215 protein-coding genes (1 of these 215 only partly in view) are annotated in these 230,686 nt (G+C 45.0%); 138 read left to right on the forward strand and 77 right to left on the reverse strand.

All coding sequences use genetic code 11. From position 1 onward, the window contains the following. On the forward strand, nucleotides 1-78 hold the 3' portion of the coding sequence (rluF, locus tag ACUM5Y_RS05575; protein WP_445975879.1) for a 23S rRNA pseudouridine(2604) synthase RluF. The gene continues 960 nt to the left of window position 1, outside the view; only the last 78 of its 1,038 coding nucleotides appear in the window; the start codon falls outside the window, past its left edge; it ends in the stop codon at nucleotides 76-78. Between the two features lie 102 nt (nucleotides 79-180). Here rluF and ACUM5Y_RS05580 read toward each other — a convergent pair whose 3' ends face one another. Further along, nucleotides 181-1,023, reverse strand: coding sequence for a mechanosensitive ion channel family protein (locus tag ACUM5Y_RS05580; RefSeq protein ID WP_445975880.1), 843 nt, complete (start codon nucleotides 1,021-1,023; stop codon nucleotides 181-183). Between the two features lie 409 nt (nucleotides 1,024-1,432). Between ACUM5Y_RS05580 and ACUM5Y_RS05585 the strand changes: the two genes are divergently transcribed. The 6 genes from ACUM5Y_RS05585 to ACUM5Y_RS05610 all read left to right on the forward strand — a co-directional run bounded on the left by ACUM5Y_RS05585 (nucleotide 1,433) and on the right by ACUM5Y_RS05610 (nucleotide 7,812). Next, nucleotides 1,433-2,689, forward strand: coding sequence for a PqiA/YebS family transporter subunit (locus tag ACUM5Y_RS05585; protein ID WP_445975881.1), 1,257 nt, complete (start codon nucleotides 1,433-1,435; stop codon nucleotides 2,687-2,689). Beyond that, complete coding sequence (gene pqiB, locus ACUM5Y_RS05590; protein ID WP_445975882.1) at nucleotides 2,686-4,329, forward strand: intermembrane transport protein PqiB; 1,644 nt, start codon at nucleotides 2,686-2,688, stop codon at nucleotides 4,327-4,329. The genes ACUM5Y_RS05585 and pqiB overlap by 4 nt, the downstream gene beginning before the upstream one ends. Before the next feature lie 19 nt (nucleotides 4,330-4,348). Continuing rightward, complete coding sequence (locus ACUM5Y_RS05595; RefSeq protein WP_445975883.1) at nucleotides 4,349-4,942, forward strand: PqiC family protein; 594 nt, start codon at nucleotides 4,349-4,351, stop codon at nucleotides 4,940-4,942. 99 nt (nucleotides 4,943-5,041) lie between these two features. Then, entirely contained in the window at nucleotides 5,042-6,691 is a 1,650-nt protein-coding gene (locus ACUM5Y_RS05600) for an ankyrin repeat domain-containing protein (protein ID WP_445975884.1), read from the forward strand. Between the two features lie 123 nt (nucleotides 6,692-6,814). After that, a complete protein-coding gene (locus ACUM5Y_RS05605) occupies nucleotides 6,815-7,210 on the forward strand; it encodes a hypothetical protein (protein WP_445975885.1) in 396 nt (131 codons plus the stop codon). Between the two features lie 110 nt (nucleotides 7,211-7,320). Next, nucleotides 7,321-7,812: an ion channel gene (locus ACUM5Y_RS05610; protein WP_445975886.1), complete on the forward strand. Its 492-nt coding sequence runs from the start codon at nucleotides 7,321-7,323 to the stop codon at nucleotides 7,810-7,812. A gap of 377 nt (nucleotides 7,813-8,189) precedes the next feature. Here the strand turns inward: ACUM5Y_RS05610 and ACUM5Y_RS05615 are convergent, their stop codons facing one another. Further along, nucleotides 8,190-8,507 carry a type II toxin-antitoxin system RelE/ParE family toxin gene (locus ACUM5Y_RS05615; protein WP_445975887.1) on the reverse strand — a complete coding sequence of 106 codons (318 nt, stop codon included), beginning with the start codon at nucleotides 8,505-8,507 and terminating at the stop codon, nucleotides 8,190-8,192. Nucleotides 8,508-8,514: 7 nt separating this feature from the next. Continuing rightward, nucleotides 8,515-8,757 (reverse strand): type II toxin-antitoxin system Phd/YefM family antitoxin, encoded by a 243-nt coding sequence (locus tag ACUM5Y_RS05620; RefSeq protein WP_445975888.1) that lies wholly within the window; start codon nucleotides 8,755-8,757, stop codon nucleotides 8,515-8,517. Nucleotides 8,758-8,868: 111 nt separating this feature from the next. On the opposite strand from ACUM5Y_RS05620, the gene ACUM5Y_RS05625 reads away from it, so the two are divergent. Beyond that, entirely contained in the window at nucleotides 8,869-9,222 is a 354-nt protein-coding gene (locus ACUM5Y_RS05625) for a hypothetical protein (protein ID WP_445975889.1), read from the forward strand. A 340-nt stretch (nucleotides 9,223-9,562) separates the two neighbouring features. On the opposite strand, the gene hydA is transcribed toward ACUM5Y_RS05625, so the two are convergent. The 3 genes from hydA to ACUM5Y_RS05640 all read right to left on the reverse strand — a co-directional run bounded on the left by hydA (nucleotide 9,563) and on the right by ACUM5Y_RS05640 (nucleotide 13,929). After that, nucleotides 9,563-11,002: a dihydropyrimidinase gene (gene hydA / locus ACUM5Y_RS05630; protein WP_445975890.1), complete on the reverse strand. Its 1,440-nt coding sequence runs from the start codon at nucleotides 11,000-11,002 to the stop codon at nucleotides 9,563-9,565. A gap of 129 nt (nucleotides 11,003-11,131) precedes the next feature. Continuing rightward, nucleotides 11,132-12,616 carry an NCS1 family nucleobase:cation symporter-1 gene (locus ACUM5Y_RS05635; RefSeq protein WP_445975891.1) on the reverse strand — a complete coding sequence of 495 codons (1,485 nt, stop codon included), beginning with the start codon at nucleotides 12,614-12,616 and terminating at the stop codon, nucleotides 11,132-11,134. 65 nt (nucleotides 12,617-12,681) lie between these two features. Continuing rightward, nucleotides 12,682-13,929, reverse strand: a complete 1,248-nt coding sequence (locus ACUM5Y_RS05640; RefSeq protein ID WP_445975892.1) for a Zn-dependent hydrolase — start codon at nucleotides 13,927-13,929, stop codon at nucleotides 12,682-12,684. A 324-nt stretch (nucleotides 13,930-14,253) separates the two neighbouring features. Between ACUM5Y_RS05640 and ACUM5Y_RS05645 the strand changes: the two genes are divergently transcribed. The 9 genes from ACUM5Y_RS05645 (at nucleotide 14,254) to ACUM5Y_RS05685 (ending at nucleotide 22,253) form a co-directional block, all read left to right on the forward strand. Next, a complete protein-coding gene (locus tag ACUM5Y_RS05645) occupies nucleotides 14,254-14,901 on the forward strand; it encodes a TetR/AcrR family transcriptional regulator (RefSeq protein WP_445975893.1) in 648 nt (215 codons plus the stop codon). Nucleotides 14,902-15,160: 259 nt separating this feature from the next. Beyond that, a complete protein-coding gene (gene cofG, locus ACUM5Y_RS05650) occupies nucleotides 15,161-16,303 on the forward strand; it encodes a 7,8-didemethyl-8-hydroxy-5-deazariboflavin synthase CofG (RefSeq protein ID WP_445975894.1) in 1,143 nt (380 codons plus the stop codon). Beyond that, nucleotides 16,300-17,511: a 5-amino-6-(D-ribitylamino)uracil--L-tyrosine 4-hydroxyphenyl transferase CofH gene (gene cofH / locus ACUM5Y_RS05655; protein ID WP_445975895.1), complete on the forward strand. Its 1,212-nt coding sequence runs from the start codon at nucleotides 16,300-16,302 to the stop codon at nucleotides 17,509-17,511. The genes cofG and cofH overlap by 4 nt, the downstream gene beginning before the upstream one ends. Then, entirely contained in the window at nucleotides 17,511-18,470 is a 960-nt protein-coding gene (cofD, locus tag ACUM5Y_RS05660) for a 2-phospho-L-lactate transferase (protein WP_445975896.1), read from the forward strand. Before cofH ends, cofD begins: the two co-directional genes overlap by 1 nt. After that, nucleotides 18,470-19,138: a 2-phospho-L-lactate guanylyltransferase gene (gene cofC / locus ACUM5Y_RS05665; protein WP_445975897.1), complete on the forward strand. Its 669-nt coding sequence runs from the start codon at nucleotides 18,470-18,472 to the stop codon at nucleotides 19,136-19,138. Before cofD ends, cofC begins: the two co-directional genes overlap by 1 nt. Continuing rightward, complete coding sequence (cofE, locus tag ACUM5Y_RS05670) at nucleotides 19,131-19,922, forward strand: coenzyme F420-0:L-glutamate ligase (RefSeq protein ID WP_445975898.1); 792 nt, start codon at nucleotides 19,131-19,133, stop codon at nucleotides 19,920-19,922. Before cofC ends, cofE begins: the two co-directional genes overlap by 8 nt. Further along, the gene (npdG, locus tag ACUM5Y_RS05675) at nucleotides 19,919-20,623 is read left to right on the forward strand and encodes an NADPH-dependent F420 reductase (protein ID WP_445975899.1); all 705 of its coding nucleotides are present in this window, start codon (nucleotides 19,919-19,921) and stop codon (nucleotides 20,621-20,623) included. Before cofE ends, npdG begins: the two co-directional genes overlap by 4 nt. A gap of 59 nt (nucleotides 20,624-20,682) precedes the next feature. Further along, a complete protein-coding gene (locus ACUM5Y_RS05680) occupies nucleotides 20,683-21,690 on the forward strand; it encodes a TIGR03842 family LLM class F420-dependent oxidoreductase (RefSeq protein ID WP_445975900.1) in 1,008 nt (335 codons plus the stop codon). A gap of 146 nt (nucleotides 21,691-21,836) precedes the next feature. After that, complete coding sequence (locus ACUM5Y_RS05685) at nucleotides 21,837-22,253, forward strand: CBS domain-containing protein (RefSeq protein WP_445975901.1); 417 nt, start codon at nucleotides 21,837-21,839, stop codon at nucleotides 22,251-22,253. A 63-nt stretch (nucleotides 22,254-22,316) separates the two neighbouring features. Here ACUM5Y_RS05685 and ACUM5Y_RS05690 read toward each other — a convergent pair whose 3' ends face one another. After that, nucleotides 22,317-23,603, reverse strand: a complete 1,287-nt coding sequence (locus tag ACUM5Y_RS05690; RefSeq protein ID WP_445975902.1) for a cation:proton antiporter — start codon at nucleotides 23,601-23,603, stop codon at nucleotides 22,317-22,319. Between the two features lie 441 nt (nucleotides 23,604-24,044). Here ACUM5Y_RS05690 and ACUM5Y_RS05695 point away from each other — a divergent pair, with 441 nt between their 5' ends. Then, a complete protein-coding gene (locus tag ACUM5Y_RS05695) occupies nucleotides 24,045-24,908 on the forward strand; it encodes an oxaloacetate decarboxylase (RefSeq protein ID WP_445975903.1) in 864 nt (287 codons plus the stop codon). A gap of 54 nt (nucleotides 24,909-24,962) precedes the next feature. On the opposite strand, the gene ACUM5Y_RS05700 is transcribed toward ACUM5Y_RS05695, so the two are convergent. From ACUM5Y_RS05700 to leuS, 10 genes are all read right to left on the reverse strand, one after another. After that, the gene (locus ACUM5Y_RS05700; protein WP_445975904.1) at nucleotides 24,963-25,649 is read right to left on the reverse strand and encodes a P-loop NTPase family protein; all 687 of its coding nucleotides are present in this window, start codon (nucleotides 25,647-25,649) and stop codon (nucleotides 24,963-24,965) included. Between the two features lie 224 nt (nucleotides 25,650-25,873). After that, nucleotides 25,874-26,746, reverse strand: coding sequence for a 4-hydroxy-tetrahydrodipicolinate synthase (dapA, locus tag ACUM5Y_RS05705; protein WP_445975905.1), 873 nt, complete (start codon nucleotides 26,744-26,746; stop codon nucleotides 25,874-25,876). 333 nt (nucleotides 26,747-27,079) lie between these two features. After that, on the reverse strand, nucleotides 27,080-28,129 hold the full coding sequence (locus tag ACUM5Y_RS05710; protein WP_445975906.1) for a polysaccharide lyase family 7 protein: 1,050 nt from the start codon (nucleotides 28,127-28,129) through the stop codon (nucleotides 27,080-27,082). A 216-nt stretch (nucleotides 28,130-28,345) separates the two neighbouring features. After that, nucleotides 28,346-29,278, reverse strand: a complete 933-nt coding sequence (locus ACUM5Y_RS05715; RefSeq protein ID WP_445975907.1) for an exopolyphosphatase — start codon at nucleotides 29,276-29,278, stop codon at nucleotides 28,346-28,348. Nucleotides 29,279-29,338: 60 nt separating this feature from the next. After that, nucleotides 29,339-31,954: a cyclic nucleotide-binding domain-containing protein gene (locus ACUM5Y_RS05720; protein WP_445975908.1), complete on the reverse strand. Its 2,616-nt coding sequence runs from the start codon at nucleotides 31,952-31,954 to the stop codon at nucleotides 29,339-29,341. A 23-nt stretch (nucleotides 31,955-31,977) separates the two neighbouring features. Further along, on the reverse strand, nucleotides 31,978-32,586 hold the full coding sequence (locus ACUM5Y_RS05725) for a flavin reductase family protein (RefSeq protein WP_445975909.1): 609 nt from the start codon (nucleotides 32,584-32,586) through the stop codon (nucleotides 31,978-31,980). A 191-nt stretch (nucleotides 32,587-32,777) separates the two neighbouring features. Beyond that, the gene (locus ACUM5Y_RS05730) at nucleotides 32,778-33,431 is read right to left on the reverse strand and encodes a TIGR02466 family protein (RefSeq protein ID WP_445975910.1); all 654 of its coding nucleotides are present in this window, start codon (nucleotides 33,429-33,431) and stop codon (nucleotides 32,778-32,780) included. A gap of 29 nt (nucleotides 33,432-33,460) precedes the next feature. Then, nucleotides 33,461-34,498 (reverse strand): DNA polymerase III subunit delta, encoded by a 1,038-nt coding sequence (gene holA, locus ACUM5Y_RS05735; RefSeq protein WP_445975911.1) that lies wholly within the window; start codon nucleotides 34,496-34,498, stop codon nucleotides 33,461-33,463. Nucleotides 34,499-34,509: 11 nt separating this feature from the next. Next, nucleotides 34,510-35,025 (reverse strand): LPS-assembly lipoprotein LptE, encoded by a 516-nt coding sequence (locus tag ACUM5Y_RS05740; protein ID WP_445975912.1) that lies wholly within the window; start codon nucleotides 35,023-35,025, stop codon nucleotides 34,510-34,512. 62 nt (nucleotides 35,026-35,087) lie between these two features. Beyond that, nucleotides 35,088-37,535 carry a leucine--tRNA ligase gene (leuS, locus tag ACUM5Y_RS05745; protein WP_445975913.1) on the reverse strand — a complete coding sequence of 816 codons (2,448 nt, stop codon included), beginning with the start codon at nucleotides 37,533-37,535 and terminating at the stop codon, nucleotides 35,088-35,090. Between the two features lie 163 nt (nucleotides 37,536-37,698). Between leuS and ACUM5Y_RS05750 the strand changes: the two genes are divergently transcribed. Continuing rightward, entirely contained in the window at nucleotides 37,699-38,124 is a 426-nt protein-coding gene (locus ACUM5Y_RS05750) for a zinc ribbon-containing protein (RefSeq protein ID WP_445975914.1), read from the forward strand. 6 nt (nucleotides 38,125-38,130) lie between these two features. On the opposite strand, the gene lnt is transcribed toward ACUM5Y_RS05750, so the two are convergent. Genes lnt through miaB form a run of 5 tightly spaced genes read right to left on the reverse strand, consistent with a single transcriptional unit; the run spans nucleotide 38,131 to nucleotide 43,469 of the window. Continuing rightward, the gene (lnt, locus tag ACUM5Y_RS05755) at nucleotides 38,131-39,714 is read right to left on the reverse strand and encodes an apolipoprotein N-acyltransferase (RefSeq protein ID WP_445975915.1); all 1,584 of its coding nucleotides are present in this window, start codon (nucleotides 39,712-39,714) and stop codon (nucleotides 38,131-38,133) included. A gap of 3 nt (nucleotides 39,715-39,717) precedes the next feature. Then, on the reverse strand, nucleotides 39,718-40,584 hold the full coding sequence (locus ACUM5Y_RS05760; RefSeq protein WP_445975916.1) for a CorC family transporter: 867 nt from the start codon (nucleotides 40,582-40,584) through the stop codon (nucleotides 39,718-39,720). 12 nt (nucleotides 40,585-40,596) lie between these two features. After that, nucleotides 40,597-41,061 (reverse strand): rRNA maturation RNase YbeY, encoded by a 465-nt coding sequence (ybeY, locus tag ACUM5Y_RS05765; protein ID WP_445975917.1) that lies wholly within the window; start codon nucleotides 41,059-41,061, stop codon nucleotides 40,597-40,599. Then, nucleotides 41,061-42,101 (reverse strand): PhoH family protein, encoded by a 1,041-nt coding sequence (locus tag ACUM5Y_RS05770; RefSeq protein ID WP_445975918.1) that lies wholly within the window; start codon nucleotides 42,099-42,101, stop codon nucleotides 41,061-41,063. Before ACUM5Y_RS05770 ends, ybeY begins: the two co-directional genes overlap by 1 nt. 12 nt (nucleotides 42,102-42,113) lie before the next feature. Continuing rightward, entirely contained in the window at nucleotides 42,114-43,469 is a 1,356-nt protein-coding gene (gene miaB, locus ACUM5Y_RS05775; RefSeq protein ID WP_445975919.1) for a tRNA (N6-isopentenyl adenosine(37)-C2)-methylthiotransferase MiaB, read from the reverse strand. Between the two features lie 193 nt (nucleotides 43,470-43,662). Here miaB and ACUM5Y_RS05780 point away from each other — a divergent pair, with 193 nt between their 5' ends. Beyond that, nucleotides 43,663-44,346, forward strand: a complete 684-nt coding sequence (locus tag ACUM5Y_RS05780; RefSeq protein ID WP_445975920.1) for a hypothetical protein — start codon at nucleotides 43,663-43,665, stop codon at nucleotides 44,344-44,346. An 8-nt stretch (nucleotides 44,347-44,354) separates the two neighbouring features. On the opposite strand, the gene ACUM5Y_RS05785 is transcribed toward ACUM5Y_RS05780, so the two are convergent. Continuing rightward, nucleotides 44,355-44,798 carry an EVE domain-containing protein gene (locus tag ACUM5Y_RS05785; protein ID WP_445975921.1) on the reverse strand — a complete coding sequence of 148 codons (444 nt, stop codon included), beginning with the start codon at nucleotides 44,796-44,798 and terminating at the stop codon, nucleotides 44,355-44,357. Between the two features lie 137 nt (nucleotides 44,799-44,935). Between ACUM5Y_RS05785 and ACUM5Y_RS05790 the strand changes: the two genes are divergently transcribed. Continuing rightward, complete coding sequence (locus ACUM5Y_RS05790) at nucleotides 44,936-46,036, forward strand: HD domain-containing phosphohydrolase (protein WP_445975922.1); 1,101 nt, start codon at nucleotides 44,936-44,938, stop codon at nucleotides 46,034-46,036. Nucleotides 46,037-46,071: 35 nt separating this feature from the next. Further along, the gene (locus tag ACUM5Y_RS05795) at nucleotides 46,072-46,995 is read left to right on the forward strand and encodes a histone deacetylase family protein (RefSeq protein WP_445975923.1); all 924 of its coding nucleotides are present in this window, start codon (nucleotides 46,072-46,074) and stop codon (nucleotides 46,993-46,995) included. Between the two features lie 44 nt (nucleotides 46,996-47,039). Here the strand turns inward: ACUM5Y_RS05795 and ACUM5Y_RS05800 are convergent, their stop codons facing one another. From ACUM5Y_RS05800 to ACUM5Y_RS05815, 4 genes are all read right to left on the reverse strand, one after another. Next, the gene (locus ACUM5Y_RS05800) at nucleotides 47,040-48,710 is read right to left on the reverse strand and encodes a methyl-accepting chemotaxis protein (RefSeq protein ID WP_445975924.1); all 1,671 of its coding nucleotides are present in this window, start codon (nucleotides 48,708-48,710) and stop codon (nucleotides 47,040-47,042) included. A gap of 175 nt (nucleotides 48,711-48,885) precedes the next feature. Continuing rightward, nucleotides 48,886-49,521: an RluA family pseudouridine synthase gene (locus ACUM5Y_RS05805; RefSeq protein WP_445975925.1), complete on the reverse strand. Its 636-nt coding sequence runs from the start codon at nucleotides 49,519-49,521 to the stop codon at nucleotides 48,886-48,888. Nucleotides 49,522-49,527: 6 nt separating this feature from the next. Continuing rightward, nucleotides 49,528-52,356, reverse strand: coding sequence for an RNA polymerase-associated protein RapA (rapA, locus tag ACUM5Y_RS05810; RefSeq protein ID WP_445975926.1), 2,829 nt, complete (start codon nucleotides 52,354-52,356; stop codon nucleotides 49,528-49,530). Between the two features lie 2 nt (nucleotides 52,357-52,358). Then, a complete protein-coding gene (locus ACUM5Y_RS05815) occupies nucleotides 52,359-52,976 on the reverse strand; it encodes a YigZ family protein (RefSeq protein ID WP_445975927.1) in 618 nt (205 codons plus the stop codon). 66 nt (nucleotides 52,977-53,042) lie between these two features. Here ACUM5Y_RS05815 and ACUM5Y_RS05820 point away from each other — a divergent pair, with 66 nt between their 5' ends. Continuing rightward, nucleotides 53,043-54,356 (forward strand): DNA recombination protein RmuC, encoded by a 1,314-nt coding sequence (locus tag ACUM5Y_RS05820; protein WP_445975928.1) that lies wholly within the window; start codon nucleotides 53,043-53,045, stop codon nucleotides 54,354-54,356. Between the two features lies 1 nt (nucleotide 54,357). Here ACUM5Y_RS05820 and ACUM5Y_RS05825 read toward each other — a convergent pair whose 3' ends face one another. The 5 genes from ACUM5Y_RS05825 to ACUM5Y_RS05845 form a co-directional block, all read right to left on the reverse strand. Beyond that, the gene (locus ACUM5Y_RS05825; RefSeq protein WP_445975929.1) at nucleotides 54,358-55,530 is read right to left on the reverse strand and encodes a cation diffusion facilitator family transporter; all 1,173 of its coding nucleotides are present in this window, start codon (nucleotides 55,528-55,530) and stop codon (nucleotides 54,358-54,360) included. 11 nt (nucleotides 55,531-55,541) lie between these two features. Continuing rightward, complete coding sequence (locus ACUM5Y_RS05830; protein WP_445975930.1) at nucleotides 55,542-56,453, reverse strand: recombination-associated protein RdgC; 912 nt, start codon at nucleotides 56,451-56,453, stop codon at nucleotides 55,542-55,544. A 2-nt stretch (nucleotides 56,454-56,455) separates the two neighbouring features. Further along, complete coding sequence (locus ACUM5Y_RS05835) at nucleotides 56,456-57,034, reverse strand: thymidine kinase (protein ID WP_445975931.1); 579 nt, start codon at nucleotides 57,032-57,034, stop codon at nucleotides 56,456-56,458. A 62-nt stretch (nucleotides 57,035-57,096) separates the two neighbouring features. Further along, the gene (gene ybfE, locus ACUM5Y_RS05840; RefSeq protein ID WP_445975932.1) at nucleotides 57,097-57,387 is read right to left on the reverse strand and encodes a LexA regulated protein; all 291 of its coding nucleotides are present in this window, start codon (nucleotides 57,385-57,387) and stop codon (nucleotides 57,097-57,099) included. A gap of 86 nt (nucleotides 57,388-57,473) precedes the next feature. Next, nucleotides 57,474-59,522, reverse strand: coding sequence for a carboxy terminal-processing peptidase (locus ACUM5Y_RS05845; protein ID WP_445975933.1), 2,049 nt, complete (start codon nucleotides 59,520-59,522; stop codon nucleotides 57,474-57,476). 122 nt (nucleotides 59,523-59,644) lie between these two features. Here ACUM5Y_RS05845 and ACUM5Y_RS05850 point away from each other — a divergent pair, with 122 nt between their 5' ends. After that, nucleotides 59,645-60,949, forward strand: a complete 1,305-nt coding sequence (locus ACUM5Y_RS05850; protein WP_445975934.1) for a M18 family aminopeptidase — start codon at nucleotides 59,645-59,647, stop codon at nucleotides 60,947-60,949. A 72-nt stretch (nucleotides 60,950-61,021) separates the two neighbouring features. Here the strand turns inward: ACUM5Y_RS05850 and ACUM5Y_RS05855 are convergent, their stop codons facing one another. Together ACUM5Y_RS05855 and ACUM5Y_RS05860 are read right to left on the reverse strand one after the other, a co-directional pair. Further along, entirely contained in the window at nucleotides 61,022-62,338 is a 1,317-nt protein-coding gene (locus ACUM5Y_RS05855) for a TolC family outer membrane protein (RefSeq protein WP_445975935.1), read from the reverse strand. Nucleotides 62,339-62,520: 182 nt separating this feature from the next. Beyond that, complete coding sequence (locus ACUM5Y_RS05860; protein WP_445975936.1) at nucleotides 62,521-63,768, reverse strand: hypothetical protein; 1,248 nt, start codon at nucleotides 63,766-63,768, stop codon at nucleotides 62,521-62,523. 106 nt (nucleotides 63,769-63,874) lie between these two features. On the opposite strand from ACUM5Y_RS05860, the gene xni reads away from it, so the two are divergent. Further along, nucleotides 63,875-64,666 (forward strand): flap endonuclease Xni, encoded by a 792-nt coding sequence (gene xni / locus ACUM5Y_RS05865; protein ID WP_445975937.1) that lies wholly within the window; start codon nucleotides 63,875-63,877, stop codon nucleotides 64,664-64,666. A gap of 171 nt (nucleotides 64,667-64,837) precedes the next feature. Then, nucleotides 64,838-66,319, forward strand: coding sequence for a glutamate--tRNA ligase (gene gltX, locus ACUM5Y_RS05870; protein WP_445975938.1), 1,482 nt, complete (start codon nucleotides 64,838-64,840; stop codon nucleotides 66,317-66,319). A gap of 74 nt (nucleotides 66,320-66,393) precedes the next feature. Here gltX and ACUM5Y_RS05875 read toward each other — a convergent pair whose 3' ends face one another. The 10 genes from ACUM5Y_RS05875 to ACUM5Y_RS05920 form a co-directional block, all read right to left on the reverse strand. Then, the gene (locus tag ACUM5Y_RS05875) at nucleotides 66,394-68,280 is read right to left on the reverse strand and encodes a methyl-accepting chemotaxis protein (RefSeq protein WP_445975939.1); all 1,887 of its coding nucleotides are present in this window, start codon (nucleotides 68,278-68,280) and stop codon (nucleotides 66,394-66,396) included. Nucleotides 68,281-68,584: 304 nt separating this feature from the next. Beyond that, nucleotides 68,585-70,471 (reverse strand): methyl-accepting chemotaxis protein, encoded by a 1,887-nt coding sequence (locus ACUM5Y_RS05880; RefSeq protein ID WP_445975940.1) that lies wholly within the window; start codon nucleotides 70,469-70,471, stop codon nucleotides 68,585-68,587. A 148-nt stretch (nucleotides 70,472-70,619) separates the two neighbouring features. Continuing rightward, a complete protein-coding gene (locus ACUM5Y_RS05885) occupies nucleotides 70,620-70,934 on the reverse strand; it encodes a DUF3301 domain-containing protein (RefSeq protein WP_445975941.1) in 315 nt (104 codons plus the stop codon). 258 nt (nucleotides 70,935-71,192) lie between these two features. Further along, nucleotides 71,193-71,729, reverse strand: a complete 537-nt coding sequence (locus tag ACUM5Y_RS05890; RefSeq protein WP_445975942.1) for a flavodoxin — start codon at nucleotides 71,727-71,729, stop codon at nucleotides 71,193-71,195. A gap of 20 nt (nucleotides 71,730-71,749) precedes the next feature. Further along, the gene (locus ACUM5Y_RS05895) at nucleotides 71,750-72,625 is read right to left on the reverse strand and encodes a helix-turn-helix domain-containing protein (RefSeq protein ID WP_445975943.1); all 876 of its coding nucleotides are present in this window, start codon (nucleotides 72,623-72,625) and stop codon (nucleotides 71,750-71,752) included. A 119-nt stretch (nucleotides 72,626-72,744) separates the two neighbouring features. Then, nucleotides 72,745-74,118, reverse strand: a complete 1,374-nt coding sequence (locus tag ACUM5Y_RS05900; protein ID WP_445975944.1) for a sigma-54-dependent transcriptional regulator — start codon at nucleotides 74,116-74,118, stop codon at nucleotides 72,745-72,747. A 1-nt stretch (nucleotide 74,119) separates the two neighbouring features. Continuing rightward, nucleotides 74,120-76,192: a sensor histidine kinase gene (locus tag ACUM5Y_RS05905; protein ID WP_445975945.1), complete on the reverse strand. Its 2,073-nt coding sequence runs from the start codon at nucleotides 76,190-76,192 to the stop codon at nucleotides 74,120-74,122. Nucleotides 76,193-76,242: 50 nt separating this feature from the next. Continuing rightward, nucleotides 76,243-77,193 carry an AEC family transporter gene (locus ACUM5Y_RS05910; protein ID WP_445975946.1) on the reverse strand — a complete coding sequence of 317 codons (951 nt, stop codon included), beginning with the start codon at nucleotides 77,191-77,193 and terminating at the stop codon, nucleotides 76,243-76,245. Between the two features lie 23 nt (nucleotides 77,194-77,216). Continuing rightward, complete coding sequence (locus tag ACUM5Y_RS05915; RefSeq protein ID WP_445975947.1) at nucleotides 77,217-77,894, reverse strand: response regulator; 678 nt, start codon at nucleotides 77,892-77,894, stop codon at nucleotides 77,217-77,219. 18 nt (nucleotides 77,895-77,912) lie between these two features. Then, complete coding sequence (locus tag ACUM5Y_RS05920) at nucleotides 77,913-79,322, reverse strand: ATP-binding protein (protein WP_445975948.1); 1,410 nt, start codon at nucleotides 79,320-79,322, stop codon at nucleotides 77,913-77,915. A 218-nt stretch (nucleotides 79,323-79,540) separates the two neighbouring features. Here ACUM5Y_RS05920 and yihG point away from each other — a divergent pair, with 218 nt between their 5' ends. From yihG to ACUM5Y_RS05935, 3 genes are all read left to right on the forward strand, one after another. Further along, nucleotides 79,541-80,446 carry a 1-acylglycerol-3-phosphate O-acyltransferase, YihG family gene (yihG, locus tag ACUM5Y_RS05925; RefSeq protein ID WP_445975949.1) on the forward strand — a complete coding sequence of 302 codons (906 nt, stop codon included), beginning with the start codon at nucleotides 79,541-79,543 and terminating at the stop codon, nucleotides 80,444-80,446. 149 nt (nucleotides 80,447-80,595) lie between these two features. Then, on the forward strand, nucleotides 80,596-81,312 hold the full coding sequence (locus tag ACUM5Y_RS05930; RefSeq protein ID WP_445975950.1) for a YebC/PmpR family DNA-binding transcriptional regulator: 717 nt from the start codon (nucleotides 80,596-80,598) through the stop codon (nucleotides 81,310-81,312). 113 nt (nucleotides 81,313-81,425) lie between these two features. Beyond that, nucleotides 81,426-81,611 (forward strand): DUF1289 domain-containing protein, encoded by a 186-nt coding sequence (locus ACUM5Y_RS05935; RefSeq protein WP_445975951.1) that lies wholly within the window; start codon nucleotides 81,426-81,428, stop codon nucleotides 81,609-81,611. Between the two features lie 8 nt (nucleotides 81,612-81,619). Here ACUM5Y_RS05935 and ACUM5Y_RS05940 read toward each other — a convergent pair whose 3' ends face one another. Further along, nucleotides 81,620-82,840 carry a glycosyltransferase gene (locus tag ACUM5Y_RS05940; RefSeq protein ID WP_445975952.1) on the reverse strand — a complete coding sequence of 407 codons (1,221 nt, stop codon included), beginning with the start codon at nucleotides 82,838-82,840 and terminating at the stop codon, nucleotides 81,620-81,622. Nucleotides 82,841-82,999: 159 nt separating this feature from the next. Between ACUM5Y_RS05940 and fabV the strand changes: the two genes are divergently transcribed. After that, nucleotides 83,000-84,202, forward strand: coding sequence for an enoyl-ACP reductase FabV (fabV, locus tag ACUM5Y_RS05945; protein ID WP_445975953.1), 1,203 nt, complete (start codon nucleotides 83,000-83,002; stop codon nucleotides 84,200-84,202). A gap of 104 nt (nucleotides 84,203-84,306) precedes the next feature. Continuing rightward, nucleotides 84,307-84,864 carry a hypothetical protein gene (locus ACUM5Y_RS05950; RefSeq protein ID WP_445975954.1) on the forward strand — a complete coding sequence of 186 codons (558 nt, stop codon included), beginning with the start codon at nucleotides 84,307-84,309 and terminating at the stop codon, nucleotides 84,862-84,864. A 55-nt stretch (nucleotides 84,865-84,919) separates the two neighbouring features. On the opposite strand, the gene ACUM5Y_RS05955 is transcribed toward ACUM5Y_RS05950, so the two are convergent. Both ACUM5Y_RS05955 and ubiG read right to left on the reverse strand, forming a co-directional pair. Continuing rightward, the gene (locus tag ACUM5Y_RS05955; protein WP_445975955.1) at nucleotides 84,920-85,663 is read right to left on the reverse strand and encodes a YciK family oxidoreductase; all 744 of its coding nucleotides are present in this window, start codon (nucleotides 85,661-85,663) and stop codon (nucleotides 84,920-84,922) included. Between the two features lie 21 nt (nucleotides 85,664-85,684). Then, nucleotides 85,685-86,407 carry a bifunctional 2-polyprenyl-6-hydroxyphenol methylase/3-demethylubiquinol 3-O-methyltransferase UbiG gene (gene ubiG / locus ACUM5Y_RS05960; protein ID WP_445975956.1) on the reverse strand — a complete coding sequence of 241 codons (723 nt, stop codon included), beginning with the start codon at nucleotides 86,405-86,407 and terminating at the stop codon, nucleotides 85,685-85,687. 323 nt (nucleotides 86,408-86,730) lie between these two features. On the opposite strand from ubiG, the gene gyrA reads away from it, so the two are divergent. The 6 genes from gyrA (at nucleotide 86,731) to rpsA (ending at nucleotide 96,483) form a co-directional block, all read left to right on the forward strand. Beyond that, a complete protein-coding gene (gene gyrA / locus ACUM5Y_RS05965; RefSeq protein WP_445975957.1) occupies nucleotides 86,731-89,397 on the forward strand; it encodes a DNA gyrase subunit A in 2,667 nt (888 codons plus the stop codon). 91 nt (nucleotides 89,398-89,488) lie between these two features. Next, nucleotides 89,489-90,568, forward strand: a complete 1,080-nt coding sequence (gene serC, locus ACUM5Y_RS05970; protein WP_445975958.1) for a 3-phosphoserine/phosphohydroxythreonine transaminase — start codon at nucleotides 89,489-89,491, stop codon at nucleotides 90,566-90,568. Between the two features lie 5 nt (nucleotides 90,569-90,573). Next, nucleotides 90,574-91,692, forward strand: a complete 1,119-nt coding sequence (gene pheA / locus ACUM5Y_RS05975) for a prephenate dehydratase (RefSeq protein WP_445975959.1) — start codon at nucleotides 90,574-90,576, stop codon at nucleotides 91,690-91,692. A 23-nt stretch (nucleotides 91,693-91,715) separates the two neighbouring features. After that, a complete protein-coding gene (locus ACUM5Y_RS05980) occupies nucleotides 91,716-93,935 on the forward strand; it encodes a carboxyvinyltransferase (RefSeq protein ID WP_445975960.1) in 2,220 nt (739 codons plus the stop codon). A gap of 18 nt (nucleotides 93,936-93,953) precedes the next feature. Then, nucleotides 93,954-94,637, forward strand: a complete 684-nt coding sequence (gene cmk / locus ACUM5Y_RS05985) for a (d)CMP kinase (RefSeq protein WP_445975961.1) — start codon at nucleotides 93,954-93,956, stop codon at nucleotides 94,635-94,637. Between the two features lie 163 nt (nucleotides 94,638-94,800). Next, nucleotides 94,801-96,483 (forward strand): 30S ribosomal protein S1, encoded by a 1,683-nt coding sequence (gene rpsA / locus ACUM5Y_RS05990; protein WP_445975962.1) that lies wholly within the window; start codon nucleotides 94,801-94,803, stop codon nucleotides 96,481-96,483. A gap of 145 nt (nucleotides 96,484-96,628) precedes the next feature. Here rpsA and ACUM5Y_RS05995 read toward each other — a convergent pair whose 3' ends face one another. After that, nucleotides 96,629-96,904, reverse strand: a complete 276-nt coding sequence (locus ACUM5Y_RS05995) for a hypothetical protein (protein WP_445975963.1) — start codon at nucleotides 96,902-96,904, stop codon at nucleotides 96,629-96,631. A gap of 231 nt (nucleotides 96,905-97,135) precedes the next feature. On the opposite strand from ACUM5Y_RS05995, the gene ACUM5Y_RS06000 reads away from it, so the two are divergent. Beyond that, a complete protein-coding gene (locus ACUM5Y_RS06000; protein WP_445975964.1) occupies nucleotides 97,136-99,037 on the forward strand; it encodes a PhoX family protein in 1,902 nt (633 codons plus the stop codon). Nucleotides 99,038-99,088: 51 nt separating this feature from the next. Here ACUM5Y_RS06000 and tsaA read toward each other — a convergent pair whose 3' ends face one another. Beyond that, entirely contained in the window at nucleotides 99,089-99,814 is a 726-nt protein-coding gene (gene tsaA / locus ACUM5Y_RS06005; RefSeq protein WP_445975965.1) for a tRNA (N6-threonylcarbamoyladenosine(37)-N6)-methyltransferase TrmO, read from the reverse strand. A gap of 118 nt (nucleotides 99,815-99,932) precedes the next feature. Between tsaA and ACUM5Y_RS06010 the strand changes: the two genes are divergently transcribed. The 17 genes from ACUM5Y_RS06010 (at nucleotide 99,933) to bfr (ACUM5Y_RS06090) (ending at nucleotide 117,268) form a co-directional block, all read left to right on the forward strand. Then, nucleotides 99,933-101,192 (forward strand): glutamate-5-semialdehyde dehydrogenase, encoded by a 1,260-nt coding sequence (locus ACUM5Y_RS06010; protein ID WP_445975966.1) that lies wholly within the window; start codon nucleotides 99,933-99,935, stop codon nucleotides 101,190-101,192. 16 nt (nucleotides 101,193-101,208) lie between these two features. Continuing rightward, nucleotides 101,209-101,859, forward strand: coding sequence for a nicotinate-nucleotide adenylyltransferase (nadD, locus tag ACUM5Y_RS06015; protein ID WP_445975967.1), 651 nt, complete (start codon nucleotides 101,209-101,211; stop codon nucleotides 101,857-101,859). A gap of 14 nt (nucleotides 101,860-101,873) precedes the next feature. Further along, a complete protein-coding gene (gene rsfS, locus ACUM5Y_RS06020) occupies nucleotides 101,874-102,227 on the forward strand; it encodes a ribosome silencing factor (protein WP_445975968.1) in 354 nt (117 codons plus the stop codon). Nucleotides 102,228-102,237: 10 nt separating this feature from the next. Next, nucleotides 102,238-102,705: a 23S rRNA (pseudouridine(1915)-N(3))-methyltransferase RlmH gene (rlmH, locus tag ACUM5Y_RS06025; RefSeq protein WP_445975969.1), complete on the forward strand. Its 468-nt coding sequence runs from the start codon at nucleotides 102,238-102,240 to the stop codon at nucleotides 102,703-102,705. Nucleotides 102,706-102,714: 9 nt separating this feature from the next. Beyond that, complete coding sequence (gene mrdA, locus ACUM5Y_RS06030; protein ID WP_445975970.1) at nucleotides 102,715-104,595, forward strand: penicillin-binding protein 2; 1,881 nt, start codon at nucleotides 102,715-102,717, stop codon at nucleotides 104,593-104,595. Beyond that, nucleotides 104,588-105,709, forward strand: coding sequence for a rod shape-determining protein RodA (rodA, locus tag ACUM5Y_RS06035; protein WP_445975971.1), 1,122 nt, complete (start codon nucleotides 104,588-104,590; stop codon nucleotides 105,707-105,709). Before mrdA ends, rodA begins: the two co-directional genes overlap by 8 nt. Beyond that, on the forward strand, nucleotides 105,706-106,776 hold the full coding sequence (mltB, locus tag ACUM5Y_RS06040) for a lytic murein transglycosylase B (RefSeq protein ID WP_445975972.1): 1,071 nt from the start codon (nucleotides 105,706-105,708) through the stop codon (nucleotides 106,774-106,776). The genes rodA and mltB overlap by 4 nt, the downstream gene beginning before the upstream one ends. A 49-nt stretch (nucleotides 106,777-106,825) precedes the next feature. Continuing rightward, nucleotides 106,826-107,713 carry a septal ring lytic transglycosylase RlpA family protein gene (locus tag ACUM5Y_RS06045; RefSeq protein ID WP_445975973.1) on the forward strand — a complete coding sequence of 296 codons (888 nt, stop codon included), beginning with the start codon at nucleotides 106,826-106,828 and terminating at the stop codon, nucleotides 107,711-107,713. Between the two features lie 77 nt (nucleotides 107,714-107,790). Then, nucleotides 107,791-108,939 (forward strand): D-alanyl-D-alanine carboxypeptidase family protein, encoded by a 1,149-nt coding sequence (locus ACUM5Y_RS06050; RefSeq protein ID WP_445975974.1) that lies wholly within the window; start codon nucleotides 107,791-107,793, stop codon nucleotides 108,937-108,939. A gap of 22 nt (nucleotides 108,940-108,961) precedes the next feature. Then, entirely contained in the window at nucleotides 108,962-109,267 is a 306-nt protein-coding gene (locus tag ACUM5Y_RS06055; RefSeq protein ID WP_445975975.1) for a YbeD family protein, read from the forward strand. Next, a complete protein-coding gene (gene lipB / locus ACUM5Y_RS06060) occupies nucleotides 109,267-109,911 on the forward strand; it encodes a lipoyl(octanoyl) transferase LipB (RefSeq protein WP_445975976.1) in 645 nt (214 codons plus the stop codon). The genes ACUM5Y_RS06055 and lipB overlap by 1 nt, the downstream gene beginning before the upstream one ends. A 1-nt stretch (nucleotide 109,912) precedes the next feature. Continuing rightward, nucleotides 109,913-110,872 carry a lipoyl synthase gene (gene lipA / locus ACUM5Y_RS06065; protein WP_445975977.1) on the forward strand — a complete coding sequence of 320 codons (960 nt, stop codon included), beginning with the start codon at nucleotides 109,913-109,915 and terminating at the stop codon, nucleotides 110,870-110,872. A gap of 98 nt (nucleotides 110,873-110,970) precedes the next feature. Beyond that, nucleotides 110,971-112,869: a biosynthetic arginine decarboxylase gene (gene speA, locus ACUM5Y_RS06070; protein ID WP_445975978.1), complete on the forward strand. Its 1,899-nt coding sequence runs from the start codon at nucleotides 110,971-110,973 to the stop codon at nucleotides 112,867-112,869. A gap of 55 nt (nucleotides 112,870-112,924) precedes the next feature. After that, nucleotides 112,925-113,812 (forward strand): GNAT family N-acetyltransferase, encoded by an 888-nt coding sequence (locus tag ACUM5Y_RS06075; protein WP_445975979.1) that lies wholly within the window; start codon nucleotides 112,925-112,927, stop codon nucleotides 113,810-113,812. A gap of 104 nt (nucleotides 113,813-113,916) precedes the next feature. Then, nucleotides 113,917-116,217 (forward strand): DNA topoisomerase IV subunit A, encoded by a 2,301-nt coding sequence (gene parC, locus ACUM5Y_RS06080; protein WP_445975980.1) that lies wholly within the window; start codon nucleotides 113,917-113,919, stop codon nucleotides 116,215-116,217. Between the two features lie 103 nt (nucleotides 116,218-116,320). Next, nucleotides 116,321-116,794, forward strand: a complete 474-nt coding sequence (gene bfr / locus ACUM5Y_RS06085; protein ID WP_445975981.1) for a bacterioferritin — start codon at nucleotides 116,321-116,323, stop codon at nucleotides 116,792-116,794. A gap of 9 nt (nucleotides 116,795-116,803) precedes the next feature. Further along, complete coding sequence (bfr, locus tag ACUM5Y_RS06090; protein ID WP_445975982.1) at nucleotides 116,804-117,268, forward strand: bacterioferritin; 465 nt, start codon at nucleotides 116,804-116,806, stop codon at nucleotides 117,266-117,268. Between the two features lie 4 nt (nucleotides 117,269-117,272). Here the strand turns inward: bfr (ACUM5Y_RS06090) and ACUM5Y_RS06095 are convergent, their stop codons facing one another. The 3 genes from ACUM5Y_RS06095 to ACUM5Y_RS06105 form a co-directional block, all read right to left on the reverse strand. Next, the gene (locus ACUM5Y_RS06095; protein WP_445975983.1) at nucleotides 117,273-117,473 is read right to left on the reverse strand and encodes a (2Fe-2S)-binding protein; all 201 of its coding nucleotides are present in this window, start codon (nucleotides 117,471-117,473) and stop codon (nucleotides 117,273-117,275) included. Nucleotides 117,474-117,641: 168 nt separating this feature from the next. Beyond that, nucleotides 117,642-118,280 (reverse strand): DsbA family oxidoreductase, encoded by a 639-nt coding sequence (locus ACUM5Y_RS06100; RefSeq protein WP_445975984.1) that lies wholly within the window; start codon nucleotides 118,278-118,280, stop codon nucleotides 117,642-117,644. Nucleotides 118,281-118,320: 40 nt separating this feature from the next. Continuing rightward, on the reverse strand, nucleotides 118,321-118,995 hold the full coding sequence (locus ACUM5Y_RS06105) for a DNA-3-methyladenine glycosylase I (RefSeq protein ID WP_445975985.1): 675 nt from the start codon (nucleotides 118,993-118,995) through the stop codon (nucleotides 118,321-118,323). 142 nt (nucleotides 118,996-119,137) lie between these two features. Here ACUM5Y_RS06105 and ACUM5Y_RS06110 point away from each other — a divergent pair, with 142 nt between their 5' ends. From ACUM5Y_RS06110 to ACUM5Y_RS06130, 5 genes are read left to right on the forward strand one after another with little or no spacing between them, the layout of a single operon-like run. Then, entirely contained in the window at nucleotides 119,138-119,863 is a 726-nt protein-coding gene (locus ACUM5Y_RS06110) for a pyridoxine 5'-phosphate synthase (RefSeq protein ID WP_445975986.1), read from the forward strand. Between the two features lie 7 nt (nucleotides 119,864-119,870). Then, nucleotides 119,871-120,461, forward strand: a complete 591-nt coding sequence (locus ACUM5Y_RS06115; RefSeq protein ID WP_445975987.1) for a tRNA-uridine aminocarboxypropyltransferase — start codon at nucleotides 119,871-119,873, stop codon at nucleotides 120,459-120,461. Nucleotides 120,462-120,474: 13 nt separating this feature from the next. Continuing rightward, nucleotides 120,475-120,771, forward strand: a complete 297-nt coding sequence (locus ACUM5Y_RS06120; RefSeq protein WP_445975988.1) for a DUF1244 domain-containing protein — start codon at nucleotides 120,475-120,477, stop codon at nucleotides 120,769-120,771. Continuing rightward, entirely contained in the window at nucleotides 120,743-121,450 is a 708-nt protein-coding gene (locus ACUM5Y_RS06125; RefSeq protein WP_445975989.1) for a transglutaminase-like cysteine peptidase, read from the forward strand. The genes ACUM5Y_RS06120 and ACUM5Y_RS06125 overlap by 29 nt, the downstream gene beginning before the upstream one ends. A 10-nt stretch (nucleotides 121,451-121,460) precedes the next feature. Next, nucleotides 121,461-123,410, forward strand: a complete 1,950-nt coding sequence (locus ACUM5Y_RS06130; protein ID WP_445975990.1) for an EAL domain-containing protein — start codon at nucleotides 121,461-121,463, stop codon at nucleotides 123,408-123,410. 47 nt (nucleotides 123,411-123,457) lie between these two features. Here ACUM5Y_RS06130 and ACUM5Y_RS06135 read toward each other — a convergent pair whose 3' ends face one another. Beyond that, nucleotides 123,458-123,823, reverse strand: coding sequence for a hypothetical protein (locus tag ACUM5Y_RS06135; RefSeq protein WP_445975991.1), 366 nt, complete (start codon nucleotides 123,821-123,823; stop codon nucleotides 123,458-123,460). A gap of 160 nt (nucleotides 123,824-123,983) precedes the next feature. Between ACUM5Y_RS06135 and ACUM5Y_RS06140 the strand changes: the two genes are divergently transcribed. The 14 genes from ACUM5Y_RS06140 (at nucleotide 123,984) to mobA (ending at nucleotide 142,702) form a co-directional block, all read left to right on the forward strand. After that, nucleotides 123,984-126,266, forward strand: coding sequence for a type I secretion system permease/ATPase (locus tag ACUM5Y_RS06140; protein WP_445975992.1), 2,283 nt, complete (start codon nucleotides 123,984-123,986; stop codon nucleotides 126,264-126,266). A 1-nt stretch (nucleotide 126,267) separates the two neighbouring features. Next, nucleotides 126,268-127,593, forward strand: a complete 1,326-nt coding sequence (locus ACUM5Y_RS06145; protein WP_445975993.1) for an HlyD family type I secretion periplasmic adaptor subunit — start codon at nucleotides 126,268-126,270, stop codon at nucleotides 127,591-127,593. A gap of 104 nt (nucleotides 127,594-127,697) precedes the next feature. Next, nucleotides 127,698-128,339 (forward strand): response regulator transcription factor, encoded by a 642-nt coding sequence (locus tag ACUM5Y_RS06150; RefSeq protein ID WP_445975994.1) that lies wholly within the window; start codon nucleotides 127,698-127,700, stop codon nucleotides 128,337-128,339. 194 nt (nucleotides 128,340-128,533) lie between these two features. Further along, entirely contained in the window at nucleotides 128,534-129,148 is a 615-nt protein-coding gene (locus ACUM5Y_RS06155; protein WP_445975995.1) for an ANTAR domain-containing response regulator, read from the forward strand. Beyond that, nucleotides 129,141-130,325 carry a CmpA/NrtA family ABC transporter substrate-binding protein gene (locus tag ACUM5Y_RS06160; protein WP_445975996.1) on the forward strand — a complete coding sequence of 395 codons (1,185 nt, stop codon included), beginning with the start codon at nucleotides 129,141-129,143 and terminating at the stop codon, nucleotides 130,323-130,325. The genes ACUM5Y_RS06155 and ACUM5Y_RS06160 overlap by 8 nt, the downstream gene beginning before the upstream one ends. 389 nt (nucleotides 130,326-130,714) lie before the next feature. Beyond that, nucleotides 130,715-132,028: a CmpA/NrtA family ABC transporter substrate-binding protein gene (locus ACUM5Y_RS06165; RefSeq protein ID WP_445976300.1), complete on the forward strand. Its 1,314-nt coding sequence runs from the start codon at nucleotides 130,715-130,717 to the stop codon at nucleotides 132,026-132,028. An 83-nt stretch (nucleotides 132,029-132,111) separates the two neighbouring features. Then, on the forward strand, nucleotides 132,112-133,083 hold the full coding sequence (locus tag ACUM5Y_RS06170) for an ABC transporter permease (protein WP_445975997.1): 972 nt from the start codon (nucleotides 132,112-132,114) through the stop codon (nucleotides 133,081-133,083). 13 nt (nucleotides 133,084-133,096) lie between these two features. Next, nucleotides 133,097-133,945: an ABC transporter ATP-binding protein gene (locus ACUM5Y_RS06175; protein WP_445975998.1), complete on the forward strand. Its 849-nt coding sequence runs from the start codon at nucleotides 133,097-133,099 to the stop codon at nucleotides 133,943-133,945. 9 nt (nucleotides 133,946-133,954) lie between these two features. Continuing rightward, nucleotides 133,955-135,187 (forward strand): NAD(P)/FAD-dependent oxidoreductase, encoded by a 1,233-nt coding sequence (locus ACUM5Y_RS06180; protein WP_445975999.1) that lies wholly within the window; start codon nucleotides 133,955-133,957, stop codon nucleotides 135,185-135,187. A gap of 59 nt (nucleotides 135,188-135,246) precedes the next feature. Further along, the gene (nirB, locus tag ACUM5Y_RS06185) at nucleotides 135,247-137,805 is read left to right on the forward strand and encodes a nitrite reductase large subunit NirB (RefSeq protein WP_445976000.1); all 2,559 of its coding nucleotides are present in this window, start codon (nucleotides 135,247-135,249) and stop codon (nucleotides 137,803-137,805) included. An 11-nt stretch (nucleotides 137,806-137,816) separates the two neighbouring features. Continuing rightward, nucleotides 137,817-138,140, forward strand: coding sequence for a nitrite reductase small subunit NirD (gene nirD, locus ACUM5Y_RS06190; protein ID WP_445976001.1), 324 nt, complete (start codon nucleotides 137,817-137,819; stop codon nucleotides 138,138-138,140). A 299-nt stretch (nucleotides 138,141-138,439) separates the two neighbouring features. Continuing rightward, complete coding sequence (locus tag ACUM5Y_RS06195) at nucleotides 138,440-141,118, forward strand: nitrate reductase (protein ID WP_445976002.1); 2,679 nt, start codon at nucleotides 138,440-138,442, stop codon at nucleotides 141,116-141,118. Beyond that, the gene (locus ACUM5Y_RS06200) at nucleotides 141,115-142,113 is read left to right on the forward strand and encodes a glycosyl transferase family protein (RefSeq protein ID WP_445976003.1); all 999 of its coding nucleotides are present in this window, start codon (nucleotides 141,115-141,117) and stop codon (nucleotides 142,111-142,113) included. Before ACUM5Y_RS06195 ends, ACUM5Y_RS06200 begins: the two co-directional genes overlap by 4 nt. 7 nt (nucleotides 142,114-142,120) lie before the next feature. After that, the gene (gene mobA, locus ACUM5Y_RS06205; RefSeq protein WP_445976004.1) at nucleotides 142,121-142,702 is read left to right on the forward strand and encodes a molybdenum cofactor guanylyltransferase; all 582 of its coding nucleotides are present in this window, start codon (nucleotides 142,121-142,123) and stop codon (nucleotides 142,700-142,702) included. Here mobA and ACUM5Y_RS06210 read toward each other — a convergent pair. The 3 genes from ACUM5Y_RS06210 to purM are packed head-to-tail and all read right to left on the reverse strand — an operon-like array spanning nucleotide 142,689 to nucleotide 145,139. Continuing rightward, entirely contained in the window at nucleotides 142,689-143,417 is a 729-nt protein-coding gene (locus tag ACUM5Y_RS06210) for a DUF3108 domain-containing protein (protein WP_445976005.1), read from the reverse strand. The genes mobA and ACUM5Y_RS06210 overlap by 14 nt on opposite strands. Nucleotides 143,418-143,430: 13 nt before the next feature. Next, nucleotides 143,431-144,084, reverse strand: a complete 654-nt coding sequence (purN, locus tag ACUM5Y_RS06215; RefSeq protein WP_445976006.1) for a phosphoribosylglycinamide formyltransferase — start codon at nucleotides 144,082-144,084, stop codon at nucleotides 143,431-143,433. After that, nucleotides 144,081-145,139, reverse strand: coding sequence for a phosphoribosylformylglycinamidine cyclo-ligase (gene purM, locus ACUM5Y_RS06220; RefSeq protein ID WP_445976007.1), 1,059 nt, complete (start codon nucleotides 145,137-145,139; stop codon nucleotides 144,081-144,083). The genes purN and purM overlap by 4 nt, the downstream gene beginning before the upstream one ends. Before the next feature lie 115 nt (nucleotides 145,140-145,254). Between purM and ACUM5Y_RS06225 the strand changes: the two genes are divergently transcribed. Then, entirely contained in the window at nucleotides 145,255-146,355 is a 1,101-nt protein-coding gene (locus tag ACUM5Y_RS06225; protein WP_445976008.1) for a DUF2066 domain-containing protein, read from the forward strand. 7 nt (nucleotides 146,356-146,362) lie between these two features. Further along, entirely contained in the window at nucleotides 146,363-146,587 is a 225-nt protein-coding gene (locus ACUM5Y_RS06230; RefSeq protein ID WP_445976009.1) for a hypothetical protein, read from the forward strand. Nucleotides 146,588-146,794: 207 nt separating this feature from the next. Here the strand turns inward: ACUM5Y_RS06230 and gltA are convergent, their stop codons facing one another. Continuing rightward, a complete protein-coding gene (gene gltA, locus ACUM5Y_RS06235) occupies nucleotides 146,795-148,078 on the reverse strand; it encodes a citrate synthase (protein WP_445976010.1) in 1,284 nt (427 codons plus the stop codon). A 614-nt stretch (nucleotides 148,079-148,692) separates the two neighbouring features. Between gltA and sdhC the strand changes: the two genes are divergently transcribed. From sdhC to lhgD, 11 genes are all read left to right on the forward strand, one after another. Further along, nucleotides 148,693-149,025 carry a succinate dehydrogenase, cytochrome b556 subunit gene (gene sdhC, locus ACUM5Y_RS06240; RefSeq protein WP_445976011.1) on the forward strand — a complete coding sequence of 111 codons (333 nt, stop codon included), beginning with the start codon at nucleotides 148,693-148,695 and terminating at the stop codon, nucleotides 149,023-149,025. Next, on the forward strand, nucleotides 149,019-149,366 hold the full coding sequence (gene sdhD, locus ACUM5Y_RS06245; RefSeq protein WP_445976012.1) for a succinate dehydrogenase, hydrophobic membrane anchor protein: 348 nt from the start codon (nucleotides 149,019-149,021) through the stop codon (nucleotides 149,364-149,366). Before sdhC ends, sdhD begins: the two co-directional genes overlap by 7 nt. A 3-nt stretch (nucleotides 149,367-149,369) precedes the next feature. Further along, nucleotides 149,370-151,142, forward strand: a complete 1,773-nt coding sequence (gene sdhA / locus ACUM5Y_RS06250; protein WP_445976013.1) for a succinate dehydrogenase flavoprotein subunit — start codon at nucleotides 149,370-149,372, stop codon at nucleotides 151,140-151,142. A 13-nt stretch (nucleotides 151,143-151,155) separates the two neighbouring features. Continuing rightward, nucleotides 151,156-151,860 (forward strand): succinate dehydrogenase iron-sulfur subunit, encoded by a 705-nt coding sequence (locus ACUM5Y_RS06255; RefSeq protein ID WP_445976014.1) that lies wholly within the window; start codon nucleotides 151,156-151,158, stop codon nucleotides 151,858-151,860. Between the two features lie 367 nt (nucleotides 151,861-152,227). Then, nucleotides 152,228-155,065 carry a 2-oxoglutarate dehydrogenase E1 component gene (locus ACUM5Y_RS06260; RefSeq protein WP_445976015.1) on the forward strand — a complete coding sequence of 946 codons (2,838 nt, stop codon included), beginning with the start codon at nucleotides 152,228-152,230 and terminating at the stop codon, nucleotides 155,063-155,065. Nucleotides 155,066-155,098: 33 nt separating this feature from the next. Continuing rightward, nucleotides 155,099-156,598: a 2-oxoglutarate dehydrogenase complex dihydrolipoyllysine-residue succinyltransferase gene (gene odhB / locus ACUM5Y_RS06265; RefSeq protein ID WP_445976016.1), complete on the forward strand. Its 1,500-nt coding sequence runs from the start codon at nucleotides 155,099-155,101 to the stop codon at nucleotides 156,596-156,598. Between the two features lie 104 nt (nucleotides 156,599-156,702). Next, entirely contained in the window at nucleotides 156,703-158,142 is a 1,440-nt protein-coding gene (gene lpdA / locus ACUM5Y_RS06270; RefSeq protein WP_445976017.1) for a dihydrolipoyl dehydrogenase, read from the forward strand. 90 nt (nucleotides 158,143-158,232) lie between these two features. Next, entirely contained in the window at nucleotides 158,233-159,399 is a 1,167-nt protein-coding gene (gene sucC / locus ACUM5Y_RS06275) for an ADP-forming succinate--CoA ligase subunit beta (protein ID WP_445976018.1), read from the forward strand. A gap of 2 nt (nucleotides 159,400-159,401) precedes the next feature. Further along, nucleotides 159,402-160,274, forward strand: coding sequence for a succinate--CoA ligase subunit alpha (gene sucD, locus ACUM5Y_RS06280; RefSeq protein ID WP_445976019.1), 873 nt, complete (start codon nucleotides 159,402-159,404; stop codon nucleotides 160,272-160,274). Between the two features lie 94 nt (nucleotides 160,275-160,368). Further along, complete coding sequence (locus ACUM5Y_RS06285; protein WP_445976020.1) at nucleotides 160,369-160,563, forward strand: cysteine-rich CWC family protein; 195 nt, start codon at nucleotides 160,369-160,371, stop codon at nucleotides 160,561-160,563. A gap of 67 nt (nucleotides 160,564-160,630) precedes the next feature. After that, complete coding sequence (gene lhgD / locus ACUM5Y_RS06290; RefSeq protein WP_445976021.1) at nucleotides 160,631-161,842, forward strand: L-2-hydroxyglutarate dehydrogenase; 1,212 nt, start codon at nucleotides 160,631-160,633, stop codon at nucleotides 161,840-161,842. Nucleotides 161,843-161,919: 77 nt separating this feature from the next. Here lhgD and ACUM5Y_RS06295 read toward each other — a convergent pair whose 3' ends face one another. Then, nucleotides 161,920-164,067 carry a TonB-dependent siderophore receptor gene (locus tag ACUM5Y_RS06295; RefSeq protein ID WP_445976022.1) on the reverse strand — a complete coding sequence of 716 codons (2,148 nt, stop codon included), beginning with the start codon at nucleotides 164,065-164,067 and terminating at the stop codon, nucleotides 161,920-161,922. Between the two features lie 230 nt (nucleotides 164,068-164,297). Between ACUM5Y_RS06295 and ACUM5Y_RS06300 the strand changes: the two genes are divergently transcribed. Next, a complete protein-coding gene (locus ACUM5Y_RS06300) occupies nucleotides 164,298-165,173 on the forward strand; it encodes a helix-turn-helix transcriptional regulator (RefSeq protein WP_445976023.1) in 876 nt (291 codons plus the stop codon). Nucleotides 165,174-165,198: 25 nt separating this feature from the next. On the opposite strand, the gene ACUM5Y_RS06305 is transcribed toward ACUM5Y_RS06300, so the two are convergent. After that, a complete protein-coding gene (locus ACUM5Y_RS06305; protein ID WP_445976024.1) occupies nucleotides 165,199-165,684 on the reverse strand; it encodes a MarR family winged helix-turn-helix transcriptional regulator in 486 nt (161 codons plus the stop codon). Nucleotides 165,685-165,838: 154 nt separating this feature from the next. Here ACUM5Y_RS06305 and ACUM5Y_RS06310 point away from each other — a divergent pair, with 154 nt between their 5' ends. The 5 genes from ACUM5Y_RS06310 (at nucleotide 165,839) to ACUM5Y_RS06330 (ending at nucleotide 171,428) form a co-directional block, all read left to right on the forward strand. Then, a complete protein-coding gene (locus tag ACUM5Y_RS06310) occupies nucleotides 165,839-166,675 on the forward strand; it encodes a DMT family transporter (protein ID WP_445976025.1) in 837 nt (278 codons plus the stop codon). Between the two features lie 132 nt (nucleotides 166,676-166,807). Next, nucleotides 166,808-167,206, forward strand: coding sequence for a hypothetical protein (locus tag ACUM5Y_RS06315; RefSeq protein WP_445976026.1), 399 nt, complete (start codon nucleotides 166,808-166,810; stop codon nucleotides 167,204-167,206). Between the two features lie 21 nt (nucleotides 167,207-167,227). Continuing rightward, nucleotides 167,228-168,193 (forward strand): D-2-hydroxyacid dehydrogenase family protein, encoded by a 966-nt coding sequence (locus tag ACUM5Y_RS06320; protein WP_445976027.1) that lies wholly within the window; start codon nucleotides 167,228-167,230, stop codon nucleotides 168,191-168,193. Between the two features lie 93 nt (nucleotides 168,194-168,286). Continuing rightward, a complete protein-coding gene (locus ACUM5Y_RS06325) occupies nucleotides 168,287-169,045 on the forward strand; it encodes a GGDEF domain-containing protein (protein WP_445976028.1) in 759 nt (252 codons plus the stop codon). 88 nt (nucleotides 169,046-169,133) lie between these two features. Next, on the forward strand, nucleotides 169,134-171,428 hold the full coding sequence (locus tag ACUM5Y_RS06330) for an EAL domain-containing protein (protein ID WP_445976029.1): 2,295 nt from the start codon (nucleotides 169,134-169,136) through the stop codon (nucleotides 171,426-171,428). A gap of 44 nt (nucleotides 171,429-171,472) precedes the next feature. On the opposite strand, the gene ACUM5Y_RS06335 is transcribed toward ACUM5Y_RS06330, so the two are convergent. Then, on the reverse strand, nucleotides 171,473-171,889 hold the full coding sequence (locus ACUM5Y_RS06335) for an RbsD/FucU family protein (protein WP_445976030.1): 417 nt from the start codon (nucleotides 171,887-171,889) through the stop codon (nucleotides 171,473-171,475). A 369-nt stretch (nucleotides 171,890-172,258) separates the two neighbouring features. On the opposite strand from ACUM5Y_RS06335, the gene ACUM5Y_RS06340 reads away from it, so the two are divergent. The 14 genes from ACUM5Y_RS06340 to ACUM5Y_RS06405 all read left to right on the forward strand — a co-directional run bounded on the left by ACUM5Y_RS06340 (nucleotide 172,259) and on the right by ACUM5Y_RS06405 (nucleotide 187,163). Further along, nucleotides 172,259-173,512: a sarcosine oxidase subunit beta family protein gene (locus ACUM5Y_RS06340; protein WP_445976031.1), complete on the forward strand. Its 1,254-nt coding sequence runs from the start codon at nucleotides 172,259-172,261 to the stop codon at nucleotides 173,510-173,512. 12 nt (nucleotides 173,513-173,524) lie between these two features. Beyond that, complete coding sequence (locus ACUM5Y_RS06345) at nucleotides 173,525-173,845, forward strand: sarcosine oxidase subunit delta (RefSeq protein ID WP_445976032.1); 321 nt, start codon at nucleotides 173,525-173,527, stop codon at nucleotides 173,843-173,845. After that, nucleotides 173,842-176,859: a sarcosine oxidase subunit alpha family protein gene (locus tag ACUM5Y_RS06350; protein WP_445976033.1), complete on the forward strand. Its 3,018-nt coding sequence runs from the start codon at nucleotides 173,842-173,844 to the stop codon at nucleotides 176,857-176,859. Before ACUM5Y_RS06345 ends, ACUM5Y_RS06350 begins: the two co-directional genes overlap by 4 nt. Beyond that, the gene (locus ACUM5Y_RS06355) at nucleotides 176,852-177,523 is read left to right on the forward strand and encodes a sarcosine oxidase subunit gamma (protein WP_445976034.1); all 672 of its coding nucleotides are present in this window, start codon (nucleotides 176,852-176,854) and stop codon (nucleotides 177,521-177,523) included. Before ACUM5Y_RS06350 ends, ACUM5Y_RS06355 begins: the two co-directional genes overlap by 8 nt. A gap of 89 nt (nucleotides 177,524-177,612) precedes the next feature. Then, nucleotides 177,613-178,479: a formyltetrahydrofolate deformylase gene (purU, locus tag ACUM5Y_RS06360; RefSeq protein ID WP_445976035.1), complete on the forward strand. Its 867-nt coding sequence runs from the start codon at nucleotides 177,613-177,615 to the stop codon at nucleotides 178,477-178,479. Between the two features lie 165 nt (nucleotides 178,480-178,644). Then, nucleotides 178,645-180,126, forward strand: coding sequence for a carboxypeptidase M32 (locus tag ACUM5Y_RS06365; RefSeq protein ID WP_445976036.1), 1,482 nt, complete (start codon nucleotides 178,645-178,647; stop codon nucleotides 180,124-180,126). Between the two features lie 1,130 nt (nucleotides 180,127-181,256). Then, the gene (locus ACUM5Y_RS06370) at nucleotides 181,257-182,078 is read left to right on the forward strand and encodes a GNAT family N-acetyltransferase (protein WP_445976037.1); all 822 of its coding nucleotides are present in this window, start codon (nucleotides 181,257-181,259) and stop codon (nucleotides 182,076-182,078) included. A 103-nt stretch (nucleotides 182,079-182,181) separates the two neighbouring features. After that, nucleotides 182,182-183,021 (forward strand): helix-turn-helix domain-containing protein, encoded by an 840-nt coding sequence (locus tag ACUM5Y_RS06375; protein WP_445976038.1) that lies wholly within the window; start codon nucleotides 182,182-182,184, stop codon nucleotides 183,019-183,021. A 73-nt stretch (nucleotides 183,022-183,094) separates the two neighbouring features. Continuing rightward, nucleotides 183,095-184,141: a ribosome small subunit-dependent GTPase A gene (gene rsgA / locus ACUM5Y_RS06380; RefSeq protein WP_445976039.1), complete on the forward strand. Its 1,047-nt coding sequence runs from the start codon at nucleotides 183,095-183,097 to the stop codon at nucleotides 184,139-184,141. 34 nt (nucleotides 184,142-184,175) lie between these two features. Beyond that, nucleotides 184,176-184,616, forward strand: coding sequence for an N-acetyltransferase (locus tag ACUM5Y_RS06385; RefSeq protein WP_445976040.1), 441 nt, complete (start codon nucleotides 184,176-184,178; stop codon nucleotides 184,614-184,616). Nucleotides 184,617-184,853: 237 nt separating this feature from the next. Then, the gene (locus tag ACUM5Y_RS06390; RefSeq protein ID WP_445976041.1) at nucleotides 184,854-185,198 is read left to right on the forward strand and encodes a VOC family protein; all 345 of its coding nucleotides are present in this window, start codon (nucleotides 184,854-184,856) and stop codon (nucleotides 185,196-185,198) included. 337 nt (nucleotides 185,199-185,535) lie between these two features. After that, nucleotides 185,536-185,853, forward strand: coding sequence for a type II toxin-antitoxin system RelE/ParE family toxin (locus tag ACUM5Y_RS06395; protein ID WP_445976042.1), 318 nt, complete (start codon nucleotides 185,536-185,538; stop codon nucleotides 185,851-185,853). Further along, the gene (nadS, locus tag ACUM5Y_RS06400) at nucleotides 185,850-186,155 is read left to right on the forward strand and encodes a NadS family protein (protein ID WP_445976043.1); all 306 of its coding nucleotides are present in this window, start codon (nucleotides 185,850-185,852) and stop codon (nucleotides 186,153-186,155) included. The genes ACUM5Y_RS06395 and nadS overlap by 4 nt, the downstream gene beginning before the upstream one ends. A 120-nt stretch (nucleotides 186,156-186,275) precedes the next feature. Beyond that, nucleotides 186,276-187,163: a DMT family transporter gene (locus tag ACUM5Y_RS06405; RefSeq protein WP_445976044.1), complete on the forward strand. Its 888-nt coding sequence runs from the start codon at nucleotides 186,276-186,278 to the stop codon at nucleotides 187,161-187,163. A 137-nt stretch (nucleotides 187,164-187,300) separates the two neighbouring features. Here ACUM5Y_RS06405 and ACUM5Y_RS06410 read toward each other — a convergent pair whose 3' ends face one another. Beyond that, nucleotides 187,301-187,792 carry a DUF2938 domain-containing protein gene (locus tag ACUM5Y_RS06410; protein WP_445976045.1) on the reverse strand — a complete coding sequence of 164 codons (492 nt, stop codon included), beginning with the start codon at nucleotides 187,790-187,792 and terminating at the stop codon, nucleotides 187,301-187,303. A 77-nt stretch (nucleotides 187,793-187,869) separates the two neighbouring features. Here ACUM5Y_RS06410 and ACUM5Y_RS06415 point away from each other — a divergent pair, with 77 nt between their 5' ends. The 4 genes from ACUM5Y_RS06415 (at nucleotide 187,870) to ACUM5Y_RS06430 (ending at nucleotide 190,846) form a co-directional block, all read left to right on the forward strand. Further along, nucleotides 187,870-188,310, forward strand: coding sequence for a helix-turn-helix domain-containing protein (locus tag ACUM5Y_RS06415; RefSeq protein ID WP_445976046.1), 441 nt, complete (start codon nucleotides 187,870-187,872; stop codon nucleotides 188,308-188,310). 105 nt (nucleotides 188,311-188,415) lie between these two features. After that, complete coding sequence (locus ACUM5Y_RS06420; protein WP_445976047.1) at nucleotides 188,416-188,841, forward strand: GFA family protein; 426 nt, start codon at nucleotides 188,416-188,418, stop codon at nucleotides 188,839-188,841. A gap of 192 nt (nucleotides 188,842-189,033) precedes the next feature. Then, the gene (locus ACUM5Y_RS06425; RefSeq protein WP_445976048.1) at nucleotides 189,034-190,029 is read left to right on the forward strand and encodes a type IV toxin-antitoxin system AbiEi family antitoxin; all 996 of its coding nucleotides are present in this window, start codon (nucleotides 189,034-189,036) and stop codon (nucleotides 190,027-190,029) included. After that, nucleotides 189,995-190,846, forward strand: coding sequence for a hypothetical protein (locus ACUM5Y_RS06430; RefSeq protein WP_445976049.1), 852 nt, complete (start codon nucleotides 189,995-189,997; stop codon nucleotides 190,844-190,846). The genes ACUM5Y_RS06425 and ACUM5Y_RS06430 overlap by 35 nt, the downstream gene beginning before the upstream one ends. A gap of 103 nt (nucleotides 190,847-190,949) precedes the next feature. Here ACUM5Y_RS06430 and phnE (ACUM5Y_RS06435) read toward each other — a convergent pair whose 3' ends face one another. The 8 genes from phnE (ACUM5Y_RS06435) to dctP all read right to left on the reverse strand — a co-directional run bounded on the left by phnE (ACUM5Y_RS06435) (nucleotide 190,950) and on the right by dctP (nucleotide 198,263). After that, the gene (gene phnE / locus ACUM5Y_RS06435) at nucleotides 190,950-191,759 is read right to left on the reverse strand and encodes a phosphonate ABC transporter, permease protein PhnE (RefSeq protein WP_445976050.1); all 810 of its coding nucleotides are present in this window, start codon (nucleotides 191,757-191,759) and stop codon (nucleotides 190,950-190,952) included. After that, entirely contained in the window at nucleotides 191,747-192,535 is a 789-nt protein-coding gene (gene phnE, locus ACUM5Y_RS06440; protein WP_445976051.1) for a phosphonate ABC transporter, permease protein PhnE, read from the reverse strand. The genes phnE (ACUM5Y_RS06435) and phnE (ACUM5Y_RS06440) overlap by 13 nt, the downstream gene beginning before the upstream one ends. After that, nucleotides 192,535-193,329 (reverse strand): phosphonate ABC transporter ATP-binding protein, encoded by a 795-nt coding sequence (gene phnC / locus ACUM5Y_RS06445; protein ID WP_445976052.1) that lies wholly within the window; start codon nucleotides 193,327-193,329, stop codon nucleotides 192,535-192,537. The genes phnE (ACUM5Y_RS06440) and phnC overlap by 1 nt, the downstream gene beginning before the upstream one ends. A gap of 9 nt (nucleotides 193,330-193,338) precedes the next feature. Next, nucleotides 193,339-194,280, reverse strand: a complete 942-nt coding sequence (phnD, locus tag ACUM5Y_RS06450; protein ID WP_445976053.1) for a phosphate/phosphite/phosphonate ABC transporter substrate-binding protein — start codon at nucleotides 194,278-194,280, stop codon at nucleotides 193,339-193,341. Between the two features lie 156 nt (nucleotides 194,281-194,436). Next, nucleotides 194,437-195,174 carry a helix-turn-helix domain-containing protein gene (locus ACUM5Y_RS06455; protein ID WP_445976054.1) on the reverse strand — a complete coding sequence of 246 codons (738 nt, stop codon included), beginning with the start codon at nucleotides 195,172-195,174 and terminating at the stop codon, nucleotides 194,437-194,439. A gap of 120 nt (nucleotides 195,175-195,294) precedes the next feature. Beyond that, a complete protein-coding gene (locus ACUM5Y_RS06460; RefSeq protein ID WP_445976055.1) occupies nucleotides 195,295-196,617 on the reverse strand; it encodes a TRAP transporter large permease in 1,323 nt (440 codons plus the stop codon). Further along, the gene (locus tag ACUM5Y_RS06465; protein ID WP_445976056.1) at nucleotides 196,614-197,123 is read right to left on the reverse strand and encodes a TRAP transporter small permease subunit; all 510 of its coding nucleotides are present in this window, start codon (nucleotides 197,121-197,123) and stop codon (nucleotides 196,614-196,616) included. Before ACUM5Y_RS06465 ends, ACUM5Y_RS06460 begins: the two co-directional genes overlap by 4 nt. A 78-nt stretch (nucleotides 197,124-197,201) precedes the next feature. Continuing rightward, nucleotides 197,202-198,263 (reverse strand): TRAP transporter substrate-binding protein DctP, encoded by a 1,062-nt coding sequence (gene dctP / locus ACUM5Y_RS06470; RefSeq protein WP_445976057.1) that lies wholly within the window; start codon nucleotides 198,261-198,263, stop codon nucleotides 197,202-197,204. A 534-nt stretch (nucleotides 198,264-198,797) separates the two neighbouring features. On the opposite strand from dctP, the gene lhpI reads away from it, so the two are divergent. The 3 genes from lhpI (at nucleotide 198,798) to ACUM5Y_RS06485 (ending at nucleotide 200,777) form a co-directional block, all read left to right on the forward strand. Beyond that, nucleotides 198,798-199,754 carry a bifunctional Delta(1)-pyrroline-2-carboxylate/Delta(1)-piperideine-2-carboxylate reductase gene (gene lhpI, locus ACUM5Y_RS06475; RefSeq protein ID WP_445976058.1) on the forward strand — a complete coding sequence of 319 codons (957 nt, stop codon included), beginning with the start codon at nucleotides 198,798-198,800 and terminating at the stop codon, nucleotides 199,752-199,754. A gap of 353 nt (nucleotides 199,755-200,107) precedes the next feature. Next, nucleotides 200,108-200,482, forward strand: a complete 375-nt coding sequence (locus ACUM5Y_RS06480; protein WP_445976059.1) for a type II toxin-antitoxin system RelE/ParE family toxin — start codon at nucleotides 200,108-200,110, stop codon at nucleotides 200,480-200,482. Beyond that, a complete protein-coding gene (locus ACUM5Y_RS06485) occupies nucleotides 200,475-200,777 on the forward strand; it encodes a helix-turn-helix domain-containing protein (RefSeq protein ID WP_445976060.1) in 303 nt (100 codons plus the stop codon). Before ACUM5Y_RS06480 ends, ACUM5Y_RS06485 begins: the two co-directional genes overlap by 8 nt. A 44-nt stretch (nucleotides 200,778-200,821) precedes the next feature. On the opposite strand, the gene ACUM5Y_RS06490 is transcribed toward ACUM5Y_RS06485, so the two are convergent. Beyond that, nucleotides 200,822-201,475, reverse strand: a complete 654-nt coding sequence (locus ACUM5Y_RS06490; protein WP_445976061.1) for a LysE family translocator — start codon at nucleotides 201,473-201,475, stop codon at nucleotides 200,822-200,824. Nucleotides 201,476-201,556: 81 nt separating this feature from the next. Between ACUM5Y_RS06490 and ACUM5Y_RS06495 the strand changes: the two genes are divergently transcribed. Beyond that, nucleotides 201,557-202,453, forward strand: a complete 897-nt coding sequence (locus tag ACUM5Y_RS06495; RefSeq protein WP_445976062.1) for a LysR substrate-binding domain-containing protein — start codon at nucleotides 201,557-201,559, stop codon at nucleotides 202,451-202,453. 94 nt (nucleotides 202,454-202,547) lie between these two features. Here the strand turns inward: ACUM5Y_RS06495 and ACUM5Y_RS06500 are convergent, their stop codons facing one another. Beyond that, nucleotides 202,548-202,835 (reverse strand): putative quinol monooxygenase, encoded by a 288-nt coding sequence (locus ACUM5Y_RS06500; protein WP_445976063.1) that lies wholly within the window; start codon nucleotides 202,833-202,835, stop codon nucleotides 202,548-202,550. 1 nt (nucleotide 202,836) lies between these two features. After that, nucleotides 202,837-203,064 (reverse strand): DUF2798 domain-containing protein, encoded by a 228-nt coding sequence (locus ACUM5Y_RS06505; protein ID WP_445976064.1) that lies wholly within the window; start codon nucleotides 203,062-203,064, stop codon nucleotides 202,837-202,839. An 84-nt stretch (nucleotides 203,065-203,148) separates the two neighbouring features. On the opposite strand from ACUM5Y_RS06505, the gene ACUM5Y_RS06510 reads away from it, so the two are divergent. From ACUM5Y_RS06510 to eutC, 6 genes are all read left to right on the forward strand, one after another. Continuing rightward, a complete protein-coding gene (locus ACUM5Y_RS06510; protein WP_445976065.1) occupies nucleotides 203,149-204,006 on the forward strand; it encodes a LysR family transcriptional regulator in 858 nt (285 codons plus the stop codon). 195 nt (nucleotides 204,007-204,201) lie between these two features. Then, a complete protein-coding gene (locus tag ACUM5Y_RS06515; protein ID WP_445976066.1) occupies nucleotides 204,202-204,723 on the forward strand; it encodes a P-loop NTPase family protein in 522 nt (173 codons plus the stop codon). A 64-nt stretch (nucleotides 204,724-204,787) separates the two neighbouring features. Then, the gene (locus ACUM5Y_RS06520; RefSeq protein ID WP_445976067.1) at nucleotides 204,788-205,039 is read left to right on the forward strand and encodes a DinB family protein; all 252 of its coding nucleotides are present in this window, start codon (nucleotides 204,788-204,790) and stop codon (nucleotides 205,037-205,039) included. A 38-nt stretch (nucleotides 205,040-205,077) separates the two neighbouring features. After that, the gene (locus tag ACUM5Y_RS06525; RefSeq protein WP_445976068.1) at nucleotides 205,078-205,326 is read left to right on the forward strand and encodes a DinB family protein; all 249 of its coding nucleotides are present in this window, start codon (nucleotides 205,078-205,080) and stop codon (nucleotides 205,324-205,326) included. 23 nt (nucleotides 205,327-205,349) lie between these two features. Next, nucleotides 205,350-206,753 carry an ethanolamine ammonia-lyase subunit EutB gene (locus tag ACUM5Y_RS06530; RefSeq protein ID WP_445976069.1) on the forward strand — a complete coding sequence of 468 codons (1,404 nt, stop codon included), beginning with the start codon at nucleotides 205,350-205,352 and terminating at the stop codon, nucleotides 206,751-206,753. Next, nucleotides 206,753-207,604: an ethanolamine ammonia-lyase subunit EutC gene (gene eutC / locus ACUM5Y_RS06535; RefSeq protein WP_445976070.1), complete on the forward strand. Its 852-nt coding sequence runs from the start codon at nucleotides 206,753-206,755 to the stop codon at nucleotides 207,602-207,604. Before ACUM5Y_RS06530 ends, eutC begins: the two co-directional genes overlap by 1 nt. A gap of 1 nt (nucleotide 207,605) precedes the next feature. Here the strand turns inward: eutC and ACUM5Y_RS06540 are convergent, their stop codons facing one another. Beyond that, nucleotides 207,606-208,094 carry an Lrp/AsnC family transcriptional regulator gene (locus ACUM5Y_RS06540; protein ID WP_445976071.1) on the reverse strand — a complete coding sequence of 163 codons (489 nt, stop codon included), beginning with the start codon at nucleotides 208,092-208,094 and terminating at the stop codon, nucleotides 207,606-207,608. A gap of 138 nt (nucleotides 208,095-208,232) precedes the next feature. On the opposite strand from ACUM5Y_RS06540, the gene ACUM5Y_RS06545 reads away from it, so the two are divergent. The 4 genes from ACUM5Y_RS06545 (at nucleotide 208,233) to ACUM5Y_RS06560 (ending at nucleotide 211,721) form a co-directional block, all read left to right on the forward strand. Continuing rightward, complete coding sequence (locus tag ACUM5Y_RS06545; RefSeq protein WP_445976072.1) at nucleotides 208,233-209,168, forward strand: DMT family transporter; 936 nt, start codon at nucleotides 208,233-208,235, stop codon at nucleotides 209,166-209,168. A 303-nt stretch (nucleotides 209,169-209,471) separates the two neighbouring features. Beyond that, complete coding sequence (locus tag ACUM5Y_RS06550) at nucleotides 209,472-209,897, forward strand: RidA family protein (protein WP_445976073.1); 426 nt, start codon at nucleotides 209,472-209,474, stop codon at nucleotides 209,895-209,897. A 236-nt stretch (nucleotides 209,898-210,133) separates the two neighbouring features. Beyond that, nucleotides 210,134-211,150: a 1-aminocyclopropane-1-carboxylate deaminase gene (locus ACUM5Y_RS06555; RefSeq protein WP_445976074.1), complete on the forward strand. Its 1,017-nt coding sequence runs from the start codon at nucleotides 210,134-210,136 to the stop codon at nucleotides 211,148-211,150. A 118-nt stretch (nucleotides 211,151-211,268) separates the two neighbouring features. Continuing rightward, a complete protein-coding gene (locus ACUM5Y_RS06560) occupies nucleotides 211,269-211,721 on the forward strand; it encodes an Lrp/AsnC family transcriptional regulator (protein ID WP_445976075.1) in 453 nt (150 codons plus the stop codon). Nucleotides 211,722-211,733: 12 nt separating this feature from the next. On the opposite strand, the gene ACUM5Y_RS06565 is transcribed toward ACUM5Y_RS06560, so the two are convergent. Next, nucleotides 211,734-212,642 (reverse strand): LysR family transcriptional regulator, encoded by a 909-nt coding sequence (locus ACUM5Y_RS06565; protein WP_445976076.1) that lies wholly within the window; start codon nucleotides 212,640-212,642, stop codon nucleotides 211,734-211,736. A gap of 93 nt (nucleotides 212,643-212,735) precedes the next feature. Here ACUM5Y_RS06565 and ACUM5Y_RS06570 point away from each other — a divergent pair, with 93 nt between their 5' ends. The 3 genes from ACUM5Y_RS06570 (at nucleotide 212,736) to ACUM5Y_RS06580 (ending at nucleotide 214,299) form a co-directional block, all read left to right on the forward strand. After that, entirely contained in the window at nucleotides 212,736-213,011 is a 276-nt protein-coding gene (locus tag ACUM5Y_RS06570) for a DUF1330 domain-containing protein (protein ID WP_445976077.1), read from the forward strand. A gap of 145 nt (nucleotides 213,012-213,156) precedes the next feature. After that, the gene (locus tag ACUM5Y_RS06575) at nucleotides 213,157-213,465 is read left to right on the forward strand and encodes a DUF1330 domain-containing protein (RefSeq protein ID WP_445976078.1); all 309 of its coding nucleotides are present in this window, start codon (nucleotides 213,157-213,159) and stop codon (nucleotides 213,463-213,465) included. A gap of 48 nt (nucleotides 213,466-213,513) precedes the next feature. After that, the gene (locus ACUM5Y_RS06580) at nucleotides 213,514-214,299 is read left to right on the forward strand and encodes a phytanoyl-CoA dioxygenase family protein (RefSeq protein ID WP_445976079.1); all 786 of its coding nucleotides are present in this window, start codon (nucleotides 213,514-213,516) and stop codon (nucleotides 214,297-214,299) included. A gap of 22 nt (nucleotides 214,300-214,321) precedes the next feature. On the opposite strand, the gene ACUM5Y_RS06585 is transcribed toward ACUM5Y_RS06580, so the two are convergent. Then, nucleotides 214,322-215,164 carry a hypothetical protein gene (locus ACUM5Y_RS06585; protein ID WP_445976080.1) on the reverse strand — a complete coding sequence of 281 codons (843 nt, stop codon included), beginning with the start codon at nucleotides 215,162-215,164 and terminating at the stop codon, nucleotides 214,322-214,324. Further along, nucleotides 215,154-216,377, reverse strand: a complete 1,224-nt coding sequence (locus ACUM5Y_RS06590; RefSeq protein ID WP_445976081.1) for a hypothetical protein — start codon at nucleotides 216,375-216,377, stop codon at nucleotides 215,154-215,156. Before ACUM5Y_RS06590 ends, ACUM5Y_RS06585 begins: the two co-directional genes overlap by 11 nt. A gap of 184 nt (nucleotides 216,378-216,561) precedes the next feature. Between ACUM5Y_RS06590 and ACUM5Y_RS06595 the strand changes: the two genes are divergently transcribed. From ACUM5Y_RS06595 to ACUM5Y_RS06640, 10 genes are all read left to right on the forward strand, one after another. Further along, nucleotides 216,562-217,257 (forward strand): VC0807 family protein, encoded by a 696-nt coding sequence (locus ACUM5Y_RS06595; protein ID WP_445976082.1) that lies wholly within the window; start codon nucleotides 216,562-216,564, stop codon nucleotides 217,255-217,257. A gap of 258 nt (nucleotides 217,258-217,515) precedes the next feature. Beyond that, entirely contained in the window at nucleotides 217,516-218,493 is a 978-nt protein-coding gene (locus tag ACUM5Y_RS06600) for a dipeptidase (RefSeq protein ID WP_445976083.1), read from the forward strand. Nucleotides 218,494-218,565: 72 nt separating this feature from the next. Beyond that, entirely contained in the window at nucleotides 218,566-219,111 is a 546-nt protein-coding gene (locus ACUM5Y_RS06605) for a DUF5943 domain-containing protein (protein ID WP_445976084.1), read from the forward strand. Nucleotides 219,112-219,237: 126 nt separating this feature from the next. After that, complete coding sequence (gene dgcA / locus ACUM5Y_RS06610; RefSeq protein ID WP_445976085.1) at nucleotides 219,238-221,301, forward strand: dimethylglycine demethylation protein DgcA; 2,064 nt, start codon at nucleotides 219,238-219,240, stop codon at nucleotides 221,299-221,301. A gap of 67 nt (nucleotides 221,302-221,368) precedes the next feature. Beyond that, nucleotides 221,369-223,339: a (Fe-S)-binding protein gene (locus ACUM5Y_RS06615; protein ID WP_445976086.1), complete on the forward strand. Its 1,971-nt coding sequence runs from the start codon at nucleotides 221,369-221,371 to the stop codon at nucleotides 223,337-223,339. 1 nt (nucleotide 223,340) lies between these two features. Further along, nucleotides 223,341-224,576: an electron transfer flavoprotein subunit alpha gene (etfA, locus tag ACUM5Y_RS06620; RefSeq protein WP_445976087.1), complete on the forward strand. Its 1,236-nt coding sequence runs from the start codon at nucleotides 223,341-223,343 to the stop codon at nucleotides 224,574-224,576. Beyond that, entirely contained in the window at nucleotides 224,576-225,373 is a 798-nt protein-coding gene (etfB, locus tag ACUM5Y_RS06625; protein WP_445976088.1) for an electron transfer flavoprotein subunit beta, read from the forward strand. The genes etfA and etfB overlap by 1 nt, the downstream gene beginning before the upstream one ends. A gap of 16 nt (nucleotides 225,374-225,389) precedes the next feature. Next, the gene (locus tag ACUM5Y_RS06630) at nucleotides 225,390-225,626 is read left to right on the forward strand and encodes a hypothetical protein (protein ID WP_445976089.1); all 237 of its coding nucleotides are present in this window, start codon (nucleotides 225,390-225,392) and stop codon (nucleotides 225,624-225,626) included. A gap of 215 nt (nucleotides 225,627-225,841) precedes the next feature. Then, nucleotides 225,842-227,482 (forward strand): EAL domain-containing protein, encoded by a 1,641-nt coding sequence (locus tag ACUM5Y_RS06635; RefSeq protein ID WP_445976090.1) that lies wholly within the window; start codon nucleotides 225,842-225,844, stop codon nucleotides 227,480-227,482. A 210-nt stretch (nucleotides 227,483-227,692) separates the two neighbouring features. Continuing rightward, nucleotides 227,693-229,315 carry an EAL domain-containing protein gene (locus ACUM5Y_RS06640; RefSeq protein WP_445976091.1) on the forward strand — a complete coding sequence of 541 codons (1,623 nt, stop codon included), beginning with the start codon at nucleotides 227,693-227,695 and terminating at the stop codon, nucleotides 229,313-229,315. Between the two features lie 42 nt (nucleotides 229,316-229,357). Here ACUM5Y_RS06640 and hpxO read toward each other — a convergent pair whose 3' ends face one another. Next, the gene (gene hpxO, locus ACUM5Y_RS06645; RefSeq protein ID WP_445976092.1) at nucleotides 229,358-230,527 is read right to left on the reverse strand and encodes an FAD-dependent urate hydroxylase HpxO; all 1,170 of its coding nucleotides are present in this window, start codon (nucleotides 230,525-230,527) and stop codon (nucleotides 229,358-229,360) included. Between the last annotated feature and the right edge of the window lie 159 nt (nucleotides 230,528-230,686).

The following is a 230,686-nucleotide window of genomic DNA, read 5'->3' on the forward strand; positions in this document are numbered from 1 at the left end:
AAACCTGCCGGAAAGCCAGCACCTAAAGGCCAACCCAAGCGCCCTAATAATGGCCCGAAAAGATCACCGAAACGTTAAAGTTTTGATGTTTTGGTCACCACAACACCGATTAGATATAAAAAAGGCTGTGATAGCGATGACTACCACAGCCTTTTTTAATGTCATGAAAGCTCTCTCGAATTAAGCTTTGCTCTTAGCTTCTTCATTGACCACAATGACTTTACGATGAGGGAATGGAATTTCAATACCATTTTCATCCAGTGCTTTTTTGATTAATTCCGGCACTGTGTAAAGCACGTTAAAATAATGCTCGCCTTTACAGAATGGGCGCACAATAAAGTCCACTGAACTGTCGTTTAAGGTTTCTACTTCTACAAACGGAGCAGGTGTTTTTAAAATGTGCGGATGGTTGGCTAAAACATTATCGATCACCGCGCGTGCTTTATCCGTATTTTCGTCGTAAGCAATACCAAATCGCATATCAACTCCACGCTCACTGTAGTGAGAATGGTTGATGATTTGTTGTCCCCAAATTTGGCTATTTGGAATAATGATTTGCTGGTTATCAAACGTTTGTAGAATAGTGGTAAACATGTCGATTTCCGTCACATTACCGAATCTTCCCGCCGCATCAATAAAGTCACCTACTTTGTAAGGACGGAAGAATAACAGCATTACCCCAGCGGCTAGGTTCGACATAGCTCCTTGCAACGCAAGGCCTACGGCTAAACCAGCAGCACCTAATAGGGCTACGATGGAAGCGGTTTGCACGCCAAAACGGTTTAATACCGCAATGATGACAAACGCCAAGATAATATAGCGGGCGACACTGCCAAGGAAACGGAATAAAGTATCATCCAACTGATTGTGTTTTTTACTTAAACCAATAACAAGTTTATTGGCGCTGCTGGCAACCCAAAGGCCCAACAATAAAATCACACTTGCTAATAAAATATTTGTGGCCCAAGACAAGGCCATTGGAAAGTACTGATTCACATCCAATTGCTCTATAAATTCCGACATGCTTATTACCTTTTAATGAAATGAACTAGCTGATTTATTCAGATACTATGATGATTCTCATTAGTATTTATTCTCGAAAGAATATTATGGTGTCGTCTATTAAAAGGAAAGATTAATACTGTGACAATTTGTTTACAGATCATTACTTTCGGAATAAACACCCACAAGTCATGGTTTGGGTCGGGGTGAAACTTGCAGATCGCGAATTTTAATAAAACCGTATTATCTCTGTAGTAAAATGTCTTAGGGTCTATTCAGGGTTACTGCTAGCAGAGTAATCTTTCAAAAAAAGAGTGAACTATGAAGGCCTGTCATACCTCTAATAGCCAAGATAGCATGCATTAGAGGCACACAAAGCCGACGATAAAAGGTATAGTTAGGCGTGAAATTTTAGATGGTGAGTGACTGAGTGTTACAAGAAGAAAGCATTGTATGCGATGAATGCGATTGGGTGAATCTGGTACCACCTTTAGTAAAAGGAGAGCGGCTAAAGTGCGAGCGCTGTTCTCATGTTTTATTGAGTCTGCATCAACACGTCAATGGTCGTATCTTAGGTTTTAGCTTTTCTGCTTTATTAATGCTGGCGTTATCGTTCGTTTTTCCTTTCTTGAGTTTTTCAAGCAAGGGCGCACAGTACACAATGGATCTATTTGACACCATACGTATCCTACTAGGGCAAAGTTATTTGCTGCTGGGCAGTCTAGTGTGTCTCATTCTGATCGTCTTGCCAGTTCTCTATCTGGTGTCCATTTTCCACCTCTCTTGGTCGTTAAAATGGCGACGCAGAGTCCCTTATGTACAGCGTTATTTAGCCCGCTGGTTTATTGTCATTGAGCCTTGGTTAATGGCCGATGTTTTCTTAGTGGGCATTTTAGTGGCCTTAGTGAAAATGAGCAGTTTGGCGGACATTGAGTTGGGGCTGTCTTTTTGGGCATTTTGTGCCTATGTGGTACTCATGGTTAAGACGGTTTCTTTGGTGGATAAACGCTGGTATTGGCTGCAAGTGGCTGGCCCTGCGAAAGAAGTACCCTCTATACAAGCCATGCCAGCTAAGCAACAAGGACTAATAGGTTGTCATTTTTGTGGTGCGACCTTATTAAAGGATGCAAAGCATTGTTATCGCTGTCGTCATTCCGTTCATAGCCGCCGTCCTGGAAGTTTGAAAAAGACGCTGTCTTATCTCATCGCAGCCATAGTGATGTATATTCCGGCCAATGTTTTCCCCATTATGGAAACGACTTTTCTAGGGGCAACAGAGTCCTCCACCATAATGGGAGGCGTATTACTGCTTTGGTCGATTGGTTCTTACCCCGTTGCCATGATTATTTTCTTTGCCAGTGTGGTGATCCCGTTAGCCAAAATACTGTCTTTGAGCTGGCTCACATGGCAATGCTACTTTCCGACGGAAAGAGCAACCATGCAAAAGATGAAACTTTATCGGCTTACAGAATTAGTCGGGCGATGGTCAATGATTGATATATTTGTGGTCGCGATTTTGACCAGTTTAGTACAACTAGGAAATTTGATTTCCATTTTACCCGGCCCTGCGGCCATGTCATTTGCCTCAGTGGTATTACTGACCATGTTGGCCGCTATGGTATTTGATCCAAGATTACTTTGGGACAAAGATAAGGGCAGCTTAGGTTTACAGGAGAAACAACGTTGAATTTGCCGAAGAACAATGTCGAGAGTTTACGACGCGTTCATTTCAATACCATTTGGTTGGTACCACTCATCGCCATTCTCGTGGCAAGCTGGATGCTCTACCAAAACTGGGCCAGCCAAGGTCCCATCATTACTCTAGTCGCCAGCAATGCGGAAGGGCTGGAAGCGGGTCAAACCACCCTTAAAGCTCGAAACGTAGATGTTGGTAGAGTAATTGATATTCGTTTAAGTGAGGATTACGACAACGCTATTATAAGAGTGCGTATGAATCATGGTACGGAAAATATGCTCCGTGAAGATGCGCAGTTTTGGGTGGTAAAACCGCGCATCGGTAAAGAAGGGGTGAGTGGTCTTGGCACTCTATTATCCGGTGCCTATATAAATATGTCGCCCGGTGAAGAAGGGGATATTAAGAGTGAATTTACCGTCTTAAGTCAGCCGCCTCTGTCGACCGAGAACGAAGGGATTCGGGTGGTTTTACACAGCAAAGACGCTTCAAAACTAGAAGTGGGTGCCTTGGTGCATTTTCGGGGTTATGAAGTGGGTTATGTAGAAGAAGTGGGGTTCGATGCTGAGCAAGGAGCCATTACTTATCGGGTGGTGATTCGTTCTCCCTACGATGCTCTGGTCAATACCGCGGTACAGTTTTGGATAACCCCAGCCTTAGCCTTTAAGAGTACGGCTAAAGGCTTTGAAGTCAGTTTGGATTCCTTGGAAACCTTCCTCTCTGGGGGCATTACCTTTGGGTTAGCGGAAGATCGCCCAGCTGGGCAAGCCGTCACAGATTTACAAGAATTCCGTTTGTTCGCCTCAAAAACCGATGCGGATAACAATCGTTTTGATGACTACATAGAATACGTCTTCTTGTTTGATGCCAACTTGACCAGTCTACTACCGGGGGCGCCAGTGGAGTTCCGAGGCATTCGAATTGGTACTGTCATGGAAGTACCTTTCACAGGTATTTCCATGAGTAAACTGGCACAATTTGAAGAACCACTGATCCCAGTGATGGCGCGCATAGAGCCCCAGCGATTAGGCACACAGAGTGCGGATGATATGTCCTTGCAAGAGTGGAATGCGCTTTTTGATGAACGCATCGAGAAAGGCTTAAGGGCGTCGATAATAATTGGTAACTATCTTAATGCGGCCAAATTAATCAGTTTGGACTTTATGGACGATGCGCCGCCACCGCGTTTTAAAGAATTTGAAGGCCACCGAATTTTCCCTACGGGCCCCGACTTCTTTGGCAACATAGAAGGTAAAATTTCCGGCATGCTAGAAAACTTTGCTGAAGCGCCGATTCAAGAAACCTTTGCTTCTTTGAATCAGACGATGGGAGAAGCCAGTAAAACCCTAGCTCAGCTGCAAGCTTTGAGTAATAGCGTGCAGTCATTAGTGGAACAAACTAAGGACGAAGAGTTACCCGCAGAAGTGGCGAAAACCTTGCAAGAGGTGAATAACACCTTGGCCAGCTATCAGGCTAATGGCCAAATCGGTGGTCCTTTGCGATCTAATATGCAGGCCCTAGAGCGGGCATTAAACGAGCTGCAACCTTTGTTAAGACAATTGCGTGAGCAGCCTAATACATTAATCTTTGATGCCAAACCGCGCACAGACCTAGAACCTAAAGCGGCCCGTTAATAATGAGGAAAAGTAGTTCATGAGAAACTGGCGATTATTTTGTGTGGTAATTATTAGCGGTTTATTAGTCGCCTGTAGTACGCCTCCTGTAGCCCCAAGCAAGGAATACCTATTGTTGGATAAAGGCCAAGTTGAAGCTGAGCCGATTGCCACGAAAAGTGTTGCCATGCATCTATTACCTGTCAGCGTTGCGCCTTACTTATTAGGAACAGAACTTGTACTGGTGTCGTCCCAAGGGGAAGTTTTTCGTTCGCAAAATAACTTATGGGCAGAACCTTTATCGACCCAGTTGACGCGTATTAGTCAGCAAAGTTTAGAGCACCGCTTGCCAGACATTACTTGGTTTGGTCATCAGTCTGTGCCGGTGGATGGGGTTTATCAGTTAAACCTTGAGGTCGATGCTTTTTATGCGGATTTAGATGGTAATGTCCACATAACAGGGCGCTGGCAGTTGGTTTCCCCAGCAAGGGAATTACTACAAGTGGAAACCTTCACTATTGTGGAGCCGCTTCAGGCGGATGGTTTCCCTGCTATGGTGAATACCTTATCTCACCTTTGGTTAGAAAAGGTTGTTCAGGTAGTGTCTACGCAAATTTCTAAAGATTTATTATAAAATTGTTTTATTCATTGCATGATATAAGGTAATAATAATTTGACTGCATAATATCTGTACTGCATGATGAATTAAATCATTTAATTTAGGTTCAGTACGATGAAAAAATATTTACTTTTTTTTCTATTTAATACGCCTCTTGTTTTTGCGTCTTCTTATGAAGACTGTATCGATCTAACCGCGCATGAGAAGTTTTCATTACCTAATGGTTATGTGGAATTTGAAGCGATTAATTGGAAGGAAGCACTGCCTGTCTGTGAGCAAGCAGTTATTGATTATCCTGAAGATTTTAAAGTTTTATATGGCCTTAGTCGAGTATACGCTCGTCAATTCGATGAAACAGGTGATAAAGAGCTAGCTGAGAAAGAAGTCTACTACATGGTAAAAAGTTATTGGGCCGGTTTTAGTCACTCAGGCTGGGTGTTGGCTCTTCACTACCTTGAAAATAAAGAGTGGGATCAAGGAATATACTGGCTTGATCAGAGTATTAAAGATGGAAATGAATTGGCAATTAACAAGAAAGCCCTGTTGCTATTTGATGACAGCGAAGAGTACCCATACAAAAATTATCAAGAAGCAATAGCTCTGTTAAAAACCGCCTCCGAGGGTGACAATAAAAATATCCACTACAACTTAGCGGTTTTACATTTTCTTGATAAATATGAAAATGTGGATTATGAACTTGTCTTAAAACACTCCATCAAAGCCGCAGATTTAGGCTCTGTGTCCAGCTTATATATATTAGGTCAGATTTATTATGATGGTTATGGTACTGAAAAGGATTATAAAAAGGCTGTAGAGTACTTTCTTGCTGCAAAAAAATCTGGCTTAAAAAGTAATGAACTTAATTTTTATTTGAGCCAAAGTGCGTTGAAAGCTTGGGAGCAAAGTGAAGACTTTGAATATTTTGATGTGTTCATAAATACCTTAAGGTCGATGGCTTTAAATGATCACCAAGAAGCCAAAAGAGTTTTAAGACAGCATCAAATTGTGATTTCTCCTGAAAATACATCATTGGATTACGTCACGGTCATATCTCAAGGTGCCGTCCATTTGAGGAAAGTCAATGTTTATTCGAAAGCTTATTCAGAAAATAAGAATGATGAGAACAAAGAAAAGGTCATTTCGGAATTAGATAAATTTGCTCAGATCATGATAAAAAATGGGTATTACGATAAGGCTATTTCGGTTTTTGAAGACATTGTAAGTCAAGGTTATAGTCCTTTTGTTACGACTAGCAAACGCCATCTTGCAAAGATGTATGTATTATTATTTGCAGACTACGAACAGCGGTCTGATGCTGTCCAGGCTTTAGCCTCAGCGTTGATTACTGGGAGTGACGGTCTGTTTGAAGAAGTTTCTTCTGTTGTGCATGAAAGGGTCGATGAAGAAACCTATGATTCTTATCTCGCTTCCGCTGAACAGATTTTTAAAGACTATAAGATTAATTATGTGATTAATCTATTTGAAGACGCTCTCAAACTCCAAGTAGAGATACCCAGTCTAGCATTAGAAATATATTTGCAATACAGCGATCTAAATATAGATGCTCAGCGGAGTCAAGATGGCCTTAGTATGCTGCATTTAGCCATTCTTCATAATAATACTGAATTGGCAAGGCGACTGATTCGTGACGGTGCTGATATTAACCTAGAGGATCATTATGGAGATAAACCGCTAGGTTATGCTGAGCATATGAAAAATAAGGAATTGATAACTTACCTGAGAAGACTGGGTGCACAACTTTAGCTGAAACAATTGGGGGCAGAGTTAAATTAAACCCTTTCTTAGCAATTTTTCGTAGGATTGGTAATCTTTATTTTTATTTTACTCTGACCCCATTAATTTCCGGTGTTAGCTGGCAGGAAGCTTATGAGACAAACTCCAACAATTGCTGAAAACTACCCTTACGGAATGACTAACTCTGAAATTGAAAAGGACATTCAGGCTTTTTCCCGAGAAATCAATGTCAAAGCAGGGAAGCCAACTGTGTCAGCCTGTTATGCTCCACTAATTCAGTTGGGGCAGTCAGAGTTGCAATTTAGACTAGCTAAAAAGACGTTTTGGATAAGTCTTTTAATTGGTTTACTTTCACTCACAATATCCTGTGTTGCTTTGGGGTTAGCATACAACGCCAATCACTCCAGTGACGAATGGGAGAAAAGCCAAATCGACTTGCTTAAAATTATTAGTAATCAACTGGAGAAACCAGTAATTAAGAGTGAAAAAGACATTACGGCGGAAAAGCCAGCTAACAATCTGCTGTAGTCGCTCGCAGGCTCGCTGAGGCACAAACGCGTGGGTTGTGTCACTTCGCTCCGATTTTAGCCCACGTGTTTGTGCTCCTAAGCGGGGCGTTATACTTTTCAGGAAAGAATATGTTCTCAACGGTTGGGTGGAGACTATTATGGGTCTTCGGGTTTGCTATTAATTTTATATTTTTCCCTTTGTTTGCAACAGCGCAGTTATTCGCATCTCAGGAAAGTTCTAATGTTCATTTAATGCTTATTGGCTCTTTAATCGTATTTATAACCTCATTTATAAACGTTTTCAGGCGCCATCATGAATTTCAATTATGGTCGCAGTTACTAAAAATGTTAGTAGCTATTTATACGGGAATTGTTACTTTCGCAGTTATATATAGGTTTGGAGGTGTGGTTACGCCAGAGGGGAATGTAAGTCATGATGTTTACGATAGTATCTATTTTTCTGTCGTAACGTGGACAACGTTAGGCTATGGTGATTTTCAACCTTCAGAAAGTATCAGGATTTGGGCTGGAGCGCAGGCTATGCTAGGTACATTATTCATGCCTTTGTTTTTGGCTGCGATACTTTTTTCAGTTGAGTTAAGTAAGCCCCAAAAAATATAACAAGAACAATTGGGGGCAGAGTTAAATTAAGTCTCTTTCTTGTGGGTAGCACCATTTCCGCTTCACGCTAAAGCGTGACCTACAAAGGGTGAAACAATTGGGGGCAGAGTTAAATTAAGTCTCTTTCTTGGGGGTAGCACCATTTCCGCTTCACGCTAAAGCGTGACCTACAAGGGGTGAAACAATTGGGGGTCAGAGTTAAATTAAGCCTCTTTATTGGGGGGAGCATCATTTCCGCGTCACGCTAAAGTGTGACCTACGCATATAAAAGAGCGTCTAAGTCAGTTTGATTTAGACGCTCTTTTTAGTCGTGTTACTTTAAAGGTTATCGAACCACGGCTTTGGGTTGATTCAATTCTTGGCGCTTACGCAAGGATTCAAGGGGTCAGAGTCGTTGATTTCAGGTGATTCTGGGGTAGCTGTGATTGACCTAAGACAGCAACGACTAAGATAAAGCGATCTTCTTTGCTGAAATAAGCTGTGTGTTTTCCAATCGGGAAATAAAAGCCATTTGGGTATATCTCGTCACAACTTCTTCCTAAACTTGGATTATCAGCTAGCATCTGAAACCCTGATAGCAAAGTGTCTATATAGTTGCGCCACTGTAATTCAGAAAAGTTTTCAACAGTGTTGTTTTTGACCTTGCACAAGTGAGATTGTGCGAAATTACTTAGCTTGTCGTTGTTCTTTTGCATAAGTGAGTTACAGCGAATTTAGAAAGCTTTCGCCATCAACAGTGTTTCCATTGTCCAAGTCTTCTTTAGCTGATTGAAAGCAGTGTTTGAGGCACTCAACTTTCATCGCTTCTAGTTCTTCAAAGTCACGAATGGACATGACAACGACAGCATCTTTACTGTTTTTGCTGATTTTTACTGGTTCGCGTTGTGCCCTTAGACGTAGTTCGCCGAAATTTCGTTTGGCATCATTGGCTGTTAGTGTATGCATGGTCAGTTCCCAATTGAGTGTATAGTTAGATTATCAAACAATTGGGTTCAGAGTTAAATTAAGCCCTTTCTTAGCAATCATCATCAATCATCAGCAAACAAGGCCTATATTATGTCTATTACAAGCAAATCAGATGCAGAGATTCTAGCAATTGCTTTACCTATGATTAATGCTGTTGTTAATGCCTCAAATCAACAAGATTGGACTTCTTTTTGTGCCTATCAAACTAAACAGGAGGCTTTTGACCCAGATAACAAAGCCTCTGTTCTAAAGGCATGGAAAGAACGACCACTGTTTACATCTTTAAGCATCGATAGGGAATTATTGGGTGTACTGCGCAATGGTGAGGTTGCACAAATAATCTGGAAGCAAACCAGCACAAAAGTTGAGGGTGAGTATCTAGCTCGCTATTTCATCCAAGAAATAGACCAAGAAATAAAAGAAGTCGGCTTTTTAATCAATTAACTCGCATATAACAAGGCCATCAAACATCGCCCCCTACGGGGGGTGGGCTCGCAAAATGCGTTCGCCGTTTAAAACAATTGGGGGTAGAGTTAAATTAAGCCTCTTTCTTGAGGGAGCATCATTTCCGCTTCCCGCTAAAGCGGGACCTACAGTGGGTCATCAGTAATAATTCGGGTCAGTGTAAAATTAGCCCTTTTCATGCGTGAGTCGTCGAACAATTGGGGGCAGAGTTAAATTAAGCCTCTTTCTTGGGGGAACATCATTTCCGCGTCACCGCTTATAAAAGAGCGCCTAAGTCAGTTTGATTTAGACGCTCTTTTTAGATGTGTTGCAGTGAAGGTTATCGAACCACGGCTTTAGGTTGATTCAATTCTTGGCGCTTACGCAGTGACTCATAAAATGGTGCGTAGGTGGGGCGGTCAATGTATTGGCCATCGCCCGATTTCGCCATTAGCTTGCCATCATGCCACGCCAACTTACCATTACATATGGTGGTTTTTGGAATGCCATTTATGGTCATACCCTCAAAAATACTGTGTTCAATATTGGATTGATGGGTTTTCGCAGACAAGGTTTTGCTGTCGTTCGGGTCCCACAGCACTAAGTCTGCATCGGCACCGACACGGATACAGCCTTTATTCGGGTAAATGTTAAAGATCTTCGCCGTATTGGTGCTGGTTAACGCCACAAATTCGTTGGCAGAGATCTTGCCTTGGTTGACGCCTTTCTCCCATAACACCATCATGCGCTCTTCGACGCCTGCAGTACCATTAGGGATCATTGCGAAATTATCTTTACCCATGGCTTTTTGCTCAGCACAGAAAGCACAGTGGTCGGTTGCTGTGGTTTGAATTGTTCCGGCTTGAACACCTTTCCAGAGGGCATCTTGGTGCTGTTTAGGGCGGAATGGAGGGCTCATTACGTGGGCAGCAGCCGTTGCCCAGTCTGGGTTCTGGTAGACACTATCATCCACTGTTAGGTGACCGGCAAGCACTTCTCCAAACACGGTTTGCCCATGGTCTTTTGCATAACGAATGGCATCCACGGCTTCTTCTGTGGACACATGTACTAGGTAAATTGGCGCTCCTAGCGTATTGGCAATACTAATGGCTCGGTTAGCGGCTTCGCCTTCTACTGCTGGAGGGCGTGAAAGAGGGTGCGCCTCTGGGCCTGTCATGCCTTGCTCAAGTAATTTGTTTTGTAGGTGATAAACAAGTTCGCCATTTTCCGCATGCACGGTAGGAATGGCGCCCAGCTCAAGACACTTGGTAAAGCTGGACACTAGAATGTCATCCGTGGCCATAATGGCGTTTTTATAGGCCATGAAATGCTTGAAACTGTTCACCCCTTTGTTCTCCACAAGATATTCCATTTCTTGTGCAACACTGTCATCCCACCAAGTAATGGCCACGTGGAAAGAGTAGTTAGAGTGAGCTTTTTGTGCCCATTCTCGCCATTGGTGGTATGCCTCTACTAAGGATTGTTGAGGATTGGGAATGACAAAATCAATGATGCTGGTGGTACCACCTGCCAAGGCGGCAGCGGTGCCAGAGGCAAAGTCATCTTTTGCGACCGTGCCCATAAATGGCAATTGCATATGAGTGTGTGGGTCTATACCGCCGGGCATAACCAACTTGCCTGTGGCATCAAGCACTTCGGCGTCTGCAGGGGCGCTTAACTCTTTGCCGATGGCGGTAATTTTACTGCCTTCACATAAAATGTCGGCTTGGTAAGTTTCTTCATGTGTGACAATCGTGCCACCTTTTATTAGTAGACTCATAACAAGTGTCCTTTTTTACAACAACGCAAAGGCGTTACAGCTTTGTGTAAGCACTCAAAGCAGGTGTGATATCGAGATAAAATTTAGCGGTGTTACGAAAGGGCGGCTGACGCCGCCCACAAGTGGTAATTAAGACTGCACAGCGCTGGCTTGATTCGCTGCAGACTGTTTCATATTGGCTAGGATGAAATAGACCACAGCACCAGTGAAGGCTCCTGTAAACCAACCATAGCTGTAGAACCAACTGATCGCGGGAACGTTCAAAGCAATGATGGTTAGCAGAACCGAGAAACCAAAGGCGGATAATCCGGGTACATTGAAGGCAGGGTATAAGCTACCTGGAGTGTAAAGAGCCACTAGATCTAAATGCTGACGCTTGATCAAGAAGTAATCCACAATCATGATGCCAGCAATAGGGCCAAGCAGGCTGGAGTAACCAAGTAACCAGTTGGAATACATGCTTTCAACACTGACATCGGATTCCAACCAACCCATTTTTTTCAGCAGCTCCCAACCCATTAATAGAATGCCCACCAAACCTGTTAGCAGTGCACCACGGGTATGGTTAATAAGTTTTGGCGCAATGTTTTGAAAGTCATTGGTTGGAGACACCACATTGGCTGCAGTATTTGTCGATAGTGTTGCAATAATGATCAACACCATGGCAATGGCTACCCAAAATGGGCTATCGATTTTACCGATCAATGAGACAGGGTCAGAAATGGTTTCGCCAACAAGCGTGCTGGATGCAGCCGTTAGCACTACACCTAATGCCGCGAAGAAAAACATGGTCACAGGTAGGCCGATAATTTGACCAATAATCTGGTCTTTTTGAGATTTGGCATAACGGCTAAAGTCTGGAATGTTCAAGGATAGTGTTGCCCAAAAGCCCACCATAGCCGCTAGACCACCAAAGAAGTAACCCCAGAAACCTGCCTCTTCAGGGCGATTCGCAGGCGTTGCCAATATCTCAGTGAAGGAAACTTTTTCCCCTGCCCACATCATTAGGCCGATACTCACGACCAGTAGCAATGGTGCAGATAGGGTTTCCAACCATTTAATGGATTCGGCACCACGAATAACCACATACATGTTTAATGCCCAGAAGACGAAGAAACCAATTACTTCACCGACACCACCAAGGCTTGCCCAGCCATCGGATACGGCTGAGAGGAAAAGGTGAATCGCCAAGCCGCCAAACATGGTTTGAATACCAAACCAGCCACAGGCCACTAAGGCTCGTATGAGACAGGGAATATTTGAGCCCACCATGCCAAACGAGGAGCGTAGTAAAACTGGGAAAGGGATACCAAATTTGGTGCCAGGGTAAGCGTTTAACGTTAAAGGAAACAGCAGAATGGCGTTGGCGACCAAGATGGTAATTAGGGCTTCCATGACAGACAAACCAAAGTAAGCCGTTAACACACCGCCTAGAGTATAGGTTGGAACACAAATCGACATACCGACCCAAAGGGCGGTAATGTTCCATTTATTCCAAGTACGGTCTTTAATCTTAGTTGGCGCTAAATCGTCGTTATAGGCGGTACTGTCTTGGAGGTCTTTGTCCACCTCCAGTTCATAAAACTCACCTTGCTGTACGGATTTGCTGCTCATAGTACTGCACCTCATTTATGTTAATTTTTTGGATAATTTCAGTTATTGGTTGCTTAAAACGTGACTCAATTGCTGTTGTGTTCCTTGGCGATACGCTCGCTAGCTTCTAGCATGGTATGCAATAAAACGTTGGCGCCCGCGGCACATTCTTCTGGCGAGCTGTATTCTGCTTCGTTGTGGCTAATGCCTTTTAAACAGGGGGTGAAGATCATGCCTGTAGGAACGAGGTCTGCCATGTAGCAAGCGTCATGGCCGGCTCCTGCATAAATGTCCATGTGGCTGTAACCGAGTTTTTCTGCGGCACGTTTCACATCATCCGAGGCATTAAATTCCACCGGAGCAAAATACCAGAAGGGGTCAAGCTTCACTTCTAGGCCATGGTCAGCGGCGATCTTCTCGCAGAAGGTTTCAAGTTCTTCGTGCATTTCTTGGAGCACTTCAGGAACCGGGTTGCGTAAGTCGGCGCTAAATTTCACATTGCCGGGGATGGTGTTTCGAGAGTTCGGCCACACTTGCATGAAGCCTACTGTGCCTAAGCCGTTTTCGTAGCGATTGGCAATCTGTTGCATTTCGGCAACGATAAGCGAAGCGGCTAGCATGGCATCTTTACGCAGGTGCATAGGGGTTGTGCCTGAGTGAGAAGGGCGTCCTATCACTTCAACATTGTACCAACGTATGCCTTGGCCTAAGCGGACAACGCCAATAGCCTTTTTCTCATCTTCTAGGATTGGACCTTGTTCAATGTGGGCTTCAAAGAAAGCCCCCATGTTACGGCTACCCAGCTCCATATCACCCAAATAGCCAATGCGCTCAAGCTCATCTCCCAAGCGAATGCCGTTTACATCGGTTTTGTTTAGTTCGGTTTCTAGGTCAAAGCGACCAACATAGGTGCCAGAGCCTTGCATGGCGGGTTGAAAGCGTGAGCCTTCTTCGTTGGTCCAAACGGAGAACTCCATGGGGGTCGGGGTTTCTATGTTGTTTTCGTGCAGTACTCTTAGAACTTCTACCCCTGAAAGTACCCCAAAAACACCATCAAACTTGCCGCCGGTAGGTTGGGTATCAAGGTGGCTCCCTGTCCCCACAGCGGGTAGGTCATTGTTTTTACCTGGACGGCGCGCAAAGATGTTACCGATTTTATCCACCGAGATGCTGCACCCTGCCGCTTCACACCAGCTAACAAACAGGTCTCTGGATTGTTTGTCTAAATCTGTTCCCGCAAGACGATTACAACCGCCTTTTTCTGTCCCACCTATTTCTCCCATTTCCATCAAGGTGTCCCAAAGGCGTTGCTGATTAATACGTAGGTCTTGCATGCTTTCTCCTTTTTCGCGCAAATATAAAAGTACTTATATTTTGTTTTTTTAATTATTCTTTACCAAAAGGTAAAAATAAAAGTTAAGGGAATAGATTTCTTATTTAAGACATAAAACGATATGTTTGAGTAATGGATGATTTTAAATAGGAAATCGAACTGTCTTTTTGGTCAGCAATAACTAGGCCAACTTGATTTGGTTGTCACGAAAATAACTCGTTTGAAAAGGTTAAATATGTTATTTTAATGTCGTTTTTGAATGATAAAATCAAGTAAAAACATAGAGTTAACCGTTTGGTTGGAAAGATGAAAGTAGGACAGGAAATTGACAGATAAAAAGCTAAGGAAAACTAAACAGTCGGTAAATCGAGCGTTACTGGAGTCTCGAATTTTACGCTCGGCAGAGATCGTTTTTGCTTCCAAAGGTTTTAGTGGGGCTTCGATGGAGCGCATTGCTGAGCTGGCAAAAATATCCAAGCAAAACCTAATTTATTACTTTCCAAACAAAGACTTACTGTACAAAAGGGTGCTTAAAGAAATACTCGATATCTGGATTGAAAAGCTGTCTTTTCTGGAACATCAAGAGGATAGCCCTGAAGTGGTTATCGCTAACTATGTGCGGGAAAAAATGCAAATTTCTCGTCTTTACCCCAATGGTTCTAAAGTTTTCGCTCATGAAATCATCAGCGGTGCACCGGTGCTAAAAGAATACCTTATTAGCCATCTAAAACCCCAGTTCGACCGTGATGTAGAGTTAGTTAAGTCTTGGATTAATAAGGGTTTAATTGAGGAAATCGACCCTCAGCATTTATTTTTCACTATCTGGGCTGCGACCCAAACCTACGCGGATTTTTCGGTGCAAATGGAAGTTCTATTAGGCAAGGGGCCGTTGTCCGACGAAGATTTTAAAAGAGCGGAATTAGCGGTGACAGACCTCGTAGTGCGCGCTATTGGTGCCAAAAAAATAATTTGATAATTTTTAAAAAGCGATTCTTCGTTATTGCCATTTCATGTATCCCTGCTCGTTGAGCAGGGAATCCTCGTAAAAACCCTTATATTTCATAATCCTAACCATTTAGTTAAGTATTTATTAAACTAAACTTTAATGTGCTGGTGCTCTAATGGTGCGTCTTCTGCACCGAAAAAAACTATTTACTCTCCTATGAATGATTGATATTAATTTTTATACCAAATGGTAAAAAACTTAATTTAATAGTGTGTTGGGGGAGAATATGATCTCTGTTTCTGAAGCCATATCTTATGAATTTGCGACTGGGCCTGATGTGTATGCATTATGCCAACAGGCAGCAAATATCCGAGATGAGTACTGGGGTAAGCAACTGACTTACTCTAAGAAAGTCTTTATACCCCTCACCAATATGTGTCGTGATACCTGTGGTTATTGCACGTTTGTACAGGGGCCAGATTCCCCGCACGCTAACTACATGACACCAGAGCAAGTGTTGACCACGGCTCGAGAAGGGGCCGCGCTAGACTGTAAAGAAGCCTTGTTCAGTTTAGGAGAGCGCCCTGAAGAAAGACATCAAAAAGCTCGTGACCTGCTGGCCAGCGTCGGCCACACCAACACACTAGACTACTTATATGAGCAGTGTGAAAGTGTACTGACTCACACCACCTTGTTACCCCATGTGAACGCTGGAGCGTTAACCTATCAAGAACTGAAACAACTTAAGCCTGTTGCCGCCAGCATGGGCATGATGTTGGAAAACATTTCTACCGAGCTGTTCCGAAAAGGCCAAGCTCACCATGCCTGCCCAGACAAAACCCCAAAACGTCGACTCGATACCATTGAACAAGCCGGGCGCTTAGACATTGCCTTTACCACTGGGATTTTGATCGGCATTGGTGAGTCATGGGAAGAACGTATTCTGAGCCTAATAGCCATCCGTGATCGTCATCAAGCCTATGGCCACATTCAAGAAGTCATTATCCAAAACTTCCGTGCTAAGCCAGGGACCGCTATGGCGGGTTGTAGCGAGCCAGATTTAGAAGACATGAAGCGCACCATTGCCGTGGCCCGTTTGATCTTGCCTGCTGAAATCAGCATCCAAGCACCACCCAATTTGGAAATGGAATACGGCAGTTACATCAGTGCTGGCATTAATGATTGGGGAGGCATTTCGCCACTCACCAAAGATTTTATTAACCCCGAGCGTGCTTGGCCACAAATTAGCAGTGTTGCACAAGCCTGCCAGGGGCTGGGCTATTCCCTAGCTGAAAGATTGACCATTTATGATCGTTTCGGCCAACAAAATGACAAGTATTTGACGGCCAATATGACCCCGAAAGTCTCCTCACTTGCGAGGGATTTACTGGCCCAAAACCATGCTCTTCAAGGAGGTATTCGCCCATGAGTTTACGCATTCAGGATCTTGAGACCAATACACCATCGGCGATTTTTGACCCAGCCATTAGCCCCGCCATCAATGCCATTTTGCAGCGGGCTTTATCGGGGGAAGAGCTTGACAGCGAGGATGCTTGTGCCTTGTTTGCGACCCAAGGGGCGGAAGCTCAGGCGGTTTTAGACTGTGCCGATGCAGTACGAAAAAAACGTGTTGGTGATGTGGGAACCTTCGTGGTCACGCGCAATATCAACTTCACTAATGTGTGCTATATGGGTTGTCGATTCTGCAACTTCGCCAAGGAAAAAGGCGATAAAGAAGCTGAATTCTTAACGGTAGAACAGGTGGCAGATCGAGCTGAAGAAGCTTGGCAGCGTGGCGCAACAGAGGTTTGTATTCAAGGGGGCTTGCACCCAGATATTGATGCGGACTATTACCGAGAATTAATTGTCGCGGTTAAAAAGCGTGTGCCAGATATTCATATTCATGCCTTTTCTCCTTTCGAAATATGGTACGGCTGTAAGAAAGCGCGCTTAGAACCTGAAGTGTTTTTAGCCGAATTGAAACAGCTAGGGTTGGGCTCCATGCCGGGTACCGCCGCCGAAATCCTTGATACGGAAATCCGCAAAAAGCTTACCAAGAACAAACTCACCACAGAAGAATGGGTGCGCATTATTAAAGCCGCTCACTCAGTCGGTGTGCCGACCACTTCTACCATTATGTATGGTCATGTTGACCAGCCGATTCACTGGGCCAATCACTTAAAGCTATTGCGTGATATTCAGCGTGAAACCGGTGGCTTTACGGAATTTGTTCCCCTTGGCTTCATTCATTATGAGACCCCTTTGTACCTTGATAATCCAGATCAAGTTCGTCCCGGTCCAACCCAAGACGAGCACTTTAAAATGCACGCCATTGCCCGTCTGATGCTGCAAGGCTATATCGATAATATCCAAGCTTCTTGGGTGAAAATGGGCCCAGAAGTGGCCGCCAAGATGCTGCGTTCTGGCGCCAACGATTTGGGTGGTACCTTAATGAACGAGAGTATTTCTCGTGCCGCTGGGGCGACCCATGGTCAGGAGGTATTCCCTGAAGACATGGTGGCCAATATACAGGCGGCTGGCCTTAATGCGGTACAACGTAATACCCGTTATGAAGTTGTAGAGTCTTTTAGCCAACCACAAGCGCCACGCTTTATTGCCATTCAAGGAGTCGCCTAATGGCTGAGCTAAATATTACCTTGCTCGCAGGCGGTGTAGGCGGCGCGAAAGCGGCCGAAGGCCTAGCGGCCAGCCAGTATGCGAGTGGAACAAGGGTGGTCGGTAATATCGCCGATGATGAAGAGTTTCACGGTCTTTGGGTTTCCCCAGATATTGATACGCTGATTTATTCCTTGGCCGATAAAATTGACCGCCAGCAAGGCTGGGGGCGAAAAGGCGAGACCCATCAGGTTTTGCAAGAGCTTGCCTTACTAGGGCAAGAAACCTGGATGACTTTAGGAGATTTGGATCTCGCTACGCATATTTATCGTACTGCCCTGAAAAAACAAGGCATGAGTGCCAGTGAGATAACCCGCCGACTGGCGCAATACCATGGTGCCAGCCTGCCAATCTTATTACCGACTGATGATGTGGTGCAGACCAAACTTCACACCGATAAAGGCTATCTCTCTTTCCAAGAGTATTTTGTTCGTGAGCACTGTGATGCTCAAGTAAAACGGGTGGAATATGTGGGTGCCGAGACGGCGACCCCTTGTGAGGCCACCCTAGAGCAGATTCAAAACTGTGATTTAGTGGTGTTAGCGCCGAGCAACCCTATTGTCAGCATTGGCGCCATTTTAAGTGTGCCAGGCATAGCTGAAGCCTTGGAAAACACTTCGGCCTATGTGATTGCTATTTCACCGTTAATCGCTGGTAAAACCGTCAAAGGGCCGGCGGATCAAATGCTCGCGGCCATGGGAAAACCAGCGAACTCTATGGGTATTTATCAATGTTATCAGCGTTTCATCGATGCTTTGGTGATTGATGAAAGTGACCGCCAAGAAGCCAGTGCTTTGCATGATCTAGGTGTGGATGTCTTGGTGACCCCAAGCTTTATGAGCAACACAGATGAGAAGCGCGATTTACTCAGTAAGGTCGTGGACTTTGCCCTGCAACGACAAACCATTCGGGTGGCCTAATGAAGAATCTATGTATTGTGATCCCTATGAAGTCTCCGATCCGAGCCAAACAGAGGTTACGGGAATGTTTGACTAATGAGACACGAGAGCAGCTTGCTGTGCACCTTTATGAGAAGACGCTAGGTTTTTTTCAGCAACATTTTGATTGCCCTTGTTTGGTGGTCAGTGACTCGCAACAAGTGCTGGAAATGGCGCAAAGCTACGGCACTCATACCCTATATGATAATGGCAAAAAGGGCTTAAACGGTGCTTTGCAACAGGCTTGCCAGTGGGTCAAGGCGCAAGGTTTTCACCAGCAGCTCATTGTGCCCGGTGATATAGCTTCGTTGGAAGAAGATGAGATCAACCAATTGTTGCAGGCTTCCGAGCAGGCGCAAGTGGTGATTGGCGTGGCCAAAGATGGCGGCACTAATGCTTTGCTGACCAGCCCGCCTGATGTGATTGAGTTTGCTTACGGTCGACAGTCGGCGTTAGCACACCAAGCGCAGACCATTGCTTTAGGGGTGACCTGTGAATGTTTACACCTTACCAATTTGGCACTGGATATTGATCAAGGGATGGATTTGCAACAAGCCTTACAGACACCTTTATTTGACCCTTTTCTAGCCCATGCTAATCGTGTGGCGAACAGCACCACTCAGCAAGAATCTCAGGTGGCCTATGTCTAATTCCATTTTTAGCAGCAGTGAGCTGTCCATGTTTCGCTTAGCGGGCTTGCCAGATTTTCAAGCTGGGGACGATCTTGCTCAGAGCATCATTGCCACCCTTGAGGCCAACAAGCAAAGCCTGCAACAAGGAGACATCTTAGTCATTGCCCATAAAGTGGTGTCTAAAACCGAGGGTGCTTGTGTGGAGTTGGCGGACATTACCCCTAGTGAAGAGGCTATAGAACTTGCGAAACAGGTCAATAAAGACCCGCGTAAAGTGCAAGTTATTTTGTCCCAGTCAAAGCGTGTTGTGCGTGCCATGAAACGCCCTGACCAAGAGGAAGGGGTGCTCATTGCCGAACATAAAAAAGGCTATATCTGTGCCAATGCCGCCGTTGATGAATCCAATGCTGATCATCCGGGGCAATTAATTCTACTGCCTGAAGACCCAGACAGCAGTGCTCAAACACTCTGCGCTCGTTTAGAAGCACACTTTGGTTGTGATTTGGGCGTGGTGATCAGCGATACCTTTGGCCGCCCTTGGCGTTTAGGCCAAACCAATGTGGCCATTGGCTTGGCCAATGTGCCAGGCGTGATGCACATGGCAGGAGAAGTTGACGCCTTTGGTCGCCCGCTAAGCGTGACCGCGCCGGCTTTTGGTGATGAGTTAGCTGCCGCATCGGGATTGTTAATGGAAAAAAGTGCCAAAGCCCCAGTTATTGTTTTTCGCGGTTTGAGTTGGCCAAAAACTGACAGCTCAAGTCGTGATCTTATTCGAGCCCATAATGAGGACCTTTTTAGATGAATGAAGTAAGTCGCCCAAACAATGTTGCCATTATTGGTGGTACAGGCCCCCAAGGTAAAGGTCTCGCTCTGCGTTTAGCCAAAGCAGGCGTCAGTGTCATTCTTGGCTCACGTAGTGCCGAAAAGGCCCAGCAGTGTGCTGAAAGCCTGATGACACAACTGCAAAGTGAATATGGGGTTAAGGCCGATATTGCAGGCATGACCATGGTGGATGCCACCCAAGCCGCGGATGATCTGGTGATTTTATCTGTGCCATACAGTGGCCATGATGAAACCTTATCGGCTTTAGCACCTCAGTTAGTGGGTAAAACCTTAGTGGATATTGTGGTGCCCTTAACTCCGGGTAACCCTAAGTCTGTGACCATGCCTCCAGAAGGTTCTGTTACAGAAGCTGCTCAAGCTCTGCTGGGTGATGAGATCCCTGTGGTGGGGGCGTTACACAATGTTTCCGCCATTACCTTGAATGACCTAGGTCGTGAGATTAACTGTGACATCTTAGTGTGTGGCAATGACTTGACGGCCAAGAAACGCACCATGGCGATGATCGAAATAATGGGCACCAAAGCTTATAACGCAGGTTTAGCCGATAGTGCCCGATGTATAGAGGCCATTACGCCTATTTTAATTCGTTTGAATATCTCCAAAGATGTGCCGTTTTCCCATGCGGGGATACGCATTTGCCCACCCACTGGAGAGCACTAAGCATTTTTTAACTGACACCATCACAAACATTTAAAAATTAATATTTAGAGGAAAAAAACATGGAATTTGGTATTACGTTTAAAGGCTTTGTAAGCCCAGATAGAGCCCGTAATTTAGTGCGCCAAGCGGAAGCGGCAGGTTTTGATTACTGCTGGTTTTATGACTCTCATATTCTATGGCGTGAGTCATTTGTCGCCATGGCCATGTGTATGGAACATACCAAAACCATGCGTTTTGGCCCTTGTGTGACCAACCCTAATATCCGAGATTGGTCATTGTCTGCCAGCTTATACGCAAGTCTTGCTCATCAAAGTAATGGTCGTTTTGATATTGGCCTAGGTCGCGGTGACTCTTCCATGCGTGTGATGGGTAAAAAGCCCGCTACCTTGGCGCGCTTGGCAGAATTTACCACTAAGGTAAAAGCCATGGTGCGCGGTGAAGAAGTAGAGTACGGCGAGTGCCCAGAACCTGTGAAACTGCCTTGGGCGACAGGTTATGATCTTCCAGTATGGATTGGAGCTTATGGTCCGAAGGCCTTGGCGACAGCGGGTCAGGTAGGGGATGGTTTGATTCTACAAATCGGTGATCCTGATCTGGTGAAATGGTTTAAAGACCAAGCGATTAGTGCTGGTGAAGAAGCGGGTCGTGATATGTCCAACTTTAAAGTGCAAGCGGCGGCTCCAGCTTACTTCGGGGATATGGATTACTGTATTGAACACACTAAATGGTTCCCAGCTATGGTGGGTAACCATGTGGCGGACATTGTTGAAAAATACGGCAGCGATTCTGGTCTAGTGCCTAAGAGTTTGACGGACTACATTGAAAACCGTAAAGGCTATGACTACTCAAAACATGGTCAAAGCGATAACCCATTCCTAGACTTTATTACCGAAGACATCATTAAAAGTTTTTGTGTATTGGGTACGGTGGAAGATCACATTACTAAGATTAAAGCTTTGGAAGAGGCGGGCACTACCCAGTTTAATATCTATCTGGACAATGGTGACGAGGAAGAAATTATTGCCAAATATGGCCGTGAAATCATCCCGCAATTCAACAAAGCTTAACCCTGAGTTAGTGGATCATCAAGGCCTGCGCAAGCAGGCCTTTTTTATTGCCAAAAGCATTTTTAGCACAAGGTTTTACCGCTATACTGAAGACATAAAAGCTTGTTTCTTAAGCACAAATCCCTTTGCTTAAGCTAGGAGGTAGTATGAATATTTCATCCATTATGTCTTCCCCTGTGGTCACCGTTGAAATGGATGACGATTTATCTGTGGTCAATGAAATTTTCTCCAATACTAAGTTTCATCACCTATTAGTGGTGGAGGAAGATCGTTTAATCGGAGTGGTATCGGACAGGGATTTATTGAAAGCCATTAGCCCTCGAATCGGCACCGCAGCGGAAGAACCCAGTGACACGGCTACTTTAAATAAGAAGGTGCATCAAGTGATGACCCGTAAGCCTGTTTGTATCCGACAAGAAGACAACCTGTATCGAGCAGTGGATTTATTCATCGAGCATAATATTTCGTGTTTGCCGGTATTGGATAAAGACCAGTTACCCGTCGGGATTATAAGCTGGCGGGACTTATTAAAAGCCATTAAAAAGCCCCGTCCTGTAGAGTGATATTCACCAACAAAAAAGGGCAAGCTCCACTAGGAACTTGCCCTTCTTGTGAGAATGTAAGCCTTATTCTGGCTTGTCTTGAGCCGCTTGAATGCTTTTTTGGATCAAGGGAGAAATGGTTAACCCCTGTACTATGATAGAGAAAATCACCACCACATAAGTGATCACCACCATTAAGTCATGTAAGTCGTAATCGGCAACAAAGAACTCATTGCTCGGAATCGCTGCTGCCATGGCGAGGGCTAATCCACCGCGTAAGCCACCCCAAGTCAAAATCTTCACCGAATGCTTATCGTATTTTCGGTAGCGTTTGAACACCAAGAAAGGGCTGCCAACACTGATAAAGCGTGCCAGTAAAACCACAGGAATCATTAATACTCCTAGGCCGATAATTTCCCAAGACAGTGGAATGGTGACAATCAGCATACCGATAATTAGGAATAATAAAGCGTTAAGGAAGCTGTCTGTGGCGTGCCAGAAATCTTTAACATAGCGGGTGCCATCAGGACCACGACGTTTAGAGGCTTTGGCGCGGGTAATATTGCCCAACAAAATACCGCAAGTCACCATGGCTAGGGCACCGGAAATGCCCCAAATGTTCGCTAACGCGAAGCCTGCGGAAGGAATGGTCAATGTGACCAGCAAGCGGATGTTCATGTCACGACAATTAATGATCACGAAGTGACCCACTACGGCGATGGCCAAGCCAAATAAGATACCGCCAATGGCATCCACTAAGAAGAGCTCAGCTACGCCTTCAAAATTGGCTTCTGTACCATAAAATGCCACCGCAAAAATGGTGGTGAAAATCACCAAGCCCACACCATCATTGAACAGGGATTCTCCTTCGACTTGAACCGAGATACCTTGTGGGGCCTGCATTTGCTTAATAATGGCTAAGACTGCGATAGGGTCGGTAGGGCTGATCAGCGCGCCAAACAATAAACAATAAATGAAGGGCACGGAAAAACCGCATAGGGCAAAAATATAATAGCTTAGATAACCCACGATAAAGGTGGAAACCAGCGTGGAGAAAAGCACTAATATGGTGATTTCCCAGCGTTGTTTTCGCAGCGCGGTCAGGTCGATTTCTAATGCCCCCGCAAAGAGTAGGAAACCAAGCATGCCTTTTAACAACAGCTGGTTAAAATCGATGTCGGCAACCACTTGGGTAATAAAGAGTGCGGTTTGGTCACCCAGCATTTTTACGGCCACGATGAGCAGTAAAGATAAGGCCACAGAGCCTGTGGTGATGGCTATTGTGGTCTGCATTTTCAGTATGTATTGGTTAGTAAAAGCAATAAATACGGCCAAAGCAGAAAGAAAACAAATTAAATACCAAGCGTTCATCAACGAGCCTTCGAGTATCTGTCAATCAAGGATAATAGGGAGGGTAGAATGGGCTGGCATTTTATAGCCAGTTGTTGGCGCTGTCACCGTCCTGAGGGGCTGGTGAGGAGCTTGCTGGTGACTCTTTGGGGCCATCTTTCCCCGAGAGCTTTAGGCTAGATGAGTTTTTCTATCCGATGAGACAGGAATCTTGTTAATTACGACTTTTAAGCGCAAAAATCCGTTATCAAATGCGCATAAAAAGTTAACTTCAAACGCTCGGTTGGGCTTTGTAAAGATATTGAAAAGTTAGCTTTTGGAGGGAAGGCTTTTAACACTTTGGCGGTTTTATAACGAAAATAACAGACACTTTTAGTAAAGCGGGTGAAGCCCTTAGTTAAGCCTTGTATAATGGCTTAACTAAAAAATTCACGAATTTAAATATTTCTTTGAGGCACATTTATGGCAACTCCTTCTCAGCATGATTTACGCAATGATTTTCGCAATTTGCTGGCTTCCAATCAGTGTTATTACACCGCCTCGACTTTCGACCCTATGTCTGCGCGAATTGCTGCGGATTTAGGTTTTGAAGTGGGCATCCTAGGGGGTTCTGTTGCATCGCTACAAGTATTAGCTGCGCCAGACTTTGCTTTAATCACCCTAAGTGAGTTTACAGAGCAGGCTACCCGTATTGGTCGCGTGGCCCGTTTGCCTATCATTGCCGACGCTGACCATGGTTACGGTAATGCCTTGAATGTGATGCGCACCATCAGTGAGTTGGAGCGTGCAGGTGTTGCTGCCCTAACCATTGAAGATACCTTGCTACCTGCTAAGTATGGTCGTAAATCTACTGACCTTATCCCTGTGGAAGAAGCCGTTGGTAAATTGAAAGCGGCATTGGATGCACGTATTGACCCAAGTATGAGTATCATTGCTCGTACCAATGCAGGGCAATTAAGCACAGAACAAACAATCTTGCGTGTGAAGGCTTACCAAGATGTGGGTGTAGATGGCATTTGTATGGTGGGCATTAAAGACTTCGCTCATCTAGAAGAGATTAGCCAACATATTCGTATTCCAATTATGCTGGTGGCTTACGACAACCCAGAGTTACGTGACCCAGAGCGTTTGGCTGAAAACGGTGTGCGTATCGTGGTAAATGGTCATGGTGCTTACTTTGCTGCCATTAAAGCCACTTATGACTGCTTGCGTGAGCAGCGCGGTATTGCTGAAGGTAAGCTGAATGCTTCGGAACTTTCTACTCGTTACTCAACTCTAGAAGAGAACCGTGAGTGGGCGAATAAATACATGGACGTTCAAGAGTAATCTGAGCGTTAGAATGAAAAATGCCCACCTATGAGTGGGCATTTTTTATGGATGTTATTCACCAAGTTGCGCAAGTTGTTGGTAGGCATTACGTAACCATACCTTCATGCGTTGACGCTCGGCAATGTTCATAATGCTGCGATTATTAGCCACCGCCCAAAAACTACTGTTGTTAAAGTCGATTTTCTGGGTGAGTTTGGTTTGTAATTTTGGCAGTTCAATGATCAAGGCATCTCTTGCTTGAGCTTTGCTGTAGGTGTCGGACTTTTCAAAACGTGCGAAGTCGTTACCACGGCCAAGGTTTTTTACCACAATGAAGTCTAGGCTTGGCTCGCTGTAGCGATCTAATAGCTTATCAAGCAAAGCAACTGAGTCGGCACCATCGTCCATGACATGCCATAAACATACTTGGTAACCAAGTTCTTCTAGTAGGCCGAAAACATCGGTTTCTTCAATCCATTTGCCCAACGGCTGTGCGGCTTGAGCGGCTAGATCAATAATCAGATCATGATCTGGTTTTTCTTCTAACGCGGCTAACATGCCATCTAGGCTGTCGTCTTCACCAACAATAATAGGTGAGGCAAACTCACTATAAAAGCGTGAGAAAGTGCCATGGGACGAGTCGCAGTCAAAGCCTAAAAAAGGCTTGTCATGATCGATATAAAACTGTGCGAGCAAACGTGCCGTCATGGATTTTCCGACACCGCCTTTCTCACCACCAATGAAATGTACCTTAGCCATTTATCTCTCCCTGTAACAAAAGTTATGAATCGTCTAAAAGCGTGATTTTTACAGCGTTTTTGTCGAATATGGTATGGCTACTTTACCAAGAATTGCTCAGTAAAGTAGCCTTATTACACAAGATTTTGTGACTTTTTTTGTCTTCCTATGATCGTGTTTCTTTTAGCCCAATTAGACTCACCGAATAATGGCGTGGTGAGCCTATGAGGCGGCGACAAATAGGCTTAGATCAATTCAAGATCTTGCATCACTTGGCGTATGGTTGCTTTTGTTGACGCTTGTAGCGGTACAATCGGCAGGCGGCACTCTTCACTGCACAGACCTAACAGTGATAAAGCGTACTTTGGTCCTGCAGGGTTGGGCTCTATGAAGAGGGCGTTGTGCAAGGCAAACAATTTATCTTGCAAGGCAGCCGCTTCTACAAAGCGACCGGCTCGGCACAAGTCGTGTAATTCGACCACTTGTTTTGGTGCTACGTTCGAAGAAACGGAAATACAGCCTTGACCGCCCCCCACATTGTAAGCGACGCAGCTTATGTCATCGCCACTTAGGTAATCAAAATCTTTTTGGATACTGGCGCGCTCGCGAATAGGACGGGTAAGATCTCCGGTGGCATCTTTTACCCCAATGATACGAGGTAATTCAGCCAGTCGAGCTAGGGTAGAAACTTCTACTCCAACGACAGCACGGGGTGGGATATTGTAAACAACGATAGGCAGTTTGCTGTGGTCATGGACGTATTTGAAATGTTGGTACAAGCCTTCTTGGTTAGGGCGATTATAATAACCCGCTACATGCAAGGTGGCATCGGCTCCAGCTTGGTAAGCAAATTCCGAATAGTTGACGGCTTCGATAGGGTTGTTTGAGCCCGCCCCCGCTAAAATTGGCACTGCTTTATTGGCTTCTTCAACGGTGATTTCAATGACACGTTTATGTTCGTCTTCACTTAAGGTTGGGGATTCACCTGTAGTACCAACTGGTACTAATCCATTGATGCCTTGATCAATCTGCCAGCGCACAATTTTACGCAAGGCTTGCTCGTCAAGTTGACCATTTTGGAAGGGAGTAATTAACGCTGTGATTGCACCGTAAAACATAGTTTCGCCTTAATTTAGGCCGGTGGCATTCTGCTGAAAAGAAAGTGCTAACCCGTCAGCGAGAATGCTGCCGGGAAGTTAGGTATCTTAAATTCGCACGTCAGCATCGCAAAGCTTGTAAGCCTTACGTTTATCGCCGTTGCGTTTATTCAAGATTACTGAGGTCATAACAAATACATTTGTTGGTTAAAGTAAGTTTATCCTGCCTTGTTTTCCACTAAAGGTCAACGACGCAAAAAAAAGAATTTTAACCCAGTGTTGAGTTGAGCTTTATAGCAATAAAAAGAGACCAAAATTGGCCTCTTTTAGAGAAAAGCGAGTGAATAATTACGCTTATTTTTTGAGGGTCAGTTTAGAGAAAGTCGCGCTGTTGTAATCACCATTGGCTTTATCTTGGTGGAAGTCACCCGTGCCAGCACAACCTGTAGACCAGAAGCCCTCATCGTCTTTGACACTACATTGGCCATAAGCACCGGCTTTAAAGTAGAAAGAGTCCTTGGCGTAACCCATTGGGTTATCTAGAGGGTCGACCTTGCCATAGGCGTCTACATTATCGGCCAGATTGATTTGGTAGCTGACTTCCCCATGTCGGCGATTATTAAAGGTCAGCTTCATCACGTCACCATCTACATGAATCTTATAGCTAAATTCTTCCCCAAGTAGGACACCTTCATCTTTTGGATCTTGATGGTTTTCCCAAGTATTACCCCACACTGGGTAGGCAATATCGGTACGATCAGGGTCTTTTTTCGCTAGGTTGCGTTCATAGGTCCAAAACACTGAGCCTGCATCATGACCAGGCCATTTTTTGTAGAAAATCTTGATCGGCTCATTACCGTAGCCAAAGCCTGTGTTCGCTGCGATTTGTTTAGAGTCTTTGCTGGCATGCACTTGGCCCACAACCACTGAGTAAGCTGGGTATTTGTTTGGGTGCTTGGAGTGTGTAGAAACATGATTCACTTTTAAGCTGGCAGCCAGTTCGCCACCAATAGAACCAAACTCTTGGGCACTTGGGTGGGAAGCAAGAGCAAAATTATTGCCAGGATCTTTCGTACCAATTTTATCGTTATTACCACGATTCATTTGACGTAATTCTGAACGGGCATTTGAAGAACCGGAAGTGGTAATAGCCTTGTTATGGACTTGGAAAACCAGATGCTGGTTTTCGTCTAAATAGAAATAATCTGGGTGTGAATAGCTGAGGATACCGACCCCCACGATCTCATCTACCTTGCCATTTTGATCCTTGTCCATGGGTAAGGTTATTTTCCAATGGCTCATATCAAATTTATCGGCAGGAATTGGGTGTGGGGCATTATTGTGGGCCAAAGTCGTGCCAGCTAGGCAGGTGAAAACTGAAGCTACGAAGGCTTTTTTTAGCATTGTATTATCCTTTTTTGTTGTTATTGCATGGATATTTATAGATTTTGTCGTTGTTATAAAAAGCTACAACAAACAAATACTATAGTAATACAAATAAATTTTGCAAGCACAGTAGAGTGTTACGAGAAGGGCTTAAAGGGGGAGTGCTTAAAGAGAAAAGAGAGAACAAAAAGCGCGAGTAGCTAACATGGGTTAGCTACTCGCGTTTGGGAGAGATTAACCGTCTTGGTTGATCGCATGGATAAGCGCTTCTAGTACGCTATCCGCTTGATCGTTTTCTACCTGACACGTCCCCGCATTCAAGTGACCGCCACCATTGTATTTTAAGCACAGTTCGCCGACATTGGTGTTTGAAGAACGGTTAGTGATGGATTTGCCTATGGCAAAAACCGTATTTTGTTTTTTCAGTCCCCACATCTTGTGAATGGAGATATTGCAGTCTGGGTAGAGTGCATAAATCACAAAACGGTTAGTGGTATAGATGGTGTCTTCAGCCGTAAGGTCGAGTACTACTAAATTTTTGTGTACCGTCGCACAGCGTTGGATCTGTTGCTTAGCTAGGGCATCGTGCTCTTGATAAAGAGCAACACGTTCTTTCACATCCTCAAGGGCAAGAATTTGCTCAATGGAATGGTCACGGCAGTAATCGATAAGTTGCATCATCAACTGGTAGTTAGAGACACGGAAGTCGTGAAAACGACCTAGACCTGTACGGGCATCCATGATGAAGTTTAATAATACCCAATCGGTAGGGTTAAGGATTTCATCTTTGGAAAACTGCGCTGAGTCACCTTTGTCTACCGCTGCCATCATGTCCACAGAGATATTCGGAAACTTCTCTAAACCACCGTAATAATCGTATACCACACGCGCGGCAGAAGGCGCATTCGGGTCAATAACATGATTTTCTAGGTTGCTATCGTTTCGTACTGTTTCGCTTAGGTGGTGATCGAAGGCCAAATGACAGCCCGCCACATAAGGTAGGTTAGTAGTGATATCGTTGGCGGTGATTTCTACCTTGCCGTCTTGCATATCTTTTGGGTGTACAAAGAGAATATCGTCAATGATATCGAGATCTTTTAATAAAACAGCACAAACGAGACCATCGAAATCACTGCGGGTAACCAGTCGAAATTTATCGGTAGACATGTAAAAACCTATTCTTTATTTGTTGTCATTTATAATATGTAAAATCAGTTTATAAGCCAGTTATTGCTTAAAAATGAAATCTTGTGATGCCATAAGGTGTTTTGTCCAAATAGCGTAACCTTTTTTATTTAGGTGCAGTCCATCGCCTTCAAAAAGCTCTTCATCCACTTCATTGTCACGGTTTAGCAAAGGCTCATACAGATCCAAGAACTGGGTGTTAGGTCGAGTATTAGCAAGCTTTTTCAGCTGCTTGTTGGCCATTTCAATTTCTGTTTGCACATTGCGTCTAGCAGGACTTGCTTTGATACTGATCAGGGTAACTGGGATACCCGCCAAATGCTGATCTATCTTCTGTAAAAGCTCGATGTAGAGTTCCACGACCTTATTACAATTGTGAGCATTGCCAAGATCATTATCCCCGGCATAGATCACTAATGAACGAGGGTTATGGGGCAGAATCAAGCGTTCAAAGTAGTAAACACAAGCTTCTAGGGTCGCGCCACCAAAGCCAAGGTTCAGAGCATCTTGATCATTAAAGGTGGTATTGATGTCTTTCCATAAACGAATGGTCGATGAACCATAAAAAGCCACAGGTCGGTTGGTGTATTCTTTACGAGTGAGTAAAAACTCCAGCTCACGTACATCCGACTCAAACTCAATATCCAGCTGGTTTAGGTTGAGTACGTTTGAGCGGTAACCCACTTTGCGACTAAAAGTTGGGTACTGGCGAATTTCTCTCGACAAAGCCACTGCTTCGTCCACATAGGTTTTGTATTCTTGTTGGTATTCCGCTAAGAATTTCCCCATAGCTTTACTGTCACTAATGTCTACTCGGTCCGACAGTTTGAAGGCAGGCTTAATAATCACGGTATAGATATTGTGGTCAGCACGTTTATCAAAGTTGGCCACCACAATTGGCACAATCCAAGGCTCGTCTGTGCCCATGGAGGCTGCTATCTCAAAAGCATGAGGGAGGAATGCGCCAGGGGATTGATGAGTGCCAAAGCTTTGCCCTTCTGGTGAGATCATCAGCGGGAAGTTGTTGCCCAAGGTTTCTTGGGACTGACGGATAAAGTCTTCATATTCTGGGGTGTTCTTAGTCAGCGTTTCCCAAGAGTCCACAAAGATATTACCGAAACGCTCATAGTAATCGTCTCGCCAAAACTCACTTTCTTTGCTGCGACGTACGATACGTTGTCCGGAAATACCGTACTCTTTATCGATGACCATGGAGCTAATGAATTGAGCATCCATGGAAAAACGGAAACCATTAGGCAAACGGTTAGTTGGAGAACCTAGCAAGTGGTTGTAGATGAATAAACTACCGGCTTTTTTAGGCAGGTTTTCTAATCCCTTGATCACGTAAGGCACTTGCTGGAAAGCCAATTTAAATTGCTCTGTGCCTAGGCGTCTCGCATCTAAAGCTGGCGTGTCTTTTGGTAAAGCATTGATGCTGTCATAAGCATTTTGCAAGTGACGGTAAAACGCATTTTCACGTTGTAAGTCTTTAAGAATATCCAGACACATACCAGAAATAGTACGTTCTAGGACACAGCCAAAGTGTAGGCATTTATAAAGGACACCAAAAGCCTCGTCCGTGGTGATGGCACTTTTTAATAGCTGGCTTACTTTGTAAAGAGGCGAACTGACTGGAAGCAAGGCTGCGTTTTGTTCAATAACGTTATTAACCGCGAGGATTTCATCTTTTGCAATTTGCGATAGGTAGCGCATGCGCGAGGCTTGTAAATGTGTGCCGATTAACCAGATTAGACGGTGTAAGTACTTCACTGAGAATTTCGCGTTATCAGCAAATAAGCTCAGTAAATCTTCTCTGGCGATAAATAAGATGCTGCTGTCACGAGAAGAAATAATCGAGGTGCGGTTTTTAAGGCCCTCTGCCTGAGTACACCAAGCCAGAATCGTACCTGAACGGGAAATCGAGCGGGTGGTGATCTGCTCTCCTGATTCGGTTTGGTAATTGATGACGACCTTACCTTTCACCAATAAATACAAACCATCAGCTGGCTGGTCTTGTTGGCTAATAATGTCCCCTTGGTGAGCCAACAGTATGGTGGACTGCTTGGCCATGCTGTGAATTTCAGCTTGGGTAAAAGACTCACAGAAAGGTGCGTAGTTGAGCAATTCAATCGCATCTTTTAAGGACTGCTTTTGGGTTTTAGGGTTGTTTAAAGGGCGAGTTTCTTCAAAAGACAAAGACTCATTGGAAAAGAAAGGTCGCGTCTGGTTTTGAATATTCGTTAAGACTGGTAGAGATTCTTGATACACGTATTGTAAAAACTGATTGGCAAACTCAAGGTTGTCGTCCAATAGCTTTTGTAATTCAAGAATTGGGAACACCAGCAGGGTGGTTGATTTTGTGGCCGTGAAGGTGGTGGCGTAACGGGATGGGTGTCTGAAAGCAGACCAGCCAATGGGCGCTAATAAGGTATTGATCATTCCTACATTATAGGATTTAGCTTCTTCACGTAGTGGTACAGAGATTGCCACTTCCCCTTCAATTAGAAAGTATAAGGAGTGACCAATTTGAAACTGCTCAGCCAACACTTCACTGGCTTTTAATTTTTTAACGCTGGCAAGCTCAACTAGGGCGGAAGTCAGCGCTTTGTCTGCTCCTGCCATGAAGGGAAAGGCTTGAATGTGTTTATTTACTGCCATGGTAATTTCCTTAAATCCGGAGCTTAATTGGGTCGTTTAATGGTGATGTTTTTGCCAAGTTCAGCGTAATCATTACCACCAAGGCGAGCTAAAGGGTTCAGCTTCTGGTTATCAATAATTGTGCGTTGCTCTTGCTGTGTGATGAGGTCGTCATCCACATGGAGCGAAAGTATTTCTAAATATAGCGCCTGAGTCGGTGAGTCACCTAAATTGTGTACATCGTATAATCGACAATGCAGGGCGACTTTTGCTTCTTGTAAACGCTCAAAATTCTCAGTGAAAGGGCAAAGGGATAAGCCAAGCTTTTCGATTTCGGACTCCCCATAGGCTAGGTTAGCGGCACTGTCATTGACCGCATGGGCCCATTCCACACTAGGAATATGCAAAACACATTCCTTATCCCTTAGTAAATTTAGCTTGGTATCTTTGGCGGTGTCTTGGTCTTTGTTGCCGATGGAAACAACTAACAGGGCTGGGTCAGAAGATAGTGCCGCGAAATAAGAGAATGGGGCAAGGTTGTAACTTCCTGAGAGGTTTTTCGTCATGATCCATGCAATGGGACGAGGCGTGATGGTTTGAGTGATCAGGTGGTAACGTTGATTACCATGGAGTTGATCAAACGAAAAAAGCATTTATGCACCTACTTATTTGCAAACATTCACCCTTAAATTACTACAAATACCAAGGGGTTGTGAACATCTAGTGATGACTTATCGAGATATTGATGAAAAAAACTGCCCCCACACACCATATGTCTATGGTGGGGGGAATAGATAGAGGCAAAGCGGGTGGTTTTGGTGCCCAAAAGGACAAAGGCGAGAGGCTAATACGCCTCTAAAATACAGTTGAAGGCAATAACAATGCGATCACTGTCACCAAAATAAGGCAGTGCAGAGTGCTTTAAGTAAGAAGGGAAAATGACTACTTGGCCTTCGGTGGGTTGGAAATCCCACACCCCTTGGCCGCCCAAATAGGCTGTCCCAAGGTCTGCGTAATGTTCGGCGTTGACTCTAGGGTCATAAAAGCGGTTCAGTCCACCTTTGTTTAAGTTAGCCGCGTCGCCCGGTTGGAGGTAGTAAATACCACACCATGAGCAGTTCGGGTGGGAGTGAGCGTCATGGTAACCACCTTGCTGGGTCACATGATACCAAGACTCAATAACATGAGCGTCAACTTCCAGATCCTCTGGCCAAAACCCTTGATTAAGGTTGCTGGCGACACCCAGCACGAGCTCTTCTAAAATTCGCTTGGTCTCCATCACATTAGCCTCTTCTGTTTCCAGAAAATCCAGAGTGCTCTCGTGTAGGGCATGTTTGGCTTTTGGGGCTACTTGGCTGGCTATAGCGGTAGATTGCTGCGCTTTCTGCTCATATATCTGCGCCACCAAGGCATCTTTTAGAAACTCATGATCAGGCATTTCCGCCACATATAAGGGTGTTGTCCAAACATTGATTTCTTCGATACTGGTATGACTCATGGCTGGCCTGTGTTGATGGTTTTGCTAGGTTAAAAATGAGGAGCTAGGTCTAATTCTGTGCAAACGGGCTTGTAGCCACAAAACATCATGACGAGATTTCGAAAGCCGGTGGCGTTATCTGGGCCTTCTAAGCCTTTAATGCTTTGGTCCATTAGGGCCAAATAATTCTGTATGTAGGGCAGGGTTGTTGGGTTATGGCGAGACATGGCGCTTTCATAGAAAGGAATGCGCTTATCCCAGATACGTTGAGCTTGGCAAGCTTGGCGTAATGAAGTGGTTTGCATGGCGGCCAGCAAACTCACCAAGGTCTGGATTTCCCGATTAAACAACCAAAGAATAATATTCGCTTCCACACCTTCTGCCAGTAATTGATTCAGGCAGTGCATGGCTTCTTTGGTTTTACCCATTAATAGGCGATCACTGAGATCGTAAATGGAATAACGGCTACTGTCGGCGACAGACTCCGCCACCTGACCACCATCTATGTTGGCACCGGGACCATGAATTAACACCAGCTTTTCGAGCTCTTGGGAAAGGGCCAAAAGGTTACCTTCACCACGTTCACAGATGAGGCTGGCCGCATCACGAGAAAGGCTAAGTTGTAGGCTTTTAGCTCTTTGTTGTACCCAATTGGGCAGACGATTGGCATCAATCGGCCAAACCTGTACGAACACCCCTTGGGACTCTAGTTGAGTAAACCATTTGCTTTTTTGTGTGCGGGCGTCAATTTTGGGTAGGCTGAGCAAGATGATGTTGTCTTCACCTAAAGACTGCCCTAATTGGGCAAGGGCCTTGGTGTGTTTTTCGGCCAGTTTGTCTATTTGAATGTCGAATAAACGTCGGTCGGAAAACAAAGACAAGCTTTGATTTTCATTGATGATGTCTTGCCAATCGAATTGAGCATCAACCACATAACGCAAGCGTTCAGCAATTTGCGCCCCATGAGCCGCTTGTCGAACACTGTCTGCCGCTTCTTGGCACAAAAGCACTTCGTCCCCAGACACTATGTATATGGGGGCTAGGCTTTTTTGCAGCTGTTGAGGTAATTGGTCGGCTCTTACTTTCATATAAGTGCCGACTACAGAGGCGAGTAGCTAAGATCGCTGAGCAGTTGACTGACAAGGTCTTCATACATGCCTTCGGTCTGCTGCTGATTGTAGGCAAGCTTGGTACTCTCTTCGGCATTTTGGTTGGCTAAAGACTTGGACGTACTCACGGTACGCGGGCCATATAAGGCTTTGCCTTGGTTATTTCGAATAAAGTAAACCGCCGATAAACGACGTTCTATTTGCGTAATATCGTTGTCGCTATTGGTGGCGAGGGTTGTATCCGAAGTACTAATAGCGTTGACTTTTAATTCAGGAATGTCAGCACTGGCCTGAGCTTTATCGAGCACAGTTACCCCAGCTTTTTTTAGGGCGATTCTAAGGTCTCGGTCGAAATCGTTTGAACCACTGGCTGAGTTAAGCGTGATGACTTTTAATGAGTCAGGAATGATGATTTGGCCTCGCAAATGGAAGCCACAAGCCACAAGACTTATTACCATAAAAAACAGCATGCATAGACGGCTGGATTGCTGAACTACACGAGTCATGGAAGTCTCCTTTATGAGCAAAGAACTAAGAGGTGGCTTGACCACCTCTTAGAGGGATAGTCCTAGTTAGCGACTATGTTTACCAAGCGGCCTGGCACCACAATTACTTTACGAACCGTCTTGCCTTCTAGGTATTTCGCCACACCTGGGTGGGCTAACGCTTCAGCTTCAATGGTCTTGTTGTCGGCACTTGCAGAAACCGTTAATTCGGCGCGTTTCTTACCCAGTACCTGAATAACAATGGTCAGCTCATCTTTAACCAGAGCCGCTTCGTCTAAGGCTGGCCAAGGAGTGTCAACCACATTGTCAGTATGACCAAGATCTGTCCAAAGTTGGTGAGCGATGTGTGGAACAATAGGAGACAACAATAGGGTTGCTGCTTCTAAGGCTTCACGCTCTACTGCAAGACCAAGTTCAGAGGTATCTTCGAACTTGCTGATCTCGTTGCAAAGCTCCATAACCGCTGCAATGGCAGTATTGAAGGTCTGGCGGCGCTCAATATCGTCAGTTACTTTTTGAATGGTTTCGTGGGTTTTACGACGCAAGGATTTCTGCGCACCATTCAGGGCGGAAACGTCTAATTCACCGACTTTTCCAGCATTGGTATGGCGGTAAGAAAGCGCCCATAGACGACGTAGGAAACGTGATGCGCCATCAACACCAGCGTCATTCCACTCTAATGATTGCTCTGGCGGCGCGGTAAACATGATAAATAGACGAACCGTATCCGCACCGTATTTCTCAATCATTTGTTGAGGGTCAACTGTGTTGCCTTTGGATTTCGACATCTTGGTGCCGTCTTTGTTCACCATACCTTGAGTCAACAAGCGCTTGAATGGCTCGTCAGAGTTTACTAAGCCGGCATCACGAAGCAATTTGTGGAAGAAGCGAGAGTACAACAAGTGCAAGATAGCGTGCTCTACACCACCAATGTATTGGTCAACAGGAAGCCAGTAATTGGCCTCTTCTGTTAGCATGGCATCGGTTGAATCTGGGCAGCAGTAGCGTGCGAAGTACCAAGAAGATTCCATAAAGGTATCAAAGGTGTCGGTTTCGCGTTCGGCTTCTTCACCGTTGAACATGATGCTGGAGAAGTCAGGGTTGTTTTTGATAGGTGAGTTAACCCCATCCATGATGACATCTGTTGGCAATTCAACTGGCAGTTGGTCCGCTGGAACTGGCACTACAGAACCGTCTTTTAGATTAATGGTTGGGATAGGTGTGCCCCAGTAACGCTGACGGCTTACCCCCCAATCACGTAGGCGGTAATTCACTTTGACTTCACCAAGCTTGTGCTCGGTCATCCAAGTAGAGATGGCATCAAAGGCTTCTTTGAAGGCCAAACCGTCAAATTCACCAGAGTTACACAGAATACCTTTATCAGTGAACGCAGCTTTGTCTAAATCAATCGCTTCTTCGCCGGCTGGCTTGATAACCTGTTTGATTTCTAAGTCATATTTTTTAGCGAACTCAAAATCACGCTGGTCGTGAGCAGGCACAGACATGACTGCGCCTGAACCGTAATCCATCAAGACAAAGTTGGCCGCGTAGACGGGTACCACATCACCTGTAATTGGGTGAACGGCTTTAAAGCCAGTGTCCATGCCTTTTTTATCCACGGTTGCCATGTCGGCTTCTGTGGTGGATATCAGCTTGCATTCTTCAATGAAGGCGGCAAGTTCAGGATTGGTTTGCGCGGCTTCAAGAGATAGCGGATGTTGAGTTGCCACAGCGACATAAGTCACGCCCATGATGGTGTCTGGACGGGTTGTGTAAACAGACAAACGCTCTTCTTTATTTTCAACAGCAAAGCTGAATTCTAAGCCTTCAGAGCGGCCAATCCAGTTGCGTTGCATGGCTTTAACGTGTTCTGGCCAGCCATCTAGCTGATCAAGATCGTTAAGTAATTCTTCCGCGTAATCGGTAATACGGATAAACCACTGAGAGATTTCCTTGCGCTCAACCAATGCACCAGAGCGCCAGCCGCGACCATCAATAACTTGCTCGTTGGCTAATACTGTCTGATCGATTGGATCCCAGTTTACCGCCGCGGTTTTTTTGTATGCTAAGCCTTTTTCCACAAGTTGAGTAAAGAACCATTGCTCCCACTTGTAGTATTCCGGTGTGCAAGTAGCAACTTCTCGGTCCCAGTCGTAGCCAAAGCCAAGCTCTTTTAGTTGGCCTTTCATGTAGGCAACGTTTTCCATTGTCCATTTGGCTGGTGCGGTTTTGTTCTTGATGGCTGCGTTTTCCGCTGGTAGGCCGAATGCATCCCAACCCATAGGTTGTAAAACGTTTTTACCTTGCATACGCTGGTAACGAGAAATAACGTCACCAATTGTATAGTTACGAACATGACCCATGTGGAGACGGCCACTAGGGTAAGGGAACATGGAAAGACAGTAGAATTTCTCTTTGTTGGAATCGGCAACGGCCTTAAATACTTGGTTTTCATCCCAAAAAGATTGAGCAGCTTGTTCGATTTGCTGCGGATTGTATTGCTCTTGCATGATGTTTAAGCATCCCATGTTCGATGTTAGGTTGGCAGGTCTGTACTCTTGATTAGAGTCATACGGTGATGTGATACAAATGCTTTGCAATCAACAGAGTCTGTAAATATCCGCTATTTTATAGGGATGCTAGGCTAATGAGAAGCTGCATATAGGAGGAGTTATGAATTCTATGAAAAAAGATGGGGTAAATACGCCAACGGATTCAAATTTGGTGGAAGAAGCGCGCAAGACGTTAATCGGTGCCAAAGATTGGCTACTGGAAGATGTGGCGCTAATGGGGGCTTATTGGCACGATAAAATGGGTTACACAGAAGCTTGGATTGACGCTAACTGGCATCTGGTGTTGGAAGAAGGACAAGACCTGATCCATGAACTGGATGAAAAAGAAGATGCGGCCCTCTTGTGGTTAATTAACCATGTGAATAATAACCCTGTACCGCTAGAAGACTGTCATGTGGTAGGGGATGAGGTGCCGGCAGGCGAGTATACCTGTATGGCTTGCGGCCATAATAATCTAGTGCTGAAAACTCAGGCGCTAAACGCTTGCGAAGTGTGTCATTACGGCTTGTTATCAAGCCATGATTAATTGTGCCTAGTTTTTAGGTGGGGTTTTGTTCGCTTTCTTGGAAGGCGCGAGTAGGCATAAAAAACCGATAAGGGCGAGCAGCGCTAGGGTCACAAGATTGCCCCATTGCACATAAGGGGTTGTGCCCTTGTAGAGGCGAACTTGTGAGGTGAGGCTAGTTTTCTCAAACTGTGGTGCTTGGGCGTGAATTTCACCTCGCTCATTAATGACGGCTGTTACCCCTGTGTTGGTTGCTCGTAACACAAAACGGCCACTTTCTTTGGCTCGGAACTGGGCAATTTGCAAATGTTGCCAAGGGCCAATGGAAGCGCCAAACCAAGCATCATTACTGATGGTGACAAGGAAATCACTGTCTCTTACCATGTTTCTCACTTGTTCTGAGTAGACAATCTCATAACAAATAAAGGGAGCTGCGGCCCATTCTCCTACTTGCAGTACAGGCTGGTTGGCTTCCCCCGGTAAGAAGCCTGCAATGGGCATATTAAAAATATCCAGAATAGGGCCAATAAAAGAGGCTAGTGGTATGTATTCCCCAAACGGTACTAGGCGCTGCTTGTAGTAAAGCCCAAAGCCATTTCCGGTTGCCCAAATGGCATTGTAGTACTGGCCTGTTTCAGTATTTTTATCTGGTATGCCTGTGATTAAGCTGGTGTTTGATTGGCTCAATTCTTCGATAAAGCTTTCTAGATGAGGGCGTATTTGCGGGTATAAATAGGTGATGGCGGTTTCTGGCCAAATCACCAGATCACTGTCTAGGTGCTCTATGGTGGTTTGCTGATATTCTGCCAAAGAGGTGCGGGCGGTTTGAGATAGCCACTTTTCGTCTTGGCTGACATTGCCCTGAATTAGGGTAGCCTTGAGTTCTCCAATGGGAGAAACCCATTGCATAGGGCTAAAGTGCAGGGTGGCAGCTAACCCCCACAAACTAAGCACACTTAACCACACAGACCAGTGATTAGCCTGTCTCGCCAACAAAGTGGCAAGGCTAACACTGGTTAAAATAACCAAGGCGCTGGCGAACCAAATACCACCAATGGGTAGCAGTTCAAACAACCAAGTATCTTGAATGGCATAACCTGGTAGCAGCCAAGGGAAACCGGTAAATAAATGACTTCTTAGATATTCCCCGATTAATAAGCTTAAGCCTATGGCAAAACTGCTGGGTAATTGTGGGATTTTTCGGCTGAGATGCCAGCCAAGCCAAGCAGAGAAACTCCAAAACAGGGTTAAGACAGCGATAAAGCCAAGGGTGATGACAACCGCTATGATGTTCCCCACCTGTCCATATTCGGAAATACTGACAAACACCCAAGAGACGCCCCCAGAGAAAAAGCCTAAAGCGACAGAGCTGCCTCGATAACAGGCGACTTTTGCTGTCGGACTGGTCATGACGAGCAGGCCGTACACCACAATGGTGATGAAATAAGCCGGCCAGAAATGGAAAGGGGAGAAACTGCCTACCCCAATTAGTCCTGCCACAATGCCAATTAGGTAAATCACAGGGGTGGGAAGAGAGGAAAGACGTTTTAACAGAGGTGAAATTCGCCCCGTCTTAGTTGCTAAGAGAGCATCATGACGAGACGAATTCATAACTTATTCCGTAGTATCAGGAAAAGGCTGGGAGACTTGGATCGTCTTTACGCGACGGCCATCCGATTTAATGACATTAAAGTGAAGACCATTGAAGGCAATGGATTCATCTCTTAAAGGTACACGTCCAAATTGCTGGACTAGGATGCCCCCAATGGTGTCGAACTCTTCTTCGCTTAGGTCAGATTTAAAGAATTCATTAAATTCTTCAATGCTGCATAGGGCAGAGACCCAGTAGACGCCAGACTGATCCGTTACTTGAATGTCTTCACTGTCTAGTTTGTCGGTTTCATCTTCGATTTCACCAACAATCTGCTCTAGCACATCTTCAATAGTAGCAAGACCTGAAACACTGCCGTATTCATCAAGCACGATGGCCATGTGGTAGCGCTTGGTACGGAAGTCGTTTAATAAAACGTTCAAGCGCTTACTTTCTGGAATAAAGTTAGCAGGACGCAAGCGGCTTAAAATGTCATCAATAACAATTTCTTCTTCTTTGAAGAGGAGCGGAAGTAGGTCCTTGGCTAACAATACACCAAGTATTTTATCCGAATCTTCGCCCACAACAGGAAAGCGTGAATGGGAAGATTCAATCACTTTGCGGATTGAGGTTTTTGGATCATCTTCAGATTTGATCACCACCATTTGAGACGGTGGAATCATAATGTCACGAGCTTGTACCTCAGAAACTTCCAGCGCCCCTTCCACAATAGTGAAAGCGTCTTGGTCAATAATGTCAGATTTTACGGCTGTTTCTAAGAGTTCAACAATATCTTTGCGACTTCTTGGTTCATCATGAAAGGCTTGCGCTAAACGCTCAAACCAAGATTTTTGTTGATCGTTGGAGCTACTCGATCGGTCTTCACTCATTGGGGTGTGAACTCACTCTTTTATCAAATAAGGGTTGTTAATGGACAGTTGGGCTAATAGTTCGACTTCTAGCGCTTCCATTTCTTCTGCTTCATCCTCATTTATATGATCATAACCACGTAAATGCAAGATGCCATGGACAGTCAAATGTGCCCAATGGTGAAATAATGTTTTGTCTTGTTCTTGTGCTTCTCGCTCAACCACCTGACGACAGATGATTAGGTCGCCCAGCAATGGCAACTCTATGCCTGGTGGGGCCTCAAAGGGAAAGGATAAAACATTAGTAGGCTTGTCCTTGCCACGATAATCATGGTTGAGCTGTTGGCTTTCTGCTTCGTCGACTAAGCGGATGGTGACTTCAAACTCATCATTACGCTCTGGTAGCGCCTTACTTGCCCATAATGCAAAGTCTGCTTCAGTGGGCATGCCTTGGCTGTCTTGGGTGGCAATTTGCAAATCTAACTCTAGGCTTGCCATTAGGACTCACCTGTTGTTTTTTCGGCATCTTGGCGAGCTTGATTGCGCGCTTTTTTCTCTGCTTCAACTTCCACATCAAAGCGGTCGTAAGCTTCCACAATACGCTGTACCAAAGGATGACGAACCACATCGGAAGAGCTGAAGTGAGTCATGCTAATACCATTCACGCCTTTCAACACATGCATTGCATGGGCTAGGCCAGAAGAGGTGCCGCGAGGTAAGTCAACTTGTGTGGTGTCTCCGGTGATCACTGCAGTAGAGCCAAAACCAATACGCGTCAAAAACATCTTCATTTGCTCGCGAGTGGTGTTTTGGCTTTCATCAAGAATGATAAAGGAGTTATTTAACGTACGACCACGCATGAAGGCAAGTGGGGCGATCTCAATAACATTCTTCTCGATCAGCTTATCGACCAATTCAAAGCCAAGCATTTCATAAAGAGCATCGTATAAAGGGCGTAAATAAGGGTCGATTTTTTGTGACAAATCCCCTGGCAAGAAGCCCAGTTTCTCGCCGGCTTCAACCGCTGGTCGAACCAACATAATACGCTCAACACGATCCGCCTCTAATGCTTCCACCGCACAAGCGACGGCAAGGTAGGTTTTACCAGTACCTGCAGGACCAATACCAAAGTTAATGTCGTGTTTACGAATCTGCTTAACATAGCCTTGTTGGTTTTGGCCTTTAGGCTTGATAAAGGCTTTACGAGTCTTGATAACGAGCTGTTCCGCGTTGCCTTTCTTCACCTTGTTTAAAGACTCAATGGCCGACTCTTGCAAGTATAGGTGTATGGTCTCCGGTGAAATGTCGGTTTTGGCAAGGGCTTCACGGTAAAGGTTTTCCAGTAGCAGCTTAGTTGCAGCCACATGATCCGCACTTTCACCTGAGATGTCGAAAAGTTCACCACGATATTGGATGGTGACCTCAAGGCGTTTTTCTACCTGCTTGAGGTTTTCGTCCAATTGTCCACACAAGAGAGCCAAGGCACCAGCATCAGCTGGCAGCAAGCGTATTTGTTGAGTTGTTAGAGTTGTTTCCAAGGGTTACCTTACTTAATGAAGTACGAAATCACTGTCAAGTTCAGAGCCGATAAACTCACCAAGTAGGGAGTTCGGATAAGCATCTGTAATGACAACGTCGGCAAATTTGCCAATAAGTTGTGGGTCGCTGGCACTGAAGTTCACAATGCGGTTGTTTTCAGTACGGCCCTGTAATTGGCCTGGATCACGAGGCGAATAGCCACTGATAAGTATACGCTCCACATTGCCCACCATGGCCAAACTGATATCGTAAGACTGTTGACTAATACGGCGTTGCAAAATCGCCAGACGCTCTTTTTTCAGCTCTTCAGGGGTATCATCTTCAAGGTTTGCCGCAGGTGTACCAGGGCGCTGACTGTATACAAAACTGAAAGAGTGGTCGAAACCAATTTCTTGAATCAAGTTCATGGTGTCAATGAAGTCTTCATCTGTTTCACCAGGGAAACCAATGATAAAGTCGGATGACAAACTGATGCCTGGGCGCGCTTCTTTAATGCGGTTGATTTTATCAATGTAGTATTGACGATCATGGCCACGTTTCATGTTGCTCAGCACATTGTCTGCACCACTTTGTACTGGTAGGTGCAAGTGACTTACCAGCTTAGGTTCGGTGCGGAAAGCATCGATTAGGCTATCCGTAAATTCTACTGGGTGAGAGGTGGTGAAACGGATGCGTTCCACGCCATCAATTTTGGCCACCGCATGGATGACATCCGCCAAATCGGCTTCGTCCCCATCGCTGGTTTCACCGCGATAGGCGTTTACGTTCTGGCCTAGTAGATGGATCTCACGTACACCTTGTTCAGCAAGTTGCGCCACTTCGACCAAAATACTATCGAAAGGACGGCTAACTTCTTCACCACGGGTGTAAGGAACAACACAGAAAGTACAGTACTTGCTACAACCTTCCATGACGGAAACAAAGGCTTCTGCACCTTCCACTTTAGGTGCTGGCAAGTGGTCAAACTTCTCAATTTCAGGAAAGGTGACGTCCGTGATAGGAATATGCTTAGCGGCGGCATTCACCATTTCTGGTAGCTTGTGTAGGGTTTGCGGGCCAAAAATCATATCCACGTGCTTAGCACGTTTACGAATGGTGTCACCTTCTTGGCTGGCCACACAGCCACCCACGCCAATGACTAGATCTGGATTCTTCTGCTTAAGTTTTTTCCAACGACCTAGTTGATGGAACACCTTGTCTTGGGCTTTTTCACGAATTGAACAGGTGTTAAGCAACAATACGTCGGCTTCGTCTGCGTTGTCGGTGAGTTCCATTTCATGACTGTCGCCAAGTAAATCTGCCATACGTGACGAATCGTATTCGTTCATTTGACAGCCATGAGTTTGAATAAATAATTTTTTTGCCATGTAACCTTTAAACCTAAAAAAGAGTTTGTCTTATCGACTTTGGGTCTATTATATTGGGCTTTGCAGATGAATCACAGAGGTGTGTTTCTAAACGAGTACTTTATATGCAAAAAAGTCTTATTTGGTAGGCCGTTTAGGTGTTCCTTAGAGGGTGAAATGATAACGAGTATTAAGACAAGGATATCCTAACGTTTTGCAAAAATACTATCTTATATTGATGTGTGCCATGGGCTTGAGTAATGCCGCATGGGCAGAAAAAGAACCTGTAAATTTTGAGTTGGGTCTAGGTTACGGTTTGCTAGAGCGAAAGTCCCTACTGAATATCGATGCCAAAATTAATATGCCTTTGGGAGAGCACAGTTCTACCCAAGTGTATCTTAATAGTAACTACCTAATTACTGGCTCAGATAAAGATACCTATGCGTTATCGGAATTTGCGTCAAACTGGTTTTTGTTTAACGACTATGGCCGTGTTGGTGCGGGTTTAGGGGTGACAGAACTGGCGCCAAAAGACACCAGCCAAGAAAGCGAAAGAGAAGTCACTGGACGGGTGATGCTGGATGCTTTTCTAGAAGATTTTTCTTTTACAGGACAATATGTAAGCGCGGACAAGTCGTTAAGTAACTTGACCAGTAGTCGACTGGGACTTAGCTACTACATTGACGATACCCGACGTATTTCAATCTACAAAGAACGCTTTGATGAAAAAGTGGTATGGCGGGCTGAACATTACTTTCAACCAGACTCCCTTGAACAATTAGCCAGTGTGGGCTTGATAGCTCGTAGGGGGAATGGCCTTAGTTACTTTGGTATTGCAATTGAATACTATTTTGATCAAGCCTTTACCTTGAAAGGAAGAGACCGAGCTTATCATTAATTGGTGTTTTAGCTGGGTTTTAAGGTGCTCATAATGAGCTGCCAATCTGCTTCTTCCACCGGCATGACGGACAAACGACTGCCTTTTTTAGTAAGCATCATTTGCTGCAAAGCAGGGTGCTGTTTGAGCGTCTTTAAGGTTAATAAACTGGGCCATTTCTCTACAAATTCAATGTCTACCATGAACCACCTTGGGGTTTCGGGAGTGGATTTCGGATCAAAATAAGGGGATTCAGGTTGCCAGCTGGTGTGGTCTGGATAAGCACTTTGACAAACTCTTGCAACACCGGCAATGCCTGCAGGCGTACAACTGGAATGGTAAAAGAACACCAGATCATCCACGCTCATGGCTTGCATAAAATTACGCGCTTGGTAATTGCGTACCCCATCCCATGGGGACTGTTGCATTTGCTTTAAATCATCGATGGAAAAGGCGTCAGGTTCAGATTTCATTAACCAATAGCTGGGCACAGTCGTTACCTTTGATGGTGGATTTTTGTGGCTAGGATTTTATCTGTAATGACTTTGTGATACTACTAGTGTTATTACAGTGAAGTATGTGTGATTGAGAGAGCCATGGTTGGAGGTGTATGAGTCATTTTGCTTGTAAAGAATTTTCCGCCCTGGAAAAAGAGCTGAAAACGGATCTCATCGAATGTTTTGATGAGGCTCAGCAAGAGATGGAAGCCATCATCAATAGCATTGAAGACGAAGGTTTCTCTTTTGCAAAGTTGGATAATCTGTTTCGTTCATTACACAGTATGAAAGGTAATTGCTCCGTATGTTTTTTAGACCCTTTAGTGGATGTCTTGCATCGACTGGAGGAGATAGTCGATGGCATGCGTGGGGGCTATATTGCTTATCATTACACGCTAGGAGAGCTTATTAATGTGGTGGTGGAGCAGGTAGGCTTACTACTACAAGATTTATACCAGCATCATGGGGCTGAGCATGCCACCTTGGTGGTGTTGCAAAAAGGTCTGGATGAACTCTACGCCTATGAAGACACTCAGCAGCACCCGTCTTTAGCCAAAAAAATACTGGCCAAGTTTAGCGATGAAACCGATGTTGAAGATGAGGCGCAACCAACACAGCCACTTTTAAGCGAGGTTAAATATACTCCCGAGCAGCAAGCAGACATTGATGAATTTTTTAAATTTAGCCAAAAGCTTAATCCCCTATTAGGGTATTCCTCAGAGCGAAGTGAGCGAATTTTAAAACTGTGCTTGTTGATCAATGCCGAGATAGCGGAACAAACCAGCCCTGTCCAATTGAGTGCCGCCGCCTATATGCACAATATGGGAATGGCGATGATCCTAAAATGTAAGGATGACTCTGCCGCTAAACAGCAAGCTAAGCAGAATCATCCAAAGGTGGGGGCCAAACTGCTGCGTAGTCATAAAGGCTGGGAGGAAGCGGCAGACATTGTTGAAGCTCACAAGGAACGTTTTGATGGCAGTGGTTACCCAGAAGGTATAGTGGGTGGCATGATACCTCAAGGGGCGTTTGTGCTGTCTATGGCTGTGACCTTTATTGATATTGTCTGGGGCAAGACGGCTAGTGAATACAATAAGAGTGCGTTACAAGCGGTGCAAAGTATAAACTTTGAAAGTGGTAAAGGCTTTCCTCCTCACTTGGTTGAATGTTTTAATGGGGCGATTCGTAAGGTCTTAGTGGCTAAAAGAAAATAAAAGCCAATCGTTCACCGCTTCAATAAGACAGTTTAATGAAAGAGTCCCATTTACTCCCTTTGGTATATCACCCCCATTATTCCATCCCCTTTCCAGCAGGCCATCGCTTTCCCATGGCGAAATTTGGATTGTTGGCCGACACGCTACAACAACAGGGCATTCTCACCAAAGCAAACCATTATCAGCCTAACCCCATGTCCCTCAGTGTTTTGATGGCTGCTCACGATAAGCACTATGTTCAAAGTTTTATTCGTGGTGAGTTAAGCCCTGAGCAGATAAAGGCAATAGGGCTGCCTTGGTCTGAATGGCTAGTGGAAAGAACCTTACGAGCCGTCTCTGGCACCTTGTTAACCAGTCAATTGGCATTAAAGCACGGTCTTGCTTGTCACTTAGCAGGGGGAACTCATCATGCCAAACCCGCCGCTGGGGCGGGCTTTTGTATTTTTAATGATTTGGCGGTTGCAGCGATCAATCTAATTAATGAAGGCCAAGCCAAAAAAGTCTTGATACTGGATTGTGATGTGCACCAAGGGGACGGCACCATTGCTTTTTGTCATGAACGTCAGGATATCGTGCCTGTGTCTTGGCATTGTGAGGAAAATTATCCTGCTGTTAAAGAAACTGGCGGGGTAAATATCAAAATTCCAAAAGGAGTGGGCGACGCTGAATATCTGGCTATTATAAAAAGTACCTTGCCCCAGTTATTGGAAGAGTTTCAACCAGACTTTGTTTTCTATGACGCTGGTGTGGATGTGCATAAAGATGACAGATTAGGTTATTTGAACCTTACCGATGACGGCATTCTTGCCCGAGATAAATATGTGATCAAAACTTGTTTGGAGGCAAAAATTGCAACCGCTTGTGTGATCGGAGGAGGCTACGATAGACAGGAAGAGAAAGTAGCCTGGCGCCATAGTTTATTGCACCAAGCGGCTCATCAGGTTTGGCATAACCGATAAGATGGCAAGCTCTGAGTGAAAGCCGCTTGCCATCTTGACCGATTTTAAACCTTAAACTTATCCGTAATTTGTTTAATCAGCTGAGATTGCTCTTCTAATTTGGCCATTTGTTGCGCCGTTTTAGCAGAGTCTTCGCCGATGTTTTCCGCAAGAGAGGCAATGCCTGAGACATTTTGCGAAATACTGTTGGCTACTTGGGATTGCTCGTTGGCCGCATTGGCTACTTGCACATTCATCAGCGTCAAATTCTTAATGGATTCGGTGCTGGAGGCAATGATGTCATTAATTTTTGCCATGGCTTCCGTTACTTTTTCACGCTGTGAAACCGAACCCTTCATATCATTGATGGTCTTTTCAGCACTGGCTTGCAACTTCTCCAAGATGTCTTTGATCTCTACAGTGCTTTCTTGGCTACGTTGTGCCAGACCTCGAACTTCATCCGCGACAACGGCGAAACCTCGGCCTTGTTCACCAGCGCGGGCGGCTTCAATAGCGGCGTTCAGCGCCAGTAGGTTGGTCTGTTCAGAAATGCCTTGAATAACCCCAAGGGCAAGGTTGATTTCTTCGACGTTGACGCCAACCACTTCAACAGAGTTTTCCACGTTGTGAAGTACACGGCTTAGCTCTTCTAGTTGTTGGCCAGACACTTGTACTTGTTTAACCACTTCTTGGATTTCCGTTTCGGTATTCTCCGCCGTTAATTTAGTCGATTTAGCGTTGTCGGCGATCTCAATAGAGTTAGACGCCATTTCTTCGATGGCGGTGGCTACCATGTTGGTTTCATCAATCTGCTTGTTGGAAACCTGCTCAAGTTTTTGTTTTTGCTGATTCGCATTTGCAGAGATAGCGTGCAGTGCATCACTAGACTTCTTAAGCTCGCGAATGTCTAGGGCCATGGACTCAAGGAATTGATTAAAGCTCATGGCGATATTATTCAAAATATCAATGGAGCTGCTAGGGAGTTTTTGGCTTAAGTCCCCTCGACCAGAGGCTAGGTCATGTACAGATTTACTAAGATGGCTCAGAGCATTAAGAATCGTTTGCGACGATAAAATGACAATGAATGTCAGGCCTGCAAAAATCACCGCCAAGATGATAAAGCTGCTGACTAAGCTTTCATTTTGAATATCATCAATGGAGGAGTGGATACCACCAATGATGGCGTCGGTACTATCAATGTAAAAGCCGGAACCCACCACTATGTCCCATTTTTTGATGTATACCGCATAACCGTATTTTTCTGCGGCTTCTGTGCTGCCAGGTTTCGGGAAAAAGAAGATGCTGTAACCGTCCCCTTTCATGGCAGCGTTGACGATATCTTGTATAAATAGGTTGCCCGCTTTATCTTTTGCTTGCCAGAAATTACCCCCTATAGGAGCACCAGCACCGTGCATGACACGTTTGCCCTTGGTGTCGTAGGCATACAAATAACCCTGGCCATTATCAAACTTGATCTTATTTAATTTAGCGAGTGCATCGGCCAAGCCTTGGGTACCAGGCTTGTTTATATCGTCTTGAATGGTGCTGATAGAGGAATCAAGAACCGTTTTTAAACGATTTTTCTCGATTGCAATGGTGGAGTTTTCGACAAGACTAGAGACGCCACTATTGACCTCTGAAAGTGTTTTTATCTGAATAAATGCACTGATAACCGCAATTAATAAAAATGGCAGAAAAGACAGCAAGTAAATGCGCAGCTTTAAGGATTTGAACATAATGGGTGAGTTCTCATAAAGGTTCTATTTAATATCTACCTAGCTTGTGACCAGGCCTTTCAGAGTATATCGGTTACTTCACTAGCAAGTTTAGTGACATGGTGTGATTATTCGAGTTTATTGTAATTTTGCCCCTTTAGCCTTGTCTAGTTTTGTAAAATCCACCTTTAGCTCATTAAAAGGGGCAGGGGGCAACAAAGGCTAGCCAAGCACCAGTAAAAGGGTGGCGAAACTCAATGCGATAGGCGTGCAGCAATAACCTTGGCTCGTTATTAAATAGCGCATCGTAGAATTCATCTCCAACAATGCCATGCCCCAAGCTTTGCATATGCACTCTAAGTTGATGAGAGCGACCTGTATAAGGAATTAACCGTACTCGAGTGAGATCATTTTCGTAACTCAAATGCTCCCATAAGGTAATGGAATCTTTGCTCCACTGATCAGTACAAACGATCTGACGAGGGCGATTGGGCCAGTCACACCTTAAGGGTTTTCGCACTTCACCGCGTTCTCCCATGAGCCTGCCCCGTACTAATGCACGATACTCTTTTTGGACTTCTCGTTCTCGAAAGTGGGCATACATACGCTTTTGGCATTCGTGGGTTTTTGCCACCAAGATAAGCCCAGAGGTGGCTTCATCCAATCGGTGAATCGCAAACGCCTCACCAAAAGTGAGTTCAGCACGATGCAAAATAGAGTCTTGCTTATCTGGCCCTCTACCGGGCACAGATAAGCAATTAGCAGGCTTGTTGATGACTGCGAACCAGTCATCTTCATACAAGATGTCTAACATTGAGAGGTTTGTTTTCACTCAAGGTTATTCCGGCTTAGTGGTCAAAATGATACGGATGGCATCCAAACGAATTTGGTGCTCATCAATGCGTACTAAGCCTTCTTGCATGTTTTTCTCAAGTTGCAGAATGTCTTCATCGCTGATGGCGTCGTTATAAGCTTGTAGCTCAGATAGACGCTCAATCTCATTTTGACAGCGATGCTGATAAGCTGTTTTGGCTGATTGCACAATAGGACGAGCCTGATCTTGCGCATTCAGCTGGTGGGCTTGCAAGACCTCAATAAGGTCTTTTCGCAGGGCTGCAACCCATTGCTCAGCGACACGGTTGGGGACACCTTTGAGTTTTTCAGCCCATTTATCCGCCGTAAACTGCTGATGAAGGAACTTACCGTTCGCATCCGACAACTGCCACATAGGGGTCATAGGTAAAGACTGAGCAAGTTTTAACCTTGGGTGTGCCGTGGCTTCAATGATAAACATACTCTCCACCAACACTGTACCCTCTGGTAGTGCAGCGATAGGCAAGATAGCCGAAGTCAGTTTGCCTGAATCAAAGCCCTGTACTTCATCCATCAGCATGGTGATTAACGGGTGCTCCCAAGTGGCAAAGGCAACATCTTCCCTTTGGCTTGCTTGACGGCGATCCAGCATGAGCATTTTGCCTTCTTCTTCAATGCCGGGTAAGGCTTCGAGCATCATGTCACTGGAAGGGCGTAAGAACCACGCGCTCTTTTCAGGGTCATCGTTGATACAGTCGGCATAGATGTTGAAAGCGTGGGTTACCTGTTCAATATAATGATGCAGCCCTTTGGTGGCTTGGTCATTGATTTGATCGATCAAGGCTCTGGCTTGCTCAGGGCGACACGAGCTCATTTCCAGTAGACGATTGCGACCTTCTTCCATTTGCTTAAGAAGGGCTTCATGGTAAAGGTTAGCTTCTTGCAGTAAATCTGCATCGTCATCTTGGCCATGTAGGTAAGCATGCAAACTATCACCGAAAGCTTCTTCTACTTTGTCACCGGAACCTGTGGTGCGGCAGAAAGCATTTAGGGCATCGTGATACCAGTGGAATAAACGTTGCTGGACACTTTCTTTAATGTAAGGCACATGAATTTGTACGTCATTAAGCTGACCAAGACGATCCAAGCGACCAATACGTTGTTCCAAAAGGTCTGGGTGTTCAGGCAAGTCGTACATTACCAGGTGATGACTAAACTGGAAGTTTCGGCCTTCACTGCCTATTTCGGAACAGACTAGAATTTGCGCGCCTTCTTCATCGGCAAAATACGCCGCGGCTCTGTCTCTGTGTATTAATGGCATTTGTTCATGGAAGTCGGCACTTTGGAAGCCCGCAAAGGTCAGTTGATCATTTAGCCATTGGGCCATGTCGGCAGAGTGACAAATGACCAGCACTTTATCCGCTTGGCATTCCAAAAACTCTTTTAACCAAACCCAACGTGGGTCTTGTTCCCATAAGCCATCCGCTACCTCGGATTCAGGCAGAACATGGTGGTTCGCCGACACAAAATGCTCGTTGTTATCCAGCGGGTAAGAATGCAAGTGGCGGCTTGGGAAGCCACCCACTGCCGCACGGGTGTTACGGAACATTTCACGACCCGTACCATGGCGGTCAATCAACCAACTAATGGCTTCGGTAACGGCTTCACTGTATTGACCAGCGCTGGTTGTTGTTAAGCTGATAAACCAATCTTTGCTTTTCACTTCTTCTAAGTAGGCTGCAAAAACTTCAGGCCAATTTAAACCGGTCGCTGGCGCATCTTGTTGAGTATATGGCAGTAGCAATTCTGCCAGTTCGGCAGCTTGTTTAAATTCTTGTTGCTGAGCTTGGTAACGCTCAAAACTGTGGTAGTGATCCGCGTCTAAAAGCTGCAAACGAGAGAAGTGTTCACGTTCACCAGTTTGCTCTGGGGTGGCACTCAGTAGTAATAGAGACTCACTCGCTGCGGCTAGACGAGCCACCACTTGATAGCCAATGCTAGGGGTTTCAGGGTGCCAAGCTAAATGATGCGCTTCATCGACTATCACCATATCCCAACTGGCTTCCAGCATGTGCTGAGTCGCATGTGGGTGTTGGCTGGCCCAATCAATGGGGGCAATGACAAAAGGCTGCTGCTCGAATGGGTTGTCATCCCCTTCCATGTAGTCTTCGTAGACCGCTTCATTGATTAAGGAAAACGGCTGATGGAAGCGACGTAGCATTTCCACTAACCATTGGTGCTGTAGGTTGGTTGGTGTCAATATTAAGGCGCGTTTACATAAACCATTGAGCAGGCGATGGTGCAGTATTAAGCCTGCTTCTAGGGTTTTACCCATGCCGACTTCGTCACACAACAGCGCTCGTGCTTGCGGGCGGTTGGCAATGTCATGGGCTAGGTAAATCTGATGAGGTAGCAATTCAGCTTTTAGGCCCATTAAGCCACGAACATCTGAGGCCGCATGGGCTGCTTGGTGTTCAAGGGTGTGACGGCGTAAGTCAAACCACATACGGCGTGCTGGGGATAAAGCCAGTAAGGAATCGAGTTCGTTTTTGTCGTTGCGTGGGAATTGGATGATGGACTCTTCAAGCCAGTCGTCGTCATCACTAATGCGATATTCGATTAAACCGTCAATTTCTTCCACTTCCAGAACCGTGTAGGTTTCGTCTTGGAAGTGCAGCTGATCACCGACGGTGAGGGTGCGGCGTACTAAGCTGGTTTGCGTGTTAGCATATTGACGATCGGCTTCAGCATCCGGGAAATGTAGGGTGAAAGACTTACCTTGTTTTTCGATAATCATGCCAACGCCGAGATCTGGCTCGTTGCGGCTACTCCATCTTTGTCCTGTTTGATACATGGTTATGCTTTATCCGGTTCAATTAAAGTTAAGCTACCCTGGCATAAGTCGATAAGTGCGACTTTTTGTTGGGGCCAGGTGCGTTCAATAACAGCAAGATCAATGATGATGCTGTCGCTGTAGGTTTTATTGTCAATTTCGATATCACTCTGTTCTAACCAATATTCCACTTTACCCAATAAAGAGTAGGCGATTTTTAGTTGAACGGGTGATCTTGGGTAAATGTTTTCACTTATGGTCTGGCTTAACGCTTCTTGCACAGCTTGGCTATAGGCTCTAACTAAGCCGCCGGCACCGAGTTTTATGCCGCCAAAGTATCGTGTCACCACAAGTGTGGTTTCACCAAAGTCAGAATGTTGTAAGACATTCAGCATGGGCTTGCCGGCGGTTCCTTTAGGCTCCCCATCATCGCTTTGGTCCCACAAATGGGCATTGTTAGGCACACCTGCCACAAAGCACCAGCAGTTATGGTTGGCGTCTGGATATTCTTGTTTGATTTGATCAACAAAGGCTTTGGCCGCGTCACGACCCTTGGTGCGTGCAACATGGGTAATAAACTGACTATTTTTGATTTCAAGATCAAAGCGCTGGGTGTGTGTTGGGCTTAGATAGTAATCCATGTAAACTTATTAACTGAATTCCAGAATGATTGATTTCATTATAAAAAATAGCAGGTTGTTAAATATATGACAGATTGGCAATGGCAAGCCGCGTTAGTGTTGTCCGGCTTTTGCGTGAGTGCAATTTTGCTGTCGGGTGTTGCAGGTCTAATTGTACAGGCTATGCGTCGTCAGTGGCACCTTAGCGAAGCAAAAATGCAGCAACAAAATGAGGAATTACAGCGCCTTTTACAGCAATCTAAGGATCAGGTTCATTATTTAGAGAAAGAATCGCTGACCTTGGAGCAACAGTTTGCTGCAGCCCAAAGTGTCTGGCAAGAAAAGGAAGCCTTTTACCGAGAGCAAAAACGTCAAAACGAAACGGAATTTAAGCAATTGGCCCAAGAGATTATGAGTCACCAAGGGCAACAATTAGCGAAAGAAAACGAACGTCAGCTAGGTACCTTGCTGACGCCTTTGGGCAGTCAGATTCAAAAGTTTCAAGAAAGTGTCGAGAAAAGCTATCAAGAAGAAGCACGAGAACGTTTTTCCTTGGTGAAGGAAATAAAAGGCTTGCAACAGCTTAACCAAAAAATCAGTGACGATGCTCTTAATTTAACTCAGGCATTAAAAGGGCAAAATAAGCTGCAAGGGGGCTGGGGTGAAGTCATTCTAGAGCGCATCCTAGAACGCTCTGGTCTGGAAAAAGGCCGTGAATATGAGGTGCAAGGCTCTTATCAAACCGAAGCCGGCAAACGCTTGCAACCGGATGTAGTGATCTATTTGCCAGAAGGGAAACAGGTAATTGTTGACTCAAAAATGGTCTTGATCAGTTACCTAAGCTATATGGAAGCCCAGACCGATGAGCAAAGAGAGAAAGCCTTAAAGCAACACTTAGAGGCTGTTCGTCGCCATATGAAGGAGCTCAGTGCTAAGTCTTATCATGATTTACCTGGGATTACCTCGTTGGATTTTGTATTGCTGTTTATTCCTATTGAGGCGGCTTTTGGGTTGGCATTACAAGGGGATAATGGTTTGTTTAGCGAAGCGTTCGAGCACAATATCATCATTGTGGGGCCTTCTAATTTATTGGCCACCTTACGCACCATTCAAAATATTTGGCGTAATGAAAAACAGAGTCAGAATGCGATCGAGATCGCACGCCAAGCAGGCGCCATGTACGACAAGTTCTCTGCTTTTGTGCAAGATATGGATGAAATCGGCAGCAAGTTATCTGCGGTGAACCGTAGCCATGATGCGGCCTTGAAAAAACTCACCACTGGTCGTGGAAACCTGATGGCAAGAGCGGAAAAACTGCGCGTCATGGGAGCGAAAACCAGTAAAACCTTGCCTGACCATCATCGCCAAAATGCGTTAGGAGAAGAGGGTCAAGAGGAGTGAATTACTGGTTTGGGTAACGCCAGAGTATTTCCACATCTTTAAGGTAATGAGCCCCTTGTAGATCCATCATAATGCCTGCGTTAGCCTGCTGCTGACTGGTGCGTTCAGCAAGTTTATCGCTGTTGGCAATCAGCTCAATGCTCAGAGTGTTGCCCAAATAATGCAATCGGGTTTGCGGTATGTCTAAATATTGGCTGTGTTGACGCAATAAAAAGCCCAGGTCCGCCATGACTTGGTGACGTGCTGGCAATTGTAAGTGCTTTGGTCTGACAGAGGGATCTGTAGGGCGAAAGCTATCTTTCTGAATGCGATCATCCGTATCTATGTGCACCAAGACATCTTCTACCTGAGGGTGAGCTTGTTTAATGGTGTAGGCCACGAGATCCCCCAAATAGTGCCCCTCACTGACGCTTGCATGACTAGGTACATGAATATGCATGTCTAAGTAAATCTTACCCGCCATGGAGCGCGCTCGAACATCATGGGGCGCCACGACATTTTTTAAGCTGTCTGCCGTCGCTTTAATTTGCTCTATTAATTCTGGGTCGGGGGCTGTGTCCACTAATTCGGCAAGATTATCCCAGATCATGGTGACAGCCATTTTTCCGATTAAAAAGGCCACAATAAAGGAGGCCGCCATATCAGCCCAGGGATAACCTAGGTACACCCCAATGAGGCCAATTAATACCGCAATGGAGGACAAGGCATCACTACGGCTGTGCCAAGCATTGGCAAGCAGTAGTTGGCTGCTAATTTGCTCACCAGCACGCTTGGTGTAGTGAAAAATGGCTTCTTTCACCCCTATGGTGGCGAGTAGAGCAAGGATGCCATACCAAGTGAGTTGTGCTTGCTGGTGGCTATTAAAGGCTTCGTAACCTATACCAATGGCCACTAACATGAGTACAAAGCCTAGAAACACCGTCGTGAGGGTTTCAAACCTTAGATGGCCGTAAGGGTGGTTTTGATCTGGGCCTTGGCGAGCGTTGCTGGCCGCAAAATAAACAAAGACATCGGTGACTAAATCCGATAGAGAGTGAATACCATCGGCCATTAAGGCTTGCGACTGGGAAAAATACCCCGCAAGTATTTTCGCCACGCCCAGTACGGCGTCCCAAAATGCGCCAATGAGCGTGACTCGTTTAGCAATGCTTTGTTCTTCTGCTAACTTAGACATAGTGTTTTAGCCTAGGCCTCATGGGCGGCGTTAATTTCAAACCATAAGGAGTAAGAGGCAAAAAACTCTCTCAAAGTGAGGGACATCAATGAGAAGTTGGCATCCATATCAGCCAAACCGCCCCCTTGGGAGTCATTGAAAGCCGCATCTTTTAAGGTGTCATCAAACTTGATTTTGCGCAGGGTTAGGTCATCATGGAGTACAAAACTCAGTTTATCCGCCCAACGTAGAGCAAGGTTTTTTACGGCCATGCCGTCGGCTAGGTGGCGAGTGACATCGTCAGATAAGGGCTCTAAGGCTTTAAAGCGAATCTTGGCTTTATCTTCGGAGCTGTCTTGGATCTCACATTCATCACCCGTTTCTAAACTAGCTGGCACCTCATTTTTAACCAACCAATCCGTCATTAAGGAAGCTGGAGAAACTTGTGCTTGCAGAGGCATCATTTGGAAGCTGCCTAAGGTTGTTTGCAGATGTTTGAAAAGCTCTTCCGTCATGCTTGCGTTGGTGCTGTTTAAAACAATGATCTTGGCTTCTAGATCAAGGTAAGCCCATATGTCGGTACGTTTTGCAAAGGCTCTAGGGCGTAGCGTAAAGACAAGTTCGTCTTTTAAGTCGGTCTTTTCTTTACGACCTACTTTACGACCTTCAACCAATTCTATTTCGGCTACCTTGCTTTCTAATTCTTCACGGACCACCGCAGAGGGCAGGACTTTTTCTTCTTTGCCGGCGCGGAGCAAGATGCAACGATTGTTAACCAAGCTCCATTGTTCGCTGTTGCGGATAAGCGGCATCCAACCAAATGAAAACTCGTCTTGAGAGCCACATTCTTTTAGTGGGAAATCCGCTAAGCTGTCGATCAGCTTGTTGGTGTCCAGTGATTCAGTGTCTTTTAAATGGAATATTTGCGCGTTGTTGAACCACATAATTAGTTTCTCACAGCTTCTTTAAAATGTTTTCGACAAACAGAAAGGTAACGGTCATTACCACCTATTTGTACCTGATCGCCTTCTTTTACTGGCTTACCGTCACTGTCTAGGCGGATAACCATGGTGGCTTTGCTACCACAATGACAGACGGTTTTTAATTCGATAAGTTTGTCCGATAACGCCAGCAAAGCCTGGCTGCCAGCGAACAGCTCGCCTTGGAAATCCGTGCGGATACCAAATGCTAAGACGGGAATGTTTAACACGTCGACCACATCAGACAGAGCATAGACTTGCTCTTTGGTCAGAAACTGGGCTTCGTCTATTAAGATACAGCTCAGCTCATTGCTTTGGCTTTCCAGCAGAACGGTTTGCATTATGTCCGTATCATTAGTGAACAAGCTGGCTTGGGCGCTAATGCCTATGCGAGAGGTGATCTGGCCTTGGGTAAACCTATCATCTATGGCGGCGGTTAATAATAAAGGTCGCATACCGCGTTCTTTATAGTTGTGAGCCGATTGTAACAATACCGTGGACTTGCCTGCGTTCATTGCAGAGTAATAAAAATACAGTTTGGCCATAAATCCGTCTGTTCTGTCTATGCATCATGGGTGAGCAGGTGAGTATATCAAATTGGATTTCCCTAAGCGGTGACTTTTTTGTTTTTAATTTTTGAGTAACTCAGAGCAATTTGCATGGTAAGCCACTCGGCACGCTTTATGTCGTTGAGCTCACATAACTGATCAAGCTTGGTAATGGTTTCTTGATCCACTACTAATTCCAGCCGTTTTAAACCTTGGGCTTTTTCTTTTTGTCGCTGGACACGTTTATTCACCTTCAATTGATCTTTTCGGGTTAAAGGGTGCTTACGAGGCCGGCCGGGTGGATTGGTAAATAAATCAATGGTGTTTCTATCGGATGACGCTTTAGCCATGGTGCTGTTGGTTCGCTGTAAAAATAGGAGTAATAGGGAAGAGTCGCCCTAAAGGAATGGCCTCCTTTAGGGCGTAAAATTCGCGTTTAGTTTGCCTGTTCTTGCTGAGCCTTTTCACGCTCCGCCAACTGGTTGATGGCAATAAAATCCAGCAGAATTTCTGCTGCTTCCTTGCTGTATACCAGTTTGTCGGTCGGCTCGATATCATCAACCGACTCTATGGCTTCTAAGCCTAAAGCAGCACGACGGGCGTTTTCTCGGTCTAATTCACGCTTTTCTGTCTCTTCATTGATCTGAATACGGGTGTTCTCATTTAAAGAGAGGGTTTTGTATTTGTCCTCATTTTCTCTAAATTCTGCAATTTGATCATTCAAGGCAATAAAGTCAGGGTCTTTTGCCATGCGTGCTTGATGACGTGGTTCTAGAATTGGGAACAAAGAAGGCATATCCCAATAAATAGGGTATCGAGTTTCGTGAATTTTATCCCAAGGAAGAGGTCTGTCTAAGGAGCTTTCACCGACTTTTTCTGTGTCAAAAACACTTGGGAAAATAATGTCTGGTACAACACCTTTGTGTTGCGTCGTTTCCCCAGAGACACGATAAAATTTTGCCTGAGTGATTTTTAGTTGGCCTTTATCGACTTCCTGCAAAGCTTGTACCGTACCTTTACCAAAGGTTTGTCCACCTAAAATAAGTGCTCTGCCATAATCCTGAAGAGCGCCCGCGACGATTTCTGATGCGGAAGCACTCATACGATTGGTCAGTACCGCCAATGGGCCACTGTAGGCAATTTTAGGGTCACGATCACCAAGAGGGGTAATGCGACCATTTTGATCTTGTATTTGAACCGTTGGGCCAGAAGGAATGAATAAGCCAGTTAAGCTGTTGGCTTCTTGTAGGGAACCGCCGCCATTATTTCTAAGGTCTAAAATTAGCGCCACAATACCTTCTTTACGTAGCTCCTCGATTAATTTTTTCGTGTCTTTAGTGGAGCTTTTGTAGTTTTTATCCCCTGCCTGTTGGGCGGCAAAGTCAGAATAGAAAGTCGGTAGTTCAATCACGCCAACTTTGTAGGTATCATCACCTCGGGTGACTTCGACAATCTCTTTTTTCGCGGATTGATCTTCTAATTTAACTTTTTCACGAACGATCTTAATGCGTTTACTGGTTTGTCCTGTGCCTTTGCTGGGGATGATTTCAAGGGTGACTGTGGTGCCTCGCTCGCCGCGAATCATATCGACCACATCATCTAAGCGCATGCCGACAACGTTGATCATTTCTTTGCCTTCTTGGGCAACACCGACAATCTTGTCATTGGGAGACAGTTCGCCTTTTGCGGAAGCTGGGCCACCAGGGATCAGGCGTACGACCTTGGTGTAGTCATCTTCCATCTGTAAGACAGCACCAATGCCTTCTAGGGACAAGCTCATGTTGATGTTGAAAGTCTCTGAGGCCCGTGGGGCAAAATAGCTACTGTGGGGGTCTAGTGCTGCAGTAATGGAGTTCACAAAAATTTGGTAAACATCTACCGCATCCGTTTGGTGAATACGTTTTAGCTGATTTTTAAAACGGCTTGTGAGTACTTCACTGATGGCCTCAGGGGTTTCACCATTAAGTTTTAAAGTCAGAGCACGGTTTTTTAACCGCTTGCGCCAAGTCTCATCTTGCTCTTGTTTATTCTTTGCCCAAGTGTAGTGCTCTGAGTCTAAATCAAGGGATTCATCTAGGGTGTAATCGAATCCTTCAAGCATGGCGCTCAGGTTATTTTCGAGATCAGTAAGCCTTTCTTCCACACGCTTCAGGTAGAGGTTGTAGATGGTGTAGGCGACCTGAGTGTCTCCAGATTTTATGGCATCATCAAAGCGCTTTTTGTAAACGGAAAGGGCGTTAATATCATTTTGTAAAAAGAAACTTTTCGTCGGGTCGAGAGCATCTAGGTAATCTTCGAAAGCCAATTCGGAGATTTGATCGTTGATACTTGGCTTGTTGTAGTGAGTGCCCTCAAGTATTTCTACGATTTCTTTGGAGACTTGAATGTAATCATCTGAAGGTTGTAATTCTTGGAAAGCGAACGCCGGCGATGTTGCGACCGTGAAGCCAGTGAATAGGCAAAATAATAGACGTTTATAGTTCATCCGATAGGGGTTCTCTTGGTCTGTTGGTCAATCATAGGTAAAATCATATTAGACGTGGCGCATTAAGGCCAGCTTAACTGTTAAAAAGTCACTTTTTTAAGGCATTGTCCTACTAGGAATTTATGGAAACTTCTAAGTTTAACGACCAACTATTGTCTTTCTTACAGGCTTCACCAACACCGTTTCATGCGACCGCATCCATGAGCGATGAACTGCGAAAAGCCGGTTTTGTAGAACTGTTTGAAAATGACAACTGGGTAATTGAAGAGGGCGGTAAGTATTTCGTCACTCGTAACGCCTCTTCGCTGATTGCTTTTACAACGCCAACGCTTGATGTCAGCCAAACTGGTTGGCGCATGATAGGTGCTCACACGGACAGTCCTTGTTTAAAGCTTAAGCCTAATGCCCACGTAGAGCGCTTTGGCTACCACCAACTTGGCGTAGAAGTCTATGGCGGAGTATTACTGCATACTTGGTTGGACCGAGATTTATCCATCGCAGGCCGCGTAACCTTTAAAGACAAGGCTGGTGCGGTCACTAGCCGTTTGGTAGATTTTAAAAAGCCCATCGCTGTGGTGCCTAATTTGGCGATCCATATGAACCGTGGTGTGAATGATGGTTTTTCAGTGAACCCCCAAGAAGAGATACTGCCAATTCTGTGTGGGGCTGAAAATACCTTTGAATTGCATGCCTTATTGGTAGAGCAACTTAAAAAACAGCATGACGGCTTAGACATTAGCCACATTTTAGACTTCGAATTAAGCTTGTACGACACTCAAGCACCGGCTTTGGTGGGCTTGCATGAAGAGTACATTTGCTCGGCTAGACTGGATAATTTATTGAGCTGTTTTGTGGGCTTACAATCCCTTATCGACTCAGATTGCCAACGTCCTAGCTTACTTATCTGCACTGACCATGAAGAAATCGGCAGTTTGTCCGCCTGCGGTGCCAATGGCCCCTTCCTTGATGACGTGCTGCGCAGGCTATCCCCAAATCCAGAGCAATTCGTACAAGCTATTCAGCGCTCTATGTTGGTTTCTGCAGATAATGCTCATGCTTTGCATCCTAACTATGCCAATAAACATGACAAGCTGCATGCCCCAGGTATCAATAAAGGGGCTGTGATTAAGGTGAATGCGAACCAAAGGTATGCAACCAACAGTGAGACCGCTAGTGTGTACCGTGACATTGCCGCAGAGGAAAATTATGAAGTGCAGTGTTTTGTAGTGCGCAGTGACATGGCCTGCGGTAGTACCATAGGCCCTATTACTTCGGGAGAGATTGGGGTGCCAACCATAGATATAGGTTTGCCGACCTTTGGGATGCACTCTATTCGCGAGCTGGCGGGCAGTCAGGATGCCTTCGGCTTGTATAAAGTGCTAGTTCGCTTTACCCAGCGAGACGCTTTAATTTCACGACCTGCTTAAGTTCTCTTACAGACAAAACAAAATAGGCCGCTTTAAAAGCGGCCTATTTTTTGGGCTAGCTGGAAAGTGCTGTTATTTCTGTACTAGCCATTTATCCAGAGCTTTGATTTCTTCTTCGGTCAATTCACCTGTCACTTCTAAAAGATTTAGACGTTGCAGAATGAAATTGTAACGGGCCGTTTCGTAGGAGTTTTGTGCATCGTAAAGATTTGATTGAGCGTCTAGCAGCTCAACCAAGTTACGTGTTCCCACATCGTAGCCTGCTTTGGTGGCTTCAAGGGCGCTGGTTCTTGAACGAATTAACTGTTCTTGAGCAGCAATCTGAGCAACGGAAGTTTGAAGCTCAAGCACCAAGGAGCGAATGTTTAACTCAATGCTTTGTAAGGCACTGGCTCTAAGTTCTTCTGCTGCGGTCGCGCTGGCTTGGGCTTGTCTAACCGATGCATTGATCGCGCCACCGCTGTACAGTGGAATACTGACACCTAGACCGATCGATGCATACTCAGTGTTACCGTTGGTACTACGGCTAGGGGAGTAGTCATAGTTGGCGTGGGATAAAGAACCTGTCAATGACACAGTAGGCGTACGGCCACTGGCTTTTTGGATGCTGATATTGTTTTGAGCCGATTGAACGTCAATGTCTAGGGCTTGAATGTCTTTATTGTTGCGACGGGCTTTATTGATCAGTGAATCCACTGTCATGTCAGCATTTAAACGAATTGGGAAGTCGTCTGCTAATTCAGGGATGCTACTAATGGTACGTCCGGTTCTTTGGTAAAGCGCTTGCTGGGCATAAGCAACATCGGAGCGAGCACTAAGCTCGGTTACACGAACTGAGTCGTATTCTGCTTGAGTGTCTTGTAGGTCAGTGATAGAGGCTAGACCAACTTCGTATTGCTTTTTCGCTCTGTCCAGTTGACTCTCAGTGGCTTTTACTTGTGCCTGAGTGGTCTTTAACGTGGCCTGAGCAATCAATAATTGGAAGTATTCCGTAAGCGTTGTTAAGGCTAAGTCTTCTTCTGTGTTGGCAAGAGACAATTCAGCGCTTTGAGAACCAAGTTTTACACCGTCTACTGCATAAGTTAGTGCAGGGGAGTAAATTGGGTAGTCCATATCTAGAGATAAAGATTGAGCAAGGCCGCTATCGTCGTAAACTGGGCTGCTGGTCTTGTCGTAAGTTAAACCGCCACTGAAGGTTAGGCTAGGGTAAAGGTTGCCCTCGCTTACGGTAACGCCCTCTTTTTGTGCTTGGAAAGTTGCTTGAGCGGCTCTTAGGCCTGGGTCACTTTGCTTGGCAAGTTTGTAAACTTCGAAAAGAGTTTCTGCATGGCCAGTTGTGCTGTTTAAAATGGCGGCAGTAATCAGTGAGGTTAGAATATGCTTTTTCATGGATATTAGTCGGCTCTTAGTATGAAATACAGTTATACTACCTTAGTTAACTAACCTGTGGCAGTGAGACATTGCTATATCTGTTATGAATCCTGACAATATCATAACGTAACTTTTTGCATCTGCTTAGAATATGAAATCATATTGTTTTAGTTTCCATATTTCTTAAACTTTTGACTGGTTTATTTTTGCTGCTGTAGAGTGTATCGCCAAACGCGCTTTTCGTTTGCATTTAACGTACCAGTTATTTCAACACTGTTGGCAGTATTTTGTCGTAACCCCGCCACGCCATTCTCAACGCTTAATAAAGCATTGCTACTTTGAATAATCTTATAGGCTTGGCGCTGATTAGAATGATTTTCTAAGGAAGCTTCCCAGACTTGTCTATTGGGTAAACTGGTCGAAGTAGAACTGATCAATTTCAGCTGACCACTAATATCTTGGCTGGTGTTCGTGTTAATACTTGTCGTAGTGCCTTTACGCAGTTTTTCTAGGGCGGTGGCGTTTGCTGGAATTAATAAACCGTCCTCTGTTTGCCAAAATACCTGATACACCCCGGGCATAGAATCTTGATTAACGGTAAAGCTCAATTCACTGTTAAATTTGAGCTCTATGTCGCCACGACTATTAGCGTGAGTGAAAACTTGTGCCGAATGTTGCTTCTTATCGACCTGACTGTGCCCCGTTTGCAAGGGATATAAAGTATCCGAATAAGCGGGTAGGGTAAGAGCTTGAGCTAAAGGGTAGGTCACTTCATTTTCATTAAATTGTACGGACGCAGGTTGCGAGTCATTAAGCATTACGGCTTTGCCCATAGCGGCCCGCTCTGTTGGCCTTGCGGTGTTGGAGTAATGCAGTAGGCTATTGTCTAGATCAATTGGTTTATCTGCATTGTTGTGGATCAGCGCTCGCTGGAAAAAGCTAAGCTCTTTTCCGTTAATAATTAGGCTTAGTTGGGGCGTCCAAGAAAGTTGGTTGGTCTGATAGCTAATGCTTTGAGGGTATTTATCTGCTTGTGGTGCGGGGATGGATTTATCCAGAGGAACCAAATAGAAATCATTGATGGGTAATTCAACAATGCGATTTTTTACCATTAATAAAAAATTCCCAGACTGGGGGGAAACCTTTTTCAGCACACCTGTGTAACTGAGCGTTTGTAAGCGGCTATCTACGCGAACCAAACGCTCAACCTCTTGTAACCAATAATTAAAAGGCGTTTCCTTAGGGAGAGGCATGCTCGAGAAATCTTCTTGTAACGGCATTAGGGTATTACGATTGGCCTCTAAGGTAAGTTTACCTGCCTTGGTGGTGTCGATAACTTGGCTGGCATTAAGGCCAATCACAGCTTGAATAGGGGCAGCGTAAATACTCTGCACTGAGCAACAGATAGTCAATAAAGTGGCATAGGTAGTGAAAGGCCGAAACATCATTTAAATTCCTTTTCTCAGCTAAGTAAGACAGTTAGCCAGTTTCTAGTGGAAAACAGTTAGAATAAACTAGTATCAAATAATTGTGACAAAAAGATAAGGTCTTGGGGTGGAAAAAAAGTTTTTAATTATCGACGGCATGAATTTAATTCGCCGACTGTACGCTGCTCTCGAGTCAGAAACGGATGCGGTTCGCAGAGTGGAACGCTGTCAAAGCATTACCGTGGATGCGCTGGCCAAACTTAGCCAGCAATTTAACCCAAGTTATGCGGTGATAGTGTTTGACTCAAGTGGTCAAACTTGGCGTCACAAGCTGTATCCAGAATACAAGTTGGGCCGTGTACCCATGGACGATACCCTGCATGACGCCATTCCAAGCTTTGCGAAGTTATTGCGTTTTAACGGCTTTCCTTGTTTGCGAATGGAAGGCTGGGAGGCGGATGACTTAATCGCCACCTTAGCCGTGAAAGCAGCCGCGAACCAGATTAAGTCCTACATTATTTCCACCGACAAAGGCTTCACCCAGTTGTTAGAGGATGAGCATATTTTACAATATGACTATTTTGCTAAGTTGGGCTATGACAAGGCTTGGGTGCCCGGTAAATATGGAGTAGAACCCCATCAGTTATTGGATTATTGGGCCCTAGTAGGGGACACCACTAACCGTATTCCTGGGGTTAAAGGTATTGGCCCTAAAACAGCCGTGACCATTATTCAGCAACAGCCTACTTTAGAGGCAATTTATGCTAACCAAGAGGCGTTCGCGCCGCGTATTCAGGGTTTGTTAGCGGGGGGCTATGAGCAGGCCATACAGTCCAGACAATTGGTTCAGCTTAAAGTAGATGTGGACATCGGAGTGCGATTATCGCAATTACGTTATCACCCTAAAACGGCAAACTAATAGGCTATATAAGCCATCATCTTATCTTCTTGTTTTAATCCAAACGATTTCCCTCCAAAGGAGGGCATTGTCAGGAAGTAAATCCCTAAAAGAGCTGTGTTTACCCCTTACCGAGAAGGTCTCTGAAGACTATAATAGCCGCATTTGTAGAAACGGATAGATGAGATCAATATGTCTGAGGTTAGAACTCGTATAGCACCATCGCCTACTGGTGACCCACACGTAGGTACGGCATACATTGCCCTGTTTAATATGGCTTTTGCTCGTAAAATGGGCGGTAAATTCATTTTACGTATTGAAGATACAGACCAAACTCGCAGTACCCCAGAATCAGAAAAAATGATTCTTGATGCTTTGCGTTGGTTGGGTCTGGATTGGGCGGAAGGACCAGATGTGGGTGGTGAATACGGTCCTTACCGTCAGAGTGAGCGTGGTGACATTTACGGCCAATATGCACAACAGCTGGTGGAACAAGGTCATGCATTCTATGCCTTTGAAACCCCAGAAGAATTGGATCAGATGCGCATTGAGCAGAAGGAACAAGGTCTTCCTCAAAAATACGATGGCCGTGCTTTGGCGCTGTCTGCCGAAGAAGTGCAAGCTAAGTTAGACGCTAATGTGCCCTATGTTATCCGTATGAAAGTACCGGAAGAAGGCACTTGTGTTGTGCAAGATATGTTACGTGGCACCATCGAGATTGACTGGGCTCAAGTTGACATGCAAGTGCTTTTGAAAGCCGACGGCATGCCTACTTACCACCTTGCCAATGTGGTTGATGATCACTTAATGAAAATTACCCATGTGATCCGTGGTGAAGAATGGATTAACTCTGCGCCTAAGCACATTTTGCTTTATCAATACTTTGGCTGGGATATGCCAACGCTATGTCATATGCCTTTGTTGCGTAACCCAGATAAATCTAAGCTGTCTAAGCGTAAAAACCCGACCAGTATTCTGTACTACCAACGCATGGGTTATATGTCGGAAGCCGTCATTAACTACCTAGGTCGTATGGGTTGGTCTATGCCGGATGAAAGAGAGAAATTCTCTTTAGATGAAATGATCGAGCATTTCGATATTCAGCGCGTATCTCTGGGTGGCCCAGTATTTGATGTAGAGAAACTTAGCTGGCTAAACGGCATGTGGATTCGTGAAAACCTTAGCCCTGAAGCCTTCGCTCAAAAATATGTTGAGTGGGCGTTAAACCCTCAATATCTTATGCAGATCCTACCTTTGGTTATGCCAAGGGTTGAAACCTTCTCTGATGTGGCGGACGTGGCAGGATTTTTCCTAAAAGGCATGCTGAACATTAGCAAAGAAGATTTCTCTACCATTAAAATGGAAGAAGAAACCTTGCGTAAAGCGATGCAGTTCTCCTTGTGGCGTTTAGAAGCCCTCAATCAATGGAACAAGGATAATATCTTTACTGAGCTTAAAGCCTTAGCGGTAGCGATGGAAATTAAACCAAAGGACTTTTTCGCGCCTTTGTTTGTGGCGATTTCTGGTTCTACTGCCTCCGTTTCCGTATTTGATTCAATGGCTATTCTTGGTTCGGACATTTCCCGAGCACGTCTGCGTACGGCCGTAAATGTGTTAGGTGGGCCTTCTAAGAAAGAAGCTAAGCGTTGGGAAAAAGAGTATTCCGCGTTGTAATCACCTTAAGTAGAGACAAAAAAACCAATCTTGGCGAAAGCTAAGATTGGTTTTTTTATGGCTAGTTGATCAAGTTAAGAAGTTGTAAAGACTCGAGTCTTAGCGTCTAAGCTACTCACCTGCTCATGGATGTGGCGGGTGTTGCCTTCAATGCTATTAATACTCGCGTTATCGCTCTGTAGTTGCTGAGCAATTTTATCCATTTCCTCACTCATATGTATCGCCGTTTTGGCAACTTCTTGGATAGAGCGGGCCATATCGACAGAGGTGGATGAGCTGGTTTGGGCATTGAGCTCAATTTCACGAATGGCTTGTTCAGCTTTTTCACTGTATTCCTCAATGGCATGCAAGCTGGCTTGGCCGTTCTCCATGGTTTGTATGGCAGTTTGTGTCGAGGTCTGGATAGTGCCGACTATGTCGGTAATTTTAGCCGTTGCGTCGACTGTTTTCTCTGCAAGGGAGCGCACTTCATCTGCCACCACCGAGAAGCCGCGACCCGCTTCACCTGCTCGTGCAGCTTCAATGGCGGCGTTGAGAGCCAGTAGGTTGGTTTGGTTCGCTAGGTCGTTGATCATTCCTATCACGTTATCAATGTCTTTTGATAATTTGCCTAGTTCATTTAGCTGTACACCCGTTTGATTCACTATGGTAATGGTGCCAGACAGGTTCGACAAAGCACCTTTGATGGTCTCTGCGCCAACTTTCGCTGAGTCATAAGTGTTTTGTGATTGTGAACTGAGTTCTTCCGTTGTATTGGAAATACTGGTAATGGTAACGGAGATTTCTTCGGTTGCAGCTGCCACGGAATTTGTCTGTTCACTCACCGAGCGGTTGCTGTTGGCGATATTAGTCACTGCAGAATTGAGCTCAGATACCATGCTGTTAACATCTTGGGTGGTATGAACCACATCGCCAATAACAGAGCTTAGTCCTGTGGTCATTTCATTCACAGAAGAACATAGGGAATCAAACTCATCACTGCGTTTAGTGTTTACATTGAGTCGAGCAGTCAAATCACCATTTTTAACCTTACCCAAATCCGAGATAATTTGATTAAGTGTTTTATTAACACTGCGACCAATCCCAAACATGAGCAAGGAAGCAATCGCCGCCACTATGATGCTCACTAAGATCAAACTAATGCTGGCTTGCTGAGAGCTATCCGAGGCTTGTTGTTGAGCATCAATGACGGCATTTTGCATAAAGTCTGTGGCCACAGCAGTGGCCTCTAGGAAACTTTTTCTTGTGTTATCAAAGGCTTTTTGAGCATCGCTTAACGCTAAGGTCTCGTCTGCATATTCGTTGAAGGCGGTAAAATAGGCTTCAATATTAGCGCCAAAGCGATCTTCTAAACCAAAGCTAACAACTTTTTCAAAGAAGGCCTCATAGCGAGTAATGAATTCAGCTTTATTTTCAACGGTCGGTTCGAAGATATAGTTTTTTTCAGCTTCTTGAACAGGAAGGAGCTCTTGATGAATTAGGGTTAAGAAGGAGATTTCTTGTGAAACTACTTCTCCTAAAGAGGCAATTTTACCTTTTAGACCAGAAGAAATGCCAAAGCCCACTTTATGTTGTTGGGCTTCTAGTAGTATTAGAGAGTCGCTGTATTGCTGTAATGCAATCTCGACATTTTTCATCTTTTGCTGACCTTCGGAGTCACTAATACTTTGTGTGTTAACTTCAAGGGTTTGCAATAGTTGGCTGTGGTTGGTCTCAAGGGCCGCCATGAACTCTTCATAATGGCTGTCATCAAGAGCAATGAGGGATTGGTATTCTTCCATCAAGCTGATGGTCAATGAGGCAAGATCTTTATCAATTTTAGTGAGGCTTTGGAATTTTTGTGAGGCGATGGTTTGATCTTTTAATCCGCCAAGGGCTACCAAGGTCACCACAATAAAACCCAAAATCGCGGAGCTTAAGAGAGCAATAAGTTTGGTGCGAAAGCTGAGGTTTTCTAGCATAGATTTACCCATATCATTTAAAAGTCATTAGCTTAGTAAAGGTCGGTTACAAAAAGTAACGAAAATTACTGATTTTTTAACTATAACAGCTTTTATTTTTTTTACATCCCTGAATGTGATGGAAGTTAGTCATAAGAAAAAGACAGTTCCCTGATATTGGCAAGGGCTTAAGAAGGAGAGGCTAGAGTGCGTAGGTCTAAGAAATAAAAAGAGAAGAGTGTTAAATACTGGGATTTATTCACGCCAACAAAAAAGCCAACCTTAGCCTTGGCTAAGATTGGCTTTTTACTGTTAGAGCAAAGCGTTACTGAGTGGTAAATACTCGGGTCTTATCATCTAGACTGTTTACCTGCTCATGGATATGACGAGTGTTTCCTTCGATACTGTTAATACTCGAGTTATCTCTTTGCAGTTGCTGAGCAATTTTGTCCATTTCTTCGCTCATATGGATGGCGGTTTTTGCAACCTCTTGGATAGAGCGGGCCATATCAATAGAGGAAGTTGAGCTTGTTTGAGCATTTTGCTCAATCTCGCGAATGGCTTGTTCAGCTTTTTCACTGTACTCCTCAATAGCGTGCAAACTGGTTTGGCCATTTTCCATCGTTTCTATGGCAGTTTGAGTCGAGGTTTGAATGGTGCTAACTATGTTGGTGATCTTAGCCGTCGCATCCACTGTTTTTTCTGCAAGGGAACGAACTTCGTCTGCCACCACGGAGAAGCCACGACCGGCTTCACCTGCCCGTGCAGCTTCAATGGCCGCGTTGAGAGCCAATAGATTGGTTTGGTTGGCCAGGTCGTTGATCATGCCGATCACATTATCAATGTCTTTAGACAGCTTGCCCAACTCATTAAGTTGCACGCCGGTTTGGTTAACAATGGCAATAGTGCCTGACAAGTTCGACAATGCGCCTTTAATGGTCTCGGCGCCGACTTTTGCGGAGTCATAGGTGTGTTGAGACTGAGAGCTGAGTTCTTCCGTGGTATTGGAGATGCTGGTAATGGTAACGGAGATTTCCTCGGTTGCTGCGGCCACAGAATTGGTTTGCTCACTCACTGAACGGTTGCTGTTGGCGATGTTTGTAACAGCAGAATTAAGCTCAGACACCATATTGTTGACATCTTGGGTGGTATGAACCACATCTCCAATTACTGAGCCTAGGCCTGTAGTCATCTCATTTACCGAGGAGCATAGAGAGTCAAATTCATCGTTACGTTTGGTGTTAACATTAAGTCGAGCGGTTAAATCACCACTTTTAACTTTGCCAAGATCCGTAATGATCTGATTAAGGGTTTTATTAACACTGCGACCTATTCCCAGCATGAGTAGGGAAGCAATGGCCGCAACCACTATGCTAACGAGGATTAAGCTGATACTGGCTTGTTGGGAGCTGTCTGCTGCTTGCTGCTGGGCCTTAGTAACCGCATTTTGCATAAATTCAGTGGCTGATGCGCTGGTTTGTAAAAAGCTTTGGCGGGTGCTCTCAAATACTAGCTGGGCATCCGTTAATGCTAAGGTTTCGGTTGCATACTCGTTGATTGCAGCAAAATAAATTTCAATATTCGGTCCAAAGCGTTCGCTTAATCCAAAGTTTACTACGCGCTCATTAAAGCGCTCATAACGTGTCATGAACTCGGCTTTATTTACATCGGAAGGTTCGAAAATATAATTTTTTTCCGCTTCTCGTACCGGTAAGAATTCTTGTTTAATGAGGCTTAAAAATGAAATTTCTTCTGCTACGACTTCACCGGAAGAGGAAATCTTACCTTTTAACCCAGATGAGCCAGTGAAACCAACTTTGTGCTGCTGAGCCACTAGTTGCTTCAGGGCCTCACTGTATTGGTTTACAGCAACTTTCACATCCAGCATTTTTTGCTGACCTTCTTGGTCACTAAAGCTTTGTGTGTTGGTTTCAAGTGTTTGCAGCAACTCGCTGTGATTGGTCTCAACTTTGCCCATAAATTCATCATATAGGCTGTCATCAAGATTGCTAATGGACTGGTATTCTTCCATCAAGGTGATGGTTAAAGAAGCAAGATCTTTATCGACCTTGGTGAGGCTTTGGAATTTTTGTGAGGCAAGGGTTTGTTCTTTTAAACCGCCTAGGGCAACCAGGGTAACCACAATAAAACCCAAAATCGCTGAGCTTAATAGGGCAATAAGTTTGGTGCGAAAGCTTAGATTCTCTAGCATAGGTTTACCTATATTATTATTTTTAGAGTATTTATAACCTAATAAATGCGTACTTACAAAAAGTAACGATATTACTAATAATTCAACTATAACACTTTTTATTGATTTTACATCCCTGAAAAATAGGTGATTTTTGCATTATAGGAAATTAAAAATGATGAGGGCTAACCCAAATGTCGGTTTGATAATTTCCAACATAAGTAATGGTTCCAGAATAGCGAGCCATGCCAGTAGAGGTGAATTCAAATTGGTAAATACGCTTAATACAGGGTTGACCATATTGCCATGTTGGTCGCCATTGCTTTCCAGCAACACTGCCATCAAGCAATTGTAGGTTAAGGTTTTTACAATGCTGCTTGGCCGCCTGTAGGGCTCTTTCACGTATGCTAGCGTTACGCCACCAAAAATAAATAGCACAAGCTAAACAGAGAATGATAACCAGGTCGGAAAGTTGTAGATTCATTATTCGATCTCAAAACGCAGTCAGTCTCTATCATAACTAACTTGTCGTTAAGTCACTACTAAGAATAAGTTCTGCACTTATAGAAAATACGTGGCTACTCCCAAGCAGGAGAGAAAGGAGGAGTAGCCACGGTCTTCACGCAAAAGGCAAATGTTATAATGATCGCATTGTGTTCGGTTAAATTTGGTCATTCGGGGCAGCGAATGAGTGGAAATCCAAATTGAGTCAATAACCTAAGCAATGGCCAGTCAGTGATCATTATGCCAATTCAACAGCCTTTTCAGCGTAAAGTTGGATGACCCACTGTTCAACACGTTGATCAGTTAGGTCGAATTGTTGGTCTTCATCTATCGCAAGACCGACGAAATGTTCTTTATCTTTTACACACGCTCTAGACGCTTCAAAATCATAACCTTCAGTTGGCCATTCACCGATAAAGGTAGCGCCTGTCGGCAGGAGTTTTTCGTATAACCAGCCCATGGCATCGACGAAATAATCTCCGTAGCCGAACTGATCACCAAGGCCGTATAAAGCAATGGTTTTATCTTTTAGAGAAAGTTCACTTAGGGCATCGCCTAAATCTTCCCAGTCCGACTGAATACCACCAAAATCCCAAGTTGGAATGCCTAAAATAAGCATGGAATACTGTTCTAATAAACTAGGCTCAATGTCTTTTATGTTGAAGAGTTCAACTTCTTCGCCTAGTTCTTGCCATTGTTTCGCAATTTTTTGCCCAACTTCTTCGGTGTTATTGGTATCGGTGCCATAAATAAGGGCGATTGACGATTGCTCCATTGGTGCTGTGTTCCTACTACTTAATGAATTTGTTTGTATTGCTGGCTGGTAACGCCAAATTGTTGCACAAATGCGGCTTCAAACTGGGCTTCGGAAAAACCACTTTGAGCCAGTACATGATCTTTTGCTGTCGGATCCTCGCGTAATAAAGCTGCGGCGAGTTTAATGCGACTGTTCAAGCAATATTGTTCAATAGGCTGACCGACTTGCTGATAAAAGCCGATAGCTAAGGCTTCTTTGTTTAAACCCACGCGTTTGGCTAGTTGAGCCAGATTAAAAGCGTCTTGATTTGGCACTTCCAAAAGGTTTTGGGCTTGGAAGAGCTTACCTTGACAGTCTGGGCATTCGGCCAAATGGCTAGCCATTTGCAGTTGCTCGATCAAGCTGAAAATTAAGGTGTAAAGGTGTCCCGCTAGGCTAATGGAATGCCCAGAGTGGTCTAAAATGTCCTGACAAACCTTAGCTGTCTTGTGAGTGAAGGCAAGATTGATCACCCCTGATTCTGGTGCCAGCTTTTCACCCATGGCGACAAAATGCTGAATGATCTGTTCTTCAGTTTCCCCTAACACACCAGCAAGGTGCTCGCAGCTAATATGAACTTGCAATAAACTGCGTTGCTCATTTTCAGCCATCACAAAGTCACCACTGATGTCTCGTGGCTGATAGCAAATCTGTACGGAAGTTACGTCATTGACGCTGCGAATAGCTTGTTTGCCTGCAAGCGTAAAATACAGACCTTTACGGGCGCTCTCGTTGAACGAAATAGCGGTTTTACTGTGAATGTGCTGATCAATAAGTTCAAGGTTGGGTAGCAAAGCGACATGCTTTTTATGACCAGCTAAGCAATGGCGTATGCTGCTGTTCACTTGCCCTTGCTTGTCATATATATCGTGCATATTAAAGTGCATCTCTTGTGTCCCGTAACTTGATAATGGTTATCATTAAAAAGTATTTATGGGTTTGATGCAAGTGATTCTCATTAATTTCTTTGCAAATATTTTGTCAGTCGCTGAGGCTACTCTAAATAGTCTGCACGATTCAGTCCGTATTTCTGCATTTTTTGATTAAGTGTGCGTCGAGGGAGCTGTAAATGCCCTAAAACAGCTTGGATGTTGCCTTTTTGCAAACGAATGCTGCTTTCAATAAGGCTGCGTTCGAACTCTTGGACTTTAACGCTAAGAGGGAGTGGGCTTAAAGTATCCACATCATCCTGAGCTTGGTAGCCGGCCAATATTTTTGCCACACTGGTGTTGGGCTCTAATGCGTAGCGTAGTGCCACATTTCGCAATTCTCGAACATTACCAGGCCAGCCATAGAGGGTAAGGGTTTCATGATCAATGGGGCTAAGAGGTTTAAAGTTACCGCCACGCTCTTCGGCCGCAAGACGACCAAAATGCTCAAACAATAGGGGAATATCGGCGCCACGATGGCGTAAATCCGGTAGATGGATTTGTGAAACGTTTAAGCGAAAAAATAAATCTTGGCGAAAGTCTTCGAGAGTTTGTAAATCATTCTTGGCGGCAGCGACTACTCTAAGGTCGATCTCAATCGTATTGTTGCTACCAATACGCTCTAGTTGATTTTCCTGCAACACTCGAAGTAATTTGATTTGCATGGGCAGTGGCATGCTTTCTATTTCGTCTAAAAAGAGCGTGCCACCACTGGCATGTTCCAATTTACCGACCCGTTGCTTGCTTGCGCCGGTAAAGGCCCCAGCCTCGTGACCAAATAACTCACTTTCAAACAAGTCACTGGGAATGGCTGCACAGTTTATGGCGACAAAAGGTTGCTTGGATCTTGGGCTACAGTCGTGGAGGGCTTTGGCAACCAATTCCTTACCGCAACCGGTTTTTCCATAGACAATGACATGGGTGTCCATGCCTGCAAAGGTTTGAATTTGATGACGAACACGAATCATTTGGTCGTCTTGGCCTATGATGGTTTGTTCCAAGCCGTGTAATTCGCCTAAATACAGAGATTGGTTAGCCTGCTGATACTGCATTTTTCTAAGATGAATGGCTTTTTCGACCGTTTGGGTTAAACGGTTAGGGTTGAACGGTTTTTCAAGGAAATCAAAAGCTCCGTCTCGCAAGGCGTTCACGGCGGTGTCTACATCCCCATGGCCTGTAATGAGCAAAATAGGCAGGTCTTTTTCTAACTTTAAGCATTCGTGCATCAGGGTTAAGCCATCGATAGGGCTCATGCGGATATCGCTGACAATAATACAAGGTAAACCGGCTGAAAATTGCTCTAGCAGTGTTTGGCCGTCTTGAAATTCCCGCACATCATAACCAGACAGGCGTAACCATTGGGCTGTCGTTGAGCGGACAATGTCGTCGTCATCTAAAAGCCAAATTTCTATAAGAGTATCCGCTGTTTTTGTGGTCATGTTATGCCTTTAGCAGTGTGAGTTTAAAGGTCAGTTGTGCGTTGTCACTAAGGGTCGCACTGAGAGTGCCATTCATGTCTTTTGCAAGGTTGGCGCTAATGGCCAAGCCTAGCCCTAAGCCTTTGCCAATGGGTTTGGTGGTATAAAAGGGTTCGAACAAATGCGCCAATTTGTCTTTCTCAATACCGCCACCATTATCTGTATAGGATAGCTGGATTGCCCCTTCATGGGTGCTGGTTTCCATGCTGATGCTAGGAGAAATACCACGCTCATGACAGGCCTGTAAGGTATTGCTAATCAGGTTTGCTAGAATGCGTTCCAACCTTGTGGGTTCAGCCATGACAAAAATGTCATCGTTTAATTGAAGGTGCCATTGAATATTTTCTGTAGTTTCTCCAAGACTTTTAATGGCCTTATTTAAACAGTCGAGGAGTGAGGTTGGGCTCAACTGCTCAGGTCTTCTATAAGCCAGCACTTTCAGCTCACTGGTGAGATCCTGCATTCTGTTGACCAGAGATTCGAGATCGTTAAGCGTCTTGATGGCCTGCTCAGTTTGTTCTCTTTTCAATAAGAGTTCAGCAGTGAAGGCAAGGGTTCGAATGCCCGTAAGAGGTTGGTTTAATTCGTGGGCTATTGCGGTAGACATTTGGCCAATGGCTGCCAGTTTTTCGGTGCGTAGTAATTCTTTCTGGGCTTTTTCTAACGCCAAGGTTCTTTCCAAAACTCTTTCTTCTAAACGACTATTAACTTCTTTTAACCTAAGCTCTGCCAGTTTTCGCTTACTGATGTTAATGAGAGTGACTAGGTAGCCTTGGGACGCACTCCATTCCAGTGACGATATGGAAAGTAGGGCGGGGAAGGTTTCACCATTGTCCTTTTGCAGTATGACTTCTTGTTCCAAAAAGTGGTTCTGGTCAATTTGTTGATGGGATAACTGTTCAATAAAGCTTAAGGCAGCACTGTTTTCTTCACGGAGAGGTAACAGGTCATGTAGTGACTGGCCTTCAAGTTGGGTCTGGTTGCCAAAGTAGCGCATGCCCATCGGGTTAACGAAGGATATTTTGCCCTGACAGGTGAGCTGTAATAAGCCTACATGGGTCTTTTCTATCAGTACTCGTTGTAACTGTGCGCTTTTAGCGATGAGAGCTTCATTCTCCAGTTTAGAGGCAATTTTTAACGATCGCTCACGACGGTAAAGCCAGAATACAAAAATAAGAATACAGATACCAAGGCTTGTGAAAGCAATGTTTTGGGCGGTTTTTTCAATGCTTTTAAGGCCAGAAAAATAGTGAATCTGCCATTTTAGATCATCCAATATGACGTTTTGCAGCAGGTAGTTTTCATCATTGTAACGATAGGTTTTGGCGCGGGTAAAATTTAGGAACTCAACATCTTTAGCCTCTTCAAACCAGTGCAGGTTAAAGGCGTTATTTAAGCGATTGGCAAGAAAAACTAGGTTGTTCTTATCCGTCATAATGACAAGATCCCCAGAAAGGCTCCAGCGCTCAATAATTTCACTGACGTTAATGCGAACGGCCACCGCCCCACTGAGACCCTTTTGGGTATAAACAGGCGCAAGTACAAGGTGTACCGCTTCGCTTAAGGTTTGATTGTAGCCAGAGACAAGGATGGGTTCTCCCTGCTGTTCTTGAAGAATGTTTGCTAAGTATTGATCATCAAAGTAGTCGTTAAGTTTGAAGTTTGGGCTTTGCTCACTGGATAGTAGTAGCTTGCCTTGCTTGGACAAGATTAACCAGTCGCGGGTTTTGGAAACATGAGTTAAATCTTCTAGGTGACGCTGTAGTAATTGGCGAGTGTGATTTTGTTCGTAGGGCGCTTCCATAAAGGCCAATAAAGTCGCGTTATCCGCTAAGGCATAGGGAAGAATTCGATAGTTTTTAAGCTCATTGCGTAGCTCAATCACATAATCCAGCAAACGGTTTTGACCGTTAGCATGGCGTTCAATGATTAGGCTTTGGTAGGCGAGGGTGTTAACACACCAATATAAGATAGTAAGTACGAGTAAGCCAAGGGGGATAGAAAGAAAACGTTGTCTACGAAGGAGCTTGTTCAAAAGTTTGATCCGTTGCAAAAAAGGTCGGCACCCAGCCTACTGACTAGGTGCTACATTAAATTTAAGCCACGTAACAAGGTAACGCCAATACTAGTGGTTAGCAAGGAAGCAATCGTGGTTAGAACAATTATATTGGCGGCCAGTGCAGAGTTACCATTGATTGCACGAACCATGACATAGCCTGCCGATGCAGAAGGTGCAGAGGCCATTAAGAAAAGCACGCCAAGCTCCATGCCTCGGTAACCTAGCCAGTAACCCCCTAGGGTGAGGACAATAGGGATGAAAATCAATTTACCTGTGGCGGCCAGAGCCGCTACGAAAATATCGTTCTTTAACTCACTAAAACGTAAGGATGCCCCAGCACATAACAAGGCTAAAGGTAGAGTCATTTGGCCGAAGTAATTGCCTGTTTTCAGTAGGGTGCTTGGTAAAGTTAGGCCGCTGGCTGAAAACGCTAGCGCTGCGATAATGGCAATAATTAACGGGTTTTTAGCAAGGCCCTGAATTGTTTTGAGAAGGCTTTTATTCGTTCCCATTGCCCGATTAAGGGTGATAACAGACAGCACATTGAAAAGCATGGTAACACCTCCTAAATAGATAGAGGCGATGGAAAATACCTCATCTCCATAGGCGTTAACACAGTAGGCAAGGCCAATGATGCCCATATTTGAACGAAAGGCCCCTTGCACAAAGACCCCGCGATCAGTTTTCTCTTTCACCCAGTGATTGGCAAAAAGCTCAAGCAATAGGTAGGTGACCAGCACCGCCAGCATGGCGTAAATAACTAATGAGAAATTAGCGTTTTGATCCAGACTGGTTTTAGAAATGCTAATAAATAGTAGGGCAGGTAAGGTAACGTTAAAAACCACCTTAGAGGCACATTCAATGAAATTATCATTGATGATACGTAACCTATACAGCACAACCCCCAGCGCAATAATGATGACGATGGGGGCAGTGATGGAGAAGGAAAACGCTAGAACGTCAAAAAAGTTACTCAAGCTGTTAGCCTACTAATATAGCGTTAGTCGTTGTTTTCGAAGCGGTAACCTGCACCGTATACAGAGTGAATAACATTCAACTCAGGGGCAACCGCAGAGATTTTCTTACGCAGTTTTTTGATGTGGCTGTCAATCGTACGGTCACTTACTACACGGCTGTCAGCATAAATGCTCTTCATAATTAAATCACGACCGAAAACACGGCCCGGCTCTTTAATGAGAAGTTGCAATAGTTGGAATTCTACCGTCGTTAGGTCGATCAGTTCGCCTTTGTAGGTCGCGCGTAAACGGTCTACGTCTAGGTCGAAACCATCGGTACGTGGTGATTCGGTTTGGTCAAGTTGTACGCGACGCAAGTTGGCTTTAACTCGAGCAACAATTTCACGTGGGCTGAAAGGTTTGCACACATAATCATCTGCCCCCATTTCTAGGCCGATTAGACGATCAATCTCTTCGGCTTTTGCTGTCACCATAATGATGGGCACACCACTGAATTGACGAACCTGCTTACACACTTCGATGCCGTCTAAACCCGGTAGCATAAGGTCTAGTAGAATAAGGTCAACTTGGTTGTTCTTAACATAGTTTACAGCGAGATCGCCACGGTCTAGGTGGTGATTATCGTATCCCGCTTGTGTCAGATAGGCTGACATTAATTCGGCTAATTTTGGTTCGTCTTCAATAATGAGTACATTGCTCATAATAATTATACTTCCATCTTAATTAATAGGGAGTTCGATTCTTATGCCTAGACCATTATCAGGTGAGTGATAGGCACTAATTTTACCTTGATGACCTGCGACAATTTTAGAACATATTGCCAGACCAAGGCCACGACCACCAGTGGCACGGTTACGAGAATTCTCAATTCGGAAGAAAGTGTCGAAGATTTTTTCTTTGTTTTCTTCACTCACGCCAGGGGCGGAGTCTTCAAAAAGAATCACGGCAGTTTTCTGAACTTTACTCAGAGTAACCGTTAATTTACCCGGCGCATCGGTGTATTTTAGGGAGTTATTCATCAAATTAACAAATAACTGATAAAGCCTGTCCGTATCACCATTAATGGTAATGGGATTGCGGCCATTGGCTTTCATGGACACTTCTAAGCCCGCTTCGTTGAAAGGCAACACCATGGACTGCACGGCACTTTCAATCAGTTCATTGAGGTTGGTTGGCTCCATGCTGTAGTCAATGCTGCCAAAATCGTGCATAGAAAGCTGGTTTAAGTCGTCGATAAGACGCGCCAAGTGCAGGGTTTCTTGTTGCAGCGACCCTAAACTCTCTGGTGTAACGGGAATGATGCCATCTTGCATCGCTTCAATTTCACCGCGCAATATTGCCACAGGGGTGCGTAGTTCGTGGGCGGTATCGGCAATCCAGCGTTTACGAGCTTCACGAGTGTTTTCCAGTGCGCTCGCCAGATGGTTAAAATCACAACTAAGGTGAGACAGTTCATCTGAGCCTTTCACTTCGATACGAGTTTCAAATTGACCCGCCGCTAGTTTTTTCGTGGCATCTCGCATCACACATATGGGGCGGCTCAGCCACTGGGCTAGAGGCCAAGTGAGTAGCGCAGCTATGGTCAGCATGAAGGCAGAGATCAGTAAGAAGGCCTCACCCTGTTGGCGCACGAAGCGCAGGGTTTGGTCTTGGATCAGCTCTTTGATTGAGCGCAAGCCAACGTAACCAACCACTTCTTTATTAACCACAACGGCTTGAGTTTCAGCGTCTTGGAACTTGGTAACACCGATAATAGGCTGCTTGTCATGGTCAAACAAAAGGAAGCGCTTACGGTAATACTGGGACGGATAAATCATGTCCAAATTAGGCGTGCGTGGTGGTGGCGCTAGGCTGTTGTAGTTTTCAAGTTTGGCTTGAATCCAATCCTTTTCCATTTCGTGCTCACGAATAAGAAAAGCCCAGCTGTTGTAATAGTGGTAAAGGTTGGCAGACCGGTTGGACATCTGAGAAAGAAAGTCGCGGTCACGCTCTGTTGCATAAGACACAAAGCCACGATCGAAGCTCCACTGAAATACCTGCCACATAGAGCCGATCAGTAAAATGTTGCTTAGTACAAACACCAGAAAGAGTTTATGGCGTATTTTAAACCCTTTGGCAATCGACATCATTTCAGTGTGTTTCCTATGGTCTTTGGTCCGCGAATTGAACGGGATTTATTAAGTGAGTGGCCAAGCTTATTAAGTGTTTGACTTTTAGCCAATTTTATCAGGCCACTATAGCGCTTTTTAGTGAAACATGGCTATGCCTTTCTGGTGTAAATAATGAGGATTTCCAATCCTTTAAGGCCTTTAGTACTATGGTCGAAAATATAAAAAGTAGGCGAATTATGTCCGGTGTTTTTGTTCTTCGAGGTTTGGTGGCAGGCTTAATATTGGTGCTAAATACCTTGTTTTGGTTTTTGCCCATTATGTTATTGGCAGTGATCAAAGTTGTTCTTCCTTTTAATCTTATCCGAGTTCCTATTAATAAAGTGCTAGATGCCTTTGCGACTGGATGGATAACCATTAACAGTGTTTCTCAGCGTTTGCTCGGCTGCAGCCATTTGATGGTCAGTGGCGGTGGTAAGTTAGATTTACAAGGCTTTTATATGGTGACAGCGAATCATCAGTCTTGGGTGGATATTTTAATCCTACAGCGGGTTTTTAACCGTCAAATTCCATTTATCAAGTTTTTCTTAAAGCAGGAATTAATCTGGGTGCCTTTTATTGGTCTTGCTTGGTGGGCATTAGACTTTCCTTTCATGAAACGTTATAGCCAAGCACAGCTCAAGAAGCGACCAGAGTTAAAGGGTAAAGACATAGAAGTGACTCGAAAGGCCTGTGAGAAATACCAGCATGCTCCGGTTGCCATTATGAATTTCTTGGAAGGCACTCGTTTTACCCAACTTAAACATGAACAGCAGGCGAATGAATTTCAAGCCCTATTGAAGCCCAAAGCAGGGGGGCTATCCTTTGCTCTTTCCGCCATGGGAGGCAAGCTTCAACAGCTGGTGGATGTGACGATTGTTTACCCCGCTGGTATCCCGAATATGTGGGATTACCTTTGTGGTCGGGTATCTCAAGTGAAGGTTCATATTCGATTGCTGCCCATTGATAACGAGTTGTTGGGTGACTACCAGCAGGATGCAGAATATCGAGCCAAGTTTCAGGCTTGGGTAAATAGTCTCTGGCAGGAAAAGGATCAGAGGATTCAGTTAATGTCAGAAGGTGTGGGCAAAGCTGGCTCTAACTGAGGGTGCTTTGCGTGGTATTGGCCTTACAGGGCGATTTTGTTGCAGTGACTTAATGCTTTTATGGTCTTTATCTAGGTCAGGCAGTTCCTTCTTTTGGGGTGACACGTTAGAATTGCTGCTTTCAAAAATGAATAGAATAGGAAAACGTAATGGGCAGAGCCTTTCAAAACCGCAAAGAGTCCATGGCAAAAACCTCTGATCAAAAAGCCAAGGTGTACAGTAAATATGGTCGTGAGATCTACGTATGTGCTAAATCGGGTGGTATAGACCCTAATGGTAACCTTGCTTTGCGCGGCATGATTGAACGTGCGAAAAAAGATCAAGTGCCAACTCATGTTATCGAAAAAGCCATAGATAAGGCGAAAGGCGGTGGCGGAGAAGATTTTGATACGGCTCGCTATGAAGGTTTTGGCCCAGGCAACACCATGGTGATTGTGGACTGTTTGTCCGACAACCCAAACCGTACTTTTGGTGATGTGCGTACCTGTTTTAACAAGGTGAAGTGTAAAATCGGTACCCAAGGTAGTGTGAGTCATATGTTTGACCACAGTGCTATTTTGGTCTTCTCTGGAGATGATGAAGAAGCGGTACTGGAAGCCTTAATGATGGCGGATGTCGATGTCACAGACATTGAGTTAGATGATGGTAAGGTAACGGTTTTCGCTCCTAACACAGAATACAACAAGGCAAAAACCGCTTTACTAGATGCCTTCGGTGAAATGGAATTTGATGTGGATGAAATTCAGTTTGTACCACAGAATACCCTAGAAATTAGTGGTGAAGACGTTGAGCAATTTGAGCGTTTCTTAGATTTATTAAATGATCTAGACGACGTTCAGCGCGTATACCATAACGCTGAATTCTAAGGGATTTAGCATTATCATCACGCCCCGATAGACGTTATCTGTCGGGGCGTTTTGTTTTTTTAAAGCTGACGGCACGTGGTCGTGAATGCTTGTTTTTCATCTAGGTGTTTGCCATGAAGAAGACCGTAAAGTCCCCCTGCGTGAACCTATGTTCATTAAATGATGAGGATATCTGTATAGGTTGTTTTCGTACTGGTCAGGAGATTACCCGCTGGGGGCGTTTAACCCAGCGAGAGAAACGTGATGTGTTAATTAAAGTGCGCAAGCGTGAGTCTCAAAGTCCGTTTGTGAGTAAATAATACCCTCGTTACTTGTTCTTCAATTCTATCCATTGAGACATATATTGGCTGCTTTTCAAACTGTGGTGTCTTAGCATGCTTCCCCAAAAATGGCGTTTGCGCAAAGCGTCCTTCAGTTTATATTGATTTTCTAATCGACGGATAAGAATAGGTTGCCAGTGGCTGGCTAAATAGCGCTGGGAGAGGATTTGTGTGCCGTTGTATTGCATGAGCTCCCAGCTGGTTTTGTCTTCGTAAAGGGAAACCGCTGCGTTACAAAACTCTCGGGCATCGTCTGTAATCACACCGTTCCAAGGTAATAGTCCGTGCATGGACTCCGCTCCCACCTTAGTCGTGATGCTGGGGGTACCCATTTGCATGGCTTCTACTAGCTTGCCTTTAATACCCGCGCCAAAGCGTAAGGGTGCAAGACAAATTTTTGCTTCTTGCATGACTGTCAGGGCATCTTTGGCCCAGCCCTTGATCAGAAAGCCTTGTTTTGGGTTGTGCAATTGCGTGGCTTTCGGAGGAGGGTAGGCGCCATAAATGTGGAGCTCCGCTTGTGGGAGTTGTTGGCGAATCATTGGCCAAAGGGTGTTTTTAAGGTGTAGCACCGCATCCCAATTGGGAGCGTGGCGAAAGTTGCCAATGGTAATAAAATGCTGGCGGTCTTCAAAACTGGGTAATGTGTCCAGGCTTTGCGGAGTCGGTAGCATGAAGGGCAAATGCAGTAGGTGACTTTCAGGGACGTGAAATTTATCAATCAGTAATTGTGTTTCAACCTCGGATATCATCAGGGTTAGGTCGCAACGATGAATGGCGGCGACTTCTCGAATGGCCAATTCTGAGTGCAAATCGTCTTCTTGAAACTCGCGATTCTGCTTCAGGGCGTTATGTCGGGCATTCCTTAATGAGTGTAAATCCTCAGTATTCAGTACTCGCAAGGCTTCTGGGCAATGTTTTTCTACTCGCCAAGCAAATTGCTCTTCCATCATAAAGCGATCAAATATCACCATATCGGGTTTGAGTTGCTGAATAAACTCATCAAAACTGGTGCAGTTTAAATTGATGGAAGTGCTGTGAATGCCCAATGAGGATAGGTCACTCATGTGTTCGGTGGTTTGTGCTGGGCTAGCAAAGGTAACTTGCCAGTCTTGTTGTCTAAAGCATTGCAGTAGCTGCATCATGCGGCTGCCCGCTGCGGAAGAGTTAGGCTCTGGCCAGACGTAACCAATAACAAGTAAATTCACAGGATTCTCTTTAACTGAGGATTTTAATGGCGCAATGTCACGAGAATTGGGACATATTCATCAAGCTATTGTATCATGCCCGATAGATTTGTGTTGCTCTCCCGTCTGGATGGACGTGGGGGTAGGACGTAAGCAAAACATGACGTTGAGAAAAAGATTATGATCATAAAACCTAAGATTCGCGGATTTATTTGTACAACTACTCACCCAGTTGGCTGTGAGCAAAACGTAAGGGATCAGATTGCCTTTACGAAAAGCCAAGGTGTTGTTCAAAACGGCCCTAAGAAAGTACTTGTGATTGGTGCATCGAGTGGTTATGGCTTATCTTCGCGTATAGCTGCGGCCTTTGGTTCGGGCGCGGCAACAATCGGCGTGTTTTTTGAAAAGCCAGGTACCGAGAAAAAAACCGGTACCGCAGGTTGGTACAACTCTGCAGCGTTCGATAAAGCGGCAAAAGAAGAAGGCTTGTACGCCAAAAGCATTAATGGCGATGCTTTCTCAAATGAAGCTCGTGACACTGTGATTAACCTGATCAAAGAAGATCTCGGTCAAGTGGATATGGTGGTTTACTCTTTGGCATCACCTGTACGTAAATTGCCAGACACAGGTGAAGTGATCCGCTCTGTGTTGAAACCTATTGGTCAGCCTTACCGCTCAACCGCCATTGATACCAACAAAGATGTGATCATCGAAGCGGAAATTGAGCCTGCAACAGAAGAAGAGGTTGCGGCAACAACGACTGTTATGGGTGGTCAAGATTGGGAGCTATGGATGTCTGCTTTGAGTGAAGCTGGCGTGTTGGCAGAAGGTGTTCGTACCGTAGCTTATTCTTACATAGGTTCTGATATTACTTGGCCAATCTATTGGCATGGCGCTCTAGGTAAAGCCAAAGAAGATTTGGATCGTGCCGCCAGTGCTATTGATACTCAGTTGGCACCACTTAATGGTGGCGCGAATGTTGCGGTACTTAAGTCTGTGGTTACCCAAGCTTCTTCCGCTATTCCTGTTATGCCTTTGTACTTGGCAATGGTGTTCAAAATTATGCGTGAGAAGAGTTTGCATGAAGGTTGTATGGACCAGATTTACCGCATGTTCTCTGAGCGTTTATACAATGATTGCAACATTGCAGATCTGACTGACGATAACAACCGTTTGCGTCTTGATGATTGGGAATTGCGCGAAGATGTTCAGCAAGCTTGTCGTGATTTGTGGCCAACAATCAATGATGAAAACTTGTTTGCCGAAACGGACTACCAGCTTTACAAAGATGAATTCCTAAAACTGTTCGGCTTTGGTGTGGACGGTGTGGATTACGAAGCAGAAGCTGACCCAGTTGCTGAGTTTGATGTGATTACTCTGTAATACTGGGTATTACTCAATGAAAAGGAGCTGCACAATTTTTGTGTAGGCTCCTTTTTTATTGCCGTGATATCTCTTATAGTGGAAGCATGTTTTCTGAGGTGGCTATGAAAAAGTATCTTTTAGGCTGGGTTTTGTTTTCCACAGGTGTTATCGCCCAAACGGTCGAAGTGCAAACTGTGGATATCATTTATGGGGATCAGATTATTCGTGGTCGTCATCAGGTGGTACTTAGCTCCCCAGAAGAGGTCACCGTGATTCCGGTTGAGCAAACAGCTGGCCCAATTATCGCCCCTAATGTGGTTGTCTCTGCTTCCGGTCAGCAGCTTTCGTATTTGGAAGAGTCGCGATTGGCAGAAAATGAGCAGGCGATTTATGATGAGGTGAATCGTCGAACAGAAGAAAACCCCTTCACGGTACTGTTTACAGGCAGGATTCCAGACGAAATCCAAGAAAAACGTGTGCGCATGATGTCTGATGTGGGGGTCTTTGCTGACCATCTAAACGAAGATAAAGCTAAGGCGGAAGAGCCTGTACAGACGAGCGCTGTAGACCCAGGTGATTTTTCAGAAATAGCGCCGGCCACGGAAGTGCGGCAGCCAGAGACAGAACAAGCTGATCAGCTCTCAGAAGAAGAGCGTCTTGAGCGTTTGATCGGCGGTTAAATAGTTAAGAGAAAGTGAGAAGGCACTGGATAGTTAGGCTATCCAGTGCCTTTTTTTATTGCTGTGCGTCGATGGATTGGCCGTTGGTGCCTTGGCTGTCTTGTCCCATTAGAAAAAGGTAAAGAGGCATGATGTCCTCGGCTGTGGCAAGCGTTAACGGATCTTCATCTGGGTAAGCGTTGGCGCGCATGGCGGTGCGAGTTGCCCCCGGATTAATAGCATTGATACGTGTTTGGCTGCTTTCGGGTGTTTCTGAGGCAAACAGTTGCATCATGGCTTCAGTGGCAAACTTGGAGACAGCATACGCTCCCCAGTTGGGCTTGGCGGTGCGCCCAACCCCAGAAGAGGTGAAAATGATGCGCCCTTGTTCTGCTTTGTTAATCAGTGGCAATAAGGCTTGGGTGAGTAAAAACTGGCTGTGCACATTTACCCGCATGACCTGTTCAAATAGGTTGGGGTCATAGTTCGCGATCGGGGTGCGTTGGCCGAGCAAGCTGGCATTGTGTAGCAGGCCATCTAAGCGGCCGAACTCGGCTTCAATGGTGTTGGCGATCTCCAGAAAGTCGTGCTCAGTGGCGCTTTCTAGATTAAGTGGGATGATGGCCGCTTGTGGGTAGCCTAGCTGATCAATTTGATCGTAGGCGCTTTCAAGCTTTTGCGTGGTGCGGCCAAGTAGAATGATGGTGGCGCCGTGTTGAGCGTAACTAAGGGCGGCGGCTTTGCCTATGCCGTCCCCAGCGCCAGTGATGAGAATGACCTTGTCTTTTAGGAGTGTTTCAGGTGCTGTGTAATCAAACATAATCTCTCCTGATGTGTCGGTTTATTCGGTCTCGGGTCGTTGTGTATGCATCATATAGTTAACAGAGACGTCTTTGTCGTTTAGTTTGTAGATTTTCGTTAAAGGGTTATAGGTAAGGCCTGTCATATGAGTGACTTCTAGGCCAGCGTTGCGGGCGTAGTTGTTAAGCTCGGCAGGTTGGATAAATTTGGCGTAATCGTGGGTGCCTTTAGGTAGCATATTAAGAATGTATTCTGCCCCGATAATGGCAAATAAATAAGCTTTTGGATTACGGTTAATGGTAGAGAAAAAAACGTGGCCGCCAGGTTTGACGAGCTTCATGCAGGCGTTAATGACGGAAGCTGGATCGGGAACGTGCTCGAGCATTTCTAGACAGGTCACCACATCGTATTGAGCGGTTTCACGGTCAGCAATTTGTTCTGCGGTAATGCGCTCATAGTCGACTTCTAAATTGGACTCTTTTAGATGAAGGCGTGCGACTTCTAATGGCGCTTCGCCCATGTCGATACCTTTTACTTGAGCGCCGAACTGCGCTAATGATTCCGATAAAATGCCGCCGCCGCAACCAATGTCGATTACCTTTTTTCCCTCTAATGAAGCGCGCTCGTTAATGTAGTTGGCGCGTAAAGGGTTAATCTCATGCAAGGGTTTGAATTCGCTGTTTTTGTCCCACCAGCGGCTTGCTAGAGCCTCAAATTTAGCAACTTCATCTAGATCTACATTCTTGTTCGCGGCATCTGTCATGTTGATTTTTCCATTGATTTGTTTGTGGGCGTACTGTGTTCGATGTGCTGAATCGCGCCCGTGAATTGTTTGCTGTATTGGTGCAATGGTGAGTTATTGCACCTCATTATAGCGCTATCCAAGGGGGCGACCAACAGTAAACTTGTTTGTCTTAGGTATTTACGAGATGCGCTACGGATTTGTATCACTTAGAAGGATGAGAATTGGTCACAAAAGCACTTAGTGTTAGAGGTTTATTTATTTCATTATGGTACAATGTAGCGCTTATAAAAAAGATATTAGGATGTCTCTCAGACTCCGACGCATAAGGATCGGTTGTATCTATGGGTGAATTAGCCAAAGAAATTATTCCCGTCAGTATCGAAAATGAACTAAAAGGCTCTTATCTAGATTACGCCATGAGTGTAATCGTAGGTCGAGCACTACCAGACGTTCGAGACGGTTTAAAACCTGTACATCGTCGCGTTTTGTTTGCGATGAATGAACTTAAAAACGATTGGAATAAGCCATACAAAAAGTCGGCACGTATCGTTGGTGACGTAATCGGTAAATACCACCCTCATGGTGACTCTGCTGTTTACGATACGATTGTTCGTATGGCTCAGCCTTTTTCCATGCGCTACACCTTGGTGGATGGTCAAGGTAACTTCGGTTCGGTCGATGGCGATAGTGCCGCGGCGATGCGTTATACCGAAATCCGTATGGAAAAGATCTCCCACCATTTGTTGATGGATCTTGAGAAAGAAACCGTTGATTTTGTGCCTAACTATGATGGCACAGAGTTTATGCCAGAAGTTCTTCCTGCACGTGTTCCTGGCTTGCTAGTAAATGGCTCGGCGGGTATCGCAGTAGGTATGGCGACCAATATCCCGCCTCATAATTTAGGTGAGGTAATTGATGGTTGTCTTGCGGTTATCGACAACGCAGATATTTCCATTGAAGACTTGATCGAGCACATACCAGGGCCAGACTTCCCAACAGGGGCCTTCATTAATGGTCGTGCTGGTATTATCGAAGCCTACAAAACTGGCCGTGGTCGTATCTACATGCGTGCCCGCCACCACTTTGAAGATATGGAAAAAGGCAATCGCCAAGCGATTGTGTTTACCGAGATTCCATATCAGCTAAACAAAGCCAAAGTGATCGAAAAAATCGCAGAATTGGTCAAAGAGAAGAAGCTAGAAGGCATCAGTGAATTACGCGATGAGTCTGATAAAGACGGCATGCGTATCGTGATTGAACTACGCCGCGGCGAAAACCCAGAAGTAGTGGTTAACAACATCTTCTCTCAAACCCAGCTTCAATCTGTGTTTGGTATGAATATGGTAGCTTTGGTGGATGGTCGTCCACAGCTGCTAAATCTAAAACAAATCCTAGAGTGTTTTGTTAAACACCGCCGTGAAGTGGTGACGCGCCGTACTATTTTTGAATTGCGTAAAGCCCGTGAACGTGGCCACATTCTAGAAGGTTTGGCGGTGTCTCTCGCCAACATAGATCGTGTTATCGAACTGATTCGCACCTCGCCAACGTCAGCTGAAGCCAAAGAGAAATTGGTGACGGAGTCTTGGCAACCAGGTGATGTGATGGCCATGCTAGAGCGTGCAGGGGCTGACGCTTGTCGTCCTGATGATCTAGACGCTGCCTTCGGTTTTGTGGATGGGGCGTATCATTTGTCTCCAGAGCAAGCCCAAGCGATTTTGGATCTTCGATTGCACCGCTTAACCGGCTTAGAGCATGAAAAACTGCTTGGTGAATACAAAGCCTTGATCGAATTGATCGCGGAGTTGTTAGAAATCCTATCGAACCCAGAGCGTCTAATGGCCGTTATTCGTGACGAGCTAGAAGAAGTACGTGATAGCTTTGGTGATGAGCGTCGCACAGAGATTCTAACCTCACGTCAGGATTTGACCATCGCAGATCTGATCGACGAAGCGCCAATGGTGGTGACTATTTCCAATACGGGTTATGCCAAATCACAGCCTTTGGAAGAGTACCAAGCTCAACGTCGTGGTGGTCGTGGTAAGTCCTCGGCGAGCATGAAAGATGAAGATCATATTGAGCACTTACTGGTAACAAGTAGCCATGACACCATCATGCTATTTAGTAATTTTGGTAAGGTTTACTGGTTGCGTGTTTTCGAAATCCCAGTTGCAAGTCGCAACGCCAAAGGTCGTCCAATTGTTAACCTTTTGCCGTTGAGTGAAGGGGAATCGATTTCTGCCTTGCTACCACTTGTAGCGCCAGAAAAAGAAACCGATAGCGAAGATGCTGATGTTGAACAAGATGAGTCTGGCGAAGAAGCCTCAAGCTACATCTTTATGGCGACAGCAAATGGTACTGTGAAGAAAACCGCCATGTCACACTTTGCTCGCCCGCGTTCAACTGGTCTGATTGCTTTAAGCCTAGACGAAACGGATGAATTGGTTGGTGTGTCCATGACCAATGGCGATAACGACATTATGTTGGTGTCTTCATCGGGTAAAACGATTCGCTTCAAAGAGTCTGATGTGCGTGCCATGGGTCGTACCGCTGCAGGTGTTCGTGGTATTCGCCTTGCGGACGATGCGAAAGTGGTTTCTTTGATTGTGCCTCAAGAAGGGGCTGCGGTACTGATGGCGTGTGAGAACGGCTACGGTAAGCGTACCCTAACGGACGACTTCCCTGTTTACGGACGTGGTGGTCAGGGTGTTATTGGTATTCAGGTGTCTGAGCGTAATGGCCCTGTGGTTGGTGCAACCCAAGTAGATGAAAGTGATGAAATTATCTTGATTACGGATCAGGGCACTCTAGTGCGTACCCGTGTTACAGAGGTTTCTTGTCAAGGTCGTAACACACAAGGGGTAACCTTGATTCGTTTGACCAATGACGAACACCTAGTTGGAGTAGAGCGCGTTGTAGAAGACGACGAGTCCGATGAGGTTGAAGGTGAAGAAGGCGCAGTAGAAAGCAATGATTCTGCTGCACCAGATGCGCAAAGTGATGATGCCTAACAGTGTCGAATGAAAGCGGCGCACCCTAGGTGCGTCGTTTTTCGTTGTAGTGTTTTGATATGGGTCTTAAATAGTAGAGGAATTAAGCGGCATGAGCCGAGTATATAATTTTTGTTCTGGTCCAGCGGCGCTTCCTGAAGCGGTATTGAAAAAAGCCCAAGCCGAGTTGTTAGACTGGCATGGTACAGGCACTTCCGTGATGGAAATGAGTCATCGCAGTGCTGAATTTATGTCTATCCTAGCGTCCTGTAAGGCACGTTTAAGTCGTTTGTTGGATATCCCTGAAAACTACGAAGTCTTGTTTGTACAGGGCGGTGCATCGACATTATTTGCCCAAATCCCTGCTAACCTTGCCAACGGCTTTGAATCAGCCTGCTACCTTGATACCGGTACCTGGTCAGCGAAAGCCATTAAAGAAGCGCAAAAATACCTAAAAGTCGATGTGGTTGGCTCTTCTAAAGAAGGTGGTTACCTTACGGTGCCTGACATTCCAGCTGATGCTCTAAACGCTAACGCGGCTTACTTGCACATTACCCCTAATGAAACCATTGGCGGGGTGGAGTTTGACCACTTGCCTGAGACGGATTTGCCGATTGTTGCGGATTTATCATCGACTATTTTATCCCGCAAAATTGATGTCAGTAAGTATGGCTTGATCTACGCTGGCGCGCAGAAAAATGTCGGCCCTGCTGGTGTGGTCATTGTGATTGTTCGCAAAGACTTGTTAGAACGCAGCTCTGACGATTTGCCGAGCACTTGGAACTTTGCCAACTTGGCGAAGAATGATTCCATGATTAACACACCACCTACTTTTGCTATTTATCTAGCAGACCTAGTGTTTGAGTGGCTAGAAGCTCAGGGTGGCGTTGCGGCCATCGAAAAAGTGAATGAGCACAAAGCCCAATTGCTGTATGACTTTATTGATCAAAGTGCTTTCTACTCCAACCCAATTGATGTGGCCTATCGTTCACGTATGAATGTGCCCTTCATCTTGGCGGACGAGTCTTTAGAGGCCACATTCTTGGCTGAATCTGAGGCGGCTGGCTTGCGTACTCTGGCTGGGCATCGCTCAGTGGGTGGTATGCGTGCCAGTATTTACAATGCTATGCCACTAGAAGGTGTGCAGGCGTTGATCGCATTTATGAAAGCCTTTGAAGAAAAACACGGATAACGAGTATGTCAGATTCTACAAATAAGGTGCCGCAAACCTTGCCTTTATTGCGAGATCGTATCGACGCGATTGACTCGCAAATTCAGTCTTTGATCAACGAACGCGCCCGCTGTGCTGAAAAGGTAGCGGAAGTGAAAATGGCGGATCAAGGAGACACGGCGGTGTTTTATCGCCCAGAGCGTGAAGCGCAAGTTTTGCGTCGTGTGATGGAGCGAAATGAAGGACCATTGGGTAACGAAGAAATGGCGAAAATCTTTCGTCAAATCATGTCTTCTTGCTTAGCGCTTGAAAAGCCTATGCGCATTGCTTTCTTAGGGCCTGAAGGTACCTTCACTCAGCAAGCGGCTTTGAAGCATTTTGGTAAGTCTATTGTTAGTGCACCTATGGCGGCAATTGATGAAGTTTTCCGCGAAGTAGAATCTGGCGCTGCCAACTATGGGGTAGTACCTGTCGAAAACTCTACCGAAGGGGTGGTAAACCACACTCTCGATAGCTTCCGTGACTCGAAACTAAAAATTTGTGGTGAGGTGGAAGTTCGCATTCACCATCACTTGCTTGTGAGCCCAAATGTACGCTCAGAAGATGTCACCCATATCTACTCTCACCAGCAGTCGTTGGCCCAGTGCCGTGCTTGGTTAGACCGCTACTGGCCCCATGCAGAGCGCATTGCAGTGAGCTCGAATGCGGAGGCCGCTAGATTGGCGGCAGAAGCAGGGCTTGCTGGACGTGCTGTTGCAGCCATTGCGGGTGAAGTGGCAAGTGAGTTGTATGGTTTGATTGCCGTTTCAGCCAACATAGAAGATCGACCTGATAACACTACTCGTTTCTTGATTGTGGGTAATCAAGATGTGCCTGCCAGCGGTAAAGATAAAACCTCTTTGTTGATCAGTGCGAAAAACGAACCGGGTGCCCTTTACAATCTGTTGGAAGCTTTTCAACGCCAAGGGGTGGACATGACGCGCTTGGAAACACGCCCATCTTTGATGAGCCGTTGGGGGTACATCTTCTATATCGATTTCCTCGGGCATCATCAAGATCCTTTGAGCCGTGCCGTGATTGAAGATTTGCAGAGTAAAGCTTCAGAAGTCAAAGTGCTGGGTTCTTATCCTGTTGCTGTGTTGTAACGAGCTGACTGGCTTTCGGTGAGATGTATAAAAGGGTTGATGATTCGGTGAATAAGTTTGGCAATGTCATGATCATAGGTCTTGGCATGATTGGTGGGTCCTTCGCAAAAGCGCTTAAAGATAAAGGTCTTGCTACCTTATATGGTGTTGATCGACGCAAAGGTGAGTTGGCGTTAGGTGTGTCCACTGGCGTAATTGATTATCCTGCCGAGCTGACGGCCGAGTTCGTTTCTAAAATGGATGTGATTATGCTCGCCACACCTGTGCGTGCCATGGCCTCTGTTTTAGCGGAATTAAAACCCTTGCTGTCTGCCACGACCTTGTTGACGGATGCTGGCTCGACCAAAGGCAGTGTGGTGGCCTCGGCCCAGGAAGTTTTTGGTGAAGTGCCAAACAACTTTATCCCCGGTCATCCCATTGCTGGGGCTGAAAAAAGCGGTGTATTAGCAGCCAACCCAAAACTTTTTGAAAATCACATGGCCATAGTGACTCCGCTGGTGGACAGCGACCCAGTGTTGCTAGATCGTCTGCATCAGTTATGGACAGCCGTTGGTGCGGATGTGGTCAGTATGGATGTGGATCATCATGATCATGTGCTGGCATCGTCCAGTCATTTGCCACATTTATTGGCTTACACCTTGGTAGATTCCTTGGCGAATAGTGAACGCAGCCAGGATGTCTTTAAGTTTGCGGCAGGTGGCTTTAGAGATTTTACCCGCATCGCCTCCAGTGACCCGGTGATGTGGCGCGATGTTTTTATGGCCAATAAAGACGCTACTTTAGCGGCCCTTGATCAGTTTACGGCACGCCTTGCCGATATGCGCCAAGCAATTGAAGAGGGTGACGGTGCGACTATGTTTGGTGTGTTTACCCGAGCAAAATCTGCCCGCGATCATTTTTTACGTCTATTAGAGCAAAGAACCGTGGGTTTGGCTCAAGATACTCGCCCAGTCTCTGTAACGGTGGCTTCCGCCTCGGCCATTAAAGGCAAAGTTTATTTGCAAGGTGACAGATCTTTGTCACATAAAGCCATTACAATGGCGGCCCTCGCTCAGGGGGTTAGCAATATCGATAACATTGAACTGTCTGGTGAAGTGCGTATAACGCTGCAAGCTTTCCGCGACATGGGCGTGGTGATCGAGGAGTTGGCGAGTGATCGATTGCGTATCCATGGGGTTGGTTTACGTGGCTTAAAAGCGCCAATTGCGCCGATTAATGTCCATACCTCGGTGGAGAGTTTAGCCATTATGGTGCCCGTACTGGCGGGGCAAGATTTCTCTGCGGTGATCAGTGCTGAGCAAGGTTTATTAACTCAGCCACAACCCGAGCTTATAGCCTTAGCAAGAAGTATGGGTAAGTGGGTTGAGTCGGCGGACGCGGATTGTCTGCCATTACGTTTTTCGCCGAATCCATCGGTTCAAAGCGATAAGGTAAGTGCTGAGCTTACGAGTAATGGTGCTTTTTCTGTGTTGCTGGCAGATTTGTATAACGCCGCTTCAGGCGCACCTTTGTCTACTCAAGGTGCTTTGACGCAAGCGGATACCTTGCTACTTGAAAGCTTTGCTGGCGCGACAACAGAAGAATTGGATAAATCATGTTTGCCGCAAGAATTAATAGGGCAGAATCTTGTCTTACCAGCGGATCTTGATCAAAGTGCATTTTTGGCCTTGTTAGCGACTTTATCCCCAGGTTCTGATTTGCTGATTGAGAACGTGGCAAGCCATGAATTAGAAGTGGGCTTTTTGGGTTTTATGCGCTCAATTGGCGCTAATATTGTTAAGCAAGAAAATAGTACAGACGTCCTTGGTTGTCAGTCTGTGGCGGTGAGTTTTACCGCCTTGAAAGGTTTTGTGGTAACACCTGAACAAAGTAAGGCCATGGCGAATAGTTTGCCTTTGTTATGCGCAGCAGCGGTATATGCTCAAGGTGACACCTGTATTCAAGGGATTAATTTACTACCTTATTACTGTGAAGATCGTATTTTAGCTTTGGTAGATGCCTTGGATCATATGCAGGTGAGCTGCTCATACGCGAATGGCGAGTTGAACATTTCTGGAGGCGTGCCCCAAGGTGGTGAGCTGGATTGTGCAGGGGATGTTCCCATGGCTTTAGCCATGTTGGTTTTAGGTGTTCGCAGTCGTCAAACCACAAGAGTGAACGACTGTCAGAAATTACTAGAAGAATTTAATGGGTTAGAACGTGTCGCCATGCAGTTAGGTTTTCACTGCACAGTGACACAGTAGATTTTAAGAGGAAAAAATATGTTAAACCAAGCCCCGGTGATTGCGATTGATGGTCCAAGTGGAGCCGGTAAGGGGACAGTAAGTCAATTATTGGCTGAAAAACTCGGTTGGCACATTCTGGATAGCGGCGCATTGTACCGTCTTTTGGCATTGGCTGTATCCCATCACGGTATGGACAACGAAGATGTGGATACTTTAAAAGTATTGGCTGAGCATTTAGATATTCAATTTCAGCCAACGGCTGATAATAAAGTTGAAATTATTTTAGAAGGTGAAGCGGTTACTCAAGCTATTCGTACCGAAGAAGTGGGTAACAGCGCATCAAAATTGGCGGCTATTCCTGAAGTGCGCGAAGGCTTGCTGTTGCGTCAGCGTGACTTTGCCCAGCAGCCAGGCTTGGTAGCGGATGGTCGTGATATGGGAACCGTCGTGTTTCCTGATGCACCGATTAAAGTCTTCCTAACAGCTTCTGCTGAAGAGCGTGCACAGCGTCGCATGCAACAATTGCAGCAGAAAGGGGAAGCTGTTAATCTTGAGGAACTTGTTAAAATTATCAAAGAAAGAGATGAGCGCGATGCTAACCGTAGCGTTGCCCCTCTAGTGCCAGCTGCTGGTGCCTTGGTAATAGACAGTACAGATCTCACAATAGAGCAGGTTGTCGATATGGTTTTTGCTGAAACAGTAAAGGCCGGTTTCGCATAGCCTGTTCTTTTTTGCGTGAAATTTGTGCTAGAATGAGCGAAATTTTTTCAAAGTCGGTGAAGAGTCAGCAGGTCTTCATCGCAACATTTATAAAATTGACCCGCATTTGCTGACAATGTGGTTATGGCTTAGATCTTTTTAAGCCAACTATATAGGAAATACAATGACTCAAAGCTTCGCAGAACTGTTTGAAGAAAGCCTGTTAACCGTCGAAATGGCGCCAGGTTCTATTGTTACTGGTATTGTTGTTGATATCGACAGCGAGTGGGTAACTGTTCATGCAGGTCTTAAATCTGAAGGCGTAATTCCTCGTTCTCAGTTCCTAACGGAAAGTGGTGAGTTCAACGTTAACATCGGTGACGAAGTTAAAGTTGCACTTGATGCTGTTGAAGATGGCTTCGGTGAGACTAAATTGTCTCGCGAGAAAGCGAAACGTGCTGAAACTTGGGCTGTTCTTGAGAAAGCCTACGAAGAAAGCGCCATCGTTCACGGTGTTATCAACGGTAAAGTGAAAGGTGGTTTCACAGTTGATATCGCAAATATCCGTGCTTTCTTGCCTGGTTCTTTGGTAGATGTTCGCCCAATCCGCGACACTTCTCACCTAGAAGGTGTGGATCTAGAGTTCAAACTTATCAAGCTTGATCAAAAACGTAACAACGTTGTTGTATCTCGTCGTGCCGTTATGGAAGCGACTAACAGCGCTGAACGTGAAACACTACTTGCTTCTCTTGAAGAGGGTCAAGAAGTTAAAGGTATCGTTAAGAACCTTACTGATTACGGTGCGTTCGTTGATCTTGGTGGTGTTGATGGTCTTCTACACATCACTGACATGGCTTGGAAACGCATCAAGCACCCAAGCGAAATCATTGCTGTTGGCGATGAAATCGACGTTAAAGTACTTAAGTTTGACCGCGAGCGTAACCGTGTGTCTCTAGGTCTTAAGCAATTGGGTGAAGATCCATGGGTAGCTATTAAAGCTCGTTACCCAGAAGGTACTAAAGTAACGGCTAAAGTTACTAACTTGACTGATTACGGTTGCTTCGCAGAGCTTGAAGAAGGCGTAGAAGGTCTAGTACACGTATCTGAAATGGATTGGACTAACAAAAACATCCACCCATCTAAAGTTGTTCAGATCGGTGATGAAGTTGAAGTTATGATCCTAGACATCGATGAAGAGCGTCGTCGTATTTCTTTGGGTATCAAGCAATGTACTATGAACCCATGGGAAGAGTTTGCTACTTCTTTCAACAAAGGCGACAAGATCTCTGGCGCAATCAAGTCTATCACTGACTTTGGTGTGTTCATCGGTCTTGACGGCGGTATCGACGGTCTTGTTCACCTATCTGACCTATCTTGGGACGAAGCAGGCGAAGAAGCAGTACGTCAATACAAGAAAGGCGATATGCTTGAAACAGTTGTATTGTCTATCGATGCTGAACGTGAGCGTATCTCTCTTGGCGTTAAACAGCTTGAGGAAGATCCATTCCTAGCTTACGTTGCTGAGAATGATAAAGGTGCTGTTGTTACTGGTACTGTTTCTTCTGTTGATGCAAAAGCAGCGGTTGTTGTTCTTGCTGAAGGCGTTGAAGCGACATTGAAAGTATCTGAAATCAGCCGCGAGCGTACTGAAGATGCAAGTGCTGTATTGAAAGAAGGTGACAGTGTTGAAGCTGCGATCATCAATGTTGATCGTAAAGCACGCACAATCGCTCTTTCTATCAAGCAGAAAGATGCAACTGAAGAAAAAGCTGCGATGAAGTCTCACTCTGAGAAACAGCAAACTGAAGCGAACGGTCCTACCACTATCGGTGATTTGATCAAAGCTCAGCTAGAAAACCAAAACTAAGTTTAGGTTTTTAAATGTGTTGTAAAAAGCGGGCCTTGGCCCGCTTTTTTTTGTCTTTTTTTTATATCAAGTGATCTCAAACGATTGACAGAAAAACTATACATATAACATGTGGATAACCATGGGTATAGGCTTGGTGTATGTTCTATCTTAACGACTTTAATAGACTTTGAATGTCGTTTTCATCCCATTCAGTTTTTTCTATTAACAGTTTAAGTTCTTCATTTTTATGAAGGTTTTCCAGATTTTTCTGAAATTTCGCAAAGTGCAAATCTTTGATGAGCCGTTCGTCTTCAGGTGAGCGATAAAGAGGCTTTTGGCTGCTGTAGGTTTCTTTTTGTTCTGGCTTGTTTTCAGTTTTGCTGGGGGTGCTTAAGCGGCTGACTTTGCGATAAGTGTCCAAAAATTGTTTTTTGTTCATAATAATACTGGCCAGTCAAAAATGGTTAAGAGCACTAATAGGTTAGGAGCTTTACAGCGAGATTACCAGTGTCTTAGCTGTCTTAATAGCGTCATGAAATTGTCTTAACGCCATCATCTAAATGTAATGAAAGCTTGGCTTAATAACCCTACTTTAAAAACATCATTGGTGCGCTTGTGGAAAGGTAAGCCAATGTTTATTGATGACAATTTAAGACTTGAGGATATTGCGATGCCAGTTAAGCAGGATCAAGTGCTTGGTTTTGATGAGCACGATGAATTAGTAAGACCCGCGCCAGAGATGGTGGAATTTGAAGAAACCGCTAATCGTATGGTTTCTCGCCGTGGCTTTTTGTCAGGTGGTGCTGCTGTGGGGGCTTCCGCTTTTGTAATGGGCTCTACAACACTTGCTGCCAGTAAAGCGTTGGCGGGTGAAGAGATGAAGATGTCTCGTTTGGCATTTGATATGGTCAAAGCCAATGCAGAAGACACAGTAACCGTTCCTGCTGGTTACAAGTGGGATATCTTGGCTTCTTGGGGCGAGCCAATGTTTTCGAATGCACCAGCTTTTGATTCAGCAACTGGTGGTACGGGTGCTTCTCAAGAAATGGCTTTCGGTGACCATTGTGATGGTATGGCGTTATTTTCGCACCACGGTCGTCAGATTCTATGTGTAAACAATGAATACACTAACCTTAAAACCCTACATGCTAACCGCACTGACGGCGTGCCTACTTCTGCGGATGATATTCGTAAAAGTAAAGCAGCCCATGGTGTGAGTGTCGTAGAGATTGCTCGTGCAAATGGCAAGTGGGCGATTGTAAAAGACTCTGAATACAACCGTCGTATTACAGCAGATACCGAAATGGACATTACAGGTCCTGCTCGTGGTCATGATTTGATGAAGACCAAAGCAGACCCTAAAGGTGTGCTTGCGAAAGGTACTTGGAACAACTGTGGAAATGGTCAGACACCTTGGGGCACTTACCTAACCTGTGAAGAGAACTTTAATGGTTACTTCTCTTCAACGAATGACAATGCGCCGCTAACACCACAAATGAAGCGTTACGGTATCAGTCATAAGGATTGGGGATACAAATGGGCAATGGCAGATGCGCGTTTTGATATTTCTAAAGATCCACAAGAGCCAAACCGCTTTGGTTACATTGTTGAGATTGACCCATTAAACCCTGCTGCGCGCCCGAAAAAGCGTACCGCATTGGGTCGTTTTAAGCATGAGAATGCAGAAGTAGAAGTAGCGGCAAATGGTCATGTGGTTGTTTACCTTGGTGATGATGAGCGTGGTGAGTTCTTGTACCGTTTTGTTTCTAAACACAAGTTTGTTGTGGGTGGGGATAACAGTGAATTGTTGGAAGAAGGTACGCTTTATGTGGCGAAATTCTTCGATAACAACACAGGTATGTGGATCGCACTGACGCCAGAATCTACTGGTATGACCGAAGCTGAAATTGCCATTTATACTCGTTTAGCGGCTTCTAAAGTAGGTGCGACCACCATGGATCGCCCAGAGTGGGTTGCTTCTAACCCAGCTAAAGTGGAAGTCTACTGTGCTCTAACAAACAATAAAAACCGTGGTGTTAAACCTAATGCGGGTGGTGATGAAACACCGCCACAGGGCCCAAACCCACGTGTTAATAACAATTTTGGTCAAATCGTTCGCTGGCGTCCAGAGAACCAAGATCATACCTCTGTCAACTTCTCTTGGGACTTGTTTGTCTTGGCGGGTAACCCAGCGGTTTATGATGATGCCAATGCAGGTTCAAGCAATGTTAACAAAGACAATATGTTCAACTCACCAGATGGTTTGAAGTTTGATAAAAACGGTCTGCTATGGATCCAAACAGATGGTAATTACTCAAACGCGAAAGGTTTTGAGGGTCAGGGTAATAACCAAATGTTGGTAGCTGATCCTGAGACTGGTGAAATTAAGCGCTTCTTGGTAGGACCAAAAGAGTGTGAAATCACCGGTGCTGCTTGGAGTCCTGATCGCACTACTATGTTTATTAGTGTTCAGCATCCAGGTGAAAAAGGCAATTCTCACTGGCCTAATGGCGGCACACCACGTTCAAGTGTGATCGCGATCTCACGCGAAGATGGTGAAATCATCGGCTAATCGCTTACTTTAGTGATAAAAAAGGCACCCTAGGGTGCCTTTTTTATTGGCCTATGCAGGGTTTAAAGCAAGTATTTCAAGGTGCTCTTTTCTTGCACACCACTTAATATCCAAGTTCCATAATAGGGTGCCATGTTCTCTATCGAGTTGCTCTTTAAGATAAGAGGGGCGGGGGTCTTGTCCGATGACCTGTTCAATTAAGTCTTTAATGTTTCTATTGTGTTGTTGTTTGTAAGACTCACATTGCTCTAGTGCTAACGCCGAAAAAAATACGGGTTTGGTTTCAGTGGCTTCAGGGGCAAAGCCACCTGTTGCATCCGGTAGGCTGTCTGCATAGGGCAGATAAGGCTTGATGTCTAAAATGGGGGTGCCATCTAATAAATCAGCACCATGTAGATCAATGAAGACTCTTTTGTCTTGTTGGTGTATTTTGCCCAGCTTTATCACGGATAAACCTATCGGGTTAGGTCGATGGGTTGCACGTGTTGCAAACACTCCGACCTTTTTCTTTCCGCCCAATCTTGGTGGGCGCACTTTTGCCTTCCATTGTTCAGATAAACAAGCGTGAAAAATAAATTGCACCCAAATATGGGAGAAGCCTTCGAGGCCGTCCAGTGTATCTAGTCTGTTATACGGAGGGAGGAGTTCTATATAAGCGGTGGCTTGGGTTACTAAGCCGGGTTGTCTTGGTATGCCAAACTTTTCTTTATAGCAAGAGTGAACCTTGCCAATAACGGTCAAGTTGAAAGTATTTTGTAAACTTGAGGAGGCAACCATTTTACGCGAATCTACACTAAATCAATAAAAATAATATGTTAGTATACTGGCAAAGTAAGGCAGTCTGCGACTGTTTTGCATTCACAATGTGTTGTTTAACTTTGTTAGAGATCAAACTATGTCTTTAGAGTCCTATATGAATCAAATTGGTCAGCAGGCTAGAGCGGCGTCTCGCCTACTTGCTAAAGCTTCCACTGCGCAAAAAAATGCTGCGCTAATGGCAATGGCAGAAGCCTTAGAAGCTGAGCGACCTCGTTTGATAGCAGAAAACTCTAAAGACATGGAAAACGGCCGCGCCAAGGGTTTGGATGCAGCATTATTGGACCGTTTGTTACTAAATGATGCCCGTATTGATGGCATGATTGAAGGACTTAAACAGGTCGCTACTTTACCAGACCCAATTGGTGAAATTTCCAACATGGTGTTTTTGCCTTCTGGCATTCAGCGCGGTCAAATGCGTGTGCCATTAGGTGTGGTAGGTATCATTTATGAGTCACGACCAAATGTGACCATAGATGCGGCCAGTCTTTGTCTTAAATCCGGTAATGCCACAATATTACGTGGTGGTTCTGAGGCCTTTCATTCCAACCATGCCATCGCTCAAGCTGTGGGTAAAGGTTTGGAAAAAGCAGGCTTACCGAGTGATGCAGTACAGGTGCTTAACACCACAGACAGGGAAGCGGTGAGTAAGCTTATTGGCATGCCTGAATATGTTGATGTGATCGTGCCACGCGGTGGTAAGGGTTTGATTGAGCGTATTAGCCGTGACGCCAAAGTTCCTGTTATTAAACATCTTGATGGCAATTGCCATGTGTACATTGATGACGAAGCTGATATGGAAAAGGCTTTCAGAATTGCTGTAAACGCTAAAACTCGACGTTATGGCGTATGTAATGCCATGGAGTCTTTACTGATACATCAAGAGGTTGATAAGCAAGAAATCGCTAAACTGATTACCGCCTTCGAAGAAAAAGGTGTGACCTTAGTAGGTTGTGCCCAAGCCCAGCAATTTGCCGATAGCATTGGTGTTGCCACTGAAGAAGACTGGTACACAGAATATCATGCGCCAAAACTGTCTATCAAAGTGGTATCCAGTATGGATGAAGCCATTGCCCATATTAATAAGTATGGCTCTCATCATACCGACGCTATAGTGTCCCAGAACTACAGCAAAACCCGAGCCTTTATGACAGAAGTGGATTCTGCGTCCGTTATGGTGAATGCATCTACCTCGTTTGCGGATGGTTTTGAGTATGGCTTTGGGGCTGAGATTGGTATCTCTACCGACAAAATTCATGCCCGTGGTCCAGTGGGGCTGATTGGTTTGACCAGCCAAAAATACATAGTGTTTGGGGACGGTCATACCCGTGACAACTGAGTTGCATAAGCCACTTATGGGTCACAAAAAAACGTCCGGCGTGGCGATTATGGGAGGGACCTTTGATCCTATCCATAATGGCCACTTACGCACAGCGGTAGAAATACTCGATCGTTATGGTTTTGCTCAGCTGCGTTTGATTCCGTGTTACCAGCCAGTTCATAAGAATCAGCCGAGTGTGTCTGCACAGCAACGCTTGGACATGGTGGAAATGGCAGTGTCTAGTGATGAGCGGTTAACGGTGGATCGCCGTGAAATAATACGCACAGGTCCGAGTTACTCGTTAGATACTCTGCGCTCTATTAGGGAAGAAATAGGTGAAACCGAGCCCTTGGTCATGGTGTTAGGGATGGACAGCTTTTTGTCTTTACCGACCTGGCATGGTTGGCAAGAGCTGATCAAGTATGCCCATATCTTTGTGGTCTCAAGGCCCGGTTGGGAGCCAGACCTAATTAGTGAGCTTAGTGAGTTCTGTGAAAACTATCGTGCCGCTTCGCCGCATGAGTTACAATGCGCGCCCGCAGGTCTGGTCTGCTTAGAAACACTAACACCTTTAGGGATTTCTTCTAGTTTGATCCGCTCTTTATGTCGCCAGCAAGCGTCGATTGCGTATTTATTACCAGAGCCCGTGCAAACATACATACAGAAACATCAATTATACCAATAGGAAAACGTATTTATATGAGTCAACCAAACCTCACAGCGGATCAAATCTTAGCCTTGGCTGTCGAATCACTAGAAGATGTGAAAGGTGACAAGATCACTGTTTTAAATGTGAGTAATCATACTGACATGATGGACTTTATGGTGATCTGTACGGGTACTTCGAAACGCCACGTACAGGGCCTTGGACAAAATGTTGTTGAGCACCTTAAGCAAAATGGTCTGCAACCTCTAGGTGCAGAAGGGCGCGGTACCGCAAGCGACTGGATCTTGATTGACCTTCACGATGTGGTTGTTCACGTAATGACGGAAGAAGCGCGTGCTTTCTACGACCTAGAGAAATTGTGGGATATCAAACCTGAAGTTTTATAAGGTTATCTAGATGCGTGTTCGTTTAATAGCAGTCGGCAGTAAAATGCCCAAGTGGGTAACACAGGGCTATGATGATTATGCCAAGCGCCTGCCGAAAGATTTCAGCTTAGAGCTGATTGAAATTCCTATGGCGCCTCGTGGCAAGAATGCCGACATTGCCAAAGCGATTCGAAAAGAAGGGGATGCCATGTTAGAGGCTATCCCAGATGGCGATAAAGTCATCGCCATGGAAGTGTTAGGCAAAGAGTGGTCCACCGAACAGTTAGCCGACCAAGCTGAGCAGTGGCGCATGGAAGGCTTTAATGTCAGCTTATTGGTGGGTGGCCCGGATGGCCTTGACCCAAGGTGTACGGCACGCGCCGATCAGGCTTGGTCTTTATCTCGCTTAACCTTGCCACACCCTATGGTACGCATCATTTTGGCTGAGCAGATCTACCGTGCTTGGACACTTATGAACAATCACCCGTATCACAGATAAGGAACACGTGTGAGCCTTAGGCATCGTAACTTTCGTAATTATCGTCAAGAGCGGTCACTGACTCAGTTTCGAGTCGTTGTGGCGGCTGTTGTGGTGTTGCTGTTAGTGGGTGTGCTCATTGCTCGTTTGTTTTATCTGCAAGTCCTTGAATACGACCTATATCAGACCAAAGCCAATGATAACCGCCTTATGTTGGTCACAGAGCAGCCACCACGAGGCTTAATCTATGATCGGCATGGGCTAGTGCTCGCCGATAACCGACCCATCCACAGTTTGACGGTGATTCCTGAGCGAATAAAAGATTTCACTGAGCTAAAAAACGTTCTGTCAGGCATTATTGAAATCAATGATGCTGAATGGCAGCAGTTCGATAATAAGCGCAAAGAATATCGCCGCCCTTACCAATCTATTACCTTGAAATCTCAGCTGACCGATGAAGAGTGGGCGCGAGTCAGTGTGGATCTTTATAAATTGGACGGTGTGCAAGTAGAGGCGCAATTAACCCGCTATTACCCTTATGGGGAAGCTTTTGCTCATGCCATTGGTTATGTGGGACGTATTACCGAAAGAGACCTAGAGCGGGTCGATAAAACCGCTTACCAAGGGGCGCTTTTTATTGGCAAAACCGGCATCGAAGGCTACTACGAAAATGTGTTGTTTGGTAAAACAGGCTTGAGCACAGTCGAAGTAAACGCCCGGGGCCGCATCATGTCGGAAGTGGACAGGCAGAACCCCACCCCAGGCAAGGACTTACATCTATATCTTGATGCCCGTTTACAACAGTATGCTTACGATTTGCTAGGGGAGTATCGTGGGTCCGTCATTGCGATTGACCCAGATACAGGTGGCATCTTGGCGTTGGTGTCCAAACCTGGCTTCGACCCAAACTTATTTGTTCGTGGCATCTCAGTAAAAGATTATTCTGTTTTACGAGATTCTAAGCAGTTACCTCTCTTTAACCGTGCACTACGTGGTGGCTATCCTCCGGCTTCCACCATTAAGCCTTTTATGGCCTTGGCTGGCCTTGAATACGGATTCTCCTCATGGTCAGAGCGTTATTACGCCCAAGGGTATTATCAAATTAATCCCGGTGGTCGTCGCTATCGTGATTGGCTAAGGGGCGGTCATGGCTGGATTAACCTAGAGCGCTCCATTATAGAGTCGGTGGATACCTATTATTACCAGCTGGCCAATAAAATGGGCATTACGCCCATTCATGACTTTTTGACCCGTTTTGGTTTTGGCCAAGGGGTACTGTTGGACTTGCATGGGGAAAGTGTGGGCTTGCTGCCGTCTAATGAATGGAAGAAAGCCAAATATAAAGAGCCTTGGTATCCAGGCGATTCTGTCAATGTGGGGATAGGTCAAGGCTTTATGGTGTCTACGCCTATGCAGATCGCCACCGCCACCTCAATCTTGGCGAACCGTGGCCATTACTACCGTCCTCGTATGACTGAGAGTATTAATGATGAGCCTATGCAGTTTGAAGACGGCACAGGGGATATGCATCAGGTGGTGCTAAAAGATCAGCGTAACTGGGAAAAGATGGTCAATGCCATGCGTAAGGTCATTACCGATTCAAAAGGTACCGCCAGACGCTTGCGTGGTACGGATTACACCATTGCTGGAAAAACCGGCACAGGTCAGGTATTTAGTCTGCAAGAAGATGAAGAATATGAAGCTGATAAACTGGCCCAACGTCTTCATGACCACGCTTTGTTTATAGGTTTTGCCCCTTCGGATAAACCTAAGATTTCAGTGTTTGCCATCTTTGAAAATGGTGGCAGTAGTTCCAAGCCTGCGGATTTATCTCGGCAGCTTTTTGATGCCTATTTAAGCGGCGAATACCCTGAAAAATACGACTATTTAAAAGGTAAGTCCGATGAGTGATAGCTTATATCGTCGCATAATCTCATTCACCAATGCTCGACTCTGGCAATTGGTGCATATTGATGTGCTCTTGCTAAGCTCGCTATTAATCCTCATAACAGGTGGCTTATTCGTACTTTATTCCGCATCGGGCCAAGATATAGCGACGGTAGAGCGACAAGTTTTCCGATTGGCCATCGGCATGGGAGTATGTGTTGTTTTGGCGCAGCTTCCGCCTAAATATATGCGTCGTGCCTCTCCGTTGCTCTTTGTTGGCCTGGTTCTGTTGCTGGTGGGGGTTTTGTTGTTTGGGGTAGGGGCAAAAGGGGCTCAACGATGGTTGGCGCTGCCGGGCGGTTTACGCTTCCAGCCTTCGGAAATTATGAAGGTGGTGATGCCCATGATGGTGGCATGGTATTTTGCGGATAGACAACTGCCGCCAAGCTTAAAACAAATCGCTACCGTATTAGTCATTATTATTGTGCCTGTGTTGATGATTGCCAAGCAGCCCGATTTAGGGACATCACTACTGGTTGCTGTTTCAGGGATTTTTGCCTTGTTCTTAGCAGGTTTAGGCTGGCGCTATATTATTGGCGCGGCGGCATTAGCGCCGATAGCTGGCTACAGCCTATGGCAAGTCATGCACGACTATCAGCGCCAACGGGTCCTTACCTTTCTTAACCCAGAAAGCGATCCACTGGGCTCGGGTTGGAATATTATTCAGTCTAAAACTGCCATAGGCTCTGGTGGAATGTATGGTAAAGGCTGGTTAGAAGGTACTCAGGCGCAACTGGATTTTCTTCCAGAAAGCCACACGGACTTTATTATTGCCGTGTTGGCAGAAGAGTTTGGTCTGGTGGGTTGTAGTGTGCTCTTGTTGGCTTATCTACTGGTGATTGCTCGCGGTTTGTATATCTCTGCGATGGCGGAAGATAATTATGCCCGCCTTTTAGCTGGGAGTTTAACTCTAACCTTCTTCGTATATTTATTTGTTAATATCGGCATGGTATCCGGTATTTTGCCTGTGGTGGGGGTGCCCTTACCACTGGTAAGCTATGGTGGCACATCCATTATTACGATTATGGCAACTTTCGGCATTTTGATGTCTATTCAGACTCATAAGAGAGCGAGATGATGAAACAGATACTGGGAATATTGCTAGCATTAGGCTTAACGGCTTGTTCTGGTGTGAGCCATAAGGGGCAAACTCAGTCTGAGCAAGAAGGCATTACAGGTGTAAGTGACGGTTTATTGGAAGATATGCCAGACAGTCTTGAAGACTCCTACGCAGCAAACCCTGAAGTACAAGCCTACATTAAGCGTATGGTCACAGAGCATGGCTTTGATAAAGCGATGCTGGAAACGGCTTTTTCACGAATTGAACAACGCCCAAAAGTCATTGAAAAATCTGATAATCAGCCTGAACAAATTACCCCATTTTATGAATACCGTAAGCGCTTTGTTTCCTCCGATCGTATTAAAGGTGGTTTGGCGTTCGCGAAAGAACAGGCGGTTTGGTTAGAAAAAGCCCAGCAGGAATTTGGTGTAGATCCCAGTGTTATCGTCGCGCTAATCGGCGTTGAAACCTATTATGGGCGCATTACAGGTTCTCGCGATGTCTTTACCTCCTTGACGACCTTGGCATTTGATTACCCAAGACGCCAAGACTACTTCCAAAGTGAATTGACCAGTTATTTGCTGCTTGCCAGAGACAAAGGCTGGCCGATCGGTGCTACCAAGGGATCTTATAGCGGGGCTATGGGAATGACCCAATTCATGCCAAGTAATTATCGAAAACTGGCGGTGGATTACGATGGTAATGGTGATATCGATTTGTGGGGTTCTCCGGCCGATGCCATTGGCAGTATTGCAAACTACCTGACACACCACGGTTGGCAGGTCAATAAACCGGCCTTTACTACGGCTCAAGTCATCGAACCTGAGCTTGTTGAAGGTTTAGTCAACAAAGGTCGAGCACCAACGGGCAGTTTTGCCTACTGGGCCGAGCTTAATGTCTTACCGAGCGCACCTTTTATTGATGAAAAAGTCGGATTGTTGGCATTACGCACCGCAGCAGAAGAGGTGAGTTATTGGCTTGCCTATGAAAACTTCTTTACTGTGATGGACTATAACCCAAGCCGCCGATACGCCATGTCTGTGTTTCAGCTTGCTGAGAGTATAAAGAATAATGATGAAGGCTAAATTAGCGCTATTACTGCTTGCTGGTAGCAGCTTGCTGTTAAGTGGGTGTATGAGTACCAAGCACGTCTTGGGGCAAGATGATATTGACTATGACAAAGCTTCTGGGGGCGGTCGTTATACTATCCTGCAAGATCATGCGCCTACTGGTGATATTAAAGTAGACCACCTTCCTGATTTGGTGCCGAAATGGGAACCGAAAAGTCGAGGTGGTAATAAAAGCCCTTATGAAGTCTGGGGTAAAAAATATTGGGTGATGGATTCTGCTAAGGGCTATACCGCAGAAGGCACAGCCTCTTGGTACGGAAAAAAGTTTCACGGTCATAAAACTTCAAATGGGGAAATATATGACATGTACGCTTTTTCAGCGGCCCATAAATCTTTGCCATTACCGACTTATTTGAAAGTGACTAACTTGGATAATGGTCGGTCTGTCATAGTGCGAGCAAATGACCGGGGGCCCTTTCATGGAGATCGCTTGATCGATCTATCCTATGCGGCAGCGGCCCGTTTAGATTACCACAAAAAAGGCTTGGCGCGGGTAAGAATAGAAGCAATTACCCCATCACAAGGGGAAACCTATCAGGCTGCTAGTGTTCCAATGCCCGTGGCAGTACCCCCCGTTGTGTCGGCGCCTGCGCCCGTGGCATCAACCCCTGTGGCCGCACCTGCACCCGTTCAAGATGTGGTCACAAGTGCCGCATTTAGTCATTTGCAGGTGGGGGCCTTTAGTGCTGAGGCCTCAGCGGAGCGTTTAAAAACGCGTTTGTTTGAAGCTTTCGATGCCGACATTAAAGTTATGGTGAATCATCAAAGTGATGGCCTTTATAAAGTCTTGGTCGGTCCCTATATAGAAGGGGCGGATTTAACGCTTTGGCAATCGAAACTTGAACAGGCAGGTTTTGGTCGCCCTGTCAGGGTTGCTCTAATCGCAAACTGACCACTATTCGGGCTAGAGATTAAGAGTATGCTCTAGTATCATCCCATTACATTTTTTAATAGACGGCATTTATGAGTATGAAAAAACTCCTGGTTATTTTATCTGCAGTAATAAGCTTTGTTAGCACTCCATTATTGGCTGCCCCTTCTCTAATACCTGCGCCTCCGCAATTATCTGCAAGTAGCTACATCCTAATGGATGCATACACAGGTGATATCCTCGTTGAGAAAAATGCAGACCAAGCTTATCCACCGGCTAGCTTAACGAAACTAATGACTGCCTACATAGTTGAGTATGAATTGGCTCGTGGTAATTTGGCGATGACAGACCAAGTTAGCGTGAGTGAGAAAGCTTGGCGTATGGGTGGCTCACGTATGTTTATTCGTGAAGGCACGAAAGTTGGTTTAGAAGACTTGATGCGCGGCATTATTATCCAGTCGGGTAATGACGCCAGTGTTGCTGCAGCAGAGCATGTGGCGGGAAGTGAATCCGCGTTTGCAGACCTGATGAACCAACATGCGCAATTGCTAGGCATGAAAAACAGTCACTTCATGAATGCTACAGGTTTACCGGCAGAGCAGCATTACTCCAGTGCGCACGACTTAGCGTTATTGTCTCGAGCCACTATTTTGCAGTTCCCTGAAAACTACACCATGTATTCGGAAAAAAGCTTCACTTACAACGATATTCGTCAACCAAACCGTAATAAGCTTTTGTGGCGCGACAAAACCGTTGATGGTTTGAAAACCGGTCACACTGAAGAAGCCGGCTATTGTTTAGCCGCTTCTGCTGTTCGTAATGGCACACGCCTTATCACTGTCGTTATGGGCACAAATTCTGATGAAGCCCGAGCAGCGGAATCACAAAAACTGTTGAATTACGGCTTTAGATATTACGAGACTCGCAAACTTTACAGTGCTGGACAAGTGTTAAATAACGCACGTGTTTGGGGCGGTAGTCAAGACACAGTTAAAGTAGGTTTTGTGGAAGATGTCTTGGTCACTATGCCTCGTCAACAAGCGGACTCTGTTGCTGCGACGCTAGATATGAACACTGAGATCGAAGCACCGATCGCCCCAGGTGATGTGTTGGGTAAAGTGATTGTGGCAGCAGACGGTAATGTACTGCTAGAGCGAGCTGTGGTTGCTCTTGAGCCGGTTGAAGAAGGCGGTTTCTTTAAACGTTTGTTCGATACGATCAAACTGTTTTTCATGAATTTATTTTAGATCTTAGATAAGTGGTACAAGAATGGCTCTGATTACGAAAGATGGCGATCAAGCGGAAAAAGCGGTAGATGCCCCTAAAATTGAATTTCCTTGCGACAATTATGTGATTAAAATTGTCGCCCTAGACGAGGCTGGCAGCTACGAGAACATTCTGGAAGGCATGAAAAAACATGCCCCAGAAATGGATACTTCGCAAGTATCTACCAATCGTTCCAGTAAGGGCCGTTTTATCAGCTATAGCTTTCGTATTGTCGCAACCAGTGAACAGCAACTAGCCGATTTGCATAAAGACCTTATGTCAATCAGTGCTGTTAAGATGGTTATGTAATGGTCAATTCTTTGATTTGCCGAGACTTAGGCGTCATTGACTACCTAGAAACTTGGGAAAAGATGAAAGACTTTACCCAGCAGCGAGATAAGCAAGATGCGGATGAAATCTGGTTACTAGAGCATCCGTCTTTGTTTACCCAAGGCCAAGCAGGTAAAGAAGAGCATTTGCTCGCACCGGGAGATATTCCGGTGATTCAGGTCGACCGCGGCGGTCAGGTCACGTATCATGGCCCCGGCCAGCTTGTCGCCTATGTGATGGTGGATTTGAAACGCCTAGGTATAGGTGTGCGAGATCTGGTCAGTGTGCTAGAAAACTCGGTGGTCAATGTCTTAAAAGAGAATGACATTAGCGCTTACCCAAAAGCCGATGCGCCGGGAGTTTATGTGGACGAGCAAAAAATTGCTTCTCTTGGGCTGCGTGTCCGTCGAGGCTGCTCATTTCACGGTTTAGCACTGAATGTCGATATGGATTTATCGCCTTTCGATCGCATTAACCCTTGTGGTTATCAAGGGTTGAAAATGCTCCATATGAAAGCGCGCAACCATACCGTTAGTTTATCAAATGTTAAAATTCAGTTGGCCAACCAGCTGGCTGAACTTCTCGGATACGAACATCCGACTATCCAACAAGGGTGGAAATAAAATGACGACAGAACGCAAACGCGTTGTCCAAGGTGAGAAGCTCCGTGGTGCCGATAAAATGGCGCGTATTCCCATTAAAATCGTACCGACGGAAGAAATTCCACGTAAGCCTGATTGGCTACGTGTTCGCATGCCTGCTTCTCCAGAAATTGCTCGTATTAAGAGCACCTTGCGTGAGCATAAGTTGGCTTCTGTATGTGAAGAAGCTAACTGCCCAAACTTAGGGGAGTGCTTTAGTAACGGTACTGCGACCTTCATGATTATGGGTGAAATTTGTACTCGTCGTTGCCCTTTCTGTGATGTGGCCCACGGCCGTCCGAATGCTTTAAGCCCAGATGAGCCGAAAGAATTAGCCGCCGCTATCCGTGACATGAAACTTAAGTACGTGGTTATCACCTCTGTTGACCGTGATGATCTACGTGATGGCGGTGCTCAGCATTTTGTGGATTGTATTACTCACACTCGTGAGCAAAGCCCAAACATCGAAATTGAGACATTAGTGCCTGATTTCCGTGGCCGTATGGATGCTGCATTAGATATTTTGCAGATCGCGCCACCGGATGTCTTTAACCATAACCTAGAATCTATTCCTCGTTTGTACCGTCAAGTGAGACCAGGTTCTGATTATCAGTGGTCTTTAGACTTACTGAAAAACTTTAAAGAGCGTTGCCCTGATGTTCCTACCAAGTCTGGTTTGATGGTTGGTATGGGTGAAACCTTTGAAGAAATCGTTGAAGTATTAAAAGACTTACGTGCTCACGGGGTGGACATGCTGACGATTGGTCAGTATCTACAGCCTTCTAAGCATCACTTCCCAATGGCGCGTTTTGTACCGCCAGAGGAATTTGAACGTTACGAGCAAGTAGCGAAGGATCTAGGCTTTAAACATGCGGCGTGCGGACCATTGGTGCGCTCGTCCTACCATGCGGATAAGCAAGCTCATGGAGAGCGTGTTTCTTAGTTGTTAATCTGTGCATATTAAAGCGGTGCCGAGATTAGCTTCTTGGTCCCGCTTTTTTTATTTTAAATAACCTATGTTTATTGCCGTTTGGAGATGCCATGAAGCCTTGGTCTGTAAAAGATTCGATTGAGCTTTATAATGTTAGTCACTGGAGCAGTGGTTTTTTCTCAATTAATGATAAAGGCCAAGCCATTGCTTTGCCTGATAGAGAAAACCCTGTTGATCTAACTGAGTTATCGGCTGCCTTAAAAGCGCAGGGTATTCCATACCCTTGCTTAGTGCGCTTTCCTGATATCCTGCATTCACGTATTGAGAAAATTACCAGCTCATTTCAGCAGGCGATCGAGCATTACGAGTATCAAGCTAACTACGCCATTGTTTACCCGATAAAGGTAAATCAGCAACGCCGGGTAGTGGAAGAAATTGCGGGTTGTAACCCTGGCAACCCAGCCTCTGTTGGTCTTGAAGCGGGCAGTAAGCCTGAGCTAATGGCCGTGTTGGCAATGCACCAGAGTCCAAATGGCATTATTGTTTGTAACGGTTACAAAGACCGTGAGTTTATTCATCTGGCATTAATGGCTGAAAAAATGGGTCATCAGGTGTTTATCGTGGTGGAGAAACTTCACGAGCTGGATTGGATTCTAGAAGAAGCCGAAAAAATTGGTGTGAAACCACGTATTGGTATTCGCATTCGTTTAGCGTCCACTTGCTCGACCCATTGGGGCAACAGCGGCGGCGAAAAATCCAAGTTTGGTTTAACAACGTCTCAACTGCTACGTGCAGTAGATCGTTTACGTGAATTGGACCTATTAGATTGCTTAGAGTTGATTCACTTCCATCTTGGCTCTCAAATTACCCGTATCCGCGACATTCAGAACAGTTTGAAAGAGTGTGCTCGTTATTACTCGGAACTGCATAACATGGGCGTTAAAGTGAAATGGGTGGATGTGGGCGGTGGCCTAGGGGTCGATTACGAAGGTACTCGTTGTCAAAACGCTTACTCAGCGAACTACAGTATTGGCGAGTACGCCAACAATGTGGTCTTTGCGTTCCATAATGTTTGTGAACAGTACGATTTGCCTCATCCGAATCTGATCTCTGAGTCGGGTCGTGCGGTAACGGCTCACCATGCCATGATGATCGCAGATGTTTTCTCCCACGGTGCTGAATTGTTGCCAATTGAGCAACCAGAAGAAGACAGTGTGTTGGAAATTCAACGTCTGTGGGCGTCATACCAAAGCCTGAAGAGCAATGATGAAGACGATAGCCGCTCATTGGTGGAAATTTACCATGACTTGCTCGATGACTTTAACGACAGCTTAGCCTTGTACAATCATGGTCATTTAAACTTGGCATTACGAGCTCAGGCAGAGAACCTATTTCTTTCTGCGTGCCGTAACCTGTTGCCAAAATTAGACAATCGTAACCGTGGTCATCGAGCGGTTATTGATGAGCTAAACGAGCGTTTGGCGGAAAAGCTGTTTGTAAACTTGTCTATTTTCCAATCTATGCCGGATGCTTGGGGGATAGATCAGTTGTTCCCAGTATTGCCTTTGCAAGGTCTGGAGCAAGCACCGTCTTTCCGTGGCAAAATACAAGACGTTACTTGTGACTCAGATGGTTGTCTGTACCATTATGTTGATGGTCAAGGTATTGAATCATCATTGCCTTTACCTCCGCCACCACCTAAGGGTGAGGACTATTTAATGGGCTTCTTCTTGGTAGGGGCTTATCAAGAAACGTTAGGGGATCTGCACAATTTATTTGGCGATACATCTTCTGTGGACGTGTATTTAACGGAAGACGGCTTCCGCATTGATCACGTGTTGAAAGGTGACAGTGTGCAGGATGTTCTACGCTATGTAAGCTATAACGAGGGCGAACTTGTTAAGCGTTACCAGGATAAAGTGGCTGCCAGTACGTTAGGCAAGGATGAGCAAGAGCGCTTACTTGCTACTTACGACAAGGTACTAAAAGGCTCCACCTATTTGTCTTAAGGCTTGTGCAATGGCGGCTTAGGCCGCCATTTGTTTTGTAAAATTAAGGATGAATATGACGAGCTCTAATGGTCTGCTGGAAGAAACCTATTTTGGGGTCATGCTTTCAAGCAAACTGCTCATAAACGATTTGTTGTATCGGATCATGACAGAGAAGTTGTTGGCACTTGCTGAGCAGCAACCAGGGTTTATTGATTCCGAATGGGTGTCTGGGGAAACAGATGTCTGTATCATCTACTGGCAGAGCTATGAAAATGTGCAAGCCTGGCTTAATCATAGTATGCAGATTAAAACCTTATCTTTAGGCCAACAATTTTGGTTTGAGAGCTATTCTCTTAAAATATTTGAAGTCAATTCAGAGCAAAAATTCACCCAGGCTAATCGTTCCTTACACGCCTCACGCTTTCCTTCCATCAAGACACCTCATGGGGTGTTGAAAGTATTGGAGGAATCCCAAGCCTCTTTGTTATTTGATTATGTGAATGAGGAACGAGCCTTCCTTAAACCTTGGGAACCCGCCCGTAACGATGCTTACTATTCAATGGAAGTGTGTGAACTTAGGGTGCAGGAAATGCGCCGCGATTTCTTAGAAGAAAACGCTGTTGTGCTCTGCCTTTTGTCTGAGGATGAGTCACGTATGCTGGCTTATTCCAATTATTCGAATATTATTCGCGGGGTATTTTGTGCTTGCAGCCTAGGCTACAGTTTGCGAGAAGGTGAGCAGGGCAAAGGTGTTATTACCCAAGCCTTAAGTGCAGGTATAGACTACATGCATAAACAACAGAACATAGATAGAATCCAGGCCAACTATATGCCGCGAAATGATAAAAGTGGGGCGGTGCTGGCAAGACTGAACTTTAAGAAGGAAGGCTTTGCCGAGCGCTATATTAAAATAGATGGTGTCTGGGAAGATCATATTTTAACGGCTTTGGTGTTGCGTTAGCCGTTGTGTTAAGCCTGTTAATTGTTAAGCTTTGTGCGATAGTGCAGACATATAAATTATTTTTTAATAGTATTCCTTATAAACGATAGTAGAAGGATATCTCCTTGAGTGAGTTAGCAAACTTTGAGTCCAATGAGACGCTTTCATTAAAAGACTATACGGAAAAAGCGTACCTTAACTATTCCATGTACGTAATTTTAGACCGAGCTTTACCTCACATAGGGGACGGCTTAAAGCCAGTGCAAAGACGCATCATCTATGCCATGAGCGAACTGGGCCTAAAAGCGACGGCAAAGTATAAAAAATCAGCGCGTACTGTCGGTGATGTATTAGGTAAATTTCACCCTCACGGCGACAGTGCCTGTTATGAAGCCATGGTGTTAATGGCTCAACCTTTCTCTTATCGTTATCCTTTAGTTGATGGTCAAGGTAACTGGGGTGCACCAGACGACCCGAAATCCTTCGCCGCGATGCGTTATACGGAATCGCGCTTATCTAAATATGCAGATGTACTACTAAAAGAAGTCAGCCAAGGCACGGTTGATTGGGTGCCAAATTTTGATGGCACACTGCAAGAACCCAGTGTTTTACCTTCACGTTTACCGAATTTATTGTTGAACGGTACCACGGGTATTGCGGTGGGCATGGCGACGGATATCCCGCCTCATAATCTTAGAGAGATTGGACAAGCTTGCATTCATTTGTTGAATAATCCAAAAGCGGATTTAGATGAATTATTAGACTATGTGCAAGGCCCTGACTTCCCAACCGGTGGTGAAATCATCACCAGCAAAGTTGACCTTCGTAAGATGTATGAAACCGGTAAAGGTCAGGTGAAAGCCCGAGCTCGCTTTACGGTGGAAGAAGGCGAAATTGTGGTGAATGAATTGCCCCATCAGGTTTCAGGCAGCAAGATTTTAGAGCAAATTGCCGCCCAAATGCAGGCCAAAAAACTGCCAATGGTGGTAGATTTACGGGATGAATCCGACCATGAAAATCCTACTCGCTTGGTGATTGTTCCTAAGTCGAATCGGGTGGATATAGATTCTGTGATGACGCACTTGTTTGCGACCACAGATTTAGAAAAATCCTACCGGGTCAACATGAATGTGATTGGCTTAGATGGCTTACCGCAAGTTAAGCCTTTGCAAAATTTCTTGTCAGAGTGGCTACGCTTCCGCATTGATGTTGTCCGTCGTCGTCTGCAATTCCGTTTAGATAAAGTACTTCATCGTTTACACATACTTGAAGGCTTATTGATCGCTTATCTGAATATCGATGAAGTCATCGAAATTATTCGCACCGAAGATAAACCTAAACAGGAGCTGATGTCACGCTTTGGGCTCACAGATGTGCAAGCTGAATCCATTCTAGAACTGAAATTACGTCACTTAGCCAAGCTTGAAGAAATGCGCATCAAGGGTGAGCAGGACGAGTTAGAAGCGGAACGTAAAAAGCTTGAAGGGCTGCTGTCTTCTGATCGTAAGCTTAAAAAACTCATCAGTGATGAAATTCAGGAAGCGGTTGATAGCTTCGGTGATGAGCGTAGAACCCCAATCGTGGCGAGAAAAGAAGCACAAGCTTTCAGTGAAGAAGACTTGTTATCGAATGACCCGATTACCGTGGTGATCTCCAAGCAAGGTTGGATAAGAGCGGCGAAAGGTCACGATATTGACGTTCAAGGCTTGAGCTACAAATCTGGTGATGAATTCTTAGTTAGCGCGAAAGGTCGCTCTAATCAGACCCTAGTGTTAGTCGCCTCTAACGGGCGGACATACTCTATCAAAGCTCATACGCTACCTTCTGCCCGAGGCCAAGGCGAGCCGATTACCGGCCGTATTACCTTAGAAAAAGACGCTACTATTGTTTGTGCCGTGTTAGATGTAGAAGACAGTCATTACCTGTTGGCCAGTGATGCGGGTTATGGTTTTGTCGCACAGCTGAAAGATTTATATGCTAAAAACAAAGCCGGTAAAGCCACATTGACTTTGCCTAAAGGGGCGCAAGTGCTAGCGCCTGTACTGGTGGATAACCCAACCTCTGGGCGTGTTGTGGTGGTGTCTAATGAAGGACGCATGCTGGCATTTGATGTCGCCTCCTTGCCAAAAATGGCAAAAGGTAAAGGGAATAAGATGCTCAGTATTCCAAGCGCCCGTGCTGAGTTACGCGAAGAACTGATCGTTGCTATGGCCTGTATACAGCCAGAAGATCTACTGTTGGCTTATGCCGGTAAACGCTTCGTTTCCTTCGTGGAAAAAGACCTAGAGGCCTACATTGGTGAACGTGGACGTCGTGGTCTAAAATTACCCCGAGGTTTTCAACGCATTGATACCCTTGAGGTTAAAGCGGGGGAAGGGAAAGTAGCGGGTAACGATGTAACTCGCGGCAGCCAAGATTTATTTTAGTGCTATGAATGGCTTTTATAAGTTATTTGTAGAATAGAGAGTCACCATAGCTTATGGGCTTAGCTGTTTAAGCCCATAAATTTTCTGACCAAGAGGAAGAAATATGAAAGGTAGCAAAAAAGTAATAGACAGCCTCAACAGCTTGCTAGAAAACGAACTGGCAGCCATTGACCAGTACTTTATCCATTCTCGTATGTATGACGATATGGGTCTGAATAAGCTGTACGAGCGTCTTAACCATGAAATGGAAGAAGAGACTCAACATTGTGATTGGTTGATCAAGCGTATTTTATTCTTGGAAGGTAAGCCGTGCATGACCAAGCGTCGCGATCTAATGATCGGTGATGATGTTCACTCCATGATGAAGAATGATCTGACTCTAGAGCTAGAAGTGGTGACTTGCGTTCGTGAAGTTATTGCAATCTGTGAAGAAGAGGGTGACTACCAAACTCGTGAGACTCTAGAGAAACTATTGTTTGATACAGAAGAAGATCACGTTTACTGGTTAGAGCAGCAGCTAGGCCTAATGGAAAAAATTGGCATGCAGAATTACTACCAGTCACAAATGGGTAACTAGGGAGTTGATATGAAAGGTGATCGCGAAGTTGTTGCCAGCCTGAACAAGGTGTTGGCAAACGAATTAGTGGGCATTAACCAATACTTCTTGCATGCTCGCATGTTCAAAGATTTTGGCTTTAGTGCACTCGACAAAGCAGACTATAAAACCTCCATTCAAAAAATGAAGAATGCCGATCGTTTGATTGAGCGTGTGTTGTTTTTAGAAGGTTTACCGAACCTGCAAGACCTTGGTCGTTTACGTATTGGCGAAACCAGTGAAGAAATGATTGAAGCTAACCTGGCATTTGAACTGGATACAGTCGGAACGTTAAAAGCTGCGATTGATTTGTGCGAAAGCAAGTTGGACTTTATGAGTCGTGATACGCTAGAAAAAATTCTGGATGAACAAGAAGAGCAGATTGATTGGTTGGAAACTCAGCAGCAATTGATCAAGCATTCTGGTTTGGAGAATTACTTACAATCTCAAATGTAAGAAATTAGGCGACTTGTATTTGAATTTGAGCTTCTGCGATTTGTATAAGCTCATCGTTCAATATGCTTTTCGCACATTGACAGCATTTTCCACACTGACTACCAATGTTGTGCTCTTTGTAAAGGGCACGCATGGTGGTCGCACCTTCTTTTATCGATGCTTTTATCTCTTTATCGGTAACACCATTACAAAGACAAACGTACATAAATGAAAATCACTCTCACCAATATTCTAATAATGCGATTCTATTTTTAATGTTAATGATTATCAACAATTAAAATATTATCTATTTCTCCTTTTTAATAGTTTTTTTAATGGTCTTGGCATCGCAGGCCTCGTTAGCTGAAAAACTGCGATACCAAGTAATCTTGAACTAGGCTTTCTTGGCGATATCGGTCAGTACTTTAAGGAAGGATTCTGGGTCGTGAGCACCATGGATCATGTACTTGTCATTGATCACATAAGTTGGGGCTGACTCAATATCTAAGCTGCGTAAATGACTAAGTTTCTTCTTGGTTAAGCTAGCGGCTTTTTCACTGAGGGCATAATCAATATCAGTGTCTTGTAAACCAATGCTTTTTGCCGTGTCTATCAGAACTTGTTTCAGTCCAATGTCCTGCCCTTGGGTGAAGTAGGCTTGATACAAGGCAAGCACTAAAGGTGTTGCTAGGCCCGCTTTACCTGCCGCTAATACGAATTGGTGTGCCAGTATGGTGTTGGGCATTCTGTCTTTTTCTGAAAAATTAAAGGTAATGCCGGCTTCAATTCCCACCTGTTGCAGAGCATGGGTTACTTCATTGAGTTTTTCAGCACTGCCAAACTTTTCTGTTAAGTACGTCTCTCTGTCAGCACCCGCTGGTGAAATCTCTGGGTGTAACTCAAACGGCTGCCAACGAATGTCAATGCGATAGTCATCCCCTAACTGTTCTATGGCCTGTTGGAGGCGTGTGTAGCCTAAATAGCTCCAAGGGCATACAAGGTCTGAAATAATGTCGATACGAAGATCGGCCATGGGGTCTCCTAGTAATTTGAGTAAATTTGTTGAATTGGTATTAATTGACGCTCAGTGCGATGCATTGGCTAATCGCACAGTAGGGTAGGCCAGATTGCTCATGCCAGTGATTAAAAGCCTGTTGTGCTGCACTCAGTGCGCTTTGGGTGTCTCGGCCAGTAGTGATAATCTCGTGATGGCGAAGGTAGCCTTCGACATCTTTGGTTAACAAAAAGGTGTCTTTGCCCATGGCTCTTAATGTATAGGGACCAGTGTTGCCTCCTAAACGCTTGCCATGCTGTTTTAAATAGCGCCATAGACCCGTAATGTCATGGGTAGGCCATTGGGCTATGAAGTTGGCAAAGCTTGTGTGTTGCGCCTGACACTCGTTAATCATTAACGCGTTGTCACGTATGGTCATGACTTTGCCGTAGTTACGAATAATACGTGGATCTTTGGCTTTGGCTTCCCACATTTCATCGCTGATCAAAAGCATTTTTTCGATATCGAATGCGAAGAAGACCTCTTCAAATCCTGGCCATTTGTTGCGCACTACTTGCCAGTTAATACCTGATTGGAAAATCTTTTGAGAGAAGGCTGCTAGCCATCTGTCATCCCCAAGTTGGTGTAGTTCATGATCGGTTAGAGGTTGAGCTAATTTAGCTTCAAGGTTTTTTTCACCCCCATGGCGCAAGGCCGCTCTGGCGAAAATAGAGGAAAAATCTTCGTACTGCATGCTAGGCTCCTGAAAACAGGCCCCAGTTTACCATAAGCTTTTTGCTCATGGCTCTGGGGTGGTGAATATCTTCTCTACTTTGGGTTCTGGAATGGTGAGCTTTGACTTATAATGCGCAAAACTAATGATCGAGAGATGGTGAATGACACACTTAAGCGTGAATTTAAATAAAATTGGTTTGCTTCGAAATTCTCGAGGAAGAGACTATCCAAACATGGTGTCTATGGCGAAAAGAACCTTAGATTTAGGCGCTTTTGGCATCACTATTCATCCTCGTCCAGACCAGCGTCATGCGACCTATCAAGACTGTCATGATCTTAAGAACTTACTTAAACACTACCCAAACGCCGAGCTAAACATAGAAGGATTTCCAGACGACGCCTTTTTGAACGTGGTGTTAGAGGTTCAGCCCCATCAATGTACATTAGTGCCCGATGATCCAAATCAGCTGACCTCGGATCATGGCTGGAACTTGTCTCGTGACCAAGATGCCTTACGTCCGGTTATCAATAAGCTTAAAGCTCAAGGCATACGAGTGGTGTTGTTTATGGACCCTGATGCCGACAATATGGCCATGGCCAAAGAAATTGGTGCAGATCGTGTCGAGCTCTACACCGAGGCTTATGCGAACGCTTATGATACAGATGCATTACCTGAGTTGTTGGCGCAATACCATGGAGCGGCTCAAGCGGCTTTAGACGCTGGGTTGGAAGTCAATGCAGGCCACGATTTGGATCTGCAAAATGTTGAAGCTTTGTGCGAAACAGGCTTGATCAAAGAAGTCTCTATCGGACATGCGTTAACCATTGAGGCGTTAGACCTAGGTTGGGATAACGTTGTCAAAGCTTATCTAGAAAAGTTAGGTTAATCCCTCAATGCCTGCTCGGAAGACGTGTTGTGGTTGTGGCTATTTGGTCTCCCAATGTGTTTGTCCTTGGGTGCCTTCGCTGACCACCTCTGTGCAAGTTGTTGTGTTACAGGATCCCAAAGAAGCCGAGCATGCCAAGAATACGGTAAATCTATTGAAACTGGCTTTGCCTTCTGTGCGGTGTTTGAACGCCAATGATGGTAATTCCATTGCGACCTTTATCCAATCTATTGATGCTCAGAACTGGCGATTAATCTTTCCTACTCAAGAGTCTCAGGCCGTGGAGAAGCAATCAGCTTCTGTTATGTCAACAATAAATGGGGTCATTTTATTGGATGCCACCTGGCGAAAAGCGAAAAAATGTTACTGGACTCATGAGTCTTTACAATCTTTGCAAGCGTGGAACTTTGCCAGCCCCCCAGAGTCAGAATATGCCATTCGTAAGTCGCCAGATACAAATGCACTGTCGACATTAGAGGCTTGTGCTTATATTGTTGAGCAAGTAACAGGTGATGATATGCAAGCGTTGCGAAATTTTATGACCTCGGCCCAAGCATGGCAGTGGCGACATCAACCCTTGCACCACCGTCAAAAATAAGGAATCCGGTCCTATGAGTAAAGAAGTCGAAATTGAAGCGGCAGTACTGCGCCGTTTGCTAAAGCATTTGGATGATAATAAATCCGTTCAGAATATAGATTTGATGAACCTAGCGGGCTTTTGTCGTAATTGTTTAAGTAAATGGTATATGGCGGAGGCCAATGCCTTAGGTCAGGATATGGATTACGACCAAGCCAGAGAAAAAGTGTATGGGGAGCCATACCAAGAATGGAAAGAGAAGCATCAAACGCCTGCGAGCCTTGAACAACAGACCGCTTTTAATGAAAGTACTGCTAATAAAAACGGCTAATCAGCTTTCCATATTAGCCCGTAAGACAGTATTTAAAGTCTTATTAAGCTTAATCATTATAGTCGGGTTAACTCCCCAGAAATGGTTGTGGGCGGATGTCTCACAAAAATACAAAGACATTGCCTATCAAGCAGGTTTGAAATATGGCCCCAATGCAGAGAAGCGCATTTTGGCTTGGCGCCGCCTGATCGACGAATCCCAATCTCTGACCGTGGTAGAAAAACTTACCGTGGTGAATAACTTTTTTAACCAGATGGGCTTTGAAGATGATATTGACCTTTGGGGGCAAGAGGATTACTGGGCCACCCCCATTGAATTTCTTGGTTTGCAGTCTGGAGATTGTGAAGATTTCACCATTGCTAAATACTTCACCTTACGTGAATTAGGGGTGCCGGACTCCCAGTTGCGTTTGGTGTACGTTAAAGCCTTGCGATTAAATCAACACCATATGGTTCTGGCTTATTATCATAAGCCAACCTCAGTACCAGTTTTGTTAGATAATTTGGATAAAGAATTAAAGCCAGCAATCAAACGTCGTGATTTGCTGCCGATCTACTCATTTAATGCAGAAAACTTGTGGTTGTCGAAAGAAAAAGGACGTGGTGTTTTGGTAGGTGGTTCATCTCGATTGAGCCTGTGGACTGACTTAAATAGTCGCCTTGATACGTTTACTAAGTAGGAGAGTTGGGATGACACTGTTTCGCCAATTAATGATGACAATTGTGATGATTTTCACATTAATGTTGGTTGTTGTTATGGGCATAAACTTCAACACAACTAAGGGATATTTGATTGGGCAATTGCAATCAACGACGCAAGACACTGCGACATCTCTTAGTATGTCAGTTTCAGATTTTATGGCCCTTGAAGATTATGCCGCTGTTGAAAGTAATATTAATGCGGTATTTGACGGTGGCTATTTTTCCAAAGTAAGGGTGCATGTATATGACACTGAGCAAGACATTACCCGCTCTAATGTCATGCATATCGAAGGAGTGCCAAGCTGGTTTATTGGTGCCATCGATTTTGATGTGCCAGAAGCCAACGCCATTATTTCAAATGGTTGGAGTGAGCTAGGCCAGGTGTACGTAACGGGCAGTGCAGGTTATGGTTATCAGCAGCTTTGGTTAGCCACCAGAGACTTATTAATGTGGTTCTTGTGTATCGGTGTGATCACTTGTGTGCTTGGGGCGTTTGCACTACGTTTATTGTTCAGGCCGTTAGTGGAACTGGAAAAACAAGCGGAAGCTATTCAACAGCGTCGCTTTGTTAAAATGACCAGCATCCCAAAAACGCGTGAACTTAAGTCTGTCGTGTTGTCCATGAACCGTATGGCGGAAAAACTGGAAAAAGAGTTTGCTTCAGAGGTAGAGACGGCGCAATGGCTACAGGCTAAGGCCTTCAAGGATTCTGTCAGTGGCTTAGGTAATCGTCACTTTTTCGATAGTCAGGTTAAAGCCCATTTTAGCGATCGATTCCGTGGTGTCGATGGTTTGGTGCTGGTGAGCCTTGCAGACTTGGCGAAACTAAACAACGAACGTGGATATGAAGCGGCGGATATGTTTATCCAGGCTGCCGCGGATATTTTATCAGAAAGAGTGAATGCTTTATCGTCCGCTGCAACCTTGGCGCGTTTATCAGGTGCGGACTTTGTAATCTTGGTGCCAAATATTGATTACGATCAGTTGCATACAGCGGTGACTGAACTGATGGAAGCTTTGTTAGAGCTTAATGTGGCGCGCATTAGTTACTCTCACTATGTGGCTAATATAGGTGCAGTCACTATAGACAACGAGGTGCAGCGTTCTAATGCCATGGCTCAAGCCGATACGGCCTTGCGTGCAGCGAAAGCCATAGGGCCAAACGAAGTCGAAGTTTATGACTTAAAAACCAGCCAAGAAGTATCGATTGGACGAATGGCTTGGAAAGATGTTTTGGAATATGCCATTGAACACCGTACTTTTCGTCTTCGTAAGCAGAAAGTGTTTAATTTAGATGGCTCTATGGACGCTCTTCATGAAGAGGTTTATACCAGTGTTTTGTTCCATGGCAAAAGCTATCATGCGGGCTACTTTATTAGCTTGGCAGAACAGTTTGATCTCGGAGACAGGGTTGATCAGGTCATTATAGAAACTGTGATTAAATTTATAGAGGAAGGTAAAGCGAAAGCACCATTGGCCATTAACCTATCGGCTTGTGCTCTAGTGAAGCCATCTTTCTCTAAATGGTTGGAAAACCGCTTGTCGAAGCTGGATGTTAAGGTCAAATCAAAATTAGCCTTCGAAGCTTCTGAGCAAACGATTCTCGCGACTGAAGAGCAGGCGTTAGGGTTAGTACACACGCTGAAGAAGCAAGAAGTGAAGTTTGGTATTGATAACGTGGGCAAACAGTTTTCTGCTTTTGATTATCTACAAACCTTGATGCCTGATTATGTAAAAATAGATTCTTCTTATACTCGTATGGTGACAGGCAAAGAGTCAGAAGCTTTCTTTATGCACACCCTGTGTAAGATGTTTAACAGTCTAAATATTAGTGTGATCGCAACGGGGATTGAAAACGAGAAGCAGCTGAAGACCCTAGAGCGTTTTGATCTGGCTGGTGGACAGGGCTACATTTCTGGACGTGCCGAAGAAATGTAGTAAATCTAGAGTGATCTCTAGTAAAGCCCAATTAAGGCGAGGCTTAATTAAATTAAGCTGTCGCCTTTTGCGGTAAAACCATCATCAGTAAGTAGGCCTTCTTCGTGGCCACTGTGAACACCACGTACCCATTTACGACTAAGCAATTTTTTCTGAGCGGGCAAAGGCAGCTCCGTGAATTGGATAATGCGCTTTTCAACCAGTAATTCCACCAAATCTTCTAGTACCCTCATCATCTCGCTGTCAGAGCTGGAGAGCATTTGCTGAGTGCTGGCACTTTGGCTGTTAAGCTTGTCTTCTAGTATGAGAGCTACAATAGGATCATCAGGGGATACCAGTACAGCGTACTCATCTGTCTGCACTGTGGCGACGTCAAGAATGTCGCCTATTTCGTTTACCTTTGCGTAAAGCATGGTGATTTCCTTTATGTGTTAATTTGTAGCTTTAAATTAATTGTGTACTCTTGTTGCCTTAGCTTCCCATCTTACTTAATAAACATTATCCTAGGCTAGAGTCATCGTAGTATAAGTTCATAAACTTATTCGGTTTTTTGTTAAAGGGAGAAATAAGAGTATGTCTGACTCTGGTATTTCAGATAAGCATTCTTCAACACAGATCAAAGATGCTCAAGCGTCTGATGAGTTTAATGATTATGACGTTGAAGCGGAAGACTCTATTGAAGCGCCTGCAGCAAAAACTGAAAAATCCGAATGGAAAGTCGCCGCTAAGTCTTTAGAATACCCGAATCCATTGTTAGACTGCTTGGTATTGCTCAGTAAATTTTTTCACAACCCCTACACCGCTGATGCGATCGCCGCAGGTTTGCCGATTACTGACAATGATATGACACCAGAGCTGTTCCAACGAGCAGCGAAGCGAATCGGTATTAGCTCACGTCTAGTGAAGCGTCCTATTAAAAAAATTCCTGACATGATTTTACCTGCGGTCTTGCTGCTAGAAGAGCATCAAGCCTGTGTGTTGCTTGAGGTGGATCATAAACAAGGTATCGCTAAAATATTCCGTCCAGAATCTGGAGAGGGAGAAGTGTATCTCCCTCTGGAGAAACTTCAGAAAAGCTACAAAGGCTACAGTTTCTTCGTTAAGCCCATTTATCAATTTGATAAGCGCTCAGAGCAAAAAGACGAGGTAGAAAAGAAAAAGGGCCATTGGTTCTGGGGAACTGTGACCCGATCTTGGCGCATCTACCGTGATGTGTTTGTCGCCTCTTTATTGATCAATATATTTGCGGTTGCCAGTCCTTTGTTTGTCATGAACGTTTATGACCGAGTTGTGCCTAACAGTGCCTTCGATACCTTATGGGTGCTGGCAATTGGTGCTGTCGTTGTTTACCTGTTTGACTTCCTGCTGCGTAGTTTACGTTCCTACTTTATTGATATTGCAGGGAAAAAATCTGACATTCTAGTGTCTGCTGCAATCTTCTCTAAAGTCAGCAACATTACCATGGCGGCACGGCCTAAATCTGTGGGAGCATTCGCGAAAAACTTGCAAGAGTTTGAGAGTATTCGTGACTTTATTACCTCGGCGTCGATTACCACCTTGGTAGACATTCCTTTCATGTTCTTAATTGTCGGCGTTATTTGGCTGATCGGTGGCCCTGTGGGCTATATCCCGATTGTTACCATCTTCCTGATCATCGCTTATAGCTTGATTATTCAGATCCCGCTGCGTAAGTCGATCGAGGAGAGTCAAAAAACCGCTTCTCAAAAAAATGCGGTCTTGATTGAGAGTTTATACAACGCCGAGAGCGTTAAATTAAATAACGCGGAAGGTGTGCTGCAGACTCAGTGGGAAAACGCGGTGGGTAACATTGCCGATTGGGGGGTGAAAACTCGCCAGCTTTCTCAGTCTTGTTCGTCCTTCGCCATGGTGGCTCAGCAATTAACGACCGTTATTATTGTGATTGTCGGGGTTTATCAAATAGCTGAAGGTACTATGAGTATGGGTGCCTTGATTGCTGCGGTTATGTTGACGGGGCGAGCTTTGGGCCCTATGGGGCAGGTTGCTAGCTTAGCGACACGCTACAATCAAGCAAAATCAGCATTCAGTTCTCTCAACGAAATTATGTCTTCGCCCGTTGAAAAACCAGACAATGTGAAGTTTGTTCACCGCCCTAAATTCAACGGTGATTTTCAGTTCGAGAATGTTAACTTTTCTTACCCTGAACAAGAGCAAGAAGCTATTTCATCCATTAATATCAACATTAAAAAGGGTGAGAAGGTTGCGATTATTGGACGTATTGGTTCGGGTAAATCGACTTTAGGTAAGTTAATGACGGGCTTGTATACCCCAACCAGTGGTGCCATGCGTATTGATGGGGTCGACTTACGACAGGTAAACCCAACGGATTTACGTCGTAACGTGGGGGCGGTTTCGCAAGATGTCAGTCTGTTTTATGGCTCGATTAAAGACAATATCGTTATGGGTGTGCCTTACATGGAAGATGAAGCCATCATCCGAGCCGCAGAGCTTTCTGGGGTGGCAGAATTTGCCAACCGCAAGCCAAGTGGATTGGACAGTTTGGTTGGTGAGCGCGGTATGCAGTTATCTGGTGGTCAGCGTCAAAGTATCGCCATTGCAAGGGCGCTATTGTTTGATCCGCCGATTCTGATTCTTGACGAACCAACAGCCTCTATGGATAACACCACTGAATCTCGCATGAAGCGTCGTTTGATGGAAGCGGTTAAAGATAAAACCTTAATCCTGATCACCCATAAGGCATCCATGCTGGATATGGTCGATAGAATCATTGTTATGGACAATGGCCGTCTTATTGCTGATGGTCCTAAGGCTCATGTCCATGAGGCACTCCGTCAAGGTAAGTTGAAGGTTAGTTAATATGAGTGACAAAACATCACAAAATGATCTGGATTTTTTAAATGATCGTAACGCCGCCTTAATGCTTAAATCTCCTCGCGGCGGACGAATTATCTTGTGGGCAATCTTTCTATTCGTTGTGTCGGGTCTAGTATGGGCCAATTATGCTGAGTTAGACGAAGTCACCGTGGGCGATGGTACGGTGATTCCATCTAGCCAGGTGCAAGAAATTCAAAACTTGGAAGGTGGTATTCTAAAAGAGATTAACACCCAGGTTGGTCAAACGGTCGAACGTGGTCAACTGCTGATGACCATTGAAAACACTGAGGCGCTTTCTTCGCTACGTGAACAGCAGGCAGAATCTATTAGTTTGCGAGTGCGAGCCTCTCGTTTGCAAGCAGAGTCGACAGGCAACGAACCGGTATTTGATGCAGAAATTCGTGCGCTCTATCCTGATGTCGTTGGTCGTGAAATGGATCTTTACAATAACCGACTAGAGTCTTTGCAAACCAATCAGTTAGTATTCCAGCAGCAGCTTGAGCAGAAGAAACAAGAGATTGTTGAACAAGAAGCGAAACTGGAAAACTTGAGGCAAAGTTTTGAGTTGTCCCAAGAAGAATTAAACCTGACCCGTCCAGCCTTTGAACAAGGAGCGGTATCACGAGTTGAGTTATTGCAACTTGAGCGTGAGGTGAATCAGCTAAAGGGTGACTTAGAGGCCACTCAACTCGCTATTCCAAGAGCAAGATCGGCCTTAAAAGAAGCTCAAAATAAGCTGAAAGAGAGTGAAGCAAAATTCCGCGCAGAATCTCAGGAAGATTTAACCAATGTTCGAGGTAAGTTGGATCAAATTAGAGAGTCGAGCGTATCGTTAGAAGATAAGGTGTCTCGTACACAAGTTCGTTCGCCCGTAAAAGGGATTGTTAAGCAGATTCAAATTAACACTGTGGGTGGTGTTATTCGCCCAGGTATGAACCTACTTGAAATTGTACCTTTAGAAGACTCTTTGCTGATCGAAGCGAAAGTTCGACCAGAGAACATTGGCTTTATTAAGCCTGGCTTAAGTGCCGTGGTCAAACTGACGGCCTATGACTTCGCTATTTTTGGTGGCTTACAAGCAAACGTCGAAAACATCAGTGCCGATACCATTATCGATGAAGAAGGGAATAGCTTCTATCTTATCCGTGTTAGAACTGATAAAAACTACTTAGGAACTCAAGAGGCGCCGTTGCCAATCATTCCAGGGATGCAAGCAAGCGTTGACGTTATCACGGGTAAGAAAACATTATTGGATTACTTGTTAAAGCCAATTTTGAAAGCAAAGCAGAACGCATTACGTGAGCGATAATTTACAAAAATAAAAATGTTGTGTCGATTTGTAACAAATGTTAACACTGAAGCAAAGTGCTCTAGGTAAACTGTTATTAAAAGCTTGATATAGGCGTATTGATTTTGAAAATTTTGTGTTGGAATACAAATGAAGCGGTATGGAATCATTGGAATCAAGTAACACGTTCTGATTTAACATTAGTACGTGCAAAAAACCTATCTGAAACCTACCAATTGTTAAAAAATGCAGCAGAAGATTTTGCATACTGTTTCATCTATCTGGAAGATGAGAATTTTTCGGAGCAGGTTGAGCAGGTGGTAACTTTACACAGCCAGTACCCTGAGAATAAGGTGATTGTTTTTCCTAATAAAGCCAGTCAAGCGGCAGCATTAAGATTATTGTCTGTGGGCATTAATGGTCAATGTCAGCCGTTCATTGGTCGTCAGCAGCTTGAGTTAGTTTTAAGCGTGGTTGACTCAGGGGAGATTTGGGGTGGCAAGGCGTTTATTGAAAATTTGATTAAACAAACGGCTGCTGTGCTTGAAACCGAAGTGCGTGATGTTGAGCTGGACGACCTTTCTGAGCGTGAAAATAAAGTTGCTCACTTGGTTGCTCAAGGTTTGTCGAATAAAGAAGTGGCTAATAATATGAATGTCACAGAACGGACAGTTAAAGCGCATTTAACGGCTATCTTTAAGAAAACTTCGGCCAAAGACAGATTATCTCTAGCCATGTTGGTGCAAAAGTCTCATAAGGTGCACTAATCTGGTGTTTGTTGGTTTTGTTCTTGCTCTGCTTCAGGGCAATTTTCTCCCTTAATGAATGGGTTATTTAGAAGAGATAGATAACCCATTGATATTATTGTCTTTATCTTTATTCCTCTGTTTTAAAAAATTGCTTGTTTGTGGCGCATTTGTTGCATTTCTCTTGATGATATTTTGCTTTAAGAGAATGTAGTATGTCTGTACAGGCAGAAAATGAATTGACCGTAATGCTGGTGGATAATGAACCCGCCAGAGCTGCGATAGTCGAACAGGCCATGCGCGATAACGGTTATCGTGTAATTAAGCGTCTGTCTTCGGCGCGAAACCTTACTCAAGCTGTTAATGAGTCCCAACCCGATATGGTGATCATTGACATCGAGTCCCCTGATCGCGACATGTTGGAAAATATGTCGCGCCTCACCAAAGACAACCCTCGTCCAATCGTAATGTTTGCTGAAGAAGATGACTCACGCCATGTTGAAGCCGCCATTCGAGCAGGGGTTAGTGCTTATGTGGTTGATGGTGTGCAAAGTGGCAGTGTGAAAGCCCTGTTGCAGGTTGCAATTGCTCGCTTTAGAGAATTCCAAGCGTTGAGATCTGAGCTTGAATCCGTAAAAAGCCAGTTAGAGGATCGCAAACTCATTGAGAAAGCTAAGGGGTTGATTATGAAACATCAAGGCTGTGACGAGCCTGCGGCCTACCAAGCCTTAAGAAAGCTGGCAATGGACCGCAGTCAACGAATGACGGATGTCGCTCGTAACATTATTTCGGTCATGGAGTTGATGGGAGGGGACAGTAAAAATGTTTAATGATGAAAAAGATCAGAATGCTGACTCTCAAGTCCGCATAGGTTTTATACCGCTAATTGATTGCGCGCCTTTTGTGATCGCCAAAGAAAAAGGTTTCTACGAGCAAGAAGGGCTGGATGTGGTGCTATCCAAAGAGGCTTCTTGGGCAAGTATTCGCGATAAAGTGGCGTTCAACTTGTTGGATGGTGCTCACATGCTGGCCTCACTGCCCATTGCAGCAAGCCTTGGAGCGGGTACGGTAAAATCCCCCATTCAGACCAGCTTTATCGTAAGTCATAATGGTAATGGCATAACCATAGGTAACCATCTATACGAAAGCTTGGCAGAAATCGCCGCTGATCCTAATGAAATTCGTAATGGGCAAGCTCTTAAGCAATATATAACTGCACGGGGTACAGACAAAGCCCCTCTTAGATTTGCCATGGTTTACCCTTACTCTTCTCATAATTATCAGTTACGTGATTGGCTGCACAGTGCGGGCATTGATTCGGATCGCGATGTACAGATCATTGTTTGTTCTCCAACACAGATGATCGACTACCTGAAGCAGGGTGAGATTGATGGTTATTGTGTTGGCGAGCCATGGAACAGTTTAGCGGTGGAGCAGGGCGTCGGTCATATGCTGGTAACGGGCTATGAAATTTGGGGCAGCACGCCAGAGAAAGTTTTTGGGGTGAACTCTAAATGGGTAGACAGCCACCCGCAACAGCACCTAGCTATGATACGGGCGTTGAACGCTGCTTGTGCTTGGGTCGATGATGGGGCGAACCAGACAGAGCTTCTAAATATCTTAAGTCGCTCCGAATACCTTAACTGTACCGTAGAGCAACTGGTTTACGGTTTTGATAGTGTTAAGCCAAAAGGTCAGTTTGACTGGCCGATGGAAGCCTACCAGCGTTTTTCGGGCAATGATATTAACCGACCTTTACCTAATTATGCTTTGTGGATTATGGGGCAGATGTATCGCTGGCAGCAACTAGGCAATATGTCCTCACTGAATGAATTTGTTAATCAAGTGTACCGTCAGGATTTGTATTTTGAAGCGTTAGGTTTGCCCATTCCTGAGCCTCAAGTCCCTCTTTTAAGCAAAGAGCAAGAGAATGAGTGGCTTGATCTGGTGGCAAAAGGTGAGGTGTCTTTGCATGAACAGGGAATTTTAAAAGGTTTTGTCTTTTAGGGTGCATAATCGTGCACAGGTCGCCATCTTATAGGGCGATTCCGTGCTCTGAAAAAGTACTTTGCATTTGTTTTTTGGATAAAGTCATTATAAAACATGAACTTATATTTTTTGGCACATATAATGCTTTTATTAATCTGTGAGAATAAACATTGAGTAAGGCAGGCAATGATCGTCTGCTTCACCAACTAAATTACCATTCCATTGCTGGAATGACGATGTGGCAAAGGCGCCTGCGAATACACTAGATGTATGTCGCATGCGCCTTTTTTTGTTTTTATTGTTTGATGCGGAGCTTAACCATGAAATTGCAAGCTGTTATACCTTTATCAAAATGGTCACTTACTAGTCGTGTGTTAGGTGCCTCTCTCTTAGTGGGAAGTGCACTGATGTCAGGTTTGGCTCACGCTGAACTGGATTACGCAGAAAAAGAAGAATTGAAGTTTGGCTTCATTAAATTGACCGACATGGCGCCTCTCGCGATTGCTTACGAGAAAGGCTACTTCGAGGATGAAGGCTTGTATGTCACCTTGGAAGCTCAAGCAAACTGGAAGGTTTTGCTAGACCGAGTGATTGATGGACAGTTGGACGGTGCACACATGCTGGCAGGCCAGCCATTGGGTGCAACCATAGGCTACGGAACAAAAGCCCACATTATTACCGCATTCAGCATGGATTTGAATGGTAATGGCATTACCGTTTCAAACGAAGTTTGGGACGAGATGAAGAAAAATATTCCAAACGGACCAGATGGCAAGCCAGTTCACCCAATCAGTGCCAGCGCTTTGAAACCTGTTGTAGATGGTTATAAAGCACAGGGTAAACCATTCAATATGGGCATGGTGTTCCCAGTGTCGACTCACAACTATGAGCTACGTTACTGGTTAGCCGCGGGTGGTATTCACCCAGGCTACTACGCACCACATAAAGGTGACACTAGTGGTCAGCTAAATGCGGATGCTTTCCTATCCGTTACCCCACCACCACAAATGCCTGCGACCATGGAAGCTGGAACAATTTCTGGTTACTGCGTGGGCGAACCTTGGAACCAACAGGCTGTATTTAAAGGCATCGGTGTTCCAGTTATCACGGATTACGAAATCTGGAAAAACAACCCAGAGAAAGTGTTTGGTGTGAGCAGTGATTGGGCAGAAGAAAACCCAATTACCCATATTCGTGTGGTTAAAGCCATGATTCGTGCAGCCAAATGGTTGGATGAAAATGACAATGCTAACCGTCCAGAAGCCGTGGAGATTCTATCTCGCAGTGACTATGTGGGGGCTGACTACGATGTTATTGCCAACAGTATGACAGGTACTTTCGAATACGAAAAAGGCGACAAGCGTGAAGTTCCGGATTTCAACGTATTCTTCCGTCATAACGCTACCTACCCATACTACAGTGATGCGATCTGGTACTTAACGCAAATGCGTCGTTGGGGACAAATCTCTGAGCCAAAATCGGATGATTGGTACATGAAAACGGCGAAAGAAGTTTACCGTCCAGACATCTATGCGCAAGCGGCTGAATCTTTGATTGAAGATGGCTTGATGATGGCGAGTGAATTCCCAGATTTTGCAACAGAAGATGGCTTTAAAGCGCCGCAAAGTGATTTCATCGATGGTGTGACTTACGACGGTAAACGTCCTAATGATTACCTAAAAAGCTTCAAAATCGGCTTGAAAGGCGATGAGCAAATCTAACGTGAATAAGAGACCATAGCGATATGGTCTCTATTTATTGGTTTTTGTGTAAAGCCGTACTGTAAAAAAGAAGAGAGTAAAAAATGAACCTACCTAGCGTGTCGGCGACCTCAGTGAAAGACTGGATCTCAGGGATATCAATAAAAAGTCTATTGTTTCCTCTGTTTGGTATTTTGGCATTTATCCTATTGTGGCAAGTGGGCGCAAGCCGAGTGCACACTTCTTTAGGAGAATTTCCTGGACCTGTAGTCGTGTATGAGCAATGGAATAGTTTGGTTGCTGATCATCAAAGGGAAAGGGTTAAAGAAGAAGGCTTTTATGAGCGCCAAGAAAAACGTATCGCGGATCGCCAAGCAAAAGATCCAAGCTATGTTGGCAAAATAAGAGAGTATACGGGTAAACCAACCTTCTTCGATCAGATTTTTACCAGCCTCTATACAGTATTGGCAGGCTTTGGTTTGGCCACCTTGATCGCCATACCGGTGGGCATACTGATCGGGCTGAATAGTTCCGTTTACAGTGCGCTGAATCCGGTCATTCAAGTGTTCAAACCGGTTTCACCGCTGGCCTGGTTACCGCTGGTTACTATGGTGGTGAGTGCGACTTATGTGAGTGATGACCCAATGTTTTCTAAGTCATTCTTAACCTCTATGTTCACCGTAACCTTATGTTGTATGTGGCCGACACTGATCAACACTGCGGTGGGTGTAGCCGCGATTGAGAAAGACTTATTGAATGTCTCGAAAGTATTGCGCCTGAGCTGGTTCACACACGTTATGAAGATTGTTATTCCTTCGGCAATTCCATTGATGTTTACCGGTCTGCGTTTATCACTCGGTATTGCGTGGATGGTATTGATCGCCGCTGAGATGTTGGCGCAAAACCCAGGTTTAGGAAAATTTGTTTGGGATGAGTTCCAAAACGGTAGCTCAAATTCCCTAGGTCGCATTATGGTGGCCGTGCTGATGATAGGTTTTATCGGATTCTTGTTAGACCGAGCCATGTTAGTCATTCAACGCTTTGTGTCTTGGGATAAAACTCAAGTGTTACGTTAATAAGGAGAAGATAATGTCGACACATCTGGATATCAGTAAAGTTTCAATTGAGTTCCCAACACCTAAAGGCCCTTTTAAAGCCTTAGATGGTGTAAACCTAAAAATAGCCAAAGGCGAATTCGTATCATTAATCGGCCACTCGGGTTGTGGTAAATCCACGGTTTTGAACATAGTGGCAGGGATTTACGATGCAACAGAGGGCGGAATTTTATTAGACGGTAAAGAAGTTCGAGGCCCAGGTCCTGAACGTGCCGTAGTGTTTCAAAACCACTCATTATTACCTTGGTTGACCGCTTATCAGAATGTTGAGTTGGCTGTAAAGCAGGTCTTTAAGAAGACGAAATCGAAAAAAGAAATGCACGAATGGATTCTGCACAATCTTGAGCTTGTGCACATGTCCCATGCGGCGGATAAGCGCCCTGATGAAATCTCTGGTGGTATGAAACAGCGTGTCGGTATTGCTAGAGCATTGGCCATGGAGCCCAGTGTGTTACTGATGGATGAGCCGTTCGGCGCACTTGATGCCTTAACCCGAGCGCATTTACAAGATTCCTTGATGGAAATCCAGAAAGACCTAAACAACACAGTGATCATGATTACCCATGATGTCGATGAAGCTGTTTTATTGTCGGATCGTATTGTCATGATGACCAACGGCCCTGCGGCGACAGTCGGGGAAATTCTGCATGTAGATCTAGAGCGTCCACGTGATCGCCTAGCGCTTGCGAATGATCCTAAATATGTGGATTACCGTGCACAAGTATTGCGTTTCTTGTATGAGAAACAGCGTAAGGTTGAGCCAATTGCTAAGCCTGTTAAAGCCTCGAAACCTGAATCGGGTTCGTCCCTAGAAAGCGCTTAAGGCAAAACCATGAAGAGTTTTACGGGGAAACAGCATCTAGTGATTGTTGGCGGAGGGATGGCTGGCAGTAAACTGGCAAGCGATCTTCTGGCACAGCATGGGGCGAGCTTCACCGTGACCTTGATTGGTGAGGAGCCTAGAGTGGGCTACAACCGAATTATGTTGTCATCCTTGCTGGCCAAAGAAATCGATGACGAGCAAATGGCCTTGGTCGATACCCGTCAAATGCTCGCAAATGGTGCCCAAATTATTGCTGGTGATCCAGCAATAAGCATAGATGTAGAAGCAAAGTGCATCGTTTTAGAAAGTGGCAAGACGCTTAGCTACGATAAATTAGTTTTAGCCACAGGATCTAGAGCGCGGTTACTTCCTATCGCTGGTGCGGACGCCAGTAATGTTATGGGCTTTCGTAGTTGGCAAGATGTCGACCGGATGTCGAATTTACAAGGCTCCAAAGCCATTAGTGTCATTGGTGGTGGTCTGTTGGGCTTAGAGGCCGCAGTCGGCTTGGTGAAACGTGGTCATCAAGTAACCTTATTTCACCGTAGTGACTGGTTATTAAATCGACAGCTAGATGAAGAATCGGCACAGCTTTTGCAAGTTAAGCTGGAGAAAATGGGCGTAGTGTTTCGCTTGGGGGAATCCCCGGTTGCACTGACACAAGATCCACAGGGTTTGGTGAGCCACTGCCAATTGGCAAGCGGTGAATCGTTAAAAACCGATCTTGTTATCATGGCAGCGGGTATTACACCGGAAGTAACACTGGCTAAAAAATCTGGCTTGCACTGTCAGCAAGCCGTTTTGGTCGATGCCCAAATGAAAACCTCCCAAGAGGATGTTTACGCTCTGGGAGAGTGTTGCGAATTTGAGCAACAAACCTTTGGGTTAGTGGCGCCTATTTGGACACAAATCAACGTACTCATATCAGTGTTAGTAGGTAATGAAGCGGCATTTTGCATAGAGCCGACGCCAACTAAACTGAAAGTTTCCGGTGTGGATTTATTCTCAGTCGGAAAGATACAAGCAACTCAAAATGATCACTGCTTATACTTTAAAGATTTAGCAGGACATCATTACCGCAAACTAGTAGTCAACGAGGGCTTACTGGTAGGCGCAATTCTTTATGGCAACGTCGCCGATGGTAGCTGGTATTTCCAGCTTATTCAAAATAAGACCAATGTCTCTGACATGCTTGATTTACTGGTCTTTGGTGAAGCGTACTGCCGACCAAAAATAGCCTGAATCAAGCTGTTCTAGACGTTGCTAGCCTAATTGGCCTATTAAAAGCAGGGGAACAGACGATGACTACTACCACTCCTTTATCCAGTGTAAAACCACATATTGTCGTTGTGGGAAATGGCATGGTCGGGCACCATTTTGTCGAGCAATTGATTGCTCAGGGTGGCCATGAACAATTCAGTATTAGTGTGTTCGGTGAAGAACCGCATTTAGCCTACGACCGAGTTCATTTGAGTGAATACTTTACGGGTAAGGGCGCGGCGGATCTTGCCATGACGGACGGCAGCCTCTACGACGATAATGGCGTACGTTACTTTACTAACAGTCTGGTGAGCGCCATTGATCGTGATAACAAAACCTTGTTGCTGGAAAAAGGCGACAGTCTTTCTTATGACAAGCTAGTGTTAGCAACCGGTTCTTATCCTTTCGTCCCACCTATTCCTGGTCATCAACGGGGCAATACTTTTGTCTATCGTACCCTAGAAGATCTAGATGCTATTCGCGATTGTGCCAAGCAAGTAACCCGAGGCACAGTGGTTGGTGGCGGTCTGTTAGGTTTGGAAGCCGCTAACGCCCTTAAAAACCTTGGTCTTGAGACCAGTGTGGTTGAATTTGCCCCACGCCTAATGCCGGTTCAGTTGGATGAAAAAGGCGGTAGCGTTCTTAAAGGCATGATCGAAGGCTTGGGAGTAAAGGTCTATACAGACACAGCGACCCAAGAAATTGTGGATGGTGAAGAAGCCTTCCACCGTATGAACTTTGCTGATGGTAGCCACTTAGAAACCGACTTGATTTTGTTTTCCGCCGGTATTCGTCCACAAGATGCCTTGGCACGTCAGTCAGGCTTGGAAATGGGCGAGCGCGGCGGTATTACCATCAACAACCAGTGTCAAACCAGCGACGCGGATATCTATGCTATTGGTGAGTGTGCTCTATGGAATAATCGTATTTACGGTCTTGTCGCACCGGGTTACACCATGGCAAAAGCTGCGGTAGGAGACTTACTTGGGGATAATTCTGTTGCCTTTACGGGAGCAGATATGAGTACCAAATTGAAGTTGTTGGGTTGTGATGTGGGTTCCGTCGGGGATGCCCATAGTCAGACACAAGGCTGTAAGGTATTTGTTTACCAAGACGAAATTAGCCAAAGCTACCGTAAAATGGTGGTCTCGGAAGATGGTAGCAAACTGCTGGGTGCCGTGCTCGTTGGCGATAACAGCTACTATGATACCTTGTTGCAATATTACCTAAACGCCATCGACCTACCAGAACAAGCCCAATCTCTTATTTTGCCCGCAATGGATGGTGCGCCTGCTGCCCTTGGTGTGGAATCTTTGCCTGCCACAGCCTCTATCTGTAGTTGTCATAACGTCACCAAGCAAGACATTAATGACGCCGTTTGTCAGGGGGCCATGTCTGTTGGTGATGTCAAAGGCGTAACCAAAGCCGCCACAGGTTGTGGTGGCTGTGCCGCTTTACTTAAAAAAGTGGTCGACAGTGAGTTATTAGCACTAGGGGTTGAGGTGAGTACGGATATCTGTGAGCACTTCGCTTATACCCGCCAAGATTTATATAACCTGGTTAAAATTGAAGGCATCAAAACTTTTAAAGAGTTGCTCACCAAGCACGGTAAAGGCCATGGTTGTGAAATTTGTAAACCAGCGGTGGGCTCAATTCTAGCTAGTGTTTGGAACGACTATGTGCTTAAGAAAGATCACATTAGCTTGCAAGATACTAACGACCGTTTCTTAGCCAATATGCAAAAAGACGGTACATACTCTATTGTGCCTCGTATTCCGGGTGGGGAAATTACCCCAGAAAGACTGATCGTATTGGGTCAGGTGGCAAAAGATTACAACCTCTATACCAAGGTTACCGGTGGTCAGCGTATCGATTTATTTGGTGCTACCTTGCCTCAGCTGCCAGAGATCTGGGCCAAGCTAATTGAAGCTGGTTTTGAAACTGGACAAGCCTACGGTAAATCCTTGCGTACAGTGAAATCCTGTGTGGGCAGCACCTGGTGTCGCTATGGGGTAAACGACAGTATGGGCATGGCCATTAAACTGGAGAACCGTTACAAGGGCTTGCGCTCACCTCATAAAATCAAATTCGCTGTTTCGGGTTGTACTCGTGAGTGTGCCGAGGCGCAAAGTAAAGACATTGGGGTGATTGCAACAGAAGGTGGCTGGAACCTATATGTGTGTGGTAACGGCGGTATGAAGCCAAGGCACGGTGATCTATTTGCCACCGATTTAGACGATGAAACCCTTGTTAAGTACATAGACAGAGTCTTGATGTTCTACACCAAAACCGCTGATCGTTTGCAGCGGACTTCCGTTTGGATGGACGGTTTAGAAGGGGGTTTAGATTACCTTAAAGAAGTGGTCATCGATGACAAACTGGGTCTTTGTAACGAGCTTGAAGCTCAGATGGATCTCGTGGTTGATACGTTCCAATGTGAATGGAAAACCACCTTAGAAGATGAAGAAGCGTTGAAAACTTTCCGCCAATTCGTCAACTACGAAGGGGAAGATAGCAATGTTGTCTTTGTACAAGAGCGTGATCAAATCCGTCCAGCCACGGATCTTGAGAAACAACAATTGATCGCGAAAGCGGGTTAAGGAGAAAGCAGATGCAATGGCATTTACTCTGTAAAAAAAGTGATCTGGTTGTGGATGCGGGTGTCGCAGCCATGGTGAATGGGGAGCAAGTTGCTGTGTTTTATGTGCCAGAGGCAGAACAACAGGTATTTGCGATCGGCAACTGGGACCCTATCGGCAAAGCGAACATTTTATCTCGTGGGTTAGTGACTCACCTTGAAGGCCAATGGGCGGTAGCCAGTCCGTTGTATAAGCAACACTACTCATTATTGTCGGGAGAGTGTTTGGAAGAAGAAGTAACAACGCCTGCTTGGCCGGTGAAGATTGAAGGGGAAGATGTATTCATCGCACAATGAAATAATGCTTAATACGAGAGATTTCCTACTTTATGACGCCCTATGATAGGGCGTTTTTTTTGCTTATTCCCCAAAGAGTGGGTAACCTTTTTTAATTTCTGGCTAAGATATTGAATAATAAGATTTTTTAAAATTCTAAATAGGTAGGGTGTTTGGTCTGTTTTTTGCTTATCTATAATTATATTACACAGGATCAATGTGGGTCCGAGTGTTCAAACAGATTTTAAAATTGGCAACGTAGCCCAATGAGCTTTCCACGGAAAGTTCATTGGGCTTTTTGCGTTTTAAGGAAGGTAACTATGACGATTACCACTGGTAAAACCACCTGTCCATATTGTGGCGTAGGCTGTGGGGTAAATGTAACTTTGCCAAGTTCACCCGATGCAGCCATTGCCCCCGTGTCAGGGGATAAAGAGCATCCTGCGAATTTTGGTCGTCTCTGTGTGAAAGGCAGCAGTTTGGCACAAACCTTAAACCCCCAAGGGCGTTTATTGAGCCCTATGATGAACGGGCAAGCTTGTTCATGGGAGGATGCGGTGGCAACCATAGGCGATAAAATACATCAGGTAGTAAAAGATCATGGACCTGATGCGTTTGGCTTTTACCTTTCTGGGCAAATTCTGACGGAAGATTATTATGTCGCCAATAAGCTTGCTAAGGGCTTCATTGGTACCGCAAATGTAGATACCAATTCACGTTTGTGTATGGCCTCGGCTGTGGTGGGTTATAAGCGTGCCTTTGGCTCAGATACAGTGCCTTGTAATTATGAAGACTTAGAGCTGTGTGATTTGCTAATTATGGTGGGCTCTAACGCGGCTTGGACGCACCCCATCTTATATCAGCGTATTAGTGCTGCCAAAAAAGCCCGACCGCAAATGAAGGTTGTGGTCATTGACCCAAGAGAAACGGCGACTTGTGATATTGCGGACCTTCATCTGGCCATTAAGCCAGGTAGTGATGGGGCGATTTTTTCCTATCTTCTAAATCACTCGGAACAAGCCGGTATTCTCGATAAAGACTTTATTGAGCATCATACGGACAACTTTGCTGCCACCTTGGAGCAGGTGCAAGTTTCCACACCAAGTGCCAAAAGTACCGCTGAATTTTGTGGTATTCGCATCGAAGATTTAAATTGCTTATGCCACTGGTGGACCAATAACTCCAAAACAATCAGCTTTTATTCTCAAGGGGTTAATCAGTCATCCTCTGGAGTGGATAAATGTAATGCCATTATCAATTGCCATCTGGCGACAGGCCGAATTGGCAAAGAAGGGGCGGGGCCATTTTCAATTACTGGTCAGCCGAATGCTATGGGCGGGCGTGAAGTGGGTGGCTTAGCCAATCAGTTGGCGGCTCATATGGATTTTGCCACCCCCGGCGCTCAGGATTTAGTGCAACGTTTTTGGCAAGCCCCTAACATGGCGACGGAAAATGGCCTGAAAGCCGTAGATTTATTCCAAGCGATGGAAGAGGGGAAGGTAAAAGTGCTGTGGGTGATGTCTACCAACCCTATGGTGAGTTTACCCGATACGGCGCAAGTGCGACGTGCATTAGAAAAATGTGAATTAGTGATAGTTAGTGATTGTAAGGAACACACGGATACCACGGCTTTTGCTGATATTTTGCTGCCAGCAACAGGCTGGAGTGAGAAAGATGGCACAGTGACCAACTCGGAACGTCGCATCTCTCGTCAACGAGGGCTATTAGCGCCTCCCGGTGAAGCAAAGCATGATTGGTGGGCGATTTGTGCCGTCGCCAAGCGGTTAGGTTATGGGGCCGCATTTGATTATCAGCACCCACGAGATATCTTTGTAGAACATGCGGCCTTGTCTGCTTTTGAAAACAACGGCAAGCGAGACTTTGATATTGGCCATTTTAGTGACATGACTCTACAGGAATATGATGATCTAAGTCCTGTGCAATGGCCTGTCCCCAAAGGACATCCCCAAGGAACTAAACGCATGTTTACCGATGGCCGTTTCTTTACGCCAAATGGTAAAGCTAAGTTTGTGCCAATAGTGCCTGAATTACCTAAGTTAGCGACCAATGAAGAATGGCCTTTTGTGTTAAACACAGGCCGAGTTCGTGATCAGTGGCATACTATGACACGAACAGGGGATGCGGGCTCTTTAGCCAAGCACACGGATCAGCCTTATGTTGAAATTCACCCTAAAGATGCTCGTGAGCTGGGTATTAGTGAGCAATCTCTTGTGCGAGTCACGGCACCTTCAGGAGACGTCCTGCTAAGGGCAAAAGTGAGCCGAGGAACGGCCCCTGGCGCGGTGTTTGCGCCGATTCACTGGACCCAGCAATTTGCCAATGCTGCGGTCGTGTCCAATTTAGTGCCACAAGTAGTTGATGCTTTGTCGGGGCAGCCCGAATCTAAGCATGCCAGAGTAAAATTAGAGGCACTTCAACAAGTTAGTTACGGTTTTGTGATGTCTACTAGGCCCATTTCTCAGCTAGATTGTTTATACTGGTGCCGAGTGCCTTCCCAAGTAGACTTTTATTATCAGGTAGCCTGGTCACAACAGCAGGATACGACCAGTTGTCGCTCTATGTTTGCTGCAGGTCAAGAGAGTGCCCATTGGGAATGGTTGGAATATACCAATCCGTTAACGGGTCAGCTAAGATTGGCCGCACTAGAAAACGATAAGCTGGTTGCCGTGGTGTATTCGAACCAGCAGCCAGAAGCTACCTCCCCTGATTGGCTAGTGAGTAAAATGGCCAGTGGTGACAAAGTCACAGAACTTGAACGTATGGCGCTGCTGGTGGGCTTACCTGCCAGTGTTGAAGACAAAGGCGCTATTGTTTGTTCTTGTTATCAAGTGGGCAGCAAACAAATAACCAAAGCCGTAGAGTCTGGCGCCACCAGTGTGGAAGCACTGGGCCAAGCGCTGAAATGCGGCACCAATTGTGGTTCTTGTATCCCAGAACTCAAACACTTTATCCCGACGATTACGGAGTTGTCAGCATGAGCAAAGCCTTTACCCAATATGTCAAAATCCTTGGGCGAGGAAAAAAGGGCGCACGCACTTTAACGGTAGAAGAAGCCGAACATGCTATGTCGTTAATGCTGACAGGGCAGGTGGCTCCCGAGCAGTTAGGGGCGTTCTGGATGTTGATTCGCATTCGTGAAGAAACCGTTTATGAAACGGTGGGATTTACTAAAGCCACCCGTGAATTCTTGAGCCAAAAAGAAACCCTAGATACTGCGGTTGATCTCGATTGGCCAGCTTATGCGGGCAAGCGTAATGAGTTGCCTTGGTTCCTATTGGCAGCGTTAGCACTGGCCAACAGCGGCATTAAAGTATTTATGCACGGTCACGCTTTTGAAGGCGAAGGCCGCATCTATGTGGATGAAGCGATTACTGCCCTTGGTTTGTCTGTTGATGATGACTTGCAGCAAGTAAAACAGCATTTACAGGAAAATAACTTTGCCTTCATGCCTCTGGCAGACATAGATAATACTCTGGGCCGTATGATGGACCTGAAATACACCTTGGGGTTACGCTCTCCGGTGAATACCGTGGTGCGTATGATGAATCCATTTAATGCAGCACACAGTGTTCACGGAGTGTTTCACCGTGGTTACGACATGCTGCATTTGTCTGCTTGCGAGCAGTTAAATGATCCTTCGGTATTGGTATTCCGTGGTGGTAATGGGGAAGCCGAAGTAAACCCAGAGCGTGATGTGACCTTAGGTAAATGGCAAAATGGTGTCGCCAGTTGGACGGGTTGGCCAAAGGCCGAAACCGAGCATAAGAGACTAAAAGACCAAATGGATTTAAGCCGTTTAGTAGACCATTGGAGTGGAGACCAAGTTGATCCCTTCGGTGAACAAGCGGTTCGTCAGACCATTGCATCTGTCGCTGGCTTAATTCAAGGCATTGCTTCCCATGATGAATGTTTGGCCTTGGCAGATGACATCTGGTCTAAGCGTGATAAGTCCTGGTTGGCAGCTAAAAAGTAGTCGTCCTATGTCAGACTTTTCGCTAACAGGCGCTATTTTAGCGGGTGGTAAAGGCCAGAGGATGGGCGGTGTCAATAAAGGGCTGCTCATTTGGGCTGGTCAGCCTTTGGTGATGCATGTGCATCATGCCATGGTACAAGTCGTAGAAGAGATAGGCTTTAACACCAACGACCACCTAGAGGCTTACCAAGCTTTGGGGGCGAAAGTGATCAGTGATAAAGATCACCAGAATAAAGGCCCACTTTCAGGGATATTATCTTGCTTGCAAGAGGCTCAAGGCTCTCATTTACTCATATCCCCCTGTGATACGCCTTGTATCCGTCCTCAAGCGTTTAAGGCATTACTCGAATCTGCCCAAGGGCAACCCGATTGCATTGTTTATTTGCGAAGTGAGAGTGGTGACCACCCCCTACATGGAATAATCCCAAAGGCATCCGTTAAGGAGTTAGAGAAATACTTAACGGGAAACCGTTTTAATGTGATGGGATTTTATCAGGCCTATGGGGCACAAGCCTTAGACTGGCCCCATGAATCAGAATTGTTAAATATTAATACTCAACAAAGCTTAGCAAGCCTCATGGATAGCTAACTTTATCAACATCTAGGCGATAGGATTCGCTGTCAGTTTTATGCTCAAGTTTCACTAGCAAGTAATCAAATTTAGGCGCGAACCAGAAATAGGTGCGCTTACCACTTTCAAGATTATCAATGCGTGTCATCTTGATGGTTGAGACCTTTCCTAAAGCGGTTGTAATAGTTTCACGTTTTTCACGTTGAAAACGCCAGTTTTTGATGTATCCACCGTCAGCAATGCTGTAGTCAAATTCATTTTTACCCTGTTTCAGATCTTGTCGTACTTGTAATTGAATCGACAATTTGTCCAAGGTTTTTGGTGGCACGCTCAGGTACCAAGGTTTGTCTTTTATATCGTTTAGAACTTGATTGTTTTTCCAATCGAAAGTGAGGTCGGCACTTTTTTTCTTACCGAATACTTTACTCTCATAATGGTATTGCTGAGGGATAATTTGGTGGTCTTTTACCAGGAAAGTAGATGTTTCACTGAGGGAAGCAATAAAGTTATCGGCGGTGAATTTGAATTCCCAGAGATTCGCGGATTTTTTACTCAGGGTTTGTTTGCCTTCTACTTTGAGACTAATGCCTTTTTTCCAAACAGTACTGTAAGTGGCAGAGTAGGGGGCTAAAAAACTTGCTTTGTCTTGGTCAGCTTCGGCAGAAAAAGAAAACACAGAAAAACTCATTAATACCAATGGGACAAAAAGCGTCCTAATTGTTTGAGGAACCATGTTTTCTCCTATTCTAGATTAAATCTGGATGATACATCACACCGCTTTCAGCCAATATCTTGCCATCTAAAACTGCGGTGCCCTGCTTATAGGCAAGCCTTTCTTCACTGAACCACTTCACCGCAAGTGGGTAAATGATGTGCTCGTAAGAATGTATCTTGCTTGCTAAGGTATCGGCCGTTTCTGTTTTTTCTATAGGGCAACTTGCTTGCAAAATGACAGCGCCCGCATCAAGCTCAGCACTAACAAAGTGGACAGACACCCCATGTTCTTTTTCACCCGCATCAATCGCTCTTTGGTGAGTATTGAGACCTTTATACTTAGGCAGCAAAGATGGGTGAATGTTCAACATTCTACCTTCGTAATGTTGCGCAAAGGTTTCAGTGAGAATGCGCATGAAGCCAGCTAATACCACAAGTCTTGGTTGGTACTGGTCAATGATCAGCTTGAGCTGCTCATCAAAGGCTTCGCGGCTATCGAAACTCTTATGATCAAGAGTATGAGTCGGTATACCTGCTTTCTGGGCACGTTGAAGTCCAAATGCATCGGCTTTGTTGCTTATCACCGCGCAAATCTCAACATTTAGATTGCCTTGCAAGCTTTGATCAATCAAAGCTTGCAAGTTGCTGCCGCTGCCAGAAATTAAGACAACGATAGGAAATGTCATGCCTGGGCCTCAAGGTCCGAGATCAAAACATCTTTTCCACCGTTACGTGGGCGAATATCACCAATGATCCAAGCTTCTTCACCTGCTTCCTTCAGGATCGCGAGTGCTTCCGCTGCCTTGTCATTATCAAGGCAAAGTACCATACCAACACCACAGTTCAGTACACGGTACATTTCTTCTTGCTCAACATTGCCTTGCTCTTGTAGCCAATCGAAAACAGCAGGGCGAGTCCAGCTCTTAGCATCGATAAATGCTGCCGCATCTTCAGGTAATACACGAGGAATGTTTTCTAGCAAACCGCCACCGGTAATGTGAGCAAGTGCATTTACAGGCATGGTGTCCATTAGTTTAAGAATGGATTTCACATAAATGCGAGTAGGCTCCATCAAAGCGTCTTTTAGGGCTTTGCCGTCAATCTCTTGGTTGAGGTCAGCTTTGCTAACTTCCAAGATCTTACGGATTAGGGAATAGCCGTTAGAGTGAGGGCCAGAAGAGCCTAGGGCGATTAGTGTATCGCCAGCTTTTACCTTGGTGCCGTCAATGATGTTTTCTTCTTCTACCACACCAACACAGAAGCCGGCTAGGTCGTAGTCACCATCGTGATACATGCCAGGCATTTCAGCGGTTTCACCACCTACAAGGGCACAGCCAGATTGAAGACAGCCTTCACCAATACCCGTTACTACGTTTGCCGCTACATCAATGTCTAGTTTGCCTGTAGCGTAGTAATCTAGGAAAAGTAGAGGTTCAGCACCGGCAACGATCAAATCGTTTACACACATAGCCACAAGATCGATACCTATGGTGTCGTGTTGGTTAAGATCCATAGCCAAACGCAGTTTGGTGCCCACACCGTCGGTGCCAGAAACCAAAATTGGGTTTTTGTATTTTGTTGGTAAGCGAGTTAAAGCGCCAAATCCACCTAGTCCACCTAAAACTTCAGGGCGACGGGTTTTTTTGCTAACGCCTTTAATACGTTCAACAAGCTGGTTGCCAGCGTTAATATCAACGCCTGCGTCTTTATAACTAATCGATGCTTTATCCGACTTGGTCATTGCCTATGCCTTATCATGGTACGAGAAAAAAACGCATTTTAGCATAGTGACACATTAGGGCTATGGTTCTTTGTGATTAAGACAGTAGAATAGGCAAATAAACGAAGGAAGGGTGATGAAAATTCGTATTATTTTATTTTTAGTCTGTGTTTTGAGTGGCTCGATTGCCAATGCGGTGCCTGTGCAAGGGCTATATCGAGCAGATATAAATGTACCAGCCATAGAATCTGAATCGGCGATGTTGAATTCAGCTTTTTCTCAAGCTGTAAAACAGGTCTTGATCAAGGTGTCTGGGGATGAGCAAGCCATTCGTGGCAACTTGTTGGTACAAGCGCAAAAGTCTGCGGCCAGTTGGGTGGCACAACACTCGGTAGTAACCTTACCTGACTTGTTGTCTACAGAAAACGGCTTGGTGCCGGGAAGACAAGTCATGGTGACGTTTTATCGAGAATCCATTGATGGTTTCTTGTCGCAAAATAATTTGCCTGTGTGGGCCGAAAATCGACCTTCTGTTTTAGTTTGGTTGGTGAATGACGATGGCGCTTCTCGTCAAGTATCGGGCGCGAATGCCCCATCTGCGGAATTAAATGAATTTGCTCAGGCGATGACCCTAAAAGGCGTGCCTGTCTACGCGCCATTGATGGACTCAGTTGATCAAAGCGAGATCAGTGCAGCTGATATTTGGGGCTTTTTTACCGACAGTATTCAGCAAGCCAGTCGCCGCTATCAAACAGATGTTGTGGCGGCGTTAAGACTGAGTCGTTTCGGAGAAAGTGCTTCTGGTGATTTGTTATTGCTCTTGCCGAATGGGGATACCCAGCGATTCTCCATCGCCGGAGATGACTTAAACGCTCTGCTCGATACAGGCGCTGGCCATCTAGCGAAAGCTTTGTCGGATCGTTATGCCGCAGTACGTAGCCGAGAGTCCAGTGCCAGTTATGTTTTGCAGGTGCTTGGGGTCTCTGACTTTAAGCAAATGGATAAGGTGCAGGCCTATCTACAAAGTGTTGGGGTGGTGCGAGAGGTACAATTGCAGCATGTAAAAGCCAATCAAGTGGCGTTTAGCGTAGACGTTGATGGTGGCAAGGATAAATTATTGAGCGCTATTGGCTTAAGTCGAGTACTCGTTCCGACTCAGCCGCCATTGTTAACAGAAGCAACAGAAGCAACCGAAGAAAGCCCAAACACTCAATACTTTCAATTTAATGGGGAGTAAGCGTTACATGTCGGAAGAAACAGTAGTTAGTCGTGATTTTTATGCTCGTTCATTGGAAGAGCAACAAGACTTTTTGACCCAAACATGGTGTAACCAATGCCAGGAGATCGATCTAGGCATGAAAAACCCACAAGAATTTAGCACTGAAAGCCGCTTATGGATTGAAGGTGACTGTCTTAAATGTGGTACAAAAACCATTACAGAGCTCGTGGAAGAAGATGAAGACGAGTAATGAAGGTTAGATCAAAGTGGCTTATTTAAGGCTTAGTGACCTTCAATAAGTCACGATCTCTAGGGGCAAATTTCATTTCAACTATGTTTCTTATATTTCCCTATAACTTTCACATCATCTTTCATTTCTTTTAAGCAAAAAAATCCCCGCTAATGAGCGGGGATTTAGAGTCTTTCTATCACCTGAATTTTATCAGGAGGCGCCTAACTAGTCTTTAGTTGGGTAGTCGCGCTCTGGTTGACCCACGTAAAGTTGGCGAGGACGGCCAATCTTGTACGGTCCGCTGATCATTTCGTTCCAGTGAGAGATCCAGCCAATGGTACGTGACATGGCAAAGATCACGGTAAACATACTGGTTGGAATACCAATGGCTTTCATGATGATGCCAGAGTAGAAGTCTACGTTCGGGTAAAGCTTACGTTGTACGAAGTATGGATCTTCTAGAGCGATTTGCTCAAGGCGCTTGGCGATTTTAAGTAGAGGGTCGTTAGACATACCCAATTCTGCCAATACTTGATCACAAGTTTCGCGCATAACCTTGGCGCGAGGGTCAAAGTTTTTGTAAACACGGTGACCAAAGCCCATAAGACGGAACGGATCGTTCTTGTCTTTCGCTTTAGCGATGAATTCATCAATGTTCGACTCATCACCAATTTCTTCTAGCATGGTCAATACAGCTTCGTTAGCACCACCGTGAGCAGGGCCCCATAGTGTTGCGATGCCAGCCGCAATACATGCGAATGGATTAGCGCCAGAAGAGCCTGCTAGGCGTACCGTTGATGTTGAAGCGTTTTGCTCGTGGTCAGCATGCAAGATAAAGATGCGATCCATAGCTTTCGCGAAAACTGGGTTCACAACGTAATCTTCACAAGGTGTTGCGAACATCATGTATAGGAAGTTTTCAGCGTAAGATAAGTCATTGCGAGGGTGCATAACCGGCTGATCTTTAGAATATTTGTAGCAGGTAGCAGCCAAAGTCGGCATTTTAGAAATCAGGCGGAAGGCTGCAATTTCACGATGCTTGGAGTTGTTAATGTCCATGTGATCTTGATAAAAAGCGGACAATGCACCCACTAAGCCACACATGATAGCCATAGGGTGGGCATCATTGCGGAAACCTTCGATGAATTTGTGCATCGATTGGTTGATCATGGTGTGCTTACCAACCGTTCTTTCAAATTCAGCTTTCTCAGTGGCGTTAGGAAGCTCTCCGTAAAGCAATAGGTAGCAGGTTTCTAAATAATCAGAATGTTCTGCTAGTTGTGCAATAGGGTAACCTCTGTGTAATAGGACACCTGCTTCGCCATCTATGTAAGTGATCGCGGATTCGCAAGACCCAGTAGACATAAAGCCTGGGTCAAAGGTGAATACTCCTTTAGAGCCTAAAGTGCGAACATCAATAACGTCCGTACCAAGAGTCCCTGAAAGAACAGGTAGTTCGATGGTTTGCTCGATCCCATCCACTGTAAGTTGCGCTTTTTTATCGGCCATTTATGGTCTCCTCCGAATACAGATTTTAGACAAATTAAGTCGTTATTTGACGTGCTTTATCTAAAAGGTGCGGAAAAAATACTGTTTCTCGACTATAAAAGTCAATCTTGCTTGCTTTGTATGGATTGTGTTAGCGAAATGGCTTTTGTAATTAAGTTACGAAAAAAGTAAGTGTAAAATCACGTAAAGAAATTGAAAGAAATCTCAAGTGTTTGAAATATAAGGGTTTTAATATATTGCTCATGTTTCGTTTTGTGTAATTTAGTACCATTATTGTTTCGGCTTATGGCTACATTCATTTGGTGAATGCTGATCATTGAAAACCTGCTGCTCAGTCTATTTGTCATCGCATTTTTTGCTGGTTTATAATTGCGCCCCGATGATTTTATTGATTTGTCGACATGAACTTACTGAAAAGAGAGTCACTTTTTAATAAGGTGTTTGCAAATCGATGGGATTTTCAACGTAGGCCTAAAATGTACCACTGTGTGTTTTTAAAGTAACAGTAAGTGCAGGTTAGTATTGGGTCGTGGTTAACCATTCAATTGTTAAAATGGTGTAAATAAATCGTGAACAAAAAAAGACCAGTCAATCTTGATATATCAACAATATCAATGCCCGTCACTGCAATTGTTTCCATCCTCCACCGTATTACCGGCATTATCCTTTTTGTAGGGTTAATGTTTCTGTTCTATGCATTCGATCTTTCCTTAGCGTCTCAAGAAGGCTTCGATCAAGTGGCCGATGTGTTGCAAAATAACTTTCTTGCGAAATTTATTATCTGGGGTGTTGTTTCTGCATTGATGTACCACTTTGTAGCAGGTGTTAAGCACTTGTTTATGGATTTAGGGCATTTCGAAGAGTTAGATAGTGGACGCCAAGCCGCCGTAGCAAACCTTGTGATTGCCGGTGTTCTTGTTGTGTTAGCAGGGGTGTGGATATGGTAACTCAAATTACAAGTTTTGGCCGTTCTGGTCTTTATGATTGGATGATGCAGCGAGTTTCTGCATTGATCTTATCTTTGTACACCATTTTTATTATTGGGTATTTGGTTTCAAACCCTGATCTTACTTACGATCAGTGGAGTGCGTTGTTCGAAACCACTTGGATGCGTATTTTTAGCTTGATGATGTTATTGTCTATCGGTGTGCATTCATGGATCGGTTTGTGGTCTATCTCTACTGACTACATCAAACCAACTGGCATTCGTTTCTTTTTTCAATCTCTATGCGGCTTTGCAATGTTTGTATATGTCGTTTGGGGAATTCAGGTTCTTTGGGGGCTATAAATAATGGCAAATGTTCGTACTATCTCTTTTGATGCCATTGTTATCGGCGGCGGCGGCGCGGGCATGCGCGCGGCGTTGCAGTTAACGGAATCGGGTTTAAACACAGCTTGTGTGACGAAAGTGTTTCCGACACGTTCGCACACAGTATCTGCACAAGGTGGCATTACTTGTGCCATCGCAAGTGATGACCCAAATGACGATTGGCGCTGGCACATGTACGACACCGTAAAAGGGTCGGACTACATTGGTGACCAAGACGCAATCGAATACATGTGTTCTGTTGGCCCACAAGCAGTTTTTGAACTTGAGCATATGGGTTTGCCATTCTCTCGTACTGAGCAAGGACGTATTTATCAGCGTCCATTTGGTGGCCAATCTAAAGATTTCGGTAAGGGCGGTCAGGCTGCTCGTACCTGTGCTGCGGCTGACCGTACTGGTCACGCGCTATTGCACACCCTATACCAAGCTAACTTAAAAGGTGGTACGACTTTCTTTAACGAGTGGTACGCAACCGATTTGGTTAAAAACAGTGAAGATGCGGTAGTTGGTGTTATTGCTATTTGTATCGAAACAGGCGAGACCGTTTACCTTAAAGCTAAAGCAACAGTTATTGCTACAGGTGGTTCAGGCCGTATTTACCAGTCAACAACTAACGCCCACATCAATACAGGTGATGGTGTTGCTATGGCGCTGCGTGCTGGCTTCCCAATGCAAGACATGGAAATGTGGCAGTTCCACCCAACCGGTATTTACGGTGCGGGAACGCTTGTAACAGAAGGTTGTCGTGGTGAAGGTGGTTACCTGATCAATAAAGACGGTGAGCGCTTCATGGAGCGTTATGCGCCAAACGCTAAAGACCTTGCAGGTCGTGACGTAGTAGCACGCTCTATGATCCTTGAGATCCTTGAAGGTCGTGGTTGTGGCCCAGAAGGTGATCACGTATTGCTGAAACTAGATCACCTAGGTGAAGAAACCCTAAATAAACGTCTGCCAGGTATTCTTGAGTTGTCTCGTACCTTTGCTCACGTTGACCCAGTAAAAGAACCTATTCCTGTTGTACCAACTTGTCACTACATGATGGGTGGTATTCCAACGAACGTTGGTGGTCAAGCGCTTAAGCAAAACGCTAATGGCGAAGACGAAGTTATTGATGGTTTGTACGCTTGTGGTGAAGCGGCGTGTGTATCTGTACACGGTGCTAACCGTCTAGGCGGTAACTCACTGCTAGATTTGGTAGTATTTGGTCGTGCGGTAGGCTTGCAGGTTAAGAAATCTCTAGATGAAGGTTTCGATTCCCTAAGCGCTGACGAGACAGATGTTGAAAAAGCGATGACACGTCTAAACCGTTTGAATGCTTCTACTTCTGGTGAGAATGTTGCTGAAGTTCGTGCAGAGCTACAAAAAGTAATGCAGCTTTACTTTGGTGTATTCCGCGATGGCGAATCTATGCAGAAAGGCTTGAAAGAGCTTGCAGCGATTCGTAAACGTGTTGAAAACTTGAATCTTGATGATAAGAGCCAAGCCTTCAATACGGCACGTATTGAAGCACTAGAGCTTGAAAACTTGTTGGAAATTGCGGAAGCAACAGCGATTCCTGCGGAATACCGCAAAGAAAGCCGTGGTGCGCACGCCCGTAACGATTTCACTGAACGTGATGACGAAAACTGGTTGAAGCACTCATTATTCCATCCGGCGACTAAGTCCGTTACCAAGCGTGACGTAAACTTTGCTCCGAAAACAATGGAAGCTTTCCCACCTAAGATTCGTTCATACTAAGGAGTAATTCAGTATGTTAGTTAGTATTTATCGTTACAATCCAGAGGTGGACGACGCGCCATACATGCAGGATTATCAAATTGATCTTCCTGCTGGCAAAGACCTAATGGTATTGGATGTTCTAAACTTGCTTAAAGCTCAGGACTCTACTATTTCTTACCGTCGTTCATGCCGTGAAGGTGTGTGTGGTTCCGATGGTATGAACATGTCTGGTAAAAATGGCTTGGCTTGTATCACGCCTGTGTCTGAAGCTGTGAAAAATGGCAAGTTGGTATTGCGCCCGCTGCCAGGTTTACCAGTAGTTCGTGACCTAGTGGTCGATATGGGTCAATTCTACAAGCAGTACGAGAAAATTCGTCCTTACTTGATCAATGATACGCCAGCGCCAGCGATTGAACGCTTGCAAAGTCCTGAAGAGCGTGAAAAGCTTGACGGATTGTATGAATGTATCTTGTGTGCATGTTGTTCAACCGCTTGTCCTTCTTTCTGGTGGAACCCAGATAAATTCGTTGGACCATCTGGTTTGTTGCAAGCGTACCGTTTCTTGGCAGACAGCCGTGACAACGCAACGCAAGAGCGTTTGAGCGAATTGGACGATCCTTTCAGTGTGTTCCGTTGCCACGGTATTATGAACTGTGTCAACGTTTGTCCTAAAGGGCTGAACCCGACGAAAGCGATTGGTAGCATTCGTACTATGTTGTTACAAAGAGCGACCTAATGCTCAGTGTGGCTAGAAGTGTTACTGATTAGTCACAAAAAATTGGCGGTTTGAGCTTTTTCAATACCGCCTTTTTTGCATTTTCTCTTTTTTGGTAATAGAAAGTGCAACATAAAGAATTTAAAATTCGACCTTTACGAGCAAGGATGTACTTAGAGAAATTGCTGGTTCTGATTTAAGGAAGTAGGGTGCTTTATTTCATAGAGTGCTTTCAGTAATTTGGTATTAAACGTAAATGGGCGAAGTGGTAGCAAGTAAATAAAAAAATCGAGGCTTTAACAGCCTTACGGGCCTGATCTTTCAATCGGCAAAAATTGTGGTTGATACCGGACTCCGGTAGCTGGCTCGAACATAAGGGTGATCGAGAATGCACGAAAGTTTAATGGAGTTGCTATGGAGCACTTCTCACTTTTCCGGTGGAAACTTGGAATATGTAGAGGGGATGTTTGAAAGCTACCTAGTCGATCCGAACTCTGTATCGGAAGAGTGGCGTAAATGTTTTGACCAATTGCCACGCGTAAGCGAAGCGCAATCAACAGATCTACCTCATTCCGTAATCCAAGAGCAGTTTTTGCAAATTGGTAAGAACAAGTTCCGTGCTATGCCTGCATCTTCAGGTCCTGCGGTAAGTTCTGATCATGAGCAGAAGCAAATTAGTGTTTTACAATTGATTGATGCTTACCGCGTACGTGGTCATCAACATTCGTCACTAGACCCGCTAGGATTGCAGAAGCGAGAAAAAGTCGCAGATCTAGACATCAGTTATCATCAGTTGACTGGTGCTGACATGGACACCAGCTTTAATACAGCTGCTTTGTTCTTCAACAAAGAAACCATGAAGCTAAGTGAACTGATTGCAGAACTTGAAAAAACTTATTGCAGCAGCATAGGTTATGAGTTCATGCACATTGTTGATACTCAGGAAAAAGCCTGGCTTCAACAACGAGTTGAATCCGTTCGCTCACATCCAGAATTCTCCCAAGAAACACGTCAAAACCTACTTGAGCGTTTAACCGCGGCTGAAGGCTTAGAGAAATACTTAGCGAGCCGTTACCCAGGTGCTAAGCGTTTCGGTCTTGAAGGTGGTGAAAGCTTAATCCCTATGGTGAATGAACTTATCCAACGTTCTGGCGCATTAGGCGCGAAAGAAGTTGTGATTGGCATGGCTCACCGTGGTCGTTTGAACGTCTTGGTTAATACCTTGGGTAAAAACCCGAAAGACTTGTTTGACGAGTTTGAAGGTAAGAAGCTTGTTAACACCTCTGGTGATGTTAAATATCACCAAGGTTTTTCTTCAAATGTGATGACAGCCGGTGGCGAAGTTCACATTGCCTTGGCATTTAACCCGTCTCACTTGGAAATTGTATCGCCAGTGGTTGAAGGCTCTGTACGAGCTCGTCAAGACCGCCGTGAAGACACAACAGGTAAGACTGTTGTTCCTATCTCTATTCACGGTGATGCCGCGTTTGCTGGTCAAGGTGTTGTGATGGAGACATTCCAGATGTCTCAAACTCGCGCCTACCGCACCGGTGGTACTGTTCATATCGTTATTAACAACCAAGTGGGTTTCACTACTAACCGTCAAGAAGATTCGCGTTCTACTGAATACGCAACTGATGTTGCTAAGATGATTCAAGCGCCGATTTTCCACGTTAATGGTGATGACCCAGAAGCTGTGTTGTTTGTGACTCAGTTAGCACTAGATTACCGTTACGAGTTTGGTCGTGATGTTGTCATCGACATGGTTTGTTACCGTCGTCGTGGCCACAACGAAACAGACGAACCTTCTGGTACTCAGCCGCTAATGTATAGCGTGATCAATAAGCTGAAAACGACTCGCACTTTGTACTCTGAACGTTTGGTGAACGAAGGTGTTGTTCCACAAGCGCTTTCTGATCAAATGGTGAATGAGAACCGTGAAGACCTAGACAACGGTCGTCATGTTGCGAAGAGCCTAGTGCTAGAATCACAAACTGCCTCTTTCGTAGATTGGAAGCCTTACCTTGGTGTTGAATGGACGGATGCAGGTGATACCACTTATCCGCTAGGTCAATTACAAGAAGTGGCCAAGAAACTGACTGCGATTCCAGATGGTGTTGTGGTTCAGCGTCAGGTGTCAAAAATCTACCAAGATCGCGATAAGATGACCGCTGGCGCCTTGCCTCTTAACTGGGGTTATGCGGAAACACTAGCCTTTGCCACGCTACTTGAGCAGGGCTATCCAATCCGTATTACAGGTCAGGATTCTGGTCGTGGTACTTTCTCACATCGTCATGCGGTTATTCATAACCAAAAGGATGGTAGTGCATACGTACCGCTGAAAAACTTGTCAGCTGATCAACCTACCCTTGATTTATATGACTCTTACCTTTCTGAAGAAGCGGTATTGGCGTTTGAATACGGTTATTCAACCACTTCACCAAAAGGTTTGGTGATCTGGGAAGCGCAATTTGGTGATTTCGCCAATGGTGCCCAAGTGGTAATTGACCAATTTATTACCAGTGGTGAGCATAAGTGGGGCCGTCTATGTGGTCTGACTATGTTGTTGCCTCATGGTTACGAAGGTCAAGGCCCTGAGCATTCTTCAGCTCGTTTAGAGCGCTTTATGCAATTGTGTGCGGAATACAATATTCAAGTTTGTGTTCCAACAACACCGTCGCAAATCTTCCACATCATCCGTCGTCAAGCGATTCGTCCAATGCGTCGTCCGCTGATTATCATGTCACCTAAGAGTTTGTTGCGTCACAAGCAAGCAACATCCACGTTAGAAGACTTGGCGGAAGGAAGCTTTAAGACAGTATTGCCTGAAGCGAATGAATCCGTTACGGCTGACAAAGTGAAACGTGTTGTACTTTGTAGTGGTAAGGTTTATTACGACTTGATCAACCGTCGTGAAGAGCTACAGAAAGATGATGTTGCAGTGATTCGTTTGGAGCAATTGTACCCGTTCCCATATGCTGATTTAGAAGCTGTGTTGGCGCCGTACAAAAATGTTGAAGACTTGGTTTGGTGTCAAGAAGAGCCGAAAAACCAAGGTGCTTGGCATGCCAACCGTCACCGTATGAACCGAGTATTGGAAGAACTTTACCCAACGCTGAAAATTCGTTTTGCAGGTCGAATTTCGTCTGCAGCACCAGCGGCGGGTTATATGTCCATCCATGTTGAAGAACAAGAAGCACTGGTCAACGACGCACTAGTTGGTTAGTACCATAGCCTGTCAGAGAGATAAGGGTATAAAATGAGCATTGAAATTAAAGCACCTACTTTTCCAGAATCTGTAGCCGACGGAACCGTTGCTACTTGGTATAAGCAGCCAGGCGAAGCCTGTGCACGTGACGAGCATATTGTCGACATTGAGACAGACAAAGTTGTCTTAGAAGTTGTTGCCCCTGCGGACGGTGTTTTAGAAACCGTTCTTAAAGCAGAAGGCGACATCGTACTGAGCGATGAAGTTCTAGCGACATTCGTTTCTGGTGCAGCAGCTGCCCCAGCACCTGCGGCGGAAGCGGCTCCTGCTGCGGCACCTGCAGCAGCGTCTGAATCTGTACAGATCAAAGCGCCAACTTTCCCTGAGTCTGTAGCAGACGGTACTGTTGCTGCATGGCACAAACAACCAGGTGAAGCTTGTTCACGTGATGAGCACATCGTTGATATCGAAACCGACAAAGTAGTGCTAGAAGTGGTTGCTCCGGCTGATGGCGTTATTGGTGACATTATCAAAGCCGAAGGCGAAACAGTATTGAGCGACGAAGTTTTAGCGAACTTCCTAGTGGGCGCATCTGGCGCGGCGGCTCCTGCGGCAGCAGCACCAGCTGCGGCGCCTGCGGAAGCAGACGAAGATGGCGTTGCAGGTCCTGCAGCTCGTAAAGCATTGGCCGAAGCGGGTCTAAGTGCTGCACAAGTAAAAGGTACTGGCAAAGGTGGTCGCATCACTAAAGAAGACGTTGATGCAGCAGTTAAAGCTAAGCCTGCCGCAGCGCCAGCACCAGCGAAAGCCGCTGCACCTGCTGCTATGCCAGCATTGGGCGCAGATGGTCGTATCGAAAAACGTGTTCCTATGACTCGTTTACGTGCCACCATTGCTAAACGTTTGGTTGAAGCGCAACAAACAGCGGCCATGTTGACCACTTACAACGAAGTGAACATGGGTCCTGTTATGGAGATCCGTAAGAAGTACAAAGATCAATTCATGAAAACCCACAACGGCACTAAGCTTGGTTTCATGTCTTTCTTTGTAAAAGCTGCGACAGAAGCGTTGAAGCGCTTCCCAGCGGTTAACGCTTCAATCGATGGCAACGACATGGTTTACCATGGTTACCAAGATATCGGTGTAGCCGTTTCTACAGACCGTGGTTTGATGGTACCTGTATTGCGCAACACTGAAGCTATGGGTCTTGCTGACATTGAATCAACTATCATGGACTTCGCTCTACGTGGTCGTGACGGTAAGTTGGGCATGGATGACATGCAAGGTGGTACTTTCACCATTACTAATGGTGGTACTTTCGGCTCTCTAATGTCGACACCTATCATTAACCCACCACAAACAGCTATCTTGGGTATGCACAAAATCCAAGAGCGCCCAATGGCGGTTAATGGTCAAGTGGTTATTCAGCCTATGATGTACCTAGCCTTGTCTTACGATCACCGTATGATCGATGGTAAAGAAGCGGTACAATTCTTGGTAACGATTAAAGAATTGTTGGAAGATCCACACCGTCTATTGCTTGAAATCTAAGCACTTGAAAATTGAGTATTCATACCCACTTTATAGTATGAATTGATTCTGTAGCAGCGCCCACAAAGCGCTGCTCGGTTTGACTGAAATAAATGGAACCTCTTATGTCTGATAAATTTGATGTTGTTGTAATCGGTGGCGGCCCTGGTGGCTATGTTGCTGCAATTCGTGCTGCTCAGCTGGGTCTGAAAACAGCATGTATCGAAAAATGGTTAGACAAAGATAACAAGGCTCGTCTAGGCGGTACTTGTTTGAATGTTGGTTGTATCCCATCAAAAGCTTTGTTGGACTCTTCACACAAATACCACGACGCTAAAGAAGCTTACGGCGTACACGGTATTTCTGTGGGTGAAGTCGCTATGGATGTAAATGCCATGGTTGATCGCAAAGACAAGATCGTTGATCAACTAACCAGCGGTATTACCGGTTTGTTCAAAGCAAATGGCGTAACAAGCTTTGAAGGTTTTGGTAAAGTTCTTGCCAACAAAAAAGTTGAATTCACCGCTCATGACGGCACAGTAACTGTTCTAGAAGCAGAAAACGTGATCTTGGCGACAGGCTCTATTCCTGTAAACATTCCGCCTGCACCACGTACTGGCGACATCATCGTTGATAACGAAGGTGCCCTAGATTTCCGTGAAGTGCCTAAGCGTCTTGGTGTTATCGGTGCTGGTGTTATCGGTTTAGAGCTTGGTTCTGTATGGTCTCGCCTAGGTTCAGAAGTTGTTGTGCTTGAAGCACAAGATTCTTTCTTAAGTGTTTGTGACCAAGACATTGCTAAAGAAGCAGCGAAAATCTTCAAGAAGCAGCACCTAGATGTACGTTTGGGCGCTCGTGTAACGGGTAGCCAAATCAACGGCGAAGAAGTTGAAGTGACTTACCTTGATGCTAAAGGTGAAGAGCAGAAGCAAACTTTCGACAAACTGATTGTTGCGGTTGGCCGTAAGCCATTCACTCAAGGTTGTTTCTCTGATGATTCAGGCGTTAAGCTTGACGAGCGTGGTTTCGTATTCGTTGATGAGCAATGCCGTACTTCTGTACCAGGCGTTTACGCGATCGGTGATATTGTTCGTGGTCCAATGCTTGCGCACAAAGCGTCTGAAGAGGGCGTTATGGTAGCGGACATCATCGCTGGCCATAAAGCACAAATGAACTACGACTGCATTCCTTCTGTTATCTACACTCACCCAGAACTTGCTTGGGTTGGTAAGAGTGAGCAGGAGCTTAAAGCGGAAGGTGTTAAATACAAAGTGGGTAAATTCCCATTTGCTGCCTCTGGCCGTGCTATGGCTGCTAACGATACAGATGGTTTTGTTAAGATCATTGCTTGTGAAGAGACTGACCGTATTCTAGGTTGTCACATCATCGGTGGTCATGCAGCCGACCTGATCGCACAAGCGGTTATTGCTATGGAATTTGGTTCTACAGCAGAAGACATTGCTTTGACAGTATTTGCTCACCCAACAGTAAGTGAAGCAGTACACGAAGCAGCGTTAGCAGTAGATGGCCATGCTATCCATATTGCAAACCGTAAAAAGCGTTAATAAAAATTTAGATTTGCCGGCTTAAAGCCGGCAATTTCTGTCTTAACAGGCAGAGCTTATGTCAATCATTAAGATGAGCGGAAGAATCAAATGAACCTACATGAATATCAGGCTAAACAGCTTTTTGCTGAATACGGCCTGCCAGTATCTACAGGGTACGCAGTAGACACGCCTGAAGCGGCGGTGGAAGCAGCGAAAAAAATTGGTGGTGACAAGTGGGTTGTTAAAGCTCAGGTTCACGCAGGTGGTCGCGGTAAAGCGGGCGGTGTGAAACTTGTTGATTCTTATGAAGAAGTTTCTGCATTTGCAGCAAATTGGTTAGGTAAGAACTTGGTTACTTACCAAACAGACGAAAATGGTCAGCCAGTTGCTAAGATCCTAGTTGAGTCTTGCACAGACATCGACAACGAATTGTACCTAGGTGCCGTTGTTGACCGTTCTACTCGCAAAGTTGTTTTCATGGCGTCTACTGAAGGCGGTGTTGAAATCGAGAAAGTTGCAGAAGAAACGCCTGAACTAATCCACAAAGCGATCATCGATCCTCTAGTGGGTGCACAGCCTTACCAAGCTCGTGAAATGGCATTTAAAATGGGTCTTAACCCAGCTCAAATCAAGCAGTTCACTAAGATCTTCCTTGGTTTGTCGCAAATGTTCCACGACTACGATTTCGCCCTTCTAGAAATCAACCCATTGGTTATCACTGATGAAGGTAACCTTCACTGTCTAGACGGCAAGATCAACATCGACAGCAACGCTGTATACCGTCAGAAGAAAATGCAAGAGTTCCACGATCCATCTCAAGAAGATGAGCGTGAAGCACATGCTGCACAGTGGGAACTTAACTACGTAGCACTAGATGGTAACGTAGGTTGCATGGTAAACGGTGCCGGCCTAGCAATGGGTACAATGGATATCGTTAACATCCACGGTGGTAAGCCTGCTAACTTCCTAGACGTAGGTGGTGGTGCAACCAAAGAACGTGTTGCTGAAGCATTCAAAATCATCCTATCTGATGACAATGTTAAAGCCGTATTGGTTAACATCTTCGGTGGTATCGTTCGTTGTGACATGATCGCAGAAGGTATTATCGGTGCCGTTGAGCAAGTAGGTGTTAACGTACCTGTTGTTGTTCGTCTTGAAGGTACAAATGCTGAACTAGGTCGTGAAGTTCTTGCGAAATCTGACCTAGATATTATTGCTGCAGCAAGCTTGAAAGACGCCGCTGAGCAAGTTGTTAAAGCTGCGGAGGGCAAATAATAATGTCTGTCTTAATTAACAAAGATACTAAAGTAATCTGTCAGGGTTTCACTGGTGGCCAAGGTACGTTCCACTCTGAGCAAGCAATTGCCTACGGAACAAAAATGGTTGGTGGTGTAACACCTGGTAAAGGTGGTCAAACTCACCTAGGTCTTCCTGTATTCAATACAGTGAAAGAAGCTGTAGAGCAAACAGGCGCTGAAGCATCTGTAATCTACGTTCCAGCTCCTTTCGTTAAAGACTCTATCCTTGAAGCTGCGAATGCTGGTATCAAACTTATCGTTTGTATCACTGAAGGTGTTCCAACGCTAGACATGCTTGACTGTAAAGTTGCATGTGACGCACTTGACGTACGTCTAATCGGTCCTAACTGCCCAGGTGTTATCACACCAGGTGAATGTAAGATCGGTATCATGCCAGGTCACATCCACATGCCAGGTAAAGTAGGTATCGTATCTCGTTCTGGTACTTTGACTTATGAAGCCGTTAAGCAAACGACTGACGCTGGTTTCGGTCAATCTACTTGTGTAGGTATTGGTGGTGACCCAATCCCAGGTACTAACTTCATCGACGTATTGGAAATGTTCCAAAACGATCCACAGACTGAAGCGATTGTTATGATCGGTGAAATCGGTGGTACAGCTGAAGAAGAAGCGGCTGCTTACATCAAAGCAAACGTTACTAAGCCTGTTGTATCTTACATTGCGGGTGTTACAGCTCCTGCTGGTAAGCGTATGGGTCACGCTGGTGCGATCATCTCTGGTGGTAAAGGTACTGCTGATGAGAAATTTGCAGCACTAGAAGACGCAGGCGTTAAAACTGTACGTTCTTTGGCTGACATCGGTGCAGGCCTTAAAGAAATCACTGGCTGGTAAGTTGTTTGCAATAAACGCTTATTACTAGCTAATAAAATCCCTGCTTCGGCGGGGATTTTTTTTGCTTAATATTAACCGCGCAAGGAAGATAACAGTGCAGTGTCCATTTTGTTCACAAGATAATCAATGTTCGGTAGCAGGGCAGTGTTGGTGTTTTCAGCAAGAGATTCCTGCCTCCTTGTTAGCTTTATTGCCACCGGAACAGCAAGACAAGCGCTGCGTGTGTCAGTCTTGTGTGCAAGCCTACTTAACAGACGAAAAGCAGTTTATAAAAAACTTTGCACGCTAACTCGAGCAGAGGTACATTGCTAAATTAACGTAACTTCTTCACATTCATAAGGTCAAAGTGACGCTCTATGCCTAAATCCTCTCATTACGATATTGCCATTATTGGTGCGGGTATTGTTGGTTTGTCTACCGCGTGGCAATTAATACAGCAATACCCAGATTATCGTATTTTACTTATCGAAAAAGAAAGTGATGTGGGGCTCCATCAAACGGGCCATAATTCAGGGGTAATACATGCCGGTGTGTATTATGCTCCGGGCAGCTTGAAAGCGGACTTTTGCCAGCGGGGCGCGGCGGCCACAAAGGCATTTTGCCAGCAGCATAAGATCAAGTTTGATCAATGCGGTAAATTGTTAGTTGCAACCAATGATAAAGAAGTTGAGCGCATGCAAGCACTTTATCAGCGTTGTCAGCAAAACAATTTAGAGGTTGAACAGTTAGACCAGCCAGCGTTAAAGCAGCGTGAACCGAATGTGAAAGGGTTGGGCGCTCTGTTTGTTCCCTCTACTGGCATAGTCAATTATCAGCATATTTGTAAAAAACTAGCCGAGCTATTTGTCGAGGCTGGCGGCGAGCTTTGGCTAGACAGCAAGGTGATTGACCTTTCTGAAAGTCATGAGCAGGTCATCATCAAGTTGAACAATGATGTGGTGTGCGCCCGTTATTTAGTAAGTTGCAGTGGCTTAATGGCAGACCGTCTAACTAAGATGCTAGACATAGAAACGGACTTTCAAATTATTCCGTTTCGCGGCGAGTATTATAAATTGCCAGCTAAACATAATAAGCTGGTAAATCATCTTATCTATCCAATTCCAGACCCAGATTTACCTTTCTTAGGGGTGCATCTTACCCGCATGATAGACGGCTCAGTGACAGTCGGGCCAAACGCCGTGCAAGGCTGGAAACGAGAAGGCTATGGACGTATTAATATTAGTCCAAGGGATATTCTTGATATGATTCGCTTTCCGGGCTTTTGGAAGCTGATTGCTCAGCATTGGCGAACTGGTTTAATCGAAACCAAAAACTCTTGGTATAAGCCAGGCTACCTTTCACAAGTCAGAAAATATTGTGACCTGGTCGAGCTTGAAGATTTAGAAGATTATCCAGCGGGCATTCGTGCCCAAGCGGTGATGAAAGATGGCAGTTTGGTTCATGACTTTTTATTCGCTCAATCCCCTCGCACCTTACATGTGTGTAACGCACCATCCCCAGCAGCCACCAGTGCGTTCCCGATTGGTGAACATATCATTCAAAAACTGCAGCAGCAGATGTCTGTTTGAGAATATTTTAGGCAAAAAAAAAGGAGCTGATTTCTCAGCTCCCGAATACTACTTACTTCTAAATAAAGGGAATCAATTTAGAAAGTATAAGTGGCGTTTGCCATAAAGTTACGAGATGGCCCGTAGAAGTTGAAGGTACTTGTTGCACCGACACGCGCATAGTACTTAGTATCAAACAGGTTGTTTACATTCAATGAAACCTTAAGGTTATCATTGATTTGCTTAGAAACAGCCGCATCTACTGTTGCATAGCCAGCACCTTTCACGGTTCCGTCAGATGTTTCGAAATCGCTCATTGCCGTTAAGCCTGCACCAACTGTCATGTTGTTAAGCAAAGAATCTTCCGGTGCTTCAAAGCGATATTTAGACCAAGCTGAGAAGTTGTGTTCCGGCATAAGCGAGAAGTAACGGCTTGTGCTTCCAGATAGTACTTCCGTTTCCATGTAGGTATAGCCCAAGATCGTATCCCACTGACCAAATTGGCCTGCGATTTCAGCTTCGAAACCACGCACTTGGTATTCACCCGTCGTTTCATAGTAGGTTTCACCGTCGACTTGCTCTGCACGGTTCTTATCCGTTAATTGGAAAGCCGTTAGGCGGCTGTTAAGTAAGCCGTTTAGGTAGCTTCCTTTAATACCAAATTCAACCTGCTCACCTTCACGAGGATCGATAAAGTCTCCGTTCACATCAACAGAATCTTGTGGTTTGAATACTTCTGAATAGCTGGCGTAAAGCGCCTGAGAGTCATTTAAGTCGTATACAAGACCAGCGTATGGCGTGACGTGAGAACCAGTAGCCGTATCGGTTCCTGTATCTAGGTCGTAGTTACTGACGCGTGCGCCCGTGATCAAGGCTAGGTTTTCAATAGGACGGAAAGTAAGCTTGCCGTATACAGCTTGTTCTTGTTCAGAAGTATCAGAATCCGTTGTACGCGTAACGCTAAACAAATCTTTCGTTAAGGTAGAGGAATCAAACGAATAAATATTCCATGTGCCACTCGCTGCGGAAATGATAGAGTTCTGGGTTGACTCTTCTTGCTTGTAGTCAAGACCTACAACAAATTCACTAACATTACCCATTGCTTCAAAAGGCTGACTGTAGCTGGCGTCAAAAGCTATTGCCTGCTGATCAATGTCACTAGCATATTCTGAAAATTTGGTGATATTATCATCCGAGTCTACAGAACTGCCAGTATAGGCGTAGTCAAAGTCTGAAGTTCGATCAGATACCCTTGCAGCGATACGACCACGACCACCGTTATCGAATCGATGTGTTAAGTCAGCAAAAACATCGGTACTCTCTGCATTAAACTCATTCCAGTCAGCCCCGAAAAAAGTAGAGGTGTCTAGATCTAACAAAGTGCCGTCAGCGTAGCTTGGTAAGCCATTACTGGTATCGATATCCTTGGTTTGGTGTAGTACACCAACAGATAACTCAGTGTCATCATCCAAGTCGATTTCTACAGTGGCATAAACACTTTGGCTAATATTTTCATTGTCTTCTATTTGGTTTGCAGCATTAGATTGATCTAATACCAAGCGTCCGCGAACACTACCATCTTCATTAAGAGAGCCAGATACATCGGTACCCAACTGGTATCTACCCCAGCTGCCAGCGCCAACATTGACGGATGCTTGAGTATCTTCAGTACCACGTTTACGTACCAAGTTCATGATACCACCCATTTCACTGGTACTGCTAAACAGACCAGATGGGCCGCGCATAATTTCTATACGGTCAAAAGCACTTAGCGAAGGAAGTGTACCTGACTGGCTACCAACAGGGGCAGATAGACCATCGATTAAAAGGTCATCGTATTCGTAACCACGGGCAAAGATAGATGAACGGCCACTTTCATTTGATAGGGTCGTTAGGCCTGGTGTCGTTTTAGTTATATCATCAAGGTATACCGCGCCACGATCTTCAATGTAGTCATTGGTGATGACAGTGATAGACTGTGGGATGTCTTTTAGTGCTGCAGGGGTTTTGGTACCAACGGTTGCTGCTTCAACATTGTAGCCTGTTAACTCTTCACTAGACGAAGCGTCATACAAAGCGTTTCCTTCCACTGTTAGGGTAGGTAAGGCAGTGCTTGTCTCGATTTCAGCAGCCAATACCGTCTTTGGAAATGGAATTAATGCCAAAGCAAGGGTTGCGAAAGTTGCTGGTTTGGAAAACTTGCTCATTGCAAGGCGTGTTTGTTTCACTTTTATACTACGTTTCATCTAGTTGACCTTTGTTTTCACAGCTCGAATGTAAAGATTTTACAAGAAATGTATATATAGTTAATAATGCAAAAGAGAATCAATTGCATTTACATATTTCGGGGATTATTATTCCATACATCGAAGCGCATTTGTTTATGCTATTCGATCAAGTTTTTATGAAAAAGATGCAAGAAAGCATAAATTTAGGAAAAAATGGCTTTAGGAACACCTACAAAACGGTTTTTATTATGAGCAGTGTAAAGATTCATACCAGTCAAGAAAGATTACAGGGAAGTGTGATTACGGAAACTTTACCCTCCGGCATGACCTTTCATATGGTGGATGCCAAAGCGGTCACCGATTTTAGTTTTGAAGAAGAATTAAAGCCTAACTTTAAGATTGCCATTATGTTTTCCAGCACCATGGACATGCGTTTTGGTGAGCAAAAAGCTAAATTAGTCAGCCGTAATCATCACGCCAAATTGATGAATTTCAAAGAGCCAGAATTGTGCAGCATGAATGTTAAAAAGGGCGAGCAACGTACCGCTTTGTACCTATCAGTGACACCTGACTGGTTTGAAAGACATGACATCGCCAGCAAGCCTGTTCAGCAAGAAATTAATAAGCATTTTTCTCTCGAAGATTGGGCCTTGCCTGATATGTATTGGCAACAAGCTGAGAGTATATTGAAATACAATCGTGATGATTTTAACTGCTCCATGGCGCGACAAGGCTTTGCTATGTCACTAATGTCGACCTGGGTGGATATGGTTAGCCAAGCGCGTCCAATGCGGATGAGAGTCAGTGATAAAAGAAGCAGTCAATTCGAAGAGCTCATGCGTAGTGATGAGGTTCTTTATATGGACTTTGACACCATTAGTGACGAGTTAGGCATGAGTACGGCGACCTTACAGCGCTATTCAAAAGATGTTCTCAATATGAGCTTGTCTCAGTTCTTGCGAGTCCGTCGTTTAGAGGCGGCTAGAAAGGCCCTTAGATACGATGGTGCATCCATCATCGAGGCTGCCTTTATTGCCGGTTACAATCACACCAGCAACTTTGCTACGGCTTTTAAACGCCACTTTGGTGTGTCCCCAGCCGACCATCACTTAATCATGGCCTAAGCTTTGCTCTAAACATGGGTTAAGCTTACTTGTTTTCGTGATGGCTCAGCCACTTCGCTAAAAGGCTTGCCAGTTGTTCTTGCTCTTCTAAGTTAAGGCTTTGCAGTAAGTCACGTTCATTGTTTACATGCTTTGTAACAATCGCATCAATATTTTCTCGCCCTGTTTGAGTTAGCTCGATGGTGCAGCTTCGTCTATCTGATGGGCTAGGCTCTCTCTTAATCCAACCTTTATTCACTAGGTGTTCTAGACGAGTCGACATGGCGCCGGAAGAGAGCATGGTGTCTTGATAGAGTTGAGTTGGCGTCAGCGGTCCACTAGATCGTCTTAGGGTCGCTAAGATATCAAACTCAATGCGAGACAAGTCAAAACTGTGGATCAATGACTCAATGGCTGGCGCAAGGAATTTACTCATGCGTTCAATACGGCCAATGACCCCCATAGGTGAGCAATCTAGATCCGGGCGATGGGTGGACCATTGCTCTAAAATTCGTGAAACATGATCTGACACAAAACTTCCTTTTCAATATCTTGGTAAATATATCTTTTCAAAAAGATACTTTGATTTAGCTTTGCGTTACAATATCTTTTCAAAAAGATTCTTTCAAGGAAGAATAATTCACCTTAGACCTATGAAGGTAGTGTAATAGATGTTCTGGCTAGCAATGATAGTTCCGATTTTATGGGGTAGTACTTATGCTGCCATCGCCTTGTACCTGCAAGATATGTCACCTTATTGGTTAGCCGTATGGCGAGCCTTACCCGCGGGTTTATTGCTTTTATTACTAGTACGTCGCAAGCCTAATTTGGCCTTTCCTAGGCTAATGCAGTTAGGTGTGATGAATATCGCCATTTTCTTTGTTTTGTTGCTGGTGGCAGCTTATCGTTTACCCGGAGCGGTAGTAGGAACATTAGGCGCAACCTTGCCTTTGCAGATCATTGTTATCCAGTGGCTTTTCTCTGGCAAAGTGCCTAATAAAAAGGCCGCCATCAGTGCATTATTAGGCTTATTGGGGGTAATCATTCTGCTTAACCCAGATGCGGATGTGGACTTCATTGGCGTAGGCGCTGCGCTGTTTGCCACCTTAATGGTCGCCATATCCAGCTTAAATATGCAAAAGTGGGTAATTTCCGATGTGGCTGGTGTTGCCGCTTGGCAGTTGATTATAGGTGGCCTGTTACTGGTACCCATCGTATGGATGATAGATGGTCCACCAAGTTTACCCACCACGCAAATGTTACCAGGCTTAATATGGATCGTTGTATTAAACACAGCGTTTGCTTATTGGCTTTTTATCAGGGCTATTCGCAGTCTAGGGGCAGCGACTTTTGGTTTGATCTCGTTATTAAACCCAGTGACGGCGGTTATATTGGGGATATTCTTGGTAGGAGAAGGGATAGATCTATACCAAGGAGTAGGGATTTTGATCATTCTATTATCCTTATTCATCCAGCAAGTGCGCTTTACGCAAATTCGTAAATGGTTTCCTTCAAATCAGTAAGAGTTAAGTTTCTTTAGCCAAAGTTTTGCCCCATACTTGCAACTTTATGTAACGAAATGTCTTTCCACTTGTGTTTTATGTAATGAGTGGGCATAAATAGAGTCTAGCGCAGTAAAGGATGAGGGGGCTAAGATGAAGGTAGCCATATTAACGTTTGACGGTTTCAATGAGCTGGACTCTTTTATTGCTGCGGGCATTCTAAACCGTATGAAGGAGAAAGGCTGGAAGGTTCAAACTACCGGCTCAACACCCCGCGTTACCTCAACTAAGAAACAACTCATTGGCGCCCAATGCTCCGTCGCACTTATTTTATCCGCCTTAAGCTTTCTCAAAAAACTACCCGCCAGTACTGACCTCACCACTAAACCTAGGCTACAAGGCCATTCTTTTGAGGTTTTAGAGCAAGTTTCTTATGCAAAAGGCAATATAGCGACTGCTGGTGGTTGTCTTGCATCTCAGTATGTGGCGCCAGTTGGAGAGAAACCTACCAGGGTTAACCATTGTCTTGCTGTGGTATCACCTTATCTGTAACCCTACTAGAAGGAAGCTAATTTGAAAATTGCCATATTAGATGATTATCAAGATGAAGTGAGAAAACTAGACTGTTTCTCTCTATTGGATGGTCATGAAGTACAAGTGTTTAACCAAACCTATTCAGAAACTGAGCTTATTTCTAAATTGTCAGAGGTTGAAGGCTTAGTCTTGATCCGTGAACGCACGGTTATCAGTGAAAACTTGTTGGCACAGCTACCTAAGCTCAAAGTCATCAGCCAAACCGGCAAGGTCAGTAATCACATTGATGTGGCCCTATGTGACAAATACCAAGTTAAAGTATTAGAAGGGGCTGGCTCGCCAATAGCTCCTGCAGAATTGTGCTGGGCACTGATCATGTCTGCCTACCGACATATCCCCGCCTATGTGGAAAATTTACGTCAGGGTCAGTGGCAGCAAAGTGGTTCATTAGGTCTAGGACGAACACTGCATGGCAAAACCCTAGGTATCTGGGGCTATGGCAAAATTGGCCAGCGCATTGCCCAGTTTGCCAAAGCCTTTGGCATGCAGGTGCTTATTTGGGGGCGAGAGCCATCAAGAGAGCTTGCGTTATCCCATGGCTTTATGTGTGCGGAAACGAAACAAGCCTTCTTCGAAAACGCCGATATCGTGTCTTTGCATTTACGCTTAAATGAGGCCACCAAACACTGTGTTAATAGTGAAGATTTAGCCGTCATGAAGCCAGATGCCATGTTGGTGAATATCAGTCGGGCGGAATTGATCGAAGAGGGGGCATTGTTAGCGGACATGCAAGCGAATCGCAGTAAGCAAGCCGTGCTGGACGTGTACGAACAAGAGCCTCTCACAGGAAATAGCGAAGCGCTTCTGTCACTAGATAATGTGCTCTGTTCTCCTCATCTTGGTTATGTAGAGCAGGGCAGTTATCAGCTGTATTTCAACATTGCCTTTGAAAATCTAGTGGCTTTTTGCGAGGGAAATCCGCAAAACGTGGCACAAATAAAGTAGCAGTAGGCCTCATAACACCATGAGATGTTATGGGGTTTTTAAGGATAATAAAGGAGAGAACTACTGGTTGAGTTGTTTAACCCGTAGCTAAAAATGTTTAGACGTTTGGTTGTTAAATTTGGGCGTGTGAAAGTCACAAGCATAGTGACTGTGGTAACCGTCTTAGCGTCTTTGGCGGTTACTTATGTTGCCAAAGGGCTGCTTGGACTACCAGTAAATATGGATAACATTATTTTATCCATATTAAGCCCAGTTTTTATTACCCCGCCCATAAGTTGGGTATTTCTAGGTCTTACCTTGAAAATTCACAAATTAGAAAAAGAACAACGCTATCTAGCAACCTACGACAGCTTAACGGGCTTAAGGTCAAGGGGCGCTTTCTTTTCGAGTTATGGCTCTTTGGCCAAGCTTGCACAGCGTCAGCAACAAAAACTGTGTGTGGCGATTATAGACCTTGATGACTTTAAAAAAGTGAACGATCAATACGGTCATGCAGCGGGGGATGAAACATTAAAAGCGTTTGCCAACATTATAAAGCAGGACCTTCGGAGCAGTGACCTAGCAGGAAGAATAGGTGGCGAAGAATTTGCCCTAGTGCTTGTGAATACAGACCTTGATAACGCCCTACGCTTGCTTGAGAAAGTCCGTCAACATTGCGAGCAATATGAAATCCATTACTTGGATCATGTTATCCGCTTTACCATTAGTGTTGGCGTCACCACATATGATGGTGCTAACGAGTTAGAAACCAGTGAGTTATTACGTCAGTCTGATGAAGCCTTATACACGGCCAAAAACACAGGCAAAAACCGCATTGTGAATTATCAAAACCAGAAAATGATTATGTCGTAGATAAGTTTGAGTAGGCACAAAACTTACCATTCAATCAAAACGACAAGACGCGCCAATCATAGGGTGCGAAAAACTAAGGAATGCTTACATGGAAAATGTGACAGGCTATAACAAACATATCATAGTGATGATCACAATATTAGTGAGTACGCTCTGTAGTATAGGGTTATTCTTACTAACTTTTGTCACTGATCATCACAGCTTAGAAGACCTATTGTCCGAGATAGCCATCGTTTGGATTGCCTGTGGCCTACTGGCTGTTAGCTTTGAACGAATATTCGATCGGCATTTGCGCATTATTGAGGACATTTTTCACTCCAATAATGATGCCATCATAGTGAAAGATTACGATAGCAAGTTTGTCTTCTGTAATACCTCTGCTGCTGAGCTCTACGAAACCTACCCCGAAAATATGGTGGGCAAAGATGACTTTTATTTCACTAACAATAAAGAGCAGTCAGACTTCTTTTTGAAAAACACCCAAGAAATCATCGATAACTTTAAAGAAACCACGGTTTATGAATCTTTTACGGATCAAGCCAGTGGTCAGGTGAGTCATTATTTGTCTCTTAAGGTTCCCTTTAAAGACGTTAAGGGTAAGTTGAAAATAATCGTTTTTGCCAGAGATATAACAGAGATTACACAGTTAAAAGAGAACTCTGAAAAAAATAAACAACGTTTAGAGCAAATATTAGAAGTATCTGAAGAAGGCCTTTGGGAGTGGAATGTACAAACCAACGAAGTAGCTCATAATAAACAGTGGGAAGATATTATCGGGATAGAGTCGAGCCAGAATACCTTTGCGGAATTTCTTGAATGTATCCTTCCAGAAGATCGGCCTAAAGTCGATGAAGCCCTGCATCAGTTGGTAGACAATAACACCCCTTATAATATTGAGTTTCGTATGAAACGAACAGATGGCAACATCATCTGGGTATGGGACAGGGGCAGCGTAGCGGAATTTGATGAGCAGGGTGCTCCTGTTTGGCTAGTTGGTATCGTCTTGGATATTACCGAGAAGAAAACCAGTCAAATGCAAGTGGAACGGTTGGCTTACTATGATCCACTAACAGGCCTTAATAACCGCGCACAGCTAGAGAAGATGATCGCTAAAACCATCGCGGAAAAAGCCAAGAATCCAAGCTACAGCGCCATTCTTTTTTTAGATTTAGACAGGTTTAAGCTATTAAATGATAGTTATGGTCACCAAATGGGGGATCAACTGTTACAGAAAATGGCGTCTAGGCTGACCGACGAAATCACAGATGGGCACTTTTTAGGACGCTTTGGTGGCGATGAATTTATCATTGTTTGCCCTTCAGTTGAGGGGGATGAAGCGAGTGTGCTGAACAGAGTATCCGATTACGCAAATCAACTGGTTGGCGCCATCAGCAAGACCTTTACTCTCAATAATGGGCATCAGGACGAAGACATTGACTATGATATTGCGATAAGTGTGGGCGGTATCATTTTTAACACGCCCGATGTGGAAATGGGCTACCTATTACAGTTGGCAGATATTGCTATGTATCGGGCCAAAATGGCGGGCGGTCAGCAAGGAAAAGTTTACACCCTTGAAAACCAGAGTGATCTCACTCACTCTAGCCAACTCATTCGAGATATGCGCTATGCTATTCAGCAGCGGGACTTCCATATTCATTTACAGCCAAAATTTGATGGCAGTGGGCAGGTTATTGGCTCTGAAGCTTTAGTTCGTTGGATGCACCGAGAGCGTGGCCTGCTAGTGCCTGGGGTATTTATTGACCAAGCAGAAGAAAGCAATCTGATCATTAGAATTGGCCAGCAAGTGCTTGAATTAGCATGTCAAAAGCTAAATCAGTGGCAACAAAACGAGAAGACTAAGCATCTTACTATTTCGGTAAATATAAGTGCGAAGCAGCTTTGGCAAAGTCACTTTGTTGAGCAATTTGTGGAAACCCTCGATGCCTATAAAATCGATCGTAACAAGCTGGTTATTGAAGTCACTGAGTCAGTGTTGATCCAAGACATCAAAGATGCCACAGAAAAACTGGTGCAACTTAAAAACAGCGGGGTAAGCATTTCCTTGGATGACTTTGGTACAGGTTATTCTTCCTTGAATTACTTACACCGCTTACCCATTGATGAAATAAAAATTGATCGCTCCTTTGTGCAAGACAGCACCCAAGACCCGCAAACAGAGTTGATGGTGAAATCTATTATTGATTTAGCGAATAACTTTAACTTGAGTGTGGTGGCCGAAGGGGTGGAAACTACTGCGCAATTTGAGTTGTTAAAAAGCCTAGGTGTGAACGTGTACCAAGGCTTCTTATTTGCCAAACCCATGTGTGAGAAGGAGTTTGCAGACTTTATCGAATATAAGGATGGCAACTTGATTCACTAGCCTGCAAGATAAAAAATCATTGCAGGCTAGTGTTAAGTAACTTGTTACTTAACAACGCCAACGGTTAACAGAATATTGGCAAAGCGGCGTTGCTCGCCAGTTGCGATCACCAGTAGAGTGTCATCACTTCTTACCGCAGAATAGAAGTCATTACGCTCCACATAGTCAATTGGCGCCACCTCAGGTAGCAAGGCTTGGTATTCCCTAATGATGGTGTTATCAAAGTCGTCAGGACAAGACATCATCAAGGCGCTTTCAATGTTCAACATTTCACACACACCTTCCATCACTTGTGTTCCACTCAACATGCCAGCTGTGAAGTTTAAGTAAATGATATTGGCCGTGGCTGGGGAGTTTGTTACGCAAGAATAGTTGCCATCAGCAATGAGAATCTGACTTTTATGGCCACATTTCGCTAAACAGCTTAACAACTCAGGGTGAATGATTTTACTCTTGATCATGAAACTTCCTTATGAATTTATTATGTGTATGGAACCAATCGCTAGGCTTTTCCGCAACTAGATAATAACAGTTTGTTGAGCACTGTGGCGCGAATTTATACAGGATTTGCCACAAAAGCCCGAGCTTTTATCGACCTTTTCCTTCTGCTATTCGCCCCCTATAGCTGTCTTTGATAGTCGCTTTTAGACCTCTGTCGTTAATTGTCATTCGCGGGACGTTCTTAAGCATAAGAGCGCAAAACATTGTCTTTATTATCAGTGCAAACGCATAAGCTGTGGGGGTTTTAGAGCATCTAAGACTTGTCCATATTTTAGTCATTACACCAGGGCGCTTCGTCAAGCTGGTTATGTAGTAAGGGAGCTGATCTGATGCAGCATTATTCAGGCTTTGGGTTGTTAAAACATAGTCTTAGCCACCATGAAAACTGGCAGCGAGTATGGCGAAATCCAACACCGAAAAAACGCTACGATGTGATTATTATTGGCGGCGGTGGTCACGGTTTGGCAACGGCTTATTATTTGGCGAAAGAACACGGCATTACCAATGTGGCGGTATTGGAAAAAGGCCACCTAGGGGGTGGTAACGCCTGTCGTAATACCACCATAGTCCGCTCGAACTACTTGTGGGATGAGTCGGCTGCCTTGTACGAACACTCCATGCAGCTGTGGGAAGGACTTGCTCAAGAGCTAAATTACAACGTGATGTTCTCGCAGCGCGGGGTCTACCACACCTGTCACACCTTACAAGACATGCGCACCAACGAACGCTTGGTCGCAGCGAACCGTTTGCAAGGCATAGACAACGAGATGGTGGACGCCGAACAACTGCAAAAAGAGATTCCCAGCTTAGATTGCTCAAAAAATTCACGCTACCCAATTTTAGGGGCCTCGGTACAGCGCCGTGCCGGTAATGCTCGTCACGATGCGGTGGCTTGGGGTTATGCCCGTGCCGCTGACGCCCTTGGAGTGGATCTGATCCAAAACTGTGAAGTCATCGATATGGAAATTAACGATGGCAAGATTACCGGCGTGAAAACCAAACAATACGGCTTGATCAAGGCCGATCGTGTCGGTTGTGTGGTGGCGGGTAACAGTGGTGTGTTAGCCAAGATGGCAGGCTTTGAATTACCGGTCGAGTCACATCCTCTACAAGCCTTGGTGTCAGAACCGATTAAACCTTTCCTAGACACAGTCGTGATGTCCAACCATGTACATGGTTACATGAGCCAGTCCGATAAAGGTGACTTGGTGATTGGTGCCGGTATTGATGGCTGGGTGGGCTACGGCCAGCGTGGTTCTTACAGCATCGTCGAGCATACCCTGCAAGCCATAGTAGAAATGTTCCCTTGTACCAGTCGTGTGCGCATGAACCGTCAGTGGGGTGGCATTGTCGATGCTTGCCCAGATGCCAGCCCGATTATTTCTGAAACCCCAGTGAAAAATTTATTCTTTAACTGTGGTTGGGGCACAGGTGGTTTTAAAGGCACACCGGGTTCTGGCAACTTGTTTGCTCATACTCTCGCCATGGGTAAACCACATCCAATTGCGGAACCATTTGCCATGAAACGTTTTTACACCGGCGCTTTGATCGATGAACACGGTGCGGCCGGCGTAGCGCATTAATAGGGGGTTAACATGTTACATATTTACTGCCCGCATTGTGCGGAATACCGAGAAGAAGACGAGTTTCATGCGGTGGGTCAGGCACACATTGCACGACCACTAGACCCAGAAGCTTGCAGCGATGAAGAGTGGGGGGAATATATGTTTTTCCGTAAAAACCCACGGGGCTTACACCACGAATTGTGGGTGCATGCCGCAGGTTGTCGAAAATTCTTCAACATGACGCGTGACACCCAAAGCTATGAAATTAAAGAGGTGTACAAAATTGGCGAGCAGCCCAGTGTGCTGGCCGAACCAGCCTTATCACTTGATACCTCAGGAGCGCAATCATGAGCCAAGCGAATCGCCTTAATCATGGCGGACGAGTAGACCGCTCTAAGCCACTGACTTTTACTTACAATGGCAAACAGTACACGGGTTATCAGGGGGACACTCTGGCTTCCGCTATGCTCGCCAATGGCATAGATGTGGTGGCGCGTAGTTTCAAATACAGTCGCCCACGGGGCATTATTGCCGCAGGAGCAGAAGAGCCTAATGCGGTATTGCAACTCGGCGCAACGGAAGCCACGCAAGTGCCTAACGTGCGTGCTACACAACAAGAATTGTTCGATGGTTTAGTTTGTGCCTCTACTAATGGTTGGCCGAGCGTAGACAGTGATGTCATGGGGGTCGTCGGTAAAATCGGGGGCAACATGATGCCACCGGGATTTTACTACAAAACCTTCATGTTCCCTGAGTCCCTATGGGAAACCTACGAGTCGATGATTCGTAAAGCAGCGGGCATGGGCCGTGCTCCTCGTCTACCAGACCCTGACACTTACGACACTATGAATCAGCATTGTGATCTGCTGGTGGTGGGGGCAGGCCCTGCCGGATTGGCGGCGGCATTAACTGCGGCGCGCGGTGGTGCTCGGGTGATACTTGCGGACGAACAAAACGAATTTGGCGGCAGCTTACTAAACACCACAGAATTGTTAGATGGCAAGCCAGCCCTAGACTGGGTACAAGAAGTAGTGGTTGAGCTGGCCGCTTGTGAGCAAGTGACCTTATTGCCAAGAGCAACGGTAAATGGCTATCACGATCATAACTTCTTAACCATTCATGAACGCCTAAGTGATCACCTAGCGGACATCGCCCCAGCGCGCATGGTGCGCCAGCGTATGCATCGAGTACGTGCAAAATGGGTCGTGTTGGCAACCGGTGCCCACGAACGCCCATTAGTGTACGCCAACAATGATGTACCGGGTTGTATGATCAGCAGTGCGGTGTCTACTTACATTAATCGCTTTGGCGTGGTGCCGGGCTATGATTTGGTGGTAATGACCACCAATGACTACGGCTACCAAGCGGCACTGGATTGGGCAGATGCCGGTCGCAATGTGGTAGCGATTGTAGACACCCGTGAAGAAGCCTCGGGTGCTCGTGTTGAAGCTGCCCGTGAGCGTGGCTTAACCATTATGCTGGGCTCGGGTGTGATTGAAGCACAGGGCAGCAAACGGGTAAGTGGTGTCTCTGTGGCCAAACTCAGCGCAGATGGCGGCCAAGTGGTGGGTTCTATCACCAAATTAAAAGCCGATACTTTGGCGACGTCTGGTGGCTGGAGCCCAGTCATTCACTTATCTTGTCATACCGGCTGTCGCCCTCAGTGGAGCGATGAAGTGGTGGGCTTTTTACCTGGCCCAACCATTCAAAAACAGCTCACTGCAGGTGGCATTAATGGCCAATACGAAACGGCACAGGTGCTAGAAGAAGGTATTGCGGCGGGTCAGCAGGCCCTATCGAATATGGGGCTGGTCGCGGCGCCTGTGAGTGTGCCGTCGGCCACTAGCCTAAGCATCACACCACCCATGAGTGTGTTTCATATACCGCATATTAAGCCAACATCGCAAGCGCCGAAGCAATTTGTCGATTATCAAACCGATGTAACCGCTGCAGGCATTGAGATCGCCTGTCGCGAAGGCTTTGAAGCCATTGAACATGTGAAGCGTTATACCGCCATGGGCTTTGGTACAGATCAAGGCAAACTTGGCAACATCAATGGTATGGCCGTGGCTGCTAAAGCACTGAATAAATCGATCCCTGAAACGGGAACAACGATTTTCCGCCCTAACTATACGCCAGTGGCCTTTGGTGCCATTGTCGGTCGTCACTGTGGCGCCTTGTTCGAGCCAAAACGCTTCACCGCTATGCACCCGTGGCATGTGGCGCAAGGGGCTTTATTTGAAGATGTCGGCCAATGGAAACGCCCTTGGTACTTCCCAAAACAAGGGGAAAGTATGCAGCAGGCGCTGAATCGCGAATGTTTGGCGGTGCGCAATGCAGTGGGCATCTTGGATGCTTCAACTCTTGGCAAAATTGATATTCAAGGTAAAGATGCCCGTGAATTCCTAGGCCGTGTTTATTCCAACGCTTGGGCGAAATTGGCGGTGGGCAAGTGTCGTTATGGCCTAATGTGTGGCGAAGACGGCATGGTGTTTGACGATGGTGTGACGGCTTGTTTGGGGGAGAATCACTTCGTGATGACCACCACCACAGGGGGCGCAGCCCATGTTTATGAATGGCTAGAGCTTTATCATCAAACTGAATGGCCTGAGCTGGAAGTCTACTTTAATACCGTAACAGACCATTGGTCTACGGCGACGATTACAGGGCCTAACAGCCGTAAATTGCTGGCGGAATTAACCGATGCCGACGTGAGTAATGACAGCTTCCACTTTATGGACTGGAAGCAAATCACAGTGGCGGGTGTGCCTGCAAGAGTCTTCCGTATCTCCTTCACGGGTGAATTGTCTTTCGAGATTAACGTACAGGCCAACTATGGTATGGCGGTGTGGGAGCAACTGATCGCCGCGGGTGAAAAATACGGCATTACCCCTTACGGTACAGAAACCATGCACATTCTAAGGGCTGAAAAAGGCTTCATTATCGCCGGGCAAGACACAGATGGTTCGGTGACCCCTTATGACCTTGGCATGGGCTGGTGTGTGTCGAACCAGAAGCCCTTTAGTTACATTGGTAAGCGCGGCATGAGCCGTGAGGACTGTGTGCGAGACAATCGTAAACAGCTGGTGGGGCTGAAAACCAAAGATCCTAAACAGGTCATTCCTGAAGGTTCGGCGGCCATCTTAGACCCAAATGCAGCCATGCCGATTCCAATTGAAGGCCATGTCAGTTCCAGCTATTGGAGTGAGTGTCTTGGTCATTCCATTGCCATGGGCTTTATTAGAGACGGCCTAAACAAAATGGGCGACACAGTGTATTACCCGCTGGCCGATGGCACCATGATTGAAGCCGAAATTTGCAGCCCAATTTTCTATGATCCAAAAGGGGAGCGTCAAAATGTCTGATCAAACTCAAATGACGGCAGCCCAAAGCGCGGCCAGCAAAGCTGCGGTGATGAACCAAGTGCCTGGCCCAGAGATCAGCGGTCAGTCGCCTTTGCATCATGCGGATTTCCCAAGCCTTGCCGAGCATGGCCCGCAAAGTGGTGGCGTTCACCTGCGTGAACATAAATTACTAGGGCATTTGACCCTGCGTTGTAACCCAAATAATGCCGAACAACTGGCGGCGGTCGAGCAAGTGTTGGGGGTGGCTTTACCATTACAGCCTTTAACGTCTGTGGTACAGGGGGACTATTCGATCCGTTGGATGTCCCCAGATGAATGGCTAATTCTGGTACCGGGCTTAGAAACCTTCGCCATTGAAAGCGCCTTTCGTGATGCCATGCCGGGGCACTATTCCTTGGTAAACAGCAGTGGTGGTTCCACCGTATTGGAACTGTCGGGAGACAATGTCATCGAGCTGTTACAAAAGTCAGTGCCGGTGGATTTGCATTTGTCAGTGTTCCCTGTAGGCAAAGTGGTATCGACCTTATTTGCCAAAACAACAGTGACCATACGCCGATTGGAAAATCTACGCTTTGAGCTGGTGGTGCGTCGCAGCTTTGCCGACTATGTGTGGCTGTGGATTCAAGATGCCAGTTTGGAATATGGCTTGGTGGTGGAAGCTTAAGCGTAGGCCATAGCATACCGACTCTATCTTTGACTGGTCAGCCATGACCAGTCGCTTCTTTTTTGCCAAAATTTGTTAAGAGATTGATTATGAAATCAAAAGTCGCACCTTGGATTTTTACTGCCAGCTGCCCAAGTGTTGTGGGTACGGTGGATGTGGTCACCCGCTACATGGCTGAAGCAGGGAACTACATAGACGAAATACATTCGTTTGATGACAGAGCTTCTGGCTTATTCTTTATTCGCATTGAATTTATTCCACCCCAAGAGGATTTCAGCGAGCAAGACTTCGCCCAAGCGTTTGCCCCAAGAGCGGCAGAATTTGATATGACTTGGGAACTCACTGCGCCGAACCACCGTACTAAAGTCGCGATCATGGTGTCGAAATACGACCACTGTTTAAACGACTTGCTGTACCGCTTTCGTACCGGTCAGTTGAACATAGACGTTACCGTGATTATCTCTAACCATCCGGATTTGGAACCTCTTGCTAAGTGGCACGATATTCCTTACTACCACTTGCCGATCAGTGCGGAAACCAAGCTTGAGCAAGAGGCGAAAGTGCGCAAACTGATTGAAAAATACGACAGTGAGCTGGTGGTATTAGCCCGCTACATGCAGGTGCTTTCCCCAAGTATGTGTGAATACCTAGATGGCCGCGCCATTAATATTCACCACTCGCTATTGCCGGGCTTTAAAGGCGCGCGACCTTATCATCAGGCGTGGGAGAAGGGGGTGAAAATGGTCGGTGCGACTGCTCATTATGTGAACAACGACCTAGACGAAGGGCCGATCATCACCCAAGGCATTCAGACGGTTAACCATGCTCACTTTCCTGAAGACTTGATCGCCAAGGGGCAAGACATTGAAAGAGTCACCTTGTTTAATGCGGTGAAATACCATGTGGATAAACGAGTGTTTCTGAACGATAAACGCACCGTGGTGTTCGGCGGCTAAGGCAAACTTAACTGGGTCTAAACAACCGCTCACCCAGAGCGGTTTTTTTATTGCTAAAACAAGCAATAAAGCCAAGTAAAGAAGGTAAAACCCTTGGCCTAAAGGCAAGCTCAATGTTGTAATAGGGGCATTGCAAAGCCTGATGAACCATTAGAGCCTTATATTATGTCTTACTATCAAAAACTCACGGCACTTAGCCAAACCATCCATAACTTTAACCACGCCCAATCTATGCTGGGATGGGACGCTGCTGCCAACATGCCAGCGGGCGGTAATGAAGCCCGCTCTGATGCCATGGCGGAATTGTCCGTGCATATACACCGTTTATCCACCCAGCCACAACTGGGCGAGTGGTTTGCCAACGCCGAGCAAGAAAGCTTAAGCACCCAAGAGCAAGCCAGCTTGCGTGAAATGAAGCGTCAATGGCAGCAGGCCACCGTTGTGCCAGAAGACTTGGTAGAGGCCCAATCGAAAGCGGGTTCTGTGTGTGAACACGCATGGCGCAGCCAACGCAAAGATAATGATTGGGAGGGCTTTGAGAAAAACTGGCGTGAAGTGGTGGCCTTGTCCCGCGAGGAAGCCAGCATTCGTGGTGAAGCCTTAGGGCTTACTGCTTACGATGCCATGCTGGATAAATTCGAGCCGGGCACGACTACGGAATCGTTGAATGTATTGTTCAGTGAGGTGAAAAACTGGCTACCAGATTTGATCGAAAAAGCCTTAGAGAAACAAGCCAGCCAAAACATCATCATGCCTTCTGGGCATTACCCAGCGGAATCGCAAAAAGCGTTAGGGCTGGAAATCATGAAACTGCTTAAGTTCGACTTTGACCATGGTCGTCTTGATCAGAGTGTGCACCCATTCTGTGGCGGCGTGCCGAGTGATGTGCGCATTACCACCCGCTACGATGAAAGCGACTTTGTGCAGGCACTCATGGGCATAGTGCATGAAACAGGCCATGCCAGATACGAGCAAGGGCTACCAAAAGCCTTTGCTGGTTTACCCGTTGGCGAAGCTCGCTCCATGGGCATTCATGAGTCCCAATCATTGTTTTTCGAGATGCAACTAGGACGCAGCAAAGAATTTATTCGCCACCTATCACGTTTATCGGCAGAAGCCTTTAATGCCCACAACGACCCAGTATTTGCCGAGCAAAACCTTAGTCAGATATACACCAAGGTCGAGAAGGGCTTTATTCGTGTGGACGCCGACGAGCTGACCTATCCAGCCCATGTTATCTTGCGCTATGAGATAGAGCGTGACCTAATAAATGGCGTGATCAAACACACAGATGTACCTGAACTTTGGCATGAAAAAATGCAAGCATCGCTAGGGCTTTCAACAAAAGGCAACTACCAAAACGGCTGTATGCAAGACATCCACTGGACAGACGGCGCCTTCGGCTACTTCCCAAGCTACACACTGGGAGCCATGTATGCTGCGCAATACAAAGCCACCATGACCAACACAGTCGACATAGCAGGCGCTATTCAAAGCGGTGACCTAAGCCCAATCTTCCAATGGTTAAGCGACAACATCTGGTCACAAGCGTCGCTTCACACCACAGATGAGCTAGTGAAACGCGCCACAGGAGAAACCCTAAACGCCGCGCACTTTAAGAAACACCTAGAAGAGCGTTACCTATAAGCTGAAAAACACCATAACCCGTGATCAAGGTAAACATCAGCCTCCGAGCCACTCGCATTATTGACGACATTTGAAAATGACATTCCTCCTCGAAACTGCCGCCTACCTCGACGGAATGTCATTTTTCAAACGCCTTACATCGTTGGTCGCCATTTATGGCGAATACCAATACACATGACTCAAACCAATGGGTTTGGCATTAACGGCTTAACCTCATATACCAAGCTAAACCCCAATTGTAGGTCGCCATTCATGGCGAATACCAAAACACGTGACTAAAGCCCATGCGGTTGGTATTAAACGCTCACCCTAATATTCCTCACTCAACCCCCAAATGTAGGTCGCCATTTATGGCGAAAGCCAATACACGTGGCCCAAGCCAATACGGTTGGCATTAACGGCTTAACCTCATATTCCAAACTCACCCCCAAATGTTGGTCGCCATTTATGGCGAATACCAATACACGTGACCCAAACCAATGGGGTTGGCATTAACGGCTTAACCTCAAAATGTAGGTCGCCATTTATGGCGAATACCAATACACATGACTCAAACCAATGCGGTTGGCATTAACGGCTTAACCGTAAACGCCGCGCATTTTAAGAAGCGCCTAGAAGAGCTGTGCCTATAACCTGAATCGGCGCCATAGTCACATGATCAAAGCAAACGCCACCGCTCGACATTACCTGTATGAATAGTCGTTTGACCTCGCTCTTGGCGTTCGCTTTGCTCATGCTCCTAGCTCGAACCCCCAAATGTAGGTCGCCATTTATGGCGAATACCAAAACACGTGACCCAAGCCAATGGGGTTGGCATTAACGGCTTAACCTCATATTCCAAGCTCCCCCCCAAATTAGCTTAAAGGAGTAAAATAAAGCAAAGGGATACGGATACGCTACAGGCAGAAGGTTGTGACAAGGTAGGTAGTAAGAATAGAAGTGCATGCTTAATTTTACTTTGCCCCATTTTCTCTATCAACTTCCTGCAGTGCCCAAGTAAAACTGTCGTTTTTGTTCAATCTTTCCTATCTGTCGTCACCTACTATTTCGGGCATATAAAGCAGCACGTCATTTCTGATGTCGCTTCTTTTTCATCATAATGCTACACCGAAAGTCAGGAAAAACCAGCCATGTTAGAGATCAGAAAAATTGAAAATATTGAAGGATTAAGCGACCTTAAAAAACGCTACTTTGAACAGTCGACAGCACCACTTGATGGCATGTGGCACTTTGGTTTTGTCCCTATGTCATCGCATTATGGTTTTTATGAGGATGACTTATTAGTTGGCTATTGCTGTGTTAACGATGAGGGCTATATGTTGCAATTTTATTTGTCAGAGTCCGCAGAAACCCAGGGAAGAGAGCTGTTTAATTTGATTGCAGAGCAAAATAGTTCAGTCGTTGGCGCTATTAAAGGTGCGTTTGTGAGTACAGCCGAACCTTGTTATTTATCTCTTTGCTTAGATAACTCATCTTCATTTAACGTCAATGCTCTAATGTATCAGCAAGTTGCTCCCTTTGACTCTGAAACGACAGCGGCTTTAGATTTAGCGCTGGCTCGTGAGGAGCAATTAACTGAGTTTGTTGAGTTTGCCGTGAGAAATATTGGTGCCCCTGCACAATGGTTGTCTGGGTACTTCGGTAATCTCATAAAGCGAGAAGAGCTTTGGGGTTACTGGAAAGACGGTGCATTATTAGCAACGGGTGAATGCCGTCTATTTGATGAACATCAGACGAAATATGCCGATTTAGGTATGATTGTCGCCGAGCCAGAACGCGGCCAAGGCATAGCAACCCGGGTGTTAAGTGGTTTAGTGGGTTTAGCAAATGAACGTGGTTTACTAGCTATATGCTCAACACAAAGCAGCAATCTAGGGGCACAAAAAGCAATACAGCGAGCGGGATTAAAACCTTTAAACCGTATAATTCAGATAGAATTTGATCGCCAATAGACAGCTCGAGAATAAGCCCTTATCTTAATCAAGGGCTTGTTTATAAATCATCACCAACCTTGTATACAGTGGTTGCCTGTATCGCAGAATTTTTGAGAGCATTATGATCCACTGGCTGAAGCCACCAAAAATATCTGAAGTAGCAAAATACATCGAGTGTTATTGGTTTATTGAAAAAAGACCTGATGGCAGGAGTTTCGATTACCCGAAATTAAACCCAGACCCATCCGCACACCTCATCATATCTCCCAGCCAACAGAGCTATCATTATGATATGAGTCTTGGAACGACTAATGGTAAAGGCAGCCATTGGTTATTGCCTCATCAACAGACATTTCAACTGGATCACTCCAAGCCTTTTGTTCATTTGGGGGTCAAGTTTCACGCTGGCGCTTTGTATTCACTGAGGCCCTTTTCAGGCCAACAGCCGATACTTGATAGCGTTGAGGAAGTGCAGCTAGATACATTGTTTACGACTCTATTTGTGGGTGAACAACCGCTGATTGAACTGGCGCGAAACAACCCTGATTTGTGCCGCGAAACATTAGATAGTTTCTTTTTGCCTTTAGCTTTGAATAGTCATGAGGATCAACATAGCCTGATTACCCGAAAAGCACTTCAAGTGCTGAATTCAGGTCCAATTTCTGAACTGGGTAACCAGCTATTTTGCTCGCAACGAACTTTAGAAAGAAGCTTTAATAGGGTGACAGGTTTAACGCTAAAGCAGTGCCAGTCTATGAACAAACTTGAGACTATGCTGGAGTACCTATACCAGCGTGGTTCAGATGAAATTGATTGGGTCGAGATCGCCTTCCAGTTTGGGTTTAGCGACCAGCCCCACCTCATTCGCTACTTGAAGAAACAAATTGGTTTAACACCCAAAAGCTACGAAAAAGAGCGTGGTTTAACGATCGATGTATATGGCGGAGTGAGTTCTTCGTAATCTGTCGGAAATGTTCAATCAAGTTTAGGTTCGCTTAACTACTATGACTTGAACGATTCAATGAGACAGCACGATGACTAATTCAATTCCTACCCTTCAACAGCTTGGCTGGAAGCCTTTCTTTCAGCAACAAGTCACACTAGAAGAGTTAAACAGCCTAACAATTGGCCGAGTTGTGGCGCAGCACAGAGACCGTATTGTCGTCATGTCGCCGCAAGGTCAATCAAACTTAAGGCTTCCAACTGTTGACACACAAGTCTGTGTAGGTGATTGGGTCTTATTCGATGAAGCATTGAGACTGTGCCGTAGTTTAGAGAGACAATCGATATTTAAACGTAAGGCGTCCGGTTCAAAAGTCTCACTACAACTGATCGCAGCCAATGTTGATACTGTCATGATTGTTTGCTCGTTAAATCACGATTTTAGCCTTAACAGAATAGAGCGGTATTTAGCCATTGCACGAGAGGCGATGGTTGAGCCTGTGGTCATCCTGACTAAAGCTGATTTATGTGAAGACTTCGATTCCAAGCGTTTGCAAGTTCAAGAACTCGATCCAATGTTGGTCGTTTACACGATAAATGCCTTGGATCAATACGATATCAAGCCGCTTGAAGGCTACTGCTATGAAGGCTGTACACTGGCCTTTTTAGGATCGTCTGGAGTAGGAAAGTCTACGTTAGTAAACGCCTTAATCGGTTATGAGTCTCAGCAGACGGGAGACATTAGGGAAGAGGACAGTAAAGGAAGGCATACCACGACTCACAGGGCGCTAAAACTCCTTCCTCAGGGTGGGATTCTTATGGACACGCCAGGTATGCGAGAACTCCAGCTCAGTAGTTGTGAGCAAGGGGTTAAGGAAACTTTCCGAGAGATAGAAGAGCTTGCAGATACATGCCGTTTCTCTGGTTGTACACATCATTCTGAACCTGACTGTGCCATTCAACAAGCCATTGCATCTGGGCTCCTGTCGGAACGACGCCTGATCAATTATCAAAAACTGATGCGAGAGCAGGCTTTCAATGGGGCTTCGTTGGCAGAAAAAAGATCTAAAGATAAAGCGTTTGGGAAGTTAATAAACAGCACCCAGAACATTTCCCGAAGATTCAAAAAAGGCTATTAGCCATTATTCGATTCTATTAATTATTGGAGAAAATATGATTCGACGATTACGCCCAGAAGATCTAGATAGTGCGGTATCTATCTGGTGTTCGGCATCAATTAAAGCTCACAACTTCATTTCTGAAGACTACTGGCGTTCTCAGAAGAAGAACATGCGTGATATGTATTTACCGAATTGTGAATCCTGGGTTTATGAAGACGCAGGAAATGTACTGGGTTTTGTGTCTTATTATGAAGGAAGCATCCCCGCTATTTTCGTAGACCCGGCGTCGCAATCTGTTGGTATCGGCACTCAGTTATTAAATCATGTAAAAGATCAGTACAGGGAATTAACCTTGACGGTTTATGCTGAAAATGAAAAAACACATAAGTTTTATCATCATCATGGCTTTATCGATATTGGCAAGTGCACCTGCGAGCATACTGGGAAAGCACAGTTCGAAATGAGCTGGACTCGAAGGATAGAAAGGGGTTAGATCCCCTTAAGTTAAACGTTTAAGCCTATAAGAGAGGAAGAAATGAAACCCGTTGTTCAGGAAGAAATGACAGGCTGCGGAATAGCCTCTGTGGCAAAGATTGTAGGCAAAAGCTATGCGGAGATGAAAGCTATAGGGACGTGGCATGCTGTTCTTTGTTAAGCTCTCATCCTCTATCAACAAAAAGTCATACATCATAAAAAACCAATGAGTGTGGCGTGAGTTTGGGAAAGCATCATGGATGTAGTGAATATAAAAACATTTGTACCAAGCAAAGATTATGAGCTATCTAAGTCATTTTACAGCGAGCTTGGCTTTAAGCCACAATTCGTAACAGACGACCTGACACTCTTTGAAAATGGCAATGCTTGTTTCTTTCTTCAGCGCTTCTATAACGAAGAACTGGCAAATAATTTCATGTTGCAGATCTGTGTTTCAGACATCCACGCGGCATTCGAATTATGCTCTAATTCTGAACACAAAACTAAAATTACCCCAGTTCAAGATGAGCCTTGGGGTAAGGTTTTTTACTTGTGGGGACCTGCAGGTGAGTTATTACACATTACCCAGCTGGGCGATTAGTCTACGATGAACTCAAAAGGCTCGGTGTAGAACTAAATAATTCAAAGAGAAACCCTGCAGGCAGAAGCTAGTGAAAGACAGCTAAAAACAACAGAAGTGCATGCTTAATTTTACTGACCCCTTTTCTCCAACAAAAATCAAGGTAGCTTTTAACTCTTGCTCTTGACCATTTTCATTTGCAGACACTATGGTTATTAAGCCACTCACTTCTAGGAAAAGGATTTCCTATGTTGATACTATGCTTACCGCTATCGCCCCTCTTTTTATTTAAATCTTCTCTTGTTTGTACAATTATTAGTCGACTTTATACGCCATTGGCGTATTATTGGGGTGGCTTATGGTCATTATAGAGACGCCAATTTTCACGAAGCTGATGACCAATATTATGAGTGACAATGAGTATCGAGAGTTACAAGAAGCGCTCGTTTACCGACCCGATATGGGCGTTATCATAAAAAATAGTGGTGGATTAAGGAAGGTTCGTTGGTATCTAGAAGGGCGAGGCAAAAGTGCAGGAGCACGTATAATTTATTATTGGCTCTCAGAGAAAGATCAAGTCTACATGCTGTACATCTTTCCTAAAAATGCTCAAGAAAATTTAACCGATGAACAAAAGAAAGCATTACGACAAACAGTAGAAAGGTGGTTTAAATGAATGACGAGATTTTTAATGAATTATTGGAAAGTGTTCAACAAGCAGACCAGATGATTCAAAGCGGAAATACTAATATACAAAATAAAGCTGCACGAGTAACCGAGTTTGCAGATCTTGAAGTGAAAGCCATTCGAGCTAAGACAGGCTTAAGCCAAAATCATTTTGCCAGTGTATTGGGTGTCAGTAAACGCACTTTAGAAAATTGGGAACAAGGTCGACGCCAACCGACTGGACCCGCTAAGGTGTTATTGAAAATTGTCGATACAGATCCAGAATATGTTTTGAAAGCCTTACATCGTTAAAAGCATTAGTATGGGTTACGGTTAAAAGGCTACGATCTCTTAAAGGGAATATCGATGCTAACTATAAACCTCTATCTGAGTTAAAGGGACCTGCCCCTTCAAAATTAATGGATTATTAACATGGCTCACAAGTACACGCCCACTTTAAAGGACTGGTTTTCTTTGTTGTTATTGATTCTGCTGTGGGGAACATCCTTTATGTTCACCGCGGTTTCACTGCAAAGCTTTAGCCCTTTGGCGATTGTTTCACTTAGAGTCTTGATCGCTGCGATTATTCTCACGCTTTTCATGTATGCCAAGGGTTGGCGCTTGCCTAAGGAGCCCTTGGCTTGGGGGGTATTTTTACTGCTGGGAATTATGGGTAACTTGTTGCCATTTTTTCTAATCTCCACCGGCCAGAAGGATGTTAGCTCAGGTATTACGGGCTTGTTAATGGCGTTTATGCCACTAGCGACCATGATTTTGGCGCATTACTTTGTGTTAGGAGAAAGCCTTAATCGCTTTAAAGTCTTGGGTTTTGTGCTCGGTATTTCTGGCGTGGTGATTGTGCTTTGGCCGTCCCTAGCTGGCGCTCACAGTAACTTATTGGGCGGTTTGTTGATTCTACTTGCCACGTTAAGCTATGCGGTAAATGCCATTTTGGCGAGACGCTTACCTTCCTTTAACCCTGTGGTGACAGCGGCAGGTGTGATGATCATTTCCAGCATGGTGATTGTGCCATTGTGGCTGTGGCAAGAGTTACCTTGGCAACAGAGCTATTTTTTAAAAGCCAGTTTATCCATGTTGTGGTTAGGGGTTGGCCCGACAGCGCTTGCTACCATCCTGCTTTTTGCCGTGATAGGTACGGCAGGCCCAACGTTTCTCTCCTACATTAATTATGTGATTCCGGTGGTGGCGTATTTTACTGGCGCGCTTCTGTTGGGCGAGGTGATTGAATGGCGTAGCCTAGGGGCCATGCTGTTAATCATTCTAGGCATAGCGTTAACTCGTAAGCGAGTAGCTGATTGAGCAGGGTAATTGCTCTAAATTCTTATTATTCAACCATGATGCAAAACAGCATGGGTAACTAGGCTTTAGCAAGTGTTCTCGCTAAAGCCTTTAGGTGGTTATCCGTGCGTTGGCGATCTTAGCCTGTGCTTTTCTTCTCAGAAATATCCAAAAAACTTCACCGCCAGTGCCGAAAGAAATAATCCTAAGCCAAATACCGCATGATTGATAAGGCTGTGTAGCCTTGCTGAGTTGGGGTTGGGTGTTCGTGAAGCAGCAATGCCAGCGCCCATACTCGGCTGCAAAATAAAGAAGGGCGCGACAACCGTGACTATGCCCAGTATAAGCGCTGGTACCAGTGTTGGCTTGTTGATCCAAGGTTGCCCGCAAACAGCAATGAGTAACACGGCATAGCCAATGCCGATGACATAATGGGCCAACCATCCAATGAGTAGCTCACCGTAAATAGGCTTAGCGTCTGTTATCGTTTTATGACGAAATTTCCCTGCTTTCATATAGGCGATCCAACGCCCGACTAAACCCCAATTGGTTGGAGGAAGGCCGAAGAAAAATTTTCTCAGTAAAGACCATAAGTCCATTACTAGGGTGGCGCCAACGCCGATTAAGATTGTAAAAATTATGCTACTCATGACTGCTCCATAACTGGTGTTAATTTCAATATGGTGCTAGGTTACAACCTCAAGTTAACTTCAAGTCAAGAGTGGTTATGGAAATATCTCAGGTGGCCAAACAATCTGGCGTTCCCGCTTCAACGCTGCGTTTTTATGAAGAAAAGGGCTTAATTCATTCAATCGGCCGACGTGGCATACGCCGAGTTTTTGGTGCGAATGTTTTTGAGCGCCTTGAGCTGATTGCACTAGGGCGCGCGGCAGGATTCTCGCTGGAAGAAATTGCCGGAATACTAGGGTCACATGGTAAGCCAAGTATTGATCGTGACTTGTTACTAAACAAAGCCGATGAACTGGACACTACTATTAAGCAGTTAACTGCCATGCGCGATGGGCTTAAGCATGCGGCGGCTTGTACTGCCCCAAGTCATTTAGAGTGCCCAAGGTTTCGGCGCTTAATGAGTCTTGCTGCCTCAGGTGCTGTAAAAGCCACTGCATCAAATAAAGCGATTAAGCCAAAGAAAGCCAGTAAGCCTTAACTAGAATATTATTAAGGGGTCGCTCAGTTCTATTCTCTCCACTATATTTAGCCTTACGTGTTTTATGAGGTTAATTCGTACCGAAAAGTGTAGGAGAGATAAACTATGCAAACCAAAGCAAGCTGCCTGTGTGGCTCTGTAACATTCGATATTGAACTGTCTAGCCCTAAGCCTGAAATGGCTGTTTGCCATTGTAGTATGTGTCGAAAATGGCTCGGTAGCCCCATGATGGCAATAGACAGTGGTAAGCTGACAAACCTCACCGGCGAGTCGTTTGTCTCACGCTATGCGTCTTCGGAATGGGCGGAGCGCGGCTTTTGTAATAAATGCGGTACTAGTCTGTTTTATTATCTAGCGCCCGCAGAGCAATATCATTTCCCAGTAGGGTTACTGGACGAGAGCCTAGAGTTTAAGTTCAGTCACCAGATCTTTATTGATGAAAAACCCGACTATTATGAGTTCAAGAACGAGACTCATAACATGACGGGAGAGGAAGTATTTGCGCATTTCTCCGGCGAAAGCGACGCCTAGTCAGTCGCATATAACCACTTTTTACTCTTTAGCCAGTCTGCCATTTATCGGGCAGGCTGGCTTTTTTAATGTGCTTAAATAAATAAGTTTACGATGCTTGCTCAAAAGTAGGTTGTTCATAGTTATTATATGTTCATGAATCATGAACAATATGGTAGTGTGAACGATATAATTTATAGGGAGGTGTTTCCCATGAATAAGCAACTAAGTTTGGCAACTAATGCATTGGCGTTACTCCCTTCTCACATTAAAGCTGAGTTTGTAGAGGTGGCTAATGAAGGGCGGCAGAGCTTTGCAGATGGAGAGCTGTGCTTGAAAGTTGGCTCTGAAACCTATTATTTTTATCTAGCAATTAAAAACATCCACCGTAAGGAAAGCTTAGAGCCTTTACTGGCGCATACTGCTTCAAACACCTTGTTGATCTGTAATCGGCTCACACCTTTTTTGGCCGAATTGTGTGTTTCAAATAAGCTTAATTTTATCGATACGGCGGGTAACATCAAAATTACCCAGCAAGGTTTACATCTCTGGGTTGAACCTAGTATAGCGAGCACAAAAGAAGCCTATGCTAAAGAAACCAAACCTGTAAGGATTGGTGAAGGTGCGGCAAAAGTTTTATTTGCCTTACTGTCTCAGCCTAGTCTTTTAAATTGCTCTTATAGAGAAATATCGGAACATGCGAATGTCTCTCTTGGAATGGTGAGTAAAGCCTTAAGTTTGTTGGAATCTGAGTTTTTAATCAGTCTTGGTAAAACCCGAAGAATTCTTGATGAGAAGCGTATGCTGAACCTTTGGATTGATGTCTATTACATATCTATTCGTCCGAAATTAGAAGGGGTAAGGCTAGAGTGTGGTGTTAACTGGCAAGGTATAGAGGTGAAGGAAGGGCAAGATTTTTGGAGTGGTGAAGCGGCCGCGGAGCAGCTAACGCAGTATCTTCATCCACAGGAGCTACAGCTTTATACCCGCTTGCCACTGCAGAAAAAGCTAGCTCAGTTGAAGTGTCTTCCCAACTATGATGGTAATTTATGGTTGGTGTCTGCCTTTTGGGGGGCTAAGCTTAAGTGGTCAAGTAAAAGCCAAGCTTTATTAGCGGTAGCAGAATTAGAAGCGAGCAAGGATAGCCGCAATATGGAAGTCGCAAGGATGATTTATGAAAAATATTTATTCACTGGTACACCCCCTTAACCCAGCCTTCGATCCTATCATAGACATTATAATGAACGAGACTGCAAGGCTTGGTATTTCCTACTTTATTACTGGAGCCACAGCTCGTGACTTGCTGCTGTTTCATGTTTTTGGCAGAGAGCCAGGACGGAAAACTTATGATATAGATACGGCCATTTGGGTAGAGGATTGGGAAAGCTTTGATGCTGTAAGAAATGCCTTGTTAGCAGCGGGCTTAAAGGAAACCACAATATCTCATCGACTCATGCATGAAGCAAGCGGGCTACCGATAGATATAATTCCGTTTGGTTTAATAGCGAACCAAGCTGGCGACATCCAATGGCCACCAGAACATGCCATCACAATGTCGGTGTCTGGATTTCAAGAAGCTTTTGATCATGCAGTGTTAATTGATATAGGAAAATCTAGCCATCTTAACGTTTCTTCATTGGCGGGTTTAGTCTTGCTGAAATTACTCGCTTGGCAAGAGCGTATGAACGAAACCAACAAGGATGCCGCTGATTTTATAAAAATAGTGTTTGAGTATTCATCTGTTGAACTTGATCGTTTGTATGAAGAGTTTATACCTGTAGAAAGCCTTGGCTATAATCCAGACCGACTTGGTGCTTTTTTATTAGGTTATGATCTTAATATGCTGCTACAACATCCAAACACTCATTTGAAAACGTTAAATCAACTACGAGAGATTGAGGGAGCTGAGCCGTTACTATTGAAAAGCCTACTCAAAGTTAAGAATGCTTACAGTGCAGATGAAAAGGAACAACTACTCACAGACTTTTGGCGCGGGGTGAACTTAAAGGCTATCAAGAAGGGTTAATGGGGGGGATTCCAATTTTGCAATTGTTCGTTACGGTGTAATGTATGCAATTCGCCAGTCTGCCTTTCATCGGGCAGGCTGGCTTTTGCTTTCCTATGGGAGGCTAGATTAACAAGCTTCTCACTTTTGCTGAGATGAACTCAGAAACCACCACGGTCAGCAGGATAACAAGGATGATGAGTGTTACCTGAGGCCATGCCAGTACATTCAGTGATGAAGATAGGAACAAGCCAATTCCGCCTGCACCGACCAATCCAAGTATAGTGGATTCACGAATGTTGATGTCCCAGCGAAAAATTGTGATGCCTAAAAACGCCGGAAGAATCTGCGGGATAATGGCATAGTTAATGGTTTGGAAACGTGAAGCGCCGGTGGATTCAATAGCTTCCACGCTGGTGCTGTTGATCTCCTCAATGCTTTCATACAAGAGCTTGGCGACAAAACCGATAGAGCGTAAGGCAATGGCGATAATGCCCGCTAAAATCCCCGGCCCTAATATGGTCACCAAGAGCAACGCCCAAATCAGGGAGTTGATGGAGCGAGAAGAGGCGATAATTAGCAAGGCGATAGGACGCACAAAGGTCGTCGAGGGTGTGGTGTTTCGTGCGGCCAAAAAGGCAATCGGAAACGCCATAATAACGCCTAGTAGCGTGCCTAAGGTTGCTATGTTCAGTGTGTCCCAAAGGGCTTGGTACAATTTATTGATGTACAGCCAGTTGGGTGGGAACATGCGGTTAATCAAGTCCGCCGCTTGGGTTGGGGCATCGGAAACAAAAAACCAAATGGTGTCCTCTGTCATCACGACCCAGCAGTATAGAGTGAGCAATATGGTAAAAAACCAGCCGCTCCAAACTATCCAAGCTTTGCGTTTGGTATGGCTATTCCATACCAATTTTTGTTCTAACTCACCCATTTTCTTATCCATCCAGAAAGGTATTCACAGGCCAATACAATAAGAATAATTAATATAAGAATGGCCCCTGCGGAATCATATTCATATCTATCTATTGAGGTGTTCAGTGTGGCGCCAATGCCACCGGCGCCGACAATGCCGATCACAGCCGACTCGCGGAAGTTGATATCAAAGCGATAGAAGGACAGACCAATCATACGCGGCATGACTTGTGGCCAGATGGCAACATGCATACGTTGCAGCCAAGTAGCGCCTGTTGATGTTACGGCTTCCAGCTGTTTACGGTCGATCTCTTCGATTTCTTCGGCGAGTAATTTGCCTAGGAAACCAATGGTCGCGTAGGTTAGGGTTAGGAAGCCTGCAAAGGCTCCAAAGCCAAACAGTGCCACAAGGAAGATCGCTACAATGACTTCTTGCATCGACCGAGAGACGGCAATGAATGAGCGACAAAATAGGTAAATCGGTCTTGGGGAGATATTACGAGCAGCGCCCATGCCAAACGGAATCGACAGCAAAATACCAACTACGGTGGAGGTGACTGTCATGGTTAAACTTTCAAGAATGCCCGCATAAATATCCGTAGCTCGTCGGGTGAAATCAGGGTTTAAAAAGCCTTCAATGAAGCGTCCGCCACGTTCTAAACCTTCATAAACTCGCAGCCAATTTACTTCTATGCTGCCGATGCCAACGATTAAGTAGAGGGCAAAAAATACCCAAAGCGCGATGCGAACACGCTTATTCGGCACAAGGTAATGAGGCTTTTGCCAAGTGCGCATTAGGTAATCTCCTCACTGTCTTCCAGTTCTTCTTCGTCCTGTTTTACTGTCGTCCAGTCTTCATCACCGTAAATACGTGTAAGTACGTCTTCGGTGAGATTTTCTGGCTTATCATCAAAGACGATAGCGCCACCTTGCAAACCAATAATACGGTCGACAAACTGCATTGCTAGAGGAACATCATGTATGTTGATAATGGCAGATAGGGACTTTTCGCGACAAATAGACCGAATAAGGCGCATGATTTGTCGAGAGTTCTTCGGGTCCAAACTGGCCGTCGGTTCATCTACCAAGAGTAAATGTGGATCTTGCGCTAGGGCTCTGGCAATACCAACACGCTGGCGTTGTCCGCCTGATAATTCATCAGCACGTTTATTTGCATGGTCAATTAAGCCCACACGGTCTAGATATTCAAAGGCATTGTTGATGTCTTGCTCTGGGTATTTACGCAAAAACGTGCGCCAGAAAGGCAAGTAACCTAGTCGTCCAGACAGGACATTTTCCATCACACTAAGGCGTTCTACTAAGGCATATTCTTGGAAGATCATACCGATATGACGACGCTGTTCGCGGATTTTGCTGGCCGATAGATGGCTCAATTGGACGTCGTCCAAGGTGATTTGGCCTTCGCTCGGATCAATAAGGCGGTTTACACAACGGATTAATGTGGATTTACCGGCCCCACTGGGGCCGATAAGTCCAACAATTTCACCATCTGGAACCTCGAAGCTAATATCCTTTAAAACCCAAGGACCTGTTTTATATCGCTTCTTTAGATGTTGAATAGTAAGCACAAGATGATCCTATCGGCAGTTGTATGATACGCCATTGGCTTCATCAATCTTACGAATCACACTCCAATGTTCTTTAAAGGTAATTGGCAAGAATTGGCCTTCTTTAGCGAATTCTTCCTGAAGCTTAGTGCCCGCCCATTGGTAAGAGAAAAAGGCTTCTTTAATTTTCGCTTGTAGCTCAGGTGTTAGGTTATGTGCCACACCATAGCTGGTAGTTGGGAAGGTTTGAGATTTATAGATGGAGTGAATTTGTGAAGCTTTCACAACGTCACGGTCGATCATACGGTTCAAAACAGAGTTGGCAACGGCCGCTGCTGGGTAGTCTTTATTGGCGACACCTAGAATAGAGTTGTCATGCTTACCAGAGAACAATGGCTCGAAGTCACGCTCAGGGATCAAATCAAAATCAGCTTTCAAAATCGCAGAAGGGGCTTTGAAACCAGAGTTAGACGTTTGTGACGTAAAGGCCATTTTGCTGCCTTTAATGTCTTGTGGAGAGTTGATGCCAGAGTTCGGGTAAGTGATGATTTCCATCTCGTAACCGAATGATCCGTCTGCTGCTGCCATCATAGTAAATGGACGATAACCTGCACAAGCAACTGCTAATGGGTTAGAGCCTGTGTTAAAGCCAGCAATGTGAAGACGGCCTGCACGCATAGCTTCAATTTGCGCAGCGTTAGATTGAACAGGGAAGAAACGTACTTTTTTACCAGTAACGCCTTCCATGTGTTCAAGGAACTCGGACCAAACATCTGCATACACAGCAGGATCTTCAACAGGTGTGTAAGCAAAGATAAGCGTGCTTGGGTCGATTAATTTAGACTTGTCTGTTGGGATGTCGGCAATCAAATCTTTATCTTGATCAACGTAGCGGCTATCTAGTGTGAATGCAGCATGAGCAGCGCTCACAGAACATAACGAGACAAGTAGTGCTGGGTATATCGCTTTCATGGTGTTGCTCCAGAGTTAATGATAATCAAACACTACTGGGGCTTTGTGACATTCATGTTAAAACATGCGAATTAATATATATATTTTAAAATAGATAAGTTGGAGGGGAGGGAGACTGTTTGGTGACAACGGCATTCATCAGCGTTGTGTAGAGGCCTAGTAACTACGAAGGTGTCTCGGAGTGTGCCCATAATGGCGCTGGAATAGGTTGGTCATGGCGCTTTGGTTACTGAATCCTGCTTCTTCCGCCACAATGGATAAAGGCTTGTTTGTGGTGAGAATCAAGTCGTAAGCTTTTTCTAGGCGTTTTCTTAAAATGAACTGGTAGGGTGTAACAGATGCTGCTTTAGTGAACAGTTCACTAAAATGCCCTGGGCTGACATGGTACATTTCAGCAAGCTGGGCAATGGAAAGTTTCTGATCAATATGCTCGTCGATAAAGCGTGAAATAGAGTCCACATCGAGCTTTTTACGATCCTTATATTGGCGAGTATCCCCTAAAATTCGTGAATGCAGAGACGCTACTAAGCTGAGCGTGCAGCCTTGACCGGCTTCTGGAAATAACTCAAAAGTATTGGACTCCCTTGATAGATAGGAGATCAACATCTTCAAACTATCGTCAGCAGAGAAATAATGGGGGCGTTCAAAAAGTGTTTCTAGTCGGCTGTGAATCGGTAGGCTCGGTATATCAATTACTATGTGACTATTTTCACCAATTCCTTCGAAATAGTGTGTTTCACTGGCAGGGGCAATACAGCCATGAAGATTGTCAACCACACCCCCTTTACCATCAATTTCGAATAAGGCATGTCCTCTTTCGGCGATAATTAATTGGTGGTGGTTGTGATTATGTTGATCACTTTCATTAGCTAATACAACACTTTTTACATGCATTTCGAACCTAAAAATTTTGTCAATCTTTACACATTCTTATATTTTTTAGGTTAAGTCAATAGGAATTGTTATCGATTACACAACTCAACAGAATGGCTTCTGCTGAGTTGTGTTTAGGGTCTACCAGCTTGGTCCACCAAGGACTCTTGGTAACCATAGAGCCGTTTCTGGAAAGATCAAAATGACGAACAAAACAATCAATTGAATGATGATGAAGGGGATCACCCCAGCGTACATGTGTTTTAACGTAATACTGGCGGGCGAAATTGCTCTTAGGTAGAAAATCGATGGTGCTAAAGGTGGTGTTAAGTAGCTAGTTTGCAGTACCACTAAGAAGGCAACACAGAACCAGATGTCATCAAACCCTAGCAAACGCACAATTGGTATAGCCACAGGAATGACAATAAGCACAACCGACATCATGTCTAATAAGAAGCCTGCAATAAAGGCAATAAACAAGATCAACGCCAGTACTGTGTAGGGACTAAAACCCGATCCAGTTAGCAAGGACTGAACGGTTTGCATACCGCCTGTTGCAAAGAAAATACCTGCAAACATGCCACCAGCCATGACGATCAATAAGATCATCGCGGTGATATTAACGGTACGCAACATCGAGTCCCAAAGAACTTTAACGCTACAGCTTTTATAACAAAGCGATAACAGTACGGCACCAAGCGCACCGCAAGCAGAGGCTTCTGTTGGTGTTGCAATACCCAGTAATATTGTGCCCAGTACGGTAAAGATCAATGCGGCGGCGGGTAAGATAGCCGTTGCGGTAACTTTCAATCTTTCCGCTAATGGAACACCCACTTCATCTTGTTCTCTGGGTGCAAGCTCAGGTTTGAAATAAGCCAAGGCGATCACATAGATGACAAATAGGGCTGCCATTAACAGGCCTGGAAGTAATAGACCGTTGAATAATTGGCCAACTGAAATACCGGCAACAGGGCCTAGCACAATCACGGTTATAGATGGCGGAATCGCTGTTCCCAAAGAGCCGCTGGCACAAATGAGTCCAGACAATAGGCGTTTGTCGTATTGGTGCTTAAGCATAATAGGTATGGTCAGCAAACCTATTACGGCTTCGGTAGCCCCCACCACACCACTGGATGCTGCGAAAATCGCCCCTAATAGAATGGTTCCCACACCTATGCCACCAGGCAAGCGTTTGGTCCATAAGTGGATCGCATGAAACAGTCGCTCTGCTATGCCGGATTTTTCTAGCATGGCACCCATAAAGATGAATAGCGGTACAGCGGCGAGTATAGAATTCGAAGCCGTTTCTTCAATTTTGGTTAATAGCTGATAAGCTGTGACATCACCGAACATCATTAGGCCAAAAATAGTGGCGGTGAGTATCATGGCAAAGGCAATTTGCACTCCTAGAAAGATAAATAGGATGAGCACGGGGAACATTAAAATGGGTAGGAAATCACTCATGCAAAGTCATCCTCTTTGTTACTAAAAATGGTCATGATGGCTTTAAGGAGTTCAGCGATAAGTTGCAAAACAAGTAATAAGAAACCTAAGAACCAAGTGAAATAAATGGGCCAAATAATCGGGTTCCACGCAGATCTTCCAGACCTTTCGCCGCTTTCGTAGGCTTCGTAAAAATAATGGGCAAGTTCCCATGTTAGCCAAATGAGAATGGGCAATAACATGATGTAGAAAATGGCTCGAATACCTGCGGCGAGCTTAACTGGCATTTTCATGGTAAGGAGATCAACACTGACGTGTTGTTTTAGGCGTAGGGCATTCGCCATGCCAAGCACAAAAAGTGTTCCCATAACCATGTAGCTAATTTCAAAGGCCCAAGCGGTTGGCGACCCTAAAACATGGCGGCTGAAGACTTCTATGATTAATGCGCCGACAAGCGGAATGATCAATAGGGCGGCAATGGCTCCAAAGAAACGCGTCGTCATCTCTAACAGTTTTATAAGAATCATTGTTTTCCTGAAAGTACGGTTCTAAATAGTGGTCAAATAAAACAGAAGAGACGCCTTAAGCGTCTCTTCTATCGTTTATTAAAGTTCAGCTTCACCAATTGTTAGGCGATATTCTGACCAATTTGTCATTTCGGCTTTGAATGCACGTTGCGAATTAAGCACTTTGGAAAACCAAGGGTTTTTCGCAGCGTTTTCATCTTCCCACGCGGTTGTTTCTTCAAGCACTTTAGTAATAAAACTAGGATCTAGCTTAACGATTTCATTCTTACCACTTTTTAGCTCTTCATACGCTGCCAGATCGGCATAAGAAGAAGCTAACCAAGAGTCAAATACAGACAGTTTAGCGGCGTTACGTAATACGTTTTGCTGTTTCTCAGTGAGTTTATCCCATTCGCGTTTGTTTACCTGGCACTCTAGTACACCACCGGACTGATGGATGCCTGGCACCATTACGTATTTAGCCACTTCTTGGAAGCCTGTTGGTTTATTCAACTCAGGGCTTCCCCATTCCGCCGCATCAATTACGCCACGCTCAAGAGCACTGTAAATTTCGCTGCCTGCCATTACGACTGTTGAAGCACCCAAACGCGATGCGATTTCCGCCCAAGCTCCAGAGGTTCTTAGACGTAGGCCTTGGAAGTCCTCGAAGGTTTGCACCTTTTTATTGGAGTGAAGGAAAATTTCCGTGCCTAAAACGGAACAAGGTAGGGCAACCACTTTGGATTTTTCTAAGCGGAACTGCTCGTACAATTCAAGGCCACCACCTTGATAAATCCACAACATGAACTCTTCGGGAGTTAAGCCGCTTGAGTGACCAGCAAGCAAAGCCGCAGTTGGGTCAACGCCGTAATCATAGTTGATGTAGTTTTGGCTAATTTGTGCGACACCTGATTTTACGGTTTCCGTTACTTTCAGTGCACTACCCAATGTACCACCAGGGAAGACTTTGATTTCAAAGTCACCGTCGCTCATTGAATTTACATGATCTGCAAAGCCTTGTGCATCACGCTCTAACCAAGGACCACCAGACCATGGGGTTGCCATGCGCCACTCTTTATCGGCAGCACTGATGTTTGCACTGGCAGCCATGACAGCTGAGGCAATGAGAGTCGTTGATAAAATTCGTTTAATGGATTTCATATTCGTTCCTTATATGCTTTGTCGTTTAAATAATTTGCCAAAATCAGATCGGAATCCTTACGAAAAAATGCGACCTTCCATGAATAGCTTGTTGTTTTAATTTATGAGCCGAGCAGCACAGCGCTGTTTGGCGGTTTATCTGTTTTCTTCTTTAAAGAAGCTTGAGGACTTCGAACTTTTTTAGGTTCTTTCATCCATAACGTTGAATGCTATTGGTGAATTTTGGTTGAGAGTAATTCTTATTAACCAACCGTTTTTCATAAGGTGTGTATCGATTGTATGGGGTTTCGCAGAGCACAATTTGTCAAAAAACCTGATATTTTTGTTGAAAACATGGTTTTTTTACAAAATAGGTAAGATTTTTCTCTGTTTTTGTTTACTTTTGTTGGTAGAGAAAATGCAAACAGTCGCCTTTCGGTATGAAACTTATCGGTATCAATAGACTGTTTGATGCTACTGGTTAGACTAGTTGTTGTTATCTACTTCAAGATATTCTTGGAAAAATTGGCTTGTAATAGCATTAAGGGACCTCAAGTGAAAAATATTTTTGTGCAGTATGAAGACGGTTGCTTACCTTATGAAAAGGTAATCTCAGCATTGGATGATGCTTTTAAGTTAGATATAAATTGTCCAATACGACATCATCATTATATGAATGTGCCTAATAAAAAAGACGCCACCTTGTTGCTCATGCCAGCTTGGTTAGAAGGGCTGTACTTTGGCGTGAAGCAAGTAAGTGTTTTCCCGAGCAATGGTGAGGAAGGACTGCCCGGCCTAAATAGCATTTATATTCTTAGCTGTGCAAAAACGGGTCTGCCTTTGGCTCAGTTTGATGGCAATGTGATTACGGCCAGACGTACCGCTGCGGCGGCGGCATTGGGGGCTAAATACTTGTCTCGCCCAGAGTCAAAAAATCTATTGATGGTTGGCGCAGGTAAAGTGGCTAGCCAAGTGATTCCCGCCATGGCAACCGTGAGAGATTTAGAAGAAATCAAAATCTACAACATTCACGAAGAATCCGCAGCAAGCCTAGCGGAGCAGGTTCAAAAAGAGCTCAATATTAAAGTCAGTGTGGTCAGTAAAGAGGATTTACCAAGTGCTGTGGCTTGGGCTGATATTGTCAGCTGTGCGACATTGAGTGAAGAGCCTATGGTACTGGGGGAGTGGGTTACTCCGGGAACACACATTGATTTAATCGGTAGCTTTACCCCTTATATGCGTGAAGTCGATGATGAGTTGATGCAAAAAGCACAAGTCTTTGCTGATTTTAAAGCCGCAGCCTTGACGGAAACAGGGGACTTTATCAGCCCAATTAAAAGTGGCGCTATGACAGAAGACCATATTATTGGTGACTTCTTCAGTTTGAGCCGTGGCCAACATGCAGGCCGAAAAGCCTTTAAAGATCCTGAAAATGACATATCAGTGTTTAAAGCCGTTGGTTCTTCAATCGAAGATTTAGCCACTGCAATGCTTTGGTATAAAAAGGACTAACTAAGCCAGCAAAAACTGGATGTGTCAGATACCTTGGCTCGCTCTATTGAAATAACCTGATCACAAGGCGATCACCTAAAAGTAAATATTTTGGGTGATCACCTTTTTTATTTATTCCCTAAGTAGAAGTCTTAAAAAACTGAAAGCCCCATTATAACTGGCTTCAAAGAGTGCCTGTCTTGTTTAGGAGCCCATTTCTGTACAGATTTGTGTTCATACACTCTGATGAATTTTTCCTATACTTATTTTGGTTTTCTTAAGGGTGAGGGACGAGTTATGTGGCTGGCGAAACTATTAGGGTGGATGTTCTTCGAGAATAGATTGTTTCTAATACTACCCTGTCGGGGTATACTTTGATTTATAAGACGAAAGACTTTGCTTCACTAACCAAGAAGGAGAGTCTTTCGGATGTCGATCTTAAGAACGCCTGTGAGGAAATGTCTAATGGGCTTTTTGAAGCGGACTTAGGTGGCAATGTCTATAAAAAAAGAATTGCAGCAGGAAATAAAGGCAAGAGTGGTGGCTATAGAACAATTGTAGGGGCTGCTATTGGGAGCAAGTATTTCTTCTTATATGTATTCGCAAAAAAAGACAAAGCCAACATAAATGCAAAAGAGAGATTAGCACTTGGAGAGCTTGCAAAAGAGTTTCTTAATTTCACCGAAGCTGATTTAAAACAGCTTGTTTTAGAGGGTGAGCTGCTAGTCGTAGGTGAAAACAATGAGTGATATTTTAAAATCTGTTCATCGTACCGCCAAGGGCTTAAAAAAGTCTGGGGCAATAGACAAAATGACGATGCGAAAATTTGATGCTTTGTGCTTAACGACCGTTCATGAATTTACTCCTGAACAGATTCGACGTTTAAGGCTCAAGTACAATTTATCCCAGCCTGTGTTTGCCCAATATTTTAATGTTAGCGATAAGCTGGTAAAAAAATGGGAGCAAGGTGATAGCTCCCCTAGAGGAGCGGCCTTGAAAATGTTGGCTATTGCCGAAAAAAAAGGGCTTGAAACCATCGCTTGAATATTCGCTAAGGCCAAGAGTTATCTTGGCCTTAGCGTAATATGTTATTCACAAAGCAAACGAATACCAAATGCGGCGAGTAATGTTCCTGTGATTCGTTCTATCCAAACCTTAAACATCATCACTTTCCCCTGAACGGCTTTCGAGGTGAGTAAGCAAGCCACCAGAGAAAACCAAACGAAATGTGCGCAGGCGATATAAATCCCATAGCCTAGTTCTAAGATAATGGGTGTTGTATCTGAGATCACTTGGCTGAACAGTGAGACGATAAATAGCATGGTTTTCGGGTTAAGGGCGTTGCAAGAAAAGCCAGCCCAAAAGGACGAGGTTTTGCTCTGCACATCGCTGTCTGAAGTTGCTGTGCTGTTGCTTGTTTTGTTCTCTCTCTTTGAGAGCAGATTTTTAATATCTGGCCATAGAGCTGAAACACCTAACCAAATTAGATACATAGCGCCTAAATACCGTAACGTGTTTAATACCCAAATATTGTTTGCAAAGACTAAGCCTAGCCCGAGCAGGGTATAGGCGAGGTGAACACTAATCGCCGCACTAATGCCTAAGGCACTCAAAACACCTTCTTTTCGTCCTTTTAGCAGCGAAACCTTTGAGACCATCGCAAAATCTGGTCCCGGGCTGATGACAGCTAATAAGGTAATGATGGCAACGGAATACAATTCGAACTGATCAATGTTAAGCATGGTATGGGACCCTTATTTGTGAATAATAAGAGTATGAATTTTTTGATTTATTAATAAAAACGATTATTAATGGTGAATATTGTGAGTAATAGTCACAGAAAGAGACGCTTGCCACCTCTGGGAGCCTTGACTGCTTTTGAAGCTGCAGCAAGACACCAGAGCTTTTCAAGAGCTGCCGAAGAGTTGCATATTACTCATGGGGCAATTAGTCGAGCGGTTGCTCAAATAGAAGAGCGTATTGGCGTAAGCCTATTTATTCGTCGCAATCGTCGGGTTTATCTTAATGTTGCGGGTCAGCGCCTTTTAAAAACGGCGACAGAAACGTTAGATGCGTTAAGTCAAACGGTGGAAGAAATCCATCGACACGATAAAGCCTCACCGTTTCTGGTGGTTTCCTGTGAGCCGAGCCTGGCGATGCGTTGGCTGATGCCGAGGTTAGGTGACTTCCGTGAACAATTTCCTGACCTTCATATAGATCTTAGAATGGCAGGAGGACCAATTGATTTACTGGCCGAAAATTGTGATCTGGCTATTCGTCGGGCGGATTACGGCATCAGTGAGGACTACCATATTACCCATCTGTGTGAAGAGCTGTCTGGGCCCGTATGCAACCAAGAGTATTGGCTTAGCCATGTTAAAGAAGACCTGAGTGCAGGCAGCTGGTTGCACAGTCGAACCCGACCTGAAGCTTGGAACGATTGGCTCTCAAGGGTGGATCACGAAAAAGTCGTTCCTAAAAATGAATTGCACTTCGATCACTTTTTTTACGCCTTGCAAGCTGCTCAAGATAAGCTGGGTCTAGCCATCGGCTCAACGCCTTTGGTCGCAGACGATTTGATAAATCAGCGCTTAATCGCCCCGTTGGGGATAGTTCCCACAGGTTATCATTACGCGCTCGTGACGCTCGATAATCCAAATTATGACCCGCGAATTAAAGTGTTTAGCGAGTGGCTAATAGCTTGCTTGAACAAGAAATGAATGAGCCGTGACGAGAAAGTTTAGATAAGACAGGCACCTTTCAAACCTAGAGATATCAAGCTTTTCAAGGTGCCTTTGGTGTTAGGGGGAGTTTTTAGGCACTAAGCTCACTTAACTTATGAATCTCAGGTTCTTTTTCTAAGGCGTCTTGGTAAAAATCAAAGATAGGTAGGATGTAGTCCTGGGCGTAATGTTCATCCAACGCTTGTTGGCTCTTCCAAATCTCAACCAAGACTAACTGTTGGCTAGCTTTCGCTTCATAGAATTCAAATCGGAGGCAGCCTTGTTCTGCTCTGGTCAGCTCTAAAACGTCAATGATTTTTTGTTTACAGGTATCGTAATGTTCAGGTTTTGGGGTGATTAACGCGATCAGATTTAGCATCTTAGTGTTTTCCTTTAGCGAAGTGATTGATTAAAAGATGGGTTAGCTTCATAACGCAGTTGCTAAGCAAATAGGCTGTGCTAAAAGCGGCTGGCCAGGCATTGATAAAGGCCTGCATCCATCGGGCTATAAAGTCACTGGTTAAACCAATGTTTATGTAGGTAACCCAAGCTGACATAATGAAAGACAGGCAGCATGAGAACAGCAGGGTGAAAATAAATTTAGTCATGATTTTTCCTCCTGTTCATATAGTATGAAGATGCATTGGCTCAGACTATGTCAGGTTTAGAACTCTAAGATTGCAAGGATTTACATGCTGGACGATTTTCTATTATTTGTTGAGGTAGCGAGGCGAGGCAGTTATGCGAAGACAGCAAATGACCTACAAATTACGGCACCGACTTTGTCTAAACGCATTCAGGCGTTAGAGGATAAGCTTGGGGAAGCTCTTTTTATTCGCTCTTCTCGAGGCGTAATACTGACGAGTTTTGGGCAGGGGTTGTTTGATAAGCTTGGTGAGATAACTTTGGACTTGCATTCTGCAGTATCGCAAAGTCGCGCCCAAGAAAACGACACTTTTGTTCTGCATTGTCCGCAAAACCTCATGGTCGGGCCGCTTTATTCGGCAATTGAGTCTTTCGTGCTTACTAAGCCTCAAGTGAACATGGTGATAGAACCGGCCAATACCAATGTATTGCTTAGCCAAACTCCGTTTGATTTGGCGATACGCATAGGTAAGCAAAAGGACTCAGGTTTTTACCAAAAGCGCATCGCTGAGGTGGCAGTTTGTCTGGTGTCTCGACGAGATAATACCAATCAAGATCGATTGATTCTGCCTTATACTGGCGCCCAGTTGCAGGATAATGGATTAGAGAAACTTGATAAGCACTACGCACATAAAAGTATCGTGAATGATATTACCTTGGTACGTAAATTGGTGGCATCTGGCGCTGGTGTGGGATTACTACCAATGACGGAAATCAGTGCTTTGCAGGAAAGTTCACCCGGTCAGTTTCAATATGAGTCGGACCTAGTTTATACCCGACCTGCTTATGTTTTGTGGGCAAATAAGTCGAAGCCAACACCATTAGCGGCTGAGTTAATCCGATCTATTGAAACATGTGTGGAAAATACGCCTGCTCTGCAAGGTAAGCGGATTGATTTGTTTTAACATGGATTGACTCATAAGCAGGGATTTTGCAGAATGTTTGTTATGCAGATAAATAAGCTTACACGTCATTTGGTACGAATTATCATCACTCCCTAGGAGTGGTGGGATTTTTGATACGTGTAATATATCAAACCCGCCCTAGAGGCGGGTTTTTTGTATCGGCTTCTTGGGCACTTGAATGACAGGAGGCGTAAAATGAAGAGAATCGCAGTTTTTGGTAAGCCTGCAAGTGGCAAATCTACCTTTAGTAAACAGCTTGCGGAGCAGTGTGGTGTTCAGCTCTATGCTATGGATTCCATTTTGTATCAAGCCAATGGTGAAGAGATAGACAGCAAAACTTATGAGCAGATTCATAATGAAATACTGTCTAGTGAGTCATGGTTAATAGAAGGTTTTGCCCCCTTTACTGCGCTAGGGTCTTTTTATCATCGTCTAGAAGCGGCGGATACTCTTATCTATATCGATCTTCCCTATAGCCTTTGCTATTCGCTGGTAACTAAGCGTCTATTAAAAGGCTTGTTCAAAACCCCAGAGGGGTGGCCGAAAGGTGCTTCGGTAATCAAGGGGAGTATCGACAGTTATAAAACACTTAAGTTATGTCCCAAGTTTTGGAATCAGCCATTCTTGCAAAAGCTGGAAGCGCAATCTTCAAATAAGTCGCTTTATGTTGTGCGCTCTCTTAAGGAATTGGACAAGTTAATAGACAGGCTGAGCTGAAAATGTGTACATTTTTTCTTTGTAAAAAGTTCCAGCAAACATCTTAAGGGTTATGGGAAATAAAATGTCGAAAATGGACCACTTTCAACTCATGTCTACCTATAACATAAGGATGAATAGGCAAGTCTATAATGCCGCGTTGAGCTTGCCAGAAGCCCTTCGAGAGCAAGATATGGGGGCCTTTTTCAAATCCATCAGTGGCACGCTGAATCATATTTTGGTGGGAGATGTTATTTGGTTTAGCCGCTTTGCTAAGCACTCCGAAAACTACTTGTCGCTGTGTAAACTGCCCAAATTGTCCAACCCAAGGCCTTAGACACGATTATTTCTAGTAACCTCGATGAGTTATATGAAATGCGACAAGCAGTGGATGAGCTAATTCATCACTGGTTACATACCGAGCTAAAAGAAGAAGATTTAGAAAAAGGCCTGCACTACACCAATTCAAAAGGTATTCTGGGGCATAAGCCTTTTGCAGAGCTGCTTTCCCATGTGTTTAATCATCAAACCCATCATAGGGGGCAGGTGAGTACACTCTTGTCTCAACATGGTGTAGATATTAGTGTTACAGATTTCCTGATCGATATCCCGAACTTAAATTAATAGGGCAAATTGAAGGTGAATGAATGAGTCAGTTATATCGCTATACCTTAGGCACTCAAACCTATCAATTCAAAAACTTGGCGCAGTTAATGGCCAAAGCCACTCCTCATCGTTCTGGGGATTGTTTGGCTGGGGTGAATGCCCAATCGGCGCAAGAACGTGCCGTCGCCCAAATGACGTTGGCCGAGGTACCCCTCAAGACTTTTTTAAATGAAGCGTTAATTCCCTACGAAGCCGATGAAGTGACACGGCTGATTTTAGACGATCACGATGCCCAAGCCTTTGCGCAGATCTCTCATTTAACGGTGGGGGATTTTCGCAATTGGCTATTAAGCGATTATGCCACGCCTGAAGTGCTGGCTTCAGTGAGAGCGGGCATCACGCCCGAAATGGCCGCCGCGGTATCGAAAATTATGCGTAATCAGGACTTAATTCTGGTCGCTAAAAAATGCCATGTGGTGAGCGCGTTTCGAAACACCATAGGTTTGCCCGGAAGATTAGCCACACGCTTACAGCCGAATCACCCAACCGACGATGTGAACGGTATCGCTGCCAGTATGTTAGATGGTTTGTTGTACGGCAATGGCGATGCGGTAATCGGCATAAACCCTGCCACGGATAACGTTCCTCAAGCCATTAAGCTGATGCAGTTGATGGATGATGTTATCCAAAAGTATGAGATTCCGACCCAAAGCTGTGTGCTTACTCATGTGACGAATACCATTGAATGTATTGAAGTGGGCGCGCCGGTGGATTTGGTATTCCAATCCATTGGCGGTACAGAAGCTACCAATAGCAGCTTTGGTTTTAATCTCAGCACATTGGCAGAAGCTCAAGAGGCGGCTTTGAGTCTTAATCGTGGCACGGTTGGCAACAATGTTATGTATTTTGAAACGGGACAAGGCAGCTCCTTGTCGGCGGATGCACACTATGGTTTAGATCAACAAACCTGTGAAGCACGCGCTTATGCTGTGGCTCGAAAATTTAACCCCTTGCTGGTCAATACCGTGGTGGGCTTTATTGGTCCTGAATATTTGTTTGATGGCAAAGAGATCACTCGCGCCGGTTTAGAGGATCATTTCTGTGGCAAATTGCTCGGCGTACCTATGGGGTGTGATGTCTGTTACACCAACCACGCCGAGGCGGATCAAAACGATATGGATAATCTGCTAACCCTGCTAGGGGTCGCTGGTTGTTCATTTATTATGGGGATTCCCGGTTCCGATGACATCATGCTGAATTATCAAACCACCTCTTTCCACGATGCCCTATATGTTCGCAGAGTGTTGGGCTCTCGTCCTGCCCCAGAGTTTGAACACTGGCTACAAAAGATGAACATCATGAAAGACACCCAACAAACTCTGTTAGCCGATGGCATGCCAGAACGTTTTGCTCAGTCCTTAAAGCATTTGGGAGGGCTCTCTTAATGGCTAAGAAAGACGCTTTATCAGATAAGGTTATCGAACAAGGCCAAGTGGTAGACAACCCATGGCGTCGTTTGAGCAGTTTTACCGATGCCCGCATTGGCTTGGGACGCGCTGGGGTGAGCTTACCGACCCAAGAACTATTGGCTTTTCAGCTTAACCATGCGCAAGCGCGAGATGCTGTGCATTTGCCTTTAGATGTGACGGCCATGCAATCGCAATTGGCTCCTTATAGCGATGGTGAGGTGCTGTTAGCCCATAGCCAAGCGGAGAACCGCATGAGCTATTTGCAGCGTCCAGACTTTGGCCGAAAGTTGAGCCAAAACAGCCGCGATGCCCTGTACCAATTTACCCAGCAAGCCAGTGCTAAACCTAACTACGATATTGCCTTTGCGGTGGTCGATGGCTTGTCATCTTTGGCAGTAAGCCAAAATGCCGCGCCGTTTATCCAGCTGCTGAAAAGTCAGCTGTTAGAGGCCAATCCCGCCTACAGCTTTGCACCAATTACTCTGGTAGAGCAAGGCCGTGTTGCCATTGGAGACGACATTGGCGAGTTGTTGAACGCAAAAATTGTCATTGTGCTGGTGGGAGAGCGCCCGGGCTTGAGTTCACCAGACAGCTTGGGGCTGTATCTCACTTGGCAGCCAAAATCTGGCCTTAATGATGCCAGCCGCAACTGTATTTCCAATATTCGACCCGCGGGTTTGCCTTATGAAGAAGCCGCTAAACGTGCGCTTTATCTGATCACTGAGGCACAAAAACTTAAGCTCAGCGGCGTGAATTTGAAAGATCGCACCCAAGACGGGGTGATCGAGCATGAGCAAAGCAAACAAAATTTTTTAATTGCAGAGTAACTTAGCTGTTTATGATCAAGCCGTTCTCTGGCAGGGGAAGAGCGGTTTTATAGCGAACTTGTTTCAGGGCAAAGCTGGAGCGAATGTTTTCCACTCCGGGGATTTTAGTCAGTCTGGTTAAAATAAGCGTCTCTAAAGCTTGGATGTCTGTCACTAATACTCGCAGCAAGTAATCCTCATCCCCCGTCATTAGATAGCACTCCATCACTTCTGGGCATTCTGCAATGGCGTCTTCAAAAATTTCGAGGGCTTCTTCATCTTGCTTCTTTAAGCGTATGTGAATAAAGACGTTCACGTGTAGGCCAAGCTTTTTAGCCGATACGAGAGATACCTTGCCATTCAATATCCCCATTTCTTCTAATCGCTTAACTCGGTTAAAGCAAGGGGTTGGCGACAAATTGACCAAGCTTGCCAGTTCTGCGTTGGTGATATCACCGTTCGTCTGCAACTTGTTGAGGATAGCGATATCTTTATTATCAAGCTTGATCATATAAATTATCCTTAAAATCTAGTATATGAAGATAATATATACTGAATTTTTGGAAGTGGCGATAAACAAAAGAAACTTTCTCTGCAAAAATATGGGTACTCTATTTCTAAGTCATTTCCTTACGAAAGCGAGCCCATTATGTCTAAGACCATTGCACCGAATTTAGTGAGAGAGCCTTGGAATGTTTCTTTGCTGTCAGCACAAAGCAAAGCCCTGTGTTTTTTGTTCCTGGCGATTATTGTTTGGGGTGGGAATTGGCCAGTCATGAAAGTGGGGCTAGACCACATTACGCCAGTGTGGTTTTCCATGATGCGCTTTGCCCTTGGCGGGGCGGCATTATTTTTGTTTCAGTTAATGACGAAAAGCTTGTACCTTCCTACTAAAAAAGACATGCCTTTGATTCTAAGCATTGGTCTTTTGCAAATGCTGGTTTTTACGGTATTAGGTGCTATCGCCATGACACAAGTGGAGGCAGGGCGCTCGGCGATTCTTGCTTACACCACCACCTTGTGGGTGCTGCCTCTATCTGTGGCTTTTTTCCGTGAAAGGTTGTCTGCAAAACAATGGCTTGGGGTAACCTTTGGCTTAGCTGGGGTGGTTACTTTGTTTAATCCTTTCAGTTTTGACTGGAGTAATTCTGCTTTGCTAATGGCCAATGGTCTATTATTGGGCGCAGCGTTTTGCTGGAGCTTATGTATCATCCATTTACGACACTCTAAATCCACTGCAACCGCCTATCAGTTGGCCCCTTGGCAAATGCTGACCGCGACAGTGCCTTTAATATTTCTGGCTTATTGGTTGGAAGGGCCGTTTACGGGGGATGGCAGTATGGATTTTTGGATGATTTGTCTTTATCTAGGGCCTCTTGCTACGGCGTTTTGTTTCTGTGCGGTGAATGGTGCCAGTAGACGTTTATCAGGAACTTTCATTTCTACGTCTATGTTGGGAGTGCCAGTGACAGGGCTCTTGTTTTCCAGCTACTTCTTGAAAGAAGCCCTAACCATGCCATTAATCCTTGGTACCTTATTGATTTGTAGCGGTATTTTGTTTGTGATCATGAGCGCTAAAAAGTAGCTTTCTCTATCATTGTGATATTAGAATGCCTTACTTTTCTTAAAAATAGACTTCCTTTCTGATTACTTATTTCATTTATGCTCTTTAAATGGAATAAGTATTCAAAATCCTTTCTCGTAAGAAATTATGCCTAAAAATACACTTATATTATGAAAGCACGTTGCTGATAAATCAGGGTAGTCTAGTAGTGTATAAGTTTTATGCACACAATAGCGGGCGCCTTTGTTGGGGCTGCTATTCATTCCTAATATAAAAAAGTGTGTGAAAGTTTTTTTAATTAAAGACCGACAGGAAGGTACAGCAATGACAAACTTTCTACGACACACCTTTATGCCAGAGGCTGAAGCCGCCAATGCTCTGTACTCTCAGGCGATTCAAGCCGACAGGCTAGTCTTTATATCTGGCCAGCCCCTTTCCATACCAACATCAGATACATCCCTGAAACCCTCCATCGAAGAACAAGCCGCCGCCGTCTTAGAACATTTAAAAGCGGTCAGTGAAGAAGCTGGTGGGTCTTTGAAAGACATGGTTCAACTTAATCTCTACCTCACAGATATGTCCCAGTTAAATCAAGTGAATCAGGTGATTAAGCGCTATTTCAGCCAACCTTACCCTTGTCGAACCACATTAGAGGTGAAAGGTTTAGAAAAGGAAGCGGACATTGCTGCCGATGGAATTGTCATTTTAAACAGTGGCTTTAGCCTTGAAGAGTTGGCTGTCATAACTTAGCAAGCTTTCTAGGGGTGAATACTATCTACTGTGTTAAAGAAATCCGCCATTGAGCGGATTTTCATTGCCAAAATCAAAGTGAAATTTTCTTTCTATAATTAAGGTTTTTGTGATTTTTATTTCCTCTTTTTTGTTAATTTTTGAAATTATATAGATTTAATTTTTTAAAATTAGAGAGCACCTTTCGTTGTTAGTTCGCTAATCTAATTAGCATCAACCAACAAAAGGAAATCACAATGAACCTCGAAAAATTTGAACGCTACCCCTTAACTTTTGGTGCAACGGCTATTGAACATCTACCACGTCTAACTCAAGCATTAGGCGGCAAGGTAGAGATTTATGCTAAGCGCGAAGATTGTAATTCGGGTTTAGCAATGGGTGGTAACAAGTTACGTAAATTGGAATACATTATCCCAGATGCCATTGCATCCGGGGCGGATACGTTAGTATCTATCGGTGGGGTGCAATCTAACCATACCCGCATGGTAGCCGCTGCGGCGGCCAAAATTGGTATGAAATGTCGTCTCGTACAAGAGAGCTGGGTTCCTCATGAAGATGCTGTCTACGACCGAGTTGGTAACATCTTAATGACTCGTTTGATGGGGGCGGATAGCCGCATTGTAGATGATGGCTTTGATATTGGTATCCGGTCTTCTTACGAAAAAGCCATTGAAGACGTTAAAGCCGAGGGTGGTAAGCCTTATGGTATTCCTGCTGGTGGTTCGGTGAATAAGTTTGGTGCGATAGGGTATGTGGCCTTTGCAGAGGAAGTAAAAAAACAAGAGGAAGAGTTGGGCTTCCAGTTTGATTACATTGTTGTGTGTGTGGTCACAGGTTCAACGCAAGCGGGCATGATTGTTGGCTTCGCTGACCAAGGCCGCGCGGATCGAGTGATTGGCATTGATGCCTCTGGCACGGTGGAGCAAACTCGCTCCCAAGTACGTAAAATCGTCGATAATGCGGCAGAGCTGGTAGAGTTAGGGCGTAAAGTCAGCGATGACGAAATTGTCATTAATCCTGACTATGCCTACCCAGCTTATGGTGTGCCAAGCAATGAAACCAACGATGCCATTCGTCTTGCGGCGCAAACAGAAGCCATGATGACGGACCCTGTTTATGAAGGTAAGTCGATGCAAGGCATGATTGATTTGATCAAGAAAGGGGATATACCAGAAGGGTCGAAAGTTCTGTATGTACACCTTGGTGGCGCGCCTGCCCTAAACGGCTATAGCTACACATACCGCAACGGTTAAGCCTTAGTTAGGCAGTGAAATAACACTTTTTGGCTAATGCTAAACAGTGTTATTTCACTCTTCTTTCAATTTCTATATGATCATTTCATCAAATAGAGAAAAGTGAGAAGAATCGGACATGAACAAAGTTGATAAGAAAATCTTACACCTTTTACAGCAAGATGGCCGACTCACCAATGCGGATTTGGCAGAAAAAGTAAATGTAAGCCCCGCTACCTGTCATCGTCGCACTCACCAGCTTTTTAAAGATGGTTACATTAGTGAAGTTAGGGCCATCATTGCGCCAGAAAAAGTCGACCGTAGCGCTCTGGTGTTGGTCGGTGTCGTACTAGATCGTTCCACCAAAGAAAGCTTTGCTTCCTTTGAGGCTTCCATAAAAACGCTGCCCTTTATTCTGGATTGTTACCTAGTGGCTGGCGACTTTGACTACTTCTTGAAAGTCCGAGTAAAAGACATGGCCGACTTTAACAAACTGCACAGTGATCAATTACTGGCTTTACCAAGCGTTCGCCAACTTAGAACCTTCTTTGTGATGAAAGAAGTGCAAGATAACGCCCCCCTGCTTTTTTAGATTTACAGGAAATTAGGCAGGCAAGCAGGCTTTGGCAAAGTAGTGGCAATAGAGCTGATAAAAGCGCGTCACATGAACAGGTTTTTCCCCCTTGTATTGGTGCAAAAGGTAAAAGTGCCAAGCTCGGCCTCTGAGTTCTGGTAGCACTCTAATGAGTCGGTTGTTGTTCAGATGCGGCTGGGCGTCAAATTCGGGCAGCAGGGCAATGCCCATGTCATTCAAGACCATCTCTAATACAGAATTCAGTGAATTAATTTTGGCACTGTGAGTGAGTGAAATTCGCTGCTCATTTTCATGCTGATTATCGAACAACTGCATTTTCTCTCGGTGCCAAGCGGTCGCGATAAACTTGTGTTGAGAGAGTTGCTCTAAGCTCTGCACTTCACCGTATTGCTGAAGGTAGCGCGGCGTAGCGCAAAAGACTTCCGACACCTTACCAATTGATAAGGCGCGATAATCACAATCTTTCAAGTCTCCACCAAAAATAGCCGCATCAAGGTTCTGCTCGATAAGGTCTTGCCACTTTTCGGTAACGATCACCTCGGGGATTAATTTTGGAAACTCTAAACACAACTGTCTTAATGTTGGGGCAAGAACCCCTTTCTCCACAAAGGGCGGTACAGAAACTCTAAGACTGCCACTGGGTTGTTCTTTTTCGCCATCCAGTTCCATGAGTGTCATGCTCAGCTGCTCACTCAATAGTTCGCTGCGCCCCAGTAAGGCTTCTCCTGCTGAGGTTAATTGCACCCCACGAGTATTGCGTATGAGCAGTTGATGCCCGGTGGCGTCTTCTAGGCGTTTGATCTGCTGGCTGATGGCCGATTTACTCATATTGAGTTTTTTAGCCGCCGCGGTGAAGGAGCGCTTTTTGGCGACTTCAACAAAGATAAGCAATAGAGGGGCGAGTTTTATAGTGTTCATATAATTAAACAGTTCGTTAATTTTGTGGTTATTGTTTATATTATTTTCCAATATTAAGCTGTGTCAACTTTCATTAACCCAAGGAGATACCAAATGAGCAGTTTAGTTGTTGTTGATCTAACCCCCACAGATAAAACCAAAATAGCCGAATACAGTGCGTTAGCTGCGGAAACATTAGTGCCTTTCAATGGTCGTTTTCTGGCTAAAGGGCCGGTTGAAGTCTTGCATGGTGAGGCTCCCCATCCGATAAAAGCGGTAATCGAATTTCCAGATGCTGAAAGTGCTCGTAACTGGTACAACAGTGAGGCTTATCAAGCCATTGTGCCTTTGCGAAATACCGGTATGCAGAGCCAGTTTCATTTGATTTAATCTGTACCGAATGATGTTTGACACCCCCTTGCTGAGTTGATCAATTAGTAGGGGGGCTTTAAGTTGCAGGTTATAAATTACGGGCTTTGCGAATGGCCTGTCTTATATTTCAGTCTTATATTTCACAGCCTAGTTTGGAGATAACATGTCATATGAAAGAATAATGGCTCTTGAGGTCACGGATGATGCGGTCTATCAGCAGTATCGCGAGCATATGATGCCGATTCTGCATTCCTATGGCGGCAGTTTTGGCTATGATTTTAAGGTCAGTGAGGTGTTGAAATCAAAATCAGCCGAGCCGATTAACAGAGTCTTCACTATTGATTTCCCCAGTAAGGAAGCGATGGAGCAATTCTTTAGCGACCCTGATTACCTTGCAGTGAAAGCTAAGTTTTTCGAAAGCTCCGTTGGTTCAGTGACCACCATCTCCTTGCATGAAAAGCCTGACCTATGATGTATATAGGTAAAATGAAGTAGGGTCTTAGACGGAGCTGAGAGTGATATGTCACCACTAGAGCAATACGAAAGAAATGGTTATGTTGTTTTTAGAGATTTCTTTATAGATAAAGAAGTCTCTTTAATCGATTCGCTGGTAGATCCAATTTATCAGCAATGGCGCACTAAAAACGCCGCCGTTATCTTTCAACATAAGCTTGTCAATATGCACTCTTTAACGCGCCCAGAGTATTTTTTACAAGATGATGAGAGGCGTGTTGAACTGTTTGAGGCGATCGCTTCCCAAAAGCTTGTTGCAGCACTAGAGCAAATGTTTGGTAATGATCTTTACTTTCATAACACTCAGTTGTTTTTTAACCCTTCAAATCCTGAACGCTTGCCTTATTGGCACAGGGATATGCAATTCAGTCCGATTGAAGATGCTTTGCAAAACGAGCAACAAGACAAGATGCTTAGTCTTCATGTTCGTATCCCATTGCTTGATGAGAAAGGCCTTGAACTAATTCCGGGTACCCATAAGCGCTGGGATACCGAAGAGGAACGCAAGGTTAGGTTGGAGCTGGATGGGCGTAAAAATCATGAGTCCCTTGAAGGCGCTGAGCTGATCGATCTTGGAGTAGGAGATGTCTTAATTTTTAATGCGCAAATGATCCATCGAGGGAATTACCAATTGAACTCGGAGCGTAAAGCATTGGATATTTGTATCGGTCGTTTTCACCCTTTGCCTACGGCTTTTCTTGACCCCGAGGTCTTACCCAGCCAACAGCAAGTTGAGAAAATAACCCATAAAGACTGGTATCTCTTGGCTCAAAGCCTTATTGATAAGCCTTAAACCTTCACAAGTTATGAAAGCGTTAGTGGGGAAGTGCCGTTAATAGCTGATCAAGCGATCCTGTAAAGACCCTGTCGCCACTTGCCGTGACATGCTCAAGGGTAAAGTTAAATCGGCTACACAAGGCCGCGCCATCATCAGTATAGGCCAGTGCAATTAGGCCTTTTATTCGTGGGGCAAAGGCCTCTTGTTGCGTTAACTGCTGAACAAGGTGAGTGAATAATTTATAGATTAAAGTGCCTTTTCGCCATTCGGGTTTGAGTACCACACTTGGGATATACAGATACAAGGGGCCGTTAAATTCATCCGAAACGCCTTGTATGTCTTTTTCTTCAAGTTGGCCGCTTCGTAGTTGCTGATACTCTTGTTCGTCCAGCTTGATCAAACCAACCTGACCTACCAGTTCTCCTGCTGAAATAGCACCACTGAACAAATGCAAGTTCTTGCTGCGTAAGCGGCACCAGTGGTCGATTTCTTCATTGTTTGCGTGGTAATTGGCAATGCCACTGTCTGAGAGAAAAACCGACGAAAGCACAATGTCTCTTATCTGCCAGCCTTGATCTAAAAGCTCAGGGTAGCTCATGCAAGTGACGTTTTTTGAGCGAGCCACACTGGTGACGGTTTGGTTTAACCAGTCTGGTAAATTGGGCTGCATCGTCATGACAAAGTACCAATTAAACCACTCTAACCATTCAAGCTTGGTAAAGCTTGGCTGTTGTATTAACGCCTTCATGCGTTGAGCCTTAAATAGGCTGGTATCTTTTAATAAGGTGAGCAGCGCCTCTTTAATATCCGTAGGAAACTGCGCCAACGACAAATTAGCGTCGGACTCAAAGAATGTGCTTATCCTGCAATCAAGAGCCATGTTGTCCCTTACGTCGTTTAATTAAGATGATAATGATTAAAGCCAGCACCCCAGTGCTCAAGCCAGAACCCAAGATAGAATAGATTTCTGACAATGAGTACCAATTTCCGTCCAGTAGACGCTGATACATGGTGAAAAGGTAGGGTGCAATCTCAAAGACAAATAGAATCATGGCGATGAGGAATAAGATTTTGTCTTCACTGCCTTGCTTTATGGCTTGGCGAATATTGATCTTATGCTGCAAGAACTCTTGGTTCTTATCGTAAGTTTCAAAGTGTTTTTCAATACCAAAGCTCTGATCCAACTTGTTGGCTAAGTTTTGTGCCGTAATGTAATGGAAGACGCTGATGTCCCAAAATGGCATGGTGGTGGAGTATTCAGACGTCAGCCTGTCCATTGTCGTCATTTCCAGTAGGCTACTGTCGCTGATGGCTTCGATGGTTTTGGTATTGGTGCGTAAAATAGCGGCCTCTTTAAAGGCTAAGATTTCGAGAATAAAGAGAAATACGCTGTCCGATGCTAGGGTGGCAACTTGATGCTCCCCTGGGCGACGGTCCAACCTAACGACACAACTTTTACCTGTGTAGATTTCGCTGCTGTTGTATTGGGCTATGTTGATAGCAATCTGTGCTTTTATGTCTGGCGAGGTAAGTTGTGCCGCCATATTTTCCGAGTCATAGGTCTCGCTGGCGAGATAGCTGAGCATGATATCGTCTGTGATGTCGTGACGAGTGGATAAGCAGGTTTTGGCCGCAGAGGATAATAACTGAATGCCAAACTGCTTTAACAGGTGTTCATTCAGGCTCATGCTAAGGCCTTGTTCATTTTTAAGGATCAACTTATCCGCAGAAACCCTATCCAGTAGTTGAGAGACGACAAACGCTTTATCGTGAAGAACCAACATTACAACGGCTAATTGGGTGTTGCTATCAATGGTCGCGACCACTTCCATGGTTTCGTAGAGGCCATCTTCTGCACTGCATTCTAGCTCATCGAAACAGGCCAGTTGATAGCTTCCTAAATCGTAACGTTGCAGAGATTTATGTAGGTGGCCAGAAATTTCATTTTCAATTCGAAAAGACATTTCTTGGATGAGCTCGGACTCATTGGCGTTAGAGGCGTTGTCTAGGTTTTTCTTAAGCTTGGTGTTGGCGACAAAAGATGGGATAACGATATAAACATTGCCGTTGAATTGCTCAGTTACTGCAGTCATTGTCCTACTCGATACAAAATAGTTAATCAGAATAATAACAAACGCTAACAGAGTAAATTTATATTTTACAAAGGCCTTACTCGCATTTGGCGAGATCTAAGTGCTCAGTAGAGTAGTTCACTATGGGCTTTTGCTTTATGATAGGCGCCATTATTAGTTTTGAATTTTGTTAGGTTTATCAATTATGAATAGCACTCCTGAACATAAGCCACGTCCTATGGTGGACTTGCTGGTCAGCGTCATTTTACCGTCACTGATTTTAATGAAACTAAGCGGCGAAGATGCTCTTGGGGTTAGTGGTGGTTTGATCGTTGCACTGGCCTTTCCATTAGGCTGGGGTTTATTTGAATTGGTGAAATACAAGAAGTTTAATTTCATTGCCTTGTTAGGTTTGATCAGTGTTTTACTCACGGGCAGCATCGGCTTATTCGAGTTAGATAATAAGTGGTTGGCAATTAAAGAAGCCTCCGTACCTGCCTTGATCGGCATCGCGGTATTGGTATCAACCTTTACGCCATACCCATTGGTGCGTGCTTTGCTCTTTAATGCTTCCGTGATGGACGTAGAAACCATTAAAGAAAAGCTTGCGGAGAACAACAGCACGGCATTGTTTGAAAAGAAATTGCTAAACGCGACCTATTTTATCGCCGGATCTTTTGCCTTCTCAGCCACCATGAACTACTTATTGGCCAAATGGATTGTTGTCAGCCCAGCGGGCACAGAAGCCTTTAACGAAGAGCTTGGGCAAATGACCTTGTACAGTTACCCAGTGATCGCCATTCCTTCTATGATCATGATGATGGCGACATTCTATTACTTGTGGCGAGCAATCAACAAAGCCACAGGCTTAAAGCTTGAAGACTTACTAGTCAAAAAATAATTCCCTTATCAGGGTGACAAGAAGGTCATGCTTTCGAGCATGGCCTTTTTTTATGCCTACTACTTTATGGCGTCTGTCTCTGTGTCGAGAAAACCTTTGCGACACTCACTTTAGTGGTTCCTAGAAACTTTACTCATCACGACTTTTGCCAAGTCGCTTTTAGTCTTTGTCTAGTCGCTTACAGCCTGCTTCCTTGTGCTGCGAAAAATTACACTGAGTTCAATCCTATTGAGCAACCTTAGTGGCAAGGAATACACCATGAATGCAGCAGAATTACATGACAAGGCCATAGTGATCGATGGTCTTATTTGTTCTAAGTGGAACCGAGAACTGTTTGAAGACATGTCCAAAGGCAAGTTAACCGCGGCTAATTGCACCGTGTCTTTTTGGGAAAATTTTGAAGGCACAGTGCGCAATGTGGTGGAAATGAATCAGTTGATCGAAGCCAATAGTGATCTGCTGACTAAGGTGTACACCACGAAAGACATACACCGTGCGAAAGCGGAAGGTAAAACCGGTGTAATGATGGGCTTTCAGAATGCCCATGCCTTTGAAGATCAAATTGGCTATGTGCAAATCTTCAAAGACCTAGGGGTTGGTATTGTGCAAATGTGCTACAACACGCAAAACCTAGTGGGCACAGGCTGTTATGAGAGAGACGGTGGTTTGTCCGGCTTTGGCCGTGAAATCGTCGCCGAAATGAACCGTGTCGGCATGCTGTGTGACTTATCACATGTGGGCCCAAATACTGCAAAAGAAGTCATTCTAGAGTCTAAAAAGCCCGTTGCTTACTCCCACTGCCTGCCATCTGGTTTGAAAGAACACCCTCGTAATCGTAGTGACGAAGAACTGAAATTCATAGCAGACCATGGCGGTTTTGTTGGCGTCACCATGTTTACGCCCTTTCTAAAGGCTGGAGTAAACGCCACCATCGACGACTATGTGGAAGCCATTCAATACATTTATAACATCGTTGGCGAAGATGCCATCGGCATTGGCACAGACTTTACTCAAGGCCACGGACAAGACTTCTTTGAATACCTCACCCACGATAAAGGCTACGCCCGACGCTTAACGCGCTTCGGTGAAATCATTAACCCTAAAGGTATTCGTACGGTTGGTGAGTTCCCGAATCTTACTGAGGCTTTGCTACGTCATGGTTTTAGTGAACGCCAAGTGTGCAAAATCATGGGAGAAAACTGGGTCAATTTATTAGCCGAAGTCTGGGGCGAATAGCCGAGCGCAGAGTCGTTTTAAAGACATATTTTACCGTCAAATTTTTCGTATTAGGTCATTAAGGAATTAATTATGGGAAGCCACGCACCAGAAATGCCAATTCAAGTCGACGATGAAACCGGTGTTTGGAGTACTGATGCTCTGCCTATGTTGTATGTGCCGAGACACTTTTTCGTCAACAACCACATGGGCATCGAAGCCGAAATTGGCGCCGAGCGTTATGCCGAAATTTTGTATAAAGCAGGCTATAAGTCTGCTTACTTTTGGTGTGAGAAAGAGGCGGAATTGCATGGTTTTAGTGGCGATGAAGTTTGGCACCACTATTTGAAACGCTTATCTCAGCGCGGTTGGGGCTTTTTCATCACCGAAGCGCTGGATGTGGCCAGTGGAACAGCCAAAGTGCGCTTAGAAAATTCTGCCTTTGTTTATCAATACATTAAAGAGCATGGCGGCAAGCCGAATCAAATGGTGGATTACATGTTTACGGGCTGGTTTGCTGGCGCTTTGGATCAGATCGCCGAGAGCCAAGGTCTAGCCGTACGTACCAAAGCAGTACAAACCCAGAGCGCAGCACAAGAAGGTTGCGATGTGGGTTACTTCGAAGTCACGCCGCTCTAGTCAATGACTAGGCTGTTAGGTGTTTGCTTTCGCGGGTAGGCAAAAGTAAACAAGGCTGTAATAGATATTTTTAAACGTGCGGTTTGTAACAAGCTCGCGGTTAGATAAGTTAAGCAGGGGTTTTTCATGTCCCAATATGATGTGTTATTTGAGCCATTAAAGATTAATAAACTGACCATACGCAACCGTATCGTCAGTACCGCCCATGCAGAGGTGTATGCCACAGACGGTGGCATGACAACCGATCGTTATGTGAAATATTACGAAGAAAAAGCCAAAGGCGGCTGTGGTTTGTGTATTTGTGGCGGTTCCAGTGTGGTGTCGATCGATAGCCCCCAGAGCTGGTGGAGCTCGGTGAACCTATCAACGGATCGTATCATTCCGCACTTTCAAAACCTTGCTGATGCGGTGCATAAGCATGGTGGCAAGATCATGATTCAAATAACCCACATGGGGCGTCGTTCCCGCTGGGACGGTGAAAACTGGCCGAACTTAATGTCTCCATCAGGTATTCGTGAGCCAGTTCACAGAGCTACGTGTAAAACCATCGAAGTCGAAGAAATCTGGCGAGTCATTGGTGACTTTGTGCAAGCAGCACGACGGGCGAAAGAAGGCGGCTTAGATGGTGTCGAATTGTCTGCCGTACACCAACACATGATTGATCAGTTCTGGTCGCCTAGGGTAAACAAACGTACCGACGAATGGGGCGGGACTTTTGAAGGCCGCATGAAGTTTGGTATGGAAGTGTTAAAGGCCGTGCGCGAAGAAGTGGGGCCAGATTTTGTGGTAGGCATGCGCATTACGGGTGACGAGTTCCATCCAGATGGTTTGAACCACGAAGAGATGAAGAAAATCGCCCAGTACTACGATGCCACGAATATGGTGGATTACTTCGGTGTGGTGGGGTCGGGCTGTGATACTCACAATACTCTTGCCAATGTTATTCCTAACATGAGTTACCCACCAGAGCCTTTCTTGTATTTGGCGGCAGGCATTAAAGAAGTCGTTAATGTGCCAGTGATCCACGCACAAAACATTAAAGACCCGAATCAAGCCAAACGTATTTTAGAAGCCGGTTATGTGGATTTTGTTGGCATGACCCGCGCGCATATAGCGGACCCGCATTTCATTGCCAAGATCAAGATGAATCAGGTGGATCAAATTCGCCAGTGTGTGGGAGCCAACTATTGTATCGATCGTCAGTATCAAGGCTTAGATGTGTTGTGTATTCAAAATGCCGCGACCTCTCGTGAATACATGGGGTTACCGCACATTATTGAAAAAACCACAGGGCCGGTTCGTAAAGTGCTGGTGATTGGTGGTGGCCCAGCAGGATTAGAAGCGGCTCGAGTGGCAGCTGAAAGAGGCCATAGTGTCACCTTGATCGAAAAAGCCAGTGAATTAGGTGGCCAGTTAGTGCTCGCGGCGAAGGCGCCACAGCGCGATCAAATTGCAGGCATTACTCGCTGGTTGGTGATGGAAGTAGAACGTTTAGGGGTTGAGGTGCGCTTAGATTGCGCCGCAGATAAAGCCTTGGTGGATGAGTTAGCGCCCGATGTGTGTATTCTCGCCACAGGTGGCCGTCCATTTATTGATCAGCACCCTGAGTGGGGCGCAGAAGAAGGCTTGGTGGTTTCCACCTGGGATATTTTGAGCGGCAAGGTAGAAGCGGGCAAAAATGTCTTGGTATACGACACCATTTGCGAGTTTTCTGGCATGTCGGCCGCGGATTACCTTGCTTCCAAAGGGGCTTTGGTGGAGCTGGTGACAGACGACATCAAGCCTGGTATCGGTATTGGTGGTACCACATTCCCGACCTATTACCGTTCTTTGTACGAGAAAGAAGTGGTGATGACCTCGGACTTTTTGCTGGAAAAAGTCTACCGGGAGGGGGATAAGCTGGTGGCTGTTCTTGAGAACGAATATACCGCTCAAAAAGAAGAGCGCCTTGTTGACCAAGTGGTGGTGGAAAACGGTATTCGCCCTAATGAAGGTCTGTATTACGACTTAAAAGAACAATCCATAAATAAAGGTCAGATTGATGTGGAAGCCTTGTTTGATGTGGCACCACAACCAATCTTGGCAGAGTCGGCAACAGGTATGATCTTGTGGCGCTTGGGGGACTGTGTTTCCCAGCGTAATACTCATGCGGCCATGTACGATGCTCTGCGTTTATGTAAAGACCTATAAGCCCCGATACCTAGGTGGCTTTTGTCACCTTGATGGCTTTCATGGCATGTGATCTTAAGGGTGCAACATGATTTTGGATTGGTTACTTCCAGCGTTAATTTACATCATACTGGTATTGGCGGCAGTTGGTGCCATGCGCCGAGTGCGCTTATGGCGAGCAGGTCAAAAAGAGCAAGTGGATTGGCTAGCAGGCCTAATGGCCATGCCAAAGCGCTATTTGCATGACCTTCATCATGTGGTGGAGCGAGACAAATATATGTCTCGTACTCACGTGGCCACAGGGGGCGGCTTTGTTTTAGCCATCTTGTTGGTGATCTTGGTGCATGTAATTGGCATCGACAGCCAGTGGTTAGCTTGGGCTTTATTAGCCGCCTTGGGCATGATGTTTAGCGGTGCCTTGTTTGTGTTTAAACGCCGCTTAAACCCGCCTTCACGCCTGTCCAAAGGGCCGTGGATGCGCCTGCCGAAAAACTTGCTGGTCTTCTCAGTGACGTTTTTTATACTCACCTTACCTTCCGCTGGCTGGTGGCCCGGAAGTGTCGGGCTTGGGGACATTGGCGGTTGGCTACTGACGCTCATTTTATCCGCATTAGTCATTATTAGTTTAAGCGAAATGCTGCTCGGCATGACTTGGGGCGGCCCAATGAAGCATGCTTTTGCAGGGGCTTTACATTTGGCTTTTCACCGTCGACCAGAGCGCTTTGGCGGTGGCCGATCCACTGGGCTTAAGCCGGTAAATTTTGAAGCGGCAGACCCTCAGCAAAAAGTGTTTGGTGTTGGCAAACCCAGCGATTTCACTTGGAATCAATTATTAGGGTTTGATGCTTGTGTGCAATGTGGTCGTTGTGAAGCCATGTGTCCAGCCTTTGCTGCGGGTCAGCCACTGAACCCAAAAAAACTAATCCAAGATATGGTAGTTGGCTTTGCAGGGGGCAGTGACGAAAAGTACGCCGGTAGTCCATACCCTTCTAAAGAAGTCGGACAGGCTAAAGGTGGTGCTGGGCAAATTATTACCGAAGGCTTACTAGATGCCGAAACGCTTTGGTCCTGTACCACTTGTCGAGCCTGTGTTGAAGAATGCCCAATGATGATCGAGCATGTGGATGCCATCGTGGATATGCGCCGCTTCTTAACATTAGAAAAAGGCGATACTCCGAATAAAGGCGCGCAAGTGCTGGAAAACATCATTGCCACGGATAACCCTAATGGCTACTCGCCAAACAGTCGTAGCCATTGGGCGGTGGACCAAGATCTGAAGCTTATGGCCGATGTTAAACAAGCCGATGTGCTGTTTTGGGTATCGGATGGGGCCTTTGATATGCGCAGCCAGCGTATTTTGAAAGCTTTTGTTAGCTTATTGAAAGCCGCTAATGTGGACGTGGCAATTCTTGGTAATGAAGAACGAGACAGTGGTGATGTAGCTAGGCGCTTGGGGGATGAAGCGACCTTTCAAAGTCTGGCTAAACGCAATTTAGCCACCTTATCCCAATATCGATTCAACACTCTAGTGACCACGGATCCCCATGCTTTTCATTGTCTGCGTAATGAATATAACGACTTTGATAGCGATGCTTTAACAGGTGTTGAAGTGCTTCATCATACGACTTTCCTAAATCGTTTGGTGAAGGAAGGGCGTTTCACACTCGATGCTTTGCAAGGGACTAACGTTACTTATCACGACCCATGTTATCTAGGGCGTTACAACGGCGAATATGAAGCGCCCAGAGAGTTACTAGCAAGCCTTGGCATTGAACTGAAAGAGATGGAACGCAGCGGCTACCGATCTCGTTGTTGTGGCGGTGGCGGTGGGGCGCCTATTACGGATGTGCCAGGCGAGCAGCGTATTGCTGATATGCGCATGCAAGATGTTGTTGAAACCGGGGCTGAGCTTGTCGCAGTAGGTTGTCAGCAATGCACGGCAATGCTTGAAGGCGTGGTGGAGCCTCGTCCTGTGGTGAAAGATATTGCGGAATTATTGGCTGAGCAACTGGTAGAGGCTTCCCATAGTACGGCTTCTGGCAATGGGGCGGAGGTCTAATATGAGTGACGTATTACGCAAAGACCCAAGAACAGAACGTATATTACGTAATCGCTTGCACCCATTACATGAAGAGCTCATGGCTCGTCAGTTAGGAGAAACACGCGGACCAACAGGCTTACTGAGAAAGAACCCGCACAATAAAGGTTATATGGGCCCAAATGGCCTTAAGCGTATTGATCGCTCTAATACATCGGCGGGCTTACTTACTACACATAAAGCCCGTAGCGCCAATCAACAGATTGAGCTGCCTTTACACATAGTTGAAACCCCTGACTTTTACATCATGGTGGTGGCTGACATGGTGGGCGGGCGTTTAAGTGCCCATGATAAGGATATTCTAGGGCTTGCTCATGAACTGATTGATGGGCGTAATGGCGCAGTCGCTCTGGTGTGTTTTGGTGAATTGAAGGAAAGCCAGTTTGATACGGCTGGTGTGGACAGACTGATCCATTTTGAAGGCCAAGACTTTGATGGTTTTGCCCCAGAATTACAAATTCAAAAACTCCTACAAGTCGAGCAGCAATATTGTCCTGAGTTTTGGTTATTTCCAGAAAGTATTCATGGGGGAACCGATCTGGCTTGTCGTTTGTCGGCGAGAACCGGTGAGCGTGCCGCCAGCCAAGTTTGGTCCGCAAATCGACAAGAGGTGATTTCTAGAGGTGCTTCAGCGAGCACAGATATTCATCGTAAAGCCTCACGAATCCTCGTTCTGCTTGAAGAATGTGCTCAACCTATTGATGAAACCCGACACGAAGCGAAAGCGCTAACAGTGGCGTCCCAGGAGTTTAGTGAACCCTCGCGTATTGTTGATCATGGCTTAATGGCCGTCGATCCAAATGCAGTGCCTTTGAGTGAAGCTGAGTTTATCTTGTCAGCAGGTAACGGTATTGAAAATTGGGCTGTTTTCCATCAAACAGCGCAGACATTAGGGGCCACAGAAGGGGCAAGTCGTGTCGCGGTGGATGATGGCAACATGCCACGCGCTCGACAAGTGGGCGCCAGTGGTACCTGGGTAACTGCCAGAGTCTACGTGGCAGTAGGGATTTCTGGTGCCATTCAGCACATGCAGGGCATTGGCCAATGCGACAAGGTGATTGCTATTAATACGGACGCTGGTTGTGACATGGTGAAACGAGCAGACCTTGCCGTGATCGCAGACAGTACTGAGCTACTCCAAGCTTTAAATCAGTTGATGGTTCAGCATCAGCAAAACTCTACACAGGAGGAAATTTAATGGTGACTAATGCACAAAACTCACTCCAGTGTGGCAAGGTTCTCAGTTTAGTTTCTACTGGTCGTCACCCGCAATCTGGTCGTTCCCGTCGTGGTGATCAGGATGCGAAAGCTGTAGAGATGGGACTTAATTTATCTGCGGAAGAATTTACAATTGTCCATGCGGGAAACCCTGAAAACCCTGTTTTACGTCACTACGCCGGCATGGGCGTGAAACAAATGGTGGTGTTAAAACAAGACCAAGATGACGATGCCTTACCCGTCTTTGTGGACTACATAGGCAAACATGGCCCACAAATTGTTCTTACTGGCCAGCGATCGGAGAGCGGTGAATCTTCGGGTATGTTGCCGTATTTACTGGCGGAAAAATTAGCTTGGCCAATAGTGTCTGGTGTGGCAGAAATCGTATCGATCCATGATGGTGAAGCTCAATTGCTGCTGGCATTACCCCGTGGGCAACGACGGGCCGTGACGGTGAAATTGCCTTTTATCGCCAGTGTTAGCTCAGCAGCTAAAGAAGCTCGTCAATCAGCCTTTGCTGTTGGTTTACGGGCTAGTATTGAAGTGCATGATGTGGCAAATTGTGTGGATCAAGCCACATCTCAGTGGCAAGTCGCACCGGCTAAGCCAAGGGCCAAACGAATGAAGGTCGTTAAAGCTAAAAACGCTGCTGAGCGAATGAAAGCCGCAACGGCTAAAGCTCAATCTAGCGGTGGCAAGGTGTTATTAAAAGAGTCTGTTGATGAAAAAGCCCAAGCGGTATTTGATCTGCTCATTGAAGAAAAAGTGATTCGTTAAAAGGGTTATAACTATTATGATGATTGTAGATTTAGTGGATGAAGTAGACCTCAAAGAAGCGCTAATGGAAATAGGCGTGCCGATAAAGTTAGACGACACTCTTGAGCAAGTAAAACAAGCTGTTATGACCTGGTTAGTACAGTCGAGTGAACATGCTGCTGAACTTGATAAAATGTACATTCAACTTAATGACCCCAACGTTACTTTGTTACCAGAGGTGGCCGAGCTGGTCTATGAACTCACCTCTTTGTAATGATATTTTATCTTGCTGAATTGAATAACTCCTTTCATATCAATCTCCTACATTTTTAGTTTGTAATAGATTGCGCGTTTTCTAATCCTTTCTTGTGGTTGTAACATTAAAATACACGTTTTAGTTTTTACTTCCATTACCTTAGTAAGTATAAATCTTGCTGTACTTCTAAATAGCGATTCTTTTACCCATCTAAACAACGTTAGAGCTTGATTATGGCTGTAGGAATAACTAAAAATAATCAACTGTTCATGTCTTTTCTTTCAAAGAGTTTTGCGAAAGCAAACTTCTTTTTGCTTTTTTTTAGTTTCATTGCTGTTTTCAGCCTTACTTTTTTCATTGCTCATATCCTCATAATAAACAATGAAATCGAAATGATGCATAACTACAGTTATGAAATTATGGAAAGAACGGATAATGCCGGAACGCAACTGAAGAAAGTTTTACAGATAGCTGACTCGAGTAGTTCTACCTCATGCTCAAAAGAGAGCTTGGATGAACTTAGAGGTATTTTATCTCACCATTATCTGATTGAAGATGCGGGTGTCATTAAAAATTATAAAATTGCCTGTACTGCAAAAATCGGTGTATTTGAAACCCCTAAATTTATTAATCCCGCTCTTTTTGTTCAAAGCGCAATTGAAAAAGTGGACTTTTTTATGTCGAAAGAGGCACTTTTTTATGCTGGCGAAAGAAGGTCTCTTTTCAAATTAAATGACGTTTTTGTAACCCTAGCACCTAATTTATACATAGGTATTGATCCGCCGGATCAACATACTGAAGCCATTTTAGTGAGCTCTATCAGGCGCATGGTTTTCAGAGGGTATAATGTCTCAGAAGTGGACTATGAAAAAATTAATCGTAAAAAAATCGGACTACTAAGTCAGTATGCCCCTTTCCCAAATAGAAGGATAAGCGTTGAAAAATGCTCATCGATATTCAAATTTTGCGTTAATTCAATTGACAATAAAATAGGAATATACGGAGTAAATAAAGATATTTTATTGCTTTTGATCGGCTTGTCTATTTTGCTCTCTTACACAATATTTATTTCCATGTATTTTTTGAAAAGTACCAAGGAAACAATGAAATATCGGCTTTCACAAGCCATCAAAAAAAACAATTTTTACCCTTTGTACCAACCTAAAATTGATCTTAAAAGCGGAAAGGTTGTGGGGGTAGAAGCACTAGCACGATGGCAAGATGAGAAGCTTGGATTTGTGGCCCCCGACGTCTTTATTGCCCTCGCGGAAGAGATGAAAGTTATTAAGAAGGTTACAAAAAGTATTACCAAGTTGGTACTCGACGAGTCGCAAGAGCTGTTGCGTGAAAATACAGAATTTACGGTAAGTATTAACCTGTCTGTTCAGGATTTAGCTGGAGGCGAGTATCTAAATTTCATTGAAAGTGAGGTGGATAAGCTGGGTATCTGTCGACGACAAGTAATATTAGAAATCACAGAGCGTTCAGCCACCGAAAGTGATGAGCTATCTAACTCAGCTCATGAGTTTTATGAAAAAGGTTATCAAATATCCTTAGACGATTTTGGTACAGGCTTTTGTAACTTATCTTGGCTATCCAAACTGGAATCTAATGAAATTAAGATAGACCGTATGTTTACCCACAGTATTAGTACAAAATCAGTAGGTTTAATTACTTTAGACAGTCTTTGTAACTTGCTTGAAAAATTCCACATGAAAACAGTTTTTGAAGGGATCGAAACCCAAGAGGAACTTGAGTATATCTTGTCAAAATCCCCTAATGCCATAGGTCAAGGCTGGCTTTTTGCGAAAGCTATGTCGATGACTGAGTTGAAAAGCTTTATTGCTAGTAAGCCATCTCTAGCACACAGCTAAATTTCCTTGATTGAATTGTAACTGAGTTTTTGACTATGAATTTTCTTATTTTCAATTAGAACAATAAGTTAATTTTGAAGTGAAGGCTATTTTGAAATTTTACTAGGCATAGCAATTAAACCTTAACAATAAACTACAGGCTGCATGGGGTAACTCATTTACCTTTTAGATAGTAAGCATTTTGGCACGGAAAAATAGGTTGGTTTTGTTATGTTGATCGCTTCATATGATAAAAATAAAATATCTTTCTCCTTGTTAAAAAAACACTTGGCCAACACCAATTTTGTTATGCTGTTTTCCGTACTTTTATTGTCTTTGGTTTTGGTTTTTTCATTGTCCCACTTCTTCATAATTCAACGAGAACGTGAAAGCCTACAATCTTATGTTGAAGAAATATTTTCACGTGCCAAACAAACGTCGAGACAAATATACCAAACGATAGGTTTGATCGATGCGCTCGGTGAGTCAAGCTGTGATGCACCATACTTAAGCTCTCTACAGGAAATTTTATCGCACCACTATTTGATAGAAGATGCTGGGAGAATAGTGGGAGATAAAATTATGTGTGCGGCGAAAATAGGCGTTTTTGAGCCACCTAAAGTTATCCAGTATGAAGTCTCTACAATGAGCGCTATTAGAGATATTCGCGTTTTGATGACCAAAAGCGGAGTCTTTTACTCAGGAGAGAGACGTGCCATCTTAAACTATAAAAATTTTTTCATTACCCTAGTGCCTACTGTCTATCTTGGGGTGGAGAGTCCAGATGAGCACTCTGGTGCGGTTTTTAAAAATTATGAAACGGGGGAGGTGATACGAGTCTTTCATAATATAGATAGACAGATGGCTGCATCTTTCTATGAACGTCAGCAAAATTATCCTGATTTTCTTCTCTTACCCGATCAAAGTATCAGAGTTGAACTTTGCTCTGAAACCTATCGCTATTGTATTGATGGGATAGATTTTAAACTGGGTATCTTCGATATTGCCTTCAGTAAAGTGCTCTACTTAGTATTTTTATCTTTCATTCTTGCCTACGCGATCTATATTTCCATTCATTACATCAAAAATATTAAAGGTTCCCTCAAATACCGACTCAGTTATGCCATTCAGAACAATAAAATATATCCCCTTTATCAACCAAAAATAAACCTTAAAACTGGCAAGATTGTTGGGGTAGAGGCACTGGCTCGATGGCAAGACGAAGTGCTTGGTGCTGTGTCCCCTGACACCTTTATTGCATTAGCTGAAGATTTGAAGCTCATTAAAACACTGACCAAACAAATCACTAGAGCCGTATTGCAAGATGCCAAAGAAATCCTTGCGCGTAATGAGGATTTTACAGTCAGCCTTAATTTATCGGTACAGGATTTGGTGGATGCGGGTTTTCTGCGTTTTATAGAAGACGAGGTTGAGAAACAAGGGATTCGTCGCCAGCAAATTATTCTCGAGATAGCTGAGCGTTGTGCGACCGAGAGTGAAAGCCTGTCGAGCTCAGCTCATGATTTTTATATAAAAGGTTATCAAATTTCCCTAGATGATTTTGGTACAGGATTTTGCAATCTATCTTGGTTGTCTAAATTAGAGTCTGATGAAATTAAAATTGACCGTATGTTTACCCACAGTATCGGTTCTAACTCGGTAGGGTTAATTACCCTCGATGGTATTTGTCAGCTATTGAGTAACTTTCACATGAAAGTTGTGTTTGAAGGAATTGAGACGCAGCAAGAGGTTGATTACATTATGGCGAAGTCACCCGATGCGATTGGTCAAGGTTGGTTATTTGCCAAAGCCATGCCCATGGCAGACATCAAGCTACTGCTGGAGAGTAAGTAACTTGATGTCCATTGGGTTAAGCTGAGCGAAGTGAAATTATAGTTAGCCTAACGGGCCACCTAAAATAGTGGTTTTTAACCCAGCAATGATGTTCTCGCCTGTTTCGAGTTTTAATTCATCATACCAGGCTTGGGTTTCCTGCATGTTTTCACCATGGGTCACTTCGCTTCGCTTACGGGCTTTCAGAACCAAGTCTTTAACACGGTCACGACGCTGCTCTTCATAATCTTTAAGAGCAGTTACTACGCTTTCATGGGTAAAGCTGGAAAGCTTGGCGAAACATTGTCCTAATACGACAGAGTCTTCCATTGCCGAACAGCCACCTTGACCAATATCTGGAGTGGTGCTGTGGGCAGAGTCTCCAAGTAAGGCAATGTTGCCTTTTACTAATGTAGGGAAGGGCTCAATGTCATGGATTTCAACTCGGTTGGTGGTTTGCGGGTTAATGCTATCAATCAACAACTGAACTTGGTCGGACCAGCCTTTAAAGTAGCCTTTTAAATCCTCTACCAAGGTATCGCGATTTTCTTCCAAACCTAACGGCAATGGTACATCAAAGAAGAAGTAAAACTGTCCGCCAGCGATTGGCATGATGGATACACGCTTGCCTTCGGCTACATAGGTTGTCCATTGTTCTGCAGGGGCAATATTAGTATCTATATCCACTAATCCATTCCAGTTTACATAGCCTGCATAACGACGCTCCACTTGATAACCTAAGACATGATTACGAATGATAGAGCGGCCACCATCGGCAGCTATCATAAAGTCACCCGTGGCGCTGGTGCCATCTGTGAAATAGGCGGTTACGCTATCTTCGGTCTGAGATACACGTTCTACACGCTTACCGAAGTGAATATTTTTTCGTCCCCAGAAAGCAATCATTTGGCTCTGTATTCCCGCTCGGGAAACAGGGCAAGGGCGTTCTCCCACCGCTTCCACCAAAGGCGCTAAGCTAAATTCCGTCATAGGAGTGCCTGAAATTCCATCATGGTACGCCATGCTCAGCATGGGGCCACCTAGGTCGTCCATGATGTGAGACATACCCAAATGGTTCATGCATTTCACACCATTTGACCAGATAGAAAGTGCCGCACCCACAGGCTTGATTTCTTTAACGGCTTCGAAAATTTCACACTCGATGCCTTGCTGTTTTAATGCGGCGGCCGCTGACATGCCGCCAATCCCTGCTCCTATGATTAATGCTTTCATGCTTAGCTCCTTACTCTTCATTCTTGACTGGTTACGATCAATTAAGATGGTTTGCGCGATTTGGTCATCGCTTTCATCTTGGTTAGTTCGCAAGATTTGTGCCATGAAACAATCGAAACATATTTTATTTATGTGAAACTATCGTTTCAGTAAATAAGA

Source organism: Marinomonas dokdonensis (genome assembly GCF_052747885.1).

Bases quoted from the DNA above. Each gene is read 5' to 3' on its own strand.
- ACUM5Y_RS05580 (WP_445975880.1), bottom strand. From the start codon at position 1,023: ATGTCGGAATTTATAGAGCAATTGGATGTGAATCAGTACTTTCCAATG.
- ACUM5Y_RS05595 (WP_445975883.1), top strand. From the start codon at position 4,349: ATGAGAAACTGGCGATTATTTTGTGTGGTAATTATTAGCGGTTTATTA.
- ACUM5Y_RS05600 (WP_445975884.1), top strand. From the start codon at position 5,042: ATGAAAAAATATTTACTTTTTTTTCTATTTAATACGCCTCTTGTTTTT.
- ACUM5Y_RS05605 (WP_445975885.1), top strand. From the start codon at position 6,815: ATGAGACAAACTCCAACAATTGCTGAAAACTACCCTTACGGAATGACT.
- ACUM5Y_RS05610 (WP_445975886.1), top strand. From the start codon at position 7,321: ATGTTCTCAACGGTTGGGTGGAGACTATTATGGGTCTTCGGGTTTGCT.
- ACUM5Y_RS05615 (WP_445975887.1), bottom strand. From the start codon at position 8,507: ATGCAAAAGAACAACGACAAGCTAAGTAATTTCGCACAATCTCACTTG.
- ACUM5Y_RS05620 (WP_445975888.1), bottom strand. From the start codon at position 8,757: ATGCATACACTAACAGCCAATGATGCCAAACGAAATTTCGGCGAACTA.
- ACUM5Y_RS05625 (WP_445975889.1), top strand. From the start codon at position 8,869: ATGTCTATTACAAGCAAATCAGATGCAGAGATTCTAGCAATTGCTTTA.
- hydA (WP_445975890.1), bottom strand. From the start codon at position 11,002: ATGAGTCTACTAATAAAAGGTGGCACGATTGTCACACATGAAGAAACT.
- ACUM5Y_RS05635 (WP_445975891.1), bottom strand. From the start codon at position 12,616: ATGAGCAGCAAATCCGTACAGCAAGGTGAGTTTTATGAACTGGAGGTG.
- ACUM5Y_RS05640 (WP_445975892.1), bottom strand. From the start codon at position 13,929: ATGCAAGACCTACGTATTAATCAGCAACGCCTTTGGGACACCTTGATG.
- cofG (WP_445975894.1), top strand. From the start codon at position 15,161: ATGATCTCTGTTTCTGAAGCCATATCTTATGAATTTGCGACTGGGCCT.
- cofH (WP_445975895.1), top strand. From the start codon at position 16,300: ATGAGTTTACGCATTCAGGATCTTGAGACCAATACACCATCGGCGATT.
- cofD (WP_445975896.1), top strand. From the start codon at position 17,511: ATGGCTGAGCTAAATATTACCTTGCTCGCAGGCGGTGTAGGCGGCGCG.
- cofC (WP_445975897.1), top strand. From the start codon at position 18,470: ATGAAGAATCTATGTATTGTGATCCCTATGAAGTCTCCGATCCGAGCC.
- cofE (WP_445975898.1), top strand. From the start codon at position 19,131: ATGTCTAATTCCATTTTTAGCAGCAGTGAGCTGTCCATGTTTCGCTTA.
- npdG (WP_445975899.1), top strand. From the start codon at position 19,919: ATGAATGAAGTAAGTCGCCCAAACAATGTTGCCATTATTGGTGGTACA.
- ACUM5Y_RS05680 (WP_445975900.1), top strand. From the start codon at position 20,683: ATGGAATTTGGTATTACGTTTAAAGGCTTTGTAAGCCCAGATAGAGCC.
- ACUM5Y_RS05685 (WP_445975901.1), top strand. From the start codon at position 21,837: ATGAATATTTCATCCATTATGTCTTCCCCTGTGGTCACCGTTGAAATG.
- ACUM5Y_RS05690 (WP_445975902.1), bottom strand. From the start codon at position 23,603: ATGAACGCTTGGTATTTAATTTGTTTTCTTTCTGCTTTGGCCGTATTT.
- ACUM5Y_RS05695 (WP_445975903.1), top strand. From the start codon at position 24,045: ATGGCAACTCCTTCTCAGCATGATTTACGCAATGATTTTCGCAATTTG.
- ACUM5Y_RS05700 (WP_445975904.1), bottom strand. From the start codon at position 25,649: ATGGCTAAGGTACATTTCATTGGTGGTGAGAAAGGCGGTGTCGGAAAA.
- dapA (WP_445975905.1), bottom strand. From the start codon at position 26,746: ATGTTTTACGGTGCAATCACAGCGTTAATTACTCCCTTCCAAAATGGT.
- ACUM5Y_RS05710 (WP_445975906.1), bottom strand. From the start codon at position 28,129: ATGCTAAAAAAAGCCTTCGTAGCTTCAGTTTTCACCTGCCTAGCTGGC.
- ACUM5Y_RS05715 (WP_445975907.1), bottom strand. From the start codon at position 29,278: ATGTCTACCGATAAATTTCGACTGGTTACCCGCAGTGATTTCGATGGT.
- ACUM5Y_RS05720 (WP_445975908.1), bottom strand. From the start codon at position 31,954: ATGGCAGTAAATAAACACATTCAAGCCTTTCCCTTCATGGCAGGAGCA.
- ACUM5Y_RS05725 (WP_445975909.1), bottom strand. From the start codon at position 32,586: ATGCTTTTTTCGTTTGATCAACTCCATGGTAATCAACGTTACCACCTG.
- ACUM5Y_RS05730 (WP_445975910.1), bottom strand. From the start codon at position 33,431: ATGAGTCATACCAGTATCGAAGAAATCAATGTTTGGACAACACCCTTA.
- holA (WP_445975911.1), bottom strand. From the start codon at position 34,498: ATGAAAGTAAGAGCCGACCAATTACCTCAACAGCTGCAAAAAAGCCTA.
- ACUM5Y_RS05740 (WP_445975912.1), bottom strand. From the start codon at position 35,025: ATGACTCGTGTAGTTCAGCAATCCAGCCGTCTATGCATGCTGTTTTTT.
- leuS (WP_445975913.1), bottom strand. From the start codon at position 37,535: ATGCAAGAGCAATACAATCCGCAGCAAATCGAACAAGCTGCTCAATCT.
- ACUM5Y_RS05750 (WP_445975914.1), top strand. From the start codon at position 37,699: ATGAATTCTATGAAAAAAGATGGGGTAAATACGCCAACGGATTCAAAT.
- lnt (WP_445975915.1), bottom strand. From the start codon at position 39,714: ATGAATTCGTCTCGTCATGATGCTCTCTTAGCAACTAAGACGGGGCGA.
- ACUM5Y_RS05760 (WP_445975916.1), bottom strand. From the start codon at position 40,584: ATGAGTGAAGACCGATCGAGTAGCTCCAACGATCAACAAAAATCTTGG.
- ybeY (WP_445975917.1), bottom strand. From the start codon at position 41,061: ATGGCAAGCCTAGAGTTAGATTTGCAAATTGCCACCCAAGACAGCCAA.
- miaB (WP_445975919.1), bottom strand. From the start codon at position 43,469: ATGGCAAAAAAATTATTTATTCAAACTCATGGCTGTCAAATGAACGAA.
- ACUM5Y_RS05785 (WP_445975921.1), bottom strand. From the start codon at position 44,798: ATGAAATCTGAACCTGACGCCTTTTCCATCGATGATTTAAAGCAAATG.
- ACUM5Y_RS05790 (WP_445975922.1), top strand. From the start codon at position 44,936: ATGAGTCATTTTGCTTGTAAAGAATTTTCCGCCCTGGAAAAAGAGCTG.
- ACUM5Y_RS05795 (WP_445975923.1), top strand. From the start codon at position 46,072: ATGAAAGAGTCCCATTTACTCCCTTTGGTATATCACCCCCATTATTCC.
- ACUM5Y_RS05800 (WP_445975924.1), bottom strand. From the start codon at position 48,710: ATGTTCAAATCCTTAAAGCTGCGCATTTACTTGCTGTCTTTTCTGCCA.
- rapA (WP_445975926.1), bottom strand. From the start codon at position 52,356: ATGTATCAAACAGGACAAAGATGGAGTAGCCGCAACGAGCCAGATCTC.
- ACUM5Y_RS05815 (WP_445975927.1), bottom strand. From the start codon at position 52,976: ATGGATTACTATCTAAGCCCAACACACACCCAGCGCTTTGATCTTGAA.
- ACUM5Y_RS05820 (WP_445975928.1), top strand. From the start codon at position 53,043: ATGACAGATTGGCAATGGCAAGCCGCGTTAGTGTTGTCCGGCTTTTGC.
- ACUM5Y_RS05825 (WP_445975929.1), bottom strand. From the start codon at position 55,530: ATGTCTAAGTTAGCAGAAGAACAAAGCATTGCTAAACGAGTCACGCTC.
- ACUM5Y_RS05830 (WP_445975930.1), bottom strand. From the start codon at position 56,453: ATGTGGTTCAACAACGCGCAAATATTCCATTTAAAAGACACTGAATCA.
- ACUM5Y_RS05835 (WP_445975931.1), bottom strand. From the start codon at position 57,034: ATGGCCAAACTGTATTTTTATTACTCTGCAATGAACGCAGGCAAGTCC.
- ybfE (WP_445975932.1), bottom strand. From the start codon at position 57,387: ATGGCTAAAGCGTCATCCGATAGAAACACCATTGATTTATTTACCAAT.
- ACUM5Y_RS05845 (WP_445975933.1), bottom strand. From the start codon at position 59,522: ATGAACTATAAACGTCTATTATTTTGCCTATTCACTGGCTTCACGGTC.
- ACUM5Y_RS05850 (WP_445975934.1), top strand. From the start codon at position 59,645: ATGGAAACTTCTAAGTTTAACGACCAACTATTGTCTTTCTTACAGGCT.
- ACUM5Y_RS05855 (WP_445975935.1), bottom strand. From the start codon at position 62,338: ATGAAAAAGCATATTCTAACCTCACTGATTACTGCCGCCATTTTAAAC.
- ACUM5Y_RS05860 (WP_445975936.1), bottom strand. From the start codon at position 63,768: ATGATGTTTCGGCCTTTCACTACCTATGCCACTTTATTGACTATCTGT.
- gltX (WP_445975938.1), top strand. From the start codon at position 64,838: ATGTCTGAGGTTAGAACTCGTATAGCACCATCGCCTACTGGTGACCCA.
- ACUM5Y_RS05875 (WP_445975939.1), bottom strand. From the start codon at position 68,280: ATGCTAGAAAACCTCAGCTTTCGCACCAAACTTATTGCTCTCTTAAGC.
- ACUM5Y_RS05880 (WP_445975940.1), bottom strand. From the start codon at position 70,471: ATGCTAGAGAATCTAAGCTTTCGCACCAAACTTATTGCCCTATTAAGC.
- ACUM5Y_RS05885 (WP_445975941.1), bottom strand. From the start codon at position 70,934: ATGAATCTACAACTTTCCGACCTGGTTATCATTCTCTGTTTAGCTTGT.
- ACUM5Y_RS05890 (WP_445975942.1), bottom strand. From the start codon at position 71,729: ATGGAGCAATCGTCAATCGCCCTTATTTATGGCACCGATACCAATAAC.
- ACUM5Y_RS05895 (WP_445975943.1), bottom strand. From the start codon at position 72,625: ATGCACGATATATATGACAAGCAAGGGCAAGTGAACAGCAGCATACGC.
- ACUM5Y_RS05900 (WP_445975944.1), bottom strand. From the start codon at position 74,118: ATGACCACAAAAACAGCGGATACTCTTATAGAAATTTGGCTTTTAGAT.
- ACUM5Y_RS05915 (WP_445975947.1), bottom strand. From the start codon at position 77,894: ATGAGCAATGTACTCATTATTGAAGACGAACCAAAATTAGCCGAATTA.
- ACUM5Y_RS05920 (WP_445975948.1), bottom strand. From the start codon at position 79,322: ATGATGTCGATTGCCAAAGGGTTTAAAATACGCCATAAACTCTTTCTG.
- yihG (WP_445975949.1), top strand. From the start codon at position 79,541: ATGTCCGGTGTTTTTGTTCTTCGAGGTTTGGTGGCAGGCTTAATATTG.
- ACUM5Y_RS05930 (WP_445975950.1), top strand. From the start codon at position 80,596: ATGGGCAGAGCCTTTCAAAACCGCAAAGAGTCCATGGCAAAAACCTCT.
- ACUM5Y_RS05935 (WP_445975951.1), top strand. From the start codon at position 81,426: ATGAAGAAGACCGTAAAGTCCCCCTGCGTGAACCTATGTTCATTAAAT.
- fabV (WP_445975953.1), top strand. From the start codon at position 83,000: ATGATCATAAAACCTAAGATTCGCGGATTTATTTGTACAACTACTCAC.
- ACUM5Y_RS05950 (WP_445975954.1), top strand. From the start codon at position 84,307: ATGAAAAAGTATCTTTTAGGCTGGGTTTTGTTTTCCACAGGTGTTATC.
- ACUM5Y_RS05955 (WP_445975955.1), bottom strand. From the start codon at position 85,663: ATGTTTGATTACACAGCACCTGAAACACTCCTAAAAGACAAGGTCATT.
- ubiG (WP_445975956.1), bottom strand. From the start codon at position 86,407: ATGACAGATGCCGCGAACAAGAATGTAGATCTAGATGAAGTTGCTAAA.
- gyrA (WP_445975957.1), top strand. From the start codon at position 86,731: ATGGGTGAATTAGCCAAAGAAATTATTCCCGTCAGTATCGAAAATGAA.
- serC (WP_445975958.1), top strand. From the start codon at position 89,489: ATGAGCCGAGTATATAATTTTTGTTCTGGTCCAGCGGCGCTTCCTGAA.
- pheA (WP_445975959.1), top strand. From the start codon at position 90,574: ATGTCAGATTCTACAAATAAGGTGCCGCAAACCTTGCCTTTATTGCGA.
- ACUM5Y_RS05980 (WP_445975960.1), top strand. From the start codon at position 91,716: ATGTATAAAAGGGTTGATGATTCGGTGAATAAGTTTGGCAATGTCATG.
- cmk (WP_445975961.1), top strand. From the start codon at position 93,954: ATGTTAAACCAAGCCCCGGTGATTGCGATTGATGGTCCAAGTGGAGCC.
- rpsA (WP_445975962.1), top strand. From the start codon at position 94,801: ATGACTCAAAGCTTCGCAGAACTGTTTGAAGAAAGCCTGTTAACCGTC.
- ACUM5Y_RS05995 (WP_445975963.1), bottom strand. From the start codon at position 96,904: ATGAACAAAAAACAATTTTTGGACACTTATCGCAAAGTCAGCCGCTTA.
- ACUM5Y_RS06000 (WP_445975964.1), top strand. From the start codon at position 97,136: ATGCCAGTTAAGCAGGATCAAGTGCTTGGTTTTGATGAGCACGATGAA.
- tsaA (WP_445975965.1), bottom strand. From the start codon at position 99,814: ATGGTTGCCTCCTCAAGTTTACAAAATACTTTCAACTTGACCGTTATT.
- ACUM5Y_RS06010 (WP_445975966.1), top strand. From the start codon at position 99,933: ATGTCTTTAGAGTCCTATATGAATCAAATTGGTCAGCAGGCTAGAGCG.
- nadD (WP_445975967.1), top strand. From the start codon at position 101,209: ATGGGTCACAAAAAAACGTCCGGCGTGGCGATTATGGGAGGGACCTTT.
- rsfS (WP_445975968.1), top strand. From the start codon at position 101,874: ATGAGTCAACCAAACCTCACAGCGGATCAAATCTTAGCCTTGGCTGTC.
- rlmH (WP_445975969.1), top strand. From the start codon at position 102,238: ATGCGTGTTCGTTTAATAGCAGTCGGCAGTAAAATGCCCAAGTGGGTA.
- rodA (WP_445975971.1), top strand. From the start codon at position 104,588: ATGAGTGATAGCTTATATCGTCGCATAATCTCATTCACCAATGCTCGA.
- mltB (WP_445975972.1), top strand. From the start codon at position 105,706: ATGATGAAACAGATACTGGGAATATTGCTAGCATTAGGCTTAACGGCT.
- ACUM5Y_RS06045 (WP_445975973.1), top strand. From the start codon at position 106,826: ATGAGTACCAAGCACGTCTTGGGGCAAGATGATATTGACTATGACAAA.
- ACUM5Y_RS06050 (WP_445975974.1), top strand. From the start codon at position 107,791: ATGAAAAAACTCCTGGTTATTTTATCTGCAGTAATAAGCTTTGTTAGC.
- ACUM5Y_RS06055 (WP_445975975.1), top strand. From the start codon at position 108,962: ATGGCTCTGATTACGAAAGATGGCGATCAAGCGGAAAAAGCGGTAGAT.
- lipB (WP_445975976.1), top strand. From the start codon at position 109,267: ATGGTCAATTCTTTGATTTGCCGAGACTTAGGCGTCATTGACTACCTA.
- lipA (WP_445975977.1), top strand. From the start codon at position 109,913: ATGACGACAGAACGCAAACGCGTTGTCCAAGGTGAGAAGCTCCGTGGT.
- speA (WP_445975978.1), top strand. From the start codon at position 110,971: ATGAAGCCTTGGTCTGTAAAAGATTCGATTGAGCTTTATAATGTTAGT.
- ACUM5Y_RS06075 (WP_445975979.1), top strand. From the start codon at position 112,925: ATGACGAGCTCTAATGGTCTGCTGGAAGAAACCTATTTTGGGGTCATG.
- bfr (WP_445975981.1), top strand. From the start codon at position 116,321: ATGAAAGGTAGCAAAAAAGTAATAGACAGCCTCAACAGCTTGCTAGAA.
- bfr (WP_445975982.1), top strand. From the start codon at position 116,804: ATGAAAGGTGATCGCGAAGTTGTTGCCAGCCTGAACAAGGTGTTGGCA.
- ACUM5Y_RS06095 (WP_445975983.1), bottom strand. From the start codon at position 117,473: ATGTACGTTTGTCTTTGTAATGGTGTTACCGATAAAGAGATAAAAGCA.
- ACUM5Y_RS06100 (WP_445975984.1), bottom strand. From the start codon at position 118,280: ATGGCCGATCTTCGTATCGACATTATTTCAGACCTTGTATGCCCTTGG.
- ACUM5Y_RS06105 (WP_445975985.1), bottom strand. From the start codon at position 118,995: ATGCAGTACGAAGATTTTTCCTCTATTTTCGCCAGAGCGGCCTTGCGC.
- ACUM5Y_RS06110 (WP_445975986.1), top strand. From the start codon at position 119,138: ATGACACACTTAAGCGTGAATTTAAATAAAATTGGTTTGCTTCGAAAT.
- ACUM5Y_RS06115 (WP_445975987.1), top strand. From the start codon at position 119,871: ATGCCTGCTCGGAAGACGTGTTGTGGTTGTGGCTATTTGGTCTCCCAA.
- ACUM5Y_RS06120 (WP_445975988.1), top strand. From the start codon at position 120,475: ATGAGTAAAGAAGTCGAAATTGAAGCGGCAGTACTGCGCCGTTTGCTA.
- ACUM5Y_RS06125 (WP_445975989.1), top strand. From the start codon at position 120,743: ATGAAAGTACTGCTAATAAAAACGGCTAATCAGCTTTCCATATTAGCC.
- ACUM5Y_RS06130 (WP_445975990.1), top strand. From the start codon at position 121,461: ATGACACTGTTTCGCCAATTAATGATGACAATTGTGATGATTTTCACA.
- ACUM5Y_RS06135 (WP_445975991.1), bottom strand. From the start codon at position 123,823: ATGCTTTACGCAAAGGTAAACGAAATAGGCGACATTCTTGACGTCGCC.
- ACUM5Y_RS06140 (WP_445975992.1), top strand. From the start codon at position 123,984: ATGTCTGACTCTGGTATTTCAGATAAGCATTCTTCAACACAGATCAAA.
- ACUM5Y_RS06145 (WP_445975993.1), top strand. From the start codon at position 126,268: ATGAGTGACAAAACATCACAAAATGATCTGGATTTTTTAAATGATCGT.
- ACUM5Y_RS06155 (WP_445975995.1), top strand. From the start codon at position 128,534: ATGTCTGTACAGGCAGAAAATGAATTGACCGTAATGCTGGTGGATAAT.
- ACUM5Y_RS06160 (WP_445975996.1), top strand. From the start codon at position 129,141: ATGTTTAATGATGAAAAAGATCAGAATGCTGACTCTCAAGTCCGCATA.
- ACUM5Y_RS06165 (WP_445976300.1), top strand. From the start codon at position 130,715: ATGTCAGGTTTGGCTCACGCTGAACTGGATTACGCAGAAAAAGAAGAA.
- ACUM5Y_RS06170 (WP_445975997.1), top strand. From the start codon at position 132,112: ATGAACCTACCTAGCGTGTCGGCGACCTCAGTGAAAGACTGGATCTCA.
- ACUM5Y_RS06175 (WP_445975998.1), top strand. From the start codon at position 133,097: ATGTCGACACATCTGGATATCAGTAAAGTTTCAATTGAGTTCCCAACA.
- ACUM5Y_RS06180 (WP_445975999.1), top strand. From the start codon at position 133,955: ATGAAGAGTTTTACGGGGAAACAGCATCTAGTGATTGTTGGCGGAGGG.
- nirB (WP_445976000.1), top strand. From the start codon at position 135,247: ATGACTACTACCACTCCTTTATCCAGTGTAAAACCACATATTGTCGTT.
- nirD (WP_445976001.1), top strand. From the start codon at position 137,817: ATGCAATGGCATTTACTCTGTAAAAAAAGTGATCTGGTTGTGGATGCG.
- ACUM5Y_RS06195 (WP_445976002.1), top strand. From the start codon at position 138,440: ATGACGATTACCACTGGTAAAACCACCTGTCCATATTGTGGCGTAGGC.
- ACUM5Y_RS06200 (WP_445976003.1), top strand. From the start codon at position 141,115: ATGAGCAAAGCCTTTACCCAATATGTCAAAATCCTTGGGCGAGGAAAA.
- mobA (WP_445976004.1), top strand. From the start codon at position 142,121: ATGTCAGACTTTTCGCTAACAGGCGCTATTTTAGCGGGTGGTAAAGGC.
- ACUM5Y_RS06210 (WP_445976005.1), bottom strand. From the start codon at position 143,417: ATGGTTCCTCAAACAATTAGGACGCTTTTTGTCCCATTGGTATTAATG.
- purN (WP_445976006.1), bottom strand. From the start codon at position 144,084: ATGACATTTCCTATCGTTGTCTTAATTTCTGGCAGCGGCAGCAACTTG.
- purM (WP_445976007.1), bottom strand. From the start codon at position 145,139: ATGACCAAGTCGGATAAAGCATCGATTAGTTATAAAGACGCAGGCGTT.
- ACUM5Y_RS06225 (WP_445976008.1), top strand. From the start codon at position 145,255: ATGAAAATTCGTATTATTTTATTTTTAGTCTGTGTTTTGAGTGGCTCG.
- ACUM5Y_RS06230 (WP_445976009.1), top strand. From the start codon at position 146,363: ATGTCGGAAGAAACAGTAGTTAGTCGTGATTTTTATGCTCGTTCATTG.
- gltA (WP_445976010.1), bottom strand. From the start codon at position 148,078: ATGGCCGATAAAAAAGCGCAACTTACAGTGGATGGGATCGAGCAAACC.
- sdhC (WP_445976011.1), top strand. From the start codon at position 148,693: ATGCCCGTCACTGCAATTGTTTCCATCCTCCACCGTATTACCGGCATT.
- sdhD (WP_445976012.1), top strand. From the start codon at position 149,019: ATGGTAACTCAAATTACAAGTTTTGGCCGTTCTGGTCTTTATGATTGG.
- sdhA (WP_445976013.1), top strand. From the start codon at position 149,370: ATGGCAAATGTTCGTACTATCTCTTTTGATGCCATTGTTATCGGCGGC.
- ACUM5Y_RS06255 (WP_445976014.1), top strand. From the start codon at position 151,156: ATGTTAGTTAGTATTTATCGTTACAATCCAGAGGTGGACGACGCGCCA.
- ACUM5Y_RS06260 (WP_445976015.1), top strand. From the start codon at position 152,228: ATGCACGAAAGTTTAATGGAGTTGCTATGGAGCACTTCTCACTTTTCC.
- odhB (WP_445976016.1), top strand. From the start codon at position 155,099: ATGAGCATTGAAATTAAAGCACCTACTTTTCCAGAATCTGTAGCCGAC.
- lpdA (WP_445976017.1), top strand. From the start codon at position 156,703: ATGTCTGATAAATTTGATGTTGTTGTAATCGGTGGCGGCCCTGGTGGC.
- sucC (WP_445976018.1), top strand. From the start codon at position 158,233: ATGAACCTACATGAATATCAGGCTAAACAGCTTTTTGCTGAATACGGC.
- sucD (WP_445976019.1), top strand. From the start codon at position 159,402: ATGTCTGTCTTAATTAACAAAGATACTAAAGTAATCTGTCAGGGTTTC.
- lhgD (WP_445976021.1), top strand. From the start codon at position 160,631: ATGCCTAAATCCTCTCATTACGATATTGCCATTATTGGTGCGGGTATT.
- ACUM5Y_RS06295 (WP_445976022.1), bottom strand. From the start codon at position 164,067: ATGAAACGTAGTATAAAAGTGAAACAAACACGCCTTGCAATGAGCAAG.
- ACUM5Y_RS06300 (WP_445976023.1), top strand. From the start codon at position 164,298: ATGAGCAGTGTAAAGATTCATACCAGTCAAGAAAGATTACAGGGAAGT.
- ACUM5Y_RS06310 (WP_445976025.1), top strand. From the start codon at position 165,839: ATGATAGTTCCGATTTTATGGGGTAGTACTTATGCTGCCATCGCCTTG.
- ACUM5Y_RS06315 (WP_445976026.1), top strand. From the start codon at position 166,808: ATGAAGGTAGCCATATTAACGTTTGACGGTTTCAATGAGCTGGACTCT.
- ACUM5Y_RS06325 (WP_445976028.1), top strand. From the start codon at position 168,287: ATGTTTAGACGTTTGGTTGTTAAATTTGGGCGTGTGAAAGTCACAAGC.
- ACUM5Y_RS06330 (WP_445976029.1), top strand. From the start codon at position 169,134: ATGGAAAATGTGACAGGCTATAACAAACATATCATAGTGATGATCACA.
- ACUM5Y_RS06335 (WP_445976030.1), bottom strand. From the start codon at position 171,889: ATGATCAAGAGTAAAATCATTCACCCTGAGTTGTTAAGCTGTTTAGCG.
- ACUM5Y_RS06340 (WP_445976031.1), top strand. From the start codon at position 172,259: ATGCAGCATTATTCAGGCTTTGGGTTGTTAAAACATAGTCTTAGCCAC.
- ACUM5Y_RS06345 (WP_445976032.1), top strand. From the start codon at position 173,525: ATGTTACATATTTACTGCCCGCATTGTGCGGAATACCGAGAAGAAGAC.
- ACUM5Y_RS06350 (WP_445976033.1), top strand. From the start codon at position 173,842: ATGAGCCAAGCGAATCGCCTTAATCATGGCGGACGAGTAGACCGCTCT.
- ACUM5Y_RS06355 (WP_445976034.1), top strand. From the start codon at position 176,852: ATGTCTGATCAAACTCAAATGACGGCAGCCCAAAGCGCGGCCAGCAAA.
- purU (WP_445976035.1), top strand. From the start codon at position 177,613: ATGAAATCAAAAGTCGCACCTTGGATTTTTACTGCCAGCTGCCCAAGT.
- ACUM5Y_RS06365 (WP_445976036.1), top strand. From the start codon at position 178,645: ATGTCTTACTATCAAAAACTCACGGCACTTAGCCAAACCATCCATAAC.
- ACUM5Y_RS06370 (WP_445976037.1), top strand. From the start codon at position 181,257: ATGTTAGAGATCAGAAAAATTGAAAATATTGAAGGATTAAGCGACCTT.
- ACUM5Y_RS06375 (WP_445976038.1), top strand. From the start codon at position 182,182: ATGATCCACTGGCTGAAGCCACCAAAAATATCTGAAGTAGCAAAATAC.
- rsgA (WP_445976039.1), top strand. From the start codon at position 183,095: ATGACTAATTCAATTCCTACCCTTCAACAGCTTGGCTGGAAGCCTTTC.
- ACUM5Y_RS06385 (WP_445976040.1), top strand. From the start codon at position 184,176: ATGATTCGACGATTACGCCCAGAAGATCTAGATAGTGCGGTATCTATC.
- ACUM5Y_RS06390 (WP_445976041.1), top strand. From the start codon at position 184,854: ATGGATGTAGTGAATATAAAAACATTTGTACCAAGCAAAGATTATGAG.
- ACUM5Y_RS06395 (WP_445976042.1), top strand. From the start codon at position 185,536: ATGGTCATTATAGAGACGCCAATTTTCACGAAGCTGATGACCAATATT.
- nadS (WP_445976043.1), top strand. From the start codon at position 185,850: ATGAATGACGAGATTTTTAATGAATTATTGGAAAGTGTTCAACAAGCA.
- ACUM5Y_RS06405 (WP_445976044.1), top strand. From the start codon at position 186,276: ATGGCTCACAAGTACACGCCCACTTTAAAGGACTGGTTTTCTTTGTTG.
- ACUM5Y_RS06410 (WP_445976045.1), bottom strand. From the start codon at position 187,792: ATGAGTAGCATAATTTTTACAATCTTAATCGGCGTTGGCGCCACCCTA.
- ACUM5Y_RS06415 (WP_445976046.1), top strand. From the start codon at position 187,870: ATGGAAATATCTCAGGTGGCCAAACAATCTGGCGTTCCCGCTTCAACG.
- ACUM5Y_RS06420 (WP_445976047.1), top strand. From the start codon at position 188,416: ATGCAAACCAAAGCAAGCTGCCTGTGTGGCTCTGTAACATTCGATATT.
- ACUM5Y_RS06425 (WP_445976048.1), top strand. From the start codon at position 189,034: ATGAATAAGCAACTAAGTTTGGCAACTAATGCATTGGCGTTACTCCCT.
- ACUM5Y_RS06430 (WP_445976049.1), top strand. From the start codon at position 189,995: ATGAAAAATATTTATTCACTGGTACACCCCCTTAACCCAGCCTTCGAT.
- phnE (WP_445976050.1), bottom strand. From the start codon at position 191,759: ATGGGTGAGTTAGAACAAAAATTGGTATGGAATAGCCATACCAAACGC.
- phnE (WP_445976051.1), bottom strand. From the start codon at position 192,535: ATGCGCACTTGGCAAAAGCCTCATTACCTTGTGCCGAATAAGCGTGTT.
- phnD (WP_445976053.1), bottom strand. From the start codon at position 194,280: ATGAAAGCGATATACCCAGCACTACTTGTCTCGTTATGTTCTGTGAGC.
- ACUM5Y_RS06455 (WP_445976054.1), bottom strand. From the start codon at position 195,174: ATGCATGTAAAAAGTGTTGTATTAGCTAATGAAAGTGATCAACATAAT.
- ACUM5Y_RS06460 (WP_445976055.1), bottom strand. From the start codon at position 196,617: ATGAGTGATTTCCTACCCATTTTAATGTTCCCCGTGCTCATCCTATTT.
- ACUM5Y_RS06465 (WP_445976056.1), bottom strand. From the start codon at position 197,123: ATGATTCTTATAAAACTGTTAGAGATGACGACGCGTTTCTTTGGAGCC.
- dctP (WP_445976057.1), bottom strand. From the start codon at position 198,263: ATGAAATCCATTAAACGAATTTTATCAACGACTCTCATTGCCTCAGCT.
- ACUM5Y_RS06485 (WP_445976060.1), top strand. From the start codon at position 200,475: ATGAGTGATATTTTAAAATCTGTTCATCGTACCGCCAAGGGCTTAAAA.
- ACUM5Y_RS06490 (WP_445976061.1), bottom strand. From the start codon at position 201,475: ATGCTTAACATTGATCAGTTCGAATTGTATTCCGTTGCCATCATTACC.
- ACUM5Y_RS06500 (WP_445976063.1), bottom strand. From the start codon at position 202,835: ATGCTAAATCTGATCGCGTTAATCACCCCAAAACCTGAACATTACGAT.
- ACUM5Y_RS06505 (WP_445976064.1), bottom strand. From the start codon at position 203,064: ATGACTAAATTTATTTTCACCCTGCTGTTCTCATGCTGCCTGTCTTTC.
- ACUM5Y_RS06510 (WP_445976065.1), top strand. From the start codon at position 203,149: ATGCTGGACGATTTTCTATTATTTGTTGAGGTAGCGAGGCGAGGCAGT.
- ACUM5Y_RS06515 (WP_445976066.1), top strand. From the start codon at position 204,202: ATGAAGAGAATCGCAGTTTTTGGTAAGCCTGCAAGTGGCAAATCTACC.
- ACUM5Y_RS06520 (WP_445976067.1), top strand. From the start codon at position 204,788: ATGTCGAAAATGGACCACTTTCAACTCATGTCTACCTATAACATAAGG.
- ACUM5Y_RS06525 (WP_445976068.1), top strand. From the start codon at position 205,078: ATGCGACAAGCAGTGGATGAGCTAATTCATCACTGGTTACATACCGAG.
- ACUM5Y_RS06530 (WP_445976069.1), top strand. From the start codon at position 205,350: ATGAGTCAGTTATATCGCTATACCTTAGGCACTCAAACCTATCAATTC.
- eutC (WP_445976070.1), top strand. From the start codon at position 206,753: ATGGCTAAGAAAGACGCTTTATCAGATAAGGTTATCGAACAAGGCCAA.
- ACUM5Y_RS06540 (WP_445976071.1), bottom strand. From the start codon at position 208,094: ATGATCAAGCTTGATAATAAAGATATCGCTATCCTCAACAAGTTGCAG.
- ACUM5Y_RS06545 (WP_445976072.1), top strand. From the start codon at position 208,233: ATGTCTAAGACCATTGCACCGAATTTAGTGAGAGAGCCTTGGAATGTT.
- ACUM5Y_RS06550 (WP_445976073.1), top strand. From the start codon at position 209,472: ATGACAAACTTTCTACGACACACCTTTATGCCAGAGGCTGAAGCCGCC.
- ACUM5Y_RS06555 (WP_445976074.1), top strand. From the start codon at position 210,134: ATGAACCTCGAAAAATTTGAACGCTACCCCTTAACTTTTGGTGCAACG.
- ACUM5Y_RS06560 (WP_445976075.1), top strand. From the start codon at position 211,269: ATGAACAAAGTTGATAAGAAAATCTTACACCTTTTACAGCAAGATGGC.
- ACUM5Y_RS06565 (WP_445976076.1), bottom strand. From the start codon at position 212,642: ATGAACACTATAAAACTCGCCCCTCTATTGCTTATCTTTGTTGAAGTC.
- ACUM5Y_RS06570 (WP_445976077.1), top strand. From the start codon at position 212,736: ATGAGCAGTTTAGTTGTTGTTGATCTAACCCCCACAGATAAAACCAAA.
- ACUM5Y_RS06575 (WP_445976078.1), top strand. From the start codon at position 213,157: ATGTCATATGAAAGAATAATGGCTCTTGAGGTCACGGATGATGCGGTC.
- ACUM5Y_RS06580 (WP_445976079.1), top strand. From the start codon at position 213,514: ATGTCACCACTAGAGCAATACGAAAGAAATGGTTATGTTGTTTTTAGA.
- ACUM5Y_RS06585 (WP_445976080.1), bottom strand. From the start codon at position 215,164: ATGGCTCTTGATTGCAGGATAAGCACATTCTTTGAGTCCGACGCTAAT.
- ACUM5Y_RS06590 (WP_445976081.1), bottom strand. From the start codon at position 216,377: ATGACTGCAGTAACTGAGCAATTCAACGGCAATGTTTATATCGTTATC.
- ACUM5Y_RS06595 (WP_445976082.1), top strand. From the start codon at position 216,562: ATGAATAGCACTCCTGAACATAAGCCACGTCCTATGGTGGACTTGCTG.
- ACUM5Y_RS06600 (WP_445976083.1), top strand. From the start codon at position 217,516: ATGAATGCAGCAGAATTACATGACAAGGCCATAGTGATCGATGGTCTT.
- ACUM5Y_RS06605 (WP_445976084.1), top strand. From the start codon at position 218,566: ATGGGAAGCCACGCACCAGAAATGCCAATTCAAGTCGACGATGAAACC.
- dgcA (WP_445976085.1), top strand. From the start codon at position 219,238: ATGTCCCAATATGATGTGTTATTTGAGCCATTAAAGATTAATAAACTG.
- ACUM5Y_RS06615 (WP_445976086.1), top strand. From the start codon at position 221,369: ATGATTTTGGATTGGTTACTTCCAGCGTTAATTTACATCATACTGGTA.
- etfA (WP_445976087.1), top strand. From the start codon at position 223,341: ATGAGTGACGTATTACGCAAAGACCCAAGAACAGAACGTATATTACGT.
- etfB (WP_445976088.1), top strand. From the start codon at position 224,576: ATGGTGACTAATGCACAAAACTCACTCCAGTGTGGCAAGGTTCTCAGT.
- ACUM5Y_RS06630 (WP_445976089.1), top strand. From the start codon at position 225,390: ATGATGATTGTAGATTTAGTGGATGAAGTAGACCTCAAAGAAGCGCTA.
- ACUM5Y_RS06635 (WP_445976090.1), top strand. From the start codon at position 225,842: ATGGCTGTAGGAATAACTAAAAATAATCAACTGTTCATGTCTTTTCTT.
- ACUM5Y_RS06640 (WP_445976091.1), top strand. From the start codon at position 227,693: ATGTTGATCGCTTCATATGATAAAAATAAAATATCTTTCTCCTTGTTA.
- hpxO (WP_445976092.1), bottom strand. From the start codon at position 230,527: ATGAAAGCATTAATCATAGGAGCAGGGATTGGCGGCATGTCAGCGGCC.